This window comes from Candidatus Merdisoma sp. HCP28S3_D10, assembly GCF_052065835.1.
In the GTDB taxonomy this organism is placed as follows: domain Bacteria; phylum Bacillota; class Clostridia; order Lachnospirales; family Lachnospiraceae; genus Laedolimicola.
On record NZ_JBQHTG010000003.1, the window covers coordinates 115,040 to 345,725 of the forward strand.

Here is a 230,686-nt window from a genome sequence, read left to right on the forward strand (position 1 = left end):
GATATAGATCAGTATAATACAGTTGTATATATTGGTAGTCTGTATGCAGGTGGTGTTTTAGGAATGAAGAAAACCCTTGCAAAGATTTCACAATGTCAGAAGAAAAAAATAATAATTGCCACAGTTGGATTAGCAGACCCGGCAGATACAGAAAATACAGATAAGATTAAAAACAGTATGAAGCGGCAGTTATCAAAGGAATTGTATGAAAATGCATATATTTTTCATCTTAGAGGTGGAATAGATTATTCCTGTCTCAATCTTAAACACAAAACAATGATGGGATTACTCTATAAGAAAGCAGCCGGATTACCGGAAGAGAAAAAAACCGCAGAGATAAAAGCAATGATTGAAACATACAATCAGGAAGTTAACTTTGTTGATTTTGAAAGTCTTAATCGGTTGACAGACTGTATTTAATATGAAAAAGTTATTTGAATTGAAAAATCGGCATTTAGAGAGATAGAAAATCAAAAAACATCGAAAAACAAGCATTTGCGGGAATGATACGAATCGTATCACGCATGTGAAAGAGCGTTTCTTTCATAGTTTTACACTTTTTGATAGGGTGAAGTTGTCGGAAGGACAAGCCAAAACAGAAAGGATGTAAAATTATGAATAAGAGCGAAAAAAAGAGTCTGCTGATGGGAAGCATATCCCTTGCAATGTTTGCAGTATGGACAGTTTTGATTCTGACTGTTGATGTGCAGCCGCTTGGTCAAAACGGAACAAGTATTGGATTTGCGACATTCAATTGCTGGTTTCACCATTTTACAGGGGTAAACATGGCAATTTACACGATTACCGATTGGATGGGGCTGGTGCCTGTTGTAATATGCCTTGTTTTCGCAGGGGTTGGACTGGTACAGTTGCTCAAAAGAAGAAGCCTTTTCAGGGTGGATGCAGATATCATGATTTTGGGTGTGTATTTTGTCATCGTGTTCTTGGCATATGCGATTTTTGAAATGATCCCAATCAATTACAGACCGATTTTAATAGAAGGAAGGATAGAGGCTTCTTATCCGTCCTCAACTACTTTGTTGGTATTAAGTGTAATGCCTGTTTTAATCGAGCAAATTCAGCGTAGACTTTCTGGTATTAGGGTGAAACAAATCATAACGATTGCGGCAATCGCTTTTTCGGTATTCATGGTGACTGGGAGATTGGTTTCCGGAGTACATTGGTTTACGGATACATAGGCGGTGAACTGCTAAGTGCCGGATTGTTTAAGCTTTATAAAGCGGTAGTTGTGCTGGCATTAAAAGAAAAATAGAATCCGTATGGGAGGTGCAGGTTTTGGAATTTCATGAAAAGCTTCAGGAATTAAGAAAAAGTCGAGGCTTGACACAGGAAGAATTAGCCGAGGCACTATTTGTTTCCAGAACCGCTATTTCAAAATGGGAGTCCGGAAGGGGATACCCAAGTATAGATTCATTAAAGGAAATATCCGGCTATTTTTCTGTATCAATTGATGATTTGTTATCTGGAGAACAATTGATTTTCATAGCAGAAAAAGAAAACAAATCAAATCTCAATCGTATATGCGATTTGTTATTGGGGTTTGTTGACTTGTTTTCGTTGATGCTGATATTTCTTCCGCTGTATTCCAAACCGGTCAATGGATATATCTATTCGGTAAATCTCTTTGGGTATGTAGATGGCAATGCTTTCATAATCAGAATCTATTGGGTATTGTTTATCAGCTTGACGATTACCGGAATTGTGAAAATACTAATGGTCTATTTCAAATTTGAAAAAGACAAAAAAGCGGTTACATTCATCTCTGTAGGACTCAGTATAATTGCTGTTTTGTTTTTGGCTATGGCGAGAGAGCCGTATGCGATAACAGTAACGTTCCTATTATTGCTTATCAAAGGCATTCTGCTTTATAAGCAAGCTAAGGCAGGTCGATAGGATATTGTGCCCTACAACTTCCAGGCTGTTTTACAGTTCACATTTTGACAAGACCATGAAGGTCGGAGCAAGCGTTGTATGTGCGAGACGTGGCGGATGTTCTGCAACATTTGATGAATTGAATAAATACTTTACCATATCGAATATGCCAATTGCATCCAGTTTCATCCGATAGGATGAAATTGATATTGATAAATTCTTAGTAATGGAGGGAAATAGTTAAAATGAAGATTCGTAAGGCAGAGAAAAAGGATATCCCAAGAATTCTTATGCTGCTGGGACAGGTATTACAGATCCATGCAGAGATCCGTCCGGATATTTTTATACCCGGCACCACCAAATATACTTCCTGCGAGCTGGAAGAGCTATTGAAGCAGGCGGAGACTCCTATCTACGTTGCCGTAAATGAGGACGATTTGTGTATAGGCTATGCGTTCTGTCAACTTAAGGAGCAGCCCTTTTCCAACAATATGGTGCCCTTTAAATCACTGTTCATCGATGACCTTTGTGTTGACAGGCAGGCACGGGGGCAGCACATCGGGGAAGGCCTGTTTGAATATGTGAAGCAACAGGCAAAAGAACTGGGTTGCTATGAAGTAACTTTGAATGTCTGGGCAGGAAATACTTCGGCAGAGCGTTTCTATGAAAAGATGGGCATGAAAACAAAAGAACGGCAGATGGAATATATCCTATGAGCCGAGCGAACGATTGAATTTTATGTTGAATTGTACCAGAATCAGATTTGATGGAGAATAATTGTTATGATTAGAAAGCTGCAGAATGGAGATATAAATAATGTTGCTGACCTATGGTTAAAGACGAATCTGGAAGCACATAATTTTATTCCTGGACAATACTGGACCGATAATTATGAAGCCGTGAAGAAAATGCTGCCACAGGCAGAAGTTTATGTGTATGAAGAGAATAAAATAATTCAAGGCTTTGTAGGTGTACAGGAAGAATACATAGAAGGTATTTTTGTTTTCGGTAAAATGCAGTCCCGTGGGATAGGCAAAGCGTTGTTGAATTATATCAAGGATAAAAAAGGCAGATTACAGTTAAACGTATATCAGAAAAATGTCAGGGCAATGTCTTTTTACCAAAGAGAAGGGTTCACGATTCAGTCGGAACAGTTGGATGAATTCACCGGCGAGAAAGAATATGTAATGGAGTGGAATCGTTAAAATAAAGATTCGTAAGGCAGAGGCTGCCGCTTAATCATCTGTTTTTGATGATTTTGCGACAGCCTCTTTTTCTTTTACAGAATGAAAGGATAGGGATTGACAGGGACCGGATTGCTTAGTAAAATAAAACCTATAGGAAATATAGGAAATAGAGAAAAGTAATTCAAAATTTGAGGAGTGAGATACATGAACAGAGGATTTCACACACGTTGTCTTCATTTGGAAGAAGCAGAAGGAAAAACAGAAAACTTTGGCGCAATAAGCTACCCCATATACCAGACGGCAACCTACGCGCATCCCGGCGTCGGAATAAGCACCGGATATGACTACAGCAGGCTGCAAAATCCGACTAGAGAACAGCTGGAGAAGATAGTTGCCAGCCTGGAGGACGGGATTGACGCGTTTGTGCTTTCAAGCGGAATGGCCGCGATTACACTGTTAATGGAGCTTTTTCAGCCGGGGGATCATTTTGTCGTTGAAGCGGATTTATATGGCGGGAGCATTCGATTATTTGAGCATGTTTCCAAAAAGAACCATTACGAATTTACCTATCTGGATTGCGCTGAGGATGATATCGAGGGAGCAATTCGGGAAAATACGAAAGCGATTTACCTGGAGACGCCGACGAATCCGATGATGAATGTATCGGACATTTCTGCTATCGCGGAGATCGCGAAGAAGCATCAGCTTCTGTTGATTGTGGATAATACTTTTTTATCTCCGTATTTTCAAAATCCCTTAAAACTTGGCGCGGATGTCGTGATACATAGCGGAACCAAATTTTTGGGCGGACATAACGATACCCTGGCCGGTTTCCTTGTAACGAATAACAGGGAAATACAGGAAAAGCTTCGATTTCTGATTAAGACAACCGGGGCAGGGCTGGCGCCCTTTGACAGCTGGCTGATCTTAAGAGGCATTAAGACCCTTGGAATCCGTATGGAAAAATCACAGGAGAACGCAATTAAAATAGCGACATGGCTGAATGAGCAGCGTATTGTTAAAAAAGTGTATTATCCGGGATTGCCGGAGCATTCGGGATATGAAGTGATGAAAAAGCAGGCAAGAGGCTTTGGATCTATGATCACGTTCCATGTGGACACCAAAGAGCACGCGCTGCAGATTCTCGAGCGCGTACGGATGATTAAATTTGCAGAGAGCCTGGGAGGAGTGGAAACATTAATGACTTATCCGACGACCCAGACCCATGCAGATGTGCCGGAAGAGGTACGTCTTAAAAATGGAATTACGCCCTGTACCCTTCGATTATCAACAGGAATTGAGGATGCGGAGGATTTGCTGGCGGAGTTATCCGATGTATTTCAGTCATTAGAATAGGATATGGTTTGGCAGGGAATGAAAAAGGAAAGGATGGATGGGGATGCCGGAAAGAAATTTGAATTTTGATGAGATCATTCAGCGAAAAGGAACCGATTGTTTAAAATATGATTTTGCGGAAAAACGGGGTATGCCCGGGGATGTGCTGCCTCTCTGGGTAGCAGATATGGATTTTAAGACCTCTTCCTATGTGGAGGATGCGGTGATAGAAAGGACAAGACACGGTATTTTCGGATACAGTGAAGCGCAGGAAGCGTATTTTGACGCATTGGCCGGGTGGATGAGCAGACACCATAATTGGAAGGTTGAGCCGGAGTGGCTCATAAAAACCCCCGGCGTGGTATTCGCCCTCGCCATGGCGGTAAAAGCCTATACGGAAGTGGGAGACGGTGTTTTGATCCAGCAGCCGGTATACTATCCGTTTTCGGAGGTGATCAAAGATAACGGAAGAGTGATTGTCAGCAACGATTTATATCTGGGAACAGATAACCGCTATCATATTGACTTTGAAGATTTTGAAAAGAAAATTGCGGAACACCAGATAAAGCTGTTTATTCTGTGCAGTCCCCATAATCCCACCGGGCGGGTATTTACGAAGGAAGAGCTGACGAAAATGGGGGATATCTGCTTAAAATATGGAGTGATTGTAGTCAGCGATGAAATTCATAATGATTTTGTGTTTCAGGGAGAGCATACGGTGTTTGCCTCTGTGAAGAAGGAATTTGCGGATATCTCTGTCACCTGTACCTCTCCAAGCAAAACCTTTAATCTGGCAAGTATGCTGATATCTAACATTTTTATTCCCAACAGAAGGCTGAAACAAAAATTCAGACATGAGGTCGACGCGGCGGGAATCAGTCAGCTGAGCGTTTTGGGCTTAGTGGCAACCAGGGCGGCATATGAAAAAGGCGACGAATGGTATGGGAAAATGATGGCGTATGTGCGGGAGAATATCGAATATGTAAAAAAGTATGTGGAAGAGTATCTGCCGGGCGTAAAGATGATTGATGGAGAAGGAACATATCTGGTCTGGCTGGATTTCCGGTCAACCGGTATGGATGTGGAAGAGCTTGATCGCAGAATCATATACGATGCAAAGCTATGGCTTGACAGTGGAAAGATATTCGGAAAAACAGGGGCAGGCTTCCAGCGCATCAACGTTGCGGCGCCCCGGAAAATTGTAGCAGAATGCATGGAAAGAATTCGAAACATTTTAAACTAGAATCTTTGGGATTCCATAAACCATCCGTTTGTAGTAAAATGGTTACCATACAGACCGGAAGTAAAGAAAAGAGGATGGAAAAGGAATGAAAAAAGAGAATTATTCGATTGTATTCAGCAGCCTGACAGGCAATACAAAGCTGCTTGCCGATACGATTCATGAGGCGCTGCCGAAGGAGGACTGTGAGTATTTCGGCGTGGGTAAGGCGGAAGAGCTGCGCTCGGAAGTGATCTATGTGGGTTTCTGGACGGATAAAGGAAGCGCGGATAAGAACACGTTAGAGCTTCTGGGAAAATTGAGAAATAAAAAGATTTTCCTGTTCGGAACAGCGGGCTTTGGCGGGAGCGAGGCGTATTATCAGAGTATCCTTGCGAATGTGAGAAAGTCGGTTGACGCCAGCAACCGGGTGATTGGTGAGTATATGTGCCAGGGTAAAATGCCGCAGTCCGTGCGGGAACGCTATGTGAAAATGAAAGAGCAGCCGGAGCATCCTGCCAATGTTGACGCGCTGATCGAAAATTTTGACCGGGCTCTCTCCCATCCGGATGCGGCGGATTTGGAAAAACTTAGGAATATGGTTACAGAAGGATAGATTTTCGCACCCCCTGTTCAGGGGGTGCATTTTTATAGTTTTTTTAGATTTAAGTTGTCTACCTTTGGTTTACATAAAGTTAAGCTGTATGGAAGCAGTCCGCGCGGCAGGCGCCAGGGGCGGCACCGTTATCCGCAGCCGGCGGATCGGAAATGAGGAGGTAACCAGCTTCTGGGGCTTAAGCGTCCAGGAGGAAAAAAGATTGTCCTGATTCTTACAGAATCTTCCAATAAAGTGCATCTTATGAAAGGGATTGCGCTTTTGAGTACTTTTTGCTAGAATAGAGTCGATAAAAGGGAGTAGCTTGCCGACAGAGTTCGGTTCACTTCTTCGTCAGGACAGTTATAACAGATAACTCGGAAAGTGATGGAATAGCGAGACTTTTACTGTAGCTGCAGTAGGAGTCTCTTTTTTTATCCATTTCTCCTGCTGTGACAGAAAACAAAGAAAGAGAGGTACGAATGATGTTGTGGCAGGTTATGATTTTACTGGCAGGTTTTCTGTTCCTGGTGAAGGGAGCGGACTGGTTTGTGGAGGGAGCGGCGTGTATCGCGAAAAAGCTGGGAATTCCGCAGCTGGTGATTGGGCTTACGATTGTGGCCATGGGAACCAGTATGCCGGAGGCGGCGGTGAGTGTCACGGCGGCCATGCAGCAAAACGCAGGTATCACGGTGGGAAATGTGGTCGGCAGTAATATTTTAAACATTCTGATTATACTGGGAATCACGGCAGTAATTACCAATGTGGCGGTCCAGCGTTCTACGCTTCATTATGAGATTCCCTTCATGCTTGCGGTTACGGCGATCCTGCTGGGATTCGGAATAACCGGCGGCCGGATTACCTTTACGGAGGGCGTGATTTTCTGGATCTTTTTTCTGGCATATCTGGGCTATCTTTTTGTGATGGCCAGAAAAGAGAATGCCGGGGAAGAGGGAACCGTGAAGGATTTTCCAGTATGGAAATGTCTGTTTCTGATGGTGTTTGGTGGAATTCTGGTTGTGAAGGGCAGCGATTTCGCAGTCAGCGGAGCCTCTGCCATTGCCCGTTGCTTCGGAATGAGTGAGCGGTTTATCGGTCTTACCATTGTCGCCCTGGGAACGTCTCTTCCGGAGCTGGTGACGTCTGTGACGGCAGCGAGACGGGGAAATGCCGGAATCGCCATCGGAAATATCGTCGGCAGCAATATTTTTAATATTCTTTTTGTAATCGGAACGGCTGCCCTGATCTGTCCCGTACTCTTTGAACGTAAATTTATCGCAGATACGGTAATCGCCATCGGGGCAGGCGTGGTGCTGTGGCTGGGAACATTCCGGAACAGGGAATTGAGAAAGCCCTGCGGCATCGTAATGCTCCTGTGCTACGCTGCATATTTCGCATATTTGTGCATTATGTAAGAAAAATCCCCCTTCTTTTGGGTGGTATGCGGGAGAGGAGTATGATATGATAGGGGCAGTGAATTAAATGTCGGAGGGAAAGAAATGACGAAGAAAAGCATTCTGAAGGAAATTGCGATCCTGACCTGGGCGGTTCTGATTATTGCGGTGGGGGTTTATTTCTTTTTGGTGCCAAGCCATACTTCCGTGAGCAGTATTTCCGGTCTTGGTATTGTGCTGTCCAATTTTGTACCCTTGCCCCTGTCTGTGATTACCATGGTTCTGAATGTGGTGCTCCTGATTATCGGGTTTCTGACCTGCGGGCGGGAATTTGGGGCAAAAACGGTGTATACCAGTATCATGCTGCCCTTCTTTCTCGGAGTGTTTGAGAAGCTGGTTCCTGATTTCACATCGCTGACCAACAGTCAGGAGCTGGATGTGCTCTGCTATATTTTGGTTGTGAGCGTGGGACTCAGCATCTTATTTAACAGGAACGCGTCCTCAGGCGGACTGGACATCGTGGCCAAGATTATGAATAAATATCTTCATATGGAGCTGGGAAAGGCCATGTCGCTTTCCGGAATGGCGGTAGCGCTTTCAGCCGCTCTGGTGTATGACAAGAAAACGGTGGTACTGAGTATTCTGGGAACTTATTTTAACGGAATGGTACTGGATCATTTTATTTTTAACCATAATATCAAACGCCGGGTCTGCGTGATTACGGAAAAGGAAGAAGAGCTGCGTAAATTCATCATAGAGGACTTACACAGCGGAGCAACCATATACGAGGCGATTGGCGCGTACAATATGAAAAAACGCAACGAGATTATCACGATTGTGGATAAGACAGAGTATCAGAAGCTGATGAATTTTATCAGCCAGATGGATCCGAAGGCGTTTGTGACTGTATATAATGTGTCAAACATGCGGTATCAGCCCAAACGATGAGGCGTTGCTGTAAATTACGGAAAGGGCAGAAGACAGATGATAAAAGCGATCTTATTTGACGTAGACGATACCTTATATGATTTGTCGCTCCCGTTTAAAGAGGCTCTTGGGGAGTTCTTTACAGAGGAGAGCATGGAGGCGGAGAAAATCTTCCTGGCCTGCCGGAAATATAACGATATGATTTATTCGCAGTTTCTAAAGGGCGAAATTTCCAAGGAGGAGCTGTATAGCTATCGGTTGGAACATGCGTTTCAGGATAATGGGAAAATTATAGATACTCCCACGGCGCTCCGGTTTCAGAAGGTGTATGAAAAAAAGCAGCAGACCATCTGCCTGACGGAGAATATGGAACAGCTTCTGGAAGCCCTGTCGAAGAAAACGATCCTTGGAATTATTACAAACGGTCCGGAGGAACATCAGCGAAATAAGATTCGTGCTCTGGATGTGGAACGCTGGATTCCGGTGGGACGGATCTGGATTTCCGGAGCTTTGGGCATTGCAAAGCCAGAGAAGGGGATTTTTACTCAGGCCCAGGAGAAGCTTGGTTTGGAGCCTGAGGAAATCTGCTATGTAGGTGATTCCTACGGGTATGATATGGTGGGAGCCGGAAGCGTGGGCTGGAGAACCGTCTGGTTCAATCACCGGGAGCGCAGGGCAGCGGGAGAGCTAAGACCCGATTACGAGGTCCGGACCGAAGCGGATCTGATAGGGCTTCTTATGCGTTTGCCAGAACAATCTTAATAAATTCCGACATACTCCGGGTCAGATATTTGTTGTTCCGGTAGTACAGGGTCACATTCCGAACCGCATTGGGATCGTCCAGCTTATAATAGATGATAGGCTGATTGGGAGACAGGTTTTTGACGACCGTATCACCCACAAAGGAAGCGCCCATGCCGTTTTCCGTCAGGTGATAAGTAGTTAGGAGCTGATCCAGCTTCAGAATGGGATTCAGCTTCACGCCGGCGTTCTGACAGATGGCCTCCATACGTCTGCGGGTATCGTTGGGCAGACGGAGGGTCACGAAGGGCTCCTCTTTGAATTTTTCCAGAGGAACGCCGGGAAACGCAGGATTTAAGTGTACGTCGCGCTTGACGTCCTCCCAGGTAAGCTGATACCGGGTGGCCCGCCGGTTGGAGGGGAAGGAAGCCGGAACGGCCAGCAGCAGGTATTCCTTCATGATAACCCGATGGCAGTAGATGTCATCGCTGGTGTGAAAATTATCAATTACCATATCCACTTCATTTACCGAGGCCTTCTGGGCCAGCGTCTGGGAATCGGACTCATAGAGGTTCACCTTGACGTGGGGATAGGCTGCCGAAAACTGTGAGATGTATTTGGGCAGAATATAGGAGGCAAAAAAAGAAGTGGTTCCGATGGACAAGTGTCCGGTCTTTAATTCGTTCAGATTATCCGTGGAGTAGGCAAATTCGTCCTCCAGATCCATGATTTTTTCCGCAATCCGAATATACTGCTCGCCGTACTCTGTGAGCTGGATGGGATTGGTGCTCCGGTCGAAAAGAGGAGCCCCGACCTTGGCCTCAATCTTCTTGATCATGGCGCTTAAGGAAGGCTGGGAAATGTAGAGATTCTTGGCTGCCTTGGAGAAACTTTGCGTCCTATAGACCTCATAGACATAATTCATACCACTGAACATAAAAACCTCCTGTTAATTATATAACGATTTCTGGAAAGCCCGATAGAACGGGCTTTTTTAGCGTATAAGCATCTAAATATATAGATAAATAACTATAACGTACATATAAATATAGATATTTGATAATATCATACCGCAATTTTATAATAAATACAAGGAGAAGGAAATTTATATTTGCAACGGAAAAATTTTGGGGTAAAATAGAAAGGAGAAACCAATATGGCATACAATCCCTATGATAATGTATTGAAGGTTATGGACGAGGCGGCACAGATTTTGGGCTACAGTGAGAGCGATATCGAACCGCTGAAGTATCCGGAGCGCGAGCTGAAGGTATCGGTTCCGGTGGTTATGGACGACGGAAGCACCCGCGTATTTGAGGGCTACCGTATCCAGCATTCCACCTCCAGAGGACCGGCCAAGGGCGGTATCCGTTTCCATCCGGCAGTAAACAACGACGAGGTAAAGGCTCTGGCAGCATGGATGACCTTTAAGTGCGCAGTTGTTAATATTCCGTTTGGCGGCGGCAAGGGCGGCGTTGTCTGCGATCCCCGTCAGCTTTCCGAGCGGGAGCTCCGCGCGGTTACCAGAAGATTTACCGCAGCTATCATGCCGCTGATCGGACCGGAACAGGATATCCCGGCACCGGACGTAGGAAGTAACGCAACCGTAATGGGTTGGATGATGGACACTTACAGTATGCTGAAGGGACACTGCGTACACGGCGTAGTAACAGGCAAGCCCATCGAGCTGGGCGGAGCTTTGGGACGAAATGAAGCGACCGGACGCGGCGTTATGTTCACCACAAGAAATATGATGAAGAAAATGGGTCTGGAGATGAAGGGCACCGACGTGGCTGTACAGGGTATGGGTAACGTAGGAAGCATCACCGCTAAGCTGCTGCACCAGGAAGGCATGAAGGTTGTGGCTGTCAGCGACGTCTCCGGCGGTATCTATAAGGAAGACGGACTGGACATTCCGGCAATTCTGGCATACCTGGGTAAGGATCGCAAGAACCTGTTGTCAGGCTATGAGGAAGCCGGCATGAGCCGTATTTCCAACGAAGAGCTTCTGGAGCTTCCGGTAACGGTTCTGGTACCGGCAGCACTGGAGAACCAGATCAACGGCTCCAACGCAGACCGGATCCAGGCAAAGCTTATCGTAGAGGCTGCCAACGGACCGACTGCCGCAGATGCAGACCCGATTCTGAACAGCAAGGGTATCACTGTCGTACCGGACATTCTGTCCAATGCCGGCGGCGTAGTCGTATCTTATTTTGAGTGGGTACAGAATATCCAGTCTGTAAGCTGGACCGAGGAAGAGGTCAACGCAAAGCTGGAACGAATTATGAACAACTCCTTCGATGCTGTATACAATATTGCACAGGAAAAGAAGGTTCCTATGCGTACAGGCGCATACCTGATCGCGGTGGACCGTGTAGTAAAGGCTAAGAAAGCAAGAGCAATCTGGCCGTAAATTACCGCGGTTACTCTCCCGCGTAGAGTATACTGCGAACGGAGTGAGTGGAATGAGCAGAGTGAAGGAAATAAAAAGAGTAAGGGAAAAGCTGGAAAGCGGACAGACGCTGGAATTTCAGGAGAAAAGGCTGCTTTGTAATGAGCTGATGATCCGTGAGCCGCGGATGGAAAAGCTGATTGTGAAATGGTTTACCGAAGAGGATTACCGGACGGTCCTGCGCTATAAGGTCGGCGACGGAGTCATCGGAGGAAAGGCCTGCGGCGTACTGCTTGCCAGAAAGCTGATAGAAGAAAAGCTTCCCGAATATGAGTCATTGCTGCTCCCACACCATTCCTGGTTTATCGGCTCCGACGTGTTTGCGGAATATCTCTGGGAGGAAACCTTCTCAGAGCGGACAAAAGGAGAATTCCGGGAACTGCTGAAGCACCTGGGACAGGATCCTTACGTGGTTCGTTCCAGCAGTACCCTGGAGGATGGCTTCGACCATGCCTTTACCGGAAAATATGAATCTGTATTCTGCACCAACCAGGGAGACGAAACCGAACGGATAGAAGAATTAAAGGCGGCGGTGTTCCGTGTATACAAAAGTGTCTGGAACGAATCTGCGGTGGAATACCGCAGAACCCGCGGCCTGACCCATACGGATGAACGGATGGCCTTACTGGTACAGAGGGTGGAGGGTATGCCCATGGGCAGTTACTACCTCCCTCTGGCGGCCGGTATGGGCTGTTCCTACAATCCCTATAAATGGATGGAAGAGATGAATCCCGAGGCCGGTATGCTGCGAATCGTGGCAGGCCTGGGAACCAGAGCGGTAGAACGTACCCCCGGAGACTATCCCAGACTGATTGCGCTGGATCGTGCCCGTGGAAATCTCTATTCGTCTGCAGGCGAGCGCCATAAATATTCCCAGCGGCAGGTGGATGTGCTGGATCTGAAGACGGCGGCGCACAAAACCATCTGGCTGGAGGAGCTGCTGCCCCTTTTGCCGGAGCGTGGAAAAAAGCTGATTTTAAGTCATGACACCGACGCGGAGCAACGGCTGCAGGAGATGGGCCGGTACCGTCCGGTGCTTTTTGCGGACTGTCAGGGAATCGCCTATGACGATGGCTTTATACAGATGATGCAGCGGATTTTGAAGATGCTGGAGGGGGAATATGGTCGTCCCGTGGATATCGAATTTGCCATGGAGCCGGGCGAGGACGGAAGAATTCATCTGAACCTGTTCCAGTGCCGTCCCTTACGGCAGGTGGCGGAGCAGAAATTCGTGATGCCAGAGGGCCGGGAGGAAGAGGTTTTATTCGATGTGAGAAGAACCTCCATGTGGCGTTCCAAGGAAGAAAGGCTGGATTTCATTGTCTGGGTAGATCCCCAGAAATACTATGACTGTCCCTACGCCAGAAAGCCGGAGGTGGCCAATGTAATCGGCCTTATCAACCAGTATTTCAGCAAGCAGAGTAAACAGCTGCTTCTGCTGACGCCGGGACGGTGCGGCACCTCTTCGCCGGAGCTGGGCGTTCCGGTGAAATACGCGGACGTCAGCTGCTTTTCCGCCATCTGCGAGGTGGCCTACAGCAAGGCCGGATACAATCCGTCCCTGTCTTACGGCAGCCATATGTTCCAGGAGCTGGTGGAGGCCGATATCTACTATGGCGCCATCAATGAAAACAGCAAGACGAAAATCTATCGGCCGGAATATCTGAATACCTTCCGGGACGTATTTCCGAAGCTTTGGCCGGATAAGGCGGAATTCGAAGGAATGATCCGGGTATTCGATGTGTCGGAGAACCGGGCGAGGCTTCTTCTGGACGCCAGGGAAGGCCGGGCCGTCTGCCGGATAGAGCCGGAGAAAAAATAAAAAAATGTTGACAGAAAAGCGGAGAAGTAGTAAACCAGTAAAGTACTATTTCTTCGTTTTTTATTCTATGAGGTAAAAAGATGTCAACAGTTTCTATGGTGAAAGATAATCCCTTAAAATCGATCCTACAGTTTGCCCTGCCCCTTCTGGTGGGCAATCTCCTGCAGCAGACCTATAATATCATTGACGCGGCCATCGTAGGCCAGACTCTGGGCGCGAAGGCGCTGGCGGCGGTCGGAGCCAGCAGCAGCGTACAGTTCCTGGTGCTGGGCTTCTGTATGGGAAGCTGTACGGGCTTCGGCATTCCGATTGCGAAGTATTTCGGCGCGGAGAAGCAGGATACTATGCGCCGCTACATCTTTAACGGCGCGGTTCTGACAGCGGGAATCGCCGTGGTGATAACCGCGGCCTGCACCCTGATCTGCGGCTGGATTTTGCGTATTTTATCCGTGCCGTCGGATATTTTTGAAAATGCCTATGCGTATCTGATGGTAATTTTTATCGGGCTTCCCTTTACGCTTCTGTATAACTATCTGTCTGCTATTTTGCGGGCGGTGGGAGACAGCCGGACGCCGTTTCTGTTCCTGGCATTTTCCGCCATTTTAAATATTTTTCTGGATTTGTTCTGTATCGTAGTCCTGAAATGGGGATGCGCCGGAGCAGCCATTGCGACGGTGACAGCCCAGGCCATCAGCGGTCTGCTGTGCCTGGTGTTTATCATTCGCCGGGTGGAGCTGATGCGGCTGTCCCGGGAAAACCGGGAGGTGGACGGAGAAGCCATGAAGGAGCTTCTGGTGATGGGACTGCCTACAGGCCTTCAGTTTTCGATTACAGCCATCGGCAGTATGGTCATGCAGTCGGCCAACAACAGTCTGGGAAGTATCTACGTATCTGCCTTTACGGCGGCTGTGAAAATCAAGCAGTTTGCCCTGTGTCCCTTTGACGCGCTGGCCACGGCCACTTCCGTATTCTGCAGTCAGAACCTGGGCGCAGGTCAGGCAAAGCGGATTCGCCAGGGTATGTCTCAGGGCATGGCGGTGTCCGTGGGGTACGGACTTCTTGCGGGCCTGGTACTGATTCTGTTCGGCCGGACTTTGTCCATGATGTTCTTAAGCAGAGATAACGTGGAGGTGTTGGATGCTTCCGCCAAGTATCTCCGATGTATGGGTTATTTCTACTGGAGCCTCGGGATTCTGAATGTATCCCGAATGGTGGCACAGGGGTTGGGCTTCTCCGGACGCGCCTTTTTCTCCGGCGTGACCGAAATGATTGCCCGGACGGTGGTCAGCCTTGGCTTCGTGGGGGCCTTTGGCTATACGGCTATCTGCTTTGCGGATCAGGCGGCCTGGATATCTGCCTGCCTGTATATTTTCCCTACCTGTCTGTATTGCATGAAGAAGGTTACGAAGCAGATTGACGCTAAGTCAGCGGCGTAAGCTGATTTTCCACATGCATAATAAATTCCTCAGCCACATGGGACAGCTGATGGTTCTTGCTCCAGATGAGAGCATAAGAAGCATAGGCGTCCGGGTGGCTGATTTTTTTTACGCAGAGTTCCGAACCGTGGAGCAGGGAGGAGATGGAGGCCGGGTAAATGGAGATACCGACGCCATGGAGACTGAGCTCGTAGGCGTTCACCATATGGGCGATACGGCCCCGGATAATGGGGGTGCGGCCTGTCTCCAGAAACCACTGGTCAATCTCATGCTTACGGGATTCCCGGGAGGGAATCAGCAGATCATAGGGAAGAAGCTGCTCCGGCGTCACGCTGTCCCCGGGCAGAGAGGCGAGGGGGTGATCCTGGGGGAAGATGGCAACCCAGGGCTCCCGGCAGACGGGCAGCACTTCGAAACCCTCTTTGTTATAGGGCGCAGTGATCATGGCTACCTCGGAGAGACCCTTGGCCACGCGGGCATAGACGTCGTCGGAATTGCCGTTCCAGAGATTGTACTGGACATGGGGATATCTCTGCTGGAAGGAGGCGATCCACTGGGAAAACAGATGGGGACAGCAGCCCTCGACCGAAGCGATGTAGAGCATACCCTGGAGTCCCTCCTTGACTTCCCGGACCTCCTCCGCGGATTTATTGACCAGGTCGAGGATCTGATTGGCATACTGGAGAAACAGCTCCCCCTCCTCGGTCAGGGAGATACTGTGGGGGCTGCGGAGAAACAGCTTGGTGTCCAGCTCCTTTTCCAGATCCTGGATCTGACGGCTCAGGGGCGGCTGGGCAATATTCAGCTTTTCTGCTGCCCGGGTAAAATTCTTTTCGTCTGCGACTGCCTTAAAATACCGGATATGTCTGAGTTCCATAAGTGCCTCCCTGTAATACTTTTCAAGTATGAATATGCTTTTATTATATGTATTTCACAGACTGATTGCAAGGTGCTACAGTAAAGACAACAAGAAACAGAAACCAGAGTCAGAAAGGAGCATGACTTATGAAGAAGATTTTAGAAAGAATCAACGAGTTCTTTAAGGAGTATTATGAGAGTTTTTCGGAGGCGCCGGTATTATAAAAGAGCCGGGAAAATGAAACATGGAAACGAAGAAATCGAATCAGAACCGAAAGGGACTGTCCTTCTGAAGTGTTATGGATACACGAATAAGAAGCGGCAGTCCCTTTTGATTTGTCTCATGGGTCTGATTCCTTCGCAAAGTACCGGCGGGTTTCTGAGCGGATTACGTCTGCCAGCAGCAGAAGGGAGAGAAGGTTGGGCAAGGCCATCAGCGCGTTCAGCAGATCCGAGATCTGGAAGATCAGGGAAAGCTTCAGAACCGGCGCGAACACCAGAGTGAAAATCCAGCAGAGCCGGTACGGGAAAAAGGCCTTCGTTCCAAAAAGATATTCCAGACACCGTTCTCCGTAAAAGGACCAGCCAAGAATGGTGGCGTAAGCAAAGGTGACGATGGAGACAAGGAGCATGGGCCGGCCGAACCGGGAAAGTGAGGAAAAAGCTCGCCAGGTAAAATCAGCGCCGGAGAGGACGGCGTCTGTTGTCAATAGCTCAGGCTCCTTTGCCAGCAGATGGCTTACGATGACCAGGCCGGTGATAAGACAGACCACCACCGTATCCCAGAAGGTGGCGGTAGAGGCTACCAGAGCCTGACGGACAGGAGAAGAACAGCGGGAGGCGGCAGCGGCCAGAGGCGCGCTTCCCATGCCGGCTTCATTGGTGAAGAGACCCCGGGCGACGCCGTAACGGGCAGCCAGCAGCATTCCGGATCCCACTATGCCGCCGGAGACAGCCCGGGGCGCGAAGGCGCATTTCAGAATCAGGCGGCAGGCTGGCAGCAGGAAACGGTGATTTTGCAGGAGAAGACACAGGCAGCCGGTCAGATAGAAGAAGGTCATAAAGGGAACCAGCCATTGGCAGACCCGGGCCACACTTCTGACGCCGCCAAAAAGAACGATCCAGGTGAAAAAGCCTGTGAGAAGTCCGGTATACAGGGGCGGAAGCGGAAGTACGTCGGAGATGGCGTGAACCTGTACGGCACAGCCGATCCCAAAGGAGGCCAGAACACCGCAGAGGGCGAACAGGAGGGCGGATCGCTTCCGGCGCAGAACATATTCCAGTACATACATGGGCCCGCCGACAGGGCTTCCCTCCGGCCCGAGGACACGGTAATGGAGAGAGAGCAGCGCCTCGGCGTAGGTGGTGGCGATCCCGAAGAAGCCGGTAATCCAGCACCAGAAGACAGCGCCGGGGCCTCCCAGGGCAATGGCAGTCCCTACGCCGATGATATTGCCGGTACCCAGAGAGGAGGCCAGGGCTGTGGAAAGGGCGGCGAAGGGAGTGAGGCCATTGCCGCCGGTATCAGGCTCTGTCTCCGGCGTCAGGGAGAGACGGATGGCCAGAGGCAGCCTTCGCTGGATCAGGTCTGTCTTCCAGGTCAGAAAGAGATGGGTGCCGGAGAGCAGGAGAAGCATGGGGAAGCCCCAGAGCAGCTGGTTCAGGGCTTTCAGGACAGCAGTGAGAGTTGACATAAGATGTTCCAAAGGAGGCTCTTTGTACAGTTTATGTCAAACTTTAACTATACAGAAGCGTCAAAAATTGGTAAAATGAAGATAATATTTGTACGAGATCCAGGCCTTCCGCTGCCCCCAGTGCGGCGGCGAGATTTACACCAATGACCATACCATTGCGGGCTTTTGCAGCTACTGCGGCGCGTCTGCGGTGCTGCAGCAGCGGACGGAGCAGATCAAAGTGCCTTTCCGGATTTTTCCATTTACCGTGGACAAGTCAGACTGCAGGAAGCGGTTCCGGGATTTTGTGAATCAGTGCGCCTATGTGCCGGAGGAGTATAAGAATCCGGAGGCGGAGCATGAATTCCGCGGAATCTACGTCCCCTCTCATTCCTATGAAGCGGAGGCGGAGGGCACGTACCAGATGAAGGGAAAGACTACCACTTATAACGGCAAGAAAAAAGGAAGACGGCACTATACGGTAAAGGAATGGGATATGAATATCGAGGCCTCCGGAAAGGTGACGGATATCACCCATGCGGCTTCTTCCTCTTTTCCGGACGAGCAGAGCGAGTGGATTCAGGACGGGATTGACCGGGGAAGCGGCCGGGTTTTCGCGCCGGGCTTTCTCTGCGGTTTCTATGCGGACACTGCCGACGTACCGCCGGAGGTCTATGAGCCGTATGCCGAGACTGTGGCCGGACAGAAGCTGGAGGATCAGTTAAATGCTAACCTGGCCGGTATGGATGTCACCCGGGCCAAACGGGAACCGGTTCTGCATACCCGTTATGCGGGCGACGTGCTGAAACCGGTCTGGTTCATGTCCTATCGGAACAGAGGGCGTGTAGCCTATGCGGCCATCGACGGGCGAAATGCGAATATCAGCTGTGACGTTCCCGTGGACAGTAAAAAATTTACAATCACATCCCTGATTCTGGCGGCTGTGTTATTTGTGATATTCAGCCTGTTTCAGGATCTGATGTTTACGGCAAAGACCATGCTGGGAATCACAGCCCTGTTTAACCTGGTGCTGTGGCATTCCAATATTAAGAGGCTTTATCAGAGAGAGGTTGCCCGGGAATACCGGGTAAAGAAGAAGCGCCGGAAGAAACGCCTGAGCAATGAAAAATGGAAGATTCCGCTGATTATAGTGGCCTCTGTCATTGGTACGCCCATCGGCATTTTCCTGATTACCTTTATCTTAGTGGCCTTCTGTGATACGGCCTACATGGAGAGCAGCAAGTCCCTGAAGGTGTTCCTGGCGCTGGTATCCGCAGTGTTCCAGCTGGTGCTCATTCTGAAGGATACGCCGAAGCGGACGAAGCTCTGGAAAAACCGGACCCGGACTCTGCCGGTAGACTGGCTTTGCCTGTTGGCGACGCTGCTGCTGGGCGTAACAGCTTATGTAAACCCGGTGGAGGATCTGTGGTATTATGCAGTGATCCTGGCGGCCTTCGGCGTGGACATTCTGATGCTTCTGGAAATTATCCGGGATTACAACTTAAGCTGTTCCCGGCCCATGCCGCAGTTTGAGCTTTATAAAGGAGGGCATAACCGTGAGTAGAGAAAAAGAGCCTTCTTTGGAAAATGGGGATTGCCTGCGCGGTGGTATTGGGCATTGGGCTTGGCATTCTGCTCATTGGAAATAAAACTGTTTTGGCGGCGGAACCGTGCGATATCATTTACGAGGATCAGGCAGAACTGGTGGGCGACGATGAAAAAGAAGCGGTTCTGGCCAGTATGGAGCCCATCTCCGAGTACGCCAACGTCATCTTCTATACCACAGAGGAAAAGGAGGCTTCCACTACGGCAGCGGTCTGTGAAAAGGTCTGCGCGGGATACTACGGCAGCTCCAAAAAGGCTCCTGTGGTCATGTTCACCATTGATATGTATCACAGGGAGATCTATCTGTACTGCACCGGTCCCACCCGGCATATTATCCGCAACCGGGACGCCAACTCCATTACAGATAATATCTATCGGCTGGCCAGCGCCAAACGCTACGACGATTGTGCCATCGGAGCCTTTGAGCAGTGCCAGAGACTTCTCACCGGCAGCAGCATCTGGCGGCCCATGCAGCGGATCAACAACCTGTTCCTGGCGATTATCCTGGGCTTCCTGCTCAACTACCTGTATCTGAGAGTAGCCCGGAGTATGACCGTTAAAAAAGAAAAAGTGCGGATGACTCCCTTTGATACCAACCGGTTTAAACTGAAGGTGTCCAAGCAGTGTATCCGTACCTACACGTTTACGGAAGCTGAAAGCTCCGGATCCGGCGGCGGAAGCGATTCCGGCGGAGGCGGATACAGTGGCGGAGGTGATTCTGGCGGAAGCTCCGGCGGAGGTCACAGCTTCTAAAAGCGATAGAGAGAATTTGAAATTACCCTGACAGAAAATGCCGGTTGACACAGGCTTTTCTTCGGGGTAATTTTTATAGCAGAAATAAAATGATATTTTTTAAAACTATTTCAAGGTTTCTGCCGTCTAACAGATAGAATGGAAGGAAAGGAGAACGGGACAGAAGATGAAAACAGCATCCTTACAGCAAAAAGTAGAAGACCAGATTCTGGACAATTATGAAGCCATGTACCGGCTGGCCTACTCTTATGTAAGAAACGAAGAAGACGCCCTGGACATTGTACAGGAAAGTGTATACAAGGCCATCAAAAACGCGGGCAAAGTGCAGCAGGAAGCCTATATCCGGACATGGCTCTGGCGCATTGTCATGAATACTGCCGTGGATCTGATCCGCAGCAGAAAGAATGAAACCGGACTGGAGGAAGCAGGAGAGACCGGAAAGGAAGATACCTATCAGGATTTCGATACCCTGGAGGCCCTGAATATTCTGGAGCCCAGGGAAAAGGCAGTGATTGTGCTGCGGTTTTTCGAGGATCAGAAGCTGGAGGACATCGCCCGGATGCTCCAGGAAAATACGAATACGGTGAAAACCATACTTTATCGAAGCCTGAAAAAGCTCAGAGTGGAATTAACGGAAGGAGAATTGCTCTATGAAGGATGAAAGGTTAAGGAAAATGAATCAGGAATATCATGAGATCCCCATTCCCGCAGAGCTTCGAAACCGCGTAAACGCAGGAATCCGGGCGGTGAAGAAGGAACGAAAGAGAAATAAAACGATCGTTTTCACAAAAACCGCGGGAGGAGCCGTTGCGGCAGCCCTTATCGCAATCACAGTCATGGTCAATTCCGGCGCCAATATCGCCCACGCCATGGCGAAAATCCCGGTGATCGGAGCTATCGCGGAGGTTGTCACCTTCCGGGAATATCAGGACAGCACCAATCAGATGTACGCCGACGTTAAGGTGCCGGAGGTAGAGGTGAAAAATGAAGACGGTACCGTCAATCAGGAAAGCACCGACGCCATCAACCAGAGTATCCAGGAATACACCGACGAGATCATTGCCCAGTATCAGGCAGACGTGGAGGCCGCAGACGGCCAGGGATATCAGGCGGTGGATCTGGACTATCAGGTGATTACCGATTCGGAGCGTCTGTTCTCTATCCGGTTTGATAAGCTGGTTATCATGGCCAGCGGCGAAGAAACAGTAAAAATTTACCATATTGATAAAAAGACCGGAGAGCTGATAAACTTAAGCGGCATATTCAAGGAAGGGGTCAATTACATCGATCCCATCAGTGAGAATATCCGGAAGCAGATGAAGGAGCAGATGGCTGCCGATGAGAATGTCACTTACTGGCTGGACAGCGACACCCCGGAATGGGATTTCAAGTCTATTACAGCAGACACCACCTTCTACATCAACGAGGAGGGCAGGCTGGTTATCGTATTTGACGAAGGAGAAGTAGCTCCCATGAGCATGGGCAGCGTGGAATTCACCATTCCGACGGAAGTGATTCAGGATATCGTGCAGGACGGATTTATAAAATAAAAAGTACATGAGAAAAGGGGAGCCGCGAAAGCAGCTTCCCCTTTTTGAGATAAATAGATTTATTTTTCCGGTCTGTACTTCCAGCCGGTTGCATCTAATTCCTTCAAAGCCTTTACAACGTGCTCGACGATTATATCGTTCATCTTCTTACCCTTCTCGGCGGTACCCTTGGTGGCATCGCCAGTCTGGGCAGTATCGGTCAGCTCAGAGAAATCCCATTTGATTTCTACTTCAGAAGGCAGATTTGGGATCACGCAAGTAGCGTATTCGGGTTCGCACCAATCCGGGAACAGGTAGTAAGCGATAGAGGTCTCTCCCTCACCTGCATGGCCCAGACCGTCCCATACCTCGAAGGTATCCTTCGGGAGCAGATTACCGGCTGCAACCCACCACTGGGTCAGGGCAGCGATCTGCGCGTCGGGATATTTCTCTTTGATCTTGCGGGAAGCAATCTCAATGGGGGCGATATTGCCATCGTGGCCGTTCATAATAAAGATATGGTTGATGCCGTTGCGCAGTACGGACTCGATGGTATCATACAGGACAGCAATGGTGGTGTCATAGCTGAAGGTCAGGGAGAAGGGGAAGCTGTCGTAATGGGCACTGTAGCCAATGGTAATAGGCGGAAGCACCATCATGCCGTCTACCTGGTCTGCGATTTGTTTGGAAAGCTTATAAGCTACCAGGGTATCGCAGCCCTCTGCGATATGCTGTCCGTGAGCCTCGCAGGAACCGATAGAGATGATTGCTTTTGTGAAGTGAGCTTCTTTCACCTGATGTGCCGTCATTTTCCATAATTCGTTCATCATAATATAAATCTCCTTTCAGGATACATAGTTAATGTAAATAAAGTCGTTTTTCAACAAAATCAATCTGATCAGCTGTAATCCGGTGAGCCTGCTCCAGATCTCTGCGTTTCATAGCCGCAGCCAGCTGTATGTGCATATCCAGAGAATTTTCCAGATTGGAGCGGCCGTCTATGAGAAGATCCCGACGCAATCGGTTAAACACATTTTCCAGGGCAGATATCAGGTAGGTATTCCTGGTAAGCCTGGCAATGGAAAGATGAAAGGTCAGATTCAGCTCATGGTACTGATTATTGAAATCCGGATCTTTCGGATCAAGGGTTCGATTGGCTAATTCGGAGATTTTTTCCAAATCAGAATCGGAAGCAAAACGAATCGTGTACTCCACTGCGCCGCATTCCAGAATGGAACGGTATTGACAGAGCTGTTGAAGCTCAGAAAGAGAGAGCTTGCGTATGAGATAACCCTTTCGTGGAATTTTCTCAAGGATCCCTTCCTGACAGAGCGTATTCAGAGCCTCTCTGGCAGGCGTTCTGCTCACCTGGAAGCGTGTGGATATCGCAGCTTCTGTAATAAACTGCTCGTCATAGACAAAATTGTTGATGTCGTTTCGCAGCTGATCCAGAATAGATTCTGTTGTAGAAAGATTTTTGGGTTGCGTGGTTAATGCCATAGAGTAATGTCTCCTCTTACAGTGGGAACAGACAGGGATAAATGAATTTAAGTTTATTATAAGTGCAATAATCAAAAGGATCAATGAGAAATTGACAGAAATATTTACGAAAATAAAGCAGACTTATTGGTATAAATGCTATTTTTTGCTGAATTATCTAAAAGCTATTGACGAGGAATGTATTTCTGTGATATACATCTGATATACATATATGCAGTCTGAGAGGAAATTCTTTTCGAACAACAGAGCAGGATGAATGAAACTAAGAAAACAGAAAGGAAAAGAGGTTTATGGATGAAAACAAAGTGAAAAAAGGTCCCCAGGAGTCGGAATATGATGATGGAGAATTTATGCTGGAACCGGTTCCGGTTACGGCACGTCGTTCCACAAAAAGTCAGTTCATGGTATGGATTGGATTTGGTTATGCAGTAACCGGTCTGATTATCGGTGGAACTTTGGGCGGTTACGGCGGAACCGGTGGAATGCCGCCTGCACAGGCTATGCTTGCGGTTATTCTGGGCATGGGTGCCCTGTATCTGATCACCTGTTTCCTTGGTATCGTAGCTCAGAAGACAGGTTTAAATCTGTCGCTTTTATCACGCTTTTCTTATGGCTATAAGGGAAGTGTTATTCCCATGGCAGTTATGGCTTTGCTGACCCTTGGATGGTTTTCTAGTATTTTGGGAATGATTGGAGACATCTGGGGAGCGTTTATCGGCAATCCTACAGGTATTATCGTATTTGATCCGTCTCAGTACGGCTTTACGGGTGTAGCTCCGATTACGCTGGAGGTTACGATTGCCTGCCTGATTTGGGGCATTGTATTTACTTATACCGCAGTACGCGGAATGGGTGCGATTGAAAAGGTATCCGATGTTTTTGCACCGCTGATTCTGATTGTTGCGGTCGTAGTAGGTGTGATTTTTGTAGTACAGGCTGGCGGCGTAGGTGGCTTTCTGGACGAGGCAAGCAGTCTTCATGGTCTGGGTATGGGTCAGGCGATTACCGCAGTAGTAGGAAGCTGGATTGCAGGCGCAGTTATGGGCGTAGATATGTTCCGCTTCAATAAGAGTGTAAAAGCAGTATGGGGCTGTGCGGCAGCCTGCTTTATTCTGACCAATCCGATTCTGAATATCGTCGGATATATCGGAACGGTACATATCGGCGATTTTAACTATGTGCTTTGGATGCTGGGCGTAAACCTGCTGGTTGCAATTCTGGGCGTAGTAGTATGGACCACTGCACTGTGGACCACCGATAACAGCGAGCTTTACTGTAACGCACTATATACAGGCCCATCTCTGAATGCTCTGGGTGTCAGAGTGCCGCGTAAAAAATTGGTTATTATCGCAGGCAGTGTGGGAACGATTCTGGGAACCTTTGCGTTCTATCAGCTGTTCTTTGCAAACTTTATCAATATTCTGGGTTCGATGGCCCCACCTCTCTGTGCCCCGATTCTTGCTGACTACTTTATCATCGGAAGAAAGAACAAAGATAAATACAATATGGAGCTGTTAAACAAGCATCCGAACTTCCGTTGGGCAGGAGTAATTTCCTTTATCATTGGAGCAATTCTCGGATTCGTATTCCAGTACAAGGTCCAGCTTCCTCTGGATCTTCCGGCAGGTCTGGTGGCAATGGTAATTTCCTTTATCATTTACATCGCTATTTACAAACTGACTCCGGACGCAAAGGTTGATGAGGAACTGGTAGCAGGATTAAAATAAGCGGTTATTTGAATAATATAAAAAGCAGGCCGGGCAATCAGTGACCGGCCTGCTTTTGGCGTAAGAAGTATTTTTTTAGTTCCCGTGGCGCTCCAGCCATTCTACAATCTCAGGAAATTCCATAAAATGGGAGGCCTTTACCAGAATGGAATCCCCAGGCAGAAGAAGCAGCGGCAGGGCCGTAAGAAGCTCCGCTTTGGCAGCAAAATGTCTGCAGATCAGCCGGCCTTCCGGATCCTTTGCCTGTACGCCCTTTACCAATTCCCGGGAAAGCTCACCTACGGCAAAGATGGCGTCGATCTGATCGTCTGCCGCATGGCAGCCTACGTTATAATGGAGCAGCTTTTCGTTTTCGCCAAGCTCGCCCATATCGCCCAGAATGGCCACCTTCCGTCCCAGGGCGTTGGTCAGAACGTCCAGGGAAGCTGCCATGGATACCGGGTTGGCGTTGTAGCAGTCGTCCAGAATATCCCATTTCTCCGTATGAATCAGATGATTGCGTCCGCTGACCGGCTTCAGCGCCTCGATTCCGGCCTGAATCTCGCGGAGCGTCAGTCCCAGCGCCAGACCCACGGCTGTACCTGCCAGCGCGTTATAGACCATGTGGTGGCCCGGAATCGGAATCAGCGCGGTAAAACGGCCCGCTTTTGTCACGAAGTCGCAGCGGCTGCCGCCCAGTCCCAGATTTTCCACATGCTCCGCATAGAGATCCAGAGAAGAATCCAGCCCAAAGAAAGTCGGCTTCGGCGTCCGGGACTTCAGGGTAATCAGCTTGTCGTCGTCGCCGTTTACAATAATCTGAGCGCCGGGCATGGCCTGTTCAAACATCTCGGTTTTGGCCTTCAGAATGCCGTCCCGGGTTTTCAGATTCTCCAGATGGCAGAGACCGATATTGGTCAGCACGCAGACCGTGGGCTTTGCCATGCGGGCAAGCCGGGTCATTTCTCCGAAGTCGCTGATTCCCATCTCCAGGACAGCCGCCTCGTGCTCCTCGCGGATACGGAAAATGGTCAGGGGCAGGCCGATTTCGTTGTTGAAATTGCCTTCGGTTTTCAGTACGTGAAAATGCTGTCCCAGAATGGAGGCAATCATTTCCTTGGTACTGGTCTTGCCCACGCTGCCGGAGATTCCCACCACCGGTATGGTCAGGGTACTGCGGTAATAGGCGGCAAGATCTTTTAAGGCCTCCAGTGTGGAAGCTACCTGGATATAAGGTCCGGCCGGATGATCCGGCGCGTCCTCACAGAGCACACAGGCAGCGCCCTTGGCGAAGACGGAAGGGATAAAGCTGTGGCCGTCCACACGTTCGCCCTTAACGGCGGCAAAGAGGAAGCCCGGCTCCACCTTTCGGCTGTCAATGACAACGCCTGTGACTTCGACAGATTTTAAGCCGTCATCTCCCACATAGGAGCCGCCGCAGGCTTTTGCGATTTCAGCTAAAGACATATGTTTCATTATCTTATACCTCGTTATGCTTCAGAGAAACCCGGATAAGCTCCTCGCACAGATCCTCAAAGGACATACCCAGAGCGGCGGCCTCCTGGGGCAGCAGGCTGGTGGGCGTCATGCCCGGCAGGGTGTTGGCCTCCAGACAGTACATTTCCAGTGTCTCGGTATCCAGCATAAAGTCCATGCGGGCGTAGGAGCGCATTCCCAGGGCTTCGAAGACCATCTCGGCGTAATGCTGCATGCTCCGGGTCAGATCCGCGGGCAGATCCGCCGGACAGGTCTCGATGGTGCTTCCCGCCTGGTATTTATTTTTATAATCATAGAAGCCATGAATAGGCGCGATTTCGATGATCGGGTAAGCCTTGCCGTCCACGACGCCTACGGAAAACTCACGGCCGGACACAAACTGCTCGATGATAACGTCATCTCCGAAGGAATAAGCGTCGTCAAGGGCCTTCGGAAGATCCTCCGGCTTTTCTACCCGGTAGGTGCCTACGCTGGATCCGCCGCAGGTGGTCTTCACCATGCAGGGATAGGGCACAGACGCCGGGTCAATCTGCTGGCCGTTTTTCGCGGTGATTCCCTTGGGCGTGGGGATACCGGCGGCCCGGAACAGCTGCTTGGACAGGCTCTTGTCCATGGCAAGGGCGCTGCTTAAGTATCCGGTTCCGGTGTAAGGAATGCCCATCAGATCGAAGGCAGCCTGCACGCGGCCGTCCTCGCCGTTGGCTCCGTGGAGTCCCAGAAATACGATATCGGCCATATTGCAGAGGGTCAGCACATTGGGGCCGAAGAGGCTCTTGCCGCCGTCCTTGCGAAGCTCCTTCAGATGAGACAGATCCGGCTGCTCGGCAGAGATGGCGGTTACGTCCTTATCCCATTCCACGTCGGCCTTAAAAAGATCCTCGTTGACAGGCAGCGCGCCCTCATAGCCCAGGTACAGATCCACCAGGATAGCCTCATGGCCTCTCTTTTTCAGCGCGCGGTAAATATTGCTTCCGGAAATCAGGGACACATCACGCTCGGTGCTGGTTCCTCCAGCTAAAACTACGATTTTCATAAGATCCTCCTATCTACAGCAGTGCCCGGTTTTTATCCAGCATTGCCTGAATTTTCTGCTGGGTGTAAGCGCCCAGAAATTTCTTCTCCTCTTTGGAAAGCTCGGAAACTAGAATCGGCTCGCCGTACTCCAGAATCACATGGCAGCGGCGGATAAACGGGATATGATTTTCAAAGATCTCCGCGGAATTGGTGATGGCCATGGGAATGATGGGACAGCCTGTCTTCTCTGCCATCTTCATGCTTCCTTCCTTAAAGGGCAGAAGCTCGTCGTGATGGTTGCGGGTACCCTCCGGAAAAATACAGATAGAAATTCCGTTTTTTATATATTCGATTCCCTTGAGAATCGTTTTCAGTCCGGCCTTGATATCCCCCCGGTCCAGGAACAGACAGTACAGGTTCTTCATCCAGTCCCGTAAAAGCGGATAGCGCAGCATCTCCACCTTGGCCACATAGCCCGTAAGGCGGGGACAGCGGGCGTAGGTCATAACGACGTCAAAATAGCTGCGGTGGTTGCCCACATAGAGAACCGCCCGATCTTTCGGCACATGCTCTTCGCCGATGACGGTAAGCTTTACGCCGGTCATGAAAAGAATCAGCTTAAAGGCTCCCTGCACCAGGCGGAGAGAGCTGTAATCCTTGGCGCGCTGATTGAATTTTCCGATGATCCACTCGATGAGTAGCACCGGGATTCCCAGAATCAGAAAGCCGAATAAAACAAGGGCTACCAGTATTAATCGAATCATAAAGGCCTCCTATCGTCCGAACAGCTCCGTCATCTGACGAAGTCCGCCGGCCATGCCGGAATTTAAGCTTCCCTCGCGGAACCGCCATTCCCAGTTATGTTCTGCGGTTCCCGGCGTATTCATGCGGCAGTCGCTGCCTGCCTTCAGGAGATCCTGTACCGGGAAAATCGCGTACCGGGCAATGGTGCCCAGGCAGATACGGATAAAGTCCCAGCTGACGCTGGAAGCGTCCGTGTTCATGTAACGGCGTACCTTATCACGGGCGTAGTCGCTCGTATGCTGGTACCAGCCCACCGTGGTGTCATTATCGTGGGTTCCGGTGTAGCAGATGCAGTTGCGGGTATCAAACTGATGGGGCAGAAAGCTGCTCTCGCCGCCCTCAAAGGCGAACTGGAGAATCCGCATGCCCGGGAAACCAAACTGGTCCCGGAGCGCTGTGACCTCCGGAGTAACCAGACCCAGATCCTCCGCAAAAATGGGCAGGTCATCGCCCAGCTTCTTCTGAATAGCCAGGAACAGTTCTGCGCCCGGTCCTTTCTTCCATTCACCGGTCATGGCGTTTTCCGCGTCTGCCGGAACCTCCCAGTAGGCCTCGAAGCCCCGGAAATGGTCGATACGGACGTAATCCACCTGGTCGAGCTGGTGCTTTACCCGTTGGATCCACCAACGGTAGCCCTCTTTTTTGTGCTCCTTCCAGTCATAGAGAGGATTGCCCCATTTCTGGCCGGTGGCGCTGAAATAGTCGGGGGGAACTCCGGCTACGGAAGAGGGATAGCCCTTGGTATCCACCTGGAACAGACGGCGGTTGGCCCAGACGTCTGCGCCGTCGGGGGATACGAAGATGGGAATATCGCCTACGATGGCGATTCCCTTATCGTTGGCATAGCGCTTCAGAGTATGCCACTGGGTATAAAACATAAACTGCAGGAAGGCCTGATAGTGGATTTGATCCTTTAGCTCTTTCTCCCAGAAGATCCGGTTCTGCCGGTCCAGATTCCGCAGGGATTCCGGCCATTTGGTCCAGGAAAGGCCGTCCTGTTCGTCCCTCAGGGCCATGTACAGGCAGTAATCTGCCAGCCAGTCCTCGTTGTCCTGGCAGAAGGTATCGTAGTCCCTCTGAAGCTCCTTGTTCTCAGAATGGGCAAAGCGCTCATAGGCCTTCTGATAGAGCGGGTATTTATATTCCCGTACCCGGTCATAGTCTACCCGGTCCGGGTTGAAATCAGGAAGCTGTGACAGGTCAGCCTGCTCCAGAAGTCCGGCCTTCAAAAGCAGCTCCGGGCTAATGAGCAACGGTTCCCCCGCAAATACGGAATATCCCTGATAGGGGGAATTTCCGAAGGAAGTGATGGGTACCATGGGCAGGATCTGCCACAGGTGCTGACCGCTTTCTGCGAGAAAATCTATAAAATCATAGGCACCCTTTCCGAAATCACCGATTCCGTACGGAGAGGGAAAGGAAGTGGGGTGAGCCAGAACGCCGCTGTACCGGTAGTTGACCGGATCCTCGGTGGTAGTCATTTTTAAACGCATAATAATCCTCCTTGGGGTGGAAATCCACCTTTCGCTATTATAATAAAAAAGCCGTTAAAAAACAAGGATTACGGGGTTATTTTCCAAATTAAAGAACATAGACTGGTGGTATTTGGGCAGAGGGGCGCATAGACTGGTAGAAAGGAAACTGGGAGGTACAAGAAATGGAGCTTGTCCGAAAAACCATCCGCATGACCAGGCAGAAGGGAAAAGCAGTCAGCCAGATGACGCTGGATGAGGATTATAATATTTCGGAAACCATGCCGGACGCCGGAATGCTGGTGCAGGAAAAGGGAACGCTGGAAATCGGGGAGATCCGGGCGGAAAACGGCCGGGCGCTGGTGCAGGGAAAACTGAATTTCGATGTGCTTTATATGGACGATCTGGAGGAGAGCGGACTACATAGCGTCCGGGGACAGATTCCCTTTGAGGAAGCCCTGAATGTGGAGACAGCCCGGGACGGAGACAGCCTGAAGCTTACCTGGACGCTGGAGGATATCTCGGCCGTCCTGATCAATTCCCGGAAAATCGGAATCCGGGCAGTGGGCACGCTGGAGGTGACCGTAGAGGAGCTGGCAGAGGAGGAACTGCCCACAGAGGCACAGGAGGGCGAGGCAGAGATCCGGACGGAACACCTGAAGGCCGCAGTCCTGACGGTACAGAAAAAGGATACCTGCCGGGTCCGGGATGAAATCATTCTTCCTGCCAACAAGCCGAATATAGGGAAGCTGATCTGGCAGGATGTGAGCCTGCGGAGTATGGAAGTCCGTCCCGGGGAGGAGGAGCTTCTGGTCAAGGGGGAGCTGCTGGTATTTGTATTGTATGAGTGCGAGAAGGAGCAGAAGATGGGCTGGCTGGAGCAGAGCCTTCCCTTCAGCACACGGCTGGATATGAGCGGAAGCCGGGAAGGCGTGGCCGCAGGCCTGGGTCTTCGCCTGGCCGGGGCAGAGCTGGAGGTGAAGCCAGATTACGACGGCGAGCTGCGGGTGCTTCATGTGGATACGGTGCTGGGTCTGGATATCCGGATGTATGAGGAAGAAGAGCTGGACGTCATTACCGATCTGTATAGTCTGAAAAAGGAGCTGATACCGGTAAAGGAACGGGCGGATTATGAACGTCTTCTGATCTGCAGCAGCTCCCGGTGCCGGGCAGCCGGGCGGATCCGGGCCGACCATCCGGAGACACAGATCCTGCAGATCTGCCACAGCAGCGGCGAGGTACGGCTGGACGACTGCCGGGTCAGTGAGCAGGGCCTGCGGATAGAGGGTGCGTTACAGGTAGAGATATTGTACATCACCTCCGACGACAGCCACCCCATTTTGCGCAAAAAGGAAAATATTCCCTTTGAGCATCAGATAGATGTGCCGGGAATCACAGAAAATCATGTGCGTTATCTGGACTGTATGCTGGATCAGCTGGCGGTAGATATGGTCGGCGGCGGGGAGCTGGAGGTGAAGGCCGTGATACTCCTGAATCTGCTGGTACTGGCAAAGGAAAGCGTGGAGTCGGTGAAGGAGGTAACGGAGAAGCCCCTTAATCCGGAAGAACTGAAGGCGCTGCCGGCCTTTACCCTGTATACAGTACAGCCCCGGGACACCCTCTGGGATATCGCCAGGGGCTGTCGCAGCACCGGCGCGCATATCTGTGAAATGAATGATTGTACGCCGGAGGAAATCCGTCCGGGAAGGAAGCTGATCCTGGTAAAGGAATTGGGATAAAAACGGGAAAAACAAAAGGGTCGGGGGTAAAGATTTCTTGCATTTTACCCCCGTTTTTGTTATACTGTGTATACAAAAAACACAGGAAGTACAATACTATGGATAAGATGCAGTTAAAGGCACTGGCAAAGATTAATCTGGGTCTGGACGTGCTCCGTAAAAGGGAAGATGGTTACCATGACGTGCGGATGATTATGCAGACAGTGCGTATTTTTGATCGTCTTGCGCTGGTAAAGCAGGACAAAGAAGGAATCCGGGTCAGAACGAATCTTTATTATCTGCCCGCAAATGAAAATAACCTGGTGTATAAGGCTGCGAATCTGCTGTTTGAGGAATTTGACATCCGGGGCGGACTTTCCATTGACCTGAAGAAATATATTCCGGTAGCGGCAGGCATGGCGGGAGGAAGCTCCGACGCGGCAGCCGTTTTATACGGCCTGAACCGTATGTACGGTCTGGGCTTAAGCCAGGAGCAGCTCATGGAGCGGGCTGTGAAGATCGGGGCAGACGTACCCTATTGCATTATGCGGGGAACCGCTCTGGCAGAGGGAATCGGAGAGAAGCTGACTCCCTTGCCGCCTATGCCGCCCTGCAATATTCTGGTGGCCAAGCCCGGAATCAGCGTGTCCACCAAGTATGTCTACGAGAATCTCCACGCCAATGATCTGAGGCCGGATCAGCATCCGGATATTGACGGGGTTCTGGAGGCGCTGAAAAAGCAGGATCTTGCCGGCATGGCAGAAGCCCTGCGAAACGGCAATGTGCTGGAGACCGTGACGGCGGAGGCCTATCCGGTTATCGGAAAGCTGAAAGAAACCATGGAGGCGAACGGGGCAGCCGTGGCGTTGATGAGTGGCAGCGGCCCGACTGTATTCGGTATCTATGAGGATCGGATGCAGGCCCGCAGAGCCATGGCGGCTATCCGAAAGAGCCGTCTGGCCCGACAGCTGTTTCTGACGACGCCTTACAATAATAACAACAGGAGGAATGGCTGATGAGTCAGGAAATAAACGCAACTATGAATGAATATCTTCCACTGCGGGATGTGGTATTCCAGACTCTGCGTCAGGCAATCCTGCGCGGAGAACTGGAACCGGGCGAGCGTCTGATGGAGATTCATCTGGCCGATCGTCTGGGCGTGAGCCGTACCCCGATCCGGGAGGCTATCCGAAAGCTGGAGCTGGAGGGACTGGTTGTGATGATTCCCCGAAGAGGAGCCATTGTAGCCAGCATTACCGAAAAGGATCTGAAGGATGTACTGGAGGTGCGTCGGACACTGGAGATTATGGCGGCTGAGATAGCCTGCGACCGGATTACGCCGGAGCTTTTAGAGGAGCTTGCCCAGGCCGGAGAAGAATTCCGGAAGCTGAAGGATTCTGACGATTATACCAGCCTGGCGGCAGCGGACGTAAAATTCCACGATATCATTTATGCCGCAACGGACAACCAGCGTCTGATCAGCATCCTGAATAACCTGCGGGAGCAGATGTACCGCTACCGGCTGGAGTATCTGAAGGATACCGGAAGCCACGGAAAGCTGGACGGCGAGCACCAGGTAATCTATGAAAGCATCAAAAACGGCAACCGGGAAGCGGTGCGGGCCATGGTAGGTCAGCACATCGACAACCAGAAGGCAGCCATTCTGGCGGCTATCCGGGAAAATGAGAAGAAAAAAGCCGAAAAGCCGTAAGAGAACGGTATAAAACAGATGAAAACAGGGTATCCTCCGGAAAAACAAGAAAAGATCCGGAGGAGCCATGGAAAAGAAACACAGAAAACAGATCATAGAAGAAAGAATACAGGATATCGAAACATTTGTCAGAAGACATGGAGAGCTGGTATTGCTTTTGCTGTCCCTTATACTTGGAATGGCAGGAACCTGCCTGTACGCGGAATATGTCCGGGAGCCGGAGCCTGTTCCTGTGGAACAGACAGCCTGGTGGGGCGGACTATACCCGGAGTATTGTGTGCCTGGGACGGACAGCAAGGAGGTACGGGTTCAGTTTCGATATCTGACTTTTTTAAATAAAATGGTAGATTCCAGTCAGGTTAGGAGAGACAGATGAGTGATTTAAGAGAGGCCCCCATCGGCGTCTTTGATTCGGGAATCGGCGGTCTGACCGTGGCGCGGGAGATTATGCGCCAGATTCCGGAGGAGCGGATCGTGTATTTTGGCGATACGGCCCGGGTTCCCTACGGAAGTAAGAGCGGCAGCACCATTATCCGCTATTCCTGTCAGATAGGACGCTTCCTGCAGACCAGAGGCGTGAAGGCTATCGTGGTGGCCTGCAATACAGCCAGCGCGTATGCGCTGGACGCCCTGCAGCAGGAGGTAGACGTGCCGGTCATCGGTGTGGTGCGGCCGGGAGCCCGCGTGGCGGCCCGGGAAAGCGTCGGAGGCAACATCGGCGTCATCGGCACCGCGGCGACGGTGGGCAGCCATATTTATCAGAAATACATACAGAGCCTACGGCCGGAGGCACAGGTGTTTGAAAAGGCCTGTCCCCTGTTTGTGCCGTTGGTGGAAGAGGGCTGGCGGAAGGATCCGGTGACCCACATAGTGGCAGAGCGTTATCTGCAGGAGATGAAGGAGCGGAAGGTGGATACCCTGATTCTGGGCTGTACCCATTACCCACTGCTGCGTTCCATGGTGGCGGATATCATGGGGCCGGACGTGGTTCTGGTGAATCCGGCGTATGAGACAGCCATGGAGCTGAAACGGCTTCTGCGTCAGGAGCAGCTGGAAAATCAGGGAGACAGCAAGATTGCGGAGAATCCCTATGAGTTCTTTGTCAGCGATCAGGCGGAGAAATTCCGGGCCTTCGCGGATTCCATTCTGCCCATTGATATTACGATGGCGAAGCTGGTTCCCATTGAGGAATATTGAAAAGAGGAAGAACAGAATATGAAGAAAGAGATTTTGCTGAGTATCTCGGGTCTTCACATGATAGAGGAAGAGGACGCCAATGTGGAGGTCGTCACAGCCGGAGATTATTATAACCGGGACGGCAGACATTACGTGCTCTATGACGAGGTTGTGGAGGGCATGAGCGGACACATCAGCAATACCATTAAAATCGGGGAGAATTCCCTCGAGGTGATGAAGCGTGGCCTGACCAACGCCAGAATGGTGTTTGAGAAGGGAAAGAAAACCCTGACCCGGTATCAGACGCCCTATGGCTTACTGAACCTGGGGATTCTGGCCAGGGAAGTGAAGGTGGAAGAAAAGGACGACGCCATTGACGTGGCGGTGGATTACGTGCTGGAGGTTAACGAAGAACAGCTGGCCGAGTGCAGGATTCAAATGAAAATCCGGCCCAGAGAGGCAGGGCATATCAACCTGCAGGTCGATTCATAAAAAGAAAACAGATTACAAAAAACAGGAGTTCCGGTCCGGAACTCCTGTTTTGCATTACTTGTGTTTTATTTTTTACCAAAATGACGCTTGAAGAAGCCCTGCTTCTTCACCGGCACTTCCAGTCCGCCGCGGGCGCTCTTGATCTCTGTGATGTAGATACCGCTCACAACGACCTTGACTTCCTTCTTTACCGGAAGCAGCTCAAAGACCTGGGCGTCGCAGGCAAGCGTCATGATTCTCGGACCAACCTTTGCCTTGACAATCGGAAGCTTGTTTCTGCGAAGCAGCTTCGGCGTCTGCTGGATAACCTGTTCGGGCAGTCCGGATTCGGACAACTTCAGCTTCTTTTTGTCGATGATCAGCATGCTGACGGTCTGTGCTACAGCCTCCATCTGCTCCTTCTGGGCAATCTGGCGGCGCTGTGCTTTTCTTCCTACAAAGTACAGTACTACAAGCGCAACAACCAGTACTACTAAAATTACAAGTAATATAATCGTAAGCTTAGACATAATTCCTTGTTCCTCCTAGGCATTTCACATGAGTGCTATTATAACAGTTTTTGTGGTAAAGTGCAAGGAAAAATGGTAGAATACAGGCAACAGTGCAAACCGTGTGGACAGATGGAGATGAGCGTATGGAATTTTTGATGGGGCTGGGACACGTAATCCTCCGGACGGCAGATTTCTGGATGGATCATTTGTTTTTTATCAATGTGATACTTTCGATTGTGATTGTTTTTTTTGAGCGCAGGGATCCGAAGACAGTCTGGACCTGGCTTCTGGTGCTGTACTTTATTCCGATTCTGGGTATTTTTCTGTATTTTATCATCGGCTATGACTTCCACAAGCGGCAGATGTTCCGGACCAAGGAGATCGAGGACGCTATGTATTCGGCAGTCAGCAGACAGGAGGAAAGTATCTTCCGGGATGAATTTTCCCCCACGGATCCCCGGCTTCGGAAGTTCTCGGATACGGTGCTGATGAACCTGGAGGCGGCGGACGCGGTCTATACGGCGGACAACGAGGTAGCGATCTATACCGACGGAAAAGAAAAGTTCCGGGCTCTATATAAGGAAATGGAGCGGGCGGAAAAATTTATTCATATCCAATATTATATCATCCGCAGTGACGAACTCTGGAAGCCCATCGAGGAGCTTCTGAAGCGCAAGGTGCAGGAGGGCGTGGAGGTCCGGATTCTCTACGACAGCATGGGCTGCCGGAAAATGAAGCGTTCGGACTGGAAACGCATCCGGGCTGCCGGGATCCAGGTGGGTGAGTTCTTCCCGGCTATTCTGGGCAATCTCCAGCTTCGGATAAACTATCGAAATCATCGGAAAATCGTAGTCATAGACGGCAGGACGGCCTTTGTGGGCGGCTTCAACATCGGCCGGGAATATCTGGGGCTGGATCCGAAGTTCGGTTACTGGCGGGATACTCACCTGCGGATCCGGGGAAGCGCGGTGCTGGCGCTGCATATCCGGTTTATTCTGGACTGGAACTACGCCACAAAGCAGAACCTCTTTATCAACGACAGCTATTTTTCCTGGCATCCGGAGGAAAAACCCGGAAACGAGGCCATTCAGATCATTTCCAGCGGCCCGGATTCCAAGTGGCAGAATATCCGCAACGTCTATCTGAAAATGATCAGCAAGGCCCGGAAAAGTATCTATATCCAGACGCCCTATTTCATTCCGGACGGCGCGGTCCTGGACGCCCTGCGGATTGCGGCCATGTCCGGCGTGGATGTGCGGGTCATGATTCCCTGCAAGCCGGATCACCCGCTGGTATACTGGGCGACCTATTCCTATATCGGGGATCTTTTGGAGGCCGGAGCCAAATGCTACACCTATGACGGGGGCTTTCTCCATGCCAAGGGTATGGTGGTGGATGGACTGGTGAGCTGCTATGGTACGGCAAATATGGATATCCGCAGCTTCAAGCTGAATTTTGAGGTGAACGCGGTGATCTACAGTGTCCGTGTGGCACGGAAAATGGAGGAAATTTTCCGGGAAGATCTGAAATCCTGTACGCAGGTGACGGAATATCTCTATGGGAAACGCTCTTATCTGGTGCGGGTCAGGGAACAATTTTCCAGGCTGTTTTCGCCGGTTCTGTAAGGAGTTTCTTATGTAAGCTAATGCGACCCGCCGCAGGCGTAGAATCCTGCTTCGCAGGACTCTTTCTTGTTCCTACAGGTAAAATGTGATATGGTAAGAAAAGCGGAGCATAGCTTCGAATTCTGATAAAAAGAGGAGATTACAAAAAATGAAAAAGAGATGGATTGCGGCAGTCCTGGTGTGCGCCCTTGCGCTGACCGGAGGCTGTGGAAAAAGCAAAAGCACAGATACAGAAAATACTACCGGGACAGGCATTGCCGGCCAGTATCCGGACAGTAAGGTTACGAAGCTTGGCAATTATAAAGGCGTAGAGATTCCGAAGGAAGACGTGGAAGTAAACGACGACGAGGTGCAGAGCGAGATCGACAACCTGCTGGCTTCCTGTCCGGAGTATCAGAAGCTGGATAAGACTACCGTAGAGGATGGCGACTGGGTCAATATTGATTTCGTGGGCAAGAAGGACGGCGAGTCCTTCGAGGGCGGTTCCTCCCAGGAGGGCGGATATGATCTGCTGATTGGTTCTGGCTCCTTTATCGACGGCTTTGAGGACGGCCTGATTGGAAAAAATGTGGGAGACAACTTTGAGCTTCCTCTGACCTTCCCGGAGAACTATACGCCGAACCCGGATCTGGCAGGACAGGACGTGGTATTCGAGGTGACGGTCAACGCCATCGAGGAGGAAGTGACGCCGGAGTGGAACGACGCATTTGTACAGAAGAATACGGAATACCAGACGGTGGACGAGTATGTGGAAGCTACAAAGGCAAGCCTGCAGGAGCAGAAGGATTCCGATAAGGCATATTACGTGATGGAAGCCATTGTAAAGGATTCCGAGTTTGAATATGCCGATTCAGATGTACAGGCTCTGGTAGATACACAGAAGCAGCAGTATGAGCAGTACGCGTCCTATTTCAGCATGACGCTGGAGGATTTCCTGGCCAACAACGATATGACTGATGAGAAATTCGAGGAAAACGCGAAATTCCAGATTGGCTGTACGCTGGCCATTGACGCCATCGGAAAGGCGGAAAATATGACCCTGTCGGACGAGGAGTATCAGGGCGGCCTTTCGGATCTGGCTACCCAGTACGGTGCGGAGTCCGGAGAGGCCTTCGAGGAGCAGTACGGCAAAGAGGATATCGAGAACAACATTTTGTATGACAAGATTCTCGATTATGTGGTAGATCAGGCAGTTATAAAATAAATCAGAAAATAACAGAGAATGTAAGGCATTTCCGAATATCGGAAGTGTCTTATTTGTCATAAATAACTTGACAAATATGCCCCGCTGTCATACCTTTACAGGAGAAGATAGATGATAATATTTCTCAATAATACAAAAGTAAAAGAGGCAGAATATGACATTAAGAGAATTACCGATAGGGAAGACGGCCACCATCGTTTCCGTAGGGGGCGAGGGCGAGTTAAGACAGCATTTCCTGGATATGGGACTGATTCCCCAGGGAGAGGTGACCATGGTGAAGCTGGCGCCCATGGGAGACCCCATGGAGCTTCGGATTCACAGCTATGAGCTGACCCTGCGCCTGGCGGACGCAGAGAAAATCCAGATTGAAAATGTGCGGGACGCGAAAGCACAAAAGCCCAGAGAGAAGCGGGAACCCATCGCCCATCCGGGACTGGGTGAGGGTGGAAAGTATCATTTTAAAGAAACGGAAAATCCCCTTCCGGAGGGAACGCTGTTGACCTTTGCGCTGGCAGGCAACCAGAACTGCGGTAAGACCACCCTGTTTAATCAGCTTACCGGATCCAGTCAGCATGTGGGCAATTTCCCGGGTGTGACCGTGGACCGGAAGGACGGATCGATTCGCGGAAAGGAACATACCCTGGTGACGGATTTGCCGGGTATCTATTCCATGTCGCCTTATTCCAGCGAGGAGATTGTAACCCGGAATTTTTTGCTGAATGAGCATCCAAAGGGAATCATCAATATCGTGGACGCTACGAATATTGAGCGGAACCTGTATCTGACCATGCAGCTGATGGAGCTGGATATTCCCATGGTACTGGCTTTAAATATGATGGACGAGGTGCGGGAAAACGGCGGATCCATTCTCATCAACCGGATGGAGGAGATGCTGGGTATTCCGGTCGTTCCCATTTCCGCGGCGAAGAATGAGGGTATCGATGAGCTGGTATCCCATGCCCTGCATGTGGCAAAATATCAGGAGCGGCCCCAGGAGATCGACTACTGTGACGCCAACGAGGACGGTGGAGCGGTACACCGCTGTCTGCATGCTATCATGCACCTGATCGAGGATCACGCAAAGGAAGCGCAGATTCCGGTGCGTTTTGCGGCCTCCAAGCTGGCAGAGGGTGATAGGCTGATTCTGGAAGCGCTGCACCTGGATCAGAATGAGAAAGAGATGTTGGAGCATATCGTAACCCAGATGGAGACGGAGCGGGGGCTGGATCGGTCCGCGGCTATTGCCCATATGCGTTTTGATTTTATCGGAAACGTCTGTGACGAGACAGTGGTAAAGCCCCATGAGAGCAAGGAACACCTGCGCAGCGTACAGATTGACCGGGTTCTGACCGGAAAATACACGGCGATTCCCTGCTTCGTGGGAATTATGGGACTGGTCTTCTATCTGACCTTCGGCGTAATCGGCGCGTTTTTGTCCGGGCTTCTGGATCAGGGCATTACGGCGCTGGGCACTGCCGTGGATCACTGGCTGACCGCGGGGGGCGCAAGCGATGTGATTCATTCCCTGGTGATTGACGGTATCTTCAACGGCGTAGGCAGTGTGCTGAGCTTCTTGCCGATTATCGTGACGCTGTTCTTTTTCCTGTCCCTTCTGGAGGACAGCGGTTATATGGCCCGGGTAGCTTTCGTTATGGACAAACTGCTCCGGAAAATCGGCCTGTCCGGACGGAGTATTGTCCCCATGCTGGTGGGATTCGGCTGTACGGTTCCGGGCGTCATGGCCAGCCGTACCCTGCCCTCTGAGCGCGACCGGAAAATGACCATTCTGCTGACGCCCTTTATGAGCTGCTCCGCAAAGCTTCCCATCTATGGCTTTTTTGCGGCGGCCTTTTTCCCGGGAAAAGCGGCGCTGGTGATGATAGTCCTGTATTTTGGCGGAATCGTGATGGGAATTCTGATGGCGCTGCTTCTGCGTCACACCATGTTCAGCGGTGAGGCGGTGCCCTTCGTTATGGAGCTGCCCAATTACCGTCTGCCGGGAGCGAAGAATGTGGGCCATCTGCTCTGGGACAAGGCGAAGGATTTTCTGCAGCGCGCCTTTACGGTAATCTTTATGGCGACGCTGGTGATCTGGTTCCTGCAGACTTTTGATCTGCACCTGACCCAGGTGACAGATTCCCAGAACAGTATCCTGGCGCATGTGGCGGGAATCATCGCGCCGATCTTTAAGCCCATGGGCTTTGGCGACTGGCGGATTTCTACGGCGCTGATCACAGGCTTCCTGGCAAAGGAGAGCGTGGTATCGACCCTGTCGATTCTGTTTGGCGGAACAGAGGCGCTGATGAATCTTCTGACGCCGCTGGCCGTTGTGAGCCTTCTGACCTTCTGCCTGCTCTACACGCCCTGTGTGGCAGCCATTGCCTCTATTAAACGGGAACTGGGCGGAAAATGGGCTGTGGCAGTTGTGATTCTCCAGTGCGTAATTGCCTGGATAGCGGCATTCGCGGTACACACAGTAGGGATGCTGGTGTAATGTTGTATACAATGTACTATCCTTCCCCACTGGGAAGAATGCTTCTGGCGGCAGATGAGGAAGGGCTCGTCGGCGCATGGTTTGAAGGACAGAAATACTACGGCTCTGTGTTGGGAGATGACATTTTGCAAGAGAAAAATGACATTTTGCGCAGGGCAGAGCAGTGGCTGGATCTTTATTTTTCGGGAACAGAACCGGATTTTATGCCGGCCATTCATCTGACAGGCTCGGATTTCCGGAAGCAGGTGTGGAAGCTGTTGCTGGAGATTCCCTATGGGCAGACCAGAACTTATGGTGATATCGCGGAACAGATTGCCGCTGAAAATGGAAGAAAAAGCATGTCCGCCCAGGCGGTAGGCGGAGCAGTCGGGCACAATCCTGTGTCTATCATCATTCCGTGTCACCGGGTCGTCGGAGCAAAGGGAAGCCTGACCGGATATGCCGGAGGGCTTGACAGAAAAGCGAAATTGTTGGAATGGGAGCAGACAGAGCATGATAGAAGTTCGTGACGCTACAGAGAAGGATGCGGAGCGTATTCTGGAAATATATGATTATTATGTGAGAAACACAGCGATCACTTTTGAATATGATACGCCCAGCCTGGAAGAATTCCGGGAGCGTATGGAAAAGATTATGCGGAAGTATCCCTATCTTGTGATCCTGCAGGACGGAGAAATCAAAGGCTATGCTTATGCGCGGGAATTTGTCGGCAGAGCAGCCTATGACTGGTCCTGCGAAATGACGATCTATCTCGACCACAGGGCAAAAAAGTGCGGACTGGGAAGAATTCTCTATGAAACGCTGGAGAAGGCGCTGCAGGATATGGGCATTCTGAACCTATACGCCTGCATCGGTTATCCGGAGCAGGAGGACGAATATCTGACGGCCAACAGCGCGGATTTTCATGCGCATCTGGGATACACCAAAGTAGGGGAATTTCACCGATGCGGCTATAAATTCGGGCGGTGGTACCATATGATCTGGATGGAGAAAATGATTGCAGAGCACAGGGAGGTACAGCCGCCTGTCAAGAGTTATCCGGAGCTTTCGGGTATTCCTCTTGGAGGGAAAAATAAAATATGAGTTTTTTGTTGGGTATTATTTATCTTTCTTTTATCAGCCTGGGACTGCCGGACGCCCTGTTAGGTTCGGCATGGCCGAATATGTATCCGGAGTTTCAGGTTCCGGTGTCTTACGCAGGTATGATTTCCATGATCATCGCGTTTGGAACGATTTTGTTCAGCCTGCAAAGTGATCGCCTCACCAAATGCTTTGGAACGGGTAAGGTGACGGCGGCGAGTGTGGGGATTACCGCACTGGCGCTGTGGGGCTTTTCCGTCAGTCACAGCTTTCTCCAGCTGTGTTTATGGGCGATTCCCTATGGACTGGGAGCAGGAAGCGTCGACGCTTCCCTGAATAATTATGTGGCGCTGCATTACGCCAGCAAGCATATGAGCTGGCTGCATTGTATGTGGGGAGTGGGAACGACACTGGGACCCTACATCATGGGAGCGGTACTTACCGGCGGAGCCGCGTGGAATATGGGATATCGGGTTATATCGCTTTTGCAGATTGTACTTACAGCAGTTTTGATCATCAGTCTCCCTAAGTGGAAGGAAGAGAATTCTGCAGGAGAGGAAACAAAGGGTGGGAAACCGCTCACCCTCAGGGAAATTATATCGATTCCGGGGGCAAAGGCAAGCATGCTTTGTTTCTTCTGCTATTGCGCTGTCGAGCAGACAACGATGCTTTGGGCAAGCAGCTACTTGAATCTTGCAAAAGGAATCGACGCCAAAACAGCTGCTTCCTTTGCCGGAATGTTTTGTATCGGGATTACCGTCGGACGTGGAATCAACGGCTTTATAGCCATGAAATGGAAGGACGAACAGATGGTCCGTATGGGTGAGGGTATTATACTGATGGGAATTCTGGTAATGCTGCTGCCCCTGGGAAATCTTGCGTCCCTGATTGGATTTTCCCTGATTGGTCTGGGATGTGCGCCTGTATATCCCTGTATTATTCACTCGACACCGGAATATTTTGGAGCAGAACGTTCGCAGGCCATGATAGGAGTCCAGATGGCAAGCGCTTATGTCGGCATATGTCTGATGCCGCCCTTCTTTGGTCTGCTTGCAAATCACATATCGATTCGGATACTTCCTCTATACTTGCTGCTTTTTCTTGTAATTATGGGAATAATGTATGAATTGTTGAATAAGAAATAAAAAAGGGGCTGCCGCACGAAACTTAAATTCGTGCGGCAGCCCCTTTACTTAGCGGTTTACATAATTCAAAATCATTGCCAGCGCCAACATATGCACCGGATAAAATCCATAGCACAGATACTGGAAGGGTTTGCTGTGGTAGCCCTGTCGTCCGCGGTACAGCCAGATGGGAATCAGCGCCAACAGCGCCAGTCCCTGCTGACAGATCTCAAATTCGTTTCTGAACAGGTGAATGGGATACATCAGACCACCCAGCATTTCTACATTGACCCAGTAAAGCGCAAGGAACTGTCCCAGCAGGCACCACCATTTCCGTCCCCGGAAAAAATAGAAAATAAATACCGTCAGTATGCCCGCGCCGTAGTAGTCAACCATGCCCAGGGTTCCCAGTATCGTCCAGATTACAGTGACCGGGGCTGCCATAAGCAGGTACAGCCAGGTTTTCTGCTTTTTGCGTACAGCTTCCATCAGATGAACGCCGAGAAGAGCCAGAAGCAACGTCCAGATTACGTTCTGGTGAACCGGATAAAACCAGGTTCCGCCGTACATCAGATCAAAGGGGATCTCAGAGAGAACCGCGAATAACAGCAGACGCTGGGCGTATTTTTTAAAACTGTGGGTGTGAAAATATCCTTCTACCGCCATAAACGCAAAGATAGGAAAGGCCAGTCTTCCGGCGCAGGTCAGCCAGTCCCAGGACGGGAGAAGCGTAGCCCAGAGATGATCCATTAACATCAGCGTCATGGCAAGGATATGCAGCGCCGCGGCGCTTAAGTCGTGATTTTTTTTCATTTACTACTTCATAAAGATGGAAATTTTATAATCTGGCGGCAATCTGTCTGGCCACGTAGACTCCGCTTGCAGAAGCGTGGGACAGAGAATGGGTAATACCGCTTCCGTCGCCGATGATATATAAGCCTTCGTGACAGGTCATAAGATTGTGATCCAGCTCGACCTCCATATTGTAGAATTTTACTTCTACGCCATACAGCAGGGTATCATCGTTGGCGGTTCCGGGCGCAATCTTATCCAGCGCGTAAATCATTTCGATAATACCGTCCAGGATTCGCTTCGGAAGAACCAGGCTTAAGTCTCCCGCCGCGGCGTTTAAGGTGGGCACGGTAAAGGATTCGCTGATTCTTTCCGGAGTGCTTCTGCGGCCCCGGATCAGATCGCCGAAGCGCTGGACAATGACCCCGCCGCCCAGCATATTGCTTAATCTCGCGATACTTTCTCCGTATCCGTTGGAATCCTTGAAGGGCTCTGAGAAATGCTTTGCGACCAGTAACGCGAAGTTGGTATTATTGGTCTGCTTGGCCGGATCCTCATAGCTGTGTCCGTTTACGGTGACAATTCCGTTGGTATTCTCGTTTACGACTTCTCCCTTGGGATTCATACAGAAGGTGCGCACCAGATCCTCGTATTTGGAGGTGCGGTACACAATCTTGCTTTCGTATAATTCATCCGTCAGATGGGAGAAAATTCCGGCGGGAAGCTCCACACGCACGCCGATATCCACGCGGTTGGAATTGGTATGGATATTCAGATCACGACATACCTGCTCCATCCATTTGCTGCCGCTTCGTCCTGCGGAAATTACACATTCTTTTCCCTCATAACAGGAATCCCCGTGATAGATCCGATATCCCTGATCCAGCTTTTCCACCTTATTGATAAAGCAGTTAAAATGAAAATCCACGTTCTTTTTCAGATGATCATATAAATGCTCCAGAACGATATAGTTAATATCTGTTCCCAGGTGCCGGACAGAAGCGTCCAAAAGATGCAGGCCATTTTGCATACAGCTGGTTTTCAGATTGGAGCCGGCAGTGGTATACAGTTTTGTGCCCTCGCCGCCGAAAGCCAGATTAATCTTATCGACATATTCCATCAATTCCAGGGCGGATTTTTTCCCGATATACTCATACAAGGTACCGCCAAAATCGTTGGTGATATTGTATTTTCCGTCTGAGAATGCCCCTGCGCCGCCAAAGCCGCTCATGATAGAACAGTTTTTGCAGTGAATACAGGATTTGATTTTATCGCCGTCAATGGGACAGTGACGTTTTTTTAATTCATTTCCCATTTCAAAAACAGCAATCCGTAAATCCGGTCTTTTTTCCAATAATTCATATGCGGTGAAGATGCCTCCCGGCCCTGCTCCTACAATTAATACATCATACATTTCCGTTACCTCCTGAAATAAAAAAATGACTACCGATAGGGTAGTCAACCAGTTTGGCGGTTGGTAGAAACGTCTGCCCGTTTTGCAGACTTATACCCAATTTATTATACCTGAAAAGGAGCATGGTTTCAATACCGGGTTTTGCTTATATAGAGAATCTGTTTCCGGCAGGGTATAACCGCAGTTTCTCCTTCATAAGATGTAAAAAACGTTCTTATGGGGGAAAACCTTGAAGGATTATATCGAAGAACGAGCGGTAAATATAGCGAATTATATTATTGAAAACAACGCGACAGTGCGGCAGACAGCGAAGAAATTTGGAATCAGTAAGAGTACGGTACATAAGGATGTAGCAGACCGCCTTCTCCATATCAATCCGGGCCTTGCAAGACAGGCCCGGAAGGTTCTGGATATCAATAAATCAGAGCGGCATATCCGGGGAGGACTGGCTACGAGAGAAAAGTATCTGCATCAGCACGGGGTATAAGGAAAGTTTAAAAGGAGCCATACCAGTCTCAAAAAGTAAAAATACTACATTTAGAATGTTCCAATCATTGTTATACTATATATGGTATGATAATGATTGGAATTTTGTTTGTAATAGGGGGGATTTCTAACCATTAGTATATACGGTTCATCAAAAATCAGGTAAAATCATGTATAAGAAATCAAGTGATCGTTTTTACACAGGGCTGGAGGTGAGTGGGGAGATTTTGCAGGCGAAATGGACGAAATAATCAACGATATCTTTGGGTGGTTTTGCTTTTGGGAGTGATGAATATGAAAAAAATAAGATTAAAGAGAATGGTATGGATTGTAATGTGTATGCTTTTGACAGCGTTTCTGGGAGCCTGTGGCTCAAAGCCCGATCACAAGCTGGGAGATCCGGGGACAACGAAAACTCCGGGAACAGAGAAGGAGCAGAAAACGGGAGCAGGAACGGAGACGGAAGCTGCAGCGGCAGAAGCTGTGGAGTGGAGTGATTTTTGCGGCGAATGGATTCTGGCAGGCTATGAGTATGGGGATACCTTAGAGGATACGGAGCCCTCCGACAAAAATACGTATTATCTGCCGGATCACCAGTGGGAATATTCCCAGCTTTTCATATATGATGAAGATGACAAGCTGTACGCAGATTACTACGTCAGCGGATATCAGGCAGAATCCATCAATGGAATGGCTCTCGTGGAAGAGGATTCCGCTTCCGGGAATTTGCCCTTTGCAAGCTTAAAAAACAGATCGGATATGGAACAGACGACGCGGACAGTGACCCTGATAGGAAAAAATGAACTCCGGTATTGCGAGCGGTATTCCGGACTGGAATGTGACGCAGATCATATGCTGATCGCGACCTATCTGCGGGACGGGTCGAAGGAACTGGAGCAGAGCGCGGAATATCAGTATCTGAATGAGGTAACGGTATCGACCGTACAGGAGCTGATAGAGGCAATTCAGAACAGAACCAAGATTATCCTGAAGGAAGGCGTATACAATTTTAGCGAAATTGACTGCGACAGTATAAAAAATCCTAATATTGACTGGATCAGGGATTATGAAGGACAGACAGAGTTTACCGTACGAAATGTCCAGAATCTGTGTCTGGAAGCAGAGGAAGGAGCCAGGGTAGAGATTAGTACGGAGAATCGCTATGCGCGGACGCTGGCCTTTGAAGATTCCCAGGAGGTTACGCTTCGCGGACTGATCTGCGGGCATGAGGTGGAGCCGGGATATTGTACCGGAAGTGTCGTTTCTCTTTCCCAATGCAGCCATATGGCCATAGAGAACTGTGATTTATATGGCTGCGGAACCTATGGAATAGAAGCTTATCATATCTTTGGCCTGGCGGTGGCAGACACGGATATCTATGAGTGTTCCTATGGTCTTATCTGGCTTTCTGAGGTAGAAAACGCATCATTTTCAAACTGCAGCTTCCTGAACAGTGAAGAGTACAGTATGTTTTCCTTCCTTGCCTGCTACAGTATCCAGCTGGAGAACTGTAAGATTCTGGGAAACCGGGCACCCTCGGAGTATAACTCTTTTATAAACTGTCAGGACTCCCTGGAGGTTACCTTTGAGAACTGTCTGTTCCGTGAAAATGAGTATGAGGTTTTTCTGGCAGAAGGATATAATCCGCCGACCAACACGATTTTCTTTGAGAATTGTACGGTAGAGGACGGAAAAAAGGATTTGGAATACCCGGAAGGAATTACGCAGAAGACCTATGAATAAAAGCTTCCGGAGGACGGAACCGGGAAGGGAGGCGGGAGTTGGTGAAACATTTAAAAAAACTGACGATTCTTCATTCCAATGATATGCACGGGGATTTTCTGGCGGAGCAGATAGATGAAAAGCTGGTGGGAGGGGTATCCTTCCTCTCCGGCTATGTGAATCTGGTACGGAAGCAGGAGAAAAATGTGCTCTATGCGATTGCGGGAGATATGTTCCGCGGTTCTGTCATTGATTCCGAGTATAAGGGCGTGTCAACCATCGGCATTATGAATCTGCTGGGGCCGGACGTGGCGACCATCGGGAATCATGAGGTGGATTACGGACTGTCCCATCTTCTGTTCCTGGAGAAATGCGCGAATTTTCCTATTATTAACGCCAATTTCCATATCCGGGCAAACCGGAAGCGGCTGTTCCAGCCCTTTTACATTGCGGAAATGGACGGCATGAAGATCCTTTTTATAGGAATTATTACGGAGGACGTGCTGGCGCAGACAAAGGCAGACGAGCTGATTGGTTCCTTCGTGGACATCGGGGAGGCAGCCCAGGAGGTTGGAAATATCTGTAACGCATATAATGCGATTGATATTGATTTTACAGTGCTTCTGACGCATATCGGCTTTGAGGAAGATAAAAAACTGGCGGCCCTGCTGGATCCGGCCTGGGGCGTGGACGTGATCATCGGCGGTCATTCGCATACCTTTCTGACAGAGCCCGCCCTGGTAAATGGAATCTATATTGTGCAGGCAGGAACCGGTACAGATCAGATTGGGCGGTTTGATATTATGGTGGATACGGATCTCAATGCAATCGATACCTTTACCTGGCAGCTTGTTCCGATCAACAACACCACCTGTCAGAAAGATGAAGAAATGGAAGAATTCATCAATCATTACCGGCGGGAGACGGATAAAAAATATGACCGTATCGTAACAAGATTTACAAAATGCCTGACGCATCCGGTAAGAAATCGGGAAACGGCCCTGGGAAATCTGATTGCGGATATCTTGCGGGACAGTCTGGGAATCGATCTGGCGCTGATGGGATCCGGAGCTATCCGGAATTATGAACTGGGACCGGTGGTCCATTATCAGGATCTGGTGGAATGCCTTCCCTATGACGAAGCGATGTATATGGTTCAGGTGAACGGGGCACAGCTGGAACGGATGCTGCGTTACATTCTGCGGGAAGAAGCGTTTGAGGGAGAGCATACGGAGTTTTATCAGTTTTCCCATGGGCTGCATATCGTCTGGTCCCGCAGCCTGCAGGAGTTTGAAACGCTGACCCTGGAGGGAAAGGCGCTGAATGAGCAGAAGCTATACTCCATTGCCCTGTCGAAATACCATTATATGAATATGCAGGATTTTCTGACGGTATCCCTGGAGGAGGCGAAGGCCAACGCGCTTCCCCGCGTGCTGGCTACCTCCTGCCGGGATATCGTAGAGGAATATATGATGGTAAATCCTCACCTTTCCCGGGAGGTAGAGGGCAGGTTGGTAGTGAAAGCATAGAAGAAAGAAATCGTTGATCCGGAAGGAGAAAAACCATTGCTGTGCGCAAAAAATGTACGGCAATGGTATTTTTGATAGAAAATTGACAAAAATTCAGATATAGGGTATACGTTTTTTGGGAAAAAAGGTATAATGAAGATAAGTTTTCTGTATAGAAAAAAGAAAATGGGAAATATGGGGGGATTCTATGAAAAAAGGGAGGAACATCACCGGGCGTCTGGGGTATGGTCTGCTCGGTCTGTTGCTCGTTATAAGCCTGGCAGGCTGCGGGAGGGCAGCGTCCGGGGAACCGGTTACCGTTACCATCTGGCATGTCTATGGAGGCCAGGCAGAATCACCGCTCAATGATATGATAGCGGAATTTAATGAGACAGTGGGAAAGGAAGAAAATATCCAGGTACAGGTGGGAAGCGTCACCAATACCAATACGATCCATGAGAACGTGTTGTCCTCGGCATTTGGGGATCCGGGAGCAGAGGAGCTGCCGGATATGTTTGTTTCCTATCCGAAGACCGTGTTGGCATTGCCTGATGAAACAGAGCTGGTGGATTATCAGGACTATTTTTCTGAGGAGGAATTAAGCGGCTTTATTCCGGCTTTTCTTACAGAGGGACAGATCGGCGGCAGACAGCTGATCCTTCCGGTTGCGAAGTCCACGGAGATTATGTTTGTAAATGAAACGGCATTTAACCGGTATGCGGAAGTCAGCGGAGCTTCTCTTTCCGATCTGGAAACCTGGGAGGGAATCTTCCGTCTGGCCGAGGATTACACCAGATGGACGGATGAGCAGACACCGGATATTCCGGAGGACGGAAAACCTTTTTTTGTCCATGATTATCATTTTAACTATTTTCAGGTAGGCGTAGAGTCCCTGGGAGAGCATTTCTTTACGAAGGACGGAACGGAGCTTGTCTTTGGTCCGGCCTTTGAACGGGTGTGGGCACCCTATGCCAGAGCGGCAGTGGAGGGCGGTATCTGGCTTCAGAGCGGTTACGCCACAGAACCGCTGCGAACCGGGGATTCCGTCGTGTCCGTGGCCTCCTCTGCCAGCGTCCTGTACTATTCCGATACGGTGACCTATGTGGACAATACCACAGAGAAGGTGAATATGATTTCGATGCCCTGTCCGGTTTTTGAAAATGGGGAAAAGCTGGTAATGCAGCGGGGCGCGGGAATCTGCACGGTAAAGTCTACTCCTGAGCGGGAAAAAGCCTGTATCACATTTTTAAAGTGGCTGACAGACCCGGAGCGGAATGTGGAATTTGTGACACAGCTGGGATATATGCCGGTAAAACAGGAATCCTTTGAAAAATATCTTCCGGCTGCAATCGACCGGCTTCAGGATCCCATGTATCAGTCTCTGTACCAGGCATATTTACAGACTCAGGAGCAATATATCTTCTATACGGCTCCGCAGTATGATACCTATCTGGAGATGGAAACCAGATTTGAGGATCTGGTCCGCCAGAAGCTTCAGATTGCGCGCCGTTCTTTCCTGGAACTTCCGGAGCAGTCTCCGGAGGAGCTGGCAGAGACAACACTGGAAAGCTTCAAGAAGGATTATCAGTCCTGAAAGTAAGAAAGGCGGTGACGCAATGAGTCACTTGTTTCATAAGGTCAGCTATTCGCTGCGTCACTGGAATGAGGTCGGCGTATCCATGCAGCGAAAACTGACCCTGTACGTGGCCTGCATGGTGCTGTTTGTATTTGCGGCAGGCGTAGTTGTGATTCAGACAGCAGGGATTGTGCCGGGATCGGAGCGTAACCTGGGGGAGGCACTGGCGGTACAGCACCAGAATACCGTTTCAGCGATGACAAAGCAGATGGATCTCCTGACGGCAAGAAGCATTAATCTTTCGGAAGAAATCACGCGGATCATGGAGCAGGTGCTGATCGATCATGGAAAAAATTTTTCAGATCTCAATGACGATCCCCAGCTGATTCTGGAACTGGAGAATTCCCTGTATGGCTCCCTGGAGACGGTTCTGCGTTCCAATGCATGCAGCGGCGCGTTTTTCGTGCTGGACGCTACGGTAAATACAAAGGCAGAATCTGCGGATACTTCCCGTATGGGAGTTTACCTGCGTTTTTCGGATCTGAAGGCCGTCGGAACGGCAAACCAGCATATGGTGTATTTCCGCGGGGCGGCGGATCTGGCCAGAAAAAAACAGATCCAGATGCACAATCGCTGGAATCTGGAGTTCGACACGTCGCTGCTCCCCTGTTATGACACGCTTCTGCACTTTAACCGCAGCCGTCTGGCAGAAGGAGCGGTCTGGACAGAGCGGTTCCGGCTGCGGGATACCTGGGAGGATGTGACTCTTCTTTGCGTGCCGGTTCTGGATCAAAATGGGGAGCCCTGCGGGATCTGTGGTGTGGAGCTCAGCCAGCTTTATTTTGTCCTGTCTTATCCGGCGGCAGAAAGCCGGTTCGGAAATATGGTGACCCTTCTGGCTTCCGGCGAGGGAAGGAAGTATGATTTGTCAAAGGCCATGATCGGAAATGCGGCGGGAACGTATCTGAAATCCTCCGGTCTGTTAGAAATCCGGAGTGGAAAATACTATGAGACAGCCTCGACCGGCTCCACCCGTTATTTTGGATTGTCTACCCCGCTGGACGCCCGTCTTTCCAGCGGACAGACTCCTATGATTTTAACCCTGCTGCCCGAGGACAGCTATCACCAGGCGTCGCTTCGAAACCGTCAGCTCTGGTATGCGGGAACGGTTCTGTTCCTGATTCTGATTCTCCTTCTGGCCGGAGGAGTATCCGGACATTTTTCAGCTCCGATTGTGCGAAGCCTGAAAGCGATGCAGTTGGGGACGACGGGAGAGGATGGGCAGAACGCAGGTATCCGATCGGGAATTTCAGAAATTGACGCGCTGGTATCTTTCCTGCAAACCAGAAGCCAGGAGCTGAAAACCAGTGATCTTCCGCCGAACATCGAAACCATGCTGCAGGAGTTCAAGGGCCGGGTGGCAAGGCTGACGCCTGCGGAATTACAGATTTTTCAGATGTTTATCGAGGGCTGCGACGTTCAGACAGCGGCGGAACGGAGCTTTGTCAGCGTGGCAACGGTGCGAAAGCATAATACCAGTATCAACCGGAAGCTGGAGGTATCCAACCGGGAGGAACTGATGGTTTACGTCGATCTCTTCCGGCGGTGCGGACGGCTGGAAGAATTGAAAAAGTGATAGAAGAAAAAGGAGAATCCGGAACATGACCGGGTTCTCTTTTTTTGTGGAATACTCTATTCCATTGACACATTCTGCCTATGAAATAGAACATCTATATATAGTGAAAAAACTGGTTTAATCACTATATCTTGTATACTAATCATTGGAAAGTTATCGAAATAGTCTGATATTCCAACCGCTCCCATATATTTTTTCTGTAAAAACTGATATGCTGATTTCAGGTAAAAAATAACAAAACCAGAAATATAGATGCAACAGGAAAGGAGATTTGTTTATGGGACTGATTAAAGCTGGTATGGGTGCATTGGGCGGAACACTTGCGGATCAATGGAAAGAGTTTTTCTATTGTGAAGCGCTGGGGAAAGACGTACTGGTAACGAAAGGCCAGAAGCGTATCACGGGCCGGTCTTCCAATACGAAGGGAAATGACAACATCATTTCCAATGGAAGCGGTATCGCGGTAGCAGACGGACAGTGTATGCTGATCGTGGAACAGGGAAAAGTCGTAGAGGTCTGCGCGGAGCCTGGTGAGTTTACCTATGATACCTCTTCGGAGCCCAGTATTTTCGCCGGGAATCTGGGAGAGAGCATCCGCGAAACCTTCAAGGTAGTCGGAAAACGATTTACCTACGGCGGCGACACCGGAAAGGATCAGCGTGTCTACTATATTAATACCAAGGAGATGGGGGAAATCCTTTACGGAACCGCAACTCCGATTCCCTTCCGCGTGGTTGTAAATGAGGAGCTGGGATATAAGCTGTCCGTGGATCTCCGCTGCAATGGTAACTTTACATACCGGATCAGCGATCCGCTTCTGTTTTACACCAATGTCTGCGGCAACGTGGAAAACGATTATGAAAGCGCGGAAATCGCGCCCCGCTTAAAGGGAGAACTGATGACGGCACTGCAGCCGGCACTGGCAACCCTTTCGGCGCAGAAGATTCAGTATTATGAGATTCCTGCTCATACGCTGGAGCTTTCCGACGCGCTGAATGATGTTCTTTCTAAAACTTGGAAAGAAAAACGTGGTATCGAAGTATTTTCTTTCAACATTAATTCCTTAAGTATTCCGGACGATCAGCGCCTGAAGCTGACCGAGTGGGAAGAAAACGCGATGACTACCAATCCCAATACGGCGGCAGCCCGTCTGGTAGGCGGACAGATCGACGCTATGAAGGCGGCGGCAAACAACAACGCCGGAGCCATGACTGGATTTATGGGAATGGGAATGGCTATGAACGCAGGCGGAATGGGCGGCATGAACGCGCAGAACCTGTTCGCAATGGGCCAGCAGCAGAATCAGGCGGCGCAGCAGCAGGCAGCGGCACAGCAGCAGGCGGCAGCCCCCGGCGCTCCCCAGCCCGCGGCAGACAGCTGGAAGTGCCAGTGTGGAGCAACGGCGACCGGAAAGTTCTGTCCGGAGTGCGGAGCGAAAAAGCCGGAGCCGAAGACAGCGACGGCGGGAAGATGGACCTGCTCCTGTGGGGCAACCGCAACCGGAAAATTCTGTCCGGAGTGTGGCTCGCCGAAGCCGGCAGGAACACCGCTATATCGTTGTGACAAATGTGGCTGGGAGCCGGAGGATCCGACGCATCCGCCAAAATTCTGTCCGGAGTGCGGCGACCCGTTTGATGATGGAGATGTTACAAACTAAACCGGAAGGACAACAGGAAAGGAGGTTTTTATATGGGATTTTTTGATAAAAAGTATTGCGATGTGTGTGGAGAGAAGATAGGGCTTCTTGGAAACCGCAAATTAGAGGATGGTAATCTTTGTAAGAATTGTGCAGCGAAGCTTTCCCCTTTCTTCTCTGAGAGAAAGTCTTCTACGGTGGAGGAGATCAAGCAGCAGCTGGCTTACCGGGAGGAGAACCGGCAGAAGCTGGCCAGCTTCCGGGCGACACACATTATGGGTGACCGGATGAAGGTTATGGTAGATGAGCTTGGCAAACGGTTTGTGGTTACTTCTTCCAATGATATCCTGAAGGACAATCCGGATATTATCAATCTGTCCGATGTGATTTCCTGTAACCTGGATCTGGAAATGGACGATACGGAATTGATGCAGAAGGATGCCCAGGGAAAGGAAGTCAGCTACAACCCGCCCAGATACTGCTATTCCTATAACTTCTTTATTGAGATTTCGGTGAACAATCCGTATTTCAATCAGATTCGTTTCCGTCTGAATTCCAGAGATATCGAGATTGTGGACGAGATCTCCGGTATGGGGGCAGGCATTGGCAGAGTAGCGACCAGCCGCCGCCAGAGCATGGTGCATCCGGAATACAACATGGAATACCGCAAATACCAGCAGATGGCGGACGAGATTGTGGCAGTTCTGTCTGGTCAGCCCACCGCAAGAGGGATTGCAGCCAATGTAATGAACAACATGGCTGATGGCCAGGGCCTGGTAAATTCCATTGTAAACGGTATCGGCGCCGGAGCAGCCATGGCAGGCGGAATGCAGAACGGAAACATGACGCAGAACGGAAACATGACGCAGAACGGAAATATGGCACAGGGCGGAAGCTGGGTTTGCTCCTGCGGTATGACAAACACCGGAAAGTTCTGCCAGAACTGCGGAGCTCCCAGGGACGGCAGAGGTATGATGCGTTAGGTTATAGCTTATGGAAAGGGAAGGATTCTATTAGTAAAGGAGGCATGGAGAATGAAAAAGAGAAAACTTATGGCAGCAATGCTGGCGGCAGTGCTGGCGCTTAGCCTGACGGCCTGCGGCGGAGAAAAGAAGCCGGCAGACACAACTGATACCACAGATACCTCGCAGACCGATACTTCACAGACAGAAAAGGAGCAGCCGGAAGTGAAGCAGGAAGAAGCGGAGCCTGCGGAGGCTGAGAAGAAGATTCCGGAGAATGGTATTTTATTCCATTTGACAAATCCGAAGATTCAGGCACAGGCAAGTTTCTATCTTCCAAAGTTTGACTCTGAATGGGAGGTTAAGCGTTTAAGTGATACGGATCCGGTGGGCGCAGAACAGAGATACCTGTATAAAGCAAAGATTTCGGATGAACGGTCAGCACACGTGGATGCACGCCTTACTGCCACAACAACGGAAAATCTTCCTGCAATCATGGAGAAAGGAGAGAAAGTGAAAGTGTCCGGTCATGATGCAGTGTATGAAGAGGACACTACTAGCTGGAAATACACCGTTGATATGGGACCTTATGCGGATGGAGTGGAAATGTATATGGATCTCAAATTCTATACCGGCAGTGAGGAGTTCAAGGATGTTAAAGAATTGGCAGAAACAAGAGATATGGTGATAGAAACTCTGTCTGCAACCACCGATTATGAGGGCAAGGAAGACAGAAGCGGCCGTCTCTATCAGGGCAGTGGCCTTTGTTCTCTTCCGATGACCTTTGAGTATAACGGTCAGGAAGTTGAAGTAAAGCAGGAACTAAGAAGAGCAAGTGTTTATGCGCTGGCGGCAGAAATACAGGAAGATGGCGATATTCCGCTGTGTATCACTGCAGAAATCAACAATACCATAAAGGATTCTTATATGGAAGTAACGGAAAGCGATGGCTATGTAGACTGCACGATTGCAGGCTATCCTGGCAAGTTAAAACAGGTGGAATATCCGGCTTATGTAGAGAACCATGTACGTCTGACGGTAAATGATGTTAATTATGCGATGTATGCATCTACTGCTGTGGACACGGATAAAATTACAGATGCAATCGCTTTGGCATCCGCAGCGAAGGCTTTTAAGGAGGATAAGGCTTCCCAGTACCAGAAGAGCTTAGATTTCCTGGAAGCTATGGTATCCGCAGCTGAATTCAGAGATATTAGTGAAGACTGGCTTAAATAAGTAACGGCAGACAAAGGGGGATTGGAGCATGAAGCAGCACAAGCGTTGGTTATATCTGCTCCTGACCGGATGGATGCTCCTTGGAATTTCAGCCTGTGCTCAGAAGGAGTCTGTGACTCCTTCTGAGCCGGATCATATCATTCTGGATGATTATGAAATCCGGTATAAGGGCTTTACTGTGATGTCGGATATCAACGAGAACCCGGCGTTGGTCATAAGCCTGGATTTTACAAATAATGGGAAAGAGGCGACGTCTTATCTCTGGGCGGTATCAGAAAAAGCGTTCCTGGATGGAATTGGTCTGGATGTGGCGACGGTATTTTCTGATACAGATTCCTATGATACGGTTACGAAAGCACAGCTGACGGAGATTGTACCGGGAAAAACGATGGAAGTGAAATCGGCCTATGTTCTGCCGGACCGTGAGGACGAAACCGTAGAAGTGGAGTTTTCCCAGAATCTGGGAAAGAAAAAGGGCAAACTGAGCATTGATTTAACGGAAGCCTGGTAAGGAAGGAGAACAGGAGTATGGCTAATATTCAGGAATATAAATGTCCATGCTGCGGCGGAGCCATTGCCTTTGACAGCACCATTCAGAAGATGAAGTGTCCCTGCTGTGACACAGAATTTGAGATGGAAGCGCTGCAGGGGTATGATGAAGCCTTAAAGCAGCAGGAGCAGGGCGACGATATGACGTGGGATACCACGGCAGGAGGAGAATGGCAGGACGGAGAGGCAGGCGGACTGCGTACATACCAGTGTAAATCCTGTGGCGGAGAGATCGTAGGAGACGAAAGCATGGCGGCGTCTTCCTGTCCGTACTGCGGAAATCCGATTGTACTGATGGGACAATTTGCAGGGGCACTCCGTCCGGATTATGTGATTCCGTTTAAGTTGGATAAAAAGGCGGCGAAGGCAGGCCTGATGAAGCACCTGAACGGAAAACGCCTGCTGCCGAAGATCTTTAAGGATCAGAACCATATTGACGAAATCAAGGGCGTATACGTACCCTTCTGGTTGTTTGACACCAGCGCAGACGCCAATATCAGCTATCGGGCGACAAAACGGAGAACCTGGAGTGACAGCAGTTACAATTATACGGAGACACAGTATTTTATGCTGAGCCGGTGTGGAAGCATTGGGTTTGAACAGGTTCCGGTGGACGGCTCCACCAAGATGGAGGATGAACTGATGGAATCCATCGAGCCCTTTGATTTTCATGAGGCGGTTCCTTTCCAGACCGCGTATCTTGCCGGTTATATGGCGGATAAATACGATGTGTCCGCAGAGGAAAGCATCGAACGCGCCAATACCCGCATAAAAAAATCAACCGAGGATCATTTCCGCTCTACGGTAAAAGGGTATGACAGCGTAAGCGTGGATCAGAGCAGTGTACAGCTTCATGGCGGAAGCGCCAAATACGCGTTGTATCCGGTGTGGCTCTTAAATACCACATGGAATGGAAAGCAGTACCGGTTTGCCATGAACGGGCAGAACGGAAAATTTGTCGGAGACCTTCCGGTGGATCAGGGGGCGGCAAGACGCTGGATGATTCTTACGACGGCAGCGGTCGCGGCCGGAGCCTATGGCATAAGCTGGCTGTTATGGCTGGCAGGTATTTTATAGAAAGGGGAGTAGGACAGATGAAAAGGATGCTGAAACAACTTACGGGTATGACGGCTGCCGTACTTCTGGCTGTATCGTCTTTCTCTATTGTGGCAATGGCTGCCGGAGGATTTGCCCGGGAATATGAACGATTGATGGATATGGCAGATCTGCTGACCGAAGAGGAAGAGGAGGAATTGATTGCCACACTGGACGAAATCAGTGAACGGCAGAACCTGGAGATTGTAGTGGTTACGGCGGAGAATCTGGAAGGCTACAGCGATGGCCAGGAGTATACCGACGATCTGTATGAATACTGTGATTTTGGATACGGGGACGGGAAAGACGGAATCATGCTGCTTCTGGATATGGACGGCCGGGGCTGGTATATTTCCACCCAGGGCTATGGAATCACAGCCTTTACAGACGCGGCCATTACATATCTGGGAAATGAAATGCAGGAGGATCTTTCCTCCGGAAATTACGCCTCCGCGTTCCGGACCTATGCGGCAGACTGTGATCAGTTGATTACGCAGGCCAGGGAAGGCAATCCGTTTTCCAAGAAGGATCTGCCCCATGCGCCGCTGTCGCCGCTGGTACTTCCGGTTTGCCTTGTAATCGGTCTGGCGGCAGGGTTTATTACCGTAAATTCCATGAAGGCGAAGCTGAAAACGGTACGCAGCCAGACGGCAGCGGCAGGCTATGTGAAAAAAGGAAGCATGCAGCTTACAGCCCAGCAGGATCTCTTCTTATACAACAAGATTGATCGGGTGAAGAAAGAGGAAAAGAGCAGCTCTGGAGGCAGTACCACCCACAAATCTTCTTCCGGCACCACCCATGGAGGAGGCAGGGGAAAGTTTTAAAGGGCGTGGAACGGAAGAGGGGAAAGGAGGGAGCATGTGCATGAAACGGAATGGAAAAAACAGGAAAATTCGGATGGGCGCGGTGGCGCTGCTGACGGTGGCAGTTCTGGCAGGCTGCGGTAAAAAGCCGGAGGCTGTGAAGGAAGAAATGGCGGAAAACATTGAGAAAAAAACAGAAGAAATTTCCGGAGAAGAAATAACGGAACCTGCCGCGGAAGAGACTGCAGAGCTTCCGGATGCGGGTACGGCAGAATCAGACGGACTGGGATTTTGCCGGGTGCCGAACCGTTCGGCCTGGGACGGCACTTATTACCGGGAGGACGGAGCATACATCACCGTGTACGACACAGACGAGGACTATCTGTTTCTGTCCTATCCGGAGAGCTTCGATGAGCGTATGGTAGATATTCTGCAGTTTACCGACGCCGGAAAAACACAGGCAGTTTCCGCAACCCAGGATATAACGGCAGTGTATGCGCTTTCGGGAGACGTTCTTTCCATAGATTTCGGTACGGCATATGTTCCCTATATGCAGGGAATATATTACAGAAAAAAAGACGCGTCCTGTTGGCGGACAGAGGCCGACGGAACAGAGCGGTATCTGGATGAAACCGGGAAAATTCTGCGGAACCATATGACGCCGGATGGCTGGTACGCAGACGGAGACGGAAGAAAACTGTGGGAGATAGGAATGCTGCAGATTACGCCGGGGCTTTATGAATCCATGCCGGCGTATTCCGAGAGAGAGGATTATGAAACCTGGAGCTTCAGTATGTATAGCGGAGCAGAGGATTCCGGATTTTTCAACAGTCCGGACCAGCGGCTTGAGGTCGGAACCGTGGATTATACGGTATACGATCAGGAGATGAATCCCTATTACACAAAGGAAGCCATGTATGTGTATAATTCTCCCGACGGCTATGTGATCGAGGACGTGTCCGGACAGGAATTTGCCTGGTTTTATCCTTCGATTCACTGGAACGATCTGATGATCCAGATGTATGGGACAGAAGCCTATCATACGGTGCGCATGATAGAAAATTACGCAGATTATGGCGGCTGATTTGACAAAAGAGACAGTAAGTTCAGAATCCGGAGGCTGAGGAGGAGTGAAAAATGGGAAAAAAAGGAAACCTTAGAAAAAAGAAAGGGATGCTTCTGGCAGAACTCCTGTTGCTCTGTGCATTCCTTACCGGCTGCAGCCTCCTGGATATTAAAGACGGCGGGCTGGGCATGACCAATCCGGATTATGTGGAGCCGGAGGACGACGGAACAAATGAAGATAAGCCGGAAATGGCGCAGTTTAAAAAGGATCCCGCAGCTTCCTGGCTGACAGAGTCAGGACGGCAGGCGCTGGCCGAAGAGCAGGAAAGTCTCAGGGATTACGGGGCGGTCTTAGGCGCTGCGTTTCTGGGGTATACGGCAGATTACAGCTTTCCGGGAAGACAGGAACAGAGAGAAGAGACGTATCCCTATCTGGCGGGAATTCCCTCAGATCGGATTGTAGAATACGTGGGAGCCGAGTGGTATGTGATTCTTCCGGCAGAGGAGGGCTGGAGCATTTCTGTGGAGTCCTGTAACTGGAATGAGGATTTTACCGATTCCAGTGTGGGGGAGCTGCTTTGGGAGAGCACAGACGGACTTCCTTTGATTTTACGATGCAATCTCAGCGATATTTACTCCAATGTGCGGATCACTGCCCGAAAAGGAAGTCAGGAGGTTTCCTGGTATCCCTGTTATCTTGTTTTCGCGGGAGAGATCGAGCCGACGGAGGGAGTCATGCAGCTTTCACCGGGCTCCTACATGTCAGAGGAGGGATATCTTTACGGAATGGAAGGAAGCTGGTATTGCGATTCTGTGAAAACCGATGGAGGCGAACCTTATTTTTACAATGTTACATTCCTGACAGGCGAAGATGGCTTCCCGTCGAGTATACAGTATTATGGAGGTCTTTTGAAGGAAGGGTTGGAGGAGATCCGTTTTTTCTGGGATGGCTCTTATGCATATGGGGATACGCTTGGGGAATCGCTGGAATTCTGGCTGAATACACCGGATGGAATCCGAAACGGTACGATTTTGCTGAATCTGGAAGGAGACTGTCTGACCATTCAGGAAATGGAGGGGGACGCCTTTTTCCCATTTACAGGCGGGTCAGTGGAAACATTCTATCTGCGTCCCGTAGCGGCGTCCGGAGAGAGTTACGATGATTCCGGTAACGAGATAGAGTTACTGCTTGCGCAGCCAGAGGTTCAGGAAAAACTGGACCAGGGTATGGTAATCCGGGACGTGGATGGTATGGATACCATCCGGGGCGAGGCCTGTGTACTCTTTGCGCTGGGGACCGATCATCCGGACCAGTTTGTGGCGGAATATTATTATGCGGCGTCCTCTTCCGGGGCGGTTTACCGAATGGATTATCTGACCGGAGAATGGGAACCGATTTAAAGGAGGGAACAGTATGAGCGTAATTACATTAAACAAGCTTCCAAAAACATTGCAGGAATTACAGGAAATGCCAGAGGCGGGACTGTCCAATCCGGAGGAGGTGGCGGCCCTGACGGTAGCGGCGCTTGCCCTTTATCCTGAAAATCTGTCCGAGACAGAAAAAATGCTGGATTTTCTGCGCGGGCCAAGACCTCTGAACGGTATCGACAAACAGTTTTTAAGAGACCGGTTCCGTGGCAAGGAGTATCTGATGCGCTCTTATTTCTCCGGTTCTTCTCCGGATAATAATTATACGCCGGAGCAGCCCTACCGGATTTCTATATCAGAAAACCCCTACAGCCGGAGCCAGATAGGAGAGGGGTATCTGACCTTATATGTGGCCTGCAGCGGCGCAGACAGTCCAAGGCCGCTGAAGCTTCGGACAAAGCCGTCTACAGGACAGTGGTTTTTATGGGAACAGCAGCTTCTTAGTGGAATCCGGATACCGAAGGAGGCGGATCCCTGGGCATAGGGAGGAAAACCGTATCATAGGAGGATAGGGTATGGAGCAGGAAAAAATTATGACAATTCACTGTGCCAGCTGCGGAGCGCCGGCCCAGTATGACATTGTGAAACAGAATTACCACTGTCCGAACTGTGGAGAAGATACAGGAACAGAGATTCCGTTAAAAAAGCTCCGGGAGTTCCGGAGCCTTACGAAAACATTGCTGGAGCAGGAGCTCCCGGACAGTCAGACGGTCGCCTGTGAGTGCCCCAACTGTGGGGCGCGGGTGATTGTGAAGGAACACGAGGTAACAGAAACCTGTATTTTCTGTCAGTCTAAGATTCTGCGCTCGAACGTGCAGATGAGAGAAGGCTTTCCGGAAATGCTGATTCCCTTCCGGTTGAATCGGAAGCAGGCGGAACAGCAGCTGGACGAATGGATAGAAAAGCATTCCGATAAGAAGGAATCCGAGATTCTGAAGGAAAACAGGAAAAAATTAAAGGGAATCTATCTGCCCTATGAGCTGATACGCGGGCCGATCCGCTTCGAGGTGGCAAGAGATAATTCCGACAGGCGGTATACCTGCGGAGGATTTCTGGAGCATGTGGCGGTCAACGTAACGGAACGCTGCAATAACCTGCTGCTGAATGGAATGGAGCCGTTTTTGTGGGAGGATCTGGAACCGTTTCAGTTTGGATATATTGCCGGTCATGCGGCGGAGGTTCCGACTGCGGACGGCGTGGAGCTGAGACGGCGTGTATTTGAAGAAGTGGCGGAGGAGTATCGCCCTACCGTGGAGCGCACGATGCAGACAACCGGCTTATCTTTATATCCATCTACGGACGCGCTTCTTCGGCTGCCCGCGTTTCTGCCGGTTTATTTCCTGGATTGCGGAGACGTCCAGGCGGCGGTAAACGGGCAGACAGGAAAGGTATCTGTGCTGGCCGCAAAGGAAACCAGAACGTATCCCTGGGTGATTGAACCGCTTCTGGGGACGCTGGCTGTGATGATCTTTTTCTTCTTTGTTTTCCGCAATTATGGCGGAGTGCCCATGGATCCGAAGGAGCTGTTTGAGCTGGTGGGCATGGCCGGACTGTTGGCGGCGCTGATTCTCTTTACGATATTCAGTAAAGGAAGAGAGGCCAGAGTCCGGAGAAAAATTTATAAGAGTATCAGTGAGGAAGAAAAGAAAAATCCGGGGGAGACGATGGAACCGGTCTTTTTTGAACAGATCCAGGGTCAGGAGATTCCGGTGCGGCTGGGCTTTTATTCCGGCGGGCGTATGGTGAAGATTGCGCTGATTCTGCTGCTTACCAATCTGTCGCCCAGTATACTGGCATGGCTCTTTACGGCGGTTTCGTGTATCGGAACCGGAGACTGGGCGTTGCTTGGGCAGCTGGATTATAGCTACAATATGGTCTGGCTGTGTCTGTCCCTGCCGGTTTCCGTGGCCGGGTTTGTTGTATTCGGCCGAATCGAGATTTATGATTCACCGGTTATCTTCCGAATTCTGGAAAATGGAGGACGAAAACGGATCCGGGTGAAAAAGGAGAACAGGAAGACGCTGCATATGCGTTGGAGGACAGTCCGCAATACGATAGGAAACTGGGCGTTCCCCTTTTTGATTGTATTGCCGCTGTATGCCATGACAGTCTATATGATTATGAATCCTTATCCCTAAGAGGAAGGAGCAGACAGGAAAGGGGGAACGGAGATGAAAAAGAACTCAAAAACAGGCGCAGTGATACTGATAGCGCTCGGTTTGCTTTGCGCTGTCTCTACAGTGAAATCGTGTGGTACAAAGCATGCGGCCATGCAAGAAAAAGTGGATGATGTGGTATATGTGGGACAGGGCAGCTATGATCCGGCAAATGACGGAAAGGTTGTGATTGTCTGCGGAGAACTGAAGGTTCTGGAACAGGCCTATGATGACGAACTGGGACTTACGATCGATGCTCCCCGCGCCATGCGAAGCGCAAAAAAAATGAAGCTGAAAAAGTGGAATCTCCCGGCAACAGAGGAAAATATGGAATGGAATTCCGATCTGGGCGTGGGCGGGATGGAAATCTTCCAGGGTAAAGCAGATGTGGGAGCTTATCATCTGTCCGAGGAGTTTATCGACAATCTTATGCTGGGAAAAGAGTACGAATTTGATGAGGAGATGCTATCGGAGGCAGGACTTGCGATTCTCACAGACCGGAAATACCGCGGAGAGAAGTTCATCGGAACCCAGCGGATGGGCCGGGGCGTCTTCGAGGAAGGCGATCGGCGTTATCAGTATTCCGTTCCCCAGCAGAGCGATGGGAATATGGTGACGGTAATCGGCATTCAGGAGCAGGATACCCTGACCTATGTAAAGGGGGCTACCCCCAATATGCTGAGCGGAGAACTAGACCAGAAAACCGCGCTCAAGAAAAGCGGAATGTCCTCCGGCGGAGTCAGTATTTTCAGACTTCTGCTAACGATTTTATTCCTGTCAGCGGGAATTGGAAAGCTGTTTGGGAAACAGAAACAAAGAAAAGATGGAAGCGGCTTATGAAAAAAGGAAAGAAAGGCTGGATATTGCTTATGGCATTTACTACGTGGGCGGCGCTGATCGCAGGCTGCGGAAAATGGCCCGGAAATAAGCCGGATAAGGAGCCGGAAGAGACGACGCTTCCGGATATTCAGGAGCTGACGTATTATATGCATGGAACGATGATGGAACCGATCTGGAGCGTAAGCCTGATCCGGCAGGGGGAGGAAGCGTTTGTAAGGATAGAGCCCTGGGACAAAGAAGAGGAGGAGTTCTGCGACTATCCGGTGGAGGCAGAGGTTCTTGAGAAAGCCCGTGTGATTCTGGAGATCTACGATGTGGCGTCCTGGGCCGGCTTCCGGGGAAATGATCTCAATGTCTTAGACGGATATTCCATGAGCTTTCAGGTGAAATTTACAGATGGAAGAAAGATAGAAGCGTCCGGTTCCAATCAATTCCCTAAAAATTGCCGTGATGTTTTCTCGGAACTGGATGAGCTGACGGCTGAGGCGAAGAATCAATTTTACAGATGACTGTAGCCAAATCCCGGGACTGAATTGCATAAAACCGAAAAAAGTATGGAGAAGGGAACAAATGTTCCGATTTCTCTATACTTTTTTCGTGATCCATGTTATAATTTCTGAGGACATGAAGTATGCTAAATCCATCAGAAAAAGGAAATCACACGATATGAAAGAACAAGGACATTCGCAATCCGCTTCGCTGCTTGCTCATGAAAGCAGCCCCAAAGGCGGTGCTGCTTTCAAATTACACAGCGAATACCAGCCCACCGGCGACCAGCCCCAGGCTATCGCGAAGCTGGTGGAGGGTTTTCAGGAAGGCAACCAGGCAGAGACACTGCTGGGTGTTACGGGATCGGGCAAGACCTTTACCATGGCCAATGTGATACAGGCCCTGAACAAGCCGACCCTGATCATTGCCCACAATAAGACTCTGGCGGCCCAGCTCTACGGCGAGTTTAAAGAGTTTTTCCCCGAGAACGCGGTGGAATACTTTGTCTCCTACTACGATTATTACCAGCCGGAGGCCTATGTGCCTTCGACGGATACTTATATTGCAAAGGATTCGTCGATCAACGACGAGATTGATAAGCTGCGGCTGTCGGCTACGGCCGCCCTGATTGAACGGCGGGACGTGATTATCGTGTCCAGTGTCTCCTGTATCTATGGTCTGGGCGAACCGGAGAATTTTGAGAAAATGATGGTTTCCCTGCGGCCCGGTATGGAGAAGGATCGGGACGAGGTGCTGCGGCAGCTGGTAGATATCCAGTATGACCGCAATGATATGGATTTTAAGCGCGGTACCTTCCGGGTGCGGGGAGATGTGGTGGAGATTATCCCGGCCAATGAATCCGAGCTGGCGGTGCGGGTGGAGTTCTTCGGAGATGAGATTGACCGGATTACCCAGATTGATGTGCTGACCGGGGAGATCAAAGGAGAGCTGGAGCACATCGCGATCTTTCCGGCTTCCCATTACGTGGTGCCCATGGAGCAGATCAAGCGGGCAGCCGCTGATATTGAGAAGGAGCTGGAGGAGCGGGTGCGCTATTTCAAGAGCGAGGACAAGCTTCTGGAGGCCCAGCGGATTGCGGAGAGAACGAATTTCGACATCGAGATGTTGAAGGAGACGGGCTTCTGCTCCGGAATCGAGAATTATTCCAGGCATTTGACCGGGGCGGCGCCGGGGACGCCGCCGAATACCCTGATGGACTATTTCCCTGAGGATTTTCTGATTATCGTGGACGAGTCCCACAAGACCGTTCCCCAGATCCGAGGTATGTACGCGGGAGACCGTTCCCGGAAGACGACCCTTGTGGATTATGGCTTCCGGCTGCCGTCGGCCCTGGACAACCGGCCTCTGAACTTTGAGGAGTTTGAGCAGAAGATCGATCAGATTTTGTTTGTTTCCGCTACGCCCGGAGAATATGAGGCCGACCATGAGATGCTGCGGGCGGAGCAGATTATCCGTCCTACGGGACTTCTGGATCCGAAGGTGGAGATCCGTCCGGTGGAGGGTCAGATCGACGACCTGGTGGGCGAGGTCAACAAAGAGGTGGCGGCAGGCCACAAGATCCTGATTACTACCCTGACCAAGCGTATGGCAGAGGATCTGACCGATTATATGCGGGAGCTTGGCATCCGGGTAAAATATCTGCATTCGGATATCGATACCCTGGAGCGTACCCAGATTATCCGGGATATGCGTCTGGACGTCTTTGATGTGTTAGTCGGCATTAACCTGCTCCGGGAGGGACTGGATATTCCGGAGATTACCCTGGTGGCCATTCTGGACGCGGACAAGGAGGGCTTCCTGCGTTCGGAGGTTTCCCTGATTCAGACCATCGGCCGGGCGGCGCGGAATGCCGAGGGCCATGTCATTATGTACGCGGATACGGTCACGGATTCCATGCGGCTGGCCATCGATGAGACAGAACGCCGCCGCGCTCTGCAGGAGGCGTATAATAAGGAGCATGGGATCACGCCGAAGACCATACAGAAGTCAGTCCGGGATCTGATCAGTATCTCCAGGGAGATAGCGAAAGAGGAGCTGCAGTTTGAGAAGGATCCGGAATCCATGAGCAAAAAGGAACTGGAGAAGCTGATTGCGGACATCGATAAGAAGATGAAAAAGGCAGCGGCGGAGCTGAATTTCGAGCTGGCCGCAGAGCTGCGTGACAAGATGATAGAACTGAAAAAGCAGGCGCAGGACAGGTAAACGGTCATACGCCTGAATGTCAATGATGAGGAGAAATACAATGGATAAATTTATCAGGATCCGGGGAGCCAACGAGCACAATCTGAAGAATCTGGATATCGATATCCCCAGAGATCAATTTGTGGTGCTGACAGGCTTAAGCGGTTCGGGAAAATCCTCCCTGGCCTTTGACACCATTTACGCTGAGGGACAGAGACGGTATATGGAATCCCTGTCCTCCTACGCCCGCCAGTTCCTGGGGCAGATGGAGAAGCCCAATGTGGAAAGTATCGAGGGCCTGTCCCCGGCTATTTCCATTGACCAGAAGTCAACCAACCGGAATCCCAGGTCTACGGTGGGAACCGTGACGGAGATCTATGATTATTTCCGGCTGCTTTACGCGCGGATCGGAATTCCCCATTGTCCCAAATGCGGCAAGGAGATCAAAAAGCAGAGCGTGGATCAGATGGTGGATCAGATCATGGCCATGCCGGAGCGGACAAAGCTGCAGCTTCTGGCCCCGGTGGTCAAGGGACGCAAGGGCGAGCATGTGAAGGTGCTTGAGCAGGCGAAAAAGAGCGGCTATGTGCGTGTCCGGATCGACGGGAACCTCTACGAGCTGTCAGAGGAGATAAAACTGGAAAAAAATATAAAGCACAATATCGAAATTGTGGTGGATCGTCTGGTGGTGAAGGCGGGGATTGAGCGCCGTCTGGCTGACTCTATTGAGACGGTTCTGAATCTGTCCGACGGCCTGCTCATCGTGGACGTTATCGGCGGAGAGCCGCTGACCATGAGCTCCAGTTATGCCTGCCCGGACTGTGGGATCAGTATGGAGGAAATTGAGCCCAGAAGCTTCTCCTTCAACAATCCCTTCGGCGCCTGCCCGGAGTGCTTCGGCCTCGGCTACAAGATGGAATTTAACGAGGATCTGATGATCCCGGACAAGTCCCTGAGCATTGCGGAGGGAGCGATTACGGTCATGGGCTGGCAGTCCTGTACGGATCCCTCCAGCTTTACCTACGCCCTTTTAAAGGCGCTGGCAAAGGAATATGAATTTGACCTGACGACTCCCTATGAGCAGCTGTCCCCGGAGGTACGGAGGATGCTGATTCATGGTACAGATGGCCGGGAGGTGAAGGTCTCTTATAAAGGACAGCGGGGCGAGGGCGTCTATGATGTGGCCTTTGAAGGACTGATTAAAAATGTGGAGCGCCGTTACCGGGAGACCAGTTCGGATGTGATGAAGCAGGAGTATGAGACCTTTATGCGGATCACCCCCTGTAAGGCCTGCGGCGGACAGCGTCTGAAGAAGACTTCCCTGGCCGTGACCGTGGGGGAGAAGAACATCGCAGAGCTTACCGCCATGTCTATCGTAAAGCTGTATGAATTTCTGCAGGAGCTTTCCCTTACGGAACAGCAGAAACTTATCGGCGCGCAGATTCTGAAGGAGATTAAGGCGCGGATTGGCTTCCTGATTGACGTGGGACTGGATTACCTGACCCTGGCCCGGGCGACGGGAACTCTGTCCGGCGGCGAGGCTCAGAGAATCCGTCTGGCAACCCAGATCGGTTCCGGTCTGGTGGGCGTGGCCTATATCCTGGATGAGCCCAGTATCGGACTGCACCAGCGGGACAACGATAAGCTGCTGGCGACCCTGAAGCGTCTGCGGGATCTGGGCAATACCCTGATCGTGGTGGAGCATGACGAGGATACCATGTTTGCGGCAGACTATATCGTGGACATTGGTCCGGGCGCAGGCGAGCACGGAGGAAGGGTGGTGGCAGCCGGTACGGCAGAGGAGATTATGGCCAACCCGGATTCCATCACCGGAGCGTATCTGAGCGGAAGACGCAAGATCCCGGTGCCTGAATCCCGGCGGACGCCTGCGGGCTGGCTGACCGTCAAAGGCGCTGCCGAGAACAACCTGAAGAATATCCAGGTGGATTTCCCCTTAGGCGTCATGACCTGCGTGACCGGTGTGTCCGGCTCCGGCAAGAGCTCCCTGGTCAATGAGATTCTGTATAAGGCACTGGCCAGAAAGCTGAACCGGGCCAGAACCATTCCGGGCAGTTATAAAGAAATCATCGGTATGGAGCAGCTGGATAAGGTGATCGCCATCGACCAGTCGCCCATTGGACGGACGCCCCGTTCCAACCCGGCCACCTATACCGGAGTCTTTGATCAGATCCGGGATCTGTTCGCGTCTACAGCAGACGCCAAGAGCAAGGGCTATAAGAAGGGCCGCTTCAGCTTTAACGTAAAGGGCGGCCGCTGCGAGGCCTGCTCCGGAGACGGTATCATCAAGATCGAGATGCATTTCCTGCCGGACGTATATGTACCCTGCGAGGTCTGCCAGGGCAAACGCTACAACCGGGAGACCCTGGACGTGAAATACAAGGGAAAGAGTATCTTCGACGTGCTGGATATGACGGTGGAGGAGGCTCTGCCCTTCTTTGAGAACGTGCCGTCGATTCGGAGAAAAATTGAGACTCTGAACGATGTGGGTCTTTCCTATATCAAGCTGGGGCAGCCTTCCACAACCCTGTCCGGCGGCGAAGCCCAGCGGATCAAGCTGGCTACAGAGCTGTCCAGACGGAGCACCGGACGGACCATTTATATCCTGGACGAGCCCACCACAGGTCTTCATTTTGCCGACGTACACAAGCTGACTGAGATTCTGAAACGGCTGGCAGAGGGTGGCAATACCGTGGTCGTCATTGAGCATAACCTGGATGTGATTAAGACGGCGGACTATCTCATCGATATGGGGCCGGAGGGCGGAGACCGGGGCGGTACCGTCATCGCGAAGGGAACACCGGAGGAGGTGGCCGGTCAAGAGATCTCCTACACCGGCCGGTACCTGAAGAAATACCTGTAGCGGATCTGGGGATTCTGTACAAAACAACCCATGGAATCGGGGAACATTTCCCTGTTTCTATGGGTTGTACTTTTGAGAAATATCGCATATACTTAAGTGGAATATCAAACAGAATCCAAATGGAGTACACAGAATGATTCAGAAATTATACGAAACACTTTGTCATATAAATGAAACCGAAAATGTTCTGCGGGACGAGCCCATGAGCCGCCATACCACCTTCCGTATCGGCGGTCCGGCAGCACTCTTTTGCACGCCCCGAACCGTACCGCAGCTGGCGGATACGGTGAAGGCCTGTGTGGAGGCAGGCGTGCCTTACTATATCCTGGGCAACGGCAGCAACGTACTGGTCAGCGACGCCGGATATGAAGGCGTTGTGATTCAGCTGTTCCGCAATATGGACGGCATCCGTGTGAACGGAACAGAGCTTGAGGCGGAAGCCGGAGCTCTGCTGGCCCGTATCGCCCATCTGGCGGCAAAGGAGGGACTGACCGGACTGGAATTTGCCTCCGGTATTCCGGGAACGCTGGGAGGAGCCCTGGTGATGAACGCCGGAGCCTACGGCGGAGAGATGAAGGACGTGGTGAAGGAAGCCGTAGTTCTGAAGCCGGACGGAGAGCTTCTCAGGCTTTCGAAGGAAGAGCTGGAGCTGGGCTACCGCACTAGTATCATTGCCAGAAAAGGATATCTGGTTGTGAGCGCCCTGCTGGAGCTGGAAGCAGGAGAGAAGGGGACAATCGAGGCCCGGATGCAGGAGCTGAAGGAGGCGCGGACCTCCAAGCAGCCGCTGGAATACGCCAGCGCCGGCAGCACCTTTAAGCGCCCGGAGGGGTATTTCGCAGGAAAGCTGATTATGGATGCGGGACTTAGAGGATACGCGGTAGGCGGTGCCCAGGTTTCCGAGAAGCATTGCGGCTTCGTCATCAACCGGGGAGGCGCTACCGCCCGGAACGTGCTGGATCTGGTGCGGCATGTGCAGGAGGAAGTAAAAAAGCAGTTCGGCGTGGAACTGGAACTGGAAGTAAAATTACTGGGATTTTCTGGAAATTAACAGGAGACGATACCGATGAGATTTGTAATTGTAACAGGAATGTCAGGAGCGGGACGAAGCACAGCTCTCCGGGTACTGGAGGATGCGGGTTATTTTTGCGTGGACAACCTGCCCATTTCCCTGATTGAGAAATTCTCGGAGTTGATTTATCCGGGGAATACAGAGGTTACCAAGGCAGCGCTGGGGATCGATATCCGGAGCGGAAAGGCCTTTGACGAACTGGCGGCTGTGCTGGAGGAATTGTCTGTGGCCGGCGTCAATTATGAAATCCTGTTTCTGGACGCATCGGACGAGGTCCTTGTGAAGCGCTATAAGGAGACCCGGCGCAGCCACCCGCTGGCCCTGGACGGCCGGGTAGCCGATGGAATCCACGAGGAGCGAAAAAGGCTGGAATTCCTGCGGAAGCAGGCAGATTATATCATCGATACCAGCAACCTGCTGACCAGAGAACTGAAGCAGGAGCTGGATAAAATCTTTGTACAGAATAAGAATTTTAAAAACCTGGTCATTTCGGTGCTTTCCTTTGGCTTTAAATACGGAATCCCCACCGACTCCGATCTGGTATTTGACGTGCGTTTTCTTCCCAATCCTTATTATTATGAGGATTTGCGGAAGCTCAGCGGCAACGACAGGCCGGTACAGGATTTCGTTATGGGCTTTGAAGTGTCCCACCGGTTCCTGGACAAGCTGATTGACATGATACAGTTTCTGATTCCCAATTATGTGCTGGAGGGGAAAAATCAGCTGGTGATCTCCATCGGCTGTACCGGGGGCAAGCACCGTTCTGTAACCCTGGCCAACAAGCTTTATGAACGGCTGCGGGAAAATACGGACTACGCCGTCCGGATTGAGCACCGTGATATTGAAAAGGACGCTGTTACGAAAGCGCATTAGACGAGGTGAACCATGTCTTTTTCCAGTGAGATTAAGCAGGAGCTTTCCTACCATATCCCACCGGCCAGACACTGCAGACTGGCGGAAATGGCCGCTATCTTGAGCTTTTGCAGCCATGTGGAGGAAGAATCCTGTATCAAAATGCATACGGAGAACCTGGCCGTTGCAAGAAAGTACTTTACATTATTAAGAAAAACATTTAATATAGAAATAAGCGTGTCAGTGCGGCAAAACAGAAATCCGAAGGGGAGCAGAAGCTATGAGGTGACTTCCCGGGGAGGACTGGAGCCTGTAAAGCATATGCTGGTCCAGAACCAGTGCTGTAAACGGGCTTACATCAGAGGAGCCTTTCTGGCGTCCGGTTCCGTCAGCGATCCGGAGAAGGGCTATCATTTTGAGATTGTGTGCAGCACGGAAGAGAAGGCAGAGCTTTTACGGGAATTGCTGACCGGCTTTGGAATTGACGCGCGGATTACCCTGCGGAAACGCAGTTACGTATTATATATAAAAGAAGGATCCCAGATTTCGGATATTTTGAATGTGATGGAAGCCCATGTGGCGATGATGAAGTTCGAGAATGTCCGGATTCTCAGGGATATGCGCAACTCGGTAAACCGGCAGGTAAACTGCGAGACAGCGAATCTGAATAAGACTGTTTCCGCAGCGGTAAAACAGATAGAGGATATCCAATTTATCCAGAAAACCATCGGCTTTGATGAGCTGCCGGAGAATCTGGCGGAGATAGCAGTGCTTCGTCTGGAACAGCCGGAGACCACCCTAAAGGAGCTGGGGCAGCTGCTCACGCCTCCCGTAGGGAAGTCAGGTGTAAACCACAGACTCAGAAAGCTGAGTATAATAGCAGAGGAATTAAGGGATCACAAGGAGGAGAAAGTATTATGATGAAGCGAGACATCACGATTCAGATACCGGAAGGGCTGGAAGCCAGACCGGTCGCATTGTTGGTGCAGGTGGCAAGCCAGTACGGCAGTGAGATTTATGTGGAGAGTGATAACAAGAAGGTGAATGCCAAGAGCATTATGGGTATGATGACGCTTGGTCTTTTCGCAGGCGAGACAGTAACGGTTTCCGCAGACGGCGAGGACGAAGAAGAAGCTATGGCAAATATTGAGAAGTTCCTGAGCAGCAAGTAAGAAAGCGCACAGAGGACTGCCGGAATTGTTCGGCAGTCCTTGTTTTTTGCCCGGAAATTTGCTATGATGAAATGTAATCATTCAGAAATTGAGGAGTTGGAATGGACGCGTACACAGGCTTTGCGGAAGTATACGATTTATTTATGGATCAGGTTCCCTATGAGGAATGGAGTGAACGAATCAGCAGGATCTTAAAGGAATATGGAATCTGTGACGGCCTGGTGCTGGATCTGGGCTGCGGAACCGGCAGCATGACAGAACTTCTGGCAGAAAAGGGTTATGACATGATCGGCGTGGACGCTTCGGAGGAAATGCTGGAGCTGGCCAGTGAGAAGCGGGCGGAATCCGGCCATGATATTCTGTATCTGCTGCAGGATATGAGGGAGTTTGAGCTTTACGGGACCGTGCGGGCCATTGTCAGTGTCTGTGATTCCCTGAATTATATCACAGAGGAAGCGGATCTTTTACAGGTGTTCCGGCTGGTCCGGAATTATCTCGACCCGGACGGTGTATTCTTCTTTGATATGAATACCATTTACAAATACAGGGATATACTGGGAGAAACAACCATTGCTGAGAACCGGGAGGAAGGAAGCTTCATCTGGGAAAATTATTACGATGAGGAGCAACAGCTCAATGAGTACGATCTGACCCTCTATGTGAGGGACATGGGTGACCGGTACGTCCGGTTTGAGGAGACCCATTTCCAAAAGGCTTATGAGCTTTCCAGAGTGCTGGAGCTGCTTGGGGAAGCGGGACTTAAGGCAGAGCAGATCTTTGATTCCGACACCGGGGAAGCAGTGACGGCCAAGACAGGAAAATTCTGTATCGCGGCGCGGAAGGCGTGACGGCGATAGAGCATAACGAAAAGAGGAGAAAAAATGGGAGATTATATTGTAAGGGCGACCGCGGCGGACCACCAGATTCGCGCATTTGCCATCACATCCAGAGAAATGGTGGAGCAGGCGCGCTCCATTCACAATACCAGTCCGGTAGCCGCGGCGGCTCTGGGGCGTCTTCTGACAGCCGGAGCCATGATGGGCTCCATGATGAAGGGTGACGCAGATTTGCTGACCCTGCAGATTAAGGGAGCAGGAGCCATCGGCGGCATTACCGTCACAGCAGATTCCAAGGCCCGGGTAAAGGGCTATGTGGACGAACCCATGGTGCTGCTTCCGCCAAACGCCAAGGGAAAACTGGACGTATCCGGAGCCATCGGACCCGGCACCTTACGTGTCATCAAGGATCTGGGACTGAAGGAGCCTTATGTGGGAACCGTAGAGCTTCAGACCGGAGAAATCGCGGAGGATCTGACCTATTACTTCGCCACCTCCGAGCAGGTGCCCTCCTCGGTAGGACTGGGCGTGCTGCTGAATAAGGACAATACGGTTCAGCAGGCAGGCGGCTTCATTCTTCAGCTGATGCCCTTTACGGACGATAAGGTGATCGACGCCCTGGAGGAAAAGCTTTCGAAGATGGATTCTGTGACGAAGCTTCTCGACCAGGGTATGAGCCCGGAACAGCTTCTGGAATATCTGTTAGGCGATTTTGGTCTGGAGATTAACGATACCATTCCGGCCTCCTGGTATTGTAACTGCAGCAAGGAGCGGGTGGCGCGGGCGATCGCCAGCATCGGCAGCAAGGATATCCGGGAAATGATTCAGGACAATAAGCCCATCGAGGTGAAATGCCATTTTTGTAATCATGCTTATCATTTTAATATAGAAGATTTGAAAGAGATTCTGAGTATAGCGAAAAGGTAAGGAGATCCAGCCATGAGACACGGGTTTATCAGAACGGCGGCGGTGACGCCGAAGATTCAGGTGGCAGATACAAGGGCCAACGGCGCGGAAACCATAAGGCTTGCCAGGGAGGCGGCCGGGAAGGGCGCGAAGATCATCGTATTTCCGGAGCTTGGTATTACCGGATATACCTGTTCCGATTTATTTTTACAGGAGCTGCTTTTAAAGAGCGCCAGAGAGGAGCTGTTCCGCATTGCGAAGGAGACGGCGGGTCTGGACGCGCTGCTTTTTGTAGGACTGCCCTGGGAGAAGGACGGCAAGCTCTACAATGTGGCGGCGGCCCTTTGCGGCGGCCATTTGCTGGGACTGGTGCCGAAGATGCACATTCCCAACTACGGAGAGTTTTATGAGTTGCGCCATTTTACGCCGGGCAGCAGCCAGGTGGAGGACGTGTGGGTTTCCGAAGAGGGCGAAGACGGCGATTATATTCCCTTTGGAACAAATATCTTGTTCACTTGTGAGGAACTTAGCGGCCTGGCGGTGGCAGCGGAGATCTGCGAGGACGTATGGGTGCCCAATCCCCCCAGCATCCGCCATGCGCTGGCAGGGGCGACGGTCATCGTGAACTGCTCGGCCAGCGATGAGACCACCGGGAAGAACCGGTATCGGGAGTCTCTCATCGGCGGACAGTCTGCCCGTCTGGTATGCGGCTACATCTATGCCAATGCGGGAGAGGGAGAATCCAGTCAGGATCTGGTGTTCGGCGGTCATAACCTGATTGCGGAAAACGGAACGATTCTGGCGGAATCCGAGCGGTTTACCCACGGAATCCTTTACGCAGAGCTGGATATCGCCCGTCTGGTGGGCGAGAGAAGAAGAATGACGACCTTTCAGGCGGACGCTTCGGAAGCCTATACGGAGATCGGCTTCCATCTGAAAAAAGAGGATACAGAGCTTACCCGCTATGTGGATCCGTCTCCCTTTGTACCCGGCAGCGACGGCGGACGGCAGCGCCGCTGCGAGGAGATTTTCGCCATTCAGTACATGGGGCTGAAGAAACGTCTGGAGCATACCCACTGCAGGACGGCTGTGGTCGGTATCTCCGGCGGACTGGATTCCACTCTGGCGCTTCTGGTTACGGTAAAGGCCTTTGACAGTCTGGGACTTCCCCGTTCCGGTATCCTGGGTGTAACCATGCCCTGCTTCGGAACCACAGACCGGACCTATCGTAATGCCTGCGATATGGTTGAGAAGCTGGGAGCTACGCTGAAGGAGGTAGATATCCGGGAGGCGGTGACCCTTCATTTCCGGGATATCGGACACGATCCGGCGGTTCACGATGTGACCTATGAGAATTCCCAGGCAAGAGAACGGACCCAGGTGCTGATGAATCTGGCAAATCAGGCGGGGGGTATGGTGATCGGTACCGGCGATATGTCGGAGCTGGCGTTGGGCTGGGCTACCTACAACGGAGACCATATGTCCATGTATGGCGTCAACGCGGGAGTGCCGAAAACTCTGGTGCGCCATCTGGTGCGCTACTATGCGGATACCTGCGGGGATTCCAGGCTGTCCGCGGTGCTTCTGGATGTGCTGGATACGCCGGTGAGTCCGGAGCTTCTGCCGCCCAAGGACGGAGAAATTGCCCAGAAGACAGAGAATCTGGTTGGACCTTATGAGCTTCATGATTTTTATCTGTATTACATTTTACGTTTCGGCTTTGAGCCGGAGAAGATTTACCGGCTGGCCCAGAAAGCCTTTGCGGGCGTGTATGAGAAAGAAACCATACTGAAATGGCTGAAGGTATTCTATCGCAGATATTTTGCTCAGCAGTTCAAGCGTTCCTGTCTGCCGGACGGCCCGAAGGTGGGTTCCGTGGCGGTGTCGCCCCGGGGAGACCTGCGGATGCCAAGCGACGCCTGCGCTGCGCTCTGGCTGGCACAGCTGGAGACGCTGGAGTAGAAACCAGACTGTATATTATGTAAACCAATAAGCAGCAGGGTATCAGGGGCTGCCAATTAAATTCAGGGGAGAAGAACATGGCATTTAAGATTATCACAGATTCTGCGACGGATCTGCCAAAGGAAATTATCGAAAAATATCAGCTTCATGTGATTCCGACGCCGGTTACGATTGACGGAACTGACTATTTTGACGGCAAGACCATTTTCCCGGAGGAATTCTACCGGATTCAGGCTGACGGTGCCGATATCAAAACCTATCATATCAACCAGTATATGTTCCGGGAGAATTTCGAGCCCTACGCGAAGGCCGGGGACGAGGTGCTGTATCTGTGCTTCTCCACAGGAATCGCAGGCACCTTCAATGCGGCGAATCTGGCGAAGGAGGAGCTTCTGGAGGAATATCCGGATTTTAAGCTGACGATCATAGATACAAAATGCGCGTCTCTGGGCTTTGGTCTGGTCGTGGAGAAGGTTTTGCGGATGCAGGCAAACGGCGCGCCGAAGGAGCTGATCCTGGAGGCGGCGCAGTACTTCTGCGATCACATGGAACATATCGTAACCGTAGAGACGCTGGAATATCTGTACAAGGGCGGACGCTTAAACCGTACCTCCGCAGTACTGGGCAGCGTACTGGACGTAAAGCCGATCATCGAGGTCAATGACGAGGGCGCACTGGTAGCTTTTGAGAAGGTGCGGGGACGGCATAAATCCCTGAAGCACTGCGTAGAGCTGGTGGGCGAACGCGGCGTGGAGCTGGATAAGCAGATCATCGGCGTGGTACATGGAAATGATCCCAAGACCTGCGAGCATGTCTGTGAGGTCCTGATGGAGAAATATCATTGCCGCGGAATCATCAAATCCTGGGTAGGCTGCGCCATCGGAGCCCATACAGGCCCGGGAATCATCGGTATTGTGTTCCTCAGTGCAAGTGAGGAGAAGTATGCGGAATACTTGAAATAATAAGGCAGAAAAGAGAAAATGTCCCCCTCGCCGGAAAATACAGCGTGCCCGGAGAGGGGGCATTTTCTCGTTTTTGCTAGCGTCATAATGTCAAGAAAATCTTAAGAATTATCATTGTGAGAAGTTAAAAAAGCCTTGTTATAACTATGGATAGACAGTAGAATGTAAGAGTATCATTTTACTGTCTATCTATGTTTTGAGAACGATATGAGGGTGAGAACATGAACAAAAAGAAAAACACGATTTTGGTCTGTGACGATGACAAGGAGATCGTAGACGCCATAGAGATTTATCTGTCCCAGGAGGGCTACCGGATCCTGAAGGCCTACGACGGGCTGCAGGCAGTGGATATGCTGGAGCGGGAGGACGTGCAGCTTTTACTTATCGATATTATGATGCCGAAGCTGGACGGCCTCAGAGCAACCCTGAAGATCCGGGAAAAGAGCAGCATTCCCATTATCATTCTGTCAGCCAAATCCGAGGACGCGGACAAGATTCTGGGTCTGAATATCGGCGCGGACGATTATGTGACCAAGCCCTTCAATCCGCTGGAGCTGGTGGCGAGGGTGAAGTCCCAGCTTCGCCGTTATACCAAGCTGGGCAACGCCGCAGGAGAGAACCAGAAGGTCTATCAGACCGGTGGCCTGATGATCAACGATGATCTGAAGGAGGTTACGGTGGACGGCGAGCCGGTGAAGCTGACGCCCATTGAGTATAATATTCTGCTGCTTCTGGTGAAAAACCAGGGTAAAGTTTTCTCTATTAATCAGATTTACGAAAGTATCTGGAATGAAGACGCAATTGGTGCAGATAATACGGTGGCGGTGCATATCCGCCATATCCGGGAGAAGATTGAGATTAATGCCAAGGAACCCCGCTATCTGAAGGTAGTCTGGGGAATCGGTTATAAGGTGGAGAAGCTGTAAATGAAGCGATGGGAATATGCAAGGCCGTGGAAGCTGGCGGCTCTTTTAGTTAATCAGATATGCGCTGTGGTGCTGGTACTGTCTGTGGTCGTATGTACGGTCTATGTGAGCGGCAGCGGCTTTGGCTTCGTGGGAAAGGATCAGAACTTTGAGAGCACCGGGTATTACCAGAATGAGGTGCTGGAGCAGATTTACCGCTGTGTCCGGGCAGTCAGCCGGGAGAGTAAGTTTGAAAAAAATGGCGTTTACGACGGAAAGCTGCTGGTAAATATTCAGCAGTACGCGAATAACAGCACCATCGGGAACGGGGATCCGAAGGACGGCGATCTCTATTACGCGCTGGCGGATCTGCTGAACTGGTCTCTGGAGGGAATGGAAACCGGAACCCTGATGAAGATTACCTACGACGACGGTACGGTAGGCTATCTGTCCAAGAGCTTCACCAATTATACGGAGCAGTCCCTGTACAGCGAGGACGGAACCGAGGTGGGTTCCATTTCCAGCATGAACGGAAGCAGCAGTATCGCAAGCTCAACCGCGGCCGCGCCGGAGCGAGAAAAAGCGGAGGAAGGGGCTGCTGCAGAAGAAGCAGCCGTGGACGAGTACGCGGCGGAAGAATACAGTACGGAAGAAGGCTATATAGAGGAATTTATTACCGACGGTGAGGAGATCCCCTTTGGAATGATGCAGGGAACAGTCCGCAATGTGGAGCAGCTGGAGGCTGTGGAGGAGCGTTACGCCCCGGTGGGCTATGACAGCATTACAGCCTATGCAGAGGAGCAGAAGCTGACGACGACCCAGCTGCAGGAGCTCTATCAGGATCTGGAGAGCACGCTTCCGGTTATCTACAATGACTATTTCGCCTATACGGAGAACCTGGAGCTGTTCAGCCCCGGTATGACCAATATGCGTTACTTTGTGATTCCAAAGTCTGTGGAACAGGTTTCCCCGGATGATTTCACCAAGAAGATCTATACCAATATGAAAAGCTTTGGAAAGACAAAATTTTCCAGTTCCGAGGGACTGCTGGATTATATCCGAAGCTATCAGGATTATCTGATCTATGACAGCGGGGATATGAGCTACGATTCCAGCGGTATGCCCATTTCCTTAAGTGAGCTGAGCAGCTATGTGAAGAGCTATCCGCCCTCGGTGGACGGCGACTATATTCTGGCTGTGGCGGTGGATACGGACTATAAGGCCAGTGATAAGCTGGCCCAGTATAAGAAGCAGTATGAGGAAATCGCGCCTGTGAGCCGGATGGCGGTGTACGGCGTGATCCTGGGCACATTGCTTTATCTGCTGACGATGGTATACCTGACGCTGGCAGCAGGACGGAGCACCGAGGAGGACGGGCAGATTGTGCTGAACCGTTTTGATCGGATGCATACAGAGCCGGCGGCCCTGAGCCTTATGATACCGGCCTGGCTGATTCTGGTACTGGTTTCCAACGGCGTGTCTGTGCGGAACCTGGAGATGAGAGAATTCGCGCTGACCGGCGGCGCAACCACCTTTGCGCTGAATCTGCTGTTCCTGATTGGCTATATCAGCCTGGTGCGGAGAATCAAGGCGCATACCTTGTGGAAGAACAGTGTGTTCTGTCTGGTTTGCAATCTCTTTGGGGAAATCATGAGAAACCGGAAGACCACCACAAAAACCATGCTTTCCTACGCAGGCTTTCTGCTGGTAAATGTAGTGCTTCTGATAATGGGAGAATTTGGAATCGTTCTGCTGGCGTTCTTTGACCTGGGAATGGGCATTTTTCTGCTCCGGCAGGCAGTCCAGCGGCAGAAAATTCTGGACGGGATTAAGAAAATTTCCGCAGGGGAGCTGACGGCACAGATTCCTATGAAACAGATCAGTGGAGACAACCGGGTCTTTGCGGAGGCAGTCAACCAGATGGGCAGCGGCCTGTCCGCAGCGGTGGAGAAAAGCGTCAGGGACGAGCGCCTGAAGTCTGATTTGATTACCAATGTATCCCATGACATCAAGACGCCGCTGACGTCGATTATCAATTATGTGGATCTCTTAAAGCGGGAGGATATCCAGAACGAGCGCGCCAGAAACTACATCGCGATTCTGGAGGATAAGGCGCTGAGACTGAAGCACCTGACCGACGATCTGGTGGAGGCTTCCAGGATCAGCTCCGGCAATGTGAAGCTGGAGCTGAACCGCCTTAATTTCCAGGAGCTGATTCAGCAGACCAATGGCGAATTCAGTGAAAAATTTGAGAATAAAGGTCTGAAGCTGGTGGTGGATATGCCGGAGGAGCCGGTGGTGATCGTGGCGGACGGCCGGAGGCTCTGGCGTGTCATCGAGAACCTGTATAACAATACGGCCAAGTACGCTATGCCGAATACCCGGGTCTACGTGGAGCTGACCACGGTGGGGCATATGGTGCGCTTCAGTATCAAAAATATCTCCGAGCAGCCACTGAATATCAACGCGGACGAGCTGACGGAGCGTTTTATCCGGGGAGATGTGGCCCGCAGCACCGAAGGCAGCGGCTTAGGACTTTCCATCGCCCGGAACCTGACGGAGCTTCAAAAGGGAAGCTTCAATATCTATCTGGACGGCGACCTGTTTAAGGCAACCATCATATTCCCGGAAGCGGATTTCCGGCAGGAAAAGGAATAAAAGGACCTGGAATAATGAGAAAGAGAGCTTGCAATTTCTGCAGGCTCTTTTTATAATGGAACGTAACAGGCCATAGGGCGATAGCAGTTTCCAGAAGACCCGCCCGTCTGCCTACACAACATTCACAACAGCAGGAGGAGAAACATGGTTCAATTACTGGAAGGCGGAGCATATCTGCTGAACGGAACAGAGATTATTCCGGATACCAAGGACGCGCCCAGCGTGTTGGAAAGCCAGCTTGGTCAGGTGCCGTCCAAAGAAGAAGCGAAGAAGCAGACCATCGCTTATGGAATACTGGAGTCACACAATACATCCGGCAATATGGACAAGCTGGAGATCAAATTCGATAAGCTGACGTCCCACGATATCACATTTGTAGGAATCATTCAGACAGCCCGGGCTTCGGGACTGGAGAAATTCCCGATTCCCTATGTGCTGACCAACTGTCACAACAGCCTTTGCGCCGTAGGCGGAACCATTAACGAGGATGACCACATGTTTGGCCTGACCTGCGCGAAAAAATACGGCGGCGTCTATGTACCGCCCCATCAGGCAGTAATCCACCAGTTTGCCCGGGAAATGTTGGCAGAGGGCGGCAAGATGATTCTGGGATCTGACAGCCATACCCGCTACGGTGCCCTGGGAACCATGGCCATGGGCGAGGGCGGACCGGAGCTGGTAAAGCAGCTGCTGAACAAGACCTATGATATCAATATGCCCGGCGTAGTAGGCGTGTACCTGACCGGAGAGCCCCAGAAGGGCGTAGGTCCCCAGGACGTGGCGCTGGCTATCATCGGGGCAGTCTTTGAAAAGGGCTATGTGAATAATAAAGTCATGGAGTTTGTGGGAGACGGCGTGGAGAATTTAAGCGCGGACTTCCGTATCGGCATCGACGTCATGACCACAGAGACCACCTGCCTGTCCTCCATCTGGAAGACCGATGACGCCATCAAAGAGTTTTATGAGATTCATGGCAGAGCTGGCGTCTACAAGGAGCTGAAGCCCGGCCCGGTGGCATACTACGACGGCATGATTTATGTGGATCTGAGCGCTGTAAAGCCTATGATCGCCATGCCCTTCCACCCCAGCAATGTCTATACCATCGAGGAGGTAAAGGCAAATCTGGGTGATATCCTGCGGGATGTGGAGAAGAAGGCCCTGGTATCCCTGGGCGGCGCAGTGGATTATCGGCTGACAGACAAGATCCGCGACGGAAAGCTCTACGTGGATCAGGGAATCATTGCAGGCTGTGCAGGCGGCGGCTTTGAAAATATCTGCGCGGCAGCGGATATCTTAAAGGGCGCAAGCATCGGCCCGGATGAATTTACCTTAAGCGTATACCCGGCAAGTATGCCGATTTACATGGAACTGGTAAAAAATGGAACTGCCGCTGCATTGATGGAGACCGGAGCAGTACTGAAGACAGCTTTCTGCGGCCCCTGCTTCGGCGCAGGCGATACGCCGTCCAACAACGGCTTCAGTATCCGGCACTCCACCCGTAACTTCCCGAACCGGGAGGGTTCCAAGCTCCAGAGCGGCCAGATTGCGTCTGTGGCGCTGATGGACGCCCGTTCCATCGCTGCTACCGCAGCCAACAAGGGTTACCTGACCGCGGCCACCGAACTGGACGTGGAATTCAGCAACCCGCGTTACTTTTTTGACAGCAAGATTTACGAGAATCGTGTCTTTGACAGCAAGGGCGTGGCAGATCCGAGCGTAGAGATCAAGTTCGGCCCGAATATCAAGGACTGGCCCGCTATGCCGGCCCTGGCGGAGCATCTGATTCTGAAGGTGGTATCGGAGATTCACGATCCGGTAACCACTACAGACGAGTTGATTCCCTCCGGCGAGACATCCTCTTACCGCTCCAACCCGCTGGGTCTGGCAGAGTTCACCCTGTCCCGGAAGGATCCGGCTTATGTGGGTCTGGCCAAGGAGATTCAGAAAGCCGAGAAGGCCATCGAGGCAGGAGATTGTCCCGCAGAGGCAGTGCCGGAGCTGAAACCGGTATTCCAGAATCTGAATGCGTGGTATCCGGGCGTGGACAAAACCAATGTGGGCGTGGGCAGCACCATCTTTGCGGTGAAGCCGGGCGACGGCTCCGCCAGAGAGCAGGCGGCCTCCTGCCAGAAGGTACTGGGCGGCTGGGCCAATATCGCCAACTCCTACGCCACCAAGCGTTACCGCTCCAACCTGATTAACTGGGGTATGCTGCCCTTCCTGATTGACGAGGGAATCCTTCCCTTTGCCAAGGGCGATTTCCTGTTTGTTCCGGAGATCCGCAAGGCAGTGGAAGAGAAGAAAACCGAGATTCCTGTATACGTGAACGGTGAGAAAGACCGGGAAGTAACCCTGAAGCTGGGCGGACTGACCGACGATGAGCGAGAGATCATTCTGAAGGGCTGTCTGATTAACTATTACAGAGGATAAAAGAAGTAATTTTGAAGTGAAAATGTGGAAAAGGAGTGTGCTGCGAAGTGAATTTGAGCATGCTCCTTTTTGTGTGCCTATATCATGCTTGAAAAACTGATAAAATATAATATAATCTTAAAATAGCAGACAATAATAAAAAAGAGTGGAAAAGCAAGTTATTTCTGCTTTAGAAATAAAAAGAAATGAAAAAGTGATATGGAAATAAGTGGATAAAAAATGAAGTGAATATGAGAATAGACACTTCATTATGAAATGAAAAATGAGAAAAATTGTGAAAAATGCACAAAATAGAAGGCGAAAACAAGTGGAAAAGTGAAAGGTGAATGAAATGAAAAGTAGAAAAATCTATCCGATATTTACTTCATTTGAAGTACGAATTAAAATAAAGTCAAGCAAAGGGAAAGAAAGCAGGGATGATGATGCATGAGATATTAGAAAAAATTGCAAGACTTATACCATCACTGCCGAGAGCGGAACGACGGATTGCAGAAGCCCTTGCGGAGAACCCGGAGGCAATTGAAAGAATGACACTTGCACAGATTTCAAGAGAATCTGGCACGAGTGAAGCTTCCATTGTAAGGTTCTGCAGACGGTTGGGATATGACGGATATACTACTTTGAAAGAAGCTTTTACCGTTGCGAATCATGAAGCGCCTGATACGATCAATACAATAGGCGTACAGGATGACATGACGGCAATTTTGAATAAATTATATAAGAATAATATGGAGGTACTCAGCGAAACGCTTGCCATTAAGGAAAATAAATACGAAGAAGCATTGATGGCGCTGCTGCAGGCTAATTCGATTCATTTTTTTGCAGTAGGAGACGCGTATGTTGCAGCAAAGCTGTCTTATATAAAGTTTAAACGGATAGGAGTTGCCTGTTCGGCAGAGGAAGATATTATGCTTCAGATGATTGCCGCAAGCAATCTGACCAAAAATGATGTGGCGGTTGCCGTATCTTATGAGGGCCGTTCCAGAAATGTGGTAGAAGCAATGAAGATTGCGAAGCAGAGAGGGGCAACGACCATCAGCATTACCAGACGGGATAATTCACCGTTATTGGAGTATACAGACATTCGCCTTTTGGTTTCGGCTAACGACCTGACAGTGGGCCGTGACAAGGTAACAAGACGTATCTCAGATCAGTTCATGCTGGAAGCGCTTTATCTGGGTTATGAATCAAGACTGGGACGAGGTTGCAAAGAACATATCACAGCTACACAGCAGGCAATTGATTATAATAAAATTTAAGAGGAAAATGAAAATGTATAAGCTGGGTGTGTCTCTGCTTGAATTGGATTATAGATATCTTGACAGAGATTTGAAAGCGATAGATGCGGCCGGAGCAGATTATGTGCATATTGATGTGATGGATGGAAATTTTGTTCCGAATCTGGGACTGGGAATCAAATTGATTGAAGGAATCCGTCCAAGCACCAGAAGAATTTTCGATGTACATATGATGACCCTGCATCCTGAAAAATTCATCAGGCGGATAGCGGAAGCGGGCGCGGACATTATTACGGTTCATTATGAAACCTGTGAAAATGTAAAGCAGGTAATGAGCGATATCAGGGCGCTTGGGCGAAAGGCGGGAGTAGTGCTGAAGCCGGGAACGCCGCTTACCGTGTTGGATGAGGAAATCCTGCGTATGGCAGATGTGGTACAGCTGATGACTACAGAACCGGGAGTCGAGGGTCAGACCTTCATTCCGGAATCGCTGGAAAAAATCCGCAGACTTCGTGAGAAACTGAACCAGATGGGTCTGGATACAGATATCGAAGTGGACGGTAATATTACAAAGGAAAATATTGGAGCTGTTGCAGCAGCCGGAGCTACCATATTTGTATCAGGAAGAGCAATTGTAAAAGGAAATATGGAAGAAAATATCCGTTGGATGCAGCAGGAAATTCGCAAAGGGAAAGAAGGTAAGCAGACGTGAAGTATGTAATAGGCATTGATTTGGGCACAAGCGCAACAAAGACAATTCTTGTGAATGAACAGGGAGAAACTGTAGCTTCCGCAGAACATTCTTATCCCATGTATCAGCCGCATAACGGTTGGGCAGAACAGGATCCCCACGACTGGCGGAATGCAGTTCTGGACACGCTGAAAGCCGTGGTAGAAAAAGCGGGGGTAAAGAGTGAGGATGTAAAGGGAATCGGACTTTCCGGACAGATGCATGGCTCGGTACTTCTGGATGAAAATGGAGAAACGATTGGGAACACCATTCTCTGGTGTGATCAGAGAAGTTCGGCACAGGTAGACGAAATGTTGGAAGCCCTTCCGATGGAGAAATGGCTGGAGATTTCCGCAAATCCGCCTTTGGCGGCCTGGACAGCAGCCAAGATTCTCTGGATTCGGGAAAATGAGCCTGAAAAATTCAAGAAATGCAGACACATTCTTCTGCCGAAAGATTATATTCGCTATGTACTGACGGGAGTATTTGCAACGGACGTATCCGATGCAACAGGCATGCAGCTTTTAGATGTAAAAAACCGTTGCTGGTCTGAAGAAATCCTGGATGCGTTAAAGATTGATAAAAATCTTCTGGGTAAAGTATATGAGAGTCAGGAAGTGACAGGAACCCTTCTTCCGAAAATCGCAGAACAGTGTGGGCTTTCCAAAGATACAGTAGTAGTAGCGGGTGGAAGTGACAATGCCTGCGCGGGAGTAGGAACCGGAGTGGTTCATGAAGGACAGGCCTTTGTTACCTTAGGAACCTCATCCGTTGTGTATTCACACTTTGATAAATATATCAGTATTCCGGAGGGTGGTCTCCATGTATGCTGCTGTGCAGTTCCGGGATGTTGGCATTCCATGGGTGGCCCCATGTCCGCAGGTTTGTCTGTGGAGTGGTTTAAGGATATGTTCTGTCAGGATTTGATTGAAAGAGCAAAGAAAGAAGGAAAGTCTTTTTATACTCTGCTGACAGAGCTGGTTGAGAAGATTCCGGTTGGAAGCGAAAAGCTGATTTACCTGCCGTTCCTGATGGGAGAGAGAACACCCCATATGGATCCGCTGTACAGGGGCGCTTTTCTGGGACTGAATACAGTACATACCCAGGCGCACATGCTTCGCGCTATCATGGAAGGCGTGGTATTCTGCCTGGCAGACTGCAATGATCTCTTAAAGGATCAGGGCATTGAGATTACCTCTCTTCGCGCCTGCGGCGGTGGAAGCACAAGCCCGGTGTACAGAAAAATGCTGGCGGATCTGTTCCGCTGTGGTATCCATACGTTGGCCAACAAGGAAGGAGGAGCCGCTTTCGGAGCTGCGATTCTGGCAGGCGTAGGCGCCGGAATTTATCCTTCTGTACGGGAAGCCTGCGATAAATTTATCCAGGAGCAGGATACCATGGACTTCGATCCGGCAGAAGCTGACCTGTATGAGAAATACCATGCAGTATATGATCAGATGTATGGCGCATTGAAAAAGAGTTTTACGGATCTGGCACATTTATAAAAAGGAAGGAAGAAAAATGTCCCTGATGTATACAGAAAACATTTTAAAAGAACTAGGGCAGGCAGTGTCCGGAATCGATGAAGAGGAGCTTCAGAAGGCGGCGGAGCTGATTCTTGGAGCAGGACAGATATTCTGCGATGGGCTGGGAAGAAGCGGTTTGAGCTGTAAGGCTTTTGCCATGCGCCTGATGCATTTGGGATGTAAAAGTTATTTTGTAGGAGAAACAACGACAACTGCCATTCAGAAAGGTGATTTGCTTCTTCTCTGCAGCGGTTCAGGCGAATCCAAAGCGCTGATTTCCCATGGGGAAAAAGCAAAGGAGAAAGGAGCCATGCTCCTGCTGGTGACCGGTAATCCGGAATCTACACTGGGAAAAATGGCAGATGTAACACTGGTGGTTAAAGCGCCAAAGAAAGAGGACAGGGAAGCGGTATCGATTATGCCTATGGGAACATTGTTTGAAGGAGGCTCCTGTCTGGTTTTTGAAAATCTGGTTCTTGTGTTGATGAAAGCTAAGAATGAAACCAGTGAAAGTATGTTCAAACGGCATGCGAATCTGGAATAAAAGGGGGAATTACCATGATAAAGTTAGGCCTGAATACATGGCTTTGGGCTGTAACCTTCGGCGAAGAGGATTTGTATTGCATTGATGAAATTGCCAGGCTGGGGGCCGAAGCAATTGATTTGTCCGTAAACGATCCGTTTCATTTTCCGGCTGCAAAGGCGGCAGAGAAGTTGAAACAGTATGATATGGAGGTCATTGTGACTACGGCCATGTCAAAGGAGTACAATGCGATTTCACCGGATCCGAAGGAAAGGGAAGCAGCTCTGGTCTACATGAAAAAGCTTCTGGATGTGGCACACGAGGTGGGAGCAAAGATTGTGGGCGGCGTTAATTACGTAGGTTCCGGTTATCATACGGGAAAGCCCCGTACCCAGCAGGAAATCGACTGGGATGTGGAATATCTGAAGCAGGCGAGTGAGTATGCAGCCCAGTATGGTATTACCATAGCGCTTGAGGCTATCAAACGTTTTGAGTCGCATTTCCTGAATCGGGCGGAGCAGGCATTGGAGCTCATTGACCTGGTGGGAGCAGACAATATTAAGGTTCATCTGGATACCTTCCATATGAATATTGAAGAGGACGATATCCCCGGCGCTATCCGGTTATGTGGCGACAAGCTGGCATACATGCATTTGGTAGACAGCAATCGCGGTACGCCTGGTATGGGACATATCCCGTGGTTAGACGTATTTAAAGCATTGAAGGATATTGATTATCACGGAGCGGGTTGTGTGGAAACTTTCAATCCACAGAAATTAGATGAAATTGCACCGCTTACCTATCTGACAAGACGCTTCGCAGATACGCCGGAAGAGCTGGCGGAGCAGGGACTGCGTTACTTAAAGGCAGCCCGGACTATGGTTTACGGCGTATAACATGTATCAGGTTCTGACCGGGGCGACCGGTGAACATAAAAACTTTTTCTATAATAAAAGGAGGAAGAACATGAAAAAGAAAGTAGTAGCAGCATTGATGAGCGTGGCTATGGTAGCTACACTGCTCGCAGGATGTGGAAGCAAGGCAGAGGATACAACAACTGCAACTGACACAACAGCAACAACAGAGGACACAGCTGATAAGGCAGACGAAGCCGCAGCGGATACCAAAGAGGGCGGACACAAGTTTGGTTATACCTACTGGGCAGCATCTGATTTCTTCTCAACGATTGGCGACACCTTAACTGAGATCGCAAAAGAAAATGGCGATGAGGTTATCGTTGTTGACGCACAGCAGGATCAGTCTAAGCAGATCAGCATTATCGAGGACTTTATTACACAGGGCGTTGACGCCGTATTCCTGAACCCGGTAGACCGCGAAGGCATTGAGCCGGCACTGGATATGCTGGCAGAAGCAAACATTCCGGTTGTAAATATTGATACAGCTGTTGCAAATCTGGATAAGGTTAAATCCTACGTGGCATCTGATAACTATGGCGCTGGCGTACAGTGTGCAGAGAAGCTTATTGAGCTCGTTCCGGATGGCGGCGAGGTAGCAATTCTTGACTACCCGGCAAACTCTGCTTGTGTAGACCGTGTAAACGGCTTCACAGATACTATCAAGGATAAGGGTTACACCATCGTTGCTCAGCAGGATGCTCAGGGTAAGCCGGATCCGGGTCTTTCCAAGACACAGGATATCCTGCAGGCTAACCCGAACATCGTAGCAGTATTTGGTTGCAATGATCAGTGCGCTCAGGGCGCTTACGCAGCTATCAACGAAGCAGGCTCCAAGGCAATTATCCTTGGCGTTGACGGTTCTCCGGAAGGCAAGGAGTACATCTCTGAGGGCGGTGCTTTTGTAGCAACAGCAGCTCAGTCTCCGAAGAAGATGGCAGCTGATTCTATCGAGACTGCATACAAGATTCTTGCCGGCGAGGACTATGAGACCAACATCGCAGTTCCGACCTTCATCATCGACAAGAGCAATGTAGCAGATTACATGGATGGATGGCAGTAAGTCCATATAGGATAGACAAGAATAAAGTTCAATAAGCAATAAAATCAGAGTTGTCCCGGCGGCTGCGGGAGTGGCAGCTGGGACAACTCTTTAGAGTCAGAATAGGAGGAATCGATTTGAGCACCTTACTGGAAATGAAAGGTATTTGCAAATCGTTCAATGGCGTTCCGGCTTTGCGTGATGTTCAGCTCACGCTGGAAAGCGGCGAAGTTCATGCCCTGCTGGGTGAGAATGGAGCAGGAAAATCCACGCTGATCAAGATTCTGGGCGGTATTTACAGCAAGGATTCCGGCGAGGTATATATTGACGGTAAGCAGGTTGAAATTACAAATGTAAAAGAAGCGCGGGCAAACGGAATCAGTATTATTCATCAGGAGCTGATGATGCTGCCGCAGATGAGTATTTATGAAAACGTATTTCTGGGACAGGAATACAAGAATAATGGTTTTGTAAAGCGCAATGAAATGATACAGAAGACACAGGAAATGCTGGAATTCTTCTCTTTGGATCTGGATCCGAGGGAGAAGCTGGGTCGTCTGCCGATTGCACAGCAGCAGATTATTGAGATTATCCGGGCAATTTCCTTTGGAGCGCGTATTATTGTTATGGACGAGCCGACCTCATCCCTTTCGGATAAGGAGGTTGAATTCCTCTTTAACGCAATTCGCCGTCTGAAAAAGCAGAATGTAGGAATTATCTATATTTCTCATAGAATGTCAGAGCTGGATGAGATTGCGGACAGAGTAACAGTTATGCGTGATGGCGGGTATGTTTCCACTGAGATTGTAAAGGAAGTTACCCGTGAACAGTTGATTACGAAAATGGTAGGTCGTACATTGGGCGACTATTATATACATACCCACACACCTTCAGACGAAGTGGTTTTTAAAGTGAATGATTACAGCGATGGAAATATGGTTCACAACGCTTCCTTCGAGCTGAAGAAGGGAGAGGTTCTTGGATTTGCAGGTCTGGTAGGAGCGGGTCGAAGTGAACTGATGAATGCAGTCTTCGGTGTATCTAAAAAAACCTCCGGCAGTCTGGAGATGGATGGAAAACCTCTGGAAATTCACGGCGTAAAGGATGCCATGAAGGCAGGTATTGCGCTGGTTCCGGAGGATCGTAAATTCGAAGCCCTCTATCCGGATCAGAGCGTACGTTATAATATGACCATTGAGGTCATGAATAAATTCCTGAAGGCAGGAAGCTATAATAAGAAGACAGAAAAGTCTATCGTGGACGAGTATGTGGAGAAGATGTCTGTGAAGCTGGCATCCCCGGAGCAGAAAATTGTACGTCTGAGCGGAGGAAATCAGCAGAAAGTGATTATTGGCCGTTGGCTGGCTACGGATCCGAAGATTCTGATTCTGGACGAGCCGACACGAGGCGTAGACGTCGGAGCAAAGATGGAGATTTACGACATCATAGATAATCTGGCTAAGGAAGGCGTATCTATCATCGTCGTTTCATCCGAACTTCCTGAAGTACTGGGAATCTGCGACAGGATTGTTGTTATGGGTGAAGGAAAGATTCGTGGAATCTTAGACCGCGAAGAAGCAAATCAGGAGAAAATCATGTCTCTTGCAACGACTGAGTCATAGAATGACAGGTCAGAAAGGAACAAAAAATGAAAGAGAAGAAAAGCGGAATTCTGGGCTCTTCATCAAGCCTGGCTGTTATAAAAAATAATTTGGGATTGCTGATCGCCTTTTTAGTACTTTGCGTTGGCGCGACAGCAGTTTTGGGAGATACTTTCTTTGCATGGAAAAACTTTTCCAACGTTATTAAACAGTTATCAACCAATATGTTTCTTGCCTGTGGTATGACGCTGGTTATTATGCTCGGCGGAATCGATCTTTCCGTAGGCTCTGTGATTGCTATGGTAGGCTGCTTTGCGGCAGGATTTATATCCTATCTGGGATTGCCCTCCGGTGCAGCTATTTTACTGGCAATTCTGCTGGGAGCATGTCTGGGACTTTTTAATGGTGCGGTTGCCGCATTCACTACGATTCCGCCGTTCATCATTACACTGGCAACGATGAATATCGGACGTGGTATCGCGCGTGTATACAGTGCTACAAAGACCATTACAGTAAGCGATTCCTTCTTTAAATCTATTGCCGCTACTTATGTGGGACCGATTCCGATTCAGGTTATCTATATTGTAATTGTAGTAGCTCTTACAGCAGTGATCCTGAACCGTACGCAGCTGGGACGCCACATTCTTGCAACCGGTGGTAACATGCAGGCCGCTGCATATTCAGGCGTCAATACAAAGGTTGTTACGTTGTTTGTATTTGTATACAGCAGTATTCTGGCTTCCCTGGCAGGAATTATTTCATCCTCACGTCTGTTTTCCGGTACGCATACGGCAGGTGAGAGTGCAGAGATGGATGCTATCGCAGCCGTAGTTCTGGGCGGTACCAGTATGGCCGGTGGTTCCGGAAGTATTTCGGGAACAGTATTCGGTGTATTTATCATCGCTATCCTGAATAACATTATGAACCTGTACGGTATCGATGCTTCCTGGCAGTATATCGTAAAAGGTATCGTAATTATGATTGCGGTATTCATCGATTATTTCAAGAGCAGAAACGAGAAATAGTTATGGAAAAAGAAGCTTATACCAGATGTTTGAAGGAAACCTTTGCCATAGAAGCAGAGTGCCTCAGAGAGGGCGCGGCGGCAGTGGATATGGATGAATTTGAAAAAGCGGTTAAGCTGTTGGCGGAGGCTCCGAAAATCGGAGCCTCCGGTTGCGGTCATTCGGGAATTGCCTGTAGGGATTTTGCACATTTGATGTGTTGTATCGAGCGTCCTGCCAGATTCATATCTCCGGCAGAGGCAGTGCATGGAGCTACCGGTTTCCTGGAGGAAGGCGATGCGATGCTTTTTCTTTCCAGGGGAGGGAAGACAGGAGAACTTCTCCCGATTCTGGACATCTGCAAAAAAAAGAAGGTTCATGTGATTACGGTAACAGAAAATCCACAGTCGCCCCTTGCCCAAAATGCGGATGCTGTCCTGAAAATGCATATTACCCGGGAAACTGACAGATATAACAGTCAGGGAACTACCAGTACCACGGCGGCAATGGTGATTTTTCATGCATTGCAGGCTGCGCTGATAGAAGAAACCGGTTTCCGGAATGAGAGCTTTGCTCTGATTCATCCGGGGGGAGCTATGGGAGAAAAACTAAAGAAAGAATTTGAAGTACATTAATATCAAGAAAGCAGGCTGCTTACAATATATGTAAAATAGCCTGCTTTTATAGTTATTTAGCCTTCTTCTGTATGCACCCGTGGCAGCGTAAAGATAAATTCCGTTCCTACGCCCTCTGTGGAAATGGCGTTGATGTGCTCGCCGTGGGAGTTGATGATTTCCTTTACGATGGACAGTCCCAGACCGGTTCCCTTTTTATCTTTTCCCCGGGAGGAGTCGGTCTTGTAGAAGCGCTCCCAGATTTTCTTCATGCTGTCCCTGGGAATGCCGACGCCCTGATCCTTTACCGAGATAAATACCTTTTCGTGCCGCAGGGTTGTCTCGATGGTGATGACAGAATTATCCGGACTGAACTTGATGGCGTTATCCAGAAGGTTGTACATAACCTGCTGAATTTTTCCCATATCTGCGGACACAAACTGCTGTCTGGCGTCAAAAAGCAGCTCCATGGAAATATGGCGGGCTGTACAGCGGCCCTCGAAGGAGGCTACCGTATCCTTGATGACGGCGTTGATATCGAAATCGGTGATATCCAGCCGGTTTTTCTTGGTGTCAAAGGAATTTAAGGTCAGAAGACCGCTGGTCAGCTTGTTCAGGCGCTCCGTTTCCATCAGGACGATGCGCAGGTATTTCTCCTGCATTTCCGGCGGAATGGTACCGTCCAGAATCGCCTCCACGTAGCCCTTGATGGAGGTCAGGGGAGAGCGGAAATCGTGGGAAATATTAGCCACAAACTTTTTCTGATATTCATCGGTTTCGCCCAGCTCATGGGCCATATAATTCAGCGTAGCGGCCAGTTGGCCGATCTCATCTTCTCCGTAAATCTGCAATGCATAAGAAAAATTTCCCTCAGCGTACTGCCTGGCTGCTGCCGTGATCTTCAGCAGGGGCCGGTATACGGTAAAGGTAAAGACGCCCAGCACCAGCAGGGAAAATACAAAGATAAAAAGCAGGGTCAGGTAGGTGATATTGAGAAGCGAGTCCCTTTCCCGGGTCAGCTCTGACATAGGAAGGTGAATCAGGACATAGCCCCGGGGCTTGAAGTTGTAGCTGATGGGCGCGGCAACGGTGAGGGTGTCCTCCTGGAACATACCGTAGAAATTGCCGATCATATAGTAAGTGCTTCCCATATCCGTGGGATCAAAATCCTCAATCACCGTGGCGGATTCGCCGGAATATCCGGCAGCGGAGTTTACCAGTACGGTACCGTCTGCGTTGAGCAGCCAGATATCCGCGCCCAGGTAGGTATCCAGCGCCTGAAAATGGGAATGGATCGTGCTTAAGGAGCGGGAATCTGCGGAATCCGAATAATAATTCCGTACAAAATTAGAGGAAATATAGTTGGCCTCCCGGTACAGATCCTCCGCCTCATTTTTCGTCAGATAGTCCAGCGTCAGCTGGGAACTGAATACCGCGATGGTGAAGAAGCTTAAAAAGCCGAAAATCAGATAGGCCAGTATGAATTTCAGGTACAGGGAGTGCTTCATAGTTCTTATCCTTTGACGTCGAATTTATAACCAATGCCCCAGACGGTAGTCAAGCTCCAGGCGGGGTGATCCTTAATCTTTTCCCGGAGACGCTTGATATGTACGTCCACGGTCCGGGTATCGCCGATATACTCATAACCCCAGATATGATCGAGAAGCTGTTCCCGGGTAAATACCTGGTTGGGTGAGGAGGCCAGGAAATACAGAAGCTCCAGCTCCTTAGGCGGCATATCCACCGGTTTGCCCTGATACAGGACGGAGTAGTTGGTCTGGTTGATGACCAGATCCGGATATTCTACAATCTTGGCAGAGGGTGAGGCGGTGTCTGCCGGTTTTGCCGGCTGATAACGCCGGAGTACGGCCTTGACGCGGGCCACCAGCTCCTTGGAATCAAAGGGCTTGATGATATAGTCGTCTGCGCCCAGCTCCAGTCCCAGAACCTTGTCGAAGACCTCGCCCTTGGCGGACAGCATGATGATAGGAGTGCTGGATTTGGCGCGGATTTCCCGGCAGACCTGATAACCGTCGATACCCGGCAGCATCAGATCCAGCAGGATCAGCTGGGGCTTGAAGGTATCAAAGACCTTCAGGGCCTCTTCGCCGTCATTGACAATCATGGTTTCATAGCATTCCTTGGTTAGGTACAGAGAAATCAGCTCTGCAATATTGTTATCGTCGTCGACGATGAGAATTTTCTGTTTAGCTACCATTTTTTTACTCCTGTTTAAAGGTTGCGATTGTAACGCCTGCGTCTCCCTCGCCGAATTCACCCATGCGGTAGGATTTCACATATTTATTGCGCTTCAGGAGCCCCTGTACGGCCTTCCGGAGAGCGCCGGTTCCCTTACCGTGTACGATACGGACAGAGGGCAGATGGGCCAGGTAAGCGTCGTCCAGGTATTTATCCAGGTGCGCCAGGGCCTCGTCTACGGTCATGCCGATGAGGTTGATTTCGGTGCTCACGCTGGCAGATTTGCTCATTTTGATCTTACCTGCGCTGGTACGCTGGAACTGCTTGGCGGTGATGACAGCCTCCTCCACCAGCTCCAGATCCGTAAGCTTCACCTGGGAACGTAAGATTCCCATCTGGACATAGAGATTTCCCCGGGCGTCGGGCAGGGAACTGACGGTACCCTGCAGGTTCAGGCTGAGCACCTTGACCGTATCTCCCAGATGCAGGTCGGAGGCCTTCAGAGCCTTCTTCGGCTTTTTCTCCACCTCCCGGGTCAGGGTCTTTTCGGTCTTTTTCATACGCTCCCGGAGCTTGGCGCGCTCTGCTTCCATCTCGCTGGCAGATATGTTAGCCTTGCCAAACTTATGGAAATTCTTCATGGTTTCGTCGGCGTAGTCCTTTGCTTCCTGCAGCACCTTTCGGGCCTGCTCGTTGGCTTCCTGTAAAATGCGGTCGCGCTGGGCTTCCAGCTTCTCCTGCTTCTTCTCCAGGGCTTCCCGGAGAGAGCGGATCTCTTCTTTGTGCTCCCGGATCTCTGCCTGCTCCATCTCGATGGTCCGGCGGCTGCTCTCCAGATCGGACAGCAGATCCTCGAAGCTTTCGTTCTGTTCGCTTAAGTGTCCCCTGGCGTCCTCAATCAGGAAGTCGGGCAGTCCCAGCTTTCTTGAGATAGCAAAGGCGTTACTCTTACCGGGAATACCGATGAGCAGTCGGTAGGTGGGACTTAAGGTTTCCACATCGAACTCGCAGCAGGCATTTTCTACCCCTTCTGTGGAAAGGGCAAAGACCTTCAGCTCGCTGTAATGGGTGGTGGCCATGGTGCGGATGCCCATTTTGTGTAAATGGGAAAGAATCGCGATGGCCAGCGCGGCGCCCTCGGTGGGGTCGGTTCCTGCGCAGAGCTCGTCAAAGAGTACCAGTGAATTCAGGGACGCCTCCTTCAGAATCCGGATGATATTGGTCATATGGGAGGAGAAGGTACTTAAGGACTGCTCGATACTCTGCTCGTCGCCGATATCCGCGTACACATCGTCAAAGACTGCAAGCTTAGAATTCTGGGCGGCAGGAATATGCAGTCCGGCCTGTCCCATCAGGGTCAGAAGTCCGGTGGTTTTCAGGGAAACTGTCTTACCGCCGGTGTTGGGGCCGGTGACAATCAGAAGATCGTAATCCTGTCCCAGGCGGATGGTGACGGGCACCACCTTTTTGGGATCCAGCAGAGGGTGGCGTGCTTCCTTGATGTAAATCTGCCGGTTTTCATTGAATTCCGGCCGGGTGGCCTTCATATTCTTTGCAAGTCTTGCTCTGGCGAAGATGAAATCCAGTGTAGTCAGAAGCTCATAATCCTCCGCCAGCTCTTCGGTACAGAGGGCGGTCTGATTGCTCAGAGCCTCCAGTACGTGTTCAATTTCCTCCTGCTCCTTCAGATATAATTCCTTTAAATCGTTATTCAGTTTTACAACGGCCATAGGCTCCACGAACAGGGTGGAACCGGTGGAGGACTGATCATGAATCATGCCGGGCACCTGGCTGCGGTATTCGGCCTTGACCGGGATACAGTAGCGGCCGTTTCGCTGGGTAATCACCGCGTCCTGCAGGTAGGTTCTCGCGGAACCATTTACCATGCCGGAAAGGGTGGAATGAATCCGGTCGTTGGCGGCCAGAATGGAACGGCGCACGTGATGGAGGGCGGGACTGGCATCGTCGCTTACCTCGTCCTCAGAGAGGATGCAGCGGCGGATTTCAGAGGAAAGCTGGGTACAGGGCTCCAGAGCGGAAAAGAGCGGATCCAGGGAGTCCGGCTCCTCCTCCCGTCCGTCGTTCTGACGGGCGTACTGTTTGGCCCGGGCGGCTGTCTCCAGAAGGGAGCAGACATCCAGAAGCTCCGGGATATTTAAGGTGCTTCCGATCTCCAGACGCTTCAGGGAGGCACGTACATCCTTCGTACCGGAGAAGCCCACGCTGCCTCTGCGGTAGAGTCTTGTGAGCGCGTCCTCCGTTTCCTGCTGGGCGGCGGTAATCGCCGTCAGATCCTGCATGGGGGTAAGTTCCATACAGCGCTTGCGTCCGCCCGCACTTCCCGCCTCGGCAGCCAGACGCTCAATGATTTTATAAAATTCCAGTGTGTGATAAGCTTTTCTATTCATAATACCCAAAGTATACCGCAATTTTGCGGGAAAGAAAAGGGGTTTTATTTGTGGACAGCCATAGTAAATTGTATTAAAATAAAACATATCGGGATATGATTCCCCAGAGCGTCAGGGAGGATTTCTATGGCTGAAGACAAAAGATCAAACAATGAGGAATTTTCCTTTATCAAAGAAAAGATTAAAAAACAGCCCTTTTATCAAAACAAAAAATTCCGCCGTCTGTGCTGGTGGCTGCTGGTGTCGGCCCTTTGCGGCGCGATGGCCTGCTTTGTGTTTGTAAAGCTGGAGCCCTGGATGGAGCAGAAGTTTGGAAAAGAGGAAAAGACGGAGATTACCATTCCCAGAGACAATGAGGAAACGGACGAACCGGTACAGGCGCCGTCCCAGGAGCAGCCGGTGATCATTACGGAAGCCCAGGAGCTGGAGCTTACGGATTATCAGAAGCTGTATGGCAAGCTGCGGGCCGTGGCCGCGGAGGCCGGAAAAAGTCTGGTGACGGTGACGGCAGCCAGCAGTGATACGGACTGGTTTAATGAGACCTACGAGAGTCAGCGGGAGATCTGCGGGGTTCTGGTGGGCAATAACGGTGTGGAGCTTCTGGTGCTTACGCCCTACGAGCCGGTGAAAGATGCCAGCTATCTGCAGGTGACATTTACAGATGGGAAAATCCAGGAAGCGGTCCTGAAAAATTATGATAAGATAACGAATATGGCGGTTTTAAGCGTCAGTCTTGCCTCGCTGGAGGAAAGTACGGCAGAAGCGGTGAAGATTGCGGATCTGGGAAGCTCCAAGTCCCTGAAGGCCGGGGACAGCGTGATTGCCGTAGGCAGCCCTGCGGGCTTTTCCGGTTCCCTGAAGTTCGGTAATCTGGTGGCTTCCGGCCATAAGACCAGCGTGGTTGATGGCGAGTATCGTCTGCTGATTACGGATATGGAGCGTTCTGAAGAGGGTACCGGCGTGCTGGTAAACCTGGACGGACAGGTGGTGGGACTGATAGAAAATACCTATCTTCATGCCTCCAATGAACGGGCGCTGACGGCCTATGCTATTTCCGATATGAAGGCGGTCATCGAACACCTGTCCAACAGTCAGGATCTGGTCTACATGGGCATTCGGGGAATCCGGGTGACAGCAGAGATCGCGGAGAACCAGGAAATTCCCATGGGCGTCTATGTGTCGGACGTGGAAGCGGATTCTCCGGCCCTGAACGGCGGCCTGCAGGCAGGCGACGTCATTACGGAGATCAATGGAAAGGCAGTAAACAGCGTGGCGGAGATGCAGGAAATGCTCCTGAAATTTTCCAAGGATCAGGTAATTCAGACCAAGGTGATGCGCAAGGGAAAAGAAGAATATAAAGAAATTACGTGCAGTGTGAAGCTGGATGTGCTAAAATAGTGGTTCGGATATCAGAATGAGGAGAATATAGAGATGAAATATATTGAAACAATCCGGGAAGGCGAGCGTATTTCCGGCATTTACCTGTGCAAGCAGCGTCAGTCTGCAGTTACAAAAAATGGAAAATCCTATGAAAACCTGATTTTACAGGATAAGACAGGTGTGGTGGACGCCAAGATCTGGGACCCCAATTCCCAGGGGATCGATGATTTTGACGCCCTGGATTATATTGATATTATGGCGGAGGCTACCAGCTTCCAGGGCGCGCTGCAGCTGAATGTGAAGCGGGTGCGGAAGGCCCATGAGGGTGAATACAATCCGGCGGATTATCTGCCGGTCAGTGAGCGTGACGTGGAGGAGATGTACCAGGAACTGATGGGCTACGCCAATCAGGTACAGGAACCCCATCTGCGGGAGCTCTTAAAGAGCCTGTTCGTGGACGATGCGGAATTTATCAAAGGCTTCAAGTTTCATTCCGCAGCCAAGACGGTGCATCACAGCTTTGTGGGCGGCCTTCTGGAGCACACATTAAATGTGACAAAGCTTTGCGAATACTATGTGCGGAATTATACCTATCTCAACCGGGATCTGCTGTACACAGCGGCCATGTGCCACGATATCGGCAAGGTTTATGAGCTTTCGGATTTCCCGGAAAATGACTATACAGACGAGGGACAGCTGCTGGGCCATATTGCCATGGGTAGTGAGATGGTGGCGGAACGGGCCCGTCAGATTCCCGGATTCCCGAAGAAGCTGGAGAATGAATTGAAGCACTGTATCCTGGCTCATCACGGAGAGCTGGAGTACGGTTCTCCGAAAAAACCGGCTCTGGCAGAGGCCATGGCGCTGAACCTGGCGGACAACACAGACGCGAAAATGGAGACTATGAAGGAGATTTTCAAGACAGCGGGACAGAACACAGGCTGGCTTGGCTACAACCGCTTCTTTGAGTCCAATCTGCGTAAGACGGAGGTTTAATACTGGTGAAGAAGAACGATTTGGTGGAACTTACAATCGAATCGATGGGAAGCGCAGGAGAGGGGATAGGCAAAATTGATGGCTATCCCCTTTTTGTGAAGGATACCTTTCCCGGAGACAGGGCCAGGGTCAGCCTGACCAAGGTGAAAAAGACCTATGCCTTCGCAAGGCTTGTGGAGCTTCTGGAGCCGTCGCCGGATCGGGAGGAGCCCCGGTGCGCCCAGTACAGACGCTGCGGCGGCTGTCAGATTCAGGGACTGGCGTATGAAAAGCAGCTTCTATATAAAGAGGAAAAGGTACGGGAGGATCTGAAGCGTCTGGGAGGTTTCGCGGATCCGCCGGTTCAGGCCGTGCTGGGAATGGACGAGCCCTACCGCTATCGAAACAAGGCCCAGTTTCCTTTTGGAAAGGACAAAGAGGGACGGGTGGTGACCGGTTTCTACGCGGGCCGGACCCACAGCATTGTGCCGGAGACGGACTGCGCTCTGGGAATAGAAGAAAATCAGATTATTTTGAATAAAATTCTCAGCTTTATGAACGAGAATCAGATCGAGCCTTACGATGAGGCCACGGGAAAAGGGCTGCTGCGCCATGTACTGATTCGGAAGGGCTTTGCCACAGGGGAACTGATGGTGAGCCTGGTGATCAACGGAAAAGGTTTTCCGGAGGTTGAGAAGCTGGCAGACCGGCTTTTTGAGATTCCAGGAATGACCAGTCTGACGCTGAATGTCAATCAGAAGAACACCAATGTAATTCTGGGAGAGCAGATCATTCCGGTGCGGGGACGGACCTATATTACGGATAAAATCGGCGATATCAGCTACCGGATTTCGCCCCTGTCCTTCTATCAGGTGAATCCGGTGCAGACGGAGAAGCTGTACGGCACAGCCCTGGAATTCGCGGGTCTGACCGGTCAGGAGACCGTCTGGGAGCTTTACTGCGGCATCGGAACCATTTCCCTTTTCCTGGCGCAGAGCGCCCGGAAGGTATATGGGGTGGAGATCGTGCCCCAGGCTGTGGAGGACGCAAAGCATAACGCAGAGCTCAACGGCATTTCCAATGTGGAATTTTATCTGGGCAAGGCGGAGGAGGTTCTGCCTGAGAAATACGAAAAAGAGGGAATCCATGCGGACGTTATCGTCATCGATCCGCCCCGGAAGGGCTGCGATCCGGCCTGTATCGAGACAATGCTGCAGATGGAGTCGGAGCGTATCGTCTACGTGAGCTGCGATCCGGCCACCTTTGCGCGGGATCTGAAGCTTCTCTGCGCAGACGGCAGATATGAGCTTCGGAAGGTGCAGCCGGTGGATATGTTCCCCCAGACCGCAGGGATCGAAAACGTGGGCCTTTTGGTCCGCAGAGAGCGGGAATAAAACAGGAAAGGAGCCCAGAAAGGTATGACTGTAAGAAAAGAACTTGTGCTTTATTATACGCCGGAGAAATCCGACGCGGATCGGATGCTGAAGGGCGTGCTGGTGCGCATGGGAATCCGGATTCGGAATCTGACGCCGGAGCAGACCGGTGAAAGGGTAGGCGCCCTGGCCGGGCTTTCGGACTTTGAGCAGGAGGCGGCAGAGTGTCCCGTGATTCCGGAAAAAATGCTGATTTTGCATGGCTTTGGCAATCAGCGCCTGCAGGAGCTTCTGGCAGGACTTCGGAAAGCCAAGGTTCCTCCCATTGCGCTGAAGGCGATGGTGACTGAGCACAATGCGGATTGGACGCTTTATGAGCTGTATCAGGAGCTTCTGGCTGAGCATGAGAAAATGACCGGACAAAAAGGAGAGTAAATATATGGAAAAAGAAGCTTTTCAGAAACGCCTGGAGGATCTGGGCGAGCTGGCGAAAATCAACCAGAACCGTCTGAGCACGGATGCGGTGAAGACGTTTTTAAAGGATATGGATCTGACGGAGGAACAGTATAACCTGGTATTCGCCTATCTGGCCTCCAAGCTGATTACCGTAGAGGGCTATGTGCCTGCGGCCGGAGAAGGAAAGGAAGGCGCGCCGGAGCTGACGGAGGAGGAGCAGAATTTCCTGAACCAGTATGAGGAGGACTTGAGCTACCTGAGCATGCTGGGCGAGGAGGAACTGCTGGAGCTCTGCCGGGAGGTGGAGGAAAGCGGTGACAGCGACGCCAAGGCCCGCCTGACGGAGCAGCTGCTTCCGGATGTGGTAGAGACGGCGAAGCGCTACACAGGCAGAGGCCTGCCTCTGGGCGATCTGATCCAGGAGGGCAATATCGGCCTGATGCTGGCGCTGGAGACGCTGGGTCTTCGGGAAGGGGAATGCACTGCGCTGGATTACCTGAAGGCAGAGATTGAGAAGGCGGTCAGCGAAGCCCTGGAGGATCAGCAGACGGAAAAATCTGCGGGCGAGCTGCTGGCGGATCGTTTAAATGAGCTGAGCGACGGAATCAGGGAGCTGTCCGGAGAGCTGGAGCGTCAGGTATCGGTGGAGGAGCTGTCGGCGTTTATGGATATGCCGGTGGAAGAGATCGAGGATCTGCTGAAGCTGGCGGGCGAGGGCACCGGAGACGACGGCGGGGAAGGACAGAATTAAGATGTTTTTTATCATGGGAATCAATCAGGAGCAAAAGGATCTGGGAAGCTTCGGCCCCTATATCTGTGGAGCCTGCGGCAGCTACGGACGCTATCAGGTTTACATCACATACATGTGCCTGAGCCTGTTTTTTATTCCGCTTTTCAAATGGAGTAAAAGATATTACGTACAGACCAGCTGCTGTCAGAGCCTGTATGAACTGAATCCGGAGGTAGGAAAACGGATTCAGAGGGGAGAAACCATGGAGATCCGAACAGAGGATATGACGCTTGTGCGCCGCGGAAGCGGTGGCTGGCAAAATACGGCACAGCGTCGGGTCTGTCCGGTCTGCGGCTATGAGACGGAAGAGGATTTTGCCTACTGTCCGAAATGCGGCGCCCGGATGGAAAAATAGGTACGAAAAAGGCACCCCGGATGGGATGCCTTTATTTAGAAGCGACTTACGCTACTACTACAACGTTGGTAGCCTGCGGTCCACGATTTCCTTCGGTTACATCGAAGGTAACGGACTGGCCTTCCTCCAGAGTCTTGAAGCCATCAGCAACGATGCCGGTGAAATGTACGAATACATCCTCGCCTGTCTCAGAGTTGGTGATGAAGCCGTATCCCTTTGTTCCGTTGAACCACTTAACAGTACCCTTGTTCATAAATGAAGCCTCCTATAACTATAGAAAATAATTTGGTGTCTCATGCGCTCCCGAAAATAAAAAAATCACATGTTTTTGTAAAGCATCAAAGTGAACGATGACTTACAAAAACATGTGAATCAATCCTCTTCGAAAATACATTTAAACGACGTTATTATATCCCGAAAATGGCAGAAAGTCAAGGAAAACTTATTTCCTATAAAAAAACTGGGCATTGATCCGGACATCGATTTACGGTATGCTCAGAGGTAAGAAAAAAATAGAAGCAGGAGGAGAAATATGCAGAATGAAGCAGAGCGGAAGCTGGAGGCTTTGAAAGCTTATTTAAGGGAGCTGGGAAGTGTGGCTGTGGCCTTTTCCAGTGGGGTAGATTCCACATTTTTATTGAAGGCAGCCCATGAGGTGCTGGGAGACAGGGCCATTGCCATAACGGTCAGCTCCAGCTCCTTTCCAAAGCGGGAGCTGACGGAAGCAAAAGCATTCTGTGAACAGGAGGGGATCCGCCATGTTATCTGTGAATCGGACGAACTGGCGATCGAGGGATTTGCCCAGAACCCGCCCGACCGCTGCTATCTGTGCAAACGGGAGATTTTCCAAAGGATAAAAAAGCTGGCGGCAGAGAATGGGATCGCTTACGTGGCAGAGGGCTCCAATATGGACGACAACGGCGATTACCGTCCGGGTCACAGAGCCATCGCGGAACTAGAGATCAAGAGTCCCCTGCGAAAAGCGGAGCTTACGAAACAGGAGATCCGGGAGCTTTCCAGAGAGCTGGGACTGCCCACCTGGGATAAGCCGTCCTTTGCCTGTCTGGCCTCCCGTTTCGTGTACGGGGAAACCATTACAAGGGAGAAGCTAGGCATGGTAGAGAAGGCGGAGCAGCTGCTTCTGGACTATGGCTTTCATCAGGTGCGGGTACGGATCCACGACAACCTGGCCCGCATTGAGGTGCTGCCGGAGCAGTTTGACCGGATGATGGAGGAGAAGGTCCGCACCGACGTGGTGGCAAAGCTGAAGGAGTACGGCTTTTTGTACGTGACGATGGATTTATCCGGATACCGAATGGGAAGTATGAATGACGGATTGAAAAAATAAGGGAATCCAAAGAACGCCTGGCGGATTGTGCGAAATCCGTCAGGCGTTCTTGAGCATGTCTTAGGAAAGCTGGGTATCCTGAAGATACTTTTTGATCGCCGCGAAGCTCTCCTCACTGATATCGTGCTCCATGCGGCAGGCGTCCTCTATAGCGATCTCCGGGGACACGCCGAGGCGGATCAGCCAGCCGGAGATGACAGAGTGGCGTTCGTAGACGGTGGAAGCCAGCTTCTGGCCTTCGCCGGTCAGAGAAAGGTAGCCCTCCTCGGATACCTTTACATAGCCCTTCTGGCGCAGATTTTTCATGGCTACGCTGACACTGGGCTTGGAATAGCCCAGCTCGTTGGCCACGTCGATGGAACGCACTTGGGGCTTCTGCTTACTTAAGATAAGAATCGCTTCCAGATAATCCTCAACGGATTCTTCGGATTTATGTCTCTGATAATTCATATGGAAATAGTCTCCTTCTCCTTGTTCCGGCTATTGCCTGAATTTTGCGTACTTATAATAGTTAGATTTTAACATTTTGCCGCAGGAAAGGCAAGCCTTTAATCAGGAGGAAAAATCAATGGACAGTGGAAGAAAAAGCTTGACAGACTATACTTTATCATGCTATGATATCAGGGCGAATGGAAGTAGGCTTTTTTTTTATGCCTAAAAAACGACAGATGAGATATGCCGGCATGCGTATCGAAGCTGTCCAGCAAGCAAAAAATAAGCGGAGGTGGAAGTCGTGCGCGTAAAGATCACATTGGCATGTACGGAGTGCAAACAGCGTAACTACAACATGACAAAAGAGAAAAAGAATCATCCGGACCGGATGGAGACGAACAAGTACTGCAGATTCTGCAGAAAGCACACACTGCACAAAGAAACAAAATAAGATGCAGGAAAGGATAGTGGGACGATGAGCGAAGCAGCAGAAAAGGCCACTAAGAACACCGATAAACCGAAGAAAAGCTGGTTCAAGGGTCTGAAGGCGGAATACAACAAGATTGTATGGCCGGACAGAAAGACCGTGATAAGACAGACGGCAGCCGTAGTGCTTACGTCAATTGCTCTGGGAGTTGTAATCAAGCTTCTGGACATTATCCTGTCTTATGGAATCGATATGCTGATTAGTTTATAGGAGTGAGAAAATGGCAGAGGCAAACTGGTATGTAGTTCATACTTATTCCGGATACGAGAACAAGGTTAAGGCCAACATTGAGAAAACAATTGAAAACAGACACCTGGAGGAGCAGATTCTCGAAGTGAGAGTTCCGCTGCAGGACGTGGTTGAGATGAAGAACGGCACCAGAAAACAGGTTCAGAAGAAGATGTTTCCCGGTTATGTTCTGATTAACATGGTGATGAATGACGACACCTGGTACGTTGTGCGCAATACCCGTGGTGTGACCGGCTTTGTCGGACCGGGATCGAAACCGGTACCTCTGACAGAAGAGGAGATGCGGCCGCTCGGAATCCAGTCTGAAAACGTCGTAGTAGATTTCAAAGAGGGAGACACCGTAACGGTTACAGGCGGCGTATGGGCCGACACAGTAGGCGTTATCCAGGATATCAACCAGGGTAAGCAGTGCGTAACCATCAACGTGGATCTGTTCGGCAGAGAGACGCCGGTCGAGATCAGTTTCTCGGAAATCAAGAAAATGTAATGCATCCCGGCAGAAACAGAATTGTTTTTGCAGGATGGCAACTATCACACGAAGCATGTGGGAGGGAGAAACCCGAATGCCCGCAATTACCACAAGGAGGTGCCTAAAATGGCAAAGAAAGTAACAGGTTATATTAAATTGCAGATTCCTGCTGGAAAGGCAACACCGGCTCCGCCCGTTGGTCCGGCTCTTGGACAGCACGGTGTGAACATCGTAGAGTTCACAAAGCAGTTCAACGCAAGAACCGCAGATCAGGACGGAATGATTATTCCGGTTGTTATCACAGTTTACGCAGACAGATCTTTCAGCTTCATCACAAAGACTCCGCCTGCAGCAGTTCTGCTGAAGAAGGCTTGCAAGCTTCAGTCCGGTTCCGGAGTTCCGAACAAGACTAAGGTTGCTTCCATCAGCAAGGCTGAGCTTCAGAAGATCGCAGAGATCAAGATGCCGGACCTGAACGCAGCGAACATCGATTCCGCAATGAGCATGATCGCCGGAACCGCTCGCAGCATGGGTATCACTGTAGAAGAGTAATTCGAAACTGTTATAACAAAAGTCAGACGTGGGAGGGAAAACCCTGAATCCCGCAATTACCACCAGGAGGTTATTTGATATGAAACATGGAAAGAAGTATGTTGAGGCTTCTAAGCTCTACGACAAACAGACTCAGTATGATAGAGATGAGGCAGTAGCTATCGTAAAGAAGCTTGCTACCGCAAAATTTGATGAGACCATCGAGGCTCACATCCGTACAGGTTGTGACGGACGTCATGCAGATCAGCAGATCCGTGGCGCTGTTGTACTTCCGCACGGAACCGGTAAGACTGCACGTGTGCTGGTATTTGCAAAGAACGCAAAGGCAGATGAGGCACTGGCAGCAGGCGCAGATTTCGTTGGAGCAGAGGAACTGATTCCGAAGATCCAGAACGAAGGATGGCTTGATTTCGACGTAGTTGTAGCTACACCGGACATGATGGGCGTTGTAGGACGTCTGGGACGTGTACTTGGACCGAAGGGTCTGATGCCGAACCCGAAGGCCGGAACTGTAACTATGGACGTTACCAAGGCAATCCAGGAAATCAAAGCTGGTAAGATTGAGTATCGACTGGACAAAACTAACATTATCCACGTGCCGATTGGAAAGGCTTCCTTCACAGAGGAGCAGTTAGCGGACAACTTCCAGACGCTGATTGATGCAATCAATAAGGTTAAGCCGGCAGCTGTAAAGGGCCAGTACCTGAAGAGTGTAACCATCGCTCCGACCATGGGACCGGGCGTAAGACTGAACACAGCAAAGCTTGGTTAATCAAAAATATTGGTTGACATTCATAAAAAGATGTGCTATGCTTTCATAGCATGTAACACGACCCGAAGACAGCAGGTGCCGCAAGGCATAAGTTGAACACGCCTGCCGAGGACGATATACATTCACTTTGAATGATTTTTCGAAACCTCTCTGTCTTCCCGGCAGAGAGGTTTTTTGTATCAGGAATTCGACAAAATCGATTCCTTCGTATATCGGGTTGGTGAACACATAGACTAATAAGGAGGTACACCACTCATGGCAAAAGTCGAGCTGAAGAAACCGGTTGTAGAAGAGATTTCCGCAAATATCGACGGTGCTCAGTCCGTTGTTCTTGTTCAGTACTGCGGTTTAACTGTAGATCAGGATACAAGACTTCGTAAAGAGCTCAGAGAAAACGGAGTTATCTACAAGGTTTACAAGAATACGATGATGAACTTTGCATTCAAGGGAACAGCATGTGAGAGCCTGGCTCCGCAGCTGGAGGGACCGAACGCAATTGCAATCTCCAAAACAGATGCAACTGCTCCGGCACGTATCCTTGCGAAGTTCGGTAAAGAGGCTCAGGCCCTTCAGATTAAGGGCGGTATCGTAGAGGGAACATACTACGACGCAGCTGGTATGGCTGAGATCGCAAAGGTTCCGTCAAGAGAAGAGCTTCTTGGCAAGCTGCTTGGCAGCATTCAGTCTCCGATCACAAACCTTGCCCGCGTTCTGAACCAGATCGCAGAGTCCAAGGCAGAGGCGTAGGCTACAGGTACTTAAGGAGTGCGTAGCACGAATTTCGTACAAGAATTTCAAAAATAACGAAATATTAAAATCAAAAATCAGGAGGAAAATAAAATGGCAAAGTTAACCACCGCTGAGTTTATTGAAGCGATCAAAGAGTTATCCGTATTAGAGCTGAACGAGCTGGTAAAGGCTTGTGAGGAAGAGTTTGGCGTATCTGCAGCAGCAGGCGTTGTAGTTGCAGCAGCAGGCGAGGGCGCAGCAGCAGCTGAGGAGAAGGATTCCTTCGACGTAGAGCTGACAAGCGCTGGCGATGCAAAGGTTAAGGTTATCAAGGTTGTTCGTGAGGTAACTGGTCTGGGTCTGAAGGAAGCTAAGGATCTGGTAGACGGTGCACCGAAGGTTCTGAAAGAGGGCGTTTCCAAGGCTGAGGCTGATGAGCTGAAGGCTAAGCTTGAGGAGCAGGGAGCAACTGTAACTCTGAAATAAGTTTTACAGAGCTTAGAAAGCCGGGCGGAGTAATCTGCCCGGCTTGTTTTAAATCGGAATAAAAACATCTGCAAAAATCACGAATCTATCCAAATACAGTTCTGAAAAAAATCTCCATAAATCACAAAAAATACTTGACTTAGACCTTGCTTTATGGTATCATGTACGGTGCACTATTGTGGTGAGCTAGGCTCTGAATTCATTAGGCGCTTTTGTGCAAAATGACGAAATGTGCAATACTTCCATATTAAATAAGGGGTGAACGTCAATGGAAAAGAACAGAATACGTCCGGTCACAACCGGTAAGAACTTCAGAATGAGCTATTCCAGACAGAAAGAAGTCCTGGAGATGCCGAACCTCATAGAGGTCCAGAAGGATTCCTACGATTGGTTCCTTCGGGAAGGTCTTCGAGAAGTGTTCGATGACATCTCTCCCATCGCCGATTACAGCGGACGTCTGAGTCTGGATTTTGTGGACTTCACGCTCTGTACCGGTGAGGATGAGCTCAAATATACGATTGAACAATGCAAGGAAAGAGATGCGACTTACGCAGCTCCCCTGAAGGTAAAGGTACGTCTTTATAATAAAGAGACAGACGAAATCAATGAACATGAAATTTTCATGGGTGACCTGCCGCTGATGACGGAGACAGGTACATTTGTGATCAACGGCGCAGAACGTGTTATCGTCAGCCAGCTTGTTCGTTCCCCTGGAATTTACTATGCGATTGATCATGATAAATTAGGAAAGGGCCTCTATTCCTGTACGGTTATTCCGAACCGTGGTGCATGGCTGGAGTATGAGACAGATTCCAACGATGTATTTTATGTACGTGTAGACCGTACCAGAAAGGTTCCCGTAACAGTTCTGATTCGTGCTCTGGGCTACGGAACCAACCCGGAGATCGTAGATCTGTTCGGTGAGGAGCCGAAGATCCTGGCAACTCTGGCAAAGGATACGGCAGAGAGCTATCAGGAAGGTCTTCTGGAGCTGTATAAGAAGATCCGTCCGGGCGAGCCGCTGGCAGTGGACAGCGCGGAGAGCCTGATCATGAGTATGTTCTTCGATCCCAGAAGATACGATCTGGCAAAGGTTGGACGTTACAAATTCAATAAAAAGCTGATGCTGCGCAACCGGATTACCGGTCATGTGCTGGCAGAGGATGTGGTAGATACACAGACCGGAGAGATTCTGGCAGAGGCAGGCACCGAGGTAAGCCGCGAGCTGGCAGATGAGATCCAGAACGCAGCCGTACCGTTCGTTATGATTCAGACAGAGGAACGCGATGTCCGCGTAATCTCCAGTATGATGGTAGATCTGCGCTACTACGTAGATGTAGATCCGGAGGAGCTGGGTATTACAGAATTAGTATATTATCCGGCGCTGAAAAAGATACTGGAAGAAAATGAAAGCATCGAGGATATCAAGGAAGCGATTAAGCGCGAGATCCACGAGCTGATTCCGAAGCATATTACCAAGGAAGATATCATTGCTTCCATCAACTATAACCTGCATCTGGAGTATGGTATCGGTAACGAGGACGATATCGACCATCTGGGTAACCGTCGTATCCGTGCGGTAGGCGAGCTGCTTCAGAACCAGTACCGTATCGGTCTTTCCAGAATGGAGCGTACCGTACGTGAGCGTATGACTACCCAGGATCAGGACAACATTACACCGCAGTCCCTGATTAATATCAAGCCGGTAACTGCTGCAGTGAAGGAGTTCTTCGGATCCTCCCAGCTGTCACAGTTCATGGACCAGAACAACCCGCTGGGCGAGCTGACACATAAGCGTCGTCTGTCCGCACTGGGACCGGGCGGTCTGTCCAGAGACCGTGCAGGATTCGAGGTTCGAGACGTACATTACTCCCATTACGGAAGAATGTGCCCCATCGAGACCCCTGAGGGACCGAACATCGGTCTGATCAACTCTCTTGCGTCCTACGCAAGAATCAATGAGTACGGCTTTATTGAGACTCCGTACCGTAAGATTGACAAGGAAGATCCGAAGAATCCGCGTGTCACAGAAGAGGTAGTCTATATGACCGCTGATGAAGAGGATAATTATCATGTGGCGCAGGCGAATGAGCCGCTGGACGAAGAGGGACATTTCATTCATAAGAATGTATCCGGTCGTTACCGCGAGGAGACCCAGGAGTACGAGCGCTCCATGTTCGATTACATGGACGTATCTCCGCGAATGGTATTCTCTGTAGCGACAGCGCTGATTCCGTTCCTGCAGAACGATGACGCGAACCGTGCGCTGATGGGATCCAACATGCAGCGTCAGGCCGTGCCGCTTCTGACCACAGAGGCTCCGGTAGTCGGAACAGGAATCGAAGTTAAGACTGCGGTAGACTCCGGCGTATGCGTAGTTGCAAAGCATGACGGTGTGGTAGAGCGTTCCGTATCCAATGAGATTACCATCAAGTGTGAGGACGGAACCAAGGACGTATATCGTCTGACCAAATTCTCACGAAGCAACCAGAGCAACTGCTACAACCAGAGACCGGTTGTATTTAAGGGCGATAAGGTAAAGAAGGGCGACGTAATCGCAGACGGTCCTTCCACCTCTGGCGGAGAGCTTGCGCTTGGTAAGAACCCGCTGATCGGCTTTATGACCTGGGAAGGCTATAACTACGAGGACGCGGTACTCTTAAGTGAGCGTCTGGTAGAGGATGATGTATACACCTCAATTCACATTGAGGAATATGAGGCAGAATCCCGTGATACCAAGCTGGGACCGGAAGAGATCACAAGAGACGTTCCGGGCGTAGGCGATGACGCGCTGAAGGATCTGGACGAGCGTGGAATTATCCGTATCGGTGCAGAGGTCCGCGCAGGCGATATTCTGGTAGGTAAGGTTACTCCGAAGGGAGAGACAGAGCTTACCGCAGAGGAGAGACTGCTGCGCGCCATCTTTGGTGAGAAGGCCCGCGAGGTCCGTGATACCTCCCTGAAGGTACCGCACGGTGAGTATGGTATTGTCGTAGACGCCAAAGTATTTACCAGAGAGAACGGCGACGAGCTGTCTCCGGGCGTAAATCAGGCAGTCCGTATCTATATTGCCCAGAAGCGTAAGATTTCCGTAGGAGATAAAATGGCAGGCCGTCACGGAAACAAGGGTGTCGTTTCCCGTGTACTTCCGGTAGAGGATATGCCGTTCCTGCCCAACGGACGTCCGCTGGATATCGTACTGAACCCCTTGGGCGTGCCGTCCCGTATGAATATCGGACAGGTGCTGGAGATTCATCTGAGCCTGGCTGCGAAGGCCCTGGGCTTCAACGTTTCCACACCGGTATTCTCCGGCGCGAACGAGAGCGATATCATGGATACGCTGGATCTGGCAAACGATTATGTAAATCTTCCGTTCGATGATGCGGAGTGCGCGGAGTGGAAGGAAAAAGGCGAGGAAACCACAGCAGACGGTAAGCCCTGGGCTGGCGAGACCTTCCTCGGAAAGCACGGCGAGGAACTGCATCCGGAGGTTGTACAGTATCTGGATGAGAACCGTGAACACAGAAAGCTCTGGAAGGGCGTTCCGATTTCCAGAGACGGAAAGGTGCGGCTGCGTGACGGACGTACAGGCGACTACTTTGACGGCGCTGTAACCATCGGTCACATGCATTACCTGAAGCTGCATCACCTGGTAGACGATAAGATTCATGCCCGTTCCACAGGACCGTACTCCCTGGTTACTCAGCAGCCGCTGGGTGGTAAGGCACAGTTCGGTGGACAGCGTTTCGGAGAGATGGAGGTGTGGGCTCTGGAGGCCTACGGCGCATCTTATACCCTGCAGGAGATTCTGACCATGAAGTCCGACGACGTAATCGGTCGTGTAAAGACTTACGAGGCCATTATCAAGGGTGATAATATTCCGAAGCCGGGTATTCCCGAGTCCTTCAAGGTACTTCTGAAAGAGCTTCAGTCCCTGGGTCTGGATGTGAGAGTACTGAGAGAGGATAATACAGAGGTCGAGATCATGGAGACCAGCGAGTACAGCGACAGCACCGACCTGCGCTCTATCATTGAGGGAGACCGCCGCTATAAGGACGATGAGGATTCCTATGGCGATTACGGTTTCAGCAAGCAGGAGTTTGACGATGGAGGAGAACTGGTTGACGTAGAAGAGAATCCGGACGATGCTGACGAGGATTTCTCTGATTTCGACGGAGATTTTGAAGAAGAATAAGGAAGGGAGTGCCATTCATGCCAGAAACAACGAATCAGGCTGTATATCAGCCGATGACCTTTGACGCGATTCGGATTGGACTTGCGTCCCCGGAGAAGATCCGGGAGTGGTCCAGAGGCGAGGTTAAAAAGCCGGAGACCATCAATTACAGAACTCTGAAACCGGAAAAAGACGGCTTATTCTGTGAAAGAATCTTCGGACCCAGCAAGGACTGGGAGTGCCACTGCGGAAAGTACAAGAAGATTCGCTATAAGGGCGTAATCTGCGACCGTTGTGGAGTAGAGGTTACAAAATCCAATGTCCGCCGTGAGCGTATGGGCCATATCGAGCTGGCCGCTCCGGTGTCCCATATCTGGTACTTCAAGGGCATTCCCAGCCGTATGGGACTGATCCTTGACCTGTCTCCCCGTACACTGGAGAAGGTACTGTACTTTGCTTCCTACATCGTACTGGATGCAGGCGACACAGAGCTGCAGTACAAGCAGGTGCTGTCTGAGAAAGAGTATCAGGATATGCGCGAGAAGTATGGCAGCCGCTTCCGTGTAGGGATGGGTGCAGAGTCCGTAAAGGAACTGCTGCAGGCCATCGATCTGGAAAAGGAGTCCGCAGAACTGAAGGCAGGCCTGAAGGAGGCCAGCGGACAGAAGCGTGCCCGTATCATCAAGCGTCTGGAGGTCGTAGAGGCCTTCCGCGAGTCCGGAAATAAGCCGGAGTGGATGATCCTGGATGCGGTTCCGGTTATCCCGCCCGATCTGCGTCCCATGGTACAGCTGGACGGAGGACGTTTCGCAACCTCCGACCTGAACGATCTGTATCGTAGAATTATCAACAGAAATAACCGTCTCGCCCGTCTTCTGGAGCTGGGCGCGCCGGATATCATTGTCCGCAACGAGAAGCGTATGCTGCAGGAGGCGGTAGACGCCCTGATCGACAACGGACGCCGTGGCCGTCCTGTTACCGGCCCGGGCAACAGAGCGCTGAAGTCCCTGTCTGACATGCTGAAGGGTAAATCCGGACGTTTCCGTCAGAACCTTCTGGGTAAGCGTGTTGACTATTCCGGACGTTCCGTTATCGTCGTTGGTCCGGAGCTGAAGATTTATCAGTGCGGTCTCCCGAAGGAGATGGCGATCGAGCTGTTCAAGCCCTTCGTTATGAAGGAGCTGGTACAGAACGGTACCGCGCACAACATCAAGAGCGCAAAGAAAATGGTAGAGCGTCAGGTACAGCCGGAGGTATGGGATGTACTGGAAGACGTCATCAAAGAGCATCCGGTTATGCTGAACCGTGCTCCTACTCTGCATCGTCTTGGTATCCAGGCCTTCGAGCCGATTCTGGTAGAGGGTAAGGCTATCAAGCTGCATCCGCTGGTTTGTACCGCATTTAACGCGGACTTCGACGGAGACCAGATGGCAGTGCATCTTCCCCTGTCCGTAGAGGCACAGGCGGAGTGCCGTTTCCTTCTGCTCTCTCCGAACAACCTGCTGAAGCCGTCTGACGGAGGCCCCGTGGCCGTACCGTCTCAGGATATGGTCCTGGGTATCTATTACCTGACACAGGAGCGTCCGGGCATTCAGGGTGAAGGCAAGTTCTTTAAGAACCTGAACGAAGCAATTCTTGCGTATGAAAATAAAATTATCCGTCTGCAGTCCAGAATCAAGGTCCGCGTAACAAGAACCATGGCAGACGAAACAGAGATGTCGGCTATCGTAGAGTCTACCCTGGGCCGCTTCCTCTTCAATGAGATTCTGCCGCAGGATCTGGGTTTTGTAGACCGTACGATTCCGGGCAATGAGCTGGTACTGGAAGTAGACTTCCACGTAGGCAAGAAGGGTCTGAAGCAGATTCTGGAGAAGGTTATCAATACACACGGAGCCACCAGAACCGCAGAGGTGCTGGACGATATCAAGGCTATGGGATACAAGTATTCCACCCGTGCGGCTATGACCGTATCCATTTCCGACATGACCGTGCCGCCTGAGAAGCCGGAGCTGATTCAGAAGGCACAGGATACCGTAGATAAGATTACACGTAACTATAAGCGTGGTCTGATTACCGAGGAAGAGCGTTATAAGGAAGTTGTTGAGACCTGGAAGGACACGGACGCAATCCTGACAAAGGCACTGCTGGATGGTCTGGATCGTTACAACAACATCTACATGATGGCTGACTCCGGAGCCCGTGGTTCCGATAAGCAGATCAAGCAGCTTGCAGGTATGCGAGGACTGATGGCTGATACAACCGGTCACACCATCGAGCTTCCTATCAAGTCTAACTTCCGTGAGGGTCTGGACGTTCTGGAATACTTCATGTCAGCGCATGGAGCACGAAAGGGTATGTCCGATACCGCTCTGCGTACCGCAGACTCCGGTTACCTGACCCGTCGAATGGTAGACGTATCCCAGGATCTGATTGTCCGCGAGGTGGACTGCTGCGAGGGCAAGGACGAGATTCCGGGTATGGTAGTAAAAGCCTTCATGGACGGCAAGGAAGAGATCGAGAGCCTGCAGGATCGTATTACAGGACGTTTTGCGTGCGAGACGGTATACGACAAGGACGGCAATGTACTCGTTAAGGCAAATCATATGATTACGCCGAGACGTGCAGCCGCTATTATAAAAAATGGCGTAGATAAAGACGGCAACCCCATTGACAGCCTGAAGATCCGTACCATCCTGACCTGTAAATCACACATCGGTGTATGCGCGAAGTGCTACGGCGCGAACATGGCTACCGGTGAGGCTGTACAGGTAGGTGAGGCAGTCGGTATCATCGCGGCACAGTCTATCGGTGAGCCGGGTACCCAGCTGACCATGAGAACCTTCCACAGCGGCGGTGTCGCAGGTGGAGATATCACACAGGGTCTTCCCCGTGTCGAGGAGCTTTTCGAGGCAAGAAAGCCGAAGGGACTTGCAATCATCACAGAGATCGCCGGAACCGTTACCATTCTGGATACCAAGAAGAAGCGCGAGATTCAGGTGACAGCCGCAGACGGCGAGTCCAAGGTATATCTGATTCCTTACGGTTCCCGTATCAAGGTTCAGGACGGACAGGTACTGGAGGCCGGCGACGAGCTGACCGAAGGTAGCGTGAACCCCCACGATATCCTGAAGATCAAGGGCGTACGCGCCGTACAGGATTACATGATCCGTGAGGTTCAGCGTGTATACCGTCTGCAGGGTGTAGAAATCGCCGACAAGCATATCGAGATGCTGGTACACCAGATGCTGAAGAAGATTCGCATCGAGGACAACGGAGATTCCGAGTTCCTGCCGGGTACACTGGTAGATATTCTGGAGTATGAGGATGCCAATGAGCGTCTGATCGCAGAGGGCAAGCAGCCCGCAGAAGGAAAGCAGATTATGCTTGGTATCACCAAGGCGTCTCTGGCTACAAATTCCTTCCTGTCTGCAGCGTCCTTCCAGGAGACCACCAAGGTTCTGACAGAGGCCGCTATCAAGGGTAAGGTTGACCCGCTGATCGGTCTGAAGGAGAACGTACTGATTGGTAAGCTGATTCCGGCCGGAACCGGTATGAAGCGTTATCAGAACGTAAAACTGGATACCGATGTGGACGAAGAGGCTGAGCTGGATTTCGATGAAGACATCGATCTGGACGAAACTCTGGATCTGACAGAGGCAGAGGACGAAGCGGAAGCTTTGGAAGCTGAGGAAGCAGAAGATCTGACCGAAGAATAAGAAAGAAGAAATAGGACCATTCGTTTATGCGAAAGGTCCTATTTCTTGTTGTATCAGCAATAAAATAAACCACCTGCTATGTGGCCATGCACTGGCAACATCGCTTCAATCATATGGTTGGTAGGTACAACGACATCTACAGAGTGCAGATGTCAAACATCACGCCTCATGTGTGCAGGCATACCTACTGTAGCAACCAAGCTAAAGCCGGTATGAATCCTAACTTCAGTATCTTATGGGACATTCTGATATAAGCGTCACGATGAATGTGTATACGCATATCAGCTTTGACGATGCCGAGGAAGAGCTGCGAAAGCTTGAGAAGTTCAGAAAGGCACAGGCAGAGATAGAAAAGAAAAATGAGAAACCGATGTCACAGAAGATGTTTAAGGTTGTGTAATACAGAAGAGTGGTAGCGCTCCGGCTTTTGATGGCTGGGGCGTTATTTATATAAAATGTTAGAAATACTAACAAAAAACTGTTGCGAAATCTAACGACACGGATTATAATGAATTAGCTGGCATTTTAAGGAGGAAGAACAATGATGGGTATTAATGAGAGAATTAAGAATTTTAGAAACCAGCTTCATCTTTCACAGGAGTACGTCGCTAATTTTTTGGGAATTAATCGTGCAACATATACTCAGATGGAAAATGGTAAGAGAAAAATCACAGCAGAAGATGTTTCAAGACTGAGTGAGTTATTTGGTGTAACAGCAGATGCTTTATTAAATGAAAATAAGATAAGTCAGCCAGCGACAGTGTTTGCAAGAAGCTTTGAAAAGTTAGATGAGAATGATCAGGCTGAAATTATGAATTTGATTAAGTTCAAAGAGCAGATGAAAATGCAGAGGAGTTAAATGGTATATTTTAAATCAAATGCTAAGAATTATGGAGATGCAGAAAGTATGGCGGCCGCATATTTGGCTGCCTATTTTGGTAATTCAGAGATAGAATATCCTATTAGCCCGTTCAAAATGTTGAAAAACGAAGGGGTTAGTTTTGTGATACGAAATTTTAATAAGCTGGAAGGCGTATATGTACCCTCTCAGTCAGATAACGATATAGCTATAGTAGGTATTAATTCCAATAGACCAATTACTAGACAAAGATTTACTGCGACACATGAGTTGTGTCATCACTTTAGAGATGCGGATAAACAGGTTGCTTGTCCAATAGGTTAAAAGAATGCATCTGAATACTTCGCTGATGCATTTGCTTCGGCTTTATTAATGCCAATGGGTAAGCTGAAGGTAAAAGTGAATGAGTATAAAGACTCCAATGGAAATGTCAATTTTGATGATATATTAAAAATAGCAGATTACTTTGGAGTTAGTTTTGAATCGTATGTAAGAAGAATTGCATATAAAATACATGCTGTTGAAGGCGATATTGAGAGCAAAGAATTGACAAAGAGAATCAGAAAATATAAGCCGGACATAAAAAGAAAAGAATTAGAAATGTCTTATGAAAATTTGTATTCTGATTTGATAGATAACTATGCTGAACAGTTGAGATTTGCTCCAAATAAACATGCTAAATATGTATTTGAAAATACATATATTTATAATGATAGTAGGATGGAAGGGCTAGATGTTTCTATTGAAGAAGCATCAGAAATCGTAACTGATTTGCGTAACAATTTGTAAAATAGCCAATATTGTACGGAAGAAAATGAAGCATACTTATCTGTTGCAGGGCATTATTTAATGTATCAAGATATTTTTGCCTTGCCGGTTAAAGATTCGTTAAATGTATATGATTCATTTAAACTAAATAAAGATTTGTTCGCATACTATCCACATCCAGAGTTTGGTGGCAATCCAAGACAGAATAATGTAGTGATTTCGGGCGCTAAGTTTGAGGCAGTAGACTACCATGATATTTTTAGTGAATTAGCCAAAGTGGATGCTGATGTAAGAAAGTTTTTTGAAGAGAAATCCAACATTAAAGTGAGTGATTATATTAAACATGTAATTAGAGTGCATCATAGAATTACAGTAATTCACCCTTTTCCAGAAGGTAATGGAAGAACAACGAGGGCATTTATGAATGTCCAGTTGGTAAGAGCTGGCCTAACTCCTATATACATAAAAGTTGAAGAAAAGAAAAACTATATAGCAGCATTAGAAAAAGCTGATGTTAAAAAGAACTATGATGACTTATATGAGTGTATATTTAGAGTAATGCTTAGGTCGCATGTAGAATTGAGTATAAATCCTTAGTAGTAAGAATTTTCGTTTTACTACCAACTTTACTACTAACAGGTAGTAGCAACTTGCTAAATCTTGCTCTAATTTGCCACAATCTATAATTTCAGAGCATATCACCATAACCCCAGAAACCCTTGCAAAACAGGGCATTCCGGGGCAAATCAAGGAGAAACTAAACTATGAATAAAGTACTTTTCATCTGCCACGGCATTATTTGTAGAAATCTCTAAAAACCCAGTAATATCAAGGTTTTTCTGACTTGAGGGTGGTGTTACTACACCACTACTACACCAGTGAGTCTCGATGTGACAAAAATCATGAAATCGAGGTCAAGTTTATGGAAAACAAAATGAACATCAATGATATGAATTATGTGCTGGCAGGAGATTACTACATTCCGGATCTGAAACTCCCTAACGAAGAACGAACCATTGGAAAGTACGGTCGGATGCACCGTGATTATCTCAAGGAACACAAGCCGATGAGGTTCAATGATCTGGTTCTGGAAGGTCAACTTTGGACTTATCTTGCCGATCTGAATGAGCAGGCGCAGAGCAGATTGCAGCTGATAATAAGGCAGGTGCAGGAAGCCGAGTCAGTGACTGATGAATTGAAAGAGAATGACCAGATGGCTTGGATCAAGGCTATGAACAGCATCCATAACTGGGCAGAGGAAATTGTCCTCCGAGAATTAATTTACGGGGAGGATGTGGTATGAGCTTGCTGGAAGAATTTTGGTATGGCAATATTGAGCCAATGGAATATGATACTTCTTCCTGCAAGGAGTATAAGAAGCTACTGGAGCTTATCTGTAGGAACGAAGAAAAGCTCCGAGCTACCATGACGGATGAGCAGAAGGAGCTGTTTGAGAAATACACAGATTGCGTGCGTGAGTATCAGACCATTACGGACTGCCTGCTGTTCCAGAACAGTTTTAAGTTGGGTGCCAGGATGATGGTTGAGATTATGGAAGATTAACAATCCAAAAACAAGGCTGGATATTACTTCGAAAGAGGTAGTATCCAGCCTTTTGATTTGTGCGTTGGTTGCTTATCACATAGTTATTGATAATAATGTGATTCATATCACGATTTTATATGATTTGGTGTGAAAGCGGGTTAGATGGAATGAAACAAGGTTTCCTGTGACGGCAAAAATAAGTTATTAATTCTGAAAGTAGTTGATATTTTTGCCGATAATGTGATATACTATACAGTAGATTAGTGTAGTTTTTTGATTCGATTTATGACGGAGGATAGCAGATGCGATACTTTTCGGTTGCAGAGATAGCAAAAAAATGGGATGTGTCGGAGCGTAGTGTTAGAAACTATTGTGCCCAAGGACGTGTGAATGGAGCGTTTCTTACCGGCAAGACTTGGAATATTCCCGAAAATGCTGAAAAACCGGAGCGTACCAACAAGAGAAAAGAGGAACCGATCACCCTCTTGGACATTCTGAAAGAGCAGAAGGCAAGCAAATACTCCGGCGGCATTTACCATAAGACACAGATCGATTTGACATACAATTCCAACCACATCGAGGGCAGCCGTCTGACTCACGATCAGACCAGGTATATTTTTGAAACCAATACGATCGGCGTAGAAAATGAAGTCCTCAATGTTGACGATGTGATTGAAACGGCAAATCATTTCCGTTGCATTGATATGATTATTGATCATGCGAAAGCCGCTTTGACAGAGAAGTTTATCAAGGAGCTTCACCTGATGTTAAAGAACGGAACCAGCGATTCCAGAAAAGACTGGTTCGCTGTTGGTGACTACAAGAAACTTCCAAATGAGGTTGGTGGTATGGATACCGCCCTTCCGGAAGAAGTTGCCGATAAGATGAAAGTGTTACTGACAGAATACAATGCCAAGGAAGAAAAGACTTTTGAGGATATTCTGGACTTCCATGTAAAGTTTGAGCGAATCCATCCGTTCCAAGACGGCAACGGTCGTGTGGGCAGATTGATTATGTTCAAGGAATGCCTGAAATATAATATTGTTCCTTTCATTATTGAGGATAATCTGAAGATGTTCTATTACCGAGGATTGAAAGAGTGGAATAACGAAAAAGGCTACCTGACAGACACGTGTTTGACCGCACAGGATAAATATAAAGCATATTTGGACTATTTCAGGATCGCTTATTAAGAAGGAAGATTTCCAAAGTGTCAAAGGCTCATTCCAAAGTGTCAATTTGACACTTTGGGAAATGAGATGTTTTTTTAAATGCAGGTTCCGATAATTTCGGATTATGAGAAGCTTTCATGTATGACGAGCATGGAAGGAGGATATGCAAATGAGTACAATACTACCGAAAAAGGCAATGTCTGAAGAAGATATTAAATTGCAGTACATTACTCCTTCGATTATCTCTAAGTGGGACAGGGGTAAAATCACAATGGAGACACAGATTACGGACGGAAGAATCAACTTGAAGGGTAACTTTGTGTTCCGAGAAAAGCCAAAGCGAGCAGACTATATTCTGTATCTGAACGCAAACAACCCGATTGCCATTATTGAAGCAAAGGACAACAATCACAGTATTTCTCATGGTCTACAGCAGGCCATGACCTATGCTCAGATGCTTGATCTTCCATTTGCCTATAGCTCTAATGGTGACGGGTTTGCGGAACATGATTTCCTTACAGGAAAAGAGCGTCAGTTTGGTCTGGATGAGTTCCCGACAGAAGCTGAACTGGTTGCCCGCTTCAAGCAGGAGTCCAGAATGACACCGGCGCAGGAAGCGTTAATTGAGCAGCCTTATTACAGCAGCCAGAATACATATCCTCCTCGTTACTATCAGCGTATTGCTATTAACAGAACCGTAGATGCCATTGCAAGAGGTCAGAACCGTTTGCTGCTCGTCATGGCTACTGGTACGGGTAAAACCTATACTGCTTTCCAGATCGTTTATCGTATGCTGCAAAGTGGTTTGAGGCGTAAGATTCTTTATCTTGCTGACCGCAATATTCTTGTGGATCAGTCTATTCAGCAGGACTTCGCTCCGCTGGAAAAGGTTATTCATAAAATCAATGTTGCCAAGGATGATAAGAGTACCATTACTTCCCATGAGGTATATTTCTCTCTGTATCAGCAGTTGGTTGGTGACGATGATAAGGAACATTTCAGCGAACTGTTTACACCAGATTTCTTTGACCTTATCATCGTGGATGAGTGTCATCGTGGCTCTGCGAAAGAGGAAAGCCGTTGGCGCAGAATTTTGGAATATTTCAATTCTGCTACTCAGATCGGCATGACCGCAACCCCGAAGGAAACCAAGTATATCTCTAACCTGAGTTACTTTGGCGAACCTATCTATATGTACAGCCTGAAAGAAGGCATTGAAGACGGCTTTCTTGCGCCGTTCAAGGTTATCAATATTATGACCGACATCGGTGATGGCTGGCGTCCTCGAAAGGGTCAAAGAGATATTTACGGCAATGAAATCGAAGACCGTATTTATACCAATAGTGACTACGATTACAACATCATTATCGAAGATCGTATTCAGCAGGTTGCATCTGAAATCACCCGCTATCTGAAAAGCACAGATAGAATGGCGAAAACCATCGTGTTCTGTGCTACAGAAGATGCTGCGGAGCGTATGCGTCAGGCATTGGTCAACCTGAACTCTGATATGGTCAAAGAGAATCCGGACTATGTTGTGCGTATTACCGGCAGCGATGACTATGGCAAAAAGAAACTGGATTACTTCATTTCTGTTTCTGCGCCATATCCGGTTATTGCGACCACATCCAAGTTGTTGTCTACCGGTGCGGACTGTAAGATGACAAAGCTGATTGTTCTGGATGAAATGATTGGCTCTATGACAGAGTTTAAACAAATTATCGGTCGTGGCACCAGACTGCGTGAAAAGGAAGGCAAAACTCATTTTGTGGTTATGGACTTCCGTAATGTCAGCAGACTGTTTGCTGATCCTGATTGGGATGGCCCGATTGTCATTGATCCTGGATTCCCAGGACATAAACCACCACAGCCGGGAGATGATCCTAATCCTCCGGTTCCGCCTACACCTCCTAACCCGCCGACCGTGAAACCTGTTGTTGGTCGTGATGGTTGTAAGGTGGAGATTATCCATAAAACTGTATCCGTGTATGATACCAACGGCAAGCTGCTCCGTCAGGAAAGTATTGTCGATTACACCAAGGAAAATATCCGTGGTGAGTACGCATCTCTGGATAACTTTATTCGCCAGTGGTCGAAGGAAAAAAAGAAAGAGAAAATCAAAGAAATGCTTTTGGAGCGTGGCATTGACCTTGAACTGATGAAAGCAGATCAGAACATGGCTGATGTGGATGACTTCGACTTTATCTGTCATGTGGCATTTGATAAAAAGCCTTTGACCCGTAAAGAGAGAGCCAACAATGTGAAAAAACGTGATTTTCTCAGTAAATACAGCGGTGTTGCCAAAGAGGTGTTGGAAGCACTCCTTGATAAATACATGAACACCGGTATTTATGAAATTGAAAAGACAGAAATTTTGAAACTTGACCCGTTCCTGAAGCTTGGTAAGCCTGCTAAGATTGCCGGTTATTTCGGCGGCAAGGCTGGATATTTACAGGCAGTTAAGGAACTTGAAGAAGCGATTTACGCAGATGAGGCGGTATAAATTATGAAAGGATCTGAAACTAAACTCGTTTCCTATATGCAGGGGTCTGACAAGCGATTTGTCATCCCTGTATATCAGAGAAATTATGATTGGAAAACTGAAAACTGCAAGCAGCTTTATGATGACCTGATTAAGGTTATCCGCCGTGGACGCAAGAGCCATTTCTTCGGTAGCATTGTGTCTGTTCATAACGATGGCGAATTTAACGAATATCTGGTCATTGATGGTCAGCAGCGATTGACTACAATTTCTTTGCTTCTGCTCGCAATGTATAACCTGATGAAAAGTGGTGTGTTAACACCGGAAAAGGGCAATCTTGCAGAGAAGATTTATAAGACATACCTGATTGACGAATGGCAAGACGATGATACCAGAATAAAGTTGAAACCTGTTAAGAATGATAGAAATGCTTTTGGAAAATTGTTTGATGAAGAATCTGAGCATATTCCGGATTCTAATCTCACAATTAACTATAACTACTTTTATTCTCGCATTCAGAAAGAAGAAATCACCCTTGACGAACTTTATGAAGCAGTAACCAAATTGGAAATCATCAATATTACGCTGAATCAAGATGACAATCCGCAGCTGATTTTTGAGAGTTTGAACTCTACGGGTGTTGCTCTGAGCGAGGGTGACAAAATCAGGAACTTCATTCTCATGGGCCTGCCCACAAAACAGCAGAATGATTTTTATGAGAAATACTGGAATAAGATTGAGATTTGTACGGACTATGATGTAAGTATGTTTGTCCGTGATTATCTCAGCGTAAAACAGCAGCTTATCCCTTCTATGAGCAAGGTCTACTTCACATTTAAGGCGTTCGTCGAGGAAAATGGTACAGAAATCGAGCCATTGTTGCAGGAACTGTTGAACTATGCAAAATGGTACGAAATTCTGCTCAAAGGCAACACTGCGGACAAGGAATTAAATTCTTGTATTTACCGCCTGAATCGTTTGGAAACCACCGTTACAAGGCCGTTCTTCCTTGAAGTTTTGCGTTTGCAAGAGGCGGGTAAATTATCCCTTGCTGATGTAAAAGAAATTTTCCTTTACACCGAGAATTACTTGTTCCGTAGAACGATTTGCGATCTTCCTACCAATGCTCTGAATAAGATTTTCTTGATGCTCCATCGAGAAATCATTAGATACGATGGTACGGATAACAGCTATCTTGAAAAATTCAAGTATGCACTTAATTCTAAGTCTGATCGTGGCAGGTTCCCGGATGATGGAGAATTTGTTGAAGCATTTTCTGTTCGTCCTGTTTATCAGATGAACAGTAAAAATAAGATATATATTTTGGAACGTTTTGAAAACTACGGGACCGTGGAAGTTCAGAATGTCTATAAACAGTGTGATGATGGAATCTATTCTATCGAACACATCATGCCACAGCATCTTACCCCTGTATGGGTAAAAGAACTTGGTGAAGACTATGAAGAAATTCACGAAACTTGGCTCCACCGCATGGCAAACCTGACTCTGACTGGATATAACTCCAAATACAGCAATAGTCCATTTGTTGAAAAGCGAGATATGAAAAACGGCTTCATTGACAGCCACCTTTACATGAATAACTGGATCGGACAGCAAGAACATTGGGGACTTGCAGAACTGGAAACACGAAATCAGATGCTGATGCAGCGTGCATTGACAATATGGCCGCTTCCTGCAACGGACTATAGACCTGCAGAAAAACAAATGGATTCCTATTCACTGGATGACGATGTTGAACTGAGCGGTCGTGATATTGTTCGTTTTGGCTACAAGAACACCGAACAGCCGGTTACAAGTTGGATTGACATGATGGAGCAGATTTTGAAGATTCTCCATGCAGAAGATAAATCTGTTCTGTCACGTTTGGCATACTCCAAGGGGGCTTCCAACGATTTGGATGTCTATGTCAGCAACAAACCGCAAGATTTGAGAAATGCCCTACAAATTGACACCGATATTTATGTGGAGAGAAATACCAGTACATCCACGAAGATTTCCATGCTTCGCAAATTCTTCAAAGCTTACGGTGCAAATGAAGAAGATTTGGTTTTCTATCTCAAGGATGCAAATGACGATGGAACCGCACAGGAAGCCGGTACACGTTATGAACTGCGTCGTTGTTATTGGGCATTTGCACTGCCTTATATTCAGCAGGCACATGATGATGGAACTGGTCACGGCTGTTTTTCTGGATGCACTACATCCAAGGAAAACTGGTTGAGCGGTTTCTTCGGTATTGGCGGTTTTAGCCTTGCTTGTGTAGCGAATTACAATAAAGCAAGAGTTGATTTGACACTTGCACATTCCAATAAAGAACGAAATAAGGAAGCCTTTGATTACTTATACAGTCACAAATCTGAGATTGAATCTGTCTTGGGTACTCAGATAGACTGGCTGCGCAGTGATGACACTAAGGGATCTTATATTGTCATTCGTCTGGAAGGTGTAAGTATCGAAAATGAAGCTGACTGGACACAAATGGCAAAGTTCCATGCAGAGTGGAGTAAGAAGTTCTACGATGTATTTGTTCCTTATTTGAAGCAAAAATACTAAGGCGGTATAAACTATGATCAATTTATCAGGATTTGTGAAAAGACTCCGTGATATCATGCGCAATGACGCCGGTATCAATGGCGATGCCCAGCGTATTGAGCAGATTGCATGGATGCTTTTTCTGAAAGTATATGATGCAAAAGAGCAGGATTGGGAATGGGATGACGAGGACTACGTTTCCATTATTCCGGAAGAATGCCGTTGGCAGAATTGGGCTGTTGACGATCATACCGGTACTGCAATGACAGGCGATAAGCTGCTGAACTTTGTGAACAACACCTTGTTCCCAACGCTCAAAAAGCTTCCTGTTGACGTATCTACCCCAATTAAAAAGGCTATCGTGCAGACCACTTTTGCCGATGCCAACCAGTACATGAAAGATGGCGTTCTGCTCCGTCAGGTTATCAATGTTATTGATGATCTTGACCTCGGAGACTATGAGGAAAGCCATGCTTTCGGTGAAATTTATGAGACTATTTTGAAGGAACTGCAAAGCGCCGGTTCTTCCGGTGAGTTTTACACCCCTCGTGCTGTGACCGATTTCATGGCAAAGATGATCAATCCGCAGATTGGCGAACAGGTTGCAGACTTTGCTTGCGGTACTGGCGGTTTCCTTACAAGTTGGCTGAAAGAACTTTCTGCCAAAATCGAAACAACAGAGGATCAGTCTGCTTACGATGCTTCCATTTACGGCATTGAAAAGAAGCAGTTCCCTTATATGCTGTGCATCACAAATATGCTGCTGCATGGCATTGACGTGCCGAAGATCTACCACGACAATTCTTTGCTGAAGGATGTTTTGGACTATACACGGGATGACCAGTTTGATGTTATTCTGATGAATCCTCCTTACGGCGGTAACGAGAAAACAGAAGTGAAGAACCACTTCCCGGCAGACTTGGCAAGCAGCGAGACAGCAGACCTTTTTATGTCTGTTATCATGTACCGTCTGAAAAAGAATGGTCGTGCGGCTGTTATTCTGCCGGATGGCTTCCTGTTCGGCACAGATAATGCCAAGGTTGCTATCAAAAAGAAGCTGTTCTCTGAGTTCAATCTGCATACTGTAATCCGTATGCCGCACAGCGTATTTGCGCCGTACACATCCATCACCACCAACATTCTGTTCTTTGACCATACAAAGCCGACCGAGGAAACTTGGTTCTACCGTCTGGATATGCCGGAGGGTTACAAGAACTTCTCCAAAACAAAGCCAATGGAACTGAAGCACTTTGATCCCGCTATGGATTGGTGGAACAACAGAGAAGAAATCAATGTAGATGGCTTTGACAAGGCGAAGAAATATACCGCAGAAGAAATCGCTGCGAGAAACTATAATATCGACCTTTGTGGTTATCCTCACGAGGAAGAAGAAATTCTGCCGCCGAAGGAACTGATTCAGCAGTATCAGGAAAAACGAGCAAGCCTGAATGCGGACATCGACCGTATCCTGGCTCAGATCACGGAGATATTGGGAATTGATTTGGAGGGAGAATAATGACCGGGAAACAGCTGAAAAACTCAATATTGCAGATGGCTGTTCAGGGCAAGCTTGTTCCGCAAGACCCAAACGATGAGCCGGCTTCTGTATTGCTTGAGAGAATAAGAAAAGAAAAAGAACAGCTCGTCAAAGAAGGCAAAATCAAGAAGGAAAAGAACCCTTCTTACATCTTCCGTGGTGCCGATAATTTGCCTTATGAGAAAGTCGGCAAAAACGAGCCGGTGTGCATTGCAGACGAGGTTCCGTTTGACATTCCGGAAACTTGGGAATGGGCAAGGCTTAAAGATCTTGCTATCAAGGAAATTAAGCGTGGCAAATCTCCAAAGTATGCGGATGATAGCAATGTCTATGTTTTTGCCCAAAAGTGCAATGTAAAACTTGGTAGGATTGATATTTCATTAGCCAAATTCTTGGATATGAAAACATTTGACAAATATCCCGTTGAAGAATATATGACAGATGGAGATATAATCATTAACTCAACCGGTAACGGCACGCTTGGAAGAATTGGAATATTCCATGATAGTGACAGAATAAATGATTTTGTTATTGTTCCAGATTCTCATGTTACAATTATCCGTGCTGGAAACCAGATGATAGAGGACTACTTGTTTTTTGCTTTGAAATATCATCAGCCTTATCTTGAAAAGTTGGGAGAAGGCTCCACAAACCAAACTGAATTACGTCCATCCACTGTGGCTGAATTGTTTATTCCGGTTCCTCCTATTGGAGAGCAGGAACGGATCGTAGCAAAACTTCTTGAGGTTTTGCCAATGGCTGATGTGTATGGCATAAAAGAAAAAGCGCTGCAAGACTATAACAAAGACTTTCCGATTCAACTCAAAAAGTCGATTCTGCAGGAAGCAGTTCAAGGTAAACTTGTTCCGCAAGATCCCGATGATGAACCTGCGTATGTCCTTTTAGAACGCATTCGTGCTGAGAAAGAACAGCTGATTAAAGCAGGTAAGATCAAGCGTGACAAGCACGAATCCGTCATTTTCAGAAGGGATAATTCTCATTATGAAAAGCGTGGTTCCAAAGAGGAAAACATCGATGAAATTATTCCTTTTGAACTACCAGATTCTTGGGAATGGATTAGATTGTCTGCAATACTAACTTCGACAGATGCAGGAAAAAGTCCTCAGTGTGAAAATCGTCCTCGAAATAATGGTGAATGGGGTGTTATCAAAACTACTGCAATTCAGGACGGTTACTTTTTGGCTGAAGAAAATAAAGTCTTGCCTTTGAATTTCAACATACAGGAATCCATGGTGGTGCATCATGGAGATTTGCTGATAACCAGAGCTGGCCCTCGAAATAGAACTGGAGTTATTTGCGTTGTGGACGGAGAGCCTGAATATTTGATTCTATCGGATAAGACTGTTCGATTATCATATTTGCGTGATCTTGTGAATCCGTATTATGTAATGACTGCATTAAGTAGTCCGGCAATGCAATACTTGGTTATTGACGCCATGACAGGAATGGCAGCTTCACAGGTGAATATTTCGCAAGAAAAAATGAAAACTTTTTTGCTACCACTTCCCCCACTAAATGAGCAACAGCGAATTGTTGATGAAGTTGGCAAGATATTTGATCGCATTGATAAGCTGAATTTCTGAATTTTCTCATTATGAGAAGTTGGACGGAATTGAGCGTTGTATCGACGACGAGATACCGTTTGAGATTCCACAGAATTGGGCATGGGCACGTTTCGGAACAGCAATGATTAACCGTGACGCCGAGAGAATACCACTTTCTGTTAATGAACGAGAAAAGTTACAGAAAATCTACGATTATTATGGTGCTTCAGGTGTTATTGATAAAGTTGACCAATATTTATTTTCAAAGCCGTTGTTACTAATAGGCGAAGATGGAGCTAATCTACTTACACGTAGCAAACCAATCGCATTTATTGCGAGGGGGCAGTATTGGGTTAACAATCATGCTCATGTTCTTGACTCATCAGTTGGATTGTTATTGGAGTATGTGGCTGCGTATATCAACGCAATTAACCTCGCACCATATGTAACAGGAACTGCTCAACCCAAGATGAATCAAGAGAAGATGAATTCTATTCTTATTCCCATTCCACCAACTGGTGAACAGATACGCATCGTTCAGAAGATTGACGAGATCTTTCCTGTGATTGCAAATATGTGAAACAAGGCATACACTTCATAAATGCGAAGTGTATGCCTTTTCTTTTACCAATCTACGATTGTATCAACGATTTCTCGCTGCTCTGTAGCTGTTTTCCTAAGGTAAATACGGGTGGTTTCGATGCTTTCATGCCCCATGAGATCGGCAAGGAACGCTATGTCATTGCAGCGTTCCAAGAAGCTTTTGGCAAACCTATGGCGAAACGAATGCGGATACACAACCGCAGGATTGATGCCGTACTTCACTGCCAGTTTTTTCAGCTGTCCCGAAATACCACGAGTGGTAATTCGTTCCCCATATTTGTTCAAAAAAAGGAAGCCGCTCTCCTGGTGCTTTTCAGCCAACCAGGAAAGGGCTTCCTTTTGCAATTCTTTCGGAATGTAAATTCTGCGTAGCTTTCCGCCTTTGGAATAAAGGTCGAGGTGACCAAGCTTAACATGTTCAACCTTGATCTGGATCAACTCGCTTACTCTGGCTCCGGTTGCAGCCAGAAAACGGATTACAAAATACCAAAACATTTCATCGTCATTCTTGAGACATGACTTGAAATATTCGTAATCCGCTTCGCTGATCACATTTTCCAGAAAAGCTTTCTGCTGCACTCGGACAAAGGGGAGTTTCCACTTCTCTTTACCGATACATTCCAAGTAGCAGTTGATGGCTCGTAATCGGAGATTAACCGTCTTGGGCTTATAATTCTCGATCAGCCATACTTTGTACTCACGCAACTTTTTCTGGGTGACATCATCGTACTGTTCTCCGTACTGCTTTATAGCAAACAGATACGATGAAATCGTGTTTTCTGAGAGGTTTGTACCCCTCAAGTGTCTTTCAAATTTTTCTTTTTCTATCATGGCGAAAGACCTCCTTTCGCCAGATATTATACAATTTTGCGTTAAATCAGCGCAATCTTATCAAACAATTCCTGCTGTTTTTCAACGATGCGGTGTTGTTCTGATAACGGCGGTAATGGTATCAGCATATTTTTTAATTTGATTATTGTTAGAGCATTGTAGGCTGTTCCTGAAATTGTAGACTGTGCCTGTTCAGTAAATAGTGGGCTATTTATAAATAGCTGGATGTATTGTGACGATAACTGGTTATAAGCACGTATCTGGGTTATATTTCCATCCTTGTAATAGAATTCTCTACCATCACAAATCCATGAGTTTCCGATAGTACCTACCGAAGTGATAAGAATATCGCCTGACTGCGGCACCCCATAATCCCTTTTCAACTGTTCATAATGTTCTCTTGCTATGAATAGTTGCGTATGAATTTCTTCACCTCGATACAAGTCACCGATTTCCTTAGATCTGAAGAACGGAATCCCTTCATCTACATAATCCTTTTCAAAAACTCGTTTGCTGGATTGGACTGTAGTTATGCTACCCAGTTTGCACCATTCCCAGCTGTCCGGAATTACAAAAGGTATCTCATCGTCGATACAACGCTCGATTCCGTCCAACTTCTCATAATGAGAATTATCCCTTCTGAAAATAACGGATTCGTGCTTGTCACGCTTGATTTTGCCTGCTTTAATCAGCTGCTCTTTTTCTGCCCGAATACGTTCCAGAAGCACAGAAGCAGGTTCATCGGTAGGATCTTGTGGAACAAGTTTGCCTTGAACTGCCCATTGGAGAATTGACTTTTTTAACGCATCGGGGAAAGTGTTCTGTAATACATTCAACGAATTTTCTTTGCCAGTATATTCTGTTAGCTTTACTTCTGCTTCAAGAATCTTTTCAACGATACGCTGTTGCTCAGATAGCGGAGGAATCGGAATTAAAATTGTTCCTAATTTATCTCCAGAAATATGAACGATAATATCTCCGGTAGCAAGACTAACTTTTCGTTCAACCACATACGGCGATGCCATGAGATATGTGAGGTAAAGAGGGTTCATCCCATGAGCTGTCCAGTAAGCAAGATCTCCACCTGCAGCAATTTCATCATTGCCGAGATATGCTACTGCTTTTGCTATATCTGGTTTGTTTTCTCCAGTGAGAGTCATAAGAATATCTCCGAAAGAAAAATGCTTGCAGCGATCAAACAATTCTTCTGGAACAAATGAAACAGCCTGTGTGAAGGACGTATGATATGTTGTGTATAACTCTCCGTAGCGAACACAGGGCTTTCCGCTTTCGATTGTTTCGGTTCTTTTTATACCGCTCCCTCGGACGATGCTCCCAAGGGAACTAACTCTCGTCCATTCCCAAGTTTCCGGAATGTCAAACGGAACCTCGTCTGCAATGCACACCGGCTCGTTTTTGCCGACTTTCTCATAAGGCAAATTATCGGCAGAAATCCGCCTTGTGACGGTGGCTATCCACCGCATGAGGTCATAAACTCTAAATTCTTCAAATGATAAAATTGTGTCAACAGAAGAAAACCCTGAATAAAATTCAAGGAAAATCCATTGGTTGATTAAGTGTTCTTTTATATTCGACCATAGGATAATAATTTCAGTAATCAAATTTAAAAGCCGAAACCTTTAGTATTTGGCAGAGTGACCTTGCCAGTTTAGAAGGGTTATTGACACTTTTGAGCTGTGATATTTATTACAAATTTACCGTACCACGGTGGGTAATATACAGTATCACTCACTGTTCTGACCAGTTGGAACAAGATAAAATATGTTTGAAAGTACAGTTATCTCTTGGTCACATATTGTGCCTGATGGTAGGTCGCACAGAACAAAGTGCAGCATTACAATTTGTTGTAGAGGTATCAATACCATTGACAGCCCCATTCAATGACGGGCAGTAAAAATAGCTTAGGAAGTATTGTAGAATTGCCGTAACGAACCCAATGGGTTGTCAAGCGTAAGGTCGAAGTTGATAGAATTAAAGAAAGCTCTACCTCTCAGGCAATAAAACTTGCAGATTGGTTCAGCTACAATAATTACAGAGTTACTGCAGGAATATCAGCCGGATTTGCAGTAATGCTCAGTGAGATCAAAAGCGGAAATGCGGTAAGATTTAGGTATTCGAACGAGATTAACACAAATAGTGATAGTCATCGGGTTTTTCTTTCGCCATCGGTCCATAAACAATCTGAGCAGGAACTATTATTCTTATTACTGAAAAAGAAAATCCGCCCAATTAGGGCGGGTAACCCGTACTGTTAGTCCATAAAAAAGCAAAGCGATTAATGCTAAGATAATGTCACAACCACTTCTTAGAGAAATGGATTGTGCATTCTCTTTGATCATAAAAACCAACAGAAGGAGCGGATTAAATTAGAACTGACATGAAATGTCCTGTTTCTGACACGCTGTACCCTAAGAATTTGGTGACAGAAGAATTAAGCTAATATTGAGAACAAGAAAATTCCCTTAGGAACTAAGGGCGCACTTCTATACCGGTTATTCCATTACGGTATGTGCGTTTTCCGAAGGTAGATGCTCCTGTGTCTGAACACATTCACATATTGCGGAATTATATTCCGGTCAAGAGTAAACTCTTGCGGCTGACGCCTATCTCTTTTTACATACCTTGCTTTTGCAAGGATGAATAAAAGACAAGGAGCAAAAGAAAAATGGAAAACAAAGATAAAACTCTGGAGCAGCTGGAATCTGCCCGTTTGAAGGTGCAGCAGTATGAACACAAGATTCAGCTTTTGGAAAATCGCAAGACGCATTTGGAGAAGAAAGCTGACCGTCAGCGCACCCATCATCTTTGCAACATGGGCGGTGCCATCCAAAGTATTTCCAAGGAAGTTGATTCCCTGACAAGAGTAGAGTTCTACTCTCTGATGGAACAGGTCTTTGCATTGCCTGCGGTGCAGGAACTGGTTGCTGCGACTATGGAGAACCACGAGATGGGAGGTGAAAGCTGATGGCACTGTATCACTTCCATGTGGAGCAGATCAAGCGAAGCGAGGGGCGAACTGCTGTTGCCAGTGCTGCCTATCGTGCCGGTGAAAAGCTGCATAACCTCTGGGATGGTGAAATTCACGATTACACCAAAAAGGGCGGTATCATTCTGACAGAAATCATTCTGCCGGAACACGCACCGCAAAGATTTTCTGACAGATCAACGCTATGGAATGAAGTGGAGCAGGTAGAAAAACATTATAAAGCACAGCTTGCATACAGCTTTGATATGGCTCTGCAAAATGAGTTTTCCTTAGAGGAGAATATCGAACTGGCAAAAGAATTTGTTCAGAAATACTTTGTCTCTGATGGCATGATTTGCGATCTTGCGGTACATCAGCCCGACCGAGAAGAAGGCGGCATTCCCAATCCACACTTTCATGTGCTGGTTCCAATTCGTCCGCTGAATGATGATGGAACATGGGGAGCTAAACAGCACCGAGTTTATCATCTGGACGAGAACGGTAACCGGATCAAAGATGAAAACGGGAAATGGGTATTTGATGCTGTTCCAACCACAAATTGGGGCAGACCGGAAACATTGGATCTATGGCGTGAAGCCTGGGCAAATATGGTCAATGCCAGATTTGAAGAAAAAGGGCTGGAATGTCGTATCGACCAACGTTCCTATGTAGATCAGGGATTGGATTTTATTCCTACCGTCCATGAGGGCCCCCATGTTCGAAAAATGGAGAAGAAAGGCATTCGTACCGAAAAGGGTGAATTGAACCGCTGGATCAAAGCCACAAATCGTATAATTCGCAGTATGAGAGCTACCATTTCTGCGCTGAAAGAGTGGATTCAGGAAACAAAAGAAATTCTGAAAGAACCGCAGGAAGTCTATCTGGCCCAGCTGCTAAGTGAAGCGCATACCATGCGTAATCAGACAGCTATGACCTATGCCAAAGGGAAAACCAAGGCCAAGAATAATAACCTGAAGCGTTTTATGGACGAGTGCAATTACCTGAAACAGCGAGGAGTGCTGACACTCAGCGATTTTGAAAATCACCTTTCCTCTGTTGACGAAAAAGTGGAAGATAGAAAATCCTCCATGCATCAGAAACAGACTCGCTTGAAAGAGCTTCAGCAGCTGATGGAGGATACGAAGACCTATACCGAATTGAAGCCGGTCTTTGATGAACTGAAAAAGGAAAAATACCGTTTTACTAAAGCCAAAGAAAAATACAAGGCAGAACATGAAGGAGAGCTTCGCCGGTTCTACATGGTAAAACGTAAACTGAAAGAGAAAGGTTTTGAAAAAGAACCTTTTCCTCTGAAAGCATGGCAGGAAGAATATTCCGAACTGTCGGCACAGCGAGAAGCCGAATATCAGGAATACAAACTCATGCAGAAGGATTTGATGATTCTGTATCAGATCAAGGGCGATATAGATAAAGTGATGCGTGAAATCCATCCTGAAATGCTGCGTCCCGATAAAACCAAAGAAACAGAAACCACATTGTAATCAGGAGGTGGAACATGGTTTATACGCAAGAACAGATTGACCGTGCCAATCAGGTCAATTTGGAACAATTTTTGCGCTCGCAAGGTGAGCAGATAGTTAAAAGCGGAAATGAGTACAGATGGAAAAGGCATGACAGCCTTACCATTAAGGGAAACAAATGGTTCCGCCATAGCCAGAGCAAAGGTGGCTATCCGGTTGAATTTGTAATGGAATTCTTCGCTAAATCCTTCCCGGAAGCGGTGTTTCTGTTGATTGGAGAAGAACCGACAAACAATAGCACAGTAGCTGCACCTTCAGCAGATTTCAAACTCCCGCCGAGAAACAGATATGCCGAGAAAATGACTTCATATCTCAGCCAGAGAAAAATTCCGGACGAACTGATTCAGGAGTTCTATAAGGAAGGTTTGATTTATGAGGATGTAAATCGCCATAATATCGTATTTGTAGGAAAAGATGAAGCAGGGATCCCACGGTACGCCCATTGCAAAGGAACTGCAGATGCCTTTCGTATGGATGTGCTTGGTTCGGACAAGTCCCACAATTTCGCTTACCGCAGTGATGGGAAAAGCTTGTTCGTATTTGAAGCCCCGATTGATCTGATGTCCTTCATCGCTCTGTATCCGAAGGAGTGGAAAACACGCAATTACCTGTCGTTGGGTGGTGTGGGAGCGAAAGCGTTGGATGGTTTTCTTTCTGAACGCAAGGATATAGAAACCATTTATATCTGCACCGATTCTGACAAAGCCGGTAATGATGCAACAAGCCGCTTGTTAAAGAGTATTCCCGAACACATGACAGTTATTCGCCTGATTCCCTGCGATAAAGACTGGAACGAAGTTTTGATGCACAAGGATGAGCTTACTCACAGCAAATATATTTATAAAACAGTTACGTTGCGGGAGAAGCCGGAAAAGAAAGCGGTTCCCATGATTCGTATGAGCGAGGTTCAGCAGACCGAGGTAGACTGGCTCTGGTATCCCTATATTCCTTTTGGGAAGCTGACCATCATTCAGGGAAACCCCGGTGAGGGTAAAACTTTCTTTGCTATGCAGCTTGCAGCGGCTTGTACTAACCGAAAGTTTCTGCCGCAGATGGACCCCTTTGAACCGTTCAATATGATTTTTCAGACTGCCGAGGACGGCCTGGGAGATACCGTAAAGCCAAGGCTGCTTTCTGCCGAAGCGAATTTGGAACGAGTGCTTGTGATTGACGATGCAGATAATCCGCTGACTTTGGCTGATGAACGCATCGAAAATGCGATCAGAGAAAACAATGCAAGGTTGGTTATTATCGACCCGCTGCAGGCATTCCTTGGAGCCAATGTAGATATGAACCGAGCTAATGAGGTTCGCCCTATCTTCCGCAGGCTTGCAGAGGTGGCACAGTCTACCAACTGCGCCATTGTAATGATTGGGCATCTGAACAAGGCATCCGGCAGCCAAAGCACTTACCGTGGTCTTGGTTCTATCGATATCACTGCTGTTGTGAGAAGTCTGCTGTTTATTGGCAAGGTGAGGTCAGACCCGACCACACGAGTGATTGTCCACGAGAAAAGCTCCCTGGCACCGCCAGGACAGTCTCTGGCCTTCTCTTTGGGTGACGAAAAGGGGTTCCGTTGGATTGGTGCCTATGACATCAGCGCAGAAGATCTGCTTGCCGGTGGCGAGGGCAGTAAAACGGAACTGAAGCAGGAACAGGCAGTGAAGCTGATTGAGGAGTTTTTGTCTGAGGGCAGAAAAGTCTCAATCGCTGAGATAAACAAAGAAGCAACAGAACGAGGAATTTCTGAGCGCACAGTACGTCTGGCAAGAAATTCTATGGGAGATAAAATAGCAAGTGAGCGACAGGGAAAAGACTGGTGGATCTGGTTCAAGTAATGAACCGTGAGCTGGCAAATCCCGTGAAGTGGCAAAAGTTTTATAGATACCGAAGCCTGCCACTTTGCCAGTTGGATACAACGATTGGAGGTATTGCATGAAAGAAGTTCCTATCTGGGAAAAGGCAAATCTAACTTTAGAAGAAGCGGCAGCGTACTCCGGCATTGGAACCGGAAAGCTGCGTGAAATTACCAACGACAAGAACTGCAATTTTGTTCTCTGGGTTGGAAATAAACGCCTGATTAAGAAACGCTTATTTGATAAATTCATCGAGCAGGTATTTTCAATCTAATATCTGTAGATTCATCATAGAAAAAGAGACCTCGATGTGCTACAATATGGATGTCACATCGAGACTCCTTTTGAACGAAAGGAGATCGAAATTGAGTGAAAAAAGAAAAGATAACAAAGGGCGTGTCCTGAAGACAGGAGAAAGCCAGAGAAAGGATGGGATCTATCAGTACAGGTACACTGATTTTCGTGGCAAGAGACAGACAGTATACGCATCCACTTTGCAGGAGCTTCGTCAGAAGGAAAAGGAAATTCAGAAACAGATTGACGATGGTATTGACTATGAAGCAGGACAGATTACGGTCATTGAGCTGTTGGAGAAATACATCAGCTTGAAAAAAGGCGTGCGCTACAACACGCAGGTCGGTTATCATTTTGTTTTGAATCTGGTCAAGAAAGAGGATTTTGGCTATCGCAAAATCAGCACCGTCAAGGTATCCGATGCCAAACAATGGTTTGCAAAGCTGCAAAAGGACGGCAGAGGTTACAGTACCATTACCAGTGTACGAGGTGTGGTGAAGCCCGCCTTCCAGATGGCTTGCGATGAGGATGCTGTCAGGAAGAATCCATTCATCTTCAAACTGACAGATGTTGTGGTGAACGATACGGTGCCGAGAGCTGCGCTTACCGAAGAGCAGTTGGCGATCTGGATGAAGTTCATTGAGGGAGATAATACTTACCACAAATACTATGATGAGTTTGTGGTGCTTCTGGAAACCGGCATGAGAGTCAGCGAGTTCTGCGGTCTGACCCGAAAGGATCTGGACTTCAAGAATCGGAGAATCCGTGTGGATCATCAGTTGGTTCGTGAGCGTGGTGGTAAATACTACGTTGAGGAAACCAAGACCAGCAGTGGTTGTCGTTTTCTGCCGATGACCGATGCGATTTATGACTCTTTGAAAAAGATGTTGGAACGCCGTCCGAAGGTCAAGACAGAGCCTATGGTAGATGGCTACAGCGGATTTATCATGTTGGACAAGAATGGCAATCCCAAGGTCGCACTTCACATCGAGAACGAGATGCGCTGGGCTATGAAGAAGTACAAGAAACTTCATCCCGACAGCCCTCTGCCGCACATTACCCCTCATGTGTTCCGGCACACCTTCTGCACGAACTATGCAAACAATGGTATGGACATTAAGAACCTTCAGTACCTGATGGGTCACTCCGATGCTGGCGTGACACTCAATGTTTACACCCATGCAAGCTACGCACACGCTGCGGAGCAGATGGCGAAAATTTCACAGTTTCGCCAGTCCCCTGAAATGAAAAAAGACAGGGATTTTGCTGTTGGATAAGCAGCAAATATGGCGGTAGTATCTTAAGCTTACTACACCATTTACTACACCACCAAGTGGTGTAGTTACATAGATTTATAGAGACTTATGAAAGATTGAAGAAAAACCGAAAGTCCGAAAAGCCCAGTAAAATCAAGGGTTTGAAGACTTCTGGAGGAATATAGAGATTATGATAAAAGTGCTTTTCATCTGCCACGGCAACATCTGCCGCAGCACCATGGCTCAATACGTCATGCAGGATCTGGTCAACCGCCGAGGCCTTGCAGACCATTTCTACATCAATTCTGCCGCCACAAGTATGGAAGAAATTGGAAATCCTGTACACCGGGGAACCAGAGCGAAACTGAAAGAAGTGGGGATTCCCTGCGGGGAGCATCGGGCAGTACAAATGCAGCGTTCGGATTATGATAAATATGATTATATTATCGGCATGGATAACTGGAATCGCCGGAATATGATGCGGATATTGGGAAAGGATCCGGAAGGGAAGGTATCCCTGCTTCTGGACTATACGGATCATCCGCGGGACATTGCGGATCCCTGGTATACCGGTAATTTTGACGCGACCTATGAGGATGTGAAGGAAGGCTGTGAAGCCTTGCTGGAACACATTCTGGAGCTGAAAGGAGAAGGATTATGATAGAGATAAAGAAAGAGCTGTGTATGGGCTGTGGAATCTGTGTCAAAGACTGTATAGCCCATAATCTTGTACTGAAGGATGGCAAGGCAGAGCCCAAGAGGGATTGCTTCCTTTGCGGACACTGTGTGGCGATCTGCCCGAAAGCCGCTGTGTCAATACCGGAATATGATATGTCTGATGTGGAAGAGTACGAGAAGGAACAGGTTACCTTGAACCCGGACAAACTGCTTCACGCCATCAAATTCCGTCGGAGTATCCGGGACTATCAGGAGCGCAAAATTGAGCCGGAGAAGATCAAACAACTGATTCAGGCAGGCCGCTATACCGCGACAGCCAAAAACAACCAGGGCTGCCATTTTATTCTGGTGCAGCAGGAGCTGGCCACCTTGAAAGAATTGGTCTGGAATCACATCGATACCCTGACGGGCGTTCCGGCAGCAGAGCTTGCAAAGGAACTCATTCCCTTTGCAAGTTTCAATCGTCATCGAAAAGCAGATCCGGCTGACGATTTCCTGTTCCGCAATGCGCCGGCAGTCCTTTATATTACCTCCGATTGGGGTCTGGATGCAGGTCTGGCTGCCCAGAATATAGAATTGATGGCAGTCGCGGAAGGCCTGGGAGCGCTCTATAATGGCTATCTGCAGCGCATTTCCGATAAAAATGACAGATTGAAGGAATGGCTGGGGATAAAGGGAGAGACCATTAAGGCCTGTATGCTTCTCGGGTATCCGAAAGTCCGTTACGTTCGGACGGCGCCTCGTAGAGAAGCGAAAGTAACGCTTCGTTAATGGGAAAATGATTCTGTTCCGGAAAAAAGGCCCGGCTGTTGCAGCGGGCCTTTTTAGCTTCTGAATTTAAATGACGTTGGAACCGTTATTTTCCGGAATAATCACTGCAGCGATGATATAGATGAGCAGTCCTGTTCCACAGCTTCCCATGGAAAGCAGTACCCATAAAAGACGGATCAGTGTCGGATCGATATTAAAATATTCACCGATACCGCCGCATACGCCGCAAATCATCCGGTTGCTCAAAGAGCGGTATAATTTTTTCTGTCCCATAATCAAAACCTCCTGTATTCTATAAAATGATGTCGGGGTCAAAAGCCCAATCCCACGTATCCTCATGGTGCTCGTCAAAATGTTCATACTTCTGATGCAGCTCATATACGGGCGTCTGTCTCATAAGCTGGTTTGGGCTGGCGCCCAGAAGCAGGCCAGTTCCGAGTCCCAGAATGCCTAGGACAGCCAGCACAGCGGCCAGAATCAGACAGATTTTTGTAAATTGCTTCATTGGATAACACCTGCCTTTCGAAAGGGAAGCCGGATCAGATTTACAATGCCCTGTACCACCACCGGAACTACCTTCAGGGCAATCCACAGAAGGGCCAGGGAAAGCAGAATCCCGAGAGCCGTCAGAAGGCAGCCTGCGCCTGCTGTGGCAATGCCCAGAGCGGGAACTGTAAAGAGCTGAACCAGGCCGACGCCGATGACAAAAATCCCGGCGATAAAAATCACAATTCCGGAAACCAGGATAGCGGCAACCGTGGCAATTACGGCTATGACGACAGAGAGAAGGACAGCCAGAACGCCGACGCCCACCGGAATCACGAAGGGAGCAAGCAGGATACACAGCAGGATAATGGCCAACAGCTTCCAGAGATTCCGTTCCTTCTTTTCGGACGGCAGATTGGAAGGACGTGGAGCGGAATCATCGCCGGATAAGCCGGCCTTGATTTTCCATGCTACCTGCTCAGGGCTTCCAAGCTCCGCGAGAATCCGGGCTTCCTGTTCCGGACCGGCGTCGTCAAAATAATCGTTATAATATTGAAGGGCCTCCTCCCGTTCCTCAGGGGAAATATCCGAGAGAAGCGCGTCAAGCTTTTTCATAAATTCGGCTCTGTTCATCGTTCTTCACTCCCTGCAAATAGATTTGAAATTCTGGCAGAATAAATCGCCCACTCATTTCGGTACAGATTCAATTGCGCGGTTCCTGCTTCTGTAATCCGGTAATAGCGGCGGTTTCGTCCGCCGAATTCCATGTCGTAGGTCTCCAGGCAGCCATCTTTCTGAAGGCGGCGGAGTACCGGATACAGAGTGGATTCGGAAATATCAATGGCTCTCCGGACGTCTTGTGTGATTTTATATCCGTAGGTTCCCTGATGTTCCTGGGATACGACCGCCAGCACAATTGCATCCAGGAGCGCGGCTCCCGTGCTAAATACCATGTCCTCTACTCCTTATGATATACGCTCTGTTTTTTATATTATACGTCGTATAGTATTACTGGATGCCTATACTATATATCATATAATATCATGCTGTCAATAGGGTTCATAAAAACTTAATAATTATCAGAAAGGGTTTATTTGACAGTCTCTGGCCCCGCATTTTATAATAATAATAAAATAGAACAGCGAGAAGGAGCGGGAACTATGAAATCATTTATTATGACGGCGGATAAGGCCATGGGAAAGCTGAAAGAGGGAAATAAAAAATATCTGGATTCTGAGACGGGAAGGGGCAATATCTCAAGGGCGCTGCGCCTGTACACCAAGGAACACGGCCAGCATCCCTATGCGATTATTGTGACCTGCTCGGATTCCCGTGTGATTCCCGAGAGTATTTTTTCAGCGGGTATCGGCGACCTGTTTGTGATCCGGGTAGCGGGAAATGTGATTGACGATCATCAGCTGGGCAGTATCGAATACGCGGCCAGCCATCTGGGAAGCCCGCTGATTGTGGTTCTGGGCCATACCTTCTGCGGAGCGATAAATGCGGCGATTCATCATGATCCGGAAGGCTATATCAAGTATATTACAGACGAAATCAAGCTGGCCATCGGTGAAGAAACGGACGATTTTAAGGCCTGTTGTCTGAACATACAGCGCAGCATGAATATCATTGAACACAGTCTGGATATTCTGAAAATGGAAGAAAAAGGAATGCGCGTGGTGGGCGCCGTTTATCATATCGAGGACGGCAGGGTTGAATTCATTTAGCGGAAAATGAAATCATTAAAAAAGAAGAAAGAGTCTAAAAGAACTATGAAAGCCATTGACATTGACAGGAAGCATGGTAAGCTTAAATACTAAGTAGTACTGTGTTGAAAATTCGCGAAGCTGAAGGAAGTAAAGGAGTAAGCGAATGTTCGGATATATTGAATGCAATCGTTCGAAGCTTTCCAGGGAAGAGCAGGAACGTTACAGAAGTGTCTATTGCGGACTCTGCAGGAACTTAAAAATGAGGTACGGGGAACTGGAGCGGATGAGCTTAAGTTACGATATGACTTTTGTGATTCTGTTCCTTTCTTCGTTGTATGAACCGGAGGAGCGGTCGGAAAATTTCCGCTGCGGGATTCATCCGCTGAAAAACCGCGCCGGTGTGGAAAACTGCTTTACGGAATACGCGGCGGATATGACGGTGGCGCTGGCCTATTATAAGGCGCTGGACGACTGGAAGGACGAGAAGAAGGCGGGAAGCCGCTGGTACGGAGATAAGCTGAAGCAGGCTTATCAAAAAGTGGAAAAGAGGTACCCCAGACAGTGCAAGGCTATTACCGACAGCCTTCAGGAGCTGGATTTTATCGAGCAGGCGCCGGGCGCCAACGCGGATCATGCCATCAACTGCTCTGGTAAGATGCTCTCGGAGCTTTTTGTATACAAAGAAGATTTCTGGAGCAACAGCCTCAGGCTCTTTGGTTATGAGCTGGGCCGTTTTATCTATCTGATGGATGCGGCCATGGATTATAAGAAGGACAGCAAGACCGGTAATTACAATCCGCTTTTTGAGATGAGGAAAAAGCCGGAGGAGATGGAACCGGTGCTTAGTCTGCCTTTGGGCAATGCCATGGAGGTTTTTGAGAAGCTGCCCCTGGTGCAGGACGAGCATCTGCTCCGCAATATTCTCTACGGCGGGGTCTGGCAGCAGTATTATGCGAAAATACGTGGAAAGGAGAAGACGGATGGTTGACGATCCATACAGAGTACTTGGGGTGTCCCGGGACGCCACCAGGGAAGAGATAAAAAAAGCCTACCGAAAAAAGGCGAAAGAATACCATCCCGATCTTCATCCGGACGATCCTTACGCATTGGAGAAAATGAACGAGATCAATGAGGCCTACGATATGCTGAATAACCCGGAGAAATACCGGAGGCAGCAGACCGGCGGCGGATATGGACAGCAGAGTGGCTATGGCGGCACAGGCGGATACGGGCAGAATCCCTTCGGAAACGGCCCTTACGGCGGGTTTGGCAGCTTCGAGGATTTCTTCGGCTTCTGGGAAATGCAGATGGGACCGGAGCGGCCCCAGCAGGTTTACACAGACAGTGAAACGATGCGTCAGGCGGTAGATTTTATCAATATGGGAAAATATCAGTTCGCGGATTCGGTCCTGAACGGAATGCCGGGCGCAGAACGGAATGCCCGGTGGTATTATCTGAGTTCCCTGGCCAATTATGGGCTTCGTAACCAGATGCTGGCGGTGGCGCAGATTCAGAAGGCTCTGCAGCTGGAACCGGGCAATGCGCTTTACCAGAGAACGTTTCAAAGTATGCGCTATGCGGAAAATGTATATACACAGAACAGTCAGGCCTACCAGAGGCAGGCAGAGGGCATGGACAGGCTTTGCCGGAGCTTCTGCCTGGCACAGCTGTTTTGTATGTTCTGCAGATGTTAAAACGAAATAGTATCGCACTGCGGCGGAGAATGTGCCATTGGCACATTCTTTTTTTACAGCTTCACAAACAGCGCCTCATGGTGTACTGCCGGTAAAAATTTCTCCAAAATATCCTTTGTCTTCATACGCAGGCTGGAGGTATTGATACAGGGGTGGCAGCCGAAGTCCTCCAGGGCAGATACCTCCTCGTCAATGATGAGCTGTACCTGGTTATCCGGATCATTCATCAGCGCCATAATCGTAGCGGAGCCCGGCGTTACATTCAGCAGCTTCTCCATATACTCCGCCGGGGCAAAGGAGAGACGGGAGGAACCGATCTGTTTGGACAGATCTTTTGTCTTAAAGGGCTTATTTCCGGGCAGCAGAAGCAGATAAAACCTGGTTTTCTGTGCGTTGCAAAGTACCAGATTTTTACAGATCTCAATACCGAGAAGCTGATCCACGCCCTGACATTCCTCGATGGTCATGGCTACTCCATGATCCACACGGGTAAAGGGAATCTGAAGCCTGTCCAGCAGATCGTAGACAGCTATCTCCTTTTCCAGACGGCCCTCTGTACTGGCGGGACGGCCGGTGTAAACCTGTGGGTCTATGTAAATACTACTCATAATAAAATCCTCCTTTAAAATCTTCAGATAAAAACACAGCGGCCGGAACCTCCAGCCGCCATTGACTTTGTAAAAAGCTATTTCTTCTCCCAGCGTCCGCTTGCGCCGCAGGGCAGCACCAGTCCGGATGCGGTTACGGGCAGCCCTACCTCCTGGGAATCGACAGTGCCGTTATATTTCTTCAGTTCCGTGGCAATCATGTAGGTCAGCACCGCCGGAGCCAGTCCGGTGGTATAGGAATTTACCAGGAAAAACAGCGGATCGTCGCTCAAAAGCTGGGCGCAGAGACGGATCAGCGGGTGAATGGCCTCTTCGATTTTCCAGATTTCCCCTTTGGGTCCTCTGCCGTAGGAAGGAGGATCCATGATAATGCCATCGTAATGGTTGCCGCGGCGGATTTCCCGCTCCACAAATTTTACACAGTCATCTACAATCCAGCGGATAGGAGCCTCGCCCAGTCCGGAGGAGCGGGCGTTTTCCTTTGCCCAGCCTACCATACCCTTGGAGGCGTCCACATGGGTGACGGAAGCTCCGGAGGCAGCGGCAGCCAGGGTAGCGCCACCGGTGTAGGCGAAGAGATTCAGTACTTTCACAGGGTGTCCGGCATTGCGGATTTTCTCGCCGAACCAGTCCCAGTTGGCAGCCTGCTCCGGGAACAGTCCCGTATGTTTGAAGCTGAAGGGCTTCAGGTTGAAGGTCAGGGTATTTTGTCCTTGACAGAGAGGATACTGAATGGTCCACTGCTCCGGCAGGTCGAAGAACTCCCATTCGCCGCCGCCCTTTTTGCTGCGGTGGTAATGGCCGTTCATACGCTTCCAGCCCGGGGCCTTCCGTTCGGTATCCCAGATAACCTGGGGATCCGGACGCACCAGCAGGTAGTTGCCCCAGCGTTCCAGCTTTTCTCCTCTCGAGGTATCCAGTATTTCATAATCAGTCCAGTTATTGGCGATCCACATGACAATCTCCTTTGTTCTTAAAAAATAATCGGAAAACACTGTCCACCACCATGAGGGACAGGGCAATCATTCCGGCCACAATCAGCGTTTGGGTAACGTGGTGGGAGGTCATTCCGTCGGAACGGATGACGGAGCGGGCAATCCGGAACATACCGGCGCCCGGCACCAGCGGCAAAATGCCGGGAATAACAAAAATGGTGACCGGAGTCTTTAAAATTCTTGCAAAAAACTGTCCGCAGAGGGAAATGAGACACCCGGACAGGAAAGTGGCCACAGCCATGGAAAACTGAAGGTCCATAAGAACCAGATATAGCCACCAGCCCACCGCGCCGGTGAAACCGGCCCAGATGATATATTTGCGCGGTACGTGCAGCAGAAAAGAAAAGGCCACAACGGAAAAAAACGCGCCTATAACCTGTATCAGCATAAAAGCCTTTCCTCCTTACTGAATGAAACGAAGTCCGATGACAATACCCATAGCTACAGAGGCGGCGACCACAAAGGCCTCCATCATCCGGGCGGAGCCGGAGATATAATCCCCGTGCAGGGTGTCAAATACCGCGTTGGTGATGGCCACACCGGGAACCAAGGGCATGATGGCCGCGATGATGATGGAATCCAGGTTCCCTATAATAGGAAGAAACTTCAGAAGTCCGCCTGCGAACAATGAGATTACCACAGCGCTTAGCAGGATTCCGAAGAAGGAGGGCAGCTTCATGCAGCTGCACAGATGCAGGCAGATGGCCATGAAAAATCCGGCCACACCCGCCACAAAGGCCTCCTGCCAGGTCCCGCCGTAGGTCAGTGCAAAGGCCGCGGCCACGCCTGCGTTGGCCAGCAGAAAGGCCTGGGAAGGGTGCGGTTCCTTTTTCAGCTTTTTTATCTGCCGGAAGGCTTCCTCCAGTTCCAGTTTCCCGCCGCAGAGACCTCTGGAAATACTGTTAATTTCGTCGATGATGCTCAGGTTTGTCCCCCGGCTCTGAATTCGGCGGGTCACCGTCATGGACTGGATGGACGGGTCGTCCAGAGTCACCAGAAAGCCGGTCACCATCACGAAAGCCTCGGCAGTCTTCAGTCCCGACAGGGAAAGCATCCGGTGCATGGTATCCTCCACCCGGTAGGTTTCGGCCCCATTGGCCAGCATGAGTTCGCCTGCCATGACGGCAGTGTCGAGTAAAAGTTTGTAATCCATTTGTCTGATTTCCTTATACCTGATTTTGTATTGAGATCAATCTATGGTTATTATACCTATGTAAGAGAAGCGGGTCAAGGAAAGTATGGACAGAAAGAGAAATAATTCCCGTTTTCGAAGGATTAGGCCGAATTATCGGCAGACAAAAAATGGAAAAATCTTGATAGATATAGAGGAATCAAGTAGAATAAACGAGCATAGTGTTGTCAGTCGCGTACAGCGGCTGATAAAGAATAGAGAATCATGTGGAAATCATGGACGGTACCGCCACTGTATACATAAAGAATGATCCTTAGATGAAAGTCCGCCATTGGGGTAAACCTGAGAAGGCGAGGAGAGTTCGCTGGGCTTCTTCCCTGAATATGTGAGTCAGGAGAACTGCTATGCAGCAACCTTAGCGAACGATCTATTTGCGAAGGCTTATTTCCCATGTAAAATCGGTCATGGATGCAAAAGCATCTATGGCTTTTTTTGTGTAATTAAGTCGCTTTTTTTATTGAAATGGAGGAAAACAGTGAAAAAGAACAGGCTCGTATCCAGACTTATCCAGATGTGCGTAGTGCTGATAGGCATTTCCTTTCTGACCTTTTTATTAACCTACCTTGCGCCGGGCGATCCGGCCACAGCCATGTATGATTCTCTGGGAATTACCCCGAGTCCGGAAATGCTGGAGCAGGCCAGGCAGTCCATGGGACTGGACAAACCCTTTTTACAGCAATATGTGGACTGGATAGGCGGTATTTTTCACGGAGATTTTGGAACCTCATTCAGTAAAAGCGCCCCGGTACTGGATCTGCTGATGAAAAGGCTGCCGGCAACGTTCCGGCTGGCCCTGTTTTCCCTGGGACTGATGTTAATTGTTTCGGTTCCCCTTGGAATCCTTTCGGCGGTCAGACAGGACGGGATAGCGGATTATATCGTTCGCTTTCTTTCTTTCCTGGGTATTTCGCTTCCGGGCTTCCTGATTGGCCTGATCTTATTATATGTCTTCGCTTTGAAGCTGGGACTGGTAAAGGTGGCGAGCAGCTCCGTCGGAATGGAACAGATGCTGCTGCCGGGGATTACGCTGGCCATTGCCATGGCCTCCAAATATTCCAGACAGGTGCGCACGGCGGTACTGGAGGAGATGCACCAGGATTATGTGACAGGCGCGAGAGCCCGGGGAATGAATCAGTGGGAAATACTGTTCCGCCAGGTTCTTCCCAACGCCATGCTTCCGCTGGTTACCATGCTGGGGCTTTCCTTTGGATCGCTTCTCGGAGGAACCTCAGTGGTGGAGATTATTTTCTCCTATCCGGGACTGGGTATCCTGGCGGTGGGAGCGGTAAAGGCGCGGGATTATCCGCTGATCCAGGGCTTCGTATTGTGGATAGCCCTAATCTATATGGTAGTAAATCTGCTGGTGGATATATCCTATCATTATATTGATCCGAGAACCAGGGAGGGGGAGAACGGATGAAAAAGAATACAAGATTTGCGGTGCTTTCCATTCTGGTTTTCCTTATTCTGGCAGTGGCGTTCCTGGCGGACAAAATTGTTCCTTACGATCCGTTGAGCGCGTCACTGAGCGACGCGTTCCAGGCGCCCGGAAAAGAACACTATTTTGGAACCGACGCGCTGGGACGGGACGTGTTCTCCCGGGTGATCTGCGGGGCGACCACCAGCGTATACAGCGTACTGATTCTGGTGGCGGTAATCCTGGTTGTGGGTACCTTTCTTGGAATCATAGCAGGGTATTTCGGCGGAGTGGCAGACGCGGTAATCATGAGAGTGGGCGATATGATGATCGCCTTCCCGGATCTGATTCTGGCCATGGCAATCGCGGGAATTCTTGGGCCAAGTCTGAAAAATTCCATGATTGCAATTGCGGCGGTAAGCTGGACCAGATACGCCAGGCTTTCCAGAAGCCTGGTGCTGAAGATACGGAACAGGACTTATATATCCGCGGCGGAAATCTCAGGATCCAGACACAGCAGAATCCTTATGAGATATATGCTGCCCAACGCGCTTCCTACGATGATCATTACGGCGGCGACGGATATCGGCACCATCATACTGTCGCTGGCAAGCCTGTCCTTCCTTGGCTTTGGAATCCAGCCCCCTACACCGGAATGGGGATATATGCTGAGCGAGGGAAGAACTTATATACTGAGCAGCCCGTGGCTGCTGTTTTGTCCGGGACTTGCGGTCTTTATTACGGTAGTCATCTTTAATCTCTGGGGTGACTGTATTAGAGATATGATAGATCCAAATGCAACAGAAAAACGAAGAAAGAAGAGGAGAAAGAGGACATGAATGGAAAAAAACTGATTGCCCTTGCCCTTAGCCTGTGCCTTGCGGGCAGTATCACAGCATGCGGCGGCAGCGCAGGAACAGAGCAGAAAGCAGCGTCAGACGGAGGAAGCGCGAAAACACAGCTAAATGTGGCGACAGAGTTGACTAGCGCAACCCTGGATCCGGCAGATGACTGGAACAGCCGGTTTGTGATGCGCTGGGGCGCGCTGGAAACGCTGACCCGTTTTGAGGACGACGGCACCGTGTCGCCGTGGCTGGCAGAAGACTGGTCTGTAGCGGACGATCAGCTGACCTGGACTATAAAGCTGAAAGAAAATGTAACCTTCTCCAATGGAGAACCGATGACGGCGACAAAGGTTCGGGAATCCCTGGAGAGATTATTTGATGTGACAGATCCCAATAAGGGCGGAAATGGAAACCCCTGGAATTATTTCACATATGACAGTATCAGCGCAGACGATGAAGCCTGGACTGTGACGATTGTAACAAGTGAGCCGACGGTAGACCTGCCGGGCTGCCTTGCGTATCCCTGGTATGGCATTATCGATGTGGCTGGCTCTGCGGATCGCGATATCGCTGCAGACGGACCGATTTGTACAGGACCCTACTGCTTTGTATCCAACGATCCGGAACATGATATCCAGCTGGTAAAAAATGACAATTACTGGGACGGTGAAGTACCCTTTGAGACGGTCAATGTCATGAAGCTCGGGGAGGCTTCTGCCCGCGCAATGGCCTTGCAGGACGTTCTGCCGACATGGGAATCAACATTGCGGCGTCTGACAGAGCGGTTCTGGAGAACGCAGGAGATTATCAGATTGACGTCACCGGTGGAAACCGTGTCTGCAACTGGTTTATCAATTTTGACGGAGTGCTGGGCAACGATACCCTGAGAAAAGCAGTGATGACGGCAATTGACGGTCAGACCGTGTGCGATGTATCCACAGGCGGCTCCTATACTTACACCAATAATACGCCGGTACCCGGGTATGATTTGGCTAACCCGTACAGCTACGATCCGGAGGCAGCCAAGGCTATGCTGGACGAGGCCGGTATCGTAGACGGCGATGGAGACGGATACCGCGAACTGGACGGCAAAAACATCGACATCAGTATTGTAGCGACAACCAGCCGTCAGAAGGACGTGATTGCGCAGGCGTATGGGGTTCAGCTGGAAGCAATCGGAATCAAGAGCACCATTTCCATGCCGGAAAATGTAGTAGACCTGCGGGTATCCCAGGGCTTTGATCTGATGTTCAACAATGAAGTAACCACACCTACCGGAGATCCGGAGAACTTCCTGAAGCACTGGTACGGAAAGATTACCGATACAAGCTTTAATTACGGAAATTATCATAATGAAGAATACGACGCGCTGTATGAACAGCTGATCGGCGAATTTGATACGGAAAAGCGGACGGAAATCTTTACACAGATGCAGGAAATCCTGATGGAGGACGTGGCGACCATCAGCAGCGGCGCCTATAATTTCAATCTCTGCTCCGCGGCTTCCGTGGAAGGCGTTCACAGCTATGTGTGCGATTACTACTGGGTAACAAAGGATATCACACCGGCGTCATAAAGAAGAATAAATAGAAAAGGGGACTTTCCCATGCTGGATATAGAGAACATAACAGTTGCATATCATGGACAGCCGTTTTTGCGCGATTTCTCCCTGCACATGAAAAGAGGGGAAATTATCAGCCTGGTAGGTGAAAGCGGAAGCGGAAAGACTACGGCGATACGTTCCATTCTGGGACTTCTGCCACAGGAAGGAGAGCTGGTATCCGGTGATATTTTGTTTGAGGGAAAGTCTCTTCCTGAATACAGCGAAAAGGAAATGCAGAAACTCCGGGGGTCCAGGATATCCATGATTTTCTAGGATTCCAGAGCCATGCTGAATCCAATACGTAAAATCGGCTCGCAGTATATAGAATACATTCAGAAGCATGAAAAGCTGGGCCATAAAGCGGCGGAAGAAAAGGCAGTGGCTATGCTGGAAGCCATGCGGCTGTCGGAGCCGGAGCGTATCATGAAGAGCTACAGCTTCCAGCTGTCCGGCGGTATGCGTCAGAGGGTCGGAATTGCCATGGCCATGACCTTTGAGCCGGAGCTGCTGCTGGCCGATGAGCCCACGGCGGCTCTGGACGTGACGACACAGGCGCAGATCGTGCGTCAGATGATGGAACTGCGGGAAAATCACGGAACCTCCATTATCCTGGTAACCCATAATCTGGGCGTGGCGGCATATATGTCAGATCGGATTGTGGTTATGCAGAATGGAAGCATTGTGGAAGAGGGAGACCGTAAGACGATACTGGAGCAGCCGGGCTGCGCATACACCAGAAAATTGCTGGCTGCGGTTCCGAATATGTATGGAGAAGGCTATGTGTAAGGAAAAAACACCAATTTTGGAGACTCGTCATTTAAATAAGCTATTTACAGCCCCCGACGGACGCCCTTTGTACGCAAACAACGATATATCTTTGAAATTTTATGAAGGCGAGACCCTTGGAATTGCCGGGGAAAGCGGATACGGCAAGAGTACGCTGGTGCGCGTGCTGTCGCTGCTTGAGCCGCCTACCGATGGGGAGCTTCTCCTGTTCGGCGAAAATGTCGCGGACCGGAAGGGGGAAAGAAAGCGGAAAATGCGCCGTCATATTCAGATGGTATTTCAGGATCCGACGGACTCATTTTCTCCCAGAATGAAGGTAAAGGATATTTTGTGCGAACCGCTGGAAAATTATGGACTGATAAAACCGTCGGAAAAAGCGGCGAAGGCGCGGGAGCTTCTGAAGATGGTGGAGCTTGCGGAAGGAAAAAAGTTGAGTAGCGGCATCTGCCACCCTTATACAGAGGCGTTAAAAAGCGCGGTGTTTTCCCTGGATATGGATTTTGAAAAAGAGATAGAAAGCCTGGATTCCGAGATTCCAAGCCCCTTGGAGCGTCCGACAGGCTGTCCGTTCCGGAACCGCTGTGAAAAATGCATGGAGATCTGCGCCGCAGAGAGGCCGCAGCTCCGGGAGGTGGAGAAAGGGCATTGGATTGCCTGTCATCTGTATGCATGACAAGAAAGAGAGGACTATATCATGTGGAAGATTGCAGGATTTTCTTTACAGCCGGGAGAAAAAAGAAGAGTGACGATAGAAATCCCGGTGGAAGAAGCAGGAGAGGAAAAAATGTATCCGATGCCGGCGACATTGATTTGCGACTGCGGAAAAGGAAAGACCGTTCTGATTACAGCGGGAATCCATGCGGGAGAATACCCGGCTATTCCCGCCGTAATACGGGCGGCAGGGGAGATTCAGCCGGAGGAGCTGAACGGAAACCTGATTTTTATTCACTGCGTCAATACCAGCGGATTTTTTAAGAGAACCTTTGGCCTGATTCCGGAGGACGATTTCAATCTGAACGGACAGTATCCGGGAAAGGAGGGCGGAACCACGGGAGAACGGATTGCGGATTATTTTGTGCGCAATTTTTTCGATGAGATTGATTTTATGATGGATATGCATTCCGGGGGGCAGCAGGAGCCCCTGACGCCCTGTCTTTTCTATCCGCTGGCGGAGGCTGTGACGGAGGAAGCGCTGGCTGCGGCGCGCGCCCTGGATATCCCGTGGCTGATAGCTTCGACGGCTACGGCTGGGCAGTATTCTTACGCTGCGAATTATCATAAGGTTCCCGGACTTCTGGTAGAACGGGGATATGGCGGATTCTGCAAAAAGGAGTGGGTAGACGCTTATTACAGAGATATTTTCCTGCTTTTGAAGCATTTGGAAATGTATGGTGATGTTGAAACAGAGGAACAGGTGTGTAAAAAAACGGTAGTTCCCAGAACCATCTATCTTACCTCGGATACGAAGGAAATCTGGCATACGGATCTCCATGAAAATGTGGAAGTGGCCCGGGGAGAACTTCTGGGGTACTGTACGGATTTTTACGGAGAGGTAATCAAGAAGTATTACGCAAAAGAGGATGGGATTGTCTTCTATTATAATACAGGTTTATCTGTGGAAAAAGGCACAGCCCTGGTCGCGTATGGAATAAGGGAGTATATGATAGCAGATGAGGCAGGCTGAGCGGGGAGATTTAACACAGGGATCCATTGGAAGAGGAATGTTTTTGTTCGCGCTGCCGTTTCTGGGGAGCAGCCTGATTCAGCAGCTGTATAATACCGTCGATCTGATATTTGTGGGAAGGCTTCTGGGTACGGATGCGGCGGCAGCCGTCGGCGCGGGAAGCCTTCTGATTACCCTGGTCCTGGGCTTCTTTACCGGAATGGGCGTGGGAGTAAGCGTGTCGGTATCCCATGCATACGGCGCAGGAAATCGAAAAGAGCTGCATGATCTGATTCATTGCGCGGCAGGACTGGCACTGGCAGCTTCTGCCCTGTTGATTCTGTTCGGGATATTTCTTACGCCGGCTGTGCTGCGTCTGATGAATACACCGGAAGATATTATGGAGCTGGCCGTTGCCTACATCAGAATTTATTTTCTCAGTATACTCCCCATGTTTTTTTATAATATCGGTTCCGGAATCTTAAGAGCTTTCGGAAATTCGCGCTCGCCAATGAATTATCAGCTGATAGGTGGAATTGCCAATGTGGCGGGAAATGCGTTCTTTCTGTGCGTGCTGCACATGGGAGTGGAAGGAGTGGCGCTGGCCTCCCTGGTATCGCAGATGATGGCGGCTGTATTTACGGTAGGCCATCTGATGAAGCCGGATTCCGAATGCCGGTTACGGATCGGGGATATTGCACTTGAGAAGCAGGTCTGCGGGAGAATCCTGAAAATCGGGATTCCGGCGGCAATTCAGTCTATGGTGATTACGCTGAGCAACCTGATTGTCCAGGCGCAGATCAACAGCCTTGGAATCGTAAGCATTGCGGCCTTCACTGCTTATTTTAAGGTGGAAAATTTTGTATATCTTCCCATCATGGCGTTTGGGCAGGCCAACACAACGTTCTGTGGGCAGAACTACGGAGCGGGAAAATGGGAAAGAATGCGGAAGGGAACGGGAGTCAGCATTCTGATGGGAATCCTTGTTACCGTGACCATAAGCACGCTCCTTCTGACGCACGGATATGGTGTATTCAGCCTGTTTTCCCAAAATGCGGAAGTGATAGAGCTGGGAATCCGCATTGCGCAGGTAACCTTTCCCTTCTATTTTATATATGTATTTCTGGAGGGTTTTTCCGGAGCGCTGCGGGGAACGGGAAAAACAATGGGGCCGATGGCGGTTATCCTTGTAAATATGTGCGGAATCCGTATGCTGAGTCTCTGGTTCCTGATGCGGCATTATCACAGCGCGGAAGGAGTGGCCGGAATCTATCCGATCACCTGGATAACTACGGCTGTCTGCCTGGGCGTGATGTATTGGCGGCAGAATAAAAACTGGAAACTGGAAATTGGTTAAAATCACTAAAAAGTGGGCGGAAAGTTTGTGAAATTTATAAAAACTTTTCTTCCACTTTTTTTGAAAAAAACCTTGCAATTCCCCGGAACTTCCTGTATAATTGCAACTGTTGTGACATTGATAGCTGTGAAGCGTGAGGTTGCTGCCCATGAGGCAGGTTTTCCGTGGAGCGAATGTCAAGTTAGGAAACTGGCGACAAGTCACTGTACAAAATAACTGTCCATGCAGAGCCATGGAAACAACGTGTTGTTCGAATTCAGAGTTGGGACACACACGGGAGAGTGTACAGTCACCGCTTGTCGTACTGGTCTTTAAAAGTACGAAAAGGAGGCGACTTTTTTTATGGCAAGTCAAGTAATGAGAATCACACTGAAAGCGTATGACCATCAGCTGGTGGATGCATCCGCAAAGAAGATCATCGAAACTGTAAAGAAGAATGGAGCACAGGTGAGTGGACCGGTTCCGCTTCCCACCAAGAAAGAGGTAGTTACCATTCTGAGAGCTGTACACAAGTACAAAGACTCCAGAGAGCAGTTCGAGCAGAGAACTCACAAGAGACTGATCGATATCATTACCCCGACCCAGAAGACAGTAGACGCACTGTCCAGACTGGAGATGCCGGCTGGTGTTTACATCGACATCAAAATGAAAAACAAGTAATCCTTCAGCTAGAATGAACGCTTTAGCGTTCCGCTGTAGAGAAATAAGGAGGAAAAGAAATGAAGAAAGCTATTTTAGCAACAAAAGTCGGAATGACGCAGATTTTCAATGAAGACGGCGTGCTGACACCGGTTACAGTTCTTCAGGCAGGACCCTGTGTAGTAACTCAGGTTAAGACTGTTGAGAACGACGGATACAGCGCAGTACAGGTCGGATTCACAGACAAGAGAGAGAAGCTGGTGAACAAGGCTCAGAAGGGTCATTTCAACAAGGCAGGCGTATCTTACAAGAGATATGTGAGAGAGTTCAGATTAGAGGATGCTGAGAGCTACGCTCTGGCACAGGAGATTAAGGCTGACATCTTTGCCGCTGGCGACAAGATTGACGCAACCGCTATTTCCAAGGGTAAAGGATTCCAGGGTGCTATCAAGAGACATGGTCAGCACAGAGGACCCATGGCTCACGGTTCCAAGTTCCACCGTCATGCTGGTTCCAATGGTGCCTGCTCCGATCCGAGCAAGGTATTCAAGGGAAAAGGAATGCCTGGTCAGATGGGTCACAAGAAGATCACCATCCAGAACCTTGAGGTTGTCCGCGTAGATGCAGAGAAGAATCTGCTTCTGGTAAAAGGCGCAGTACCGGGCCCCAAGAAGTCTCTGGTTACTATCAAGGAAACAGTAAAGGTTAGCAGATAATCTTTAGCGGAAAGGAGGACTTACAGATGGCAACAGTATCTGTTTACAATATGGAAGGAAATGAAGTTGGCACAATCGATTTAAACGATGCTGTATTCGGTGTTGAAGTAAACGAGCACCTGGTACACATGGCGGTTGTAGCACAGCTTGCAAATAAGCGTCAGGGAACGCAGAAAGCAAAGACCCGTTCTGAAGTATCCGGCGGCGGAAGAAAGCCCTGGAGACAGAAGGGAACCGGTCATGCAAGACAGGGTTCAACAAGAGCTCCCCAGTGGACTGGCGGCGGCATTGTGTTCGCACCCACACCGAGAGATTACACCATTCGTCTGAACAAGAAGGAGAAGAGACTGGCACTTAAGTCTGCTCTGACCTCCAGAGTTCTTGAGAACAAGCTTATCGTAGTAGACGAGCTGAAGTTCGACGAAGTTAAGACAAAGAATTTCGCAAATGTAATGAACAACCTGAAGGCTTCCAAGGCTCTGGTAGTTCTGAACGAGAACGATGCAAACGTAGTATTATCCGCAAGAAATATTCCTACAGTTAAAACTGCTTTGACCAATACCATCAACGTATACGATATCCTGAAGTACAACACCGTTATCGTAACCAAGGCAGCTGTAGCAACAATCGAGGAGGTGTACGCATAATGGCAGACCTGAAGTATTATGATGTCATCCAGAAGCCGGTTATTACCGAGAAGAGCATGGATGCTATGGGCGAGAAGAAGTATACTTTCCTGGTTCATACAGATGCAACCAAGACTCAGATTAAAGAGGCTGTTGAGAAGATGTTTGCCGGAGCAAAGGTAAAGAGCGTCAACACCATGAATCTGGACGGAAAGAAGAAGAGACGTGGAACAGCAGTAGGAAAGACAGCTAAGACTAAGAAAGCTATCGTACAGCTGACCGCAGAGAGCGCAGATATCGAGATTTTCGAGGGGTTATAAGACTTGGCGAAACAGAGCCGAAGGCGATAGTTGAGCCTTAGTCGGACCCCGTTCGCGAACCTTGGCGAGGTGTTTCCGAGCCTAGTTGAGCGAACGTCCCCGATAAATCGCGCACATTATAGGCGGCTCCAACCGCCTGACAACTAATAATTTGAACAGAACGAAAGGAGAGAAATGTAATGGGTATCAAGACATATAATCCATATACACCTTCCAGAAGACACATGACTGGTTCTGATTTCTCTGAGATTACCAAGAAGGAGCCGGAGAAGGCACTGCTTGTATCTCTGAACAAGAACGCAGGTCGTAACAACCAGGGTAAAATCACTGTAAGACACCGCGGAGGCGGAAGCAGAAGAAAATACAGAATCATCGATTTCAAGAGAACCAAAGACGGTATCCCCGCAACTGTAATCGGTGTTGAGTATGACCCGAACCGTACAGCAAACATCGCACTGATCTGCTACGCAGACGGCGAGAAAGCATATATCCTGGCTCCCCAGGGACTGAAGGATGGCATGAAGGTTATGAACGGACCGGAAGCCGAGGTAAGAGTAGGAAACTGCCTGCCCCTTTCTGAGATTCCCGTAGGTACACAGGTACACAACATTGAGCTGCATCCGGGCAAGGGCGGACAGATGGTTCGTTCCGCAGGAAACAGCGCACAGCTCATGGCTAAGGAAGGCAAGTACGCAACACTTCGTCTGCCCTCCGGAGAGATGAGAATGGTTCCTTTAAATTGCAGAGCTACTATCGGAGTTGTAGGGAATGCTGAGCACAACCTGATCAACATCGGTAAGGCAGGACGTAAGCGTCACATGGGTATCCGCCCGACAGTCCGCGGTTCCGTAATGAACCCGAACGACCATCCGCATGGTGGTGGAGAAGGAAAGACCGGTATTGGTCGTCCTGGTCCCTGCACACCGTGGGGCAAGCCCGCTCTTGGTTTGAAGACGAGAAAGAAGAACAAGAAGTCCAATAAGCTGATCGTTAGAAGAAGAGACGGCAGAACATTCAAGTAAGGAGGAAAACACATGGCTCGCTCATTAAAAAAAGGACCATTTGCAGATGAGAGCTTACTGAAAAAGGTAGACGCAATGAATGAAGCAGGCGACAAGTCCGTTATTAAGACCTGGTCCCGCCGCTCCACTATCTTCCCGCAGATGGTTGGTCATACAATCGCAGTTCACGACGGAAGAAGACACGTTCCGGTATATATCACAGAGGATATGGTAGGACATAAGCTCGGAGAGTTCGTTCCGACCAGAACTTACCGTGGACACGGAAAAGACGAGAAGAAATCAAAGCGTTAATCGTCAAATCATTTGAAAGGAGACTCATCCAATGGCTAAGGGACATAGAAGTCAGATTAAGAGAGAGAGAAATGCCCAGAAGGATACAAGACCGTCAGCAAAGCTTTCCTACGCTCGCGTATCTGTTCAGAAGGCATGCTTCGTATTAGATGCCATTCGTGGCAAAGATGTGGAGACAGCACTTGGTATTGTAATGTACAATCCGCGTTACGCTTCCACTCTGATTGAGAAATTATTAAAGTCAGCAATCGCAAATGCTGAGAACAACAACGGAATGAACCGTAGTAACCTTTATGTAGCAGAGTGCTACGCAAATAAGGGATCGACAATGAAGAGAATCAGACCGAGAGCACAGGGCCGGGCTTACAGAATCGAGAAGAGAATGAGCCACATCACAATCGTGCTTGATGAGAAATAGGAGGTAAAGCATGGGACAGAAAGTTAATCCGCACGGCCTCAGAGTCGGCGTTATTAAAGATTGGGATTCCAGATGGTATGCAGAAGATTCCTTCGCTGATTATCTTGTAGAGGACTACAACATCCGTAAATTCCTGAAGAAGAAGCTCTACAGCGCAGGAGTAGCTAAGATTGAGATTGAGCGTGCTTCTGACAGAGTAAAGATCATCATCTACACCGCAAAGCCGGGCGTTGTTATCGGTAAGGGCGGTTCTGAGATTGAGAAGGTAAAGGCTGAGCTTGCTCAGTATACCGATAAGAAACTTATCGTAGATATCAAAGAGATTAAGAGACCGGACCGCGACGCACAGCTGGTTGCTGAGAACATCGCACTTCAGCTGGAGAACCGTGTGTCCTTCCGCCGCGCTATGAAGTCCACCATGGGCAGAACCATGAAGGCAGGCGCTAAGGGAATCAAGACGGCTGTTGCAGGCCGTGTTGGCGGAGCCGATATGGCTCGTACCGAGTTTTACAGCGAGGGAACTATCCCGCTGCAGACACTGAGAGCAGATATTGACTACGGATTCGCTGAGGCAGATACCACCTACGGCAAGATTGGCGTAAAGGTATGGATCTACAAAGGCGAGGTACTTCCGACGAAAGGAAACAAGGAAGGGAGCGATAAATAATGTTAATGCCGAAGAGAGTAAAGCGTCGTAAACAGTTCCGCGGTTCCATGGCTGGTAAGGCCCTGAGAGGCAACAAAATCACCATGGGCGAGTTCGGTATCGTCGCTACAGAGCCGTGTTGGATTAAATCAAACCAGATTGAGGCAGCCCGTATTGCCATGACCCGTTACATGAAGCGTGGTGGTAAAGTCTGGATTAAAATTTTCCCGGATAAGCCGGTTACAGCAAAGCCTGCCGAGACTCGTATGGGTTCCGGAAAGGGTACATTGGAGTACTGGGTAGCAGTCGTTAAGCCGGGCCGTGTAATGTTCGAAGTTGCAGGCGTACCGGAGGAAACAGCTAGAGAAGCACTTCGTCTTGCAATGCACAAGCTGCCCTGCAAGTGTAAGATCGTTTCTAAAGCAGACTTAGAAGGCGGTGATAACAGTGAAGAGTAATAAGTATGTTGAAGAATTAAAGGCAAAATCTGCTGCGGAATTAAATGAGGAATTAGTAGCTGCGAAAAAGGAACTGTTCAACTTAAGATTCCAGAACGCAACCAATCAGCTTGATAACACTAGCAGAATTAAGGAAGTTCGCAAGAACATCGCCAGAATTCAGACTGTTATCGCGCAGAAGGCGAATGCGTAATAAGGCGGAAGGAGAATTATCGTGGAAAGAAATCTGAGAAAAACACGTGTCGGCAAGGTCGTAAGCGATAAAATGGACAAGACCATCGTTGTTGCTGTTGAGGAGCACGTTAAGCATCCGCTGTACAAGAAGATTGTAAAGGATACTTATAAGCTGAAGGCTCACGACGAGAACAATGAGTGCCACGTAGGTGATACCGTAAAGGTTATGGAGACGAGACCGCTGTCCAAGGACAAGAGATGGAGACTCGTTGAAATCATGGAGAAAGCGAAATAAGGTAAGGAGGTTACCGGAATGGTACAGCAGGAAACCAGACTCAAGGTGGCAGACAATACCGGTGCAAAGGAACTGCTTTGCATTCGCGTACTGGGTGGTTCCACCAGAAGATATGCAAACATCGGTGACATCATCGTTGCCAGCGTCAAAGATGCAACACCCGGCGGAGTTGTTAAGAAGGGCGACGTAGTGAAAGCCGTAGTCGTTCGTACAGTAAAGGGCGCTCGTCGTAAAGACGGATCTTACATCAAGTTTGACGAGAATGCGGCTGTTATCATCAAAGATGACAAGAATCCGAAAGGAACCCGTATTTTTGGACCAGTAGCAAGAGAGCTTCGTGAAAAGCAGTTTATGAAAATTGTTTCACTTGCTCCGGAAGTATTATAGGAGGGTGCCAAATGTCTACAGTTAAGATTAAAAAAGGTGATACCGTTAAGGTTATTGCCGGCGCAGACAAGGATAAAGAGGGCAAAGTTATTGCCGTCAATCATAAAAACAACACTGTAATCGTAGAAGGCGTTAATATGATTACAAAGCACACCAAGCCTTCCATGGCAAACCAGAATGGCGGAATTATTCACCAGGAGGCTCCTATCGATCTGTCTAACGTAATGTACAGCCTGAAGGGCAAAGCTACAAGAGTTGGCTTCAAGATGGATGGAGACAAGAAAGTCCGCTATGCGAAAGCAACTGGCGAAGTAATTGATTAATCAAGGAAGGAGGTCGCAGAAAGTTGAGTAGACTGAAAGAAAAGTATACGAATGAAATCGTAGACGCAATGACAAAGAAATTTGGATACAAGAACATTATGGAAGTTCCGAAGCTCGACAAGATCGTCATCAACATGGGCGTTGGCGAGGCAAAGGACAATGCAAAGGTTCTGGAATCTGCTGTTAAGGATATGGAGACCATCACCGGACAGAAAGCAGTTCTGACCAGAGCAAAGAACTCTGTTGCGAACTTCAAGATCAGAGAGGGCATGGCAATCGGCTGCAAGGTTACACTTCGCGGCGAGAAAATGTACGAGTTTGCTGACCGTCTGATCAACCTGGCACTTCCCCGTGTGCGTGACTTCCGTGGTGTAAACCCGAACGCATTTGACGGACGCGGAAACTATGCGTTGGGTATCAAAGAGCAGTTAATTTTCCCCGAAATTGAATACGATAAGGTAGACAAGGTAAGAGGTATGGACGTTATCTTCGTTACAACTGCAAAGACTGACGAAGAAGCCCGCGAGTTACTGACATTATTCAATATGCCGTTCACAAAATAGGATAGGAGGAAAATTTCATGGCTAAGACAGCAATGAAGGTTAAGCAGCAGCGGAAACAGAAATTCGCAGTCAGAGAGTACAATCGCTGCAGAATCTGCGGCCGTCCGCATGCATATCTGAGAAAATACGGAATCTGCAGAATCTGCTTCCGTGAGTTAGCATACAAGGGCCAGATCCCTGGCGTTAAGAAAGCAAGCTGGTAAAAATCCACCTGGACACTTAGTGAAGCCAAGCCCGCAGGGCGAAGGCTGAGCTTAGTGACCATGGTGTACCGATTTATTACCGTTTGTAAGAACCCAAATAGGAGGTATAGAACAAGTCATGGCATTAACAACGAATGATCCCATCGCGGATATGCTTACAAGAATCCGTAATGCAAACACCGCTAAACATGATACTGTTGATGTACCCGCTTCCAAGATGAAGATCGCAATTGCGAACATTCTGGTAGACGAGGGATACATTGCAAAATACGATCTCGTAGAAGATGGAAACTTCAAGACTATCCGCATTACCCTGAAGTACGGTAAGGATAAGAACGAAAAGATCATCTCCGGTCTGAAGAGAATCTCCAAGCCGGGTCTGCGTGTATACGCTAACAAAGAGGAGCTGCCGAAGGTACTGGGCGGCCTGGGAGTTGCTATCATCTCCACAAACAAGGGCGTTATCACAGACAAAGAAGCACGCGCACAGGGCGTAGGCGGAGAAGTACTTGCATTTGTTTGGTAGGCATTGAACACTTAGCGAAGCAAAAGCCTAAGGGCTACAGCATATCCGTTAAGCGGAAGTGTATATAAGGCCGCCGGGTTTACTCGGCGGACGCAACTGAAAACAGAGAAGCCATAAGCAGCTTCTCCGAAAATCTAAGTTTTAGGAGGTAAATGGCATGTCACGAATTGGTAGACATCCGGTAGCCGTTCCCGCTGGTGTTACAGTAACCATCGAGGAAGGCAACAAGGTGACCGTTAAAGGTCCGAAGGGCGAACTGGTAAGAGTACTGCCCGCAGAGATGGAAATTAAGCTTGAAGATGGTCAGGTAGTCGTTACAAGACCGAACGACCTGAAGAAGATGAAATCCTTACATGGTCTGACAAGAACTCTGATTCACAACATGGTAGTTGGCGTGAGCGAGGGTTATCAGAAGACTCTTGAAGTAAACGGTGTAGGTTACAAGGCACAGAAGTCCGGCAATAAGCTGACCCTGTCTCTTGGATATTCTCATCCGGTAGAGATGATCGATCCGGACGGAATTGAGTCTGCAGTAGACGGCAACAAGATTATCGTTAAGGGTATCGATAAGGAAAAGGTTGGCCAGTACGCAGCAGAGATCCGCGACAAGAGAAGACCTGAGCCGTACAAGGGCAAGGGAATCAAGTATGCTGATGAAATTATCAGACGTAAAGTCGGTAAGACTGGTAAAAAATAAGTAAGGAGAGTATAAAAATGGTTAGTAAGAAGTCAAGAAGCGAAGTTCGCGTAAATAAGCATAGAAAATTACGTAATCATATCAGCGGAACTGCTGAGAGACCGCGTTTGGCTGTGTTTAGAAGCAATAATCATATGTATGCTCAAATTATTGACGATACAGTCGGAAATACTCTGGTAGCAGCTTCCACTATGGAAAAGAGTGTAAAGGCTGAGCTTGAGAAAACCAACAACGTTGATGCAGCAGCATACCTTGGAAAAGTAATCGCAGAGAAAGCTCTGGAAAAGGGTATCAAGACCGTTGTCTTTGACAGAGGCGGCTTTATCTATCAGGGCAAGATTCAGGCACTGGCAGACGCAGCCCGTGAGGCTGGATTGGAATTCTAGGAAAGGAAGGAAAAAGACAGATGAGACATGAGATTATCGACCCGAGTCAGCTTGAGTTAACTGACAAGGTAGTGTCAATTAAGCGTGTAAGCAAAACTGTCAAGGGTGGTCGTACCATGCGTTTCACCGCTCTGGTAGTTGTCGGCGACGGCAACGGACATGTTGGCGCCGGTCTTGGAAAAGCGACTGAGATTCCGGAAGCAATCCGCAAGGGCAAAGAGGATGCCATGAAGAAGCTGGTAACCGTTGCAATTGACGAGAACAACAGTATTACACATGATTATATCGGAAAGTTCGGCAGCGCATCCGTACTGCTGAAGAGAGCACCGGAAGGTACTGGTGTTATCGCTGGTGGTCCGGCCCGTAACGTGCTGGAGCTTGCTGGTATCAAGAATATCCGTACCAAGTCTCTTGGTTCCAACAACAAGCAGAACGTAGTTCTGGCTACCATCGAGGGTCTGAAGGCACTGAAGACTCCGGAAGAAGTTGCTAAGAACCGTGGAAAATCCGTAGAAGAGATTACAAACTAGGAGGATACGGACAATGGCAGATAAGTTAAAGATTACATTGGTAAAATCCCCGATCGGAGCCATCCCGAAGCAGCGCGCAACTGTAGAGGCACTTGGCCTTCGTAAGGTAAACAAGACAGTTGAGATGCCGGATAACGAGGCAGTCAGAGGTATGATCTGGCATGTAAGACATCTGGTAAAGGTAGAAGAGATTTAATTATAATAACGGAATAGGAGGTGTCACAATGGACTTATCAAATTTACAGTATGCAGAAGGTTCCAAGCACAACGGAAACTTCCGTAGAGGTCGTGGACACGGTTCAGGAAATGGTAAGACAGCTGGTAAGGGTCATAAGGGTCAGAAGGCTCGTTCTGGAGCACCGAGACCGGGCTTTGAGGGCGGTCAGATGCCTTTATACAGAAGACTTCCGAAGAGAGGCTTTACAAACAGAAACTCCAAGGTTATCGTTGGAATCAATGTAAGCGCTCTGGAAGTATTCGAGAACGACGCAGTTGTATCTGTAGAGACTCTGCTGGAGCAGGGAATCGTTAAGAATCCGAAGGATGGCGTTAAGATCCTTGGAAATGGCGAGCTGACAAAGAAGCTCACTGTACAGGCAAATGCTTTCTCCGAGGGAGCAAAAGCAAAAATTGAGGCTCTTGGTGGAAAAGCAGAGGTGATCTAATGTTCAAAACATTACAGAACGCATTTAAGATCAAGGATATCCGGCAGAAGCTGATTTATACCTTTCTGATGCTTGTAGTTGTCAGACTGGGATCCCAGCTGCCGGTACCGGGCGTGAACCGCACATTCTTTGCGAACTGGCTTGCAGCTCAGACCGGTGATGCATTCAATCTTCTGGATGCATTCACCGGCGGCTCTCTTGCCAGCATGTCCATTTTTGCGTTAGGTATCAACCCGTACATTACATCTTCCATTATCATCCAGCTCCTGACCATTGCAATTCCGAAGCTTGAGGAAATGCAGAAAGATGGAGAGGATGGAAGGAAAAAGCTCCAGAATATCACCCGTTACGTAACCGTAGCGCTGGCCCTCATCGAGGGTATTGCCATGACCGTAGGTTTTGGTAATCAGGGTCTTCTGGAAAATGCAACCTGGTACAACATGGCGGTTGTAGTGGTTGCGCTGACAGCCGGTTCCGCATTCCTGATGTGGATCGGTGAGCGTATCAACCAGAACGGTGTAGGAAACGGTATCTCTATCGTCCTCCTGATCAACATCGTTTCCCGTATGCCGGATGATTTTGTAGCGCTGTATACAAAGTTCATGAGCGGCAAGAGCGTGGCTATGGCAGTGTTGGCAGCGGTGATTATCGCGGCTGTCATCCTTGTAACGGTTGTATTCGTTATTATTCTTCAGGATGGAGAGCGCAGAATCCCCGTTCAGTACAGCAAAAAGCTTCAGGGCAGAAAGGTGATTGGCGGACAGAGCACCAACATTCCGATGAAGGTCAACACCGCAGGAGTTATTCCGGTCATCTTCGCATCCTCCCTAATGTCATTTCCGGGAATCATTCTCGCCCTGATGGGAAAGAGTGCAGGAACCGGAATCGGCGGCAAGATTATCACCGGTTTAAGCTCCAGCAGCTGGTGTAATCCCCAGCAGCCTATCTATTCGCTGGGATTGCTGCTGTATATTGTATTGGTAGTCTTCTTTGCTTACTTCTATACATCCATTACCTTCAACCCGTTGGAGATTGCGGATAACATGAAGAAGCAGGGCGGCTTCATTCCCGGCATCCGTCCGGGCCGGCCTACGTCAGACTATCTGGCAAAAATTCTGAATTACATCATTTTTGTCGGTGCAATCGGCCTGATTATTGTATGTGTCGTACCGATTCTCTTTAACGGAGTATTCGGAGCGAGCGTATCCTTTGGAGGAACATCCATCATCATCGTCGTTGGTGTTGTTCTGGAGACCATCAAGCAGATCGAATCTCAGATGGCAGTACGCTACTACAAGGGCTTCTTGAACGATTAATAGGCAAACTTCCGGCCTGTGCGGGACCCGTTTCCGTACAGGCTTTCGGAAGTTTTGCGGCAATTTGCAGAGGAAATGCGAACAGCGCATTTCAAGAAGAGGAGTAACATTATGAAAATCATCATGTTAGGAGCACCGGGTGCCGGAAAGGGCACACAGGCGATGAAGATAGCTGAAAAATATCAGATCCCGCATATTTCCACGGGTGATATTTTCAGAGCAAATATAAAGGAAGGCACAGAGCTTGGTAAGAAAGCAAAGTCCTATATGGATCAGGGACAGCTGGTACCGGACGAGCTGACGCTGGAGCTGATCATGGATCGTTTCCAGAATCCGGACTGCGCGAACGGCTACGTGCTGGACGGTTTTCCCCGTACCATTCCCCAGGCTGAGGCATTGACCGAGGCACTGGCAAAGAAGGGCGAAACCATCGATTACGCGATTAATGTGGAAGTGCCCGATGAGAACATCATCAACCGTATGGGTGGCAGAAGAGCCTGCCTGGCCTGCGGAGCCACTTATCATATTGTATATGCGCCGACCAAGGTAGAAGGCGTCTGCGATCGCTGCGGAGAGAAGCTGGTTCTCCGGGACGACGACAAGCCGGAGACAGTTAAGAATCGTCTGAACGTATATCACGCACAGACACAGCCGCTGATTGAGTATTACACCAAGCAGGGCAAGCTGGCCGAGGTAGACGGAACTCAGAGTATGGAAGACGTGTTTAACGCCATTGTAAAGATTTTAGGAGCGTAATTATGTCGGTTACAATTAAATCTGCCAGAGAAATTGAATTGATGCGCACAGCAGGCAAACTGCTGGAAGAGGTTCACAATGAGCTTGCGGCATTTGTAAAGCCGGGCATTTCCACCCTGGATATCGATCGCCTGGGTGAAAAGCTTATCCGGGAGAGAGGCTGTATTCCCAATTTCCTGAACTATAACGGATATCCGGCGTCTATCTGTGTATCCATCAACGATGAAGTCGTACATGGAATTCCCAGGGACGATCGAATCCTTCAGGAAGGTGACATCGTAAGTCTGGACGCAGGCCTGATTTATAAGGGCTATCACTCCGACGCAGCCAGAACCCATGCAGTAGGAAAAATAAGTCCGGAGGCACAGAAGCTGATGGATGTGACGAAGCAGAGCTTCTTCGAAGGTATCAAAATGGCAAAGGCCGGAAATCATCTTCACCAGATTTCAGCAGCAATTAACGATTACGTTGACCAGTTCGGTTACGGAGTAGTCCGTGATCTGGTCGGCCACGGAATCGGCGAGCATCTGCATGAGGATCCGCAGATTCCCAACTTCCGTCAGCGCCGCAGAGGGATTAAGCTGGTGCCGGGAATGACCCTGGCTATCGAGCCCATGATTAACGCAGGCACCTGGGAGGTCGCGTGGCTGGACGACGACTGGACTGTAGTTACAGATGACGGTTCCCTTTCTGCTCATTACGAAAACACCATCCTGATTACCGAGGGTGAGCCGGAAATTCTGACTCTGACACTGTAAGCCTGTGGAGAAGTCTATGGAAAGAGTGGAAATTGGAATGTTCGCCAGATCAAAGGCCGGACATGATAAAGGTAAATTATATATCATATTAAGAACAGAAGGCGAATATGTATATCTGACAGACGGACGGTTACGACCCATGTCAAACCCGAAAAAAAAGAAGAAAAAACATATTCAGCCCATGTACAGGACACCCGAAGGCCGGGACCTGACGAAAATAACCGATGTTGACGTAAAGCGGGCCATCAGGCTGCACGAAAAGGAGGAAGAAGATGTCAAAAGCAGATGTAATTGAAATCGAAGGAACAGTAGTGGAGAAGCTCCCGAACGCCATGTTTCAGGTAGAGCTGGAGAACGGACATCAGGTTCTCGCCCATATCAGCGGAAAGCTCCGCATGAACTTTATCCGGATTCTGCCGGGTGACAAGGTAACCATCGAGATGTCTCCCTACGATCTGTCCAAGGGACGTATCATCTGGAGAGATAAGTAAGAGAGAATTCACAGAGCAGACTCTTTGTTTGTGAAAAAATATCACAGGCAGAGGGTCTGTTTGACTATCCGATGAAAAGAAAATTTAACTGCAAATACAGATTCACAAAAGGAGTGATAACAGATGGCAAGTTTATGGGGCGGAAGATTTGAAAAGGATATGGACGAGCTTGTAAAAAAATATAATGCGTCGATCTTTTTTGATCAGAGAATGTACAACGAAGATATAGACGGCAGCATTGCCCATGTAACCATGCTGGCAAAGCAGGGTATCGTGTCCAATGAAGAAAAGGATCAGATCATCGCAGGTCTGGAGGACATCCGCAAGGATATCGCGGACGGAAAAATCGTATTCAACGTGGACGACGAGGATATCCATATGGGAATCGAGAGCCGGCTGATTCAGCGTATCGGAGATGTGGGTAAGAAGCTGCATACCTCCAGAAGCCGGAACGATCAGTGCCAAGTGGACGGCAGACTCTATCTGAGAAAAGAGATTTACGAGATTCTGGATAGCCTCTGCTATCTGGAAAACGTAATCCTGGAGAAGGCTGAGAAATACGCGGATCAGATTACCGTAGGCTTTACCCATCTGCAGCACGCGCAGCCCATTACCATCGGCTTTGTATTCATGGCTTATTTCCAGATGTTTAAGAGAGATATTGAACGTCTGAGCGACACCCTGGAGCGCCTGAACTATAATCCCCTGGGTGCCTGCGCTCTGGCCGGAACAACCATGCCCATCGACCGTCATCTGACCAGTGAGCTGCTGGGCTTTACGGCACCCACAGAGAATGCCATGGATTCCGTCAGCGACCGGGATTACAGCCTGGAATTTTTAAGCGACGCGTCCATCTCCATGATGCACCTGTCCCGCTGGGCAGAGGAGTTCGCCTGGTGGAATTCTTCTGAGTTTTCCTATATCGCCATTGACGACAGCTTCTGCACCGGAAGCAGCATTATGCCTCAGAAGAAAAATCCGGATATGGCAGAGCTGATCCGCGGTAAGGTAGGCCGTGTATATGGCGATCTGATGCAGCTTCTGACCGTTATGAAGGGAACCGCCCTGGCATACAATAAGGACTTCCAGGAGGACAAGGAGAGTCTCTTCGACGCCATCGACACCTGGAAGGCTACTATCGACATCTTCGCCAAGATGCTGGATAAGACCGAGTTCCGCATGGATCAGATTGAGAAACAGCTGAGCAAGGGCTTCCTGAACGCTACCGATATCGCAGAACATTTCGCAAAGCAGGGTATTCCCTTCCGTGAGGCGCACTCCATCGTAGGTCATATGGTAAAAGCCTGCGAGAATAAGGGATGCGATTTCGAGGATCTGACAGACGAGGATCTGCAGGCCATTGACAAGCGCGTGACTAAGAAGCTGCTGGGCGACATCAGCATCAAGACCTGTGTAAATGCCCGGGTATCCTTCGGTGGAACTGCTCCGTCCGAGGTACGCCGCCAGATCGAAGCGGGCCGTCAGTGGTTGAATAGTCTGGAATGTTAAAAAAAATACTTGCATTTTGAATCCCCGTGTGTTATCATACTAGACGTATGATCTCCACGGGGATTCTGCGCCTGTTTTTAGGTGCGCATTTTTGGAAGATTCGTGAGATCGGGAACAAGAAACGCCTTGTTTTTCGGCATTTTTTCACTTCAAAACCCAGTCGTGAGAGAATTAAGAAGAACGAACGATGTGAAAGGAGGATTTTTACGATGAAAGTAAGATCATCTGTAAAACCCATTTGCGAGAAGTGCAAAATCATCAAAAGAAAAGGTAGTATCAGAGTAATTTGCGAGAATCCGAAGCACAAGCAGCGCCAGGGTTAATTCCGCAGATTGTGATAATCTTGTCATAATAAGTATGAGCGGCTGACATGGGACACCTGGTGTGCATGTTATCATATAAATTTGTGAGCAGGAGATTATTCACAATGATATTGCTTAAAACGGAGAAATGCCTGTCGCAGAGTATCTGAAAGGTCGGATTATTATCCGGCTGGATGCGTTCGCCGCATCCCATTTAGGAAAGTGTCATCGGGCACCTATTAAAAAACGCCCGGAACCCAATTTTTTATTAAATGGAGGAATAATCAAATGGCTCGTATTTCTGGTGTAGACTTACCAAGAGAAAAGCGTGTAGAAATTGGTCTGACTTACGTATACGGCATCGGCCGCGTAAGCGCAACCAAGATTCTGGAAGCAGCAAAGGTAAATCCGGATACCCGTGTAAGAGACCTGACTGACGATGAAGTCAAGAGAATCAGCGAAGTAATCGACGCTGACTACATGGTAGAGGGAGATTTAAGACGTGAGATCGCTATGAACATCAAGCGTCTGCAGGAGATCGGATGCTACAGAGGTATCCGTCATCGTAAGGGACTGCCGGTTCGTGGTCAGAAGACTAAGACCAACGCAAGAACTCGCAAGGGTCCGAAGAGAACAGTAGCTAATAAGAAAAAGTAGAGCACTTAGCGAATGCGAGCTGTAAAGCGAAGCATGAGGTTAGTGCGAACTTTGTTCGGAGGAACTTAATGAATGCAAGCACAGAGTGCGCAGCATGAATTTAGTGAACCGAACTTCCTTTTAAAGAAAGAAGAAAGTAGGTTAGTTTAAAATGGCGAAAGTTACAAAGAAAGTGACAAAAAAGCGCGTAAAGAAAAACGTTGAACGCGGACAGGCACATATTCAGTCATCTTTTAACAACACAATCGTTACTCTGACAGATACTGAAGGAAACGCTCTGTCATGGGCAAGTGCCGGTGGTCTGGGATTTAGAGGTTCAAGGAAATCTACTCCGTATGCTGCACAGATGGCAGCTGAGACTGCAACCAAGGCAGCTTTAGTACATGGACTCAAGACTGTAGACGTAATGGTTAAGGGACCGGGTTCAGGCCGTGAGGCAGCAATCCGTGCACTTCAGGCATGTGGTCTGGAGGTAACCAGTATTCGTGACGTAACACCCGTTCCGCACAACGGATGCCGTCCGCCCAAGCGTAGAAGAGTCTAATTTAGGAGGTACGTAAGTTATGGCAGTCAATCGTGTTCCGGTTTTAAAAAGATGTCGTTCCCTTGGTCTGGAGCCGACAGTATTAGGAATTGATAAGAAGTCCACAAGAGAGTTAAAGAGAGCAAACAGAAAGATGTCCGAGTACGGACTTCAGCTTCGTGAGAAGCAGAAAGCAAAATTCATCTACGGCGTACTTGAGAAGCCGTTCCGCAACTACTACAAGAGAGCGGATAAGATGAAGGGCATGACCGGTGAGAACCTGATGGTTATCCTGGAGAGCAGACTGGATAACGTTGTTTTCCGTCTGGGTCTTGCAAGAACCAGAAGAGAGGCTCGTCAGATCGTAGATCACAAGCACGTTCTGGTAAACGGCAAGCAGGTAAACATTCCGTCCTACCTTGTAAAGGCTGGCGACGTAATCGAAATCAAAGAGAAGTGCAAGGGATCTCAGAGATATAAGGATATCGTAGAGGCAACTGCAGGAAGACTGACTCCGGAATGGCTTGAGTCTGATCTGGAGGCTCTGAAGGGAACCGTTAAGGAGCTTCCGTCCAGAGAAGTGATCGATGTTCCGGTTGATGAGATGCTTATCGTCGAGCTGTATTCTAAGTAATCCGGAGTATAGTATTAGATCGGCAGCATAACACCCAAACAAAATGTGAAGGAGGAGCCTTTTAGTGTTCGAGTTTAATAAACCGAAAATTGAGATTGCAGAGATTTCAAATGATAAGAAATATGGAAAATTTGTGGTTGAGCCGCTTGAGAGAGGCTATGGTACGACACTGGGCAATTCACTGAGAAGAATCATGCTTTCTTCGTTACCGGGTGCAGCAGTCAGCCAGGTGAAGATCGAAGGCGTTCTGCATGAGTTCAGTTCCATTCCGGGAGTAAAGGAAGACGTAACTGAGATCATCATGAACATCAAGAATCTGGCCATTCGGAATACAAGTGACAGCAACGAAGCAAAGATCGCCTACATCGAGTTTGATGGAGAGGGCGTAGTCACAGCAGCTGATATTCAGGCGGATCCCGATATCGAGATTCTGAACCCGGAGCTTGTCATCGCTCATCTGAACGGCGGCGCAGACAGCAAGCTGTACATGGAGCTGACGATTACGAAGGGCAGAGGCTATGTGAGTGCAGAGAAGAATAAGAATCCGGATCTTCCTATCGGAGTGATTGCGATCGATTCTATCTACACACCCGTTGAGCGAGTAAACATGACAGTGCAGGATACCCGTGTAGGTCAGGTAACTGACTATGACAAGCTGACACTTGATGTGTATACAAACGGAACTTTGGTTCCGGATGAGGCTGTCAGCCTTGCTGCAAAGGTATTGAGCGAGCATCTGAGCCTGTTTATCGACCTGTCCGAGAATGCCAAGACCGCAGAGGTTATGGTAGAGAAAGAGGACAATGAGAAGGAAAAAGTGCTTGAGATGAGCATAGACGAGCTGGAGCTTTCCGTTCGTTCCTTCAACTGCCTGAAGAGAGCAGGAATTAATACAGTAGAAGAGCTTTGCAACAGAACTCCGGAGGATATGATGAAGGTTCGTAACCTGGGTCGTAAGTCTCTCGAGGAAGTGCTTGCAAAACTGAAAGAGCTGGGTCTCCAGCTGAATCCTAGCGAAGAATAGTATTCTTCGCTAGGATGATACTTCTCGAACTAGTTTCGAGAAGGTTCCACTATTTCGAGTGAGGAATAAGATTCTTCACCCGCATAAACACTATGGAAGAAAGCCCTCCCCAGTAAGACCGAAGACGCATGGGGATGCGGCTCCACAGATGGAGGAAAATTAAAATGGCAAAGTATAGAAAACTGAGCAGAACATCCAGCCAGAGAAAGGCGCTCCTGAGAAATCAGGTAACCGCTCTTCTGGAGAACGGCAAGATTGTAACAACCGAGGCTAAGGCGAAGGAAGTTCGCAAGATTGCTGAGGGACTGATCGCACTGGCAGTAAAGGAGAAGGACAACTTCGATACCGTTACTGTAACCGCTAAGGTTCCGCGTAAGGACGCTGATGGAAAGCGTGTAAAGGAAGTTGTAGACGGAAAGAAAGTTACCGTATACGACGAAGTAGAGAAGACCATTAAGAAGGATCAGCCGTCCAGACTGCATGCTAGACGTCAGATGCTGAAGGTTCTCTACACGGTAACTGAGGTTCCGACCGCAGCAGCAGGAAAGAAGAAGAACACCAAGAAGGTAGATCTGGCAACGAAGATGTTCGACGAGATCGCACCGAAGTACGCAAACCGCAATGGTGGTTACACCAGAATCGTAAAGATCGGTCAGCGTAAGGGTGACGCAGCGATGGAAGTACTTCTGGAGCTGGTATAAGCCTGAGCAGATTGTTCGAAATGTAAATGGAGCGCCCCCGGGCCGGAGAAATCCGGCCGGGGGCGTTTTTTCTTGCACTTTTTGGCGGTGAATAGTAAAATGATAACAAGTATGCAGTTAGAATGATGACAGGAACCGAAAGGCTCCACAGAGGAGGATGAAAAAATGATATCACAGGAGTGCTATGAGCTTGGCAGCAAGAGCTCTGTTATCAGAGAGATTTTTTCTTACGGCCTGAAGAGAAAGGCCGAGGTGGGCGAGGACAAGGTCTATGATTTCAGCCTGGGCAATCCCAGTATTCCGGCTCCGGAGTCGGTAAAACAGGCGATCCTGGAGCTGCTGGAGCTGCCGCCCGAGAAGCTTCACGCTTATTCTCCGGCGCCGGGCGACCCGAAGGTGCGCACTGTCATTGCCGAGTCCCTGAACCGCCGATTTGGAGAAAACTTCCGCATGGAAAATATCTTCATGACCTGTGGAGCGGCCGCTTCTATAAATATCTGTCTGAAAGCCCTTCTGAATCCGGGTGAGGAAGCAATTACCTTCGCGCCCTTCTTTCCGGAATACCGGGTCTGGGTGGAGGGCCTGGGAGCAAAGCTTCACGTAATTCCGGCACAGCTTCCGGATTTTCAGATTGATACGGAGCTTTTTGAGCAGGCTGTTACGCCGAAGACGAAGTTGGTTATCGTAAATACGCCCAACAATCCCTCGGGAGTTGTGTATTCCGAAGAAACAATCCGGAAACTTTGCGCAATTCTGAAAAAGAAAGAGGAAGAGTATGGCGCTCCCATTTATCTGATTACCGATGAGCCTTACCGGGAGATCGTGTATGATGATATTCAGGTGCCTTACCTGACAAAATATTATAACGATACGCTGGTCTGCTATTCCTACAGTAAGTCTCTGTCCTTGCCGGGCGAGCGAATCGGTTATATCGTGATTCCGGATCGGATCGCCGACTATGAGCACGTGGCTCCGGCCATCGCAGGCGCTGCCCGGGTGCTGGGCTTTGTGTGCGCGCCCTCCCTGTTTCAGCAGGTGGTGGCGAAGTGCGTGGACGATACCGGCGATATTTCCGCTTATAAGAAGAACCGGGATATCCTGGTGGAGGGCCTGCAGCGGATCGGTTACACCTGTGTCAAACCCCAGGGAGCCTTTTACCTGTTTATGAAAGCCCTGGAGGAGGACGCTTATGCCTTCTGCGAGCGGGCGAAGCAATACGATCTGCTGCTGGTTCCCAGCGATGATTTCGGCTGTCCGGGTTATGTGCGCATTTCCTATTGCGTGGCGGAGAAGACCATCGTGGATTCCATGCCGGCCTTTGAGAAGCTAATGGAGGACTACCGGGGCGAATTTACAAAAAATTAAGAAAGATTCTCTTACATATTAAAAGAATGACAGTACAATAGGTGACGTATGAAATATGAACAGATGGAACCGGCCCGTTTTCTCTCCCGCCCCAACCGTTTTATCGCTTACGTGGAGCAGAATGGCCGACAGGAAATCTGCCATGTAAAAAATACAGGCCGCTGTAAGGAGCTGCTGGTACCGGGGGCGGAGTTGTATGTGCAGCGTTCCCACAATCCGGCCCGGAAGACGGCCTTAGATCTGATAGCCGTAAAAAAGGGAAAGCAGTGGATCAATATGGATTCCCAGGCTCCCAATCAGGTGGCGGCGGAATGGCTGAAGACGGGCGGACTTGGCACGACAGACATCTTCGTAAAGCCTGAGTGCAGGTATGAAAATTCCCGGTTTGACTTCTATCTGGAATATGAAGGACGGAAAGCCTTTATGGAGGTCAAGGGCGTGACTCTGGAGGAGGACGGCGTGGCCCGTTTTCCGGACGCGCCCACAGAGCGGGGCGTGAAGCATATCGAAGAGCTGATACAGTGCCGCAAGGCCGGTTATGACGCCTGGTTGTTTTTCGTAATCCAGATGAAGGGCGTCACGCGGCTGGAGCCCAACGACCGGACTCATCCGGCCTTTGGAGAAACGCTTCGGAGAGCAGCGGAGGCGGGTGTGAAGGTACTGGCTTATGATTGTCTGGTGAAGCCGGACGAGTTGAAGATAGACAGAGAAATTAAAGTTTGTCTTTAAGCAGAATAGAAATTTGAGGTTTATTTTTGAAAAAAGATTTGAAGGTAGATTATAATATAGAAAAAGAAGAGCAGAAAAAAATATCTGCCACGGCAGTGGGCGACAGCCAATTAGGTGGCATAGTAGAACCTCTTCTGGCCTGGTATGACGCTCATGCGCGCGTTCTTCCCTGGCGGGAGCAGCCCACCCCTTACCGGGTCTGGGTATCGGAAATCATGCTGCAGCAGACGAGAGTGGAAGCAGTAAAGCCCTATTTTGAGCGCTTTATGACGGCGCTTCCCGGTATCCGCGATCTGGCGGAGGCTCCGGAGGATCAGATTCTGAAGCTATGGGAAGGGTTAGGATATTATAACCGGGTGCGGAATATGCAAAAGGCGGCGCAGAAGCTGACGGCAGAATACGACGGTGAAATGCCGGCGGATTTTGAGGCAATTCTGGATTTGCCGGGAATCGGAAGCTATACGGCAGGAGCCATCGCGTCCATCGCCTTCGGCCTGCCCTATCCGGCCGTAGACGGCAATGTGCTCCGGGTGCTTTCCCGGATTGAGAAAAGCTATGACGATATCCTGAAGCAGTCGGTGAAACGGCGTTTTGAGCAGGAAGTAAAGGCTGTGATTCCGGCAGGACGGGCCGGAGATTTCACCCAGTCCCTGATTGAGCTGGGAGCCATCGTCTGCGTTCCAAACGGCGCGCCCCGGTGCGGGGAATGTCCGCTGGCGGCATTCTGTCAGGCCCATCAGGAGGGCGTGGAGACAGAACTTCCGAAAAAAACACCGCCCAAAAGCCGCAGAATCCAGGATAAGACGGTTCTGGTGCTGGTGTCGGACAATCAGGCGGCGCTTCGGAAACGGCCTGCAAAAGGGCTTCTGGCGGGGCTCTACGAGCTGCCGAACCTGGAGGGTCATCTGAAACCGGATCAGGTGCTGGATTATGTGAAGGAAGCAGGACTGTCGCCCATCCGGATCCAGGAGCTTCCGGCGGCAAAGCACATCTTCAGCCATATCGAATGGCATATGGAAGGCTATGTGGTGAAGGTGGAGGAGCCGGAGCAGCAGGGCAATCCGGAAAAGCTGTTCTTCGTGGAAAAGCAGCAGATGGAAGAAAAATATTCGATTCCGGCGGCCTTCGCGGCTTACACGGAATATTTTAAGCATAGATATTAGAGTTTTATGGAGGAACGATTTATCATGTACGACTGCATTATCATCGGTTCCGGAATCGCAGGCGCTGCGGCGGCCAGAGTGCTGGCGGAGGAGCAGGGCAAGAAGGTTCTGGTACTGGAAAAGAAAAACCATATCGGCGGCAACTGCTATGACGGAAAGGACGAATACGGCATTCTGGTACACTGGTACGGCCCGCATATCTTCCACACCGGCAATGAGGAGGTCTATGAGTGGCTGTCCCGTTTCACCGAATGGTACGCCTTTGGCCATGAGGTAGTAGCCCGGGTGGGAGACAAGCTGCTGCCGGTTCCCTTCAATCTGAATACCCTGAAAATGGTCTATGGTGAGGAGAAGGCCGCCGTCCTGGAGAAGAAACTGGTGGACACCTTCGGCTTTGGCGCCCGGGTACCGATCCTGAAGCTCCGGGAGCAGCAGGATGAGGAACTGCGCGCCATCGCGGATTTTGTCTATGAAAATGTATTTCTGCGCTACACCATGAAGCAGTGGGGACAGACGCCGGAAGAGATCGATCCGGCGGTAACGGGCCGGGTTCCGGTGGTCATTTCCTATGATAACCGGTATTTTGGCGACAAATACCAGGGTATGCCGCTCCATGGCTTTACGCCCATGTTTGAGAAGATCCTGGATCACCCGAATATCGAGGTACGTACCGGCACAGACGCAAAGGACGCGCTGGATATCTCTGAGGAAGAGGGAAAGGTGCGGCTTAATGGTCAGGAGTTTACCGGTACGGTCATTTACACCGGCCCGGTGGACGAGCTCTTTGACTGCCGTTTCGGACGGCTTCCCTATCGGACCCTGCGTTTTGATTTTGAACATTATGACCGGCCCGATTATCAGGGACACAGCGTAGTCAACTATACGGTCAGCGAGGATTACACCCGGATTACCGAGTTCAAGTATCTGACCGGACAGAAGGCTGACAGCACCACCATCGTAAAGGAGTATCCCTTCGCCTATACCGGCGCGGAGGGCGAGATTCCGTATTACGCAATTATGAATGAGGAAAATAACGCGCTGTATCAGAAGTACGCGGAGTTGGCGGCGAAGCTGCCGGATTTCCATCTTCTGGGCAGACTTGCGGAGTACAAGTACTATAACATTGACGCCATGGCAGCCAGAGCCATCGCACTGGCCCGCTCTCTGGCGTAAAAAGGAGGAAGCATGAAACTTTTATCTGTAGCAATTCCCTGTTATAATTCGGAAGCCTATATGCGCAACTGTATCCATTCCCTGCTGGCAGGCGGCGAGGAAGTGGAGATTATCATTGTGGACGACGGTTCTAAGGACGGTACCGCGGCCATTGCGGACGAATACGCGGAGAAATATCCGACCATCGTGAAGGCGGTCCATCAGGAAAATGGCGGTCACGGCGAGGCAGTCAACGCGGGTCTCCGCAACGCTACCGGCCTTTATTTCAAGGTAGTGGACAGCGACGACTGGGTATCCATTTCCGCCTATAAGGAGATTTTAAAGACCCTGGAGAAGCTGGCAGGCGCAAAGCCCATGGTGGATATGCTGATCAGCAACTTCGTCTATGAAAAAGAGGGCGTCAAGCGTAAGAAGGTCATGAGCTATCGTTCCGCTTTTCCGCAGGATCAGGTGTTTACCTGGGACGATGTGAAATTTCTGCACAAGGGACAATATATCCTGATGCACTCCGTCATTTACCGGACCAAACTGCTCCGGGAGTGTGGACTGGAGCTGCCGAAACACACCTTTTATGTGGATAACATCTTTGTATATCACCCGCTGCCCCATGTGAAGTACCTGTACTATCTGGACGTGAATTTCTACCGCTATTTTATCGGCCGCAGCGATCAGTCCGTCAATGAGAAGGTTATGATTGGCCGGATCGACCAGCAGCTGAAGGTCAACCGTATCATGATTGACGACTATAAGCTGTCGGATCCCAGACAGGTACAGAACCGGAAGCTGCGCCATTATATGAAGAATTATCTGGAGATTATCATGGTCGTTTCCTCGATCATTGCCATTCGTTCCGGCACCGAGGAGAACCTGGAGAAGAAGTACGAGCTCTGGAAATACCTGAAAAAGAAGGACCCCAAGACCTACTACGAGCTGAAATGGGGCGTCCTGGGACGTACCATGAACCTGCCGGGCAGAACCGGACGGAAGATATCCGAGATGGCGTATAAGATCGCGAATAAGTTCGTGGGATTTAACTAAAACGTAAGCAAACAAAGCCCGGCTGGCAAATCAGAAAATTCTGATTTGCCAGCCGGGCTTGTTTTCATAAACTTCTTTCTCAGATAACCGTCTGTCTTCTGCGCTTGGAAATCCGTTCCCGGGATAACGAGAACTCCATGCGGTACACGATCTGATCCATCAGGGTGCCCAGCACGATACCCGCCATCACGTCCAGGGCCGAGTGCTGCTTCAGGAACATGGTAGCCAGGATAATGGAAACCATGAGTACAAAGGAGCCGCCGCGAATCAGGCGGCTGCGGCCAAGGCGCGGGTTATTCACCAGAGCCCGGTGGGCTGCGATGGAATTGAATACATGGATACTCGGGAAGATATTCGTCGGGGTATCCGCCTGGTACAGAATCTGCACCGCGAAGGTGAAGATATTGTGCCGTGGAAACTCGGTGGGCCGCAGCAGGTGTCCGTTGGGGTAGAGGGTGGAGATCACCAGGAACAGCGTCATGCCGGTAAAAAGGAAGGCGCAGTACCGGTAAAACTCCTGTTTCGTTCCCTTGAAGAATAGGTACAGGAACACAGCGGCAACGTATACAAACCACAGCAGATAGGGCACGATGAAATATTCCACGAAGGGAATCTTATCGTCCAGCCATACATGGATTACATGATAAGGCAGGTTGGCCCGGCTTTCCAGCCAGAAGAACCAGGGCAGGTAGAGAAAGGCGTAGAGCAGAACCCAGGCGTGCTTATATTTCTGGAAAAATGCTTTCATACGGTCAACCTCCTTCTGCAAAATCAGATAACTTCTTTAAATCTGAATCGCAGTATAGCACAAAGCCATTTCCGGTTCAATCGAGTTCATAATATTTTAAGAAAAAAAACACAATTTTATGACAGTCCTTCTCATTTATCTCCGGCCGCCAGAAGCGTAAGCGCCTGCGGGCAGCAGGACAGCGTTACCGTCCCTTTCATCAGGCAGGGCTCGCCGTCCGTATGGAGGGGCAGGACGCCGGAGACCGTTATCTGGGCGCTCCGAGTCCGATAGATATAGATACCCGGGAAGATGGTATGAAGTCCCAGGTAGGCGGTGGGAAGCATGAGGGCAATCAGAAGCTTGCTCAGCCGGCTTACCACAAAGACGTCCAGCATTCCGTCGTGTACGTCCGCGTGGGGCGCCATGCGCAGGCCGCCGCCCTCGCAGAAGCAGTTCATGCCGGCTGCAAAATAGGTTTTGGGAAAGGTCCGGCTTTTCCCGTTGCTCAGACGGATCGTGACGGGAACGGGTTTACATAAGATAATCTGCTTCAGGGCAATGCCGGCATAGGTGAGCTTGCCCAGGTGAAGCCGGTTCAGAAGCCGCTTCATATGGGAAGAAAGGGCTTCCTGACAGACCGCCGCGTCAAAGCCGCAGCCGGAGCTTACGGCAAAATAACGCTTCTGTCCGTTCCGCTCCATAAGTCCCAGATCGATTTTATCAAAGCGTGCAGGATGCAGAACATTCTGTACGGCAGCCTCCGTATCAGAGGGGAGTCCCATACAGCGCGCGAAATCATTGCTGGAGCCGGTGGGTATGTATCCGAAGATGACCCGGGAAAAGTCCCGGATTCCGTTCAGGACCTCATTGACAGTACCGTCGCCGCCGACCGCGATCAGGGTCAGGCGTTCCCCGCGGGCGGTGATATCCCGAGCCAGCTCGGTGGCGTGCCCCTGATAGGAGGTGAAATACACCCGGTACTCGGTATTCTCCTGATCCAGTATTTTTTCGGCCTTCTGCCAGACATATTTTCCATTTCCCGAACGGGAAGCAGGGTTCACAATAAAATAATACACGCTCTTATCCTCCTGTAACTATAGGTCAAGTATAGCATTGGAGGAGGGCTTGTTCAAGAAGAGAAAATAACCAGAAAATATTAGCAAATAAAAGAGCAATTTAGTTGCAATGACAGGAAAATACATGATACAATAAAATGTAGAATTATCCGGAAAAATGTTGGGGGTGTTGGAAGTTGTCGAAAACATGGAAGCTGTACGTCTGCGGCTGCAGAGGGTCAATGCCCATGCACGGGGACGAATACAGCGAATTCGGCGGAGCCACAAGCTGTTTCATCTTAAAAAAGGGAAGCTACGCGCTGATAGTGGACTGCGGAAGCGGGCTTGTCAGGGCAAAAGAGATACTGAAGGATTGCGGGAAGATCGATATCTGGCTGACCCATCTGCATTACGATCACCTGATGGGAATATTGAGCTACAGCGTGCTGCCGAAAGAGGCAGAGGTCCATTTTTACGGAACCTTCGACCGCTGGTTTCAGGAGAATACCATAAAGGAATTTTTCAGGGAGCCCTTCTGGCCCGTGGTGCCGGAGATAGGCCCCTGTATTCAGGTAGATTCCCCGGGAGAACGGAGACTCGGAGAGGATCTGCTGGTCAGGAGCTATCCGTCTCCCCACCCAAACGGGGCAAGTATCCTGCGGGTAGAGGCGGGAGATAAGGTGCTCTGTATCATGTTCGATTATGAACATACGGGAATGCCGCCGGAGGGCTTTCTGGAGGGCTGCTCCCTGCTGGCCTTCGACGGTATGTATACAGAGGAAGAGTACGAAGCCCACAGAGGCTGGGGACATTCCTGCTATCTGGACGGCTGCGCGTACGCAGAGAAGTATCAGATTCCGCGGCTGTATATCACCCATCATGAGCCGGGAAAGACAGACGCGGAACTGCGGGTTCTGGAACAGAAGGCGCGGAAGATATACCCGGGAGCCCGGTTTGCCCGCATGGGCGATGTGATAGAGCTTTAAGGACAGAGGATCAACAAAAGGACAAAGACAGAGAGGCGATGAAAAATGAGTATTGAGATGGAAACCATGTGGGACGCCATGAAGCAGGCTCACTATAAGAGAACACTGGTGAAGCTGGAAAATGGAATCAAGAACGCGGTAAATCCCAAGGAAGCCATGGAGGCAGCCCTGAACGAGGTGGTGGAGGCGATCCACGCGGAAGCAGGCACCTTCTGGTTCTTTGACCGCTTTGGGGAATTCCTGATCATTCCCACAGCCGTATATGGCGGAAGCAGTATGGAGGGAATCACCCTGACCCCCTATGAGGGCGTGGCCGGAAAGGTAATCGAATCCGGGGAGTCTACCATCATTCCGGACTGTCAGCAGGATTCCCGGTGGGCCGGAAAGGTAGATAAGAAGACGGGCTTTCAGACCAAGAGTATGATTTGCGTACCGCTGAAGCTGGACAGAAGCGTCTGCTTCGGAAGTATCCAGATTATCAACAAAAAGGACGGCCTGCCCTTTGACAACCTGGATCTGCAATTCACTGAGAAGCTGGCCGAGGCGGCGGGAAGTATGCTGGCCGAGCAGGAAATGCTCCGGGCTTATCGTGTATACACAGGAAGGGCCATGGAGGATACGATCACCTTTGAAAGTATCATGTGCGCGCCGACCCTGCGGGAAATGCAGCGGATCACAGACAAGACCAACTGCTGGCAGTTTCTGAACCGGCAGGAGAAGGAAGAGGCAGAGAAAATGCTGAAGCAGCTTCACGGACTGTTCGAGGAAGCGCTGAGCAGAAAAGAGGAGCTGGGAGAAGAGCAGCCGAAGAAGAAAGGTCTGTTCGGCAGGAAGAAGTAGCTGTCCGCGGGAGAAGGAGGATTATCTATGAACAGAAAGTGGGTAGCGCTGCTGACGGCAGCTGTAATGCTCGGTACAGTGCCGGGCATGCAGGTGTGGGCAGAACCGGAAGAGAAGGTAGAGATAAATAAGAAAGACGCGGATACGACTATACCGGCAGAGGCAGAGGAAAAGAAGGCCGAGGACGCGGCTGCACCAGCAGAGACAAAGAAAGACGCGGATACGACTGTACCGGCAGAGACAGAAGCAGAGATAAATGGCAGTGTCTCATCGGCAGAGCAGCTTTTGCAGGTGGCGGAAGCGATCAATAACGGAAAATATGATGGAAATATTACACTGGAAAAAGATATAGATTTACGTACTACAGACTGGCCTGGAATTGGAAATGATAAGAATCAATTTAAAACCACCTTCGACGGACAGGGGCATACCGTTACCCTTCCGGGAGGAGCGGCTTCCCTGATCAATTACGCAATCGGCGCCACGGTGAAAAACGTGGTCGTAGATAGCGTGGCTCCGATCCAGGCAACCGGATACTGCGGAGCAGACTGCGTGGGCGGAGTTGTCGCTCATATGGAAGGCGGCTCGATCAAAGGCTGCGGAAATCTGGCCACCATAAAAGGTGATGGAGAGAATGAAAGCCAGCGGCAGCAGTCGCATGTGGCTTACGTAGGCGGTATCGCAGGCTATGTTCTGGCAGATAAGCAAGATAATAGTAAGAAAAGCAGCATTTCGCAGTGCGCGAATATGGGAGCGGTAAGCGGAATCCGCTGCGGTGGAATCGCAGGCGAACTGGCTGATGGAAGCACCATCTCGGATTGCAGCAACAGCGGAGCCGTAACTGGTAACGAAATGGCGGCAGGAATTGTGGCGGAGGTTACCGAGGGAAAGGTGCAAGCCACACTGAATACCGGAACGGTAGATTGCGACATCGCAAACCAGAAACAACCGGTGATCGGACATCTTGAAACATCAAATACGTTTTTGAATAGCTACTATGACGATAAGGATTGGCCAGGATACTTTAACGGATTACGAAGGACAACGAAAGACCTGGCCGACGGGGAAGTAACAGGGCTGACTTTTGACAAGGGCTGGATTCTGAACAAAAGCTTTTATCCCTATCAGTCTGTGGGCGGCGATCGCGCAAAGGCCCAGGCGGCGGCAGCCTATGTGACAGAGAAAGAGGGAACAGCCTATCTGAATCTGAGTACAGAGGGAAGCTGGACGCATAACGGAGCGCCGCTGAACTTTGGAAACATCTGTACGCTTAAGGACGGGGATACCTTGACCTACAGCTACAAGGGCTATGATAAGAGCATAAGCTGGTCCGGCGGTGAAAAGAATGCTCGCGTCATGTTCGGCGCTCCGGCGCCGGCGGAAGACAGCCTGACCTTTACAGTAAAGGTTGACAATACATTTGTAGACCCGGGAAGGGACGGCGTATATGAGATTCCCTACGGAAGCCGGGTGGAGATTGGGCTGGCGTCTGAAGGCGTAGCAGTGTCTACGGATACTGCAGTCTGGGAAAAGATGGGACTTAACCTGTCCGGAAACGGCGTTACCTTAAGCGGAACGAACATCCAAAAGCCCGCGGAGAAGCCGGTGAGCGCTGACGTCTATGGAAGCGATCCAACAGAAGGAACCTGGAAAAAAGGCACCCTGAAGCTTCAGAGCGTGAAAGCCCTGCCCAAGGTGAATGGATTGGACTTCCCGGGAAGTGAGCTGAAAGACGGCGTAGCGACTCTCACCTACAGCGGATCCGCCATTCAGGTCGGGATCGTTCTGAAAAAAGACCAGGAAAATCTGGACGTGAGGAACATGAGCGTCAGATGGTATGTGGGCAAAGTGAACCTGGATAATCCGGAGCAAAATAAGCCAACCGGAACAGCTCAGGGCGCAAAGACAGAAGGCGGCGCGCCGGTTTATGCAGGAGACTATTATGCAGATGTGGTTTACGATGGAAATGACTACTATCTGCCGCTTGGCATGACGAAGGGCAGCGGCTGCCCGGTGAAAATACAGCAGAAGTCTCTGACAGAAGCGATGTTCGGAACAACAGACTGGAATACCCCGGAGCTTCTGAATCAGGAAGAAGCGAAGAAACCGGTCACCGGAACAGATGGCGGAAGAAAACTGGTAGAGGGTAGGGACTATAAGCTGGACTATTATAATGCCGATACCCCGGGAACATGCTGGGTTACCATTACCGGTCAGGGCAATTATCGCGGTCAAGTGGAAAAATCCTATCGGATTGCCATGGGAAGCTATCCGGTTCAGCTTAGCCCGAAAGAATCCTATGTCCTGGGCGGAGGAAGGCCGAATGTATACTGGATCCTGAAGTCACAGCCCACAGTAAAGTACCGGGACGGAATTACGTTCTGGGTTTCTGATGCGGGAAAGTATGAGTTTACAGAGGTCACAGAGACAGAGCAGTAAAGGAGAGCGGATATGATAAGAATACACAGAAGTCGGAAAGCTCTGCTGGCGCTGGCCCTGAGCCTTATGATGGGCTGCCTGATTCCGACAGAGAGTATGGCGGCTAAGCCGGAAAAGACAGAGAAGACGACGGAAAAAGCCACGCAGGAGGACGGCACCAGACTGGAGGCCGGAGAGAAGGCCGGAAATGAGACAAAGGGCAAGTCCCTGGTTCTGGAACGGACCGAAGGCACCGTGGAGATAGAAAACGCCAAGGGAAAGGTCATCGATCTAAGGGAAGGCGCGAAATTATATAACGGATATGAGATTACCACAGAAGAGGGCTACGCCTGGCTGAGCCTGGACGACACCAAGTTAATCAAGCTGGACTGGTACTCTCAGGCCACCATCAAAAAAGACAAAAAGAAGCTGGAGGTCATGCTGGAGAACGGAAGCCTGTTCTTCAACGTAAGCAAGCCTCTGGAGCAGGACGAGAACCTGGATATCCGCTCCTCCACCATGTCCACCGGAATCCGCGGAACCCTGGGAAAGGTAACCGTGAAGGAGAAAACGGATCTGCAGGATACGGAGTCCACCACCAGCGTAGAGCTTTATGAGGGAAAAGTGAAGATCGCCTATCACGAAGAAGACGGAGAGGTGGTAACCAGAGAGGTGGATGCAGGATACCGGGCTGAGGTTGACACGACCCGTACCGATCTGGAGGAGGCGGCTTCCGCCCCCGTATCCAGTGGAAGACTGGATGGAATCGAACTAAAGGACGCTCTGGAGGACTGCGGCTTTGTGGCCATCGAGATCAAAGAGGATAAGGATCTGCAGAACCGGCTGCTGGAAGCAGATAACGGACTGGGAGAGGAAGAGATTCAGGATATTATCGATCATGCGGAGGAAAGCCTGAAAAAGGATCAGGAGGAGCAGAGAAAGACGGCCCAGCTTCTGGAGAAGGAGCTGGAGAAGGTAAAGGCCGGACTGAATCCGGGGGAAGATCCGGTGATTCATCAGGTATTTGAGAAGACCGATGAAAACAGCAAGGTCTTAAATCCCATGGAGAAGCTGGAGGAGCTGGAAAACCAGGAGACACCGTCACTGCTTCCGGAGAAAGCAGAGGAAGACCGGACAACGGTTCCCATCGTAAAGCCTGGGCTGATACAGCCGGAGACGCCGAAGCAGGAAGAGACGGCAAAATCGGAGAGCTCTTCCGGATCAGGCGGAGGACAGTCCGGTTCCGACAACCAGACAGAGACGCCGAAGCCGTCGGAAACCCAGAAGCCATCGGAAACCCAGAAGCCATCGGAGACTCAGAAGCCGTCGACGCCGACGCCGGAGCCAACGCCGGAACCGGAACCGACGCCGCTTCCCAAGCCGGAGACTTATACGGTGACCTTCTACATGGACGCGAAGACGGTATTTGCTGAGGAGCAGGTCACAACCACCCTCAACGGAATCCTTCCGGTGTATCCGAATGCCCAGGAGCCGTTGCTGAAGCCTGGCCCAAAGGGATACTGGTCCCGGGAAGCTAAGGGAGCCCCCTTTGATTTTGAAACGGAGACCATCAAGAGCGATACAACGCTGTACTGGGTTGATTGATGAAGAATGAAAAGAAGATAAGAAAGTATGGAATCAGAGTCCTCGACAGTCTGGCCGTGGCGGTACTGGCCGTCCTGCTGGCTGTAAGCGGGCTTCTGGACGCGCCGAGCGGCTGGCTGGAGGACGCGCTGTATCAGAGGGGCGACGACCCGGACGGTCGGATCGCCATTGTAGGAATCGACGCCTACGCCCTGAAGAAATACGGATCCTGGCCCTGGGATCGTTCCGTGATAGCGGAGGTAATCGAAACCCTGAACCAGGACGAAGAAAACCGTCCGGCAGCCATCGGACTTGACGTGATCTATGCGGGAACGACCAATTCCGAATCCGATGAGCGGATTGCGCAGGCCGCTTCGGCGGGCAATGTAGCCGTGGCCGGAATGGTAGAATTTGGCCAGGGTCTGGCAAGGGATAAAGAGAGAAACCTGTATCTGACCAACATGGCTGTCAGAAATCCCTCTCTGCCCTTCCAGGATCTGAGAGAAGAGGCGCGGGTAGGCCATATCAACGCCATGTATGACAGCGACGGCGTGCTGCGGCACCATATCTGGAGCCTGAAGCTTCCAAACGGTGACACACTGCTGTCCCTTCCCTACGCGCTGTATTCCCTATACTGCGAGGCCAATGGAATGGAAGCGGATTTTCGGCCTGCGACGGATCGGAACAACTTCTGGTGGGTGGATTTCAGCGGCTCGCCGGGAGACTATTATTACTGCTCTGTGGCGGATATTCTGGAAGGAAGCTATGACCCGGATATCCTGGCAGACAGTATCGTGCTGATTGGACCATACGACGCGGCCATGGCCGATAGCTTTGTGACCGCGGCGGATCACGCGGAGCAGATGTACGGCGTGGAATATCTGGCTAATGTGACGGCGGATATGCTGAACGGGGTCCAGAAACAGGAGGTCGGACGCTGGGTACAGCTGACCTTCCTCTTTGTCCTGACCCTTTTCATAACCTTCCTGCTGCTGGGAATGAACCCGGGCTGGAGCGCCCTCTTCGGGGCGGCGAGTATCGTCTGCGGAATCGCTGCGGCGGTAAGGCTTTATGAAAGGGGAACCGTGATTCATGTGCTGTGGTTCGCAGGCGGGGCGGTTCTGGCTCTGGCTTTGAGCTTCGCGGTTCGGTATGTGGGGGTTATTCTGGAAAAGCGCCGGGTCACCAGGACCTTTGGACGCTACGTAGACCCCGCTATCATCAAGGAGCTTCTGGAGGGAGATAAGGAGAGCCTGGAGCTGACCGGAAAGCTGCGGAATATCGCGGTGCTGTTCGTGGATATCCGGGGCTTTACCACCCTGTCCGAGCAGCTTACGCCGGAGCAGATTGTGAAGATCCTGAATGAATATCTGACGCTGACCAGCCGCTGTATCCGAAACCAGAGGGGAACCCTGGATAAATTTGTGGGCGACTGCACCATGGCCTTCTGGGGAGCGCCCATAGCCTGCGAGGATCCGGTGGGAAATGCCTGCCGGGCGGCGCTGGAGATGGAAGCGGGCGCGAAAGAACTTGGTATGCGGATAGAGGAAAAATTTGGCAAAGCCATAAGCTTCGGAGTCGGCGTACACTACGGCCCTGCAGTCGTGGGAAATATCGGATCCCCGGAGCGTATGGATTACACAGCCATCGGAGATACGGTCAATACAGCTTCCCGGCTGGAGTCCAACGCGCCGGCGGGAACGGTCTACATCAGCCGTCTGGTGGCGGATATGCTGGGAGAACGGGCTGTGACCGAGACTCTGGATCATAAGCTGAAGCTGAAAGGAAAAGCAGAGGGCTTCGAGGTACTGATCTTAAAAGGAATGAAAGAATAAGCATGAGATAGAAAGGCGGTTCAGACATGGAAGAAGAACAAAAGAAGAGCGGCAGAGGAAAAATCATCGCCACGGCAGTGGCTATTCTTCTTCTGATAGCGGCAGCGCTGGCAGCTCTGTGGCTGCTGCGCGATAAGAAAAAGGATATTACCTTTGTGGCCCCGGCGGGACTTCTGGAAGCCCGGAACGGGGCGGTCTATGTGGCGGATCAGGGTCAGAATAACATTATCCGGATCGACGGAGACAAGAGAACCCTGGTTGCCGGATACACCCTTCCGGCGGATACCCATGGAAAAGCAGCGGGCGGACACCGGGACGGTGCCTGGGACGAAGCGCTGTTTAACCGGCCCTTTGCCCTGGTGGAGTGGAAGGACGGAATCGCGGTCAGCGATACCGGTAACCATTGTATCCGCTTTATCGAGGACGAGACCACGGTAAAGACGCTGGCAGGAACCGGAACGCCGGGCTGCCAGAACGGCTACGCGGGAGAGGCCACCTTCAACGAACCCATGGGTCTGGCTGTGGGCAGCGACGGCTGTCTCTACGTGGCGGACAGCGGCAATGGAGTCGTGCGCCGGATTTTGGAAAACGGCCAGGTGGATACGCCCATCACCGGGCTGGATACTCCGATTGGACTTTGCAGCGAGAAGGACGCCCTCTATATCACCGATGTGGGAACCAACCAGATTCTTTGCTGGAAGGACGGAGAGCTGAAGGTCGTGGCAGGACGGGCCTATTGTGACGAAGAGCTTAGTCTGACCGATGGAGCGGCGGAGGACGCCGTATTTTCCAGACCGGAGGGAATCGCGGCGGACGACGGGGTGCTTTACGTATCCGACGCGGGCTTTTCCGCGGTGCGCCGGATCAAAGACGGAAACGTAGATACGATCTCTATATATGAAGGAACCGGCTCCGCGCTCTGGCCCGGACAGCCGGCGGGAATCCTTGCCAAAGAGGGGAAAATCCAGGTGGCAGACCCCTTCTCCGGCGTCATTTTTAGTGTAGATTCCACAAAATAAGAAGGATATGTCGAAAAACAAGTGAAATGTGCCCAAATTAGAAAATGTTGGTGAAAAATGGTTTCTAAAGTGGTATAATAAACGCGGTAAAATTTGGAATTATGGAGGCGTGAGCCTTCGAGGGATAAGAGGAGAACGATTATGAAGATACGGGGACGGGTAAAATGGATCATCACTGCGGCGGCCACCTGCGGGCTGCTGGCTCTCGTTCTCTTTAGTGGATACGGATTGACAGCAGGAAAACGTCAGGAATTTCCCCTGGACGGATATATTCTGGAGGTGACAGCTTCCGAGGAGGGAGCTGTCTGTACCCAGAGAGGCTTCGCGGCGGGGACAAGGGCCAGGGAGAAGTTCCCGGATTCCTGGCAGTATAAAGATACGGAAGGACATAGTTACGCGGCATCGAAGGAGAGCTTTCTTCATTTTGAGGACGGCTCTTTTAGTGCGTTTAGCGGAGGATCGCTGGTGGATATGGCAGAGTCCGGAACCAGTGTTCTGGAATTCTATCATATAGAGCCGATGATGATTATGGCCAAGTCGGGAGAGGGCTGGACCATCGATAACAACAGTAAAAATCTTGAATTTAAAGAGCTGCTCTGGGCCCTGAACCGGGAACATCTGATGGCGGCTTCCGATAAGCTGGAGCTGACCCTGTCTAATGGGGAGAAGAAAACCATCAGCGGCTATCTGGAGCTGATGTGGCTGGACGAGGGAATTATCCGTCTGACAGACGGAGAGGAGATCTGGCAGACCCTTGCCAGCGGCACCCGGATCCGATACAGCTCCGGCATGACGGTGGATCTGGGAGAGAAGCTGGTCCAGGATCGGGAGGGCAACGCGGTCTTCTCTATGGAAGCGCTTTCCGCCGACCAGGATCTGGCCATTGATTTGCAGTCCGACAGCAACGACTGGAGCGGCTGGACGCCGCCCACCTTTGTCGTACACAACGACGATGGTGCCGACGGAGAGAGTGGTGCCCAGGGAGAGCAGGGCGAGGAAGGCGAACAGGGTAAGGAAGGCGAAAAGGGCGACAACGGCAAGAACGGAGAAGGCGGAGCCGTCGGAGGACGGGCCGGAGGCGTTATCTCCGGAGAGGAGACCAATCTGGCCGACGAATCTATGGCCCGTGTGCTGATTACCGATGTGAGCGGTTCCGGGACGGACGTAAGCTTCGCCATCAAGGTGAAGGATCCGGGCCATACGCTGGTTGCGGATACCGGAGTGATTTCAGTCCGGGAGGCCCAGACCGGCGTGGTGGTCTGGAAGCAGAATATAGATTTGACATCTGTTGATACCCAGAGCTTTCGGATTCATGACGGAAGCCTGAAGGAGGATATGCAATACAGTATCAACGTAGAGAGCAGATATCAGCTCAACATGGAAAACGGGATTACCAATACAGGAAGCATGACTTACGTGATTCGTGACTTCTATACAGCCAGTGAGGGTCTGTGTCTGGATCGGGTTGATTTGACACAGGAAAATATGACCGTATATCTGGGCAAGACCGGAAACACCGCCATTAAAAGTGTGTACCTGAAGGTGAAAACCCAGGGTGGCGAATACGAGTATGAAACCGGAAAATTTGATCCGGGAACGAAAAAGTCCTATACCATTGAGTATCAGGCGGAGATTGCAGAGAAATGGGGCTTTGATTCAGTGGAGGGTATCACAAACCAGCCCTTCAGCGTAGAGCTGTATATGGATACCGGAAACGGACAGTATGTCAAGTCGCCCTATGAGCTGAAGGGTACTTTCCTGAAGAAGGAACCGGTCTTTACAGGACTTTCCGTGATCCGGAAGGACGGGTATTATGAATTCCGTGAGGCGCTGGCCTCCGACCCGGATCAGGCCCTGGAGGGCTGTCGCTTCGTGATTACCGATCATGGTACCGAGATTAAGACGCTGACCAGTCCGGGAAGCTCTGTACAGTGGTATTATGATACGGGACTTTGTGGAAAGGAATACACGGTTACCGTATATATGACCTGGAACGATAACCGGATAACCGTAGAAAAGAAGCTGAATACCAAGCTGTTTACACTGCCTTCCAATGAAAGATTCCAGGCAAAATGGACGGATTCAACCTCGGTCCATGGTTCTGCAATCATTGCCGGAACAGTGGAATTGAAGGCAGACGCGCCGTACTCTATTCCGGAGAATCAGGTGGTAACCGTCACACTGGCGAAGCCGGACGGAAGCTGGAAAAAGACAAGCTACCTGAATCTGAAGGACTATAAAAAAGTGAAGGGCTGGATACAGCTGCCATTGAAATATACCACAGATCTGGAGGAGGACGCCTTCTATACCCTGACTGTCAGAGGAAGGCTTACAGAGATTGTGGAGGGAGCGAATGGATACGATATGGAACAGGACACCGTGGAAATTCTGTTCCGGGAAAAGATAAAGACGAGGTCAAATTAGCAGACAGGAAAGGTGAGGAGTGTCGAGAATGAACAAGAAGAGCAAAATAGGATTAATCGTTCTTGCGGTCATAGCGGTAATCCTGACAGCCGGCGGCGTTACAGCCGCCATGCTGCATGCTTCCGGACAGAAGGGGGTATTTGCGGCGGACGGTTATGTGCTGGGAATCAGTCAGGAATCGGAACAGGCTTCCGTATATCCGCAGAGCTTTGCGTCCGGTACAGTGCTGACGAAGAAATTTCCTTCGTCCTATGCTTATCAGGATGTGGAAGGGGATAAGGTATCCGTATCAGAAGAAAGCTTTATCCATTACAGCGACGGATCCTTAAGCGCGCTGAAAAACGGTATTGTAGTAGACGCGTCGGCGGTCAACGACAGCGTGACAGAATTTTACAGTTTGGACGAGCGTATGGTCATGGCAAAGGAAAGCAAGGGCTGGAGCATTGATAATAACTCCAAAACCCTGGATTTTGAGGAGCTGCTCTGGATGCTGACCAAGGAGAAGCTGATGGCTGCCTCCTCGGAGATGACCGTATACCTGTCCAACGGCGAGAGCCATAAGGTAAGCGGAGCACTGGAAATCACCTATCTGGACGAGGGAATCGTACAGCTTGCCACAGACACAGAGGTATGGCAGACCCTGACATCCAATACAAAGATACATTTTGCGTCCGGTACCGTACTGGATCTGGGAGAAGGCATGGTTTATAACGATGCCCAGGTTGCATGCTTCTCATTGAAGGAGATGGCGGCAGACATGAACAGCGCGGTTAATGTCAATTCTACCAGCGCCGGAGAATGGATTCCGCCTACCTTTAAGGTGACGGCAGAGAACGGCGAGGACGGAACCGACGGCGAGGCCGGCACCGAGGGTGAAGCCGGTGAGGAAGGAAAGGCCGGAGAGAAGGGCGAAGAAGGCAAAGCCGGAGAAAAGGGCGCCAAGGGAGGTACCCCCGGTACGGCCAGTGATACAGAGAATAAGGTAACCAGCAGTACAATGGGTACGATCCGTGTCAGCAGCATGCAGTATACGGCTTCTGCCGCCACCTTCTATCTGGCGGTTTCCGATGACGACGGAACTCTGACAACCAACAGCGGAGACATCGAGATCCGGGAAGCTGACAGCAATAAGCTGGTATGGAGCTATAAGAAGGCCTATGGAACAGATACGCTGGATCTGACCACCGTCAACAGCAGTACGGCGTTCCTGGCAGACAGCGGACTGAACCCGGATACGGAATATGTGCTGATCGTAAAGAACGGCTACAGTATCCAGAGCGGAAGCGGAACCACCACCGGAACCAAGACCTTTGTGAACCGCCATTTCTTCACAGCTACGGAAGGTATCAGCATGCAGGATGTGAAGAATCTGGACGCCCAGGATAATGGCGGGGTACCGGGACTGCGGGTTATGCTGGACAAGCAGAGCTACAGCACGGCCAAGTCCGCGATGATCCGTCTGGAGGTCGGAGATAAATACGTAGAGCGGGAATTTTCAGTGGAAGCCGGGACAGAGGATTATTATGATCTGATGTTCAGTACAGAGGTTCTGAATGATCTGGGAATTGACAGCCCTGCGGCAATCTATAACAGAGATTACAAGCTGATTCTCTATACCAGCGAATCTTACAAGGACAGTGGAGCCTTTGACCGAGGAGACGACGGAAACTTCAAGCTGAACGTGCAGAAATCCGCCCATGAGATTACAGGCAAGACCTTGAAGCATACGCCGACCTTTGGCAGTCTGGAGGCTCAGAACTCCAATCAGGGCTACTATTCCCTGACTCAGAATGTGGAGTCCGATCCGGACGGAGCTATCACCGGTTACACTTTCCTGATCCTGGACAGCAACAGTGGAGCCAAGGTGGCAGAGCTTCAGTCTACTACCGGAAACGCAAGCTGGTATTACAAGGAAAGCGGAACCTACAAGATTACCTCCCGGGTAACCTGGAACGATAATGAGAAAACCATTGAAAAGGATGTAGCGACAGAGACAGTCACCATTACCACCCAGGGTATCCCGGTTATTACCTTTGAGTCTTACACACTGCAGAAGAAAAGCGGCGACAGCTTTTATTTTGCCTACAACAGCAAGGGGCAGAAGGTAGACGACGTTTATTCCTTCGACGATGGAAACCAGAATGGCTATGACAGCAAGATTCTGTTTGATGAAACACGTGCCTGGGGCGATCTGACAGTAAACCTGAATGGAGCAACGCTCAATGAGAATACTCCTCTGACCATTCAGATCACCTGTGATAAGAATACATATTCCAAGACCATTACGCGAACGGTTTCACAGACGACAGGAGAACTGAGCTTCCCGCTTCAGCTGGCAGGTCTGACGCAGGGTGCTATTTATACCATAACCGTCAGCGGAGGCGTGGAGCGCGGTACCACCATGCCGGATGGATCTACACAGACGAATACCGTGCAGGAGACGTTGGGACGGTGCTTCTTCAAGACCGGCAGTTATGAGAGCGCGGAAGCGGATCAGACTCCGGCTGCGTTTGAGATGAAAAAATACGGTAACGGTAACGTGGCGATTGTACAGCTGCCCACAGACGCGGTTTACACAGGATACAACAGCACAGCTGCAGACTCCGCATTCTATAAGGAGCGGGCGGTGGCTTCCGCTGTGGAGTTTACCGTATACAACAGCTTTGGCAATGAGACCGGTAAATTCATAAAGAGCATCTATGAGGTAATGAAGCCTCCCTATACGCCGTCTTATGAGCCAAATTCCGGCGGACAGGGAAAGGATTATAAGAAATTCTTCCGGGGACCGCTGGTGGATGGCTGGAATGAAAGTGAAGCTATCTATATTACGGAAGAGGATCTGAAGAAGGCGGGAGTGGAGGATACCAAGACCGGCGAAGTCATTATTGAGGCTACGGCACTGTATGATTATAACTACTATCTGAGCAAAGAAAATCCGGATTATCAGCAGGAATTTGAAAGCGCGGATGAGATTCATTATAACCGGATCCCATTGCACGTGATTCAGAAGAGAGTGGGCGGCGTAGGAATTGATTCCTATCTGAACCGTGTGAAGCTGAACCTGGGTGATCGGGCTCCGGAACTTCCTACAGAGGAAAACGCAAACCAGGAGATTAAGGTTACATCCGTCAGCAACGGTGACGCCTACGCGGCTACCAGCAAGGCGACTATCGATAAATACGGGAAAAATACGGTAATAGGCTATCGTCTTCAGTCCAAATACGCCAACAGCAACGGCGATACCAACAGCGTAACTTACTATGCTATGTTTAAAGAAAAATATCAGGAATACGAGACCGGAGACAGTAAGGACCCGGTTGAACAGTACCTGAAGGGCATGGAGCAGGTGAAGGACGGCAGTGCGGGCGCAGGTGTGACAGAGGACGAGATCCGTGAACAGAGTGGAATCCGCTTTGCAGTGGAGGTTCCCGCCACAGGAAGAAAGGGCTCTGTTCCGGAGCTGCATGTATTTGTGGCAGATAAAAACTGGACCGAGTTTGCGAGTGACGCTACCCTGAGTAAATACTGGAAGCGGGAAGGCGATGTCTATGTGGCAACGCCGGTAGAAACCAATGGAAACTATGTCATCTTTGTACCGAAGGACTGGATGCCCCGCGGTTACAATTACATATTCGCGTATACGGTAAAGAGCTTCTATGGTCTGGACGGTGGCGTAGATGAGCCTTGGATTTATCCCTACGACATTGAGAAGTATAACAATTCGCAGAACTATTCCGGTAAGCAGCTGCTGCCCCGGAGCAGTGGAGATGATTTTGCAAAGGAAAAGCCTACGGTGGCTTCTTATCTGGTCCACACGATGATGAAGAGCGGCAGTCTGGAATCTGTATGGCAGTATTATGTATACGATCCGGACGGTGCCCTGGAAAAGGATAGTGAAGGCCACTATCAGGCGGTAGCTACGACCAGGGATCAGTACAAGGTATATGCGGAGAACCGGATTCGTTCCAAGAACGGTTCTGCGGACACAAAGATATGCAGTAAGCTGGCAGTATCTATAGGGAAGGTTACGCACCCGGAAGGCAATGATCTTACCGCGGAGAAGCTGTTTGGAGCAGCCAACAAAAAATGGAAGCAGACAGATATTGACGCTTTTGAGCTTACAGTGAAGGATAATACAGCGGTCAGCTCTGAGGCCATGAGCCTGTCCGGAGCGGACTATTCCGTATGGCTGGAGATGGTGCTGTTTGAAGGAAAATACAACAACAGAACCAATATGCCGACCTCTTTTAAGGACTGGTGTCTGACGGTAGATACAGAGGGCTATGATTACTGGCTGTTGAAGACAGTATCCCAGAAGGCGGACATTACGAATGAGGAGCTGATTACCGGAAAGGAGGATACGGCACTTACTTATACGTTGGAGCCCTCCGATACGACAGAGAAGGCAACGCTGACAATCGAAGGAAATACAGTGGCAAAGAGTGCCATTGCAGCCGTCTACTACGAGATCTATGAGAACAACGGCGGCGCTATTGGAGAATGTGTACAAAGCGGAACCGTGAATTTCAACGGTACTACTGCAGACATCAATATGACCTACGCAAAGCCGGGTGATCCGTATTTTATCAAGATTAGCCCGGTATACGATACCGGCTATGCAGCGACCAGAATATGGAGTACCGAGCCCGATTCTAATACAGCGGTAGGGGCAGAACAGATTGTGAAGCCGGAAAGAAGCCGGAGAGGCGCGCCTGCGTCGACAGCGAACGGCTACTATTACGCGGCTCAGACACTGGGAAGTAAGAGCAGCTATGCCAACTCAATTACGTTGGGAGCAGATAAGCAGAAATATCAGCTGTCCTTTGGAAGCTCAGGAGCCTATGGCAGTATCTTTACTGTAAACAAAGGTACGCTCGGCGCGGAGGATGCGGGAATTTACGCAATCAATGCAGAGATACAGCTGTTGACGAGCGGAGTCAGCAAGGCCAATAATCTGCAGATTGGTTACGGAAACGCCGGAGCCTATAATGCCAAGGAGAATACGGATGCTTTTGCGTTCAAGCTTCTGGCTCAGAAAGACGCCCAGAATCTGCAGCTACTTCCGGGAAAGGTAAGTATTGAGGAGATTGAAGGACAGAAGTATTTCTCTCTGGAGGCTGCGCAGCGTGTACCGACGGTTGTCTCCAAGACGCTTTATAAGAACAGCCCTGTTTCCGACAGTCTGAACTTTACCATTACAGAATCTACCATCGAGATGCTGAAGTCAGACGAGTATATCGGAACAGAGGAAGGCCGGATTTATCTGGAGGTTCTGGAAGGCGAGAAAGAGGACAGTTACACAGGAACAGAGACCACATTTAAGGACATCACGGCACAGGGACAGGGAACAGAGGGAGGCTTAAGGCTCTTTGAGAATACCGAAAAGGTAACTTATACCTACGATAGTACAAACGGCGGCGTATACCTGACACTTCCCGCCGATCCGGGCAACGTAGACAGCGGATATATACAGCCGGTACAGCTTCGGAATCTGAAGCCAGGCAAGAAATATTATATCCGTCTGTACTATTACAAAAAAGACGCGGCAGGAAATTATCAGAAGGGATATTTCACAGACGGATCACAGATTAGTAAGGGAGAATTGAACAGCTTCTATTATGACGAACTGGGTAATCGGAAGACAGACTCTAATTTCTGTATCTGTACCATCCAGTCCGATCATGTGAATATGGGTATGATATCGATATCCGGCGCCAGCGAGCTGAAGGCTGAATATAAGATGACCGGTTACGGACAGCAGAGCCTGGAGGTAAACTATACAACGTCTGCGACAGCCGGAATGCGATATGAACTGACGCTTCTGAAATCTGACGGAACAACGGAACTTGTCAAGAACGATGATTTGATGAAGATTTTGGGATATCAGCGTGATACGTCCAGGACGAAATATTATTGGGACTATGAAGGTAAGCAATGGCGTTCCGAAGCAGATGAGACCTATTACGAGCTGAGAGAATCGACTCTTACGGATAAACCTTATACCTACGGCTATTCCAATAAATCTATCTTTGCGTGGCTGGATGGTAACGGAAGCGTTATGAACGCACTTTCCAACGGCGGAAAAGGAGGCTCCTATATCTTAAGGGTTCAGGCCCGTTATGAGAACCCCCTGCTGAAGGTGAAGGATCCGACAGGTACTTCAAGTAATTATGTACCCATGTACATCTATACCAGAGATGGAAAACAGGAACCGATGGTTATGAAGGACACGGTCAAGTTCAGCGTGGCGGCAAAGGCCGATCCGACCATGACCCAGTCCAAGGTGCTTCTGACGAAGAACCCGGAGGGTAATGTTGACGCTACGTTAAAGCTGTATGTGAGCGATCTTTCCTATCGTCTGGGCTTTTATGAGAAAGAAGGAGACGCGAATGCAGCCATGGGACAGTATGGCGTCCGGATCAAGTATCGGAATGGTGACGGCACAGGAGACTGGACCTATGTAGATAACAATCAGATTACAGTGGACGGTAGAGAGGGAAGCATGAAGTGGGGAGGTCGGTATCTGTATCTGACGGCAGGAAAACAGGCGACACTGCGGTTTACGGCACTCACCAATAGACAGTATGTGGTGGAGATCTGGGGTTATTCCCTGAATAACCCTTCAGCCGGCAATCAGTTGATTCTGGATTCCACAGGCGTGCTGGGTCTGAACCAGAGCCTGAATACCAGCAACATTGACGCGCCGCGAATCGAGGATTCCAAGGTAGAGCTTGATCAGGAAACCGGAGACTTTACGATTACTCTGTACAACGGTGCCAACCTGGAGAAGCTGAATATGGCGTTGTTTACCATCTCAGGTTTCCACACAGACGGAACCCAGTGGCATGCTTCTTATACCTATGCGTTCAATGGCTTCACAGAGCTTCCGAAGGTAGGAGGAAGAACGAGACATCAGATCACCATTTCACTGAAGGATGTGCTGAAGAATCAGGCGAAGCAGGATGACGCAATCAATATTACGACCTATCTGAATATTGATAACAAAGAGGGTCTGACTGATATCGCAACCTATAACCTGGACAGTTATGAAATGCCGGAGTCATAGAGGAGGAGTAAGACATGAGAAAATTAAGCGGAAAAGTGAAAGCCGCCATAGCAGTCTTTTCGGGACTGGTACTGCTGTGTATTGCAGTCATTGGCGCAGGCAGCATTTCCGTCATACAGGCGCAGGCAGCCAGCTATCCGCTGGCTGCGGGCAGCGTCATTTTCGACAATGCCAGAAGCGCAGTGGAACTGACGGAGGATTCCACCCTCCAGAAGCGGTGGAATACCGATTATATTCTCCATATGGGAGAGAAGGAATATGACTGCGGTGAGAATACCGTAGCTTATTCCCAGAGCAACGGAGGCGTACAGATCTTCGGAGGCGGTTATTATGTAGATGAAAGCGGCAATGTGATTATGCTGCAGAACTTTCATGAGATCGCCGATACAGCAACCACAGGCTTTTATAAGCTGACGGATACGGCCTTTGTGGTGACTGGAAAGGATATCCACACAGAGGATAATTCGGTGCAGACTTCGGATTACGCCTATGTAATCATGGACAAGGTAGGAAATGCCAGAGTCATGAATCAGGACGTCAACCTGAAGGTGTTAAGCGGCAATAAGCTGCAGTGCGGTACCTTAAGCCTGGATGCAGGAGAGGGAACCCTGACCTTTGGCAACAATACCATGACGCTGGCTTCGGTACAGAGTCTGGCCCGGTACACCTATTCCGATACAGGAGAAATCATTGAGATTGATGTCCGCGGCGGTAACGGAGGAACCGGCGGAGCCGGAGGAACCGGAGGAGCCGGAGGACTCGGAGGAACCGGCGGAGTCGGCGGCAACGGCGGAGTCGGCGGAGTCGGAGGAACCGGAGGAACCGGTGGAATGGGAGCGGCAGGAACCGGCGGAGCCGGCGGCATGACGGCAGAGCAGCTGGAGATCCTGTCCAATATGTTTATCCGCAGTACAGACAGCGGAAGAACCTGGGCTACCATCAACTACAACCTGTATGATCCCTTCGGATATCTGGGAACTGCCATGGTGTGCGTATGGGAGGACGAGGGCGAAAGCGATATCTCCCATATTGAAAGCGATAAGATGAAGGTACAGACCGGGGAAGCCGGAGGCAATCAGCTTACCTTCTACGATCTGAAGCCGGATACCCGTTATTACGCCAATATCGGTTACACCGACAGCAATGGCGATTATCAGGAGCGGGATCAGATCAGCTTTACTACAAAGGAATACAGCTGCAGCGTGGCAATCAACACCATTCGCAATAACAGCATCACCTATACAGTATGTCTGGATAAAGAGCTGGCAGATATGAAAGAGATTGCCATGGAGCTGCAGTATGATGATAAGGCAAACAGCGGCCCGACCACAAAGGTTACAGCCGGCAACAGTATCTACCGGAGTATGCAGTCCCAGACGGGATATCAGTCAACCTTTGAGCCTTTGGACAGCGCAGCCATGTCCGGAGATGACGCAGCCGGCACATTTACCATTGTGGTGACGGGAATCCTGACAGACGGATCCAAGCTGGAGCTGGCAAGAACTACGCTGAATAACCCGCTGAAGCCCACCGCAGAGACAACGGCGCTTCAGGATCTGCAGGATCAGATACGTTCCGTAGAGGCGGATCTGGAATCGGTAACCAATGAGAACAGCAGACTGAGACAGCAGGTAGAACAGCTGCAGGCAGCGGGAAGCACACCGGATACAGGCACACAGCCCGGAAGCGGTGAGACAGCCGGAAGCGGCGGGACTGCCACAGACCAGAGCAGCACCGGGGCGACACAGGACACCGCAGGGACGACACAGAGCACCGCAAGCGGTACAGCGGCAGAGACACAGCAGTAAGAAGATACAGACTACTGGGAAGATAGAAGGAGGAAAATATCATGGAATCAGTTGTAGCGGCAACCATCAGTGCCATCGGCGTAATGCTGGGCCTGGCATTTTTAGGAGTGGGCATTGGCCTGGGAATCATGGGCTCCCGTGTAGCAGAAGCAGTGGGACGTAACCCGGAGACGAAAAGCGACGTCATTCAGGGCGTCATGATCGTGGCAATCGTGCTTGCCATTCTGCTCCTGGTACTGTTCGCGTTTGTGTTCATGCTGCTGTTCTTTAATCCGCTGACAGTATAGAGTAAAACACAAAGCGGGAGGAGCAGGGTATGGTAATACTTGTGTTGGCAGCGGTGCTGCTGGTAATGCTGGCGATGAACGGGCTGATTTTCTATATCTTACGCACAGCAGTCCGTACCACGGAGCATCAGGTCCGGGAGCATTTTTCCCGGGAGTTGACGGTCTTCGGGGATACGGTGGAGGAAAAACAGCGCCGGAGCATGGAGCTGGACAGTCAGATTTCCGATATGAAAAAAGAAGCGGACGATATGAAAGAGATTATCGACGTGCTGAAAAGCTCTCCCTTTTACAGACCGCATAAGAATAAGGGCGAGAAGCTGGCGCCCCTGGCCCATTATGTAGATCGGAAATTCTTTGAAAATTATCGGACGGCAAAGGATCTGATGGCGGTTCTGGACAAAAAGGCCATCGTGGAAGAGGTTCAGAGACAGGTAAGCTATCATGGGGACAGAGCCCGTTACGCGCAGCTCTGCGACCTGATAGATACCCTGAATTTCGATACGGTATATCAGCTGGAAACGGTTCCGGCCGAGGAGCAGCTTCAGGTTCTGGACGAGACGCTGAAGAAGGAGCAGCATGAGTTGTTCCTGGAATATGTGAAGGGTCTGGAAAAACCGTTGAATTTCAGCGTACTGTCTTTTCTGGACTGGCTGAGACTTCAGAGAAGCGAGGAAGACCCCACGTTGTATGTGTATACAGGAGAAAAGCAGGATAATCTGGATCACATGGCTTCCGACGTGAAGACCTGTTATGACGAGAATATCTGCGAGGGCGTACGTCTGGTATACCAGAATCAGGTTTATGACTACAGTATCTGCCGGTAAGGAGTAAAAAATGAGTGATTATATTGCAAATTTGGTAAATGAAAAACTGCAGAGCATGAAGCGCATGGAAAATGTCTATGAGCAGGGAAAGGTAGCGAAGATCCGGGATTATATCCTGGAGGTATCCGGTCTGGAGTCTGTAGGCTTTTATGATCGCGTCCTGATCTCCGGCAATTCCGTAGGTTATGTAACCGGTATCAGCCGTGACAGCGTAACCGTAGCTCTGGTAAAGAAAAATTCAGATATTTATGTGGGCGACGAGGTCGTAACCACGGGGGAGACCTTCAGCGCCCTGTATAGCCCCGAGTCCATCGGCCATGTGGCCGATATCTTCGGAACGGATCTGCTGATGGGCGAGCAGTTCGCGGATCTGGAAGAAATCCCCATCGAGACAGAGCCGATCTCCATCATGGAGCGTGGTACGGTAAACCGTCCGCTTTATACGGGTATCGCGGGTATCGACCTGATCTATCCCATCGGCTTCGGACAGCGTCAGCTGATCATCGGAGATAAGAAGACAGGCAAGACCCAGATTGCCCTGGATACCATCATGAACCAGAAGGGACGGGACGTGCTCTGTATCTATGTGGCTATCAATAAGCCCAAGAAAATGCTGAAGGAGCTCTATGAGGAGCTGGCTTCCCGGGGAGCCATGGACTATACCCTGGTGATGGCCACCTTCAACGACGACGAACCGCCCGTATCTTATTTTACCCCCTATGCGGCCCTGTCTGTGGCAGAGAAGTATATGCGCGAGGAGAAGAAGGACGTGCTGGTCATCATCGACGACCTGAAGACCCATGCGGACTGCCATCGTGAGATCAGCCTTCTGGCAGGCAAGGTGCCGGGACGTGACGCGTATCCGCCCGATATCTTCTATACCCATTCCAGAATGCTGGAGAAGGGCTGTCAGCACAAGGACGGCGGATCCATCACCATTCTTCCCATCGTGGAGACCAGAGGCGGCGATATTACAGACTATATCTCCACCAATATCATTTCCATCACAGACGGACAGCTGGTGCTTTCCAGAAAGAGCTTCGAGGCAGGCGTAAAGCCGGCGATCAACTACGGCCTGTCCGTATCCCGTCTGGGCGGCGCGGTACAGGAGTCGGAGATGAAGCGTCTGGGCAGCCAGGTCCGCCGGGAATTCTTAAGCTATCTGGAGACCAAGGAGGTCTATCAGCTGGCCAATATCGAGGAAATGGGACCGGAGATGCAGAAGCGCTTCGCCAAGGGACAGCAGTTCGAGGAGCGTCTGCAGCAGTATAAATTCTCACCCAGAAGCCGGGAAGAAATTCTCTCCATGTTCCGGGAAGTACTGAACAGTTAGGCGAAGGAGTAGAGGCGCATGAGTTTAAAAAACGTAGTAAAGGTTATGAATTTCCATGCCCTGCTCCGCGTAGATAAGTCCAGAAGGGCCGCAGCCAAATTCGGTCAGATGGAGCAGATGGTTATCGATATGCTGGATCAGATCATGAATAACCGGAACATCGCCCTGGATATGTCGGTGCTCAGGTTCCCCACCGACGCGCCGGCCCTGCACATCTATCTGGGCGGCGATATGGGCTTCTGCGGAAACCTGAATTCTCTGGTCAAGGGACGCTGCCAGGAGTACGAGAAGAACGGCGGCAGCGTGGAGCGGATCATCGTGGGTAAGAAGCTGAAGCGCTATGAGGATCCGTCCGTGATCCTGGAGATGAGCCGTGAGGAATACATGGAGGATCATCAGGCAATTCTGGATATTCTGGCCCAGGGTATCACACAGAAGCGGTATTCTGAGATCCGGCTGATTTACAATCATTACCGGAATGCTTCCGAGATTGATTTTGTGGATAAGGCAATCCTGCCGCTTCCCAAGGGACTCATCGGAGATCAGGCGTATCTGGATGACTTTGTCTGGGAGGGGGATCCCCAGGAAATGCTGCAGGATCTGCTGATTCTGTATCTGACCTATGAGCTGGAGATCGCAGGACATGTGTCAGCCGCGGCGGAGAATCTGACCCGTCAGAACGTGACCACGGAGTCCCTGAAACGGATCGACGAGCGGGAGGAAGAACAGCAGCGTGTAGAGCGGAAAGCCCGCAAGGCAGAGGAATTCGCCAAGGTTCTCGACAACTTTACAAGGCTGCGGAATTATTAGGCAGGGAAAGGATAAAAAAATGAGTGAATGTGTCGGTAAAATCGTAGCGGTATCCGAGCTGAATGTACAGATCCTGGTGGATCCGTCCAAAAAGGTAGAGCTTAGGGATATCCTCTATGTAGACTATAAAGGAAAAAGATATACCTTCGAGGCTGAGGAAGCGGAGCGGAGCGTCATTCATGCCCTTCCCTTCCAGAACATCGCGGGCCTTCGGAAAGGGCTGGACGTATGGAAGGCAGACAAGGGCCTGTCCATGCAGTACAACGATGAGATTCTGGGCAAGGTCTTTGACGCTTACGGCCATCTGATTGACGATAATACCATTCAGGAGGAGAAGACCAGAGGCGTCTACGACCGGAAGCTGGAGCTGAAGGAGATCAATGTCAACGGCGGAAATCTGTGGACTGGAATCAAGGTGCTGGATTTCTTCGCTCCCATGCAGAAGGGCTACAAGATGGGCTTCCTGGGCGGCGCAGGCGTAGGCAAAACCGTCCTGATCAAGGAGCTGATCCACAACGTGTATACAGGACTGAATTCCAACTCCATCTTCGTCGGAGTCGGCGAGCGTTCCCGTGAGGGCCGCGAGCTTTACGACGAGATGAAGGAGGCGGGACTTCTGGATAAGATGACGGTCGTATTCGGACAGATGGGCGACAACTCCGCAGCCCGGAGCCGCGCGGTATTCTCCGGTCTGACGGCGGCCGAGTATCTCCGTGACGAGAAGGGACAGGACGTGCTTCTCTTCGTAGACAATATCTACCGTTATGTACAGGCTATGTCCGAGATCAACGCGGAGCTGTCCCGTGTGCCTATCGAGAACGGTTATCCGGCCAATATCGAATCGGCGGTAAGCCAGGTGGAGGAGCGTATCAACTCCATTCCCAAGGGATCTATCACCTCCTTCCAGGCCATCTATATTCCGGCCGATGATCTGACAGACGCTGCAGTGCAGACCATTCAGTCCCATCTGGACGGCCAGATCGTACTGGATCGTAAGGTGGCTGAGAAGGGTCTGTATCCGGCGGTAGACGTATTTAAGACAAGCTCCCGTATGGTGGACGTGGAGAAGGTAGGAGAGCGCCATTACAACCTGGTAGAGGCGGTTCTGAAGTATTACTCCCGTTACCGGGATCTGGAGGAAATCATCGCGGTTTTGGGTATCGAGGAGCTGTCCAGCCAGGATAAGAAAATCTTCTACCGGACCAGAAAGCTTCGGAATTACTTTACCCAGCCCATGTTCGTAGCAGAGCAGTTTACCGGTATCCCGGGACAGTTTGTGGCGATTGAGGACGTATTGAATGATGTGGAGAAGATTCTTACCGGCGTCTATGACGACGTGGACGAGGGAGAATTCTCCTATATCGGAAAAATTACCTTTTAAGGACGAGGAGACAGGATATGGCGAAAAAGGAGACAGTCAGGCAGGAAGCAGTGATCCGGGTGCAGATCAGCAGTGTGGAAAACGGGCTGGAGGAATATTCTGAGGTCAGCTTTATCCGAATCAGGAGCAAGCGCTATACACTGCTCATTATGCGGGATTATATGCCCGTCATCGGCGAGATAGAGGGCGATATCACCATTTCCTGCAAGGAACGGGAGATAGAAAAAAAGGGAATTCACGGTTATTTTACCCATAACCACAATCATTTTTCACTGATGGTAGGAGGAACACAAGATGTTGCTGAATAATGTTCTGGCGGGCATTCTTTCAATTAAATATTATATTGTGGGGAGTGTTCTGGCAGCGCTGGCAATGAGTGTTCTGATCCTGACCATCGGATCCAGGAGAAAGAAGGGGCTTGCCGTATATGGCTGGCAGGCCCTGTTCTTCAATCTGTCCCTCATGGACTGTATGCTGCTGACAGCGCTGATCTCCCAGATGATCTTCGTGGTGACGGGGGCGCTGGGCAATACCCGAATCACTCCGGTGACAGGAGGCGCATTCGCGGTACTGGCAGCGGCGGCCTGCGCGCTGGAACGGAAGGCGGCGGGCCTGGTGGAGCAGGCAGTGTTCACCGTGATGGCCCTGGCGGCCATGACGGCAGGCAACCTGCTGCGGGACTTTATGGCAGATACGGGCTTCAGCCTCTATATGATGGCCGTCTATGTACTTCTGCTTATTTTTGAGATACAATACGCGCTTTATCATCTGGTAAAGGGCTTGGAAAGGATGACAGCAGACCATGAAGGATAGAAAAATCAGTTTAAACATTAACAGAAAAGCGGTTATCATTTTCCTGATCGTATTATTTGCGGCGGCAGCCGTGGTATGGGCGGTATTTGTAGCCCTGAAGAAGCAGGAATCCACGGGAATTGCCGACGGAGCCTGGTATTACGCAGTGGACGAGAAAACGGTATTCCCGAAAGGCTCCTCCCTGCACAGAAAAGAGGATACCACGACGGTGAAATGCAAGGGACACGAGTACAGCCTGGGAAGCGCCATGATCTATGAGGATAAGGGAGCTGTCATGCTGTTTCAGAACGATATGATCTGGTATGACAGAGAGACGGATTATCTGAAAAAAGTAAACTATTTCACACGTATGCGTAAAGATGGAAATAAATGGGAACTTACAAAGAGACATTCCAAAAAGGAAGTCAGCGGAGGGTTCCTGTATGATAATGGAGATCTGTATGTGCTTCTGGAGAACGCGGAGCTAACGAGCGCCGCAGGGAACATAAGCCTGGACGCAGGTACGGTATTGACCTGTACCTTTAACGGCGACGTACAGATCATAGATGCCAACGGTGGCTGCACACTGCTTGAGCAGCCCGGAGATAACCTGGTGGTAACATTTTCCAACGGCTGCTATCTGAAGCCGCTGGCGGATACCTACTGTCAGGCCAACGGAACCTGGAGACTTCTTTTTACCTCCATGTCTATGGTTCCGGAGCTTTAAGGGGAGGAGGAGAAAGCTGTTATGAAAAAGACACTGAAGGATATGAGAATACTGCTGCTTCTGGCAGTAGCCATCGGCGGCGCTCTGGCAGCCATGTATTTCTATCAGATGAAGGTACTGACCCATCTGACAGAGAATGCGGCCGTGGTGACGGACAGCGGCGTATTCCGGACCCTGAAAAACGGAACCGGGGAAGAGGGACAGAAGCTGGAGCTGACCGAGGTATCGGATCGGGATCCGGTTTATCTGCGTCTGGGCTCCATGTATGTGGGAGCAGATAAAATCGAAGCAGACGCTTCTCTCCCGTTTTATGTAAACAACGGCGGGTCGGTGCTGTTCCTGCTGAACAATGCGTCCCTGTACAACGAGGAATTTGAGACGCTGGACAGCTTCACCGGTATGTACCTGGCTGACGGCATGACCTACAACTATGACAAAACCCAGGCTGACGACGACAGCTTTCTGTTCGCGCGCCTGTCCAACGGACTGATCCTGAATGCCCGTCCGATGACGGTAAAGATCCCGGGTCAGACCTACGTACTGCCGGCGAACAGTATTCTCTATATGGACGAGACAACCCTGAATTTCTATCGGAATGAGGGGGAAGATCTGTCCTTTGGAAAAGTGATGTCCACCTCTATGGCGGAAGTGACCATCGCAGATAAGACCTACAGCTATGACGAGCTTCTGCAGAAGCTGGATCTGGTAAACGGAAAAGGCAGCTCGGATCTGAACCCCAAGGGCGACGAGCCGGAGAGAGAGCCGCTGATTCCGGAAAAAGGCGATTACGCTGATTCCGATCAGAGAGAAAACGATAACAATCTGGAGGAAGCGGACAACAGGGGAGAAGAAGCAAAAGAAGAATACCCCTTAAAGCCCGGAGTGGATCAGGCGGCTGCAGATAAGACCACCGATCAGAACAGCTCCGCGATCTCCAACTCCGGAAAAGGAGATTCGGAAAGCTCAGGAAGCTCCTCCTCCGGTAATGGAAGCGGCAGCTCGGACAGCAATTCCTCCGCAGGCTCCACAGGAAGCGGCAGTTCCGGCAACAACGCAGGCAACAGCGTAGAGAACGGAGACAACAGTGGGGATAAGACGGATAACGGGCCCAGTGTACCGGGTGAAGCAGTGAAGATTCCCTTCGTGGCGCCCACCGGAAAACTGACCGATCTGACTACGGATATCTACAGTCTGTCCGGCAATCTGACGCTGAACGATCCGTCCATGGTTCTGAAGCGTGTGACTCTGGAGCTTTACTGGGTTCCGGCCAATGAGGATGGAAGCTCTGCCGGAAACGTGGCGGATATTAAGAAGTACCAGCTGATGTATCGTCGTACTTATAAGATGGCGGGCCCCTTTACCATCGATAACCTGCCGCCTGACACGACAATTTATATCAAAGGAAACCTGACCTATTATACAGAGGGACTGGAGACAAAGACCGTCAGCTTCTATGATAGCTTTGAAAACCGTGTGACAACCAAGGCCATGGACACCATGGATCCGGTTTATGTGGATCTGGAAGCGTCAAAACTGGACGAGCATTATCTGCAGAATCAGATTCAAATCTATGATCTGCGGATTTCCGGTCCGAATCAGAATGTAGTAAAGAAGATTAGTAAGGCTGTCGTAAATATCAAAACCTATGATCGCAATGACAGCAACACCACTACGGTAACAGGAGAGAGCAAGGCACTGACCATGAGCTCTCTGGTTCTGGACCGTAATTATCTGTATAAGAAGGAGGGCGCGGACTATCTGTCTGATGTGAAGCAGTTCAGTATTCCGGCCAATTCCCGGGTGGATTACACCATCGAGTTTTACGACCTGTTTGGCAACCGTCTGACTAATATTGAAAGTGGTTATCAGGAAAACCAGGTGGATGAGAAGGAGAAGAGTCTGAGCATCGTGGGCGGAAAGGGAAATTATATCCCCTCCGGAACCAGCTATACCAGCCGGATGCTGCCTACCGTGAAGGCAGTAACCGTCAATAATGACAATAAAGCAGACAGTATCCAGGAGCTGCGCTTCCAAGTGTCTCTGGACGACAGACACAGCGCGCTGAGCGCGGATTCCGATATCACCCTGAAGCTGTATCAGGGAGAAGCCTCCGAAGAAAATCTGGTAGGGGAAGAGAAAATTTCTGTGGCAGATTTCAGTTCCACCAAGGACATAACCTTTAAAAATCTGACCGCAGGCGAGCAGTATCAGCTTCTGGTCTACGGAGATTACGATCTGCAGGATAATTATGGCCCGCAGACGGAGAAACTGCTTGGCACCCTGAACGCATCTACCATCTCCTTAAGCAGCTATGGACGCGTGAATTATGTTATAACGGCATATCATGTGAAGACGCAGGAGGAGACGGCAGAAACAGGAACGGTATATGAATCTGCCACAGCACAGCAGGTAGATACCCAGATCAATTTCCGGAGCACAGAGCAGGGACTTTTTAAGAATGGCTATGTGGATACCATCAATATGGTGCTTACCAAGACCGGAACGGATCAGAAGGTCTTTACCGGAGATCTGAAGAAGGAGCGTCTGGAAGCGCTGGCTGTAGAGGGTCAGGGCGGCGCAGGCGAGGCTCAAAGCAGCTTTACGCTGGCTGAGATTTTTGGAGACGATTACACCTGGGCAGACCGGACGAAACCGGAGCCGAAGGTGGTTTTGGTGTACCCGGATTTTGCTTCCGGAACCACCGAGAACTTCTGGAAATTATTTACATCATCAAACGGCACCAGGATCCTGAGACTGGATTTCGGAGAGGGAAGTCTGGAGTCCTTTACCGGTTACCAGCTTTACCTGACGACCTATGCAAAGCAGGGGAAAAAGACCCACGATATCTCAGGACGTACCAACAGCACCAGAAGGGTGCAGTTTAGCACACTGCGTCAGATGCCGAAGCTGACCTACAGCGATATTATGGTATATTCTTCTGAGATCGATTTCTACGATGTGGAGTTTAACGACCCGGATCAGTCCATCTTCAACGGAAAGATCACGGTCAGTGACGGCTCCGTATCCAAATCTTATACCATCGACTACAGCGACGGGAAGAAGCCGGGCGGCAAGCTCTCAGACACACTGCAGATCAAGGATCTGCGTGTGGGAAGCACCTATACGGTTACAATTTCGGCAGACCAGATCCGCCGTTCCGGTACGACCTCTTACCGTTACAACAATCTGATTCTGTTCAGTTATACGTTTACGGCCGGAGACGGTATTAGCGGAAGTCTGAGTCTGGATCGACTGGCATTCTCACTGACCGGACGGGGGGATAATAAGAAGAGTTATCTGCTGGAGGATTTTGACGTCTTTAACGGCAAGGAAAACAAAGGCCAGATCATAAACGCAAATGGAACACTTTCCGGCAATGGCAGCTGGAGAACGACCGATTTTCTGGAGGTAGAGGGAGGCAAGGTCTACTATTTCGACCATGTCCGGGAGAATGACGCCTATGAGTCTTATGTGGCCTTCTACAATGAGAATAAGGAGCCGTTGAGATGCTTCTATAACAATTCATGCAGAGGCAGGATATTTAACGGAAGCTATATCCAGGCGCCGGAGAACGCAAAGTATATCCGATACAGCGCAGTCAACGACTATAAGGGCGAGTATAACTTCTACGTAGGCGGCTGCTACGCAATGGAGAAGGAAGAGGGAGCCGAGATTGTAGAAAAAGCCCTGAAGGACGGCGTGGAATATAAGCAGAATACGATTCTGACCATCAGTTCAGACGGGACGAAAGACATCCGGGCGAACGCCGGAAAGGACGCCCTGATTCTGACGGTACGCCAGGATAGCAGTAACCAGGCTATCTATACCTTCTATTCTGATAAAAAAGGAAGGAATGTACTTAAGGAAGTAACAGTATATCCCGGCTGCGCGGCGGATATTCCGGCCGGTGCGAAGGCGGTTAAGCTTGGCGGAGCCGGAGCGAACGCGGACCGTTCGCCGGCCCTCTATGTGGTAGATAAGGAGCAGAAGGACTGGCTGAACAGCGCCGACCGGAGTAAGATGAATTCAGTAGTCAGCGCAGAGGTAAAGGACAGCCGGAGAAACCTGGTCAATAATGCCAAATACACGATTCGTATGTACAAGGACGGCCAGGAAATCAAAGGGGGAGATCTGCCCTTTAAGGTGGAGGAGCTGCTCATCGGCTATGAGAACGCGGAAGCAGGAGGACGGGGCAGCACCCGGTTTACCTTCGAATGTACGCCGGGATCCAGCTATGAATTTGTACTGACAGCGACCTACCGGGGCAGAACGCTGACCCTGGATACTCTGACCTTCTCTGCAGACCGGCCCAAGTATGTCATTGCCAGTGAGGACGATCTGTATAAGCTGGTCCGTTACAAGGAAGCAGATTTCGTGGTGACGGCAGATCTGGATATTCCGGATAATACCTATGTGGTACGAAGCGACAGATATCCCTTCAACGGAACCATTGACTTCCAGAGCCATAAGGTATCCATAACCTGCAGCTCGTCCAGCACCCGTATATTCCGTACCCTGGGCAGCGCGGCAGTGCTGGAGAACCTGGAATTCTGTCCCAGAATCGATACCACTGTGGAACGGCGGAGGTTGAGCAATATTAATCCGCTGGCCTATGATAACTACGGAATCGTACAGAATATTCTCATCAACCTGGATCTGGGAAGCGGCTATTATCAGAAAAATAACTGTTCTGGTCTGTTTGAGAATAACTGGGGAACCATTGAGAACTTCGCCCTGTATTACGCAGGCGGCTCCAATAACTATGTGGGCAACTATTTCGGCGGTCTGACCGTATACAATTATGGCGCCATTAAGAATGGTATGGCCTATAGCTCCCGCTGGCTCCAGTCCATTACCGGTGATTACAGAGGTAACACCGAAACCGCGGACACCAGCTATGTGGGAGGAATCGTGGCCTCCAACCAGAGCGGCGGCAGCATCAAGAATGTCTACAGCCTGATGACGGTAGGTGTCGAGCGCGACAAGAGAGTCGGTGAGAATCAGGAATTTGGCGGTAATATGAATACGAACGGCGTTCTGGTAGGTTACGTGAATGGCGGAAGAGTTTCCAACTGCTTTACGATGGGCGATCTGCAGGAGCTGTACTGGGATAAGAGTGAGAGTGCCGGCTGGGGCCGTTATTACAAGCTCTATACGAAATATACCCCCACAGGCTGCGGCACGAGCGATACAGGACTGAAAAGCAGATTCCGGAACAGCTTCTACTTTACGACGTCGGCTACAGCTTATGAAAAAAAGGCTGCAGGTGCCCTGGAGAATGGAGGCAATCTGAACCGGATGATGGATAAGACCTTCTATAACAGTACGGTCAATTCCGAGAATGCCTTTGTGATGAGCGATGTGGACGCAGGCTTCTATCCCCGTGTCCAGATGACAGAGACGCTTGTAAACCGACAGGAGAAGCTTCTGTATCAGAAGATTGCGGAGGCAGGCGAAGTCAGCTATGTGGGAGCAACGGTGACCGATCTCCAGAACGAATATGCAGATATGACTCTGACCTTCAGCAATGTAAGAGGCTGGAAAATTAAGAATCTGCAGATAGACGGACTGTTTGTGACGGATCAGAAGCAGACAGAGGCTACGAAGGAAACCATCGCCCAGTCCTCCTACGAGCAGAGCCCGGAGGGAAATTTCTGGTATGTGAAGGTGCGCGTATGGCCCAATGAGCAGTACCGGGACGAGTATAAGCTGCTGTCCCTGGATACAGAGCTGGGCGTTCTCACCGGAAACGTGCGGGATATCAACCGGAGTATCGCGGTAAGCTTCTATAAGAAGGTGACCCAGGATAACTGGCTGACGGCCTTTACGGATAAATCCGGCAACTACCGTCTGGCAGAGGATATCGATATGTCAGCCTTCTCCGGTGATGACCACCGGACGGCGGCCCAGGTTCTCTACCGGGGAGTCACCAGAGCGAATCCGTTCTACGGGAAATTGGACGGCGCAGGCCATACGATCCGGAATTTGAAGCTGTCAACGGCCAACAGTACCTCCGAAAGCGGAACCCAGACACTGATTCCCTACACGAACGGGGCAGTGATAAAGGATCTGAATTTTGAAAATGTATGGATTGAGAATGCGAGCGGCGCTACCACGCCCTATGCGGGAATCCTGGGAGAGGCTGCCGGGCAGACGGAGATCACCGGCGTCTATGTGAAGGGAATCCGGATCCGCAATCCCTATCAGTACGCAGGCGGTATCGTCGCCGATTTGAACAACAGTACCATGAGGGACTGTGTAGTGCGGGATCTGAAGGTAGAAGCGGAGGAGAAGACCAGCTCCCTGCGTCTGGGCGGTATCATGGGCAACAACAGCGCAAGTATCGTCGAGAACTGCTATGCGGCAGGACTGAATCTGGATGTAAGCAACGCTCAGGCCAATGTGGTGGGCGTCGGCGGTATCTGCGGAGAGGCGAGCTACAGTAGCAGTCTGTCCAAGACTTATGCCCAGGGACGAATCTATACCACAAGTGGAGAGGCGGGCGGTATCACCGGTCTCACCAATGGTAGGCTGAACCGAAGCTGGGCCAAGGTGGATATCAGCGGAAGCGCGGTGGCAGGCGGTATCGTCGGCCGTGTCAACAGCAGTAGCCGGGTAAGTCAGCTTCTGTCTGTGGGTAATGTGAGCGGTAAGGCAGATTCTGTGGGCCGGATCGCAGGCGCTATCACCAGTGACGGAACGAGCTTTACCACCTCTTATGCCTACAGCGGGCAGCAGATAAACAGTAAAATCCTGGAAGATGAGCTGGACGCCAACGCGCTGATTACAGGCGAGGAGCTTAAGCTGGAGGCCAACTACTGGTATTACCTGAATCTGGGTTATTGCTTCAATTACAGTGGTGTAACCAGTGGCTATCTGCCGAAACTGATGAATTTCGCGGAAGATAAGCTGCTGCCGGGTCAGGATGATCTGGATATTGCCTTCGCATTGCCGGGCAGTGTGGATTTCGTTGTGGAAGAAGGCGCAACGGCGGACTATGACGAGACGAAAAAGGCGTATAAGCTGGACTTTACACTGGATCTGAAGACACCGGGACTGTCACAGGAAGCACAGGAAGCAGGAAGTGAAGCATTTTATAAAACCCTGAAGACAGCCCTTTCCGGAATTGCGGTTCCGGGCATGGAGCTGAATCTAGTTCCCGCAGGCGCGGAGACGGATCCAAAACTCTGCTGGAGTGAAAACAAAGAGCGCTTTACCTGGGGCGACGATGGAGAGACACTGAAGCTTCATATGACAGACAATGTAAGGATCATTACCTATCGGGATACCTATCAGGCCACATATGGCTATACGGACAACTCCGGAACTCTCTGGGAGCTGGGAGACGAGCTGGATTTCGGTTCTCCGCTGTATATCCATATCCTGTCAGTAGTAAATACAGACACGGACGGAAAGGCGGATCTGGAAGGCTCAAAGGAGGATCTGAGCACCTGGTACGGAGCGATGAAGCAGGAGGGAAAGAATTATCAGAACTTCCTGATTGAAACGGATCTGGATTTCAGCATCCTGGGAACGATTACAGACCCGGATCTGATCAATCTGAATATCAACCGTCTGGAGGGCGCAGGCTTTGTAGAGAAAGAGGAAGATATTCTGAACAAGCTTGATAAAGAGTCTGTCCGCAAGGACTATCTGTTGTATCAGGAGGCGGAGGGACAGAAGACAGACGTACCGATGAAGACCCTTTCGAATATAAGTATACAGGCCACGGCAGCAAGCCAGAGCATGATCCGGGTTCTGCAGGGAACCATGCAGGGCATCTGTATCGCTAAGTTTGATTGGAACAATGGCTCTTATGATGGCAGCTATGTAGGTATCATCGGAAGAAATACGGGTAATATCCGTTTTGTAGATTTTGATACCAATACGATTTACGCAGGAAAGGCGTCGGATCGGGTAGGCTGTATTGCGGATAACCGGGGAAGCATGGAGTATGTGCGCGCGAAGGACAGTAGGATATATAACGCGCCGGCTACCTACCTGAGTCGTGCGGGCGGCCTGATTGGATACAATATGAGTGGTATCACCCATTGCAGTGCGGTGGGAACCAAGACAGGCGCGGGAGATTATAATTTCAACGTGTCGATAACCACGTCGAAGAACAGCAATTCTGTTTATACCGGTGGTCTGGTGGGATACAGTGAGAATTATGTGACCCTTTGCTACGTGGACCAGATTCGGGTTTCCGGCTGTCAGCAGAGCGGCGCTTTGGGCGGTAATATCAACCAGCGGTACGGCCAGCTTGAGGATTATATGGTGGACAAGAGCTGGCAGGATACGGATCTGTTCTATTATTGCTGGGTTACCAATTCCAGCGTAAGCGGAATGTATCAGACCGGAGGCGTCTATGGAGTTGCTTCTGGAACCCGGCGAAATTACAGTAAGGGTAATACCGTGACCCAGACCGACCCGGCGTCCTACTATGCCGGTGGCGTTACAGGACAACTGGGAAGCTCGGCAGCACAATACGACTATGTGGAGAACTGTACAGTAACCACAGAAGGCAAAGGAGCCGGAGGCATCTCAGGCTACGGTGATAACTATAACTATGAGACTGTTGTAAATTGTCAGATTCAGGCAAAGCAGAATGCCGGAGGCGTCGCAGGCGCAATTCCTGACTATTATGTAAGATACAGTAAGGTGGAGGGCAGTACCATTACGGCTACGGACAGCTATGCAGGCGGCATCGTCGGATATACGGCAAGCCACAGCTCGACCGGAACCAACGCCTATATCGACTGCTTTGTTACCGGGTCTCAGATCAAAGCCGGCAGCTATGCGGGCGGTCTGGCCGGAGCCTGCTATGGAAAGGATACAACCTTTATCCTGATTGACGACAGCGTGACCGTTTCCGCGGACAGCTATGCAGGCGGCGTCTTTGGTCTGGTGACTGGCGGAAAGCATTATCGTCATGAAAGCGGAGCGACGGTATCTGCCAGTCGGCAGAATGCAGGCGGCTTTGCCGGGGAGCTTCTGGGCTATTGTCAGAAGTTTACCAGCCAGGCGTCAGCCACTGCGGAGACAGTTGCCGAGCTGGCTTATCCGCAGACGAAGGTGTATTCCTCCATCATCTCCGGTAAGATTTCCGGAGGCTATAACGTGGGAGGTTTTGTGGGCATCTTTGACAAGGGTCTGCGTCCCATCGACCCGGAGAACGGTAAGGAACTGGATGACAGAGACACCGGTTACACCCCGTATCTGAGTCAGAATTATTACTACAAGCTTGTACTGGCTCCGGTTTCCCTGAACTGCGCCAGCGTGACAACCCTGAAGCTTACCTATAACAATGTGGCAGAAATCACCGATACAGGAAACGACGAGGGAATCGGTTACCTGCGTGTCTATGAGGGAATCAAGAGTGAGAAACCCACCATCGCAACACAGCTGGGACAGATTATACCCAAGGTAGAAGCGGACAACAAAAAGACGTTGACGGAGGAGAAAGCAAAGGAGACTGCGAAGGTCAGCGACGAGGTGCTTGCATCCGGCTGGTTCTATTACAACAAGGTGACTCAGAACGGCTTATATCTGCATGATGGATCCGGTAATGACCGAATCTTTGATACCCGTGTCTGCCAGAAGGAGGGAACCACAGTGACGTTCCCGTGGCTGCGTTCTAATAGCTGGAATTATATTCTGTTTACGGACGGTGAAAAACCGGAGGGCTATGTGGCTTCGGGTTGGTATCTGAAGCAGTGTTACGGAATGAACAAGGTTAATGCAGATAAATTACAGAATGGCTTTGCGGGACAGGACGGTATCCTGCTTCCGGCAGCGGCCAGAGGAAGCGACGCGTCCGGTATCTCCCTTCTGTATTCCGATGCGGATATTGCGGTGGAGCCGGATACCCTGAAGCTGTACGCCAGCGGAATCGACCGGCTGAATATCGATGTGCCGGAGGATATCATGGGCTATGGCCTGACCTGGCAGGTGGAGAATACGGAGGGTGATGTGACTGCGTCCGGCTCCATCGACGAGCTTCTGGCTTCCAGAAGCGGCGGAGGCGGGGCGACCATCAGTCTGCGCTATGATTTTAACAGTTATCTGACACTGACACTGAAGATGGAGGGTGAGACCTGTGAAACCTATGCGGTGGATCCGGCAACCCTTGCGAGAACCCTGTCCTCCAGCGGCAGCGACCAGTATTATATCCGAAGCGGCGGCGTAGTCTCCGTATCGGCGCTGGCAGAGGCCCTGAAGGCAGAGGAGAGTGAGAATGGGGCAGAGCAGGCCGGAGCCTATGCGGATCAGGCGTTCGCGGCAGAGGGAAGCTTTGTACATCTCTATGGAACAAAGGCACTGAAGGAAGACGGACAGATCGTAGATCTGACCACAGGTGAAGTCACCGGAGGCGTAGAGAAGGCGGCTGTAGGAACGGCGTGTCTGAACAGCCAGGCGGCATACACCACTTATACAGACAGCGGAACGATTCTGGATCTGTATTCCGAATATTCTCTGGCTACCACAGACGGACTGACGGCGGCGCGCCGGTTCCGCTTATTTGCCAAGGAGGGACAGACCTTCGCGGTAGATGTGGATACGGCATACGCGGACGGAGCGGGAATCCATGATATCATTGCGGACGTCTACGCCAATGGACAGAATCAGTATCAGTATCTGTCCTATCTGACGGCGGACGGAAGCGTGAAGGATCTGGGTGACCGGCTGCACTGGCCCACCGAGCTGAAAAACAGCGGACTGGGCGAGCTGGCAGGCAATATCCGCGGTACGGAGCCGATTCTGCTGGTTCGCTACCAGGATAATACGGTGGCGGCCTTCCAGTATCTGACCGGAACCCTGGTGGCGAAGGACAGCGGAGAGCAGAAGAAACTGAATTTCGTAAATTACGCGACCATCTGGCTGATGGATCTGAAGTCCCAGTTCCGGAAGGCGGACAATACCGCTTACCTGGCTGCTGTGGATCTGGCCGGCAATCTGGCGCAGGAGCCGATCGATACGGATACGGCGCTGAATGTCATCGGCAAGGCCGGAGGCGGCGAGGGCGTCGTAGAGGAAGATACCAGAAGCGCAGACCGGGTAACCGTGGGCACCAACCTGGTGGATGGCACGCTGAACGCAGCGGGAGCCGACTGGAAGGAAGAAGTGCTGCAGGCCAAGGGACCGAAGGGACAGGGCTTCCTGGAAGAAGCAGGGGCGCTCCTTGAGGACGCTCTGACGGAGCTGGCGACCGGCGAGAAGCGCGCGGAAGGCGGCGAACAGACGAAAGCGGCAGTGATTACGCCGGAGAATGCGGAAAGTCTGAAGGATACGGCGGAGACGCTTCTGACAGACACCGTGAACGCCGGAAAGCTGAAGCAGAAGCTGATGGCAGAGGGCGTATCAGAGAAGGAGGCCGCAGAGCTTCTGGCTCTCTATGGAAAATCTGTGCAGACAGCCATTGACAGCGCTGCTGCCTACAGTGTGGCGGAAGGCGCGGAAGCCGGAGGCTCCACGGAGGCGGACGGAACCGGTAAGGGAAGCGGAGATAAGAAAGAGCTGCCCACCGACGGCTACGTCATCGCCATGAACAGCGAGACCGGCGAGTACGAGGTTTACAGCGAACAGGATCTGCTGGACGGCAAAAAGCCGCAGGCTTCCCTGGTAAGCGAAAACCAGAAGCTGACGGCGCTGAAGTCTGCCGGACTGCTGAAGAATACAGGCATTGACCTGGAAGCACTGAAGGTAACGGCGGAAGAAAACAGTCAGGGTATCCTGCTGCTGGCATGCGCGGGCGGAACTGTTCTGATTCTGCTGCTGGTTATGTACCGGAAGCGAAAGAAAATTGGATAAACAAGGTTGCCGGAAACGGTGACGGAAAAAAATAGTGTCGGCCTCGGCCGACACTATTTTTCTGTACCCCCTGTTTACATTCGGGGAAAAATCGTGTACAATAAAGAAAACGTGTGCCTTTCGGAAAGGGAGCAGGAAGCACAGAGAAGATCAAGAGAACAATCGGGAAAAAGGAGCTTTACATGAAAAAAGCAGTGATTATAGGCGCCGGACCGGCAGGTGTGACGGCGGCGTATGAGTTATTAAAAAAGTCGGACGAGTATGAGGTACTGATTCTGGAGGAGAGTCAGGAGATCGGCGGTATCTCCCGCACAGTGCGTTACAATGGCAACCGGATGGATATCGGCGGACACCGTTTCTTCTCCAAGGACGACCGGGTAACAAAGTGGTGGGACGAGATTATGCCCCTGCAGGGTGCGCCCTCCTATGACGACCGCGTGCTGGGACGTACCGTTCCTCTTGCCCAGGGCGGACCGGATCCGGAGAAGGAAGACCGGGTGATGCTGACACGTAACCGTGTATCCCGTATCTATTACGGAAAGAAGTTTTACGACTATCCGGTCAAGGTCAATGCGACTACTATCAAGAACATGGGCTTTGCCACCACCATGGTGGCGGGCTTCAGCTATCTGAAGGCTGCCGTAGCCAAGAAGCCGGAGGATTCCCTGGAGAACTTCTATATCAACTGCTTCGGCAAGAAGCTGTACTCCATGTTCTTCGAGGGCTATACCGAGAAGCTGTGGGGACGTCACCCCAGCGAGATTGACGCTTCCTGGGGTGCTCAGCGTACCAAGGGACTTTCCATTATGGGAATCCTGAAGGACAACGTACAGAAGCTGGTGCCGAAGAAGCAGGACAAGCACCAGGTACAGACCTCCCTGATCGAGGAGTTCAATTATCCCAAGTACGGCCCGGGCCAGCTCTGGGAGACCGCTGCGTCTGAGGTAGAGAAGATGGGCGGCGAGATCCGTAAGGGCTGCAAGGTGACCAGACTGCATACCGCGGACGGCCGGGTACAGAGCCTGTCCTACGTACAGAACGGCGAGGAGCATACCATCGAGGGCGACATATTCATTTCCTCCATGCCGGTGAAGGATCTGGTAGGCGGCATGAACGATGTGCCGGAAGAGATGAGCAAGATTGCGGCTGGACTGCCCTATCGTGATTTCGTGACGGTGGGACTGCTGGTGGATAAGCTGAATCTGAAGAATGAGACGAAGCTGAAGACCCTGAACAATATTGTCCCGGACTGCTGGATTTACGTGCAGGACGTGGGCGTAAAGCTGGGCCGTATCCAGGTGTTCAACAACTGGTCCCCGTATCTGGTTTCCGATCCGGATCACAAGGTATGGATTGGTCTGGAGTATTTCTGCAGCGAGGGCGATAAGTATTGGAACATGAGCGAAGAGGAGTGGGTGAAGTTCGGTATCTCCGAGCTGGTAAAGATGGGCGTCATCACCAGCGAGAAGGACGTGCTGGATTCCCACAGAGAGCGGGTGAAGAAAGCATACCCGGCTTACTTTGATACCTATGACCATATGGACGACCTGATTCAGTACCTGGATACCTTTGAGAACCTGTACTGCGTAGGCCGTAACGGTCAGCACCGCTACAACAACATGGACCACTCCATGGCTACCTCCTTCGAGGCTGTGGACAATATCCTGAGCGGCCGAAAGGATAAGAAGAATATCTGGAGCGTGAATACGGAGAAAGAGTATCACGAGGAAAAGAAGGAAGCATAAAGGTGACAGATATATAAGAGGGCGCGGCCGAAAGGCCGCCCCCTCTTAGTTTTACGCTTTCTTAAATCCGGCTCTCTTTCTCAGGGTCGGATCCAGAATCTTCTTACGAATTCTTAAGCTCTTCGGAGTGATCTCCAACAGCTCATCTGTATCGATAAACTCCAGACACTGCTCCAGGCTGAGTACCCGGGGTGTGGTCAGTTTCAGAGCCTCGTCGGCGCTGGAGGAACGGGTGTTGGTCAGCTTCTTGGTCTTGCAGACATTCAGCTCGATATCCTCTGCCTTGCCGTTCTGGCCGATTACCATGCCGGCGTAAACCTTTTCGCCCGGTCCGATGAACAGGGTACCGCGCTCCTGGGCGTTGAACAGACCATAAGTGATAGCTTCGCCCGCCTCGAAGGCAATCAGGGATCCCTGCTTCCGGTACTGGATATCGCCCTTGTAGGGACCGTAGTTCTCGAAAATGGTATTCAGCACACCAGTACCCTTGGTATCGGTCATGAACTCGCCTCTGTAACCGATGAGTCCTCTGGCCGGAATCAGGAATTCCAACCGGGTCGCGCCGTTGCCGTTGCTGTGCATATTGATAAGCTCGCCCTTGCGCTCGCCCAGCTTCTGGATGACGTTTCCGGCATATTCGTCGTCTACATCAATGTAAGCGCGCTCCATAGGCTCCAGCTTCTTGCCCTTCTCATCGGTGTGGTAGAGCACTTCTGCCTTGCTGACTGCGAACTCATAGCCCTCGCGGCGCATATTCTCGATGAGGACGGACAGATGCAGCTCGCCCCGTCCGGATACCTTGAAGCGCTCAGTGGATTCGGTTTCCTCCACGCGCAGGCTGACGTCGGTGTTCAGCTCCCGGAACAGGCGGTCGCGCAGATGACGGGAGGTGATATATTTGCCTTCCTTACCGGCCAGGGGACTGTCGTTTACCAGGAAGTCCATGGAAATGGTAGGCTCGGAAATCTTCTGGAACGGAATGGCTACCGGGTTCTCCGGAGAGCACAGGGTATCACCGATGTGGATATCCGCAATACCGGAGATAGCTACGATGGATCCCACGGTTGCTTCGGATACGTCCACCTTATTCAGACCGTCAAACTCATAGAGCTTGCTGATCTTTACCTTCTTAAACTTGTCCGGGTCATGATGGTTTACCATGACCATGTCCTGATTGACACGGATCGTACCGTTGTCCACCTTACCGATACCGATACGGCCTACATATTCGTTGTAATCGATGGTACTGATCAGAACCTGGGTTCCGGCCTCCGGATCTCCCTCCGGAGCAGGGATATAGTCCAGAATGGTCTCAAACAGCGGAGTCATATCCTTCGGCTCATCGTCCAGGCTGCGCATAGCGTAGCCTGCCTTGGCGGAAGCGAAGATGAAGGGGCAGTCCAGCTGCTCGTCGGAAGCGTCCAGATCCATGAACAGCTCCAGAACCTCGTCTACTACCTCGTTGGGGCGGGCCTCCGGACGGTCAATCTTATTGACACAGACGATAACCGGAAGATCCAGTTCCAGGGCTTTCCGCAGCACGAACTTGGTCTGGGGCATCGCGCCCTCAAAAGCGTCGACCACCAGGACAACGCCGTTTACCATCTTCAGGACACGCTCTACCTCGCCGCCGAAATCCGCATGGCCCGGGGTGTCGATGATATTGATCTTGGTGCCTTTATAGGTGACTGCCGTGTTCTTGGACAGAATGGTGATGCCTCGCTCACGCTCGATATCGCCGGAGTCCATGACACGATCCGCGACCTCCTGATTGGCGCGGAATACGCCGCTCTGCTTCAGAAGCTCGTCTACCAGTGTGGTTTTACCATGGTCTACATGGGCAATAATTGCAATATTTCTGATATCTTCTCTTTTCATAAATCATTTCCTCAATCTATAAAACTTCGTCAACCCATATAGTTTATCACATTTTCGGCTAATTACAAGGAAAATCTGGTTTCCCCTAAATTTTTTTAGGGAAGGTGTTCTAAATGGAAAAATCTGGGCATATATATTTATGAATAATACAGGAGTCCGGCGGAAACAGGCAAAAAACGCGATTTCCAAAGGCAGAAGAAGGGAGAACACAAACTATGTCAGATAAGGTAATTGAGAACAACCAGGTGTCGGTAAGCGGAGAAATTGTATCGGGATTTACGTTCAGTCATGAGGTATTCGGGGAAGGATTTTACATGATGGATCTTCTGGTCCGCCGCCTGTCTGACTCGGCGGATCTGATTCCGGTGATGATTTCCGAGCGGCTGATTGACGTAACGGCGGATTATGTGGGAGCCTTTATCCGTATCGGCGGACAGTTCCGTTCCTACAACCGGCACGAAGAGAAGAGGAACCGTCTGGTGCTGTCGGTATTTGCCCGGGAGGTGGAATTCCCGGAGGAGGAGCCGGAAAATGCCAAGACCAACCAGATTTTCCTGGACGGCTATATCTGCAAGCCTCCGGTTTACCGGAAGACGCCCCTGGGCAGGGAGATCGCGGATCTGCTCATTGCGGTCAACCGTCCCTATGGGAAATCCGATTACATTCCCTGTATCTGCTGGGGCCGGAACGCCCGCTTCGCCTCCGGCTTTGAGGTGGGCGGCCACGCCCAGATCTGGGGCAGAATCCAGAGCCGGGAATATGTAAAAAAGCTCAGTGAAACGGAGTCTGAGCGGCGGATTGCCTATGAGGTGTCCGTAAGCAAGCTGGAGTACGAATACTGATCCCTTGCATTTCCTTCTGTTTTGTTGTATGATAGGCTTAATTTCCAAGGTATCATGAAACAGATGTTTCACAGCTCCTGTATGGAAAGCTGCTGTGAATGGAGTGAACGGTAAGGGAGTATAAAAAATGGGGAAAGCACATGTAACTGTCTTCTGCGGCGAAGGAAAGGGCAAGACCTCGGCGGCGCTTGGACAGGGAATCTTCGGGGCCAGCGCAGGAAAATCCGTTATTATTATACAGTTCCTGAAGGGGAAGGTCGGAGAACGCATTGATTTTATCAAGCGTCTGGAGCCGGAAATCAAAGTATTCTGTTTTGAAAAATCGGATCTGAGCTTTGAAGAACTGTCGCCGGAGGAGCAGCAGGAAGAAATTATGAATATCCGCAACGGTATGAATTTTGCCAGAAAGGTTCTGACCACAGACGGCTGCGATATTCTGATTCTCGACGAGGTGCTGGGTCTGGTGGATAAGGGGATCATCAGCATAGAGGAAATGAAGGCGCTTCTGGAGGCCGGAGACGGCGATACCGAGCTGGTGCTGACAGGAATCAAGATGTTTGACGAGCTGTATCCCTACGCCGACGATGTATTTTGCATCAACACACGGAAATAAAGACATTGACAAGCAACAGTCACTGTGCTAGTCTAAACATAGTTCATATAATTAAATAGGAAGAAAGATAGAGGTTGCGTTTTCCATAAGTACCTTTTCGGATATGGCAGGCATAGACGAAGAAGAGGGAAAGGGGCTGACGCCGAAAGAGATTGTTTCCTGTAAGTGGTTTCTTGGGCATACCGTGAAGAACGATATGACTGTCATCAGTATTCTGATGGGGCGCTATCCGGGGAATAACACATAAGAAACGGGATTCTTTTGGGGCGGCCATTGCAGGTACGCCTCATTTTTTAACCTTTATAGTTTCAGACCAGGAGGAAGAAAAAATGGCTATTTTTAAGGGAGCAGCAGTTGCAATTGTAACACCGTTTTTCGAAAATGGAGAGATTAATTTTCCGAAGCTGGCAGAGCTTCTGGATTATCAGATTGAACATGGCACAGACGCCATCGTCATCTGCGGAACCACCGGCGAGTCATCTACCATGAGCCACGAAGAGCATCTGGAGGCGATCCGCTTTACCGCAGAGCACGTCGCTAAGCGTGTGCCCGTTATCGCAGGTACCGGATCCAACTGCACTGAGACAGCAATCTATCTGTCACAGGAAGCAGAAAAGTACGGCGTGGACGCGCTGCTTGTTGTGACTCCGTATTACAATAAGGCGACCCAGAAGGGCCTGATCGCCCACTATACCGCAGTGGCAGAGTCTGTGAGCCTGCCGATTATCATGTACAACGTACCCTCCCGTACAGGCTGCAATATTCAGCCGGAGACGGCGGTAGCGCTGGCAAAGAATGTGAAGAACATCGTCGGTATCAAGGAAGCAAGCGGAAATATTTCCCAGGTTGCGAAGCTGATGCAGCTGGCAGACGGATGTATCGAGCTTTATTCCGGAAATGATGACCAGGTGGTTCCGATCCTGTCCCTGGGCGGAAATGGCGTGATCTCCGTGCTTTCCAACGTGGCGCCGAGACAGACCCACGATATGGTTATGAAGTACCTGGAGGGCGATACGGCAGGAAGCCTGGCGATTCAGCTGAAGGCGATTCCGCTTATCGACAAGCTGTTCTGCGAGGTAAATCCGATCCCGGTAAAGGCAGCCCTGAATCAGTTGGGCTTTGAGGTAGGACCCCTTCGTATGCCGCTGACAGAGATGGAGCCGGAGCACCAGGCGCAGCTGAAGCAGGCAATGATTGATTTCGGAATCGAGGTAAAATAAGATATGACAAAGATTATTCTTCACGGCTGTAATGGCCGTATGGGACAGATGCTGACCGGACTTCTGAAGGAGGATCCGGAGGCGGAGGTAGTGGCAGGCGTGGACGGTTATACCGGCGTCGCAAACGACTATCCGGTATTCACTTCCATTGACGCGTGCGATGTGAAGGCGGACGTTATCATTGATTTTTCCAACGCGAAGGCGGCAGACGGACTGCTGGATTATTGCGTGAGAACGAAAACCCCGGTGGTTCTGTGTACGACGGGACTTTCCGAGGAGCAGCTTGCGAGAGTGGAGGAGGCTGCGAAGGAGACGGCGGTTCTGAAGTCCGCCAATATGTCTCTGGGTATCAATCTGCTGATGAAGCTTTTGAAGGAAGCTGCGCCGACTCTGGCGGCAGCAGGCTTTGATATTGAGATTGTGGAGAAGCACCACAACCAGAAGCTGGACGCGCCCAGCGGTACCGCTCTGGCACTGGCGGATTCCATCAACGAGGCTTCTGACGGAGCTTACCATTATGTGTATGACAGAAGTCAGGAGCGCAGAAAGCGCGACAGCCGGGAAATCGGTATTTCCGCAGTGCGCGGCGGTACGATCGTAGGCGATCACGATGTAATTTTCGCCGGCACCGACGAGGTAATCACCTTCCAGCACCGGGCATATTCCCGCGCCGTATTCGGCAAGGGAGCTATCCAGGCAGCCAAATTCCTGGCAGGAAAGCCGGCGGGTAGATATGATATGAGCGACGTTATTGGCTAACGAGTAAAAAGATGGACGGGTTGGGGCTTTATAGTTATCATTGTGTACAGCGTTTTAGCGGACAGTGTGTGCTGCCTGCGGACCTTGCGTCCGTGGGTGGCATACACTGTCAGATAAACGATGAACACAGATAACTACAAAGTCCCGGCCCTGACTTTTACCCGTTCACAAAACTTTCACGTAAAAATCACACAATTCATTCAGAAAAAACACAAAAGAGGAATATCCTTAAACAGATGTGTCTGTCCAGGGATACTCCTCTTTTTTATTGCAGAAGTAAGAAAAGGGTCAGACGAATACAGTGAAGGAGGAACGAAACTTGATCGAAGTTAAAGATCTGGTGAAACGCTACAGTAAAAATACAGCGGTGGATCACCTGAATTTTCATGTGGAAAAAGGTCAGATATATGGCTTTCTGGGGCCGAACGGAGCAGGAAAATCCACGACCATGAATATGATGACCGGCTATCTGGCGCCTACAGAGGGACAGATTCTCATCAATGGCTATGACGTGGCCGAGGAACCCGGGAAGGCCCGGAAATGCGTGGGTTATCTGCCGGAGCTTCCGCCCCTCTATCCGGATATGACGGTACGGGAATATCTGCGCTTCGCAGCGGAGCTGAAGCAGCTTCCCAAGGGGGAGCGGAATACGGAGATCCTGCGGGTGATGGAAGAAACCCGTATCGGGGATATGGAGAACCGCCTGATCCGCCACCTGTCCAAGGGCTATAAGCAGAGGGTGGGACTGGCCCAGGCCCTGCTTGGGGATCCGGAGGTGCTGATCCTGGATGAACCCATGGTGGGCCTAGATCCCAAGCAGATTATCGAAATCCGCGAGCTGATCCGGAGTCTGGGAAAGAAGCATACCGTCATCTTAAGCTCCCATATCCTGTCAGAAATTTCCAGCGTCTGCGACCAGGTGCTAATCATTTCCCACGGGAAGCTGGTAGCCAGCGACACGCCGGAGCATCTGGGCAGCTACATGAAGCATTCCGATGTCTGCGAGCTGCAGGTGAGGGGAAGCAAAGAAGCCTGTGAGAAAGCCATGGAGCTCCTAAAGCAGGTGGAAGGCCTGGAGGTAAAGACCACCACGGCGTCCCTGGAAGATGTGTTCCTGGAACTGACGTCAGACGAAAAGGAGGAAAAGTAACATGTGTGCAATTTATAAAAAAGAGCTGCGGGCGTACCTGACCTCCATGACTGGCTACATTTTCATGGCGGTACTGCTGGCAGTCACCAGCCTTTACTATGTGGCCAACTGCCTGGTGGGCGGATATCCGGTCTTTGGGGCGATCCTGTCCTCAGTGTATTTTGTACTGCTGATCATCGTGCCTGTACTGACCATGCGGAGCATGGCCGAGGAAAAGCGCCAGAAGACTGACCAGCTTTTACTGACCGCGCCGGTCTCCCTCTGGAAAATCGTGCTGGGCAAATATCTGGCCATGGTGACGATCTTTCTGATTCCCATGGCAATCCTGTGTCTGTATCCGCTGATTTTGCTGCAGTTCGGTACCGTGTCCCTGCCGATGGCGTATACGGCAATTCTGGGCTATACCCTGTTCGGAGCGGCGTGTCTGGGAATCGGTCTGTTTCTGTCGGCGGTGACGGAAAGTCAGGTCATTGCGGCGGTACTGACCTTTGGCGTCCTGTTCTTCCTGAATATGGCCTCCGGTATTGCTAATGTCATTGGCGCGTCCGGGGTAGTGGCGTCAGTTTTGAACGCCCTTTGCATCTACCAGCCTTTTATCAATTTTGTGCAGGGTATGTTCGATCTGACAGGCGTCCTGTATTATCTGACTGTGATTGTGCTGGCTCTGTTCCTGACCGTGCAGCTTCTGCAGAAAAAGCATGGGACCTACCGGGCCAGCATGGTGGTTTTTGGCTGTGTGGCTGCGGTGCTGGTAAACATGATAGCAGGAAAGCTTCCTTCCCAGTATCTGAAATACGATGTGAGTGAGCAGAAGCTTTTTACCACCGGGGATCAGACAGAAGAACTGGTAAAGGGGCTTGACGAGGACGTTACCCTGTATCTGATTGCCCAGGAGGGCAGCGAGGACGCCACCCTGCAGGAGCTGCTGGAGCGCTACAAGGGACTGTCCTCCCACATCAAAATAGAAACGAAGGATCCGGTGCTTTACCCGAATTTCGTCTCCCAGTATACCAGCGAAAAGCTGTCTGAAAACAGCGTGCTGGTGGTAGGCCAGAGCCGTTCCAAGGCGGTAGATTATTATGATATCTATCAGTATGGCATGGATTATTCTACCTACAGCAGCTCCTTAAGCAGCTTCGACGGCGAAGGACAGATTACCAGCGCCATTGCCTATGTGACGGCGGAGGATATGCCGGTGGTTTACACCCTGGCCGGACATGACGAGGCAGAGCTGAGCACCAGTGTCACAGCCTCCATCGAAAAAGAGAATATTGAGCTGAAAAGCTTAAGCCTGCTGACGGAGGAAGCCGTCCCGGAGGATGCAAAAGCCGTTATCATTTACGGAGCTGTATCCGATATTTCGGAGGATGAGAAACAGAAACTGGAGACCTATCTGGAGCAGGGCGGTCAGGTAGTGACGCTGCTTGGCTATACGGACAAGGATACGCCGAATCTGGACAGTCTGCTGTCTGATTATGGCATTTCCCTGGCTGACGGTCTGGTTCTGGAGGGCGACAGCCAGCATCACCTGCCCAATTATCCCTATTATCTGCTGCCGGATATCCAGAGCACGGATTATACTTCGGATGTGAGCTCCCGGTATGTACTGCTGGCCTTTGCCCAGGGCATGACAGAAAGCCCGGATAGCAGCGATGATCTGGCCTATGAAAGCCTGCTTGGCACATCGGCCCAGTCCTATTCCAAGACCAACCTGGAATCCGAAAACTTGGAACAGGAGGAGGGCGATATCGCAGGCCCCTTCGATCTGGGAGCGGTTGTTACAAAAACCATAGATGAAAATGCGGAAGCGAAGCTGGTGGTATTTTCCTCGGAGACGCTGCTGGACGAACAGATCGACAGCATGGTATCCGGTGGCAACAGTACCCTGTTTATGAATGTGATGAGCAAGCTGGTGGATCACGAAAGCACCATTTCCATAGAACCGAAGAGTATGGAAACGGAGTATCTGACCGTCACCTCGGGAAGCGCTCTTTTGTGGGGAATTCTGACGATTGTTCTGATACCGCTGCTGTTACTGGTGACAGGCGGCGTGATCTGGTTTGAAAGGAGGAAACGGTAAATGACCAGGAAAAAGAGACAGATAAGACTGCTGGCGGCCATAGCCGCCCTGGCAGTCCTGGGACTTGCCTATGTTCTGGTAAGCCGGGCGGACTGGAACAGCGAGGAAGCGGATACCGTTATGGAAGAGCTTTCGATCCTGACGGTAGCTCCCGCTGAAATCCGGGAGGCAGTCATCACAAATTCCTACGGAACCCTGCGCTTAAGCTATGATGGCGAGACCTGGGCCAGTCCGGACGATTCGTCCATGGAGCTGAACCAGGACGCTCTGACGACGCTTTGGGGCCGCTTGAATCCCCTGTCTGCCGTCCGGGATCTGGGCGAAGCGCCGGAGGATCTGAGTGCTTACAGCCTTTCCGATCCGGCCATCACCATTGCGATCACCCGGGAGGACGGCAGCGAAATTACGGTTTCCATTGGCGGTACCGCCTCCGACGGAAATGTATATGTGATGACCTCTGAAGGTGATCATATCTATACCTGCGACAGTTATCTGGCGACGGCGTTTACCTGCCAGCTTAGTGATTTTGAGGCGGCTGAGGAAGAAACAGAGGAGACAGAAACCGAGTTGGTTGATTAGGAAAACAGACGGGCCGGGACTTTGTATATCTGATAACTACAAAGTCCCGGCCCTGGTTTTCAAAGATTTACAATTTGATGCAATGAAAAAAGCTGCGTCCTGTTCTCAGCTGCATTGGAAAGGATTTTTTCATCAAAACCATTTTCCGAAAACAAAGCATAATAGAATTGAGCCTTTTCTTTCAATGGAGCAAGCTTTGCCAAAGTGTCAAGGTATTCGGAGTAAGAAAAAGGTGATCCTTTGAATTTACATTCTCCCACCAGATACTTTGTAGCGTCCCGATCCATGCACAGAAGATCAATTTCTGTTTCAGCAGTACGCAAGCCATTAGGTGCGCTATTATCGCGTACAGTCGTTTTACCGGTCCAACGGCCCATTTTGGAGTAACGGAAAGGAAGCTCATTTTTCTTCTGCATCTCGCGGACAAATTCACGGCAGATATCTTCAAAAGCAAAGGACGCAAATTCATGGAGGGCCGGTTCTACCACGTACTGATAAACGCCTTCCACATCTCCATCTTCAAGCTGTGAAAAATTGGAAAATCCAAAAGCATACCAAAAGCGGAAGAAATTATCTGTTAGTCGATAGGTTCCTCGGTTGGAGTTGGCATGTTCCTTGATTTTAGCGTCTACGGAGAATTCGCGCTCTACGATACCAAGTTCCGTCAGATTTTTCAGATAAACACAGGTTTTTGAGGTATCCTCTATCAGAGACTTTTGACTGATATCATTCAGCCTGGTGCTTCCAAGGGCAACGGTCTCAATAATGGAATTATAGATGGGCGTCTCCCGCAGCTCCTGATGAAGCAGAAAATCGACCTCACTGTATAGAATACAACCCTTTGTCAGGATATTACGCCTGATATTTTCGGAAATCGTGAGCTCAGGATTCCATTGGCGCAGGTAATGTGGAATTCCTCCGAGGACAGCGTAGGCAAGAACTTTGTCGAGATCTGAATAATCGGGGAAGAATCTGGCCGCGTCATAGAATCCCATTTCTTTCATTTTATAGATGCCGGTAGCTCTGCCATAAAGCGGATTCTTTTCAGAAAGCAACTCCTTTTCCATAAAACTCATGGCGCTGCCGCAGAGAATGAGCATGACATTACTGTTTCGAAGCTCTGCATCCCAGAGGTTCTGTAAAATAGAAGGAATACTCCGGTCGCCGCGGCACATATATGGAAATTCATCAATCACCAGCAGCTTTTTGTGATCTCCGTAGGGAAAATCCAGGATAGCCCGAAAAGCTTTCTCCCAGTTGTCGAATTCAGAGATATAATTGCGCGCCGGGATATCCTCTTTCAGAATTCTGGATGAAAAATTGCGGAGCTGCACCCGATTCGTGGTCTGGGTGCAGGAAAAGAAAACGTGAGGTTTTCCTTTGCAGAATTCGCGGAGCGTCTCTGTCTTTCCGACACGGCGTCTGCCGTATAAGACGATAAGCTGGCCGCTTTTTTCCTGATACTTGTCATTCAGAAATTTAAGTTCGGCTTCTCTTCCAATGAACATGGGTACTCCTCCTTCTTAATAATATTAAATCGTGATTTAGTAAATCGTAATTTAATATTATTATAGTTGCATTTCCAGAGAATATCAAGGGATTTTGGAGATAAAAGGATTCCTTAAGCCTCCTTCTCCTCTTCCTTAATCTCCCGGTGGATTAAAAAGGTCAGCTTTGTCTCCGGAGAACCAGGTGCAGTAATTCTAAAAATTCCATAGTAAATTCCCCCGATTTTCTAAAGTAAGATAAGGACAGTATAACATAAGTTCACACATTTTTAAGATTTATTTTGTTGACAATCCATAACAATCGTAATAACATATAGGATACTATATAGGGCGCTATATAGCGTCCTATTTATATTTTGCAAAAACGAAGAAGGAGGATCAACCAATGAGGAGGGGGCCCAGCCCAATCAGCAAGCGGATTCGGATTATCAACAACAAGTTCCGCGAGCTGTGGGATAAAAATCTTCTGAAATACAACCTGACCGGCATGCAGATGGAGATACTCTGCTACCTGAAATGCAATCCGGACAAGGAAATCCACCAGAGGGAGATCGAGTACTGGTTTCAGTTGAAAAACCCGACGGTGACCGGAATCCTGAACCGGCTGGAGGAAAAAGGCTATATCGCCAGGCGGCGCAATCCGGCTGACGGCAGATACCGGATCATTGAAGTGACGGAAAAAGGCAATCGGGTCATGGAGGATATGGGAGAGGGAGCCAGAAATCTGGACGAACGAATCTACGCCTGTATGACGGACGAGGAACAGGCAAAGCTTCTGGAGCTTCTGGATCGGATCCTGGCGACTATGACGGAAAATGATGGAACAGAAGAACAGTTAGAGCAGCATAGAGAAAGAATCACACAAGGAGGGCACACATGCTGAAGACATTAAAGGCCTATATAGGCGAGTACAAAAAGACGGCCATCTCAGCGCCGATTTTTATTGTCTTCGAGGTTATCTTTGAGATGATCATTCCGCTTCTGATGGCGGCTATCATCGACAACGGACTTGAGACAGGCAACATGAAATATGTAGTCACGATGGGACTGGTGATGCTTCTGGTATCCTTTGCGTCCCTGTTCTGTGGATCCATGGCAGCAAAGCAGGCGGCCATCGCGTCTACCGGATTTGCGAAAAATGTAAGAGAAGGAATGTACAATCATATCCAGGAATTTTCCTTCTCCAATATCGACCATTTCTCTACCGCGGGACTGGTTACGCGTCTGACCACCGATGTAACGAATGTACAGAACGCGTTCCAGATGATGATGCGTATGCTGATGCGCGCGCCGGTCATGCTGGTTACGGCCATGACGATGACCTTTATCATCAACGCCAGACTGTCCTGTGTATATCTGGTGGCGCTGGTATTCTTAGGAATCGTCATTGCCTTCCTGATGGGACGTGTAGGAAAATATTTCCGTGAAATGTTCGACAAATACGACGCCCTGAACGCGGATATCCAGGAAAATCTGACCGGTATCCGGGTAGTCAAGGCATACGTGCGTGAGGAGCATGAGAAGCAGAAGTTCGGCAAGGCCTCTGAGGCCGTATACCGCTGCGCGATCCGGGCCCAGAAGCTGATGGTCAGCATGATGCCTACCA

Annotated in this window: 211 protein-coding genes, 4 pseudogenes, 3 riboswitches and 1 other annotated feature (2 of these 219 cut by a window edge); of the genes and pseudogenes, 184 read left to right on the plus strand and 31 right to left on the minus strand. The window is 49.9% G+C overall.

Features of this window, described 5'->3' with window-relative positions:
- From ACTNCH_RS08875 to ACTNCH_RS08935, 13 genes and pseudogenes are all read left to right on the plus strand, one after another.
- On the plus strand, positions 1 to 420 hold the 3' portion of the coding sequence (locus tag ACTNCH_RS08875) for a flavodoxin domain-containing protein (protein WP_441018602.1). The gene continues 105 nt to the left of window position 1, outside the view; the window shows 420 of its 525 coding nt (coding positions 106-525); its start codon lies off the left edge, out of view; it ends in the stop codon at positions 418 to 420.
- A 194-nt stretch (positions 421 to 614) separates the two neighbouring features.
- Positions 615 to 1,199 (plus strand): phosphatase PAP2 family protein, encoded by a 585-nt coding sequence (locus ACTNCH_RS08880; RefSeq protein WP_441018604.1) that lies wholly within the window; start codon positions 615 to 617, stop codon positions 1,197 to 1,199.
- A 97-nt stretch (positions 1,200 to 1,296) separates the two neighbouring features.
- Positions 1,297 to 1,914, plus strand: a complete 618-nt coding sequence (locus ACTNCH_RS08885) for a helix-turn-helix domain-containing protein (protein ID WP_441018606.1) — start codon at positions 1,297 to 1,299, stop codon at positions 1,912 to 1,914.
- Positions 1,915 to 1,936: 22 nt separating this feature from the next.
- A pseudogene (locus ACTNCH_RS08890) lies at positions 1,937 to 2,077 on the plus strand (flavodoxin family protein); the annotation flags it as partial.
- Between the two features lie 61 nt (positions 2,078 to 2,138).
- On the plus strand, positions 2,139 to 2,609 hold the full coding sequence (locus ACTNCH_RS08895) for a GNAT family N-acetyltransferase (RefSeq protein ID WP_441018608.1): 471 nt from the start codon (positions 2,139 to 2,141) through the stop codon (positions 2,607 to 2,609).
- A gap of 66 nt (positions 2,610 to 2,675) precedes the next feature.
- Complete coding sequence (locus tag ACTNCH_RS08900; RefSeq protein ID WP_441018610.1) at positions 2,676 to 3,098, plus strand: N-acetyltransferase; 423 nt, start codon at positions 2,676 to 2,678, stop codon at positions 3,096 to 3,098.
- A 186-nt stretch (positions 3,099 to 3,284) separates the two neighbouring features.
- On the plus strand, positions 3,285 to 4,436 hold the full coding sequence (locus ACTNCH_RS08905) for a trans-sulfuration enzyme family protein (protein ID WP_441018612.1): 1,152 nt from the start codon (positions 3,285 to 3,287) through the stop codon (positions 4,434 to 4,436).
- Positions 4,437 to 4,479: 43 nt separating this feature from the next.
- Positions 4,480 to 5,658, plus strand: coding sequence for a MalY/PatB family protein (locus ACTNCH_RS08910; protein WP_441018614.1), 1,179 nt, complete (start codon positions 4,480 to 4,482; stop codon positions 5,656 to 5,658).
- An 85-nt stretch (positions 5,659 to 5,743) separates the two neighbouring features.
- Positions 5,744 to 6,250: a flavodoxin family protein BilS gene (gene bilS, locus ACTNCH_RS08915; RefSeq protein WP_441018616.1), complete on the plus strand. Its 507-nt coding sequence runs from the start codon at positions 5,744 to 5,746 to the stop codon at positions 6,248 to 6,250.
- Between the two features lie 64 nt (positions 6,251 to 6,314).
- A complete protein-coding gene (locus ACTNCH_RS08920) occupies positions 6,315 to 6,461 on the plus strand; it encodes a hypothetical protein (protein WP_441018618.1) in 147 nt (48 codons plus the stop codon).
- 253 nt (positions 6,462 to 6,714) lie between these two features.
- Entirely contained in the window at positions 6,715 to 7,644 is a 930-nt protein-coding gene (locus tag ACTNCH_RS08925; RefSeq protein WP_441018826.1) for a calcium/sodium antiporter, read from the plus strand.
- A gap of 84 nt (positions 7,645 to 7,728) precedes the next feature.
- Positions 7,729 to 8,571: a YitT family protein gene (locus ACTNCH_RS08930; protein WP_441018620.1), complete on the plus strand. Its 843-nt coding sequence runs from the start codon at positions 7,729 to 7,731 to the stop codon at positions 8,569 to 8,571.
- Between the two features lie 36 nt (positions 8,572 to 8,607).
- Complete coding sequence (locus ACTNCH_RS08935; RefSeq protein WP_441018622.1) at positions 8,608 to 9,312, plus strand: HAD family hydrolase; 705 nt, start codon at positions 8,608 to 8,610, stop codon at positions 9,310 to 9,312.
- Here ACTNCH_RS08935 and ACTNCH_RS08940 read toward each other — a convergent pair.
- Positions 9,287 to 10,228, minus strand: a complete 942-nt coding sequence (locus tag ACTNCH_RS08940) for a LysR family transcriptional regulator (protein WP_441018624.1) — start codon at positions 10,226 to 10,228, stop codon at positions 9,287 to 9,289. The two genes, ACTNCH_RS08935 and ACTNCH_RS08940, sit on opposite strands and share 26 nt — an antisense overlap.
- A 219-nt stretch (positions 10,229 to 10,447) precedes the next feature.
- On the opposite strand from ACTNCH_RS08940, the gene ACTNCH_RS08945 reads away from it, so the two are divergent.
- The 3 genes from ACTNCH_RS08945 (at position 10,448) to ACTNCH_RS08955 (ending at position 15,001) form a co-directional block, all read left to right on the plus strand.
- Positions 10,448 to 11,704, plus strand: a complete 1,257-nt coding sequence (locus ACTNCH_RS08945; RefSeq protein WP_441018626.1) for a Glu/Leu/Phe/Val family dehydrogenase — start codon at positions 10,448 to 10,450, stop codon at positions 11,702 to 11,704.
- A gap of 52 nt (positions 11,705 to 11,756) precedes the next feature.
- The gene (locus ACTNCH_RS08950; RefSeq protein WP_441018628.1) at positions 11,757 to 13,565 is read left to right on the plus strand and encodes a PEP/pyruvate-binding domain-containing protein; all 1,809 of its coding nucleotides are present in this window, start codon (positions 11,757 to 11,759) and stop codon (positions 13,563 to 13,565) included.
- An 80-nt stretch (positions 13,566 to 13,645) separates the two neighbouring features.
- On the plus strand, positions 13,646 to 15,001 hold the full coding sequence (locus ACTNCH_RS08955; protein WP_441018630.1) for an MATE family efflux transporter: 1,356 nt from the start codon (positions 13,646 to 13,648) through the stop codon (positions 14,999 to 15,001).
- Here ACTNCH_RS08955 and ACTNCH_RS08960 read toward each other — a convergent pair.
- Entirely contained in the window at positions 14,985 to 15,878 is an 894-nt protein-coding gene (locus ACTNCH_RS08960; protein ID WP_441018632.1) for a LysR family transcriptional regulator, read from the minus strand. The two genes, ACTNCH_RS08955 and ACTNCH_RS08960, sit on opposite strands and share 17 nt — an antisense overlap.
- Positions 15,879 to 16,200: 322 nt before the next feature.
- Positions 16,201 to 17,553 (minus strand): alanine/glycine:cation symporter family protein, encoded by a 1,353-nt coding sequence (locus ACTNCH_RS08965; RefSeq protein ID WP_441018634.1) that lies wholly within the window; start codon positions 17,551 to 17,553, stop codon positions 16,201 to 16,203.
- Positions 17,554 to 17,641: 88 nt separating this feature from the next.
- On the opposite strand from ACTNCH_RS08965, the gene ACTNCH_RS08970 reads away from it, so the two are divergent.
- From ACTNCH_RS08970 to ACTNCH_RS08985, 4 genes are all read left to right on the plus strand, one after another.
- A complete protein-coding gene (locus ACTNCH_RS08970) occupies positions 17,642 to 19,096 on the plus strand; it encodes a hypothetical protein (protein ID WP_441018636.1) in 1,455 nt (484 codons plus the stop codon).
- A gap of 23 nt (positions 19,097 to 19,119) precedes the next feature.
- The gene (locus tag ACTNCH_RS08975) at positions 19,120 to 19,890 is read left to right on the plus strand and encodes a hypothetical protein (protein ID WP_441018638.1); all 771 of its coding nucleotides are present in this window, start codon (positions 19,120 to 19,122) and stop codon (positions 19,888 to 19,890) included.
- A gap of 166 nt (positions 19,891 to 20,056) precedes the next feature.
- On the plus strand, positions 20,057 to 20,551 hold the full coding sequence (locus ACTNCH_RS08980; RefSeq protein ID WP_441018640.1) for a sigma-70 family RNA polymerase sigma factor: 495 nt from the start codon (positions 20,057 to 20,059) through the stop codon (positions 20,549 to 20,551).
- On the plus strand, positions 20,541 to 21,440 hold the full coding sequence (locus ACTNCH_RS08985; RefSeq protein ID WP_441018642.1) for a DUF3298 domain-containing protein: 900 nt from the start codon (positions 20,541 to 20,543) through the stop codon (positions 21,438 to 21,440). Before ACTNCH_RS08980 ends, ACTNCH_RS08985 begins: the two co-directional genes overlap by 11 nt.
- Before the next feature lie 59 nt (positions 21,441 to 21,499).
- Here ACTNCH_RS08985 and ACTNCH_RS08990 read toward each other — a convergent pair whose 3' ends face one another.
- Positions 21,500 to 22,249 (minus strand): creatininase family protein, encoded by a 750-nt coding sequence (locus tag ACTNCH_RS08990; protein ID WP_441018644.1) that lies wholly within the window; start codon positions 22,247 to 22,249, stop codon positions 21,500 to 21,502.
- Positions 22,250 to 22,277: 28 nt separating this feature from the next.
- The gene (locus ACTNCH_RS08995; RefSeq protein WP_441018646.1) at positions 22,278 to 22,919 is read right to left on the minus strand and encodes a GntR family transcriptional regulator; all 642 of its coding nucleotides are present in this window, start codon (positions 22,917 to 22,919) and stop codon (positions 22,278 to 22,280) included.
- Between the two features lie 290 nt (positions 22,920 to 23,209).
- Here ACTNCH_RS08995 and ACTNCH_RS09000 point away from each other — a divergent pair, with 290 nt between their 5' ends.
- A complete protein-coding gene (locus ACTNCH_RS09000; protein WP_441018648.1) occupies positions 23,210 to 24,646 on the plus strand; it encodes a purine-cytosine permease family protein in 1,437 nt (478 codons plus the stop codon).
- A 75-nt stretch (positions 24,647 to 24,721) separates the two neighbouring features.
- On the opposite strand, the gene ACTNCH_RS09005 is transcribed toward ACTNCH_RS09000, so the two are convergent.
- From ACTNCH_RS09005 to malQ, 4 genes are read right to left on the minus strand one after another with little or no spacing between them, the layout of a single operon-like run.
- Positions 24,722 to 26,101, minus strand: a complete 1,380-nt coding sequence (locus ACTNCH_RS09005) for a UDP-N-acetylmuramoyl-tripeptide--D-alanyl-D-alanine ligase (protein WP_441018650.1) — start codon at positions 26,099 to 26,101, stop codon at positions 24,722 to 24,724.
- A gap of 4 nt (positions 26,102 to 26,105) precedes the next feature.
- The gene (locus ACTNCH_RS09010; RefSeq protein WP_441018652.1) at positions 26,106 to 27,155 is read right to left on the minus strand and encodes a D-alanine--D-alanine ligase family protein; all 1,050 of its coding nucleotides are present in this window, start codon (positions 27,153 to 27,155) and stop codon (positions 26,106 to 26,108) included.
- Positions 27,156 to 27,168: 13 nt separating this feature from the next.
- Positions 27,169 to 27,900, minus strand: a complete 732-nt coding sequence (locus tag ACTNCH_RS09015; protein ID WP_441018654.1) for a lysophospholipid acyltransferase family protein — start codon at positions 27,898 to 27,900, stop codon at positions 27,169 to 27,171.
- A 9-nt stretch (positions 27,901 to 27,909) separates the two neighbouring features.
- Positions 27,910 to 29,433, minus strand: a complete 1,524-nt coding sequence (malQ, locus tag ACTNCH_RS09020; protein ID WP_441018656.1) for a 4-alpha-glucanotransferase — start codon at positions 29,431 to 29,433, stop codon at positions 27,910 to 27,912.
- A gap of 164 nt (positions 29,434 to 29,597) precedes the next feature.
- Between malQ and ACTNCH_RS09025 the strand changes: the two genes are divergently transcribed.
- The 6 genes from ACTNCH_RS09025 to ACTNCH_RS09050 all read left to right on the plus strand — a co-directional run bounded on the left by ACTNCH_RS09025 (position 29,598) and on the right by ACTNCH_RS09050 (position 34,509).
- Entirely contained in the window at positions 29,598 to 31,151 is a 1,554-nt protein-coding gene (locus tag ACTNCH_RS09025) for a DUF3794 and LysM peptidoglycan-binding domain-containing protein (RefSeq protein WP_441018658.1), read from the plus strand.
- 98 nt (positions 31,152 to 31,249) lie between these two features.
- A complete protein-coding gene (ispE, locus tag ACTNCH_RS09030) occupies positions 31,250 to 32,146 on the plus strand; it encodes a 4-(cytidine 5'-diphospho)-2-C-methyl-D-erythritol kinase (protein ID WP_441018660.1) in 897 nt (298 codons plus the stop codon).
- Positions 32,146 to 32,841 (plus strand): GntR family transcriptional regulator, encoded by a 696-nt coding sequence (locus tag ACTNCH_RS09035; RefSeq protein ID WP_441018662.1) that lies wholly within the window; start codon positions 32,146 to 32,148, stop codon positions 32,839 to 32,841. The genes ispE and ACTNCH_RS09035 overlap by 1 nt, the downstream gene beginning before the upstream one ends.
- Before the next feature lie 67 nt (positions 32,842 to 32,908).
- Positions 32,909 to 33,217 carry a hypothetical protein gene (locus ACTNCH_RS09040; RefSeq protein WP_441018664.1) on the plus strand — a complete coding sequence of 103 codons (309 nt, stop codon included), beginning with the start codon at positions 32,909 to 32,911 and terminating at the stop codon, positions 33,215 to 33,217.
- On the plus strand, positions 33,214 to 34,038 hold the full coding sequence (gene murI, locus ACTNCH_RS09045; RefSeq protein ID WP_441018666.1) for a glutamate racemase: 825 nt from the start codon (positions 33,214 to 33,216) through the stop codon (positions 34,036 to 34,038). Before ACTNCH_RS09040 ends, murI begins: the two co-directional genes overlap by 4 nt.
- Positions 34,039 to 34,056: 18 nt before the next feature.
- Complete coding sequence (locus ACTNCH_RS09050; protein ID WP_441018668.1) at positions 34,057 to 34,509, plus strand: DUF1934 domain-containing protein; 453 nt, start codon at positions 34,057 to 34,059, stop codon at positions 34,507 to 34,509.
- A 65-nt stretch (positions 34,510 to 34,574) separates the two neighbouring features.
- Here ACTNCH_RS09050 and ACTNCH_RS09055 read toward each other — a convergent pair whose 3' ends face one another.
- Complete coding sequence (locus ACTNCH_RS09055) at positions 34,575 to 35,018, minus strand: hypothetical protein (RefSeq protein ID WP_441018670.1); 444 nt, start codon at positions 35,016 to 35,018, stop codon at positions 34,575 to 34,577.
- A gap of 125 nt (positions 35,019 to 35,143) precedes the next feature.
- Here ACTNCH_RS09055 and cls point away from each other — a divergent pair, with 125 nt between their 5' ends.
- The 6 genes from cls to ACTNCH_RS09085 all read left to right on the plus strand — a co-directional run bounded on the left by cls (position 35,144) and on the right by ACTNCH_RS09085 (position 42,548).
- A complete protein-coding gene (gene cls, locus ACTNCH_RS09060; RefSeq protein WP_441018672.1) occupies positions 35,144 to 36,625 on the plus strand; it encodes a cardiolipin synthase in 1,482 nt (493 codons plus the stop codon).
- Positions 36,626 to 36,773: 148 nt separating this feature from the next.
- Positions 36,774 to 37,829, plus strand: a complete 1,056-nt coding sequence (tig, locus tag ACTNCH_RS09065) for a trigger factor (RefSeq protein ID WP_441018674.1) — start codon at positions 36,774 to 36,776, stop codon at positions 37,827 to 37,829.
- A 154-nt stretch (positions 37,830 to 37,983) separates the two neighbouring features.
- Positions 37,984 to 40,323, plus strand: a complete 2,340-nt coding sequence (gene feoB, locus ACTNCH_RS09070) for a ferrous iron transport protein B (protein WP_441018676.1) — start codon at positions 37,984 to 37,986, stop codon at positions 40,321 to 40,323.
- Positions 40,323 to 40,832 carry a methylated-DNA--[protein]-cysteine S-methyltransferase gene (locus ACTNCH_RS09075; RefSeq protein WP_441018678.1) on the plus strand — a complete coding sequence of 170 codons (510 nt, stop codon included), beginning with the start codon at positions 40,323 to 40,325 and terminating at the stop codon, positions 40,830 to 40,832. The genes feoB and ACTNCH_RS09075 overlap by 1 nt, the downstream gene beginning before the upstream one ends.
- The gene (locus ACTNCH_RS09080) at positions 40,816 to 41,406 is read left to right on the plus strand and encodes an N-acetyltransferase family protein (protein WP_441018680.1); all 591 of its coding nucleotides are present in this window, start codon (positions 40,816 to 40,818) and stop codon (positions 41,404 to 41,406) included. The genes ACTNCH_RS09075 and ACTNCH_RS09080 overlap by 17 nt, the downstream gene beginning before the upstream one ends.
- Positions 41,403 to 42,548 (plus strand): MFS transporter, encoded by a 1,146-nt coding sequence (locus ACTNCH_RS09085; RefSeq protein ID WP_441018682.1) that lies wholly within the window; start codon positions 41,403 to 41,405, stop codon positions 42,546 to 42,548. Before ACTNCH_RS09080 ends, ACTNCH_RS09085 begins: the two co-directional genes overlap by 4 nt.
- 48 nt (positions 42,549 to 42,596) lie before the next feature.
- Here the strand turns inward: ACTNCH_RS09085 and ACTNCH_RS09090 are convergent, their stop codons facing one another.
- On the minus strand, positions 42,597 to 43,340 hold the full coding sequence (locus tag ACTNCH_RS09090) for a TraX family protein (RefSeq protein WP_441018684.1): 744 nt from the start codon (positions 43,338 to 43,340) through the stop codon (positions 42,597 to 42,599).
- Positions 43,341 to 43,365: 25 nt separating this feature from the next.
- On the minus strand, positions 43,366 to 44,733 hold the full coding sequence (locus ACTNCH_RS09095; RefSeq protein WP_441018686.1) for an NAD(P)/FAD-dependent oxidoreductase: 1,368 nt from the start codon (positions 44,731 to 44,733) through the stop codon (positions 43,366 to 43,368).
- 21 nt (positions 44,734 to 44,754) lie between these two features.
- Positions 44,755 to 44,851, minus strand: a riboswitch (purine riboswitch).
- Positions 44,852 to 44,962: 111 nt separating this feature from the next.
- Between ACTNCH_RS09095 and spoIIID the strand changes: the two genes are divergently transcribed.
- The 39 genes from spoIIID (at position 44,963) to ACTNCH_RS09290 (ending at position 91,971) form a co-directional block, all read left to right on the plus strand.
- Positions 44,963 to 45,220 carry a sporulation transcriptional regulator SpoIIID gene (gene spoIIID / locus ACTNCH_RS09100; RefSeq protein ID WP_441018688.1) on the plus strand — a complete coding sequence of 86 codons (258 nt, stop codon included), beginning with the start codon at positions 44,963 to 44,965 and terminating at the stop codon, positions 45,218 to 45,220.
- Between the two features lie 293 nt (positions 45,221 to 45,513).
- Positions 45,514 to 46,962, plus strand: a complete 1,449-nt coding sequence (locus tag ACTNCH_RS09105) for a right-handed parallel beta-helix repeat-containing protein (RefSeq protein WP_441018690.1) — start codon at positions 45,514 to 45,516, stop codon at positions 46,960 to 46,962.
- A 41-nt stretch (positions 46,963 to 47,003) separates the two neighbouring features.
- Positions 47,004 to 48,470 (plus strand): bifunctional metallophosphatase/5'-nucleotidase, encoded by a 1,467-nt coding sequence (locus ACTNCH_RS09110; RefSeq protein ID WP_441018692.1) that lies wholly within the window; start codon positions 47,004 to 47,006, stop codon positions 48,468 to 48,470.
- Between the two features lie 187 nt (positions 48,471 to 48,657).
- Positions 48,658 to 50,043, plus strand: coding sequence for an extracellular solute-binding protein (locus ACTNCH_RS09115; RefSeq protein ID WP_441018694.1), 1,386 nt, complete (start codon positions 48,658 to 48,660; stop codon positions 50,041 to 50,043).
- A 22-nt stretch (positions 50,044 to 50,065) separates the two neighbouring features.
- Positions 50,066 to 51,661 (plus strand): response regulator transcription factor, encoded by a 1,596-nt coding sequence (locus tag ACTNCH_RS09120; protein ID WP_441018696.1) that lies wholly within the window; start codon positions 50,066 to 50,068, stop codon positions 51,659 to 51,661.
- Positions 51,662 to 51,938: 277 nt separating this feature from the next.
- Positions 51,939 to 53,318 (plus strand): SPFH domain-containing protein, encoded by a 1,380-nt coding sequence (locus ACTNCH_RS09125; RefSeq protein WP_441018698.1) that lies wholly within the window; start codon positions 51,939 to 51,941, stop codon positions 53,316 to 53,318.
- A gap of 32 nt (positions 53,319 to 53,350) precedes the next feature.
- Positions 53,351 to 54,280, plus strand: a complete 930-nt coding sequence (locus ACTNCH_RS09130) for a DUF4428 domain-containing protein (RefSeq protein WP_441018700.1) — start codon at positions 53,351 to 53,353, stop codon at positions 54,278 to 54,280.
- A gap of 51 nt (positions 54,281 to 54,331) precedes the next feature.
- Positions 54,332 to 55,495, plus strand: coding sequence for a hypothetical protein (locus ACTNCH_RS09135; RefSeq protein WP_441018701.1), 1,164 nt, complete (start codon positions 54,332 to 54,334; stop codon positions 55,493 to 55,495).
- Positions 55,496 to 55,523: 28 nt separating this feature from the next.
- Positions 55,524 to 56,006 carry a DUF5067 domain-containing protein gene (locus ACTNCH_RS09140; RefSeq protein ID WP_441018703.1) on the plus strand — a complete coding sequence of 161 codons (483 nt, stop codon included), beginning with the start codon at positions 55,524 to 55,526 and terminating at the stop codon, positions 56,004 to 56,006.
- Positions 56,007 to 56,023: 17 nt separating this feature from the next.
- The gene (locus ACTNCH_RS09145; RefSeq protein WP_441018705.1) at positions 56,024 to 57,121 is read left to right on the plus strand and encodes a hypothetical protein; all 1,098 of its coding nucleotides are present in this window, start codon (positions 56,024 to 56,026) and stop codon (positions 57,119 to 57,121) included.
- Positions 57,122 to 57,138: 17 nt separating this feature from the next.
- Positions 57,139 to 57,963, plus strand: coding sequence for a TPM domain-containing protein (locus ACTNCH_RS09150; protein ID WP_441018707.1), 825 nt, complete (start codon positions 57,139 to 57,141; stop codon positions 57,961 to 57,963).
- 40 nt (positions 57,964 to 58,003) lie between these two features.
- A complete protein-coding gene (locus ACTNCH_RS09155; protein WP_441018709.1) occupies positions 58,004 to 59,026 on the plus strand; it encodes a hypothetical protein in 1,023 nt (340 codons plus the stop codon).
- Between the two features lie 53 nt (positions 59,027 to 59,079).
- Entirely contained in the window at positions 59,080 to 60,408 is a 1,329-nt protein-coding gene (locus ACTNCH_RS09160; protein WP_441018711.1) for a hypothetical protein, read from the plus strand.
- Positions 60,409 to 60,421: 13 nt separating this feature from the next.
- Positions 60,422 to 60,919, plus strand: a complete 498-nt coding sequence (locus ACTNCH_RS09165; RefSeq protein ID WP_441018713.1) for a DUF6935 domain-containing protein — start codon at positions 60,422 to 60,424, stop codon at positions 60,917 to 60,919.
- Between the two features lie 31 nt (positions 60,920 to 60,950).
- Positions 60,951 to 62,573, plus strand: coding sequence for a hypothetical protein (locus ACTNCH_RS09170; protein WP_441018715.1), 1,623 nt, complete (start codon positions 60,951 to 60,953; stop codon positions 62,571 to 62,573).
- A 33-nt stretch (positions 62,574 to 62,606) separates the two neighbouring features.
- Complete coding sequence (locus ACTNCH_RS09175; RefSeq protein WP_441018717.1) at positions 62,607 to 63,431, plus strand: hypothetical protein; 825 nt, start codon at positions 62,607 to 62,609, stop codon at positions 63,429 to 63,431.
- Positions 63,428 to 63,940: a hypothetical protein gene (locus ACTNCH_RS09180; RefSeq protein ID WP_441018719.1), complete on the plus strand. Its 513-nt coding sequence runs from the start codon at positions 63,428 to 63,430 to the stop codon at positions 63,938 to 63,940. The genes ACTNCH_RS09175 and ACTNCH_RS09180 overlap by 4 nt, the downstream gene beginning before the upstream one ends.
- 157 nt (positions 63,941 to 64,097) lie before the next feature.
- Positions 64,098 to 66,143, plus strand: coding sequence for an excinuclease ABC subunit UvrB (gene uvrB, locus ACTNCH_RS09185; RefSeq protein ID WP_441018721.1), 2,046 nt, complete (start codon positions 64,098 to 64,100; stop codon positions 66,141 to 66,143).
- Positions 66,144 to 66,183: 40 nt separating this feature from the next.
- On the plus strand, positions 66,184 to 69,003 hold the full coding sequence (gene uvrA / locus ACTNCH_RS09190) for an excinuclease ABC subunit UvrA (protein WP_441018723.1): 2,820 nt from the start codon (positions 66,184 to 66,186) through the stop codon (positions 69,001 to 69,003).
- A gap of 133 nt (positions 69,004 to 69,136) precedes the next feature.
- Positions 69,137 to 70,054 (plus strand): UDP-N-acetylmuramate dehydrogenase, encoded by a 918-nt coding sequence (murB, locus tag ACTNCH_RS09195; protein ID WP_441018725.1) that lies wholly within the window; start codon positions 69,137 to 69,139, stop codon positions 70,052 to 70,054.
- A gap of 15 nt (positions 70,055 to 70,069) precedes the next feature.
- Complete coding sequence (rapZ, locus tag ACTNCH_RS09200; protein WP_441018727.1) at positions 70,070 to 70,948, plus strand: RNase adapter RapZ; 879 nt, start codon at positions 70,070 to 70,072, stop codon at positions 70,946 to 70,948.
- 12 nt (positions 70,949 to 70,960) lie between these two features.
- On the plus strand, positions 70,961 to 71,848 hold the full coding sequence (gene whiA, locus ACTNCH_RS09205) for a DNA-binding protein WhiA (protein WP_441018729.1): 888 nt from the start codon (positions 70,961 to 70,963) through the stop codon (positions 71,846 to 71,848).
- Positions 71,845 to 72,099 (plus strand): HPr family phosphocarrier protein, encoded by a 255-nt coding sequence (locus ACTNCH_RS09210; protein ID WP_441018731.1) that lies wholly within the window; start codon positions 71,845 to 71,847, stop codon positions 72,097 to 72,099. Before whiA ends, ACTNCH_RS09210 begins: the two co-directional genes overlap by 4 nt.
- Positions 72,100 to 72,200: 101 nt before the next feature.
- On the plus strand, positions 72,201 to 72,947 hold the full coding sequence (locus tag ACTNCH_RS09215) for a class I SAM-dependent DNA methyltransferase (protein ID WP_441018733.1): 747 nt from the start codon (positions 72,201 to 72,203) through the stop codon (positions 72,945 to 72,947).
- 33 nt (positions 72,948 to 72,980) lie between these two features.
- The gene (gene hslO, locus ACTNCH_RS09220) at positions 72,981 to 73,862 is read left to right on the plus strand and encodes an Hsp33 family molecular chaperone HslO (protein ID WP_441018735.1); all 882 of its coding nucleotides are present in this window, start codon (positions 72,981 to 72,983) and stop codon (positions 73,860 to 73,862) included.
- A gap of 12 nt (positions 73,863 to 73,874) precedes the next feature.
- A complete protein-coding gene (locus tag ACTNCH_RS09225; RefSeq protein ID WP_441018737.1) occupies positions 73,875 to 75,803 on the plus strand; it encodes an NAD(+) synthase in 1,929 nt (642 codons plus the stop codon).
- Positions 75,804 to 75,880: 77 nt separating this feature from the next.
- A complete protein-coding gene (locus tag ACTNCH_RS09230; protein ID WP_441018739.1) occupies positions 75,881 to 76,765 on the plus strand; it encodes a DegV family protein in 885 nt (294 codons plus the stop codon).
- A 221-nt stretch (positions 76,766 to 76,986) separates the two neighbouring features.
- Complete coding sequence (locus ACTNCH_RS09235) at positions 76,987 to 77,691, plus strand: response regulator transcription factor (protein WP_441018741.1); 705 nt, start codon at positions 76,987 to 76,989, stop codon at positions 77,689 to 77,691.
- Positions 77,692 to 80,328, plus strand: coding sequence for a sensor histidine kinase (locus ACTNCH_RS09240; protein WP_441018743.1), 2,637 nt, complete (start codon positions 77,692 to 77,694; stop codon positions 80,326 to 80,328).
- A gap of 144 nt (positions 80,329 to 80,472) precedes the next feature.
- Positions 80,473 to 82,758 carry a hydratase gene (locus ACTNCH_RS09245; protein ID WP_441018745.1) on the plus strand — a complete coding sequence of 762 codons (2,286 nt, stop codon included), beginning with the start codon at positions 80,473 to 80,475 and terminating at the stop codon, positions 82,756 to 82,758.
- Between the two features lie 422 nt (positions 82,759 to 83,180).
- Positions 83,181 to 84,017 (plus strand): MurR/RpiR family transcriptional regulator, encoded by an 837-nt coding sequence (locus tag ACTNCH_RS09250; RefSeq protein ID WP_441018747.1) that lies wholly within the window; start codon positions 83,181 to 83,183, stop codon positions 84,015 to 84,017.
- Positions 84,018 to 84,024: 7 nt separating this feature from the next.
- Positions 84,025 to 84,708 carry a ribulose-phosphate 3-epimerase gene (gene rpe, locus ACTNCH_RS09255; protein WP_262670773.1) on the plus strand — a complete coding sequence of 228 codons (684 nt, stop codon included), beginning with the start codon at positions 84,025 to 84,027 and terminating at the stop codon, positions 84,706 to 84,708.
- Positions 84,705 to 86,231, plus strand: coding sequence for a xylulokinase (gene xylB / locus ACTNCH_RS09260; RefSeq protein WP_441018750.1), 1,527 nt, complete (start codon positions 84,705 to 84,707; stop codon positions 86,229 to 86,231). Before rpe ends, xylB begins: the two co-directional genes overlap by 4 nt.
- A 16-nt stretch (positions 86,232 to 86,247) precedes the next feature.
- Positions 86,248 to 86,796 (plus strand): 6-phospho-3-hexuloisomerase, encoded by a 549-nt coding sequence (gene hxlB / locus ACTNCH_RS09265; protein ID WP_441018752.1) that lies wholly within the window; start codon positions 86,248 to 86,250, stop codon positions 86,794 to 86,796.
- A gap of 14 nt (positions 86,797 to 86,810) precedes the next feature.
- Entirely contained in the window at positions 86,811 to 87,671 is an 861-nt protein-coding gene (locus ACTNCH_RS09270; RefSeq protein ID WP_441018754.1) for a sugar phosphate isomerase/epimerase family protein, read from the plus strand.
- Between the two features lie 70 nt (positions 87,672 to 87,741).
- Complete coding sequence (locus tag ACTNCH_RS09275) at positions 87,742 to 88,752, plus strand: sugar ABC transporter substrate-binding protein (RefSeq protein ID WP_158363620.1); 1,011 nt, start codon at positions 87,742 to 87,744, stop codon at positions 88,750 to 88,752.
- A gap of 110 nt (positions 88,753 to 88,862) precedes the next feature.
- Positions 88,863 to 90,353 (plus strand): sugar ABC transporter ATP-binding protein, encoded by a 1,491-nt coding sequence (locus tag ACTNCH_RS09280; RefSeq protein WP_262670777.1) that lies wholly within the window; start codon positions 88,863 to 88,865, stop codon positions 90,351 to 90,353.
- 26 nt (positions 90,354 to 90,379) lie between these two features.
- On the plus strand, positions 90,380 to 91,357 hold the full coding sequence (locus tag ACTNCH_RS09285; RefSeq protein ID WP_158363619.1) for an ABC transporter permease: 978 nt from the start codon (positions 90,380 to 90,382) through the stop codon (positions 91,355 to 91,357).
- Between the two features lie 2 nt (positions 91,358 to 91,359).
- Complete coding sequence (locus ACTNCH_RS09290; RefSeq protein WP_158363618.1) at positions 91,360 to 91,971, plus strand: KpsF/GutQ family sugar-phosphate isomerase; 612 nt, start codon at positions 91,360 to 91,362, stop codon at positions 91,969 to 91,971.
- A 56-nt stretch (positions 91,972 to 92,027) separates the two neighbouring features.
- On the opposite strand, the gene ACTNCH_RS09295 is transcribed toward ACTNCH_RS09290, so the two are convergent.
- The 3 genes from ACTNCH_RS09295 to ACTNCH_RS09305 are packed head-to-tail and all read right to left on the minus strand — an operon-like array spanning position 92,028 to position 96,557.
- The gene (locus tag ACTNCH_RS09295; protein WP_441018757.1) at positions 92,028 to 93,458 is read right to left on the minus strand and encodes a HAMP domain-containing sensor histidine kinase; all 1,431 of its coding nucleotides are present in this window, start codon (positions 93,456 to 93,458) and stop codon (positions 92,028 to 92,030) included.
- A gap of 5 nt (positions 93,459 to 93,463) precedes the next feature.
- Positions 93,464 to 94,168 (minus strand): response regulator, encoded by a 705-nt coding sequence (locus ACTNCH_RS09300; protein ID WP_441018759.1) that lies wholly within the window; start codon positions 94,166 to 94,168, stop codon positions 93,464 to 93,466.
- 4 nt (positions 94,169 to 94,172) lie between these two features.
- Positions 94,173 to 96,557, minus strand: a complete 2,385-nt coding sequence (locus ACTNCH_RS09305) for an endonuclease MutS2 (RefSeq protein WP_441018761.1) — start codon at positions 96,555 to 96,557, stop codon at positions 94,173 to 94,175.
- A gap of 126 nt (positions 96,558 to 96,683) precedes the next feature.
- Between ACTNCH_RS09305 and ACTNCH_RS09310 the strand changes: the two genes are divergently transcribed.
- The 6 genes from ACTNCH_RS09310 to ACTNCH_RS09335 are packed head-to-tail and all read left to right on the plus strand — an operon-like array spanning position 96,684 to position 101,886.
- Entirely contained in the window at positions 96,684 to 97,955 is a 1,272-nt protein-coding gene (locus tag ACTNCH_RS09310) for a S1C family serine protease (protein ID WP_441018763.1), read from the plus strand.
- A gap of 33 nt (positions 97,956 to 97,988) precedes the next feature.
- The gene (locus ACTNCH_RS09315) at positions 97,989 to 98,933 is read left to right on the plus strand and encodes a 3'-5' exoribonuclease YhaM family protein (protein WP_441018765.1); all 945 of its coding nucleotides are present in this window, start codon (positions 97,989 to 97,991) and stop codon (positions 98,931 to 98,933) included.
- A gap of 5 nt (positions 98,934 to 98,938) precedes the next feature.
- Positions 98,939 to 100,306 (plus strand): 23S rRNA (uracil(1939)-C(5))-methyltransferase RlmD, encoded by a 1,368-nt coding sequence (gene rlmD, locus ACTNCH_RS09320; RefSeq protein ID WP_441018767.1) that lies wholly within the window; start codon positions 98,939 to 98,941, stop codon positions 100,304 to 100,306.
- Between the two features lie 24 nt (positions 100,307 to 100,330).
- On the plus strand, positions 100,331 to 100,720 hold the full coding sequence (locus ACTNCH_RS09325; protein ID WP_441018769.1) for a DUF3783 domain-containing protein: 390 nt from the start codon (positions 100,331 to 100,333) through the stop codon (positions 100,718 to 100,720).
- A 4-nt stretch (positions 100,721 to 100,724) separates the two neighbouring features.
- Positions 100,725 to 101,492 (plus strand): sigma-70 domain-containing protein, encoded by a 768-nt coding sequence (locus ACTNCH_RS09330; RefSeq protein WP_441018771.1) that lies wholly within the window; start codon positions 100,725 to 100,727, stop codon positions 101,490 to 101,492.
- A 1-nt stretch (position 101,493) separates the two neighbouring features.
- Positions 101,494 to 101,886, plus strand: coding sequence for a zinc ribbon domain-containing protein (locus tag ACTNCH_RS09335; RefSeq protein WP_441018773.1), 393 nt, complete (start codon positions 101,494 to 101,496; stop codon positions 101,884 to 101,886).
- 46 nt (positions 101,887 to 101,932) lie between these two features.
- On the opposite strand, the gene ACTNCH_RS09340 is transcribed toward ACTNCH_RS09335, so the two are convergent.
- A complete protein-coding gene (locus ACTNCH_RS09340; protein WP_178039330.1) occupies positions 101,933 to 102,139 on the minus strand; it encodes a cold-shock protein in 207 nt (68 codons plus the stop codon).
- 279 nt (positions 102,140 to 102,418) lie between these two features.
- Between ACTNCH_RS09340 and larE the strand changes: the two genes are divergently transcribed.
- Positions 102,419 to 103,234 carry an ATP-dependent sacrificial sulfur transferase LarE gene (gene larE, locus ACTNCH_RS09345; RefSeq protein WP_441018776.1) on the plus strand — a complete coding sequence of 272 codons (816 nt, stop codon included), beginning with the start codon at positions 102,419 to 102,421 and terminating at the stop codon, positions 103,232 to 103,234.
- 60 nt (positions 103,235 to 103,294) lie between these two features.
- Here larE and ACTNCH_RS09350 read toward each other — a convergent pair whose 3' ends face one another.
- The gene (locus ACTNCH_RS09350; RefSeq protein WP_441018778.1) at positions 103,295 to 103,684 is read right to left on the minus strand and encodes a metal-dependent transcriptional regulator; all 390 of its coding nucleotides are present in this window, start codon (positions 103,682 to 103,684) and stop codon (positions 103,295 to 103,297) included.
- Positions 103,685 to 103,967: 283 nt separating this feature from the next.
- Between ACTNCH_RS09350 and rpmG the strand changes: the two genes are divergently transcribed.
- The 21 genes and pseudogenes from rpmG (at position 103,968) to ACTNCH_RS09455 (ending at position 128,361) form a co-directional block, all read left to right on the plus strand.
- Positions 103,968 to 104,117: a 50S ribosomal protein L33 gene (gene rpmG, locus ACTNCH_RS09355; RefSeq protein WP_158361839.1), complete on the plus strand. Its 150-nt coding sequence runs from the start codon at positions 103,968 to 103,970 to the stop codon at positions 104,115 to 104,117.
- Between the two features lie 24 nt (positions 104,118 to 104,141).
- Positions 104,142 to 104,363 (plus strand): preprotein translocase subunit SecE, encoded by a 222-nt coding sequence (secE, locus tag ACTNCH_RS09360; protein ID WP_441018781.1) that lies wholly within the window; start codon positions 104,142 to 104,144, stop codon positions 104,361 to 104,363.
- Between the two features lie 10 nt (positions 104,364 to 104,373).
- Positions 104,374 to 104,889, plus strand: a complete 516-nt coding sequence (nusG, locus tag ACTNCH_RS09365) for a transcription termination/antitermination protein NusG (RefSeq protein ID WP_441018783.1) — start codon at positions 104,374 to 104,376, stop codon at positions 104,887 to 104,889.
- 108 nt (positions 104,890 to 104,997) lie between these two features.
- Complete coding sequence (rplK, locus tag ACTNCH_RS09370) at positions 104,998 to 105,423, plus strand: 50S ribosomal protein L11 (protein WP_441018785.1); 426 nt, start codon at positions 104,998 to 105,000, stop codon at positions 105,421 to 105,423.
- A gap of 79 nt (positions 105,424 to 105,502) precedes the next feature.
- On the plus strand, positions 105,503 to 106,195 hold the full coding sequence (gene rplA / locus ACTNCH_RS09375) for a 50S ribosomal protein L1 (protein WP_441018787.1): 693 nt from the start codon (positions 105,503 to 105,505) through the stop codon (positions 106,193 to 106,195).
- A 44-nt stretch (positions 106,196 to 106,239) separates the two neighbouring features.
- Positions 106,240 to 106,380: a sequence feature (ribosomal protein L10 leader region), on the plus strand.
- Positions 106,381 to 106,450: 70 nt separating this feature from the next.
- Entirely contained in the window at positions 106,451 to 106,942 is a 492-nt protein-coding gene (rplJ, locus tag ACTNCH_RS09380; protein WP_441018789.1) for a 50S ribosomal protein L10, read from the plus strand.
- 93 nt (positions 106,943 to 107,035) lie between these two features.
- Complete coding sequence (gene rplL, locus ACTNCH_RS09385) at positions 107,036 to 107,410, plus strand: 50S ribosomal protein L7/L12 (protein ID WP_441018791.1); 375 nt, start codon at positions 107,036 to 107,038, stop codon at positions 107,408 to 107,410.
- 268 nt (positions 107,411 to 107,678) lie between these two features.
- Entirely contained in the window at positions 107,679 to 111,605 is a 3,927-nt protein-coding gene (rpoB, locus tag ACTNCH_RS09390; RefSeq protein WP_441018793.1) for a DNA-directed RNA polymerase subunit beta, read from the plus strand.
- 17 nt (positions 111,606 to 111,622) lie between these two features.
- Entirely contained in the window at positions 111,623 to 115,300 is a 3,678-nt protein-coding gene (rpoC, locus tag ACTNCH_RS09395) for a DNA-directed RNA polymerase subunit beta' (protein ID WP_441018795.1), read from the plus strand.
- Positions 115,301 to 115,380: 80 nt separating this feature from the next.
- Positions 115,381 to 115,700, plus strand: a pseudogene (locus ACTNCH_RS09400) (tyrosine-type recombinase/integrase); the annotation flags it as partial.
- Positions 115,701 to 115,841: 141 nt separating this feature from the next.
- Entirely contained in the window at positions 115,842 to 116,159 is a 318-nt protein-coding gene (locus ACTNCH_RS09405; RefSeq protein WP_441018797.1) for a helix-turn-helix domain-containing protein, read from the plus strand.
- Positions 116,160 to 116,276: 117 nt separating this feature from the next.
- Positions 116,277 to 116,948: pseudogene (locus ACTNCH_RS09410) on the plus strand (ImmA/IrrE family metallo-endopeptidase).
- A gap of 60 nt (positions 116,949 to 117,008) precedes the next feature.
- Complete coding sequence (locus tag ACTNCH_RS09415; protein WP_441018799.1) at positions 117,009 to 117,524, plus strand: Fic family protein; 516 nt, start codon at positions 117,009 to 117,011, stop codon at positions 117,522 to 117,524.
- Positions 117,525 to 117,849: 325 nt separating this feature from the next.
- Complete coding sequence (locus tag ACTNCH_RS09420; protein WP_441018801.1) at positions 117,850 to 118,230, plus strand: TnpV protein; 381 nt, start codon at positions 117,850 to 117,852, stop codon at positions 118,228 to 118,230.
- Positions 118,227 to 118,490, plus strand: a complete 264-nt coding sequence (locus ACTNCH_RS09425) for a DUF6809 family protein (RefSeq protein ID WP_441018803.1) — start codon at positions 118,227 to 118,229, stop codon at positions 118,488 to 118,490. The genes ACTNCH_RS09420 and ACTNCH_RS09425 overlap by 4 nt, the downstream gene beginning before the upstream one ends.
- Before the next feature lie 284 nt (positions 118,491 to 118,774).
- Positions 118,775 to 119,665, plus strand: a complete 891-nt coding sequence (locus ACTNCH_RS09430) for a Fic family protein (protein ID WP_441018805.1) — start codon at positions 118,775 to 118,777, stop codon at positions 119,663 to 119,665.
- Between the two features lie 148 nt (positions 119,666 to 119,813).
- Positions 119,814 to 122,147, plus strand: coding sequence for an EcoAI/FtnUII family type I restriction enzme subunit R (gene hsdR, locus ACTNCH_RS09435; RefSeq protein ID WP_441018807.1), 2,334 nt, complete (start codon positions 119,814 to 119,816; stop codon positions 122,145 to 122,147).
- Between the two features lie 3 nt (positions 122,148 to 122,150).
- Positions 122,151 to 124,700: a DUF4268 domain-containing protein gene (locus tag ACTNCH_RS09440; RefSeq protein ID WP_441018809.1), complete on the plus strand. Its 2,550-nt coding sequence runs from the start codon at positions 122,151 to 122,153 to the stop codon at positions 124,698 to 124,700.
- 13 nt (positions 124,701 to 124,713) lie between these two features.
- Positions 124,714 to 126,195 (plus strand): type I restriction-modification system subunit M, encoded by a 1,482-nt coding sequence (locus ACTNCH_RS09445; RefSeq protein WP_441018811.1) that lies wholly within the window; start codon positions 124,714 to 124,716, stop codon positions 126,193 to 126,195.
- Positions 126,195 to 127,820 carry a restriction endonuclease subunit S gene (locus ACTNCH_RS09450; protein WP_441038339.1) on the plus strand — a complete coding sequence of 542 codons (1,626 nt, stop codon included), beginning with the start codon at positions 126,195 to 126,197 and terminating at the stop codon, positions 127,818 to 127,820. Before ACTNCH_RS09445 ends, ACTNCH_RS09450 begins: the two co-directional genes overlap by 1 nt.
- 19 nt (positions 127,821 to 127,839) lie before the next feature.
- Entirely contained in the window at positions 127,840 to 128,361 is a 522-nt protein-coding gene (locus ACTNCH_RS09455; RefSeq protein WP_441019514.1) for a restriction endonuclease subunit S, read from the plus strand.
- Between the two features lie 44 nt (positions 128,362 to 128,405).
- Here the strand turns inward: ACTNCH_RS09455 and ACTNCH_RS09460 are convergent, their stop codons facing one another.
- Together ACTNCH_RS09460 and ACTNCH_RS09465 are read right to left on the minus strand one after the other, a co-directional pair.
- Positions 128,406 to 129,215 (minus strand): tyrosine-type recombinase/integrase, encoded by an 810-nt coding sequence (locus ACTNCH_RS09460; RefSeq protein ID WP_441019515.1) that lies wholly within the window; start codon positions 129,213 to 129,215, stop codon positions 128,406 to 128,408.
- Positions 129,216 to 129,256: 41 nt separating this feature from the next.
- Entirely contained in the window at positions 129,257 to 130,837 is a 1,581-nt protein-coding gene (locus ACTNCH_RS09465; protein WP_441038340.1) for a restriction endonuclease subunit S, read from the minus strand.
- A 1,064-nt stretch (positions 130,838 to 131,901) separates the two neighbouring features.
- Between ACTNCH_RS09465 and ACTNCH_RS09470 the strand changes: the two genes are divergently transcribed.
- The 7 genes from ACTNCH_RS09470 (at position 131,902) to ACTNCH_RS09500 (ending at position 138,597) form a co-directional block, all read left to right on the plus strand.
- Positions 131,902 to 132,201 (plus strand): DUF3847 domain-containing protein, encoded by a 300-nt coding sequence (locus tag ACTNCH_RS09470; protein WP_441019192.1) that lies wholly within the window; start codon positions 131,902 to 131,904, stop codon positions 132,199 to 132,201.
- The gene (gene mobQ / locus ACTNCH_RS09475; RefSeq protein WP_441019194.1) at positions 132,201 to 133,703 is read left to right on the plus strand and encodes a MobQ family relaxase; all 1,503 of its coding nucleotides are present in this window, start codon (positions 132,201 to 132,203) and stop codon (positions 133,701 to 133,703) included. The genes ACTNCH_RS09470 and mobQ overlap by 1 nt, the downstream gene beginning before the upstream one ends.
- 14 nt (positions 133,704 to 133,717) lie before the next feature.
- A complete protein-coding gene (locus tag ACTNCH_RS09480) occupies positions 133,718 to 135,580 on the plus strand; it encodes an AAA family ATPase (protein WP_441019196.1) in 1,863 nt (620 codons plus the stop codon).
- A 97-nt stretch (positions 135,581 to 135,677) separates the two neighbouring features.
- A complete protein-coding gene (locus ACTNCH_RS09485) occupies positions 135,678 to 135,872 on the plus strand; it encodes an excisionase (RefSeq protein WP_178855309.1) in 195 nt (64 codons plus the stop codon).
- A gap of 91 nt (positions 135,873 to 135,963) precedes the next feature.
- The gene (locus ACTNCH_RS09490; protein WP_441019198.1) at positions 135,964 to 137,169 is read left to right on the plus strand and encodes a tyrosine-type recombinase/integrase; all 1,206 of its coding nucleotides are present in this window, start codon (positions 135,964 to 135,966) and stop codon (positions 137,167 to 137,169) included.
- Between the two features lie 169 nt (positions 137,170 to 137,338).
- Complete coding sequence (locus ACTNCH_RS09495; RefSeq protein ID WP_441019200.1) at positions 137,339 to 137,809, plus strand: low molecular weight protein-tyrosine-phosphatase; 471 nt, start codon at positions 137,339 to 137,341, stop codon at positions 137,807 to 137,809.
- Positions 137,806 to 138,597, plus strand: coding sequence for a nitroreductase family protein (locus tag ACTNCH_RS09500; RefSeq protein ID WP_441019202.1), 792 nt, complete (start codon positions 137,806 to 137,808; stop codon positions 138,595 to 138,597). The genes ACTNCH_RS09495 and ACTNCH_RS09500 overlap by 4 nt, the downstream gene beginning before the upstream one ends.
- A gap of 66 nt (positions 138,598 to 138,663) precedes the next feature.
- Here ACTNCH_RS09500 and ACTNCH_RS09505 read toward each other — a convergent pair whose 3' ends face one another.
- From ACTNCH_RS09505 to ACTNCH_RS09520, 4 genes are read right to left on the minus strand one after another with little or no spacing between them, the layout of a single operon-like run.
- Positions 138,664 to 138,870 carry a PspC domain-containing protein gene (locus tag ACTNCH_RS09505; RefSeq protein ID WP_441019204.1) on the minus strand — a complete coding sequence of 69 codons (207 nt, stop codon included), beginning with the start codon at positions 138,868 to 138,870 and terminating at the stop codon, positions 138,664 to 138,666.
- A 19-nt stretch (positions 138,871 to 138,889) separates the two neighbouring features.
- Positions 138,890 to 139,102 (minus strand): hypothetical protein, encoded by a 213-nt coding sequence (locus ACTNCH_RS09510; protein WP_441019206.1) that lies wholly within the window; start codon positions 139,100 to 139,102, stop codon positions 138,890 to 138,892.
- Entirely contained in the window at positions 139,099 to 139,716 is a 618-nt protein-coding gene (locus ACTNCH_RS09515; RefSeq protein ID WP_441019208.1) for a DUF1700 domain-containing protein, read from the minus strand. Before ACTNCH_RS09515 ends, ACTNCH_RS09510 begins: the two co-directional genes overlap by 4 nt.
- Entirely contained in the window at positions 139,713 to 140,036 is a 324-nt protein-coding gene (locus tag ACTNCH_RS09520; protein WP_441019210.1) for a PadR family transcriptional regulator, read from the minus strand. The genes ACTNCH_RS09515 and ACTNCH_RS09520 overlap by 4 nt, the downstream gene beginning before the upstream one ends.
- 207 nt (positions 140,037 to 140,243) lie before the next feature.
- Between ACTNCH_RS09520 and ACTNCH_RS09525 the strand changes: the two genes are divergently transcribed.
- The 3 genes from ACTNCH_RS09525 (at position 140,244) to ACTNCH_RS09535 (ending at position 142,486) form a co-directional block, all read left to right on the plus strand.
- Positions 140,244 to 140,810 (plus strand): carbonic anhydrase, encoded by a 567-nt coding sequence (locus ACTNCH_RS09525; protein ID WP_441019212.1) that lies wholly within the window; start codon positions 140,244 to 140,246, stop codon positions 140,808 to 140,810.
- 145 nt (positions 140,811 to 140,955) lie between these two features.
- The gene (locus tag ACTNCH_RS09530; protein WP_441019214.1) at positions 140,956 to 141,780 is read left to right on the plus strand and encodes a DUF5685 family protein; all 825 of its coding nucleotides are present in this window, start codon (positions 140,956 to 140,958) and stop codon (positions 141,778 to 141,780) included.
- Positions 141,773 to 142,486, plus strand: a complete 714-nt coding sequence (locus ACTNCH_RS09535) for a DnaJ domain-containing protein (RefSeq protein ID WP_441019216.1) — start codon at positions 141,773 to 141,775, stop codon at positions 142,484 to 142,486. Before ACTNCH_RS09530 ends, ACTNCH_RS09535 begins: the two co-directional genes overlap by 8 nt.
- 53 nt (positions 142,487 to 142,539) lie before the next feature.
- Here ACTNCH_RS09535 and ACTNCH_RS09540 read toward each other — a convergent pair whose 3' ends face one another.
- From ACTNCH_RS09540 to ACTNCH_RS09555, 4 genes are all read right to left on the minus strand, one after another.
- Complete coding sequence (locus tag ACTNCH_RS09540; protein ID WP_441019218.1) at positions 142,540 to 143,094, minus strand: prolyl-tRNA synthetase associated domain-containing protein; 555 nt, start codon at positions 143,092 to 143,094, stop codon at positions 142,540 to 142,542.
- A 77-nt stretch (positions 143,095 to 143,171) separates the two neighbouring features.
- Complete coding sequence (locus ACTNCH_RS09545) at positions 143,172 to 144,050, minus strand: class I SAM-dependent methyltransferase (protein WP_441019220.1); 879 nt, start codon at positions 144,048 to 144,050, stop codon at positions 143,172 to 143,174.
- The gene (locus tag ACTNCH_RS09550; protein WP_158363602.1) at positions 144,034 to 144,477 is read right to left on the minus strand and encodes a threonine/serine exporter family protein; all 444 of its coding nucleotides are present in this window, start codon (positions 144,475 to 144,477) and stop codon (positions 144,034 to 144,036) included. Before ACTNCH_RS09550 ends, ACTNCH_RS09545 begins: the two co-directional genes overlap by 17 nt.
- Positions 144,478 to 144,492: 15 nt before the next feature.
- On the minus strand, positions 144,493 to 145,242 hold the full coding sequence (locus ACTNCH_RS09555) for a threonine/serine exporter family protein (RefSeq protein WP_441019222.1): 750 nt from the start codon (positions 145,240 to 145,242) through the stop codon (positions 144,493 to 144,495).
- A 186-nt stretch (positions 145,243 to 145,428) separates the two neighbouring features.
- A riboswitch (cobalamin riboswitch) is annotated at positions 145,429 to 145,642 on the plus strand.
- Positions 145,643 to 145,756: 114 nt separating this feature from the next.
- Between ACTNCH_RS09555 and nikB the strand changes: the two genes are divergently transcribed.
- The 46 genes and pseudogenes from nikB to ACTNCH_RS09785 all read left to right on the plus strand — a co-directional run bounded on the left by nikB (position 145,757) and on the right by ACTNCH_RS09785 (position 176,976).
- The gene (nikB, locus tag ACTNCH_RS09560; protein ID WP_441019224.1) at positions 145,757 to 146,701 is read left to right on the plus strand and encodes a nickel ABC transporter permease; all 945 of its coding nucleotides are present in this window, start codon (positions 145,757 to 145,759) and stop codon (positions 146,699 to 146,701) included.
- Complete coding sequence (gene nikC, locus ACTNCH_RS09565) at positions 146,698 to 147,537, plus strand: nickel transporter permease (RefSeq protein WP_441019226.1); 840 nt, start codon at positions 146,698 to 146,700, stop codon at positions 147,535 to 147,537. Before nikB ends, nikC begins: the two co-directional genes overlap by 4 nt.
- Positions 147,534 to 148,430: an ABC transporter substrate-binding protein gene (locus ACTNCH_RS09570; protein ID WP_441019228.1), complete on the plus strand. Its 897-nt coding sequence runs from the start codon at positions 147,534 to 147,536 to the stop codon at positions 148,428 to 148,430. Before nikC ends, ACTNCH_RS09570 begins: the two co-directional genes overlap by 4 nt.
- Positions 148,331 to 149,119, plus strand: coding sequence for an ABC transporter substrate-binding protein (locus ACTNCH_RS09575; RefSeq protein WP_441019379.1), 789 nt, complete (start codon positions 148,331 to 148,333; stop codon positions 149,117 to 149,119). The genes ACTNCH_RS09570 and ACTNCH_RS09575 overlap by 100 nt, the downstream gene beginning before the upstream one ends.
- 30 nt (positions 149,120 to 149,149) lie before the next feature.
- Positions 149,150 to 149,932, plus strand: a pseudogene (locus tag ACTNCH_RS09580) (ABC transporter ATP-binding protein).
- Between the two features lie 91 nt (positions 149,933 to 150,023).
- A complete protein-coding gene (locus tag ACTNCH_RS09585; protein ID WP_441019230.1) occupies positions 150,024 to 150,605 on the plus strand; it encodes an oligopeptide/dipeptide ABC transporter ATP-binding protein in 582 nt (193 codons plus the stop codon).
- Between the two features lie 21 nt (positions 150,606 to 150,626).
- Positions 150,627 to 151,616 (plus strand): hypothetical protein, encoded by a 990-nt coding sequence (locus ACTNCH_RS09590; RefSeq protein ID WP_441019232.1) that lies wholly within the window; start codon positions 150,627 to 150,629, stop codon positions 151,614 to 151,616.
- Positions 151,603 to 152,952: an MATE family efflux transporter gene (locus ACTNCH_RS09595; protein WP_441019234.1), complete on the plus strand. Its 1,350-nt coding sequence runs from the start codon at positions 151,603 to 151,605 to the stop codon at positions 152,950 to 152,952. Before ACTNCH_RS09590 ends, ACTNCH_RS09595 begins: the two co-directional genes overlap by 14 nt.
- Before the next feature lie 342 nt (positions 152,953 to 153,294).
- Positions 153,295 to 153,612, plus strand: a complete 318-nt coding sequence (gene rpsJ, locus ACTNCH_RS09600) for a 30S ribosomal protein S10 (protein WP_087157539.1) — start codon at positions 153,295 to 153,297, stop codon at positions 153,610 to 153,612.
- 59 nt (positions 153,613 to 153,671) lie between these two features.
- Positions 153,672 to 154,307, plus strand: a complete 636-nt coding sequence (rplC, locus tag ACTNCH_RS09605) for a 50S ribosomal protein L3 (protein ID WP_158363594.1) — start codon at positions 153,672 to 153,674, stop codon at positions 154,305 to 154,307.
- Positions 154,308 to 154,333: 26 nt separating this feature from the next.
- The gene (rplD, locus tag ACTNCH_RS09610) at positions 154,334 to 154,954 is read left to right on the plus strand and encodes a 50S ribosomal protein L4 (RefSeq protein ID WP_441019237.1); all 621 of its coding nucleotides are present in this window, start codon (positions 154,334 to 154,336) and stop codon (positions 154,952 to 154,954) included.
- Positions 154,954 to 155,253 (plus strand): 50S ribosomal protein L23, encoded by a 300-nt coding sequence (gene rplW / locus ACTNCH_RS09615; protein ID WP_441019238.1) that lies wholly within the window; start codon positions 154,954 to 154,956, stop codon positions 155,251 to 155,253. Before rplD ends, rplW begins: the two co-directional genes overlap by 1 nt.
- A gap of 179 nt (positions 155,254 to 155,432) precedes the next feature.
- Positions 155,433 to 156,275 (plus strand): 50S ribosomal protein L2, encoded by an 843-nt coding sequence (gene rplB / locus ACTNCH_RS09620; protein WP_441019239.1) that lies wholly within the window; start codon positions 155,433 to 155,435, stop codon positions 156,273 to 156,275.
- Between the two features lie 12 nt (positions 156,276 to 156,287).
- Entirely contained in the window at positions 156,288 to 156,566 is a 279-nt protein-coding gene (gene rpsS, locus ACTNCH_RS09625) for a 30S ribosomal protein S19 (RefSeq protein ID WP_158363590.1), read from the plus strand.
- Between the two features lie 31 nt (positions 156,567 to 156,597).
- Positions 156,598 to 156,984 (plus strand): 50S ribosomal protein L22, encoded by a 387-nt coding sequence (gene rplV / locus ACTNCH_RS09630; protein ID WP_441019240.1) that lies wholly within the window; start codon positions 156,598 to 156,600, stop codon positions 156,982 to 156,984.
- A gap of 10 nt (positions 156,985 to 156,994) precedes the next feature.
- Positions 156,995 to 157,651 carry a 30S ribosomal protein S3 gene (rpsC, locus tag ACTNCH_RS09635; protein WP_158363588.1) on the plus strand — a complete coding sequence of 219 codons (657 nt, stop codon included), beginning with the start codon at positions 156,995 to 156,997 and terminating at the stop codon, positions 157,649 to 157,651.
- Entirely contained in the window at positions 157,651 to 158,088 is a 438-nt protein-coding gene (gene rplP / locus ACTNCH_RS09640) for a 50S ribosomal protein L16 (RefSeq protein ID WP_158363587.1), read from the plus strand. Before rpsC ends, rplP begins: the two co-directional genes overlap by 1 nt.
- Positions 158,078 to 158,281: a 50S ribosomal protein L29 gene (gene rpmC, locus ACTNCH_RS09645; RefSeq protein WP_158363586.1), complete on the plus strand. Its 204-nt coding sequence runs from the start codon at positions 158,078 to 158,080 to the stop codon at positions 158,279 to 158,281. Before rplP ends, rpmC begins: the two co-directional genes overlap by 11 nt.
- A gap of 21 nt (positions 158,282 to 158,302) precedes the next feature.
- Positions 158,303 to 158,557 carry a 30S ribosomal protein S17 gene (rpsQ, locus tag ACTNCH_RS09650; protein ID WP_158363585.1) on the plus strand — a complete coding sequence of 85 codons (255 nt, stop codon included), beginning with the start codon at positions 158,303 to 158,305 and terminating at the stop codon, positions 158,555 to 158,557.
- An 18-nt stretch (positions 158,558 to 158,575) separates the two neighbouring features.
- Positions 158,576 to 158,944 carry a 50S ribosomal protein L14 gene (rplN, locus tag ACTNCH_RS09655; protein WP_441019243.1) on the plus strand — a complete coding sequence of 123 codons (369 nt, stop codon included), beginning with the start codon at positions 158,576 to 158,578 and terminating at the stop codon, positions 158,942 to 158,944.
- An 11-nt stretch (positions 158,945 to 158,955) separates the two neighbouring features.
- On the plus strand, positions 158,956 to 159,267 hold the full coding sequence (gene rplX / locus ACTNCH_RS09660; protein ID WP_158363583.1) for a 50S ribosomal protein L24: 312 nt from the start codon (positions 158,956 to 158,958) through the stop codon (positions 159,265 to 159,267).
- A gap of 23 nt (positions 159,268 to 159,290) precedes the next feature.
- Positions 159,291 to 159,830 (plus strand): 50S ribosomal protein L5, encoded by a 540-nt coding sequence (gene rplE / locus ACTNCH_RS09665; RefSeq protein ID WP_158363582.1) that lies wholly within the window; start codon positions 159,291 to 159,293, stop codon positions 159,828 to 159,830.
- Positions 159,831 to 159,847: 17 nt separating this feature from the next.
- Entirely contained in the window at positions 159,848 to 160,033 is a 186-nt protein-coding gene (locus ACTNCH_RS09670) for a type Z 30S ribosomal protein S14 (protein WP_158363581.1), read from the plus strand.
- A 118-nt stretch (positions 160,034 to 160,151) separates the two neighbouring features.
- A complete protein-coding gene (gene rpsH / locus ACTNCH_RS09675; RefSeq protein WP_158363580.1) occupies positions 160,152 to 160,559 on the plus strand; it encodes a 30S ribosomal protein S8 in 408 nt (135 codons plus the stop codon).
- A gap of 157 nt (positions 160,560 to 160,716) precedes the next feature.
- Positions 160,717 to 161,256 carry a 50S ribosomal protein L6 gene (gene rplF / locus ACTNCH_RS09680; protein WP_441019247.1) on the plus strand — a complete coding sequence of 180 codons (540 nt, stop codon included), beginning with the start codon at positions 160,717 to 160,719 and terminating at the stop codon, positions 161,254 to 161,256.
- A gap of 17 nt (positions 161,257 to 161,273) precedes the next feature.
- Complete coding sequence (gene rplR, locus ACTNCH_RS09685; protein ID WP_158363578.1) at positions 161,274 to 161,642, plus strand: 50S ribosomal protein L18; 369 nt, start codon at positions 161,274 to 161,276, stop codon at positions 161,640 to 161,642.
- A gap of 20 nt (positions 161,643 to 161,662) precedes the next feature.
- Positions 161,663 to 162,172, plus strand: a complete 510-nt coding sequence (gene rpsE / locus ACTNCH_RS09690) for a 30S ribosomal protein S5 (protein ID WP_158363577.1) — start codon at positions 161,663 to 161,665, stop codon at positions 162,170 to 162,172.
- A gap of 13 nt (positions 162,173 to 162,185) precedes the next feature.
- Positions 162,186 to 162,368, plus strand: coding sequence for a 50S ribosomal protein L30 (gene rpmD, locus ACTNCH_RS09695; RefSeq protein WP_158363576.1), 183 nt, complete (start codon positions 162,186 to 162,188; stop codon positions 162,366 to 162,368).
- Positions 162,369 to 162,396: 28 nt separating this feature from the next.
- Positions 162,397 to 162,837, plus strand: a complete 441-nt coding sequence (gene rplO, locus ACTNCH_RS09700) for a 50S ribosomal protein L15 (protein WP_441019250.1) — start codon at positions 162,397 to 162,399, stop codon at positions 162,835 to 162,837.
- Positions 162,837 to 164,153: a preprotein translocase subunit SecY gene (gene secY / locus ACTNCH_RS09705; RefSeq protein ID WP_441019252.1), complete on the plus strand. Its 1,317-nt coding sequence runs from the start codon at positions 162,837 to 162,839 to the stop codon at positions 164,151 to 164,153. The genes rplO and secY overlap by 1 nt, the downstream gene beginning before the upstream one ends.
- A gap of 111 nt (positions 164,154 to 164,264) precedes the next feature.
- Positions 164,265 to 164,909 (plus strand): adenylate kinase, encoded by a 645-nt coding sequence (locus ACTNCH_RS09710; protein WP_441019254.1) that lies wholly within the window; start codon positions 164,265 to 164,267, stop codon positions 164,907 to 164,909.
- A gap of 2 nt (positions 164,910 to 164,911) precedes the next feature.
- On the plus strand, positions 164,912 to 165,667 hold the full coding sequence (map, locus tag ACTNCH_RS09715; RefSeq protein WP_441019256.1) for a type I methionyl aminopeptidase: 756 nt from the start codon (positions 164,912 to 164,914) through the stop codon (positions 165,665 to 165,667).
- A gap of 16 nt (positions 165,668 to 165,683) precedes the next feature.
- Positions 165,684 to 165,962, plus strand: coding sequence for a KOW domain-containing RNA-binding protein (locus tag ACTNCH_RS09720; protein ID WP_158363571.1), 279 nt, complete (start codon positions 165,684 to 165,686; stop codon positions 165,960 to 165,962).
- Entirely contained in the window at positions 165,940 to 166,158 is a 219-nt protein-coding gene (gene infA, locus ACTNCH_RS09725; protein ID WP_158363570.1) for a translation initiation factor IF-1, read from the plus strand. The genes ACTNCH_RS09720 and infA overlap by 23 nt, the downstream gene beginning before the upstream one ends.
- Positions 166,159 to 166,281: 123 nt before the next feature.
- A complete protein-coding gene (argH, locus tag ACTNCH_RS09730; protein WP_441019259.1) occupies positions 166,282 to 167,667 on the plus strand; it encodes an argininosuccinate lyase in 1,386 nt (461 codons plus the stop codon).
- A 209-nt stretch (positions 167,668 to 167,876) separates the two neighbouring features.
- Positions 167,877 to 167,990, plus strand: a complete 114-nt coding sequence (gene rpmJ / locus ACTNCH_RS09735; RefSeq protein WP_003497809.1) for a 50S ribosomal protein L36 — start codon at positions 167,877 to 167,879, stop codon at positions 167,988 to 167,990.
- A gap of 267 nt (positions 167,991 to 168,257) precedes the next feature.
- A complete protein-coding gene (gene rpsM, locus ACTNCH_RS09740) occupies positions 168,258 to 168,626 on the plus strand; it encodes a 30S ribosomal protein S13 (protein ID WP_158363568.1) in 369 nt (122 codons plus the stop codon).
- 151 nt (positions 168,627 to 168,777) lie between these two features.
- Positions 168,778 to 169,170: a 30S ribosomal protein S11 gene (rpsK, locus tag ACTNCH_RS09745; RefSeq protein WP_087308020.1), complete on the plus strand. Its 393-nt coding sequence runs from the start codon at positions 168,778 to 168,780 to the stop codon at positions 169,168 to 169,170.
- A gap of 19 nt (positions 169,171 to 169,189) precedes the next feature.
- Complete coding sequence (rpsD, locus tag ACTNCH_RS09750; RefSeq protein WP_441019262.1) at positions 169,190 to 169,783, plus strand: 30S ribosomal protein S4; 594 nt, start codon at positions 169,190 to 169,192, stop codon at positions 169,781 to 169,783.
- Positions 169,784 to 169,847: 64 nt separating this feature from the next.
- Complete coding sequence (locus tag ACTNCH_RS09755) at positions 169,848 to 170,807, plus strand: DNA-directed RNA polymerase subunit alpha (RefSeq protein ID WP_441019264.1); 960 nt, start codon at positions 169,848 to 169,850, stop codon at positions 170,805 to 170,807.
- A 164-nt stretch (positions 170,808 to 170,971) separates the two neighbouring features.
- Entirely contained in the window at positions 170,972 to 171,508 is a 537-nt protein-coding gene (locus tag ACTNCH_RS09760) for a bL17 family ribosomal protein (RefSeq protein ID WP_441019266.1), read from the plus strand.
- 165 nt (positions 171,509 to 171,673) lie between these two features.
- Positions 171,674 to 172,873 carry a pyridoxal phosphate-dependent aminotransferase gene (locus ACTNCH_RS09765; RefSeq protein WP_441019268.1) on the plus strand — a complete coding sequence of 400 codons (1,200 nt, stop codon included), beginning with the start codon at positions 171,674 to 171,676 and terminating at the stop codon, positions 172,871 to 172,873.
- A 48-nt stretch (positions 172,874 to 172,921) separates the two neighbouring features.
- Complete coding sequence (sfsA, locus tag ACTNCH_RS09770; protein ID WP_441019270.1) at positions 172,922 to 173,602, plus strand: DNA/RNA nuclease SfsA; 681 nt, start codon at positions 172,922 to 172,924, stop codon at positions 173,600 to 173,602.
- 26 nt (positions 173,603 to 173,628) lie between these two features.
- Positions 173,629 to 174,765: an A/G-specific adenine glycosylase gene (mutY, locus tag ACTNCH_RS09775; protein ID WP_441019272.1), complete on the plus strand. Its 1,137-nt coding sequence runs from the start codon at positions 173,629 to 173,631 to the stop codon at positions 174,763 to 174,765.
- A gap of 24 nt (positions 174,766 to 174,789) precedes the next feature.
- Complete coding sequence (glf, locus tag ACTNCH_RS09780; RefSeq protein ID WP_441019274.1) at positions 174,790 to 175,938, plus strand: UDP-galactopyranose mutase; 1,149 nt, start codon at positions 174,790 to 174,792, stop codon at positions 175,936 to 175,938.
- A gap of 12 nt (positions 175,939 to 175,950) precedes the next feature.
- A complete protein-coding gene (locus ACTNCH_RS09785; RefSeq protein ID WP_441019276.1) occupies positions 175,951 to 176,976 on the plus strand; it encodes a glycosyltransferase family 2 protein in 1,026 nt (341 codons plus the stop codon).
- A gap of 79 nt (positions 176,977 to 177,055) precedes the next feature.
- On the opposite strand, the gene ACTNCH_RS09790 is transcribed toward ACTNCH_RS09785, so the two are convergent.
- Both ACTNCH_RS09790 and ACTNCH_RS09795 read right to left on the minus strand, forming a co-directional pair.
- Positions 177,056 to 177,724, minus strand: a complete 669-nt coding sequence (locus ACTNCH_RS09790; protein WP_441019278.1) for a phosphatase PAP2 family protein — start codon at positions 177,722 to 177,724, stop codon at positions 177,056 to 177,058.
- 131 nt (positions 177,725 to 177,855) lie between these two features.
- Positions 177,856 to 178,782, minus strand: a complete 927-nt coding sequence (locus ACTNCH_RS09795; protein WP_441019280.1) for a diacylglycerol/lipid kinase family protein — start codon at positions 178,780 to 178,782, stop codon at positions 177,856 to 177,858.
- 176 nt (positions 178,783 to 178,958) lie between these two features.
- Here ACTNCH_RS09795 and ACTNCH_RS09800 point away from each other — a divergent pair, with 176 nt between their 5' ends.
- From ACTNCH_RS09800 to ACTNCH_RS09890, 19 genes are all read left to right on the plus strand, one after another.
- A complete protein-coding gene (locus ACTNCH_RS09800; protein WP_441019282.1) occupies positions 178,959 to 179,747 on the plus strand; it encodes an MBL fold metallo-hydrolase in 789 nt (262 codons plus the stop codon).
- 45 nt (positions 179,748 to 179,792) lie between these two features.
- Positions 179,793 to 180,587: a GAF domain-containing protein gene (locus tag ACTNCH_RS09805; protein ID WP_441019284.1), complete on the plus strand. Its 795-nt coding sequence runs from the start codon at positions 179,793 to 179,795 to the stop codon at positions 180,585 to 180,587.
- A 27-nt stretch (positions 180,588 to 180,614) separates the two neighbouring features.
- A complete protein-coding gene (locus tag ACTNCH_RS09810) occupies positions 180,615 to 183,026 on the plus strand; it encodes a hypothetical protein (protein WP_441019286.1) in 2,412 nt (803 codons plus the stop codon).
- 12 nt (positions 183,027 to 183,038) lie between these two features.
- The gene (locus ACTNCH_RS09815) at positions 183,039 to 184,610 is read left to right on the plus strand and encodes a FecR domain-containing protein (RefSeq protein ID WP_441019287.1); all 1,572 of its coding nucleotides are present in this window, start codon (positions 183,039 to 183,041) and stop codon (positions 184,608 to 184,610) included.
- Positions 184,610 to 186,424 (plus strand): CHASE2 domain-containing protein, encoded by a 1,815-nt coding sequence (locus ACTNCH_RS09820; protein ID WP_441019288.1) that lies wholly within the window; start codon positions 184,610 to 184,612, stop codon positions 186,422 to 186,424. The genes ACTNCH_RS09815 and ACTNCH_RS09820 overlap by 1 nt, the downstream gene beginning before the upstream one ends.
- A 26-nt stretch (positions 186,425 to 186,450) precedes the next feature.
- The gene (locus tag ACTNCH_RS09825; protein ID WP_441019289.1) at positions 186,451 to 187,443 is read left to right on the plus strand and encodes an NHL domain-containing protein; all 993 of its coding nucleotides are present in this window, start codon (positions 186,451 to 186,453) and stop codon (positions 187,441 to 187,443) included.
- Between the two features lie 141 nt (positions 187,444 to 187,584).
- A complete protein-coding gene (locus tag ACTNCH_RS09830; RefSeq protein ID WP_441019290.1) occupies positions 187,585 to 189,867 on the plus strand; it encodes a hypothetical protein in 2,283 nt (760 codons plus the stop codon).
- 28 nt (positions 189,868 to 189,895) lie between these two features.
- The gene (locus ACTNCH_RS09835; RefSeq protein ID WP_441019291.1) at positions 189,896 to 196,933 is read left to right on the plus strand and encodes a hypothetical protein; all 7,038 of its coding nucleotides are present in this window, start codon (positions 189,896 to 189,898) and stop codon (positions 196,931 to 196,933) included.
- 14 nt (positions 196,934 to 196,947) lie between these two features.
- Positions 196,948 to 198,741: a hypothetical protein gene (locus ACTNCH_RS09840; RefSeq protein WP_441019292.1), complete on the plus strand. Its 1,794-nt coding sequence runs from the start codon at positions 196,948 to 196,950 to the stop codon at positions 198,739 to 198,741.
- Between the two features lie 41 nt (positions 198,742 to 198,782).
- A complete protein-coding gene (locus ACTNCH_RS09845) occupies positions 198,783 to 199,028 on the plus strand; it encodes an ATP synthase F0 subunit C (protein WP_441019293.1) in 246 nt (81 codons plus the stop codon).
- Positions 199,029 to 199,057: 29 nt separating this feature from the next.
- The gene (locus ACTNCH_RS09850; RefSeq protein WP_441019294.1) at positions 199,058 to 199,852 is read left to right on the plus strand and encodes a hypothetical protein; all 795 of its coding nucleotides are present in this window, start codon (positions 199,058 to 199,060) and stop codon (positions 199,850 to 199,852) included.
- Positions 199,853 to 199,862: 10 nt separating this feature from the next.
- Positions 199,863 to 201,185 carry a F0F1 ATP synthase subunit alpha gene (locus ACTNCH_RS09855; RefSeq protein ID WP_441019295.1) on the plus strand — a complete coding sequence of 441 codons (1,323 nt, stop codon included), beginning with the start codon at positions 199,863 to 199,865 and terminating at the stop codon, positions 201,183 to 201,185.
- 18 nt (positions 201,186 to 201,203) lie between these two features.
- Positions 201,204 to 201,995 carry a F0F1 ATP synthase subunit gamma gene (locus tag ACTNCH_RS09860; RefSeq protein ID WP_441019296.1) on the plus strand — a complete coding sequence of 264 codons (792 nt, stop codon included), beginning with the start codon at positions 201,204 to 201,206 and terminating at the stop codon, positions 201,993 to 201,995.
- 19 nt (positions 201,996 to 202,014) lie between these two features.
- On the plus strand, positions 202,015 to 203,376 hold the full coding sequence (locus tag ACTNCH_RS09865) for an ATP synthase beta subunit C-terminal domain-containing protein (RefSeq protein ID WP_441019297.1): 1,362 nt from the start codon (positions 202,015 to 202,017) through the stop codon (positions 203,374 to 203,376).
- A 17-nt stretch (positions 203,377 to 203,393) separates the two neighbouring features.
- Positions 203,394 to 203,684: a hypothetical protein gene (locus tag ACTNCH_RS09870; RefSeq protein WP_441019298.1), complete on the plus strand. Its 291-nt coding sequence runs from the start codon at positions 203,394 to 203,396 to the stop codon at positions 203,682 to 203,684.
- A complete protein-coding gene (locus tag ACTNCH_RS09875; RefSeq protein WP_441019299.1) occupies positions 203,671 to 204,189 on the plus strand; it encodes a hypothetical protein in 519 nt (172 codons plus the stop codon). Before ACTNCH_RS09870 ends, ACTNCH_RS09875 begins: the two co-directional genes overlap by 14 nt.
- Entirely contained in the window at positions 204,179 to 204,895 is a 717-nt protein-coding gene (locus ACTNCH_RS09880) for a hypothetical protein (protein ID WP_441019300.1), read from the plus strand. The genes ACTNCH_RS09875 and ACTNCH_RS09880 overlap by 11 nt, the downstream gene beginning before the upstream one ends.
- A gap of 21 nt (positions 204,896 to 204,916) precedes the next feature.
- Positions 204,917 to 216,706 (plus strand): hypothetical protein, encoded by an 11,790-nt coding sequence (locus ACTNCH_RS09885; RefSeq protein WP_441019301.1) that lies wholly within the window; start codon positions 204,917 to 204,919, stop codon positions 216,704 to 216,706.
- 182 nt (positions 216,707 to 216,888) lie between these two features.
- On the plus strand, positions 216,889 to 218,451 hold the full coding sequence (locus tag ACTNCH_RS09890) for an NAD(P)/FAD-dependent oxidoreductase (RefSeq protein ID WP_441019302.1): 1,563 nt from the start codon (positions 216,889 to 216,891) through the stop codon (positions 218,449 to 218,451).
- 51 nt (positions 218,452 to 218,502) lie between these two features.
- Here ACTNCH_RS09890 and typA read toward each other — a convergent pair whose 3' ends face one another.
- Positions 218,503 to 220,329 (minus strand): translational GTPase TypA, encoded by a 1,827-nt coding sequence (typA, locus tag ACTNCH_RS09895; RefSeq protein ID WP_441019303.1) that lies wholly within the window; start codon positions 220,327 to 220,329, stop codon positions 218,503 to 218,505.
- A gap of 215 nt (positions 220,330 to 220,544) precedes the next feature.
- Here typA and ACTNCH_RS09900 point away from each other — a divergent pair, with 215 nt between their 5' ends.
- The 7 genes from ACTNCH_RS09900 to ACTNCH_RS09930 all read left to right on the plus strand — a co-directional run bounded on the left by ACTNCH_RS09900 (position 220,545) and on the right by ACTNCH_RS09930 (position 227,572).
- A complete protein-coding gene (locus tag ACTNCH_RS09900; protein WP_441019304.1) occupies positions 220,545 to 221,171 on the plus strand; it encodes a single-stranded DNA-binding protein in 627 nt (208 codons plus the stop codon).
- Between the two features lie 127 nt (positions 221,172 to 221,298).
- The gene (locus tag ACTNCH_RS09905; protein ID WP_441019305.1) at positions 221,299 to 221,784 is read left to right on the plus strand and encodes a cob(I)yrinic acid a,c-diamide adenosyltransferase; all 486 of its coding nucleotides are present in this window, start codon (positions 221,299 to 221,301) and stop codon (positions 221,782 to 221,784) included.
- Between the two features lie 60 nt (positions 221,785 to 221,844).
- Positions 221,845 to 222,020, plus strand: a riboswitch (Lysine riboswitch).
- Positions 222,021 to 222,113: 93 nt separating this feature from the next.
- The gene (gene dapA, locus ACTNCH_RS09910; protein ID WP_441019306.1) at positions 222,114 to 223,004 is read left to right on the plus strand and encodes a 4-hydroxy-tetrahydrodipicolinate synthase; all 891 of its coding nucleotides are present in this window, start codon (positions 222,114 to 222,116) and stop codon (positions 223,002 to 223,004) included.
- Between the two features lie 3 nt (positions 223,005 to 223,007).
- Positions 223,008 to 223,763, plus strand: coding sequence for a 4-hydroxy-tetrahydrodipicolinate reductase (gene dapB / locus ACTNCH_RS09915; protein ID WP_441019307.1), 756 nt, complete (start codon positions 223,008 to 223,010; stop codon positions 223,761 to 223,763).
- 319 nt (positions 223,764 to 224,082) lie between these two features.
- Positions 224,083 to 224,913, plus strand: a complete 831-nt coding sequence (locus ACTNCH_RS09920; protein ID WP_441019308.1) for an ABC transporter ATP-binding protein — start codon at positions 224,083 to 224,085, stop codon at positions 224,911 to 224,913.
- A gap of 1 nt (position 224,914) precedes the next feature.
- Positions 224,915 to 226,993 (plus strand): Gldg family protein, encoded by a 2,079-nt coding sequence (locus ACTNCH_RS09925; RefSeq protein WP_441019309.1) that lies wholly within the window; start codon positions 224,915 to 224,917, stop codon positions 226,991 to 226,993.
- Positions 226,994 to 227,572, plus strand: a complete 579-nt coding sequence (locus ACTNCH_RS09930; RefSeq protein ID WP_441019310.1) for a DUF4340 domain-containing protein — start codon at positions 226,994 to 226,996, stop codon at positions 227,570 to 227,572. It begins immediately after the preceding gene.
- 59 nt (positions 227,573 to 227,631) lie between these two features.
- Here ACTNCH_RS09930 and ACTNCH_RS09935 read toward each other — a convergent pair whose 3' ends face one another.
- On the minus strand, positions 227,632 to 229,080 hold the full coding sequence (locus tag ACTNCH_RS09935; RefSeq protein ID WP_441019311.1) for an ATP-binding protein: 1,449 nt from the start codon (positions 229,078 to 229,080) through the stop codon (positions 227,632 to 227,634).
- Positions 229,081 to 229,465: 385 nt separating this feature from the next.
- Here ACTNCH_RS09935 and ACTNCH_RS09940 point away from each other — a divergent pair, with 385 nt between their 5' ends.
- Both ACTNCH_RS09940 and ACTNCH_RS09945 read left to right on the plus strand, forming a co-directional pair.
- A complete protein-coding gene (locus ACTNCH_RS09940) occupies positions 229,466 to 229,963 on the plus strand; it encodes a MarR family winged helix-turn-helix transcriptional regulator (protein ID WP_441019312.1) in 498 nt (165 codons plus the stop codon).
- Positions 229,957 to 230,686, plus strand: partial view of an ABC transporter ATP-binding protein gene (locus ACTNCH_RS09945; RefSeq protein WP_441019313.1) — the 5' end (the start) only. The gene runs 1,016 nt beyond the window's last position; only the first 730 of its 1,746 coding nucleotides appear in the window; its start codon is at positions 229,957 to 229,959; the stop codon falls past the right edge of the window. Before ACTNCH_RS09940 ends, ACTNCH_RS09945 begins: the two co-directional genes overlap by 7 nt.

Bases quoted from the DNA above. Each gene is read 5' to 3' on its own strand.
- ACTNCH_RS09885 (WP_441019301.1), top strand. From the start codon at position 204,917: ATGAAAAAGACACTGAAGGATATGAGAATACTGCTGCTTCTGGCAGTA.
- ACTNCH_RS09010 (WP_441018652.1), bottom strand. From the start codon at position 27,155: ATGAAAATCGTAGTTTTAGCTGGAGGAACCAGCACCGAGCGTGATGTG.
- ACTNCH_RS09480 (WP_441019196.1), top strand. From the start codon at position 133,718: ATGGTTTATACGCAAGAACAGATTGACCGTGCCAATCAGGTCAATTTG.
- ACTNCH_RS09235 (WP_441018741.1), top strand. From the start codon at position 76,987: ATGAACAAAAAGAAAAACACGATTTTGGTCTGTGACGATGACAAGGAG.
- rplR (WP_158363578.1), top strand. From the start codon at position 161,274: ATGGTTAGTAAGAAGTCAAGAAGCGAAGTTCGCGTAAATAAGCATAGA.
- ACTNCH_RS09865 (WP_441019297.1), top strand. From the start codon at position 202,015: ATGAGTGAATGTGTCGGTAAAATCGTAGCGGTATCCGAGCTGAATGTA.
- mobQ (WP_441019194.1), top strand. From the start codon at position 132,201: ATGGCACTGTATCACTTCCATGTGGAGCAGATCAAGCGAAGCGAGGGG.
- ACTNCH_RS09075 (WP_441018678.1), top strand. From the start codon at position 40,323: ATGTTGTATACAATGTACTATCCTTCCCCACTGGGAAGAATGCTTCTG.
- ACTNCH_RS08975 (WP_441018638.1), top strand. From the start codon at position 19,120: ATGGGGATTGCCTGCGCGGTGGTATTGGGCATTGGGCTTGGCATTCTG.
- rpsE (WP_158363577.1), top strand. From the start codon at position 161,663: ATGAGACATGAGATTATCGACCCGAGTCAGCTTGAGTTAACTGACAAG.
- ACTNCH_RS09840 (WP_441019292.1), top strand. From the start codon at position 196,948: ATGAGAAAATTAAGCGGAAAAGTGAAAGCCGCCATAGCAGTCTTTTCG.
- ACTNCH_RS09165 (WP_441018713.1), top strand. From the start codon at position 60,422: ATGAGCGTAATTACATTAAACAAGCTTCCAAAAACATTGCAGGAATTA.
- ACTNCH_RS09940 (WP_441019312.1), top strand. From the start codon at position 229,466: ATGAGGAGGGGGCCCAGCCCAATCAGCAAGCGGATTCGGATTATCAAC.
- uvrB (WP_441018721.1), top strand. From the start codon at position 64,098: ATGAAAGAACAAGGACATTCGCAATCCGCTTCGCTGCTTGCTCATGAA.
- ACTNCH_RS09040 (WP_441018664.1), top strand. From the start codon at position 32,909: ATGGAAAAGAAACACAGAAAACAGATCATAGAAGAAAGAATACAGGAT.
- ACTNCH_RS09810 (WP_441019286.1), top strand. From the start codon at position 180,615: ATGAACAGAAAGTGGGTAGCGCTGCTGACGGCAGCTGTAATGCTCGGT.
- ACTNCH_RS09125 (WP_441018698.1), top strand. From the start codon at position 51,939: ATGGGACTGATTAAAGCTGGTATGGGTGCATTGGGCGGAACACTTGCG.
- ACTNCH_RS09460 (WP_441019515.1), bottom strand. From the start codon at position 129,215: ATGATAGAAAAAGAAAAATTTGAAAGACACTTGAGGGGTACAAACCTC.
- ACTNCH_RS09310 (WP_441018763.1), top strand. From the start codon at position 96,684: ATGGCTGAAGACAAAAGATCAAACAATGAGGAATTTTCCTTTATCAAA.
- ACTNCH_RS08960 (WP_441018632.1), bottom strand. From the start codon at position 15,878: ATGGAACTCAGACATATCCGGTATTTTAAGGCAGTCGCAGACGAAAAG.
- ACTNCH_RS09415 (WP_441018799.1), top strand. From the start codon at position 117,009: ATGTATCAAGATATTTTTGCCTTGCCGGTTAAAGATTCGTTAAATGTA.
- rplW (WP_441019238.1), top strand. From the start codon at position 154,954: ATGGCAGACCTGAAGTATTATGATGTCATCCAGAAGCCGGTTATTACC.
- infA (WP_158363570.1), top strand. From the start codon at position 165,940: ATGTCAAAAGCAGATGTAATTGAAATCGAAGGAACAGTAGTGGAGAAG.
- ACTNCH_RS09275 (WP_158363620.1), top strand. From the start codon at position 87,742: ATGAAAAAGAAAGTAGTAGCAGCATTGATGAGCGTGGCTATGGTAGCT.
- ACTNCH_RS09115 (WP_441018694.1), top strand. From the start codon at position 48,658: ATGAAAAAAGGGAGGAACATCACCGGGCGTCTGGGGTATGGTCTGCTC.
- ACTNCH_RS09340 (WP_178039330.1), bottom strand. From the start codon at position 102,139: ATGAACAAGGGTACTGTTAAGTGGTTCAACGGAACAAAGGGATACGGC.
- ACTNCH_RS09595 (WP_441019234.1), top strand. From the start codon at position 151,603: ATGAGGCAGGCTGAGCGGGGAGATTTAACACAGGGATCCATTGGAAGA.
- ACTNCH_RS09935 (WP_441019311.1), bottom strand. From the start codon at position 229,080: ATGTTCATTGGAAGAGAAGCCGAACTTAAATTTCTGAATGACAAGTAT.
- rpsC (WP_158363588.1), top strand. From the start codon at position 156,995: ATGGGACAGAAAGTTAATCCGCACGGCCTCAGAGTCGGCGTTATTAAA.
- ACTNCH_RS08925 (WP_441018826.1), top strand. From the start codon at position 6,715: ATGTTGTGGCAGGTTATGATTTTACTGGCAGGTTTTCTGTTCCTGGTG.
- ACTNCH_RS09760 (WP_441019266.1), top strand. From the start codon at position 170,972: ATGGCAAAGTATAGAAAACTGAGCAGAACATCCAGCCAGAGAAAGGCG.
- ACTNCH_RS09155 (WP_441018709.1), top strand. From the start codon at position 58,004: ATGAAACGGAATGGAAAAAACAGGAAAATTCGGATGGGCGCGGTGGCG.
- ACTNCH_RS09090 (WP_441018684.1), bottom strand. From the start codon at position 43,340: ATGAAAAAAAATCACGACTTAAGCGCCGCGGCGCTGCATATCCTTGCC.
- ACTNCH_RS08995 (WP_441018646.1), bottom strand. From the start codon at position 22,919: ATGGCATTAACCACGCAACCCAAAAATCTTTCTACAACAGAATCTATT.
- rpsS (WP_158363590.1), top strand. From the start codon at position 156,288: ATGGCTCGCTCATTAAAAAAAGGACCATTTGCAGATGAGAGCTTACTG.
- ACTNCH_RS09430 (WP_441018805.1), top strand. From the start codon at position 118,775: ATGCGATACTTTTCGGTTGCAGAGATAGCAAAAAAATGGGATGTGTCG.
- ACTNCH_RS08965 (WP_441018634.1), bottom strand. From the start codon at position 17,553: ATGTCAACTCTCACTGCTGTCCTGAAAGCCCTGAACCAGCTGCTCTGG.
- ACTNCH_RS09545 (WP_441019220.1), bottom strand. From the start codon at position 144,050: ATGTGGATCGCCAATAACTGGACTGATTATGAAATACTGGATACCTCG.
- ACTNCH_RS09930 (WP_441019310.1), top strand. From the start codon at position 226,994: ATGACCAGGAAAAAGAGACAGATAAGACTGCTGGCGGCCATAGCCGCC.
- ACTNCH_RS09420 (WP_441018801.1), top strand. From the start codon at position 117,850: ATGGAAAACAAAATGAACATCAATGATATGAATTATGTGCTGGCAGGA.
- ACTNCH_RS09160 (WP_441018711.1), top strand. From the start codon at position 59,080: ATGGGAAAAAAAGGAAACCTTAGAAAAAAGAAAGGGATGCTTCTGGCA.
- ACTNCH_RS09880 (WP_441019300.1), top strand. From the start codon at position 204,179: ATGAAGGATAGAAAAATCAGTTTAAACATTAACAGAAAAGCGGTTATC.
- ACTNCH_RS09500 (WP_441019202.1), top strand. From the start codon at position 137,806: ATGATAGAGATAAAGAAAGAGCTGTGTATGGGCTGTGGAATCTGTGTC.
- ACTNCH_RS09295 (WP_441018757.1), bottom strand. From the start codon at position 93,458: ATGAAGCACTCCCTGTACCTGAAATTCATACTGGCCTATCTGATTTTC.
- ACTNCH_RS08945 (WP_441018626.1), top strand. From the start codon at position 10,448: ATGGCATACAATCCCTATGATAATGTATTGAAGGTTATGGACGAGGCG.
- ACTNCH_RS09105 (WP_441018690.1), top strand. From the start codon at position 45,514: ATGAAAAAAATAAGATTAAAGAGAATGGTATGGATTGTAATGTGTATG.
- rplP (WP_158363587.1), top strand. From the start codon at position 157,651: ATGTTAATGCCGAAGAGAGTAAAGCGTCGTAAACAGTTCCGCGGTTCC.
- ACTNCH_RS09925 (WP_441019309.1), top strand. From the start codon at position 224,915: ATGTGTGCAATTTATAAAAAAGAGCTGCGGGCGTACCTGACCTCCATG.
- ACTNCH_RS08900 (WP_441018610.1), top strand. From the start codon at position 2,676: ATGATTAGAAAGCTGCAGAATGGAGATATAAATAATGTTGCTGACCTA.
- rplK (WP_441018785.1), top strand. From the start codon at position 104,998: ATGGCAAAGAAAGTAACAGGTTATATTAAATTGCAGATTCCTGCTGGA.
- ACTNCH_RS09720 (WP_158363571.1), top strand. From the start codon at position 165,684: ATGGAAAGAGTGGAAATTGGAATGTTCGCCAGATCAAAGGCCGGACAT.
- ACTNCH_RS09450 (WP_441038339.1), top strand. From the start codon at position 126,195: ATGACCGGGAAACAGCTGAAAAACTCAATATTGCAGATGGCTGTTCAG.
- rplC (WP_158363594.1), top strand. From the start codon at position 153,672: ATGAAGAAAGCTATTTTAGCAACAAAAGTCGGAATGACGCAGATTTTC.
- ACTNCH_RS09350 (WP_441018778.1), bottom strand. From the start codon at position 103,684: ATGAATTATCAGAGACATAAATCCGAAGAATCCGTTGAGGATTATCTG.
- ACTNCH_RS09120 (WP_441018696.1), top strand. From the start codon at position 50,066: ATGAGTCACTTGTTTCATAAGGTCAGCTATTCGCTGCGTCACTGGAAT.
- larE (WP_441018776.1), top strand. From the start codon at position 102,419: ATGCAGAATGAAGCAGAGCGGAAGCTGGAGGCTTTGAAAGCTTATTTA.
- rplV (WP_441019240.1), top strand. From the start codon at position 156,598: ATGGCTAAGGGACATAGAAGTCAGATTAAGAGAGAGAGAAATGCCCAG.
- ACTNCH_RS09140 (WP_441018703.1), top strand. From the start codon at position 55,524: ATGAAGCAGCACAAGCGTTGGTTATATCTGCTCCTGACCGGATGGATG.
- ACTNCH_RS09000 (WP_441018648.1), top strand. From the start codon at position 23,210: ATGGATGAAAACAAAGTGAAAAAAGGTCCCCAGGAGTCGGAATATGAT.
- rpsM (WP_158363568.1), top strand. From the start codon at position 168,258: ATGGCTCGTATTTCTGGTGTAGACTTACCAAGAGAAAAGCGTGTAGAA.
- ACTNCH_RS09825 (WP_441019289.1), top strand. From the start codon at position 186,451: ATGGAAGAAGAACAAAAGAAGAGCGGCAGAGGAAAAATCATCGCCACG.
- nusG (WP_441018783.1), top strand. From the start codon at position 104,374: ATGGCAGAGGCAAACTGGTATGTAGTTCATACTTATTCCGGATACGAG.
- ACTNCH_RS09805 (WP_441019284.1), top strand. From the start codon at position 179,793: ATGAGTATTGAGATGGAAACCATGTGGGACGCCATGAAGCAGGCTCAC.
- cls (WP_441018672.1), top strand. From the start codon at position 35,144: ATGGAATTTTTGATGGGGCTGGGACACGTAATCCTCCGGACGGCAGAT.
- sfsA (WP_441019270.1), top strand. From the start codon at position 172,922: ATGAAATATGAACAGATGGAACCGGCCCGTTTTCTCTCCCGCCCCAAC.
- rapZ (WP_441018727.1), top strand. From the start codon at position 70,070: ATGAGATTTGTAATTGTAACAGGAATGTCAGGAGCGGGACGAAGCACA.
- ACTNCH_RS09240 (WP_441018743.1), top strand. From the start codon at position 77,692: ATGAAGCGATGGGAATATGCAAGGCCGTGGAAGCTGGCGGCTCTTTTA.
- rplL (WP_441018791.1), top strand. From the start codon at position 107,036: ATGGCAAAGTTAACCACCGCTGAGTTTATTGAAGCGATCAAAGAGTTA.
- ACTNCH_RS08910 (WP_441018614.1), top strand. From the start codon at position 4,480: ATGCCGGAAAGAAATTTGAATTTTGATGAGATCATTCAGCGAAAAGGA.
- ACTNCH_RS09085 (WP_441018682.1), top strand. From the start codon at position 41,403: ATGAGTTTTTTGTTGGGTATTATTTATCTTTCTTTTATCAGCCTGGGA.
- ACTNCH_RS08980 (WP_441018640.1), top strand. From the start codon at position 20,057: ATGAAAACAGCATCCTTACAGCAAAAAGTAGAAGACCAGATTCTGGAC.
- ACTNCH_RS08940 (WP_441018624.1), bottom strand. From the start codon at position 10,228: ATGTTCAGTGGTATGAATTATGTCTATGAGGTCTATAGGACGCAAAGT.
- ACTNCH_RS09900 (WP_441019304.1), top strand. From the start codon at position 220,545: ATGTCAGATAAGGTAATTGAGAACAACCAGGTGTCGGTAAGCGGAGAA.
- ACTNCH_RS09130 (WP_441018700.1), top strand. From the start codon at position 53,351: ATGGGATTTTTTGATAAAAAGTATTGCGATGTGTGTGGAGAGAAGATA.
- glf (WP_441019274.1), top strand. From the start codon at position 174,790: ATGTACGACTGCATTATCATCGGTTCCGGAATCGCAGGCGCTGCGGCG.
- ACTNCH_RS08950 (WP_441018628.1), top strand. From the start codon at position 11,757: ATGAGCAGAGTGAAGGAAATAAAAAGAGTAAGGGAAAAGCTGGAAAGC.
- feoB (WP_441018676.1), top strand. From the start codon at position 37,984: ATGACATTAAGAGAATTACCGATAGGGAAGACGGCCACCATCGTTTCC.
- ACTNCH_RS09555 (WP_441019222.1), bottom strand. From the start codon at position 145,242: ATGGATTACAAACTTTTACTCGACACTGCCGTCATGGCAGGCGAACTC.
- ACTNCH_RS09015 (WP_441018654.1), bottom strand. From the start codon at position 27,900: ATGATTCGATTAATACTGGTAGCCCTTGTTTTATTCGGCTTTCTGATT.
- ACTNCH_RS09180 (WP_441018719.1), top strand. From the start codon at position 63,428: ATGAAAAAAGGAAAGAAAGGCTGGATATTGCTTATGGCATTTACTACG.
- rplF (WP_441019247.1), top strand. From the start codon at position 160,717: ATGTCACGAATTGGTAGACATCCGGTAGCCGTTCCCGCTGGTGTTACA.
- rpoB (WP_441018793.1), top strand. From the start codon at position 107,679: ATGGAAAAGAACAGAATACGTCCGGTCACAACCGGTAAGAACTTCAGA.
- rpmD (WP_158363576.1), top strand. From the start codon at position 162,186: ATGGCAGATAAGTTAAAGATTACATTGGTAAAATCCCCGATCGGAGCC.
- ACTNCH_RS08985 (WP_441018642.1), top strand. From the start codon at position 20,541: ATGAAGGATGAAAGGTTAAGGAAAATGAATCAGGAATATCATGAGATC.
- ACTNCH_RS09550 (WP_158363602.1), bottom strand. From the start codon at position 144,477: ATGCTGATACAGGTTATAGGCGCGTTTTTTTCCGTTGTGGCCTTTTCT.
- ACTNCH_RS08930 (WP_441018620.1), top strand. From the start codon at position 7,729: ATGACGAAGAAAAGCATTCTGAAGGAAATTGCGATCCTGACCTGGGCG.
- whiA (WP_441018729.1), top strand. From the start codon at position 70,961: ATGTCTTTTTCCAGTGAGATTAAGCAGGAGCTTTCCTACCATATCCCA.
- ACTNCH_RS09470 (WP_441019192.1), top strand. From the start codon at position 131,902: ATGGAAAACAAAGATAAAACTCTGGAGCAGCTGGAATCTGCCCGTTTG.
- ACTNCH_RS09145 (WP_441018705.1), top strand. From the start codon at position 56,024: ATGGCTAATATTCAGGAATATAAATGTCCATGCTGCGGCGGAGCCATT.
- ACTNCH_RS09495 (WP_441019200.1), top strand. From the start codon at position 137,339: ATGATAAAAGTGCTTTTCATCTGCCACGGCAACATCTGCCGCAGCACC.
- ACTNCH_RS09170 (WP_441018715.1), top strand. From the start codon at position 60,951: ATGGAGCAGGAAAAAATTATGACAATTCACTGTGCCAGCTGCGGAGCG.
- ACTNCH_RS08990 (WP_441018644.1), bottom strand. From the start codon at position 22,249: ATGATGAACGAATTATGGAAAATGACGGCACATCAGGTGAAAGAAGCT.
- ACTNCH_RS09520 (WP_441019210.1), bottom strand. From the start codon at position 140,036: ATGGTATTTAGCACGGGAGCCGCGCTCCTGGATGCAATTGTGCTGGCG.
- ACTNCH_RS09215 (WP_441018733.1), top strand. From the start codon at position 72,201: ATGGACGCGTACACAGGCTTTGCGGAAGTATACGATTTATTTATGGAT.
- dapA (WP_441019306.1), top strand. From the start codon at position 222,114: ATGGCTATTTTTAAGGGAGCAGCAGTTGCAATTGTAACACCGTTTTTC.
- rplJ (WP_441018789.1), top strand. From the start codon at position 106,451: ATGGCAAAAGTCGAGCTGAAGAAACCGGTTGTAGAAGAGATTTCCGCA.
- rpsH (WP_158363580.1), top strand. From the start codon at position 160,152: ATGGCATTAACAACGAATGATCCCATCGCGGATATGCTTACAAGAATC.
- uvrA (WP_441018723.1), top strand. From the start codon at position 66,184: ATGGATAAATTTATCAGGATCCGGGGAGCCAACGAGCACAATCTGAAG.
- ACTNCH_RS09510 (WP_441019206.1), bottom strand. From the start codon at position 139,102: ATGAAGCAATTTACAAAAATCTGTCTGATTCTGGCCGCTGTGCTGGCT.
- ispE (WP_441018660.1), top strand. From the start codon at position 31,250: ATGGATAAGATGCAGTTAAAGGCACTGGCAAAGATTAATCTGGGTCTG.
- ACTNCH_RS08905 (WP_441018612.1), top strand. From the start codon at position 3,285: ATGAACAGAGGATTTCACACACGTTGTCTTCATTTGGAAGAAGCAGAA.
- argH (WP_441019259.1), top strand. From the start codon at position 166,282: ATGGCAAGTTTATGGGGCGGAAGATTTGAAAAGGATATGGACGAGCTT.
- ACTNCH_RS09765 (WP_441019268.1), top strand. From the start codon at position 171,674: ATGATATCACAGGAGTGCTATGAGCTTGGCAGCAAGAGCTCTGTTATC.
- ACTNCH_RS09525 (WP_441019212.1), top strand. From the start codon at position 140,244: ATGAAATCATTTATTATGACGGCGGATAAGGCCATGGGAAAGCTGAAA.
- ACTNCH_RS08935 (WP_441018622.1), top strand. From the start codon at position 8,608: ATGATAAAAGCGATCTTATTTGACGTAGACGATACCTTATATGATTTG.
- ACTNCH_RS09445 (WP_441018811.1), top strand. From the start codon at position 124,714: ATGATCAATTTATCAGGATTTGTGAAAAGACTCCGTGATATCATGCGC.
- ACTNCH_RS09440 (WP_441018809.1), top strand. From the start codon at position 122,151: ATGAAAGGATCTGAAACTAAACTCGTTTCCTATATGCAGGGGTCTGAC.
- ACTNCH_RS09425 (WP_441018803.1), top strand. From the start codon at position 118,227: ATGAGCTTGCTGGAAGAATTTTGGTATGGCAATATTGAGCCAATGGAA.
- typA (WP_441019303.1), bottom strand. From the start codon at position 220,329: ATGAAAAGAGAAGATATCAGAAATATTGCAATTATTGCCCATGTAGAC.
- ACTNCH_RS09150 (WP_441018707.1), top strand. From the start codon at position 57,139: ATGAAAAGGATGCTGAAACAACTTACGGGTATGACGGCTGCCGTACTT.
- hxlB (WP_441018752.1), top strand. From the start codon at position 86,248: ATGTCCCTGATGTATACAGAAAACATTTTAAAAGAACTAGGGCAGGCA.
- ACTNCH_RS09305 (WP_441018761.1), bottom strand. From the start codon at position 96,557: ATGAATAGAAAAGCTTATCACACACTGGAATTTTATAAAATCATTGAG.
- ACTNCH_RS09570 (WP_441019228.1), top strand. From the start codon at position 147,534: ATGAATGGAAAAAAACTGATTGCCCTTGCCCTTAGCCTGTGCCTTGCG.
- hslO (WP_441018735.1), top strand. From the start codon at position 72,981: ATGGGAGATTATATTGTAAGGGCGACCGCGGCGGACCACCAGATTCGC.
- ACTNCH_RS09905 (WP_441019305.1), top strand. From the start codon at position 221,299: ATGGGGAAAGCACATGTAACTGTCTTCTGCGGCGAAGGAAAGGGCAAG.
- ACTNCH_RS09005 (WP_441018650.1), bottom strand. From the start codon at position 26,101: ATGAAACATATGTCTTTAGCTGAAATCGCAAAAGCCTGCGGCGGCTCC.
- ACTNCH_RS09325 (WP_441018769.1), top strand. From the start codon at position 100,331: ATGACTGTAAGAAAAGAACTTGTGCTTTATTATACGCCGGAGAAATCC.
- secY (WP_441019252.1), top strand. From the start codon at position 162,837: ATGTTCAAAACATTACAGAACGCATTTAAGATCAAGGATATCCGGCAG.
- rpmJ (WP_003497809.1), top strand. From the start codon at position 167,877: ATGAAAGTAAGATCATCTGTAAAACCCATTTGCGAGAAGTGCAAAATC.
- ACTNCH_RS09535 (WP_441019216.1), top strand. From the start codon at position 141,773: ATGGTTGACGATCCATACAGAGTACTTGGGGTGTCCCGGGACGCCACC.
- hsdR (WP_441018807.1), top strand. From the start codon at position 119,814: ATGAGTACAATACTACCGAAAAAGGCAATGTCTGAAGAAGATATTAAA.
- nikC (WP_441019226.1), top strand. From the start codon at position 146,698: ATGAAAAAGAATACAAGATTTGCGGTGCTTTCCATTCTGGTTTTCCTT.
- ACTNCH_RS09225 (WP_441018737.1), top strand. From the start codon at position 73,875: ATGAGACACGGGTTTATCAGAACGGCGGCGGTGACGCCGAAGATTCAG.
- ACTNCH_RS08880 (WP_441018604.1), top strand. From the start codon at position 615: ATGAATAAGAGCGAAAAAAAGAGTCTGCTGATGGGAAGCATATCCCTT.
- ACTNCH_RS09815 (WP_441019287.1), top strand. From the start codon at position 183,039: ATGATAAGAATACACAGAAGTCGGAAAGCTCTGCTGGCGCTGGCCCTG.
- bilS (WP_441018616.1), top strand. From the start codon at position 5,744: ATGAAAAAAGAGAATTATTCGATTGTATTCAGCAGCCTGACAGGCAAT.
- ACTNCH_RS09820 (WP_441019288.1), top strand. From the start codon at position 184,610: ATGAAGAATGAAAAGAAGATAAGAAAGTATGGAATCAGAGTCCTCGAC.
- rpe (WP_262670773.1), top strand. From the start codon at position 84,025: ATGAAAATGTATAAGCTGGGTGTGTCTCTGCTTGAATTGGATTATAGA.
- ACTNCH_RS09890 (WP_441019302.1), top strand. From the start codon at position 216,889: ATGAAAAAAGCAGTGATTATAGGCGCCGGACCGGCAGGTGTGACGGCG.
- rplX (WP_158363583.1), top strand. From the start codon at position 158,956: ATGTCTACAGTTAAGATTAAAAAAGGTGATACCGTTAAGGTTATTGCC.
- ACTNCH_RS09830 (WP_441019290.1), top strand. From the start codon at position 187,585: ATGAAGATACGGGGACGGGTAAAATGGATCATCACTGCGGCGGCCACC.
- ACTNCH_RS09230 (WP_441018739.1), top strand. From the start codon at position 75,881: ATGGCATTTAAGATTATCACAGATTCTGCGACGGATCTGCCAAAGGAA.
- map (WP_441019256.1), top strand. From the start codon at position 164,912: ATGTCGGTTACAATTAAATCTGCCAGAGAAATTGAATTGATGCGCACA.
- ACTNCH_RS09875 (WP_441019299.1), top strand. From the start codon at position 203,671: ATGTTGCTGAATAATGTTCTGGCGGGCATTCTTTCAATTAAATATTAT.
- rplA (WP_441018787.1), top strand. From the start codon at position 105,503: ATGAAACATGGAAAGAAGTATGTTGAGGCTTCTAAGCTCTACGACAAA.
- ACTNCH_RS09710 (WP_441019254.1), top strand. From the start codon at position 164,265: ATGAAAATCATCATGTTAGGAGCACCGGGTGCCGGAAAGGGCACACAG.
- ACTNCH_RS09530 (WP_441019214.1), top strand. From the start codon at position 140,956: ATGTTCGGATATATTGAATGCAATCGTTCGAAGCTTTCCAGGGAAGAG.
- rplB (WP_441019239.1), top strand. From the start codon at position 155,433: ATGGGTATCAAGACATATAATCCATATACACCTTCCAGAAGACACATG.
- tig (WP_441018674.1), top strand. From the start codon at position 36,774: ATGAAAAAGAGATGGATTGCGGCAGTCCTGGTGTGCGCCCTTGCGCTG.
- ACTNCH_RS09050 (WP_441018668.1), top strand. From the start codon at position 34,057: ATGAAGAAAGAGATTTTGCTGAGTATCTCGGGTCTTCACATGATAGAG.
- dapB (WP_441019307.1), top strand. From the start codon at position 223,008: ATGACAAAGATTATTCTTCACGGCTGTAATGGCCGTATGGGACAGATG.
- ACTNCH_RS09135 (WP_441018701.1), top strand. From the start codon at position 54,332: ATGAAAAAGAGAAAACTTATGGCAGCAATGCTGGCGGCAGTGCTGGCG.
- ACTNCH_RS09855 (WP_441019295.1), top strand. From the start codon at position 199,863: ATGAGTGATTATATTGCAAATTTGGTAAATGAAAAACTGCAGAGCATG.
- rplN (WP_441019243.1), top strand. From the start codon at position 158,576: ATGGTACAGCAGGAAACCAGACTCAAGGTGGCAGACAATACCGGTGCA.
- ACTNCH_RS09300 (WP_441018759.1), bottom strand. From the start codon at position 94,168: ATGGTAGCTAAACAGAAAATTCTCATCGTCGACGACGATAACAATATT.
- ACTNCH_RS09245 (WP_441018745.1), top strand. From the start codon at position 80,473: ATGGTTCAATTACTGGAAGGCGGAGCATATCTGCTGAACGGAACAGAG.
- ACTNCH_RS09540 (WP_441019218.1), bottom strand. From the start codon at position 143,094: ATGAGTAGTATTTACATAGACCCACAGGTTTACACCGGCCGTCCCGCC.
- ACTNCH_RS09785 (WP_441019276.1), top strand. From the start codon at position 175,951: ATGAAACTTTTATCTGTAGCAATTCCCTGTTATAATTCGGAAGCCTAT.
- ACTNCH_RS09175 (WP_441018717.1), top strand. From the start codon at position 62,607: ATGAAAAAGAACTCAAAAACAGGCGCAGTGATACTGATAGCGCTCGGT.
- ACTNCH_RS09870 (WP_441019298.1), top strand. From the start codon at position 203,394: ATGGCGAAAAAGGAGACAGTCAGGCAGGAAGCAGTGATCCGGGTGCAG.
- rplO (WP_441019250.1), top strand. From the start codon at position 162,397: ATGGACTTATCAAATTTACAGTATGCAGAAGGTTCCAAGCACAACGGA.
- rpsK (WP_087308020.1), top strand. From the start codon at position 168,778: ATGGCGAAAGTTACAAAGAAAGTGACAAAAAAGCGCGTAAAGAAAAAC.
- ACTNCH_RS08895 (WP_441018608.1), top strand. From the start codon at position 2,139: ATGAAGATTCGTAAGGCAGAGAAAAAGGATATCCCAAGAATTCTTATG.
- rpoC (WP_441018795.1), top strand. From the start codon at position 111,623: ATGCCAGAAACAACGAATCAGGCTGTATATCAGCCGATGACCTTTGAC.
- ACTNCH_RS09835 (WP_441019291.1), top strand. From the start codon at position 189,896: ATGAACAAGAAGAGCAAAATAGGATTAATCGTTCTTGCGGTCATAGCG.
- ACTNCH_RS09035 (WP_441018662.1), top strand. From the start codon at position 32,146: ATGAGTCAGGAAATAAACGCAACTATGAATGAATATCTTCCACTGCGG.
- ACTNCH_RS09250 (WP_441018747.1), top strand. From the start codon at position 83,181: ATGCATGAGATATTAGAAAAAATTGCAAGACTTATACCATCACTGCCG.
- ACTNCH_RS09270 (WP_441018754.1), top strand. From the start codon at position 86,811: ATGATAAAGTTAGGCCTGAATACATGGCTTTGGGCTGTAACCTTCGGC.
- ACTNCH_RS09095 (WP_441018686.1), bottom strand. From the start codon at position 44,733: ATGTATGATGTATTAATTGTAGGAGCAGGGCCGGGAGGCATCTTCACC.
- ACTNCH_RS09790 (WP_441019278.1), bottom strand. From the start codon at position 177,724: ATGAAAGCATTTTTCCAGAAATATAAGCACGCCTGGGTTCTGCTCTAC.
- ACTNCH_RS09025 (WP_441018658.1), top strand. From the start codon at position 29,598: ATGGAGCTTGTCCGAAAAACCATCCGCATGACCAGGCAGAAGGGAAAA.
- ACTNCH_RS09055 (WP_441018670.1), bottom strand. From the start codon at position 35,018: ATGTCTAAGCTTACGATTATATTACTTGTAATTTTAGTAGTACTGGTT.
- ACTNCH_RS08955 (WP_441018630.1), top strand. From the start codon at position 13,646: ATGTCAACAGTTTCTATGGTGAAAGATAATCCCTTAAAATCGATCCTA.
- ACTNCH_RS09080 (WP_441018680.1), top strand. From the start codon at position 40,816: ATGATAGAAGTTCGTGACGCTACAGAGAAGGATGCGGAGCGTATTCTG.
- ACTNCH_RS09315 (WP_441018765.1), top strand. From the start codon at position 97,989: ATGAAATATATTGAAACAATCCGGGAAGGCGAGCGTATTTCCGGCATT.
- ACTNCH_RS09860 (WP_441019296.1), top strand. From the start codon at position 201,204: ATGAGTTTAAAAAACGTAGTAAAGGTTATGAATTTCCATGCCCTGCTC.
- ACTNCH_RS09210 (WP_441018731.1), top strand. From the start codon at position 71,845: ATGATGAAGCGAGACATCACGATTCAGATACCGGAAGGGCTGGAAGCC.
- rpsD (WP_441019262.1), top strand. From the start codon at position 169,190: ATGGCAGTCAATCGTGTTCCGGTTTTAAAAAGATGTCGTTCCCTTGGT.
- ACTNCH_RS09670 (WP_158363581.1), top strand. From the start codon at position 159,848: ATGGCTAAGACAGCAATGAAGGTTAAGCAGCAGCGGAAACAGAAATTC.
- murI (WP_441018666.1), top strand. From the start codon at position 33,214: ATGAGTGATTTAAGAGAGGCCCCCATCGGCGTCTTTGATTCGGGAATC.
- malQ (WP_441018656.1), bottom strand. From the start codon at position 29,433: ATGCGTTTAAAAATGACTACCACCGAGGATCCGGTCAACTACCGGTAC.
- ACTNCH_RS09335 (WP_441018773.1), top strand. From the start codon at position 101,494: ATGTTTTTTATCATGGGAATCAATCAGGAGCAAAAGGATCTGGGAAGC.
- ACTNCH_RS09485 (WP_178855309.1), top strand. From the start codon at position 135,678: ATGAAAGAAGTTCCTATCTGGGAAAAGGCAAATCTAACTTTAGAAGAA.
- ACTNCH_RS09330 (WP_441018771.1), top strand. From the start codon at position 100,725: ATGGAAAAAGAAGCTTTTCAGAAACGCCTGGAGGATCTGGGCGAGCTG.
- ACTNCH_RS09285 (WP_158363619.1), top strand. From the start codon at position 90,380: ATGAAAGAGAAGAAAAGCGGAATTCTGGGCTCTTCATCAAGCCTGGCT.
- ACTNCH_RS09405 (WP_441018797.1), top strand. From the start codon at position 115,842: ATGATGGGTATTAATGAGAGAATTAAGAATTTTAGAAACCAGCTTCAT.
- ACTNCH_RS09590 (WP_441019232.1), top strand. From the start codon at position 150,627: ATGTGGAAGATTGCAGGATTTTCTTTACAGCCGGGAGAAAAAAGAAGA.
- ACTNCH_RS09850 (WP_441019294.1), top strand. From the start codon at position 199,058: ATGGTAATACTTGTGTTGGCAGCGGTGCTGCTGGTAATGCTGGCGATG.
- ACTNCH_RS09290 (WP_158363618.1), top strand. From the start codon at position 91,360: ATGGAAAAAGAAGCTTATACCAGATGTTTGAAGGAAACCTTTGCCATA.
- ACTNCH_RS09845 (WP_441019293.1), top strand. From the start codon at position 198,783: ATGGAATCAGTTGTAGCGGCAACCATCAGTGCCATCGGCGTAATGCTG.
- rpsJ (WP_087157539.1), top strand. From the start codon at position 153,295: ATGGCAAGTCAAGTAATGAGAATCACACTGAAAGCGTATGACCATCAG.
- secE (WP_441018781.1), top strand. From the start codon at position 104,142: ATGAGCGAAGCAGCAGAAAAGGCCACTAAGAACACCGATAAACCGAAG.
- rplD (WP_441019237.1), top strand. From the start codon at position 154,334: ATGGCAACAGTATCTGTTTACAATATGGAAGGAAATGAAGTTGGCACA.
- ACTNCH_RS09515 (WP_441019208.1), bottom strand. From the start codon at position 139,716: ATGAACAGAGCCGAATTTATGAAAAAGCTTGACGCGCTTCTCTCGGAT.
- ACTNCH_RS09505 (WP_441019204.1), bottom strand. From the start codon at position 138,870: ATGGGACAGAAAAAATTATACCGCTCTTTGAGCAACCGGATGATTTGC.
- murB (WP_441018725.1), top strand. From the start codon at position 69,137: ATGATTCAGAAATTATACGAAACACTTTGTCATATAAATGAAACCGAA.